At 67.5% G+C, this 174,786-nt stretch carries 149 protein-coding genes and 1 pseudogene (1 of these 150 cut by a window edge); 84 read left to right on the top strand and 66 right to left on the bottom strand.

The genetic code is table 11. The annotated features are described in order from the left end of the window. The first annotated feature begins 285 nt into the window (after window positions 1-285). From rpmH to F0U60_RS54615, 12 genes are all read left to right on the top strand, one after another. Window positions 286-438, top strand: coding sequence for a 50S ribosomal protein L34 (gene rpmH, locus F0U60_RS54670; RefSeq protein ID WP_002621386.1), 153 nt, complete (start codon window positions 286-288; stop codon window positions 436-438). 13 nt (window positions 439-451) lie between these two features. After that, complete coding sequence (rnpA, locus tag F0U60_RS54665) at window positions 452-853, top strand: ribonuclease P protein component (RefSeq protein WP_395812577.1); 402 nt, start codon at window positions 452-454, stop codon at window positions 851-853. After that, window positions 850-1,068 (top strand): membrane protein insertion efficiency factor YidD, encoded by a 219-nt coding sequence (yidD, locus tag F0U60_RS54660; RefSeq protein WP_395812575.1) that lies wholly within the window; start codon window positions 850-852, stop codon window positions 1,066-1,068. The genes rnpA and yidD overlap by 4 nt, the downstream gene beginning before the upstream one ends. 13 nt (window positions 1,069-1,081) lie before the next feature. After that, window positions 1,082-2,950, top strand: a complete 1,869-nt coding sequence (gene yidC / locus F0U60_RS54655) for a membrane protein insertase YidC (RefSeq protein WP_395812573.1) — start codon at window positions 1,082-1,084, stop codon at window positions 2,948-2,950. Beyond that, on the top strand, window positions 2,947-3,765 hold the full coding sequence (locus F0U60_RS54650; protein WP_395812571.1) for a hypothetical protein: 819 nt from the start codon (window positions 2,947-2,949) through the stop codon (window positions 3,763-3,765). Before yidC ends, F0U60_RS54650 begins: the two co-directional genes overlap by 4 nt. A 33-nt stretch (window positions 3,766-3,798) precedes the next feature. Next, window positions 3,799-4,032: a hypothetical protein gene (locus tag F0U60_RS54645; RefSeq protein ID WP_395812569.1), complete on the top strand. Its 234-nt coding sequence runs from the start codon at window positions 3,799-3,801 to the stop codon at window positions 4,030-4,032. A 184-nt stretch (window positions 4,033-4,216) separates the two neighbouring features. After that, complete coding sequence (locus tag F0U60_RS54640; RefSeq protein WP_395812567.1) at window positions 4,217-5,395, top strand: hypothetical protein; 1,179 nt, start codon at window positions 4,217-4,219, stop codon at window positions 5,393-5,395. A 9-nt stretch (window positions 5,396-5,404) separates the two neighbouring features. After that, window positions 5,405-6,745: a tRNA uridine-5-carboxymethylaminomethyl(34) synthesis GTPase MnmE gene (gene mnmE / locus F0U60_RS54635; RefSeq protein WP_395812565.1), complete on the top strand. Its 1,341-nt coding sequence runs from the start codon at window positions 5,405-5,407 to the stop codon at window positions 6,743-6,745. A 94-nt stretch (window positions 6,746-6,839) separates the two neighbouring features. Next, window positions 6,840-7,424 (top strand): Uma2 family endonuclease, encoded by a 585-nt coding sequence (locus tag F0U60_RS54630; RefSeq protein ID WP_395825900.1) that lies wholly within the window; start codon window positions 6,840-6,842, stop codon window positions 7,422-7,424. 116 nt (window positions 7,425-7,540) lie between these two features. After that, window positions 7,541-8,263 (top strand): Coq4 family protein, encoded by a 723-nt coding sequence (locus F0U60_RS54625; RefSeq protein ID WP_395812563.1) that lies wholly within the window; start codon window positions 7,541-7,543, stop codon window positions 8,261-8,263. 19 nt (window positions 8,264-8,282) lie between these two features. Continuing rightward, on the top strand, window positions 8,283-8,957 hold the full coding sequence (locus F0U60_RS54620; RefSeq protein ID WP_395812561.1) for an SDR family oxidoreductase: 675 nt from the start codon (window positions 8,283-8,285) through the stop codon (window positions 8,955-8,957). An 11-nt stretch (window positions 8,958-8,968) separates the two neighbouring features. Then, window positions 8,969-9,724 (top strand): SDR family NAD(P)-dependent oxidoreductase, encoded by a 756-nt coding sequence (locus F0U60_RS54615; protein ID WP_395812559.1) that lies wholly within the window; start codon window positions 8,969-8,971, stop codon window positions 9,722-9,724. A 10-nt stretch (window positions 9,725-9,734) separates the two neighbouring features. Here the strand turns inward: F0U60_RS54615 and F0U60_RS54610 are convergent, their stop codons facing one another. Next, entirely contained in the window at window positions 9,735-10,772 is a 1,038-nt protein-coding gene (locus F0U60_RS54610) for a hypothetical protein (protein ID WP_395812557.1), read from the bottom strand. A gap of 265 nt (window positions 10,773-11,037) precedes the next feature. Here F0U60_RS54610 and F0U60_RS54605 point away from each other — a divergent pair, with 265 nt between their 5' ends. From F0U60_RS54605 to F0U60_RS54590, 4 genes are all read left to right on the top strand, one after another. Further along, entirely contained in the window at window positions 11,038-11,466 is a 429-nt protein-coding gene (locus tag F0U60_RS54605) for a GFA family protein (protein WP_395812555.1), read from the top strand. A gap of 219 nt (window positions 11,467-11,685) precedes the next feature. After that, window positions 11,686-13,554, top strand: a complete 1,869-nt coding sequence (locus F0U60_RS54600) for an erythromycin esterase family protein (RefSeq protein ID WP_395812553.1) — start codon at window positions 11,686-11,688, stop codon at window positions 13,552-13,554. Next, window positions 13,535-14,410, top strand: coding sequence for a DUF3626 domain-containing protein (locus F0U60_RS54595; RefSeq protein WP_395812551.1), 876 nt, complete (start codon window positions 13,535-13,537; stop codon window positions 14,408-14,410). The genes F0U60_RS54600 and F0U60_RS54595 overlap by 20 nt, the downstream gene beginning before the upstream one ends. 153 nt (window positions 14,411-14,563) lie before the next feature. Beyond that, window positions 14,564-15,334 carry a polysaccharide lyase gene (locus F0U60_RS54590; RefSeq protein ID WP_395812549.1) on the top strand — a complete coding sequence of 257 codons (771 nt, stop codon included), beginning with the start codon at window positions 14,564-14,566 and terminating at the stop codon, window positions 15,332-15,334. A gap of 67 nt (window positions 15,335-15,401) precedes the next feature. Here the strand turns inward: F0U60_RS54590 and F0U60_RS54585 are convergent, their stop codons facing one another. Beyond that, on the bottom strand, window positions 15,402-16,184 hold the full coding sequence (locus F0U60_RS54585) for a class I SAM-dependent methyltransferase (RefSeq protein ID WP_395812547.1): 783 nt from the start codon (window positions 16,182-16,184) through the stop codon (window positions 15,402-15,404). Between the two features lie 197 nt (window positions 16,185-16,381). Between F0U60_RS54585 and F0U60_RS54580 the strand changes: the two genes are divergently transcribed. Continuing rightward, a complete protein-coding gene (locus F0U60_RS54580) occupies window positions 16,382-16,708 on the top strand; it encodes a hypothetical protein (protein ID WP_395812545.1) in 327 nt (108 codons plus the stop codon). A 626-nt stretch (window positions 16,709-17,334) separates the two neighbouring features. Further along, window positions 17,335-17,889, top strand: a complete 555-nt coding sequence (locus F0U60_RS54575; protein ID WP_395812543.1) for a hypothetical protein — start codon at window positions 17,335-17,337, stop codon at window positions 17,887-17,889. 296 nt (window positions 17,890-18,185) lie between these two features. Here F0U60_RS54575 and F0U60_RS54570 read toward each other — a convergent pair whose 3' ends face one another. Next, on the bottom strand, window positions 18,186-19,784 hold the full coding sequence (locus F0U60_RS54570; protein ID WP_395812541.1) for a hypothetical protein: 1,599 nt from the start codon (window positions 19,782-19,784) through the stop codon (window positions 18,186-18,188). Window positions 19,785-19,982: 198 nt separating this feature from the next. Between F0U60_RS54570 and F0U60_RS54565 the strand changes: the two genes are divergently transcribed. After that, window positions 19,983-23,096, top strand: a complete 3,114-nt coding sequence (locus F0U60_RS54565) for a tetratricopeptide repeat protein (protein ID WP_395812539.1) — start codon at window positions 19,983-19,985, stop codon at window positions 23,094-23,096. 63 nt (window positions 23,097-23,159) lie between these two features. Then, window positions 23,160-24,065, top strand: coding sequence for a sigma-70 family RNA polymerase sigma factor (locus tag F0U60_RS54560; protein ID WP_395812537.1), 906 nt, complete (start codon window positions 23,160-23,162; stop codon window positions 24,063-24,065). Window positions 24,066-24,522: 457 nt separating this feature from the next. Here F0U60_RS54560 and F0U60_RS54555 read toward each other — a convergent pair whose 3' ends face one another. Together F0U60_RS54555 and F0U60_RS54550 are read right to left on the bottom strand one after the other, a co-directional pair. Then, window positions 24,523-27,465, bottom strand: coding sequence for a tetratricopeptide repeat protein (locus F0U60_RS54555; RefSeq protein WP_395812535.1), 2,943 nt, complete (start codon window positions 27,463-27,465; stop codon window positions 24,523-24,525). Between the two features lie 236 nt (window positions 27,466-27,701). Further along, a complete protein-coding gene (locus F0U60_RS54550; protein ID WP_395812533.1) occupies window positions 27,702-28,622 on the bottom strand; it encodes a LysR substrate-binding domain-containing protein in 921 nt (306 codons plus the stop codon). A gap of 109 nt (window positions 28,623-28,731) precedes the next feature. Here F0U60_RS54550 and F0U60_RS54545 point away from each other — a divergent pair, with 109 nt between their 5' ends. After that, entirely contained in the window at window positions 28,732-29,331 is a 600-nt protein-coding gene (locus tag F0U60_RS54545; RefSeq protein ID WP_395812531.1) for a short chain dehydrogenase, read from the top strand. On the opposite strand, the gene F0U60_RS54540 is transcribed toward F0U60_RS54545, so the two are convergent. From F0U60_RS54540 to F0U60_RS54525, 4 genes are all read right to left on the bottom strand, one after another. After that, entirely contained in the window at window positions 29,316-29,516 is a 201-nt protein-coding gene (locus F0U60_RS54540) for a hypothetical protein (RefSeq protein ID WP_395812529.1), read from the bottom strand. The two genes, F0U60_RS54545 and F0U60_RS54540, sit on opposite strands and share 16 nt — an antisense overlap. An 84-nt stretch (window positions 29,517-29,600) precedes the next feature. Then, the gene (locus tag F0U60_RS54535; RefSeq protein ID WP_395812527.1) at window positions 29,601-31,031 is read right to left on the bottom strand and encodes a multicopper oxidase family protein; all 1,431 of its coding nucleotides are present in this window, start codon (window positions 31,029-31,031) and stop codon (window positions 29,601-29,603) included. A 207-nt stretch (window positions 31,032-31,238) separates the two neighbouring features. Further along, complete coding sequence (locus F0U60_RS54530) at window positions 31,239-31,634, bottom strand: hypothetical protein (RefSeq protein ID WP_395812525.1); 396 nt, start codon at window positions 31,632-31,634, stop codon at window positions 31,239-31,241. 365 nt (window positions 31,635-31,999) lie between these two features. Beyond that, the gene (locus F0U60_RS54525; protein ID WP_395812523.1) at window positions 32,000-37,327 is read right to left on the bottom strand and encodes an AAA family ATPase; all 5,328 of its coding nucleotides are present in this window, start codon (window positions 37,325-37,327) and stop codon (window positions 32,000-32,002) included. A 373-nt stretch (window positions 37,328-37,700) separates the two neighbouring features. On the opposite strand from F0U60_RS54525, the gene F0U60_RS54520 reads away from it, so the two are divergent. Then, window positions 37,701-39,953 carry an ATP-binding protein gene (locus F0U60_RS54520; RefSeq protein WP_395812521.1) on the top strand — a complete coding sequence of 751 codons (2,253 nt, stop codon included), beginning with the start codon at window positions 37,701-37,703 and terminating at the stop codon, window positions 39,951-39,953. Between the two features lie 36 nt (window positions 39,954-39,989). Here the strand turns inward: F0U60_RS54520 and F0U60_RS54515 are convergent, their stop codons facing one another. After that, entirely contained in the window at window positions 39,990-45,293 is a 5,304-nt protein-coding gene (locus F0U60_RS54515; protein WP_395812519.1) for an AAA family ATPase, read from the bottom strand. 343 nt (window positions 45,294-45,636) lie between these two features. Next, window positions 45,637-46,743: a hypothetical protein gene (locus F0U60_RS54510; protein ID WP_395812517.1), complete on the bottom strand. Its 1,107-nt coding sequence runs from the start codon at window positions 46,741-46,743 to the stop codon at window positions 45,637-45,639. A gap of 242 nt (window positions 46,744-46,985) precedes the next feature. Here F0U60_RS54510 and F0U60_RS54505 point away from each other — a divergent pair, with 242 nt between their 5' ends. From F0U60_RS54505 to F0U60_RS54495, 3 genes are all read left to right on the top strand, one after another. Continuing rightward, entirely contained in the window at window positions 46,986-47,723 is a 738-nt protein-coding gene (locus tag F0U60_RS54505; RefSeq protein ID WP_395812515.1) for a hypothetical protein, read from the top strand. After that, window positions 47,713-48,396, top strand: coding sequence for a PH domain-containing protein (locus F0U60_RS54500; protein ID WP_395812513.1), 684 nt, complete (start codon window positions 47,713-47,715; stop codon window positions 48,394-48,396). Before F0U60_RS54505 ends, F0U60_RS54500 begins: the two co-directional genes overlap by 11 nt. A 129-nt stretch (window positions 48,397-48,525) precedes the next feature. After that, window positions 48,526-51,288: a phosphoenolpyruvate carboxylase gene (locus tag F0U60_RS54495; protein WP_395812511.1), complete on the top strand. Its 2,763-nt coding sequence runs from the start codon at window positions 48,526-48,528 to the stop codon at window positions 51,286-51,288. A gap of 117 nt (window positions 51,289-51,405) precedes the next feature. Here F0U60_RS54495 and F0U60_RS54490 read toward each other — a convergent pair whose 3' ends face one another. After that, window positions 51,406-53,358, bottom strand: coding sequence for a D-arabinono-1,4-lactone oxidase (locus F0U60_RS54490; RefSeq protein ID WP_395812509.1), 1,953 nt, complete (start codon window positions 53,356-53,358; stop codon window positions 51,406-51,408). Window positions 53,359-53,719: 361 nt separating this feature from the next. After that, the gene (locus F0U60_RS54485; protein ID WP_395812507.1) at window positions 53,720-54,211 is read right to left on the bottom strand and encodes an SgcJ/EcaC family oxidoreductase; all 492 of its coding nucleotides are present in this window, start codon (window positions 54,209-54,211) and stop codon (window positions 53,720-53,722) included. Between the two features lie 238 nt (window positions 54,212-54,449). Here F0U60_RS54485 and F0U60_RS54480 point away from each other — a divergent pair, with 238 nt between their 5' ends. Then, window positions 54,450-55,697, top strand: coding sequence for a hypothetical protein (locus F0U60_RS54480; RefSeq protein ID WP_395812505.1), 1,248 nt, complete (start codon window positions 54,450-54,452; stop codon window positions 55,695-55,697). A gap of 4 nt (window positions 55,698-55,701) precedes the next feature. On the opposite strand, the gene F0U60_RS54475 is transcribed toward F0U60_RS54480, so the two are convergent. Both F0U60_RS54475 and sppA read right to left on the bottom strand, forming a co-directional pair. Beyond that, on the bottom strand, window positions 55,702-56,034 hold the full coding sequence (locus F0U60_RS54475) for a MazG nucleotide pyrophosphohydrolase domain-containing protein (RefSeq protein WP_395812503.1): 333 nt from the start codon (window positions 56,032-56,034) through the stop codon (window positions 55,702-55,704). 129 nt (window positions 56,035-56,163) lie between these two features. Next, window positions 56,164-57,954, bottom strand: a complete 1,791-nt coding sequence (gene sppA / locus F0U60_RS54470; RefSeq protein WP_395812501.1) for a signal peptide peptidase SppA — start codon at window positions 57,952-57,954, stop codon at window positions 56,164-56,166. 340 nt (window positions 57,955-58,294) lie between these two features. Here sppA and F0U60_RS54465 point away from each other — a divergent pair, with 340 nt between their 5' ends. After that, window positions 58,295-59,260, top strand: coding sequence for an alpha/beta fold hydrolase (locus F0U60_RS54465; RefSeq protein WP_395812499.1), 966 nt, complete (start codon window positions 58,295-58,297; stop codon window positions 59,258-59,260). On the opposite strand, the gene F0U60_RS54460 is transcribed toward F0U60_RS54465, so the two are convergent. From F0U60_RS54460 to F0U60_RS54445, 4 genes are all read right to left on the bottom strand, one after another. After that, window positions 59,220-59,738: a DUF6968 family protein gene (locus tag F0U60_RS54460; RefSeq protein ID WP_395812497.1), complete on the bottom strand. Its 519-nt coding sequence runs from the start codon at window positions 59,736-59,738 to the stop codon at window positions 59,220-59,222. The two genes, F0U60_RS54465 and F0U60_RS54460, sit on opposite strands and share 41 nt — an antisense overlap. Before the next feature lie 13 nt (window positions 59,739-59,751). Then, window positions 59,752-60,036 (bottom strand): hypothetical protein, encoded by a 285-nt coding sequence (locus F0U60_RS54455; protein ID WP_395812495.1) that lies wholly within the window; start codon window positions 60,034-60,036, stop codon window positions 59,752-59,754. A 1,579-nt stretch (window positions 60,037-61,615) separates the two neighbouring features. Then, window positions 61,616-62,179, bottom strand: coding sequence for an imm11 family protein (locus F0U60_RS54450; protein ID WP_395812493.1), 564 nt, complete (start codon window positions 62,177-62,179; stop codon window positions 61,616-61,618). Window positions 62,180-62,201: 22 nt separating this feature from the next. Continuing rightward, complete coding sequence (locus F0U60_RS54445) at window positions 62,202-63,425, bottom strand: AHH domain-containing protein (protein WP_395812491.1); 1,224 nt, start codon at window positions 63,423-63,425, stop codon at window positions 62,202-62,204. A gap of 263 nt (window positions 63,426-63,688) precedes the next feature. Between F0U60_RS54445 and F0U60_RS54440 the strand changes: the two genes are divergently transcribed. The 5 genes from F0U60_RS54440 to F0U60_RS54420 all read left to right on the top strand — a co-directional run bounded on the left by F0U60_RS54440 (window position 63,689) and on the right by F0U60_RS54420 (window position 69,860). After that, window positions 63,689-66,502: a M16 family metallopeptidase gene (locus F0U60_RS54440; RefSeq protein ID WP_395812489.1), complete on the top strand. Its 2,814-nt coding sequence runs from the start codon at window positions 63,689-63,691 to the stop codon at window positions 66,500-66,502. A 224-nt stretch (window positions 66,503-66,726) separates the two neighbouring features. Beyond that, window positions 66,727-67,350, top strand: a complete 624-nt coding sequence (locus F0U60_RS54435; protein WP_395812487.1) for an ankyrin repeat domain-containing protein — start codon at window positions 66,727-66,729, stop codon at window positions 67,348-67,350. Window positions 67,351-67,465: 115 nt separating this feature from the next. Next, window positions 67,466-68,422 carry a DUF2381 family protein gene (locus F0U60_RS54430; protein ID WP_395812485.1) on the top strand — a complete coding sequence of 319 codons (957 nt, stop codon included), beginning with the start codon at window positions 67,466-67,468 and terminating at the stop codon, window positions 68,420-68,422. A gap of 2 nt (window positions 68,423-68,424) precedes the next feature. Then, on the top strand, window positions 68,425-68,913 hold the full coding sequence (locus tag F0U60_RS54425) for a serine/threonine protein kinase (protein WP_395812483.1): 489 nt from the start codon (window positions 68,425-68,427) through the stop codon (window positions 68,911-68,913). Then, complete coding sequence (locus F0U60_RS54420) at window positions 68,910-69,860, top strand: type VI immunity family protein (protein WP_395812481.1); 951 nt, start codon at window positions 68,910-68,912, stop codon at window positions 69,858-69,860. The genes F0U60_RS54425 and F0U60_RS54420 overlap by 4 nt, the downstream gene beginning before the upstream one ends. Window positions 69,861-70,890: 1,030 nt before the next feature. Here the strand turns inward: F0U60_RS54420 and F0U60_RS54415 are convergent. The 4 genes from F0U60_RS54415 to F0U60_RS54400 all read right to left on the bottom strand — a co-directional run bounded on the left by F0U60_RS54415 (window position 70,891) and on the right by F0U60_RS54400 (window position 74,479). Further along, entirely contained in the window at window positions 70,891-71,373 is a 483-nt protein-coding gene (locus F0U60_RS54415; protein ID WP_395812479.1) for an SMI1/KNR4 family protein, read from the bottom strand. Window positions 71,374-71,375: 2 nt separating this feature from the next. Next, window positions 71,376-72,032 (bottom strand): hypothetical protein, encoded by a 657-nt coding sequence (locus F0U60_RS54410; RefSeq protein ID WP_395812477.1) that lies wholly within the window; start codon window positions 72,030-72,032, stop codon window positions 71,376-71,378. A gap of 318 nt (window positions 72,033-72,350) precedes the next feature. Then, on the bottom strand, window positions 72,351-73,091 hold the full coding sequence (locus F0U60_RS54405; RefSeq protein WP_395812475.1) for a hypothetical protein: 741 nt from the start codon (window positions 73,089-73,091) through the stop codon (window positions 72,351-72,353). Continuing rightward, window positions 73,088-74,479 carry an AAA family ATPase gene (locus F0U60_RS54400; protein WP_395812473.1) on the bottom strand — a complete coding sequence of 464 codons (1,392 nt, stop codon included), beginning with the start codon at window positions 74,477-74,479 and terminating at the stop codon, window positions 73,088-73,090. Before F0U60_RS54400 ends, F0U60_RS54405 begins: the two co-directional genes overlap by 4 nt. Before the next feature lie 129 nt (window positions 74,480-74,608). Here F0U60_RS54400 and F0U60_RS54395 point away from each other — a divergent pair, with 129 nt between their 5' ends. Then, entirely contained in the window at window positions 74,609-75,313 is a 705-nt protein-coding gene (locus tag F0U60_RS54395; protein WP_395812471.1) for a hypothetical protein, read from the top strand. 24 nt (window positions 75,314-75,337) lie between these two features. Here F0U60_RS54395 and F0U60_RS54390 read toward each other — a convergent pair whose 3' ends face one another. Further along, the gene (locus F0U60_RS54390; RefSeq protein WP_395825897.1) at window positions 75,338-75,898 is read right to left on the bottom strand and encodes a Uma2 family endonuclease; all 561 of its coding nucleotides are present in this window, start codon (window positions 75,896-75,898) and stop codon (window positions 75,338-75,340) included. Between the two features lie 321 nt (window positions 75,899-76,219). Between F0U60_RS54390 and F0U60_RS54385 the strand changes: the two genes are divergently transcribed. Beyond that, complete coding sequence (locus F0U60_RS54385) at window positions 76,220-76,732, top strand: cupin domain-containing protein (protein WP_395812469.1); 513 nt, start codon at window positions 76,220-76,222, stop codon at window positions 76,730-76,732. Window positions 76,733-76,738: 6 nt separating this feature from the next. Here the strand turns inward: F0U60_RS54385 and F0U60_RS54380 are convergent, their stop codons facing one another. Next, on the bottom strand, window positions 76,739-77,062 hold the full coding sequence (locus F0U60_RS54380) for a hypothetical protein (RefSeq protein WP_395812467.1): 324 nt from the start codon (window positions 77,060-77,062) through the stop codon (window positions 76,739-76,741). Between the two features lie 200 nt (window positions 77,063-77,262). On the opposite strand from F0U60_RS54380, the gene F0U60_RS54375 reads away from it, so the two are divergent. The 4 genes from F0U60_RS54375 to rsmG all read left to right on the top strand — a co-directional run bounded on the left by F0U60_RS54375 (window position 77,263) and on the right by rsmG (window position 83,182). Next, window positions 77,263-78,489, top strand: coding sequence for an ABC transporter substrate-binding protein (locus tag F0U60_RS54375; RefSeq protein ID WP_395812465.1), 1,227 nt, complete (start codon window positions 77,263-77,265; stop codon window positions 78,487-78,489). Further along, entirely contained in the window at window positions 78,449-80,461 is a 2,013-nt protein-coding gene (locus F0U60_RS54370) for an ATP-binding protein (protein WP_395812463.1), read from the top strand. Before F0U60_RS54375 ends, F0U60_RS54370 begins: the two co-directional genes overlap by 41 nt. Window positions 80,462-80,570: 109 nt before the next feature. Further along, on the top strand, window positions 80,571-82,421 hold the full coding sequence (gene mnmG, locus F0U60_RS54365; RefSeq protein ID WP_395812461.1) for a tRNA uridine-5-carboxymethylaminomethyl(34) synthesis enzyme MnmG: 1,851 nt from the start codon (window positions 80,571-80,573) through the stop codon (window positions 82,419-82,421). 98 nt (window positions 82,422-82,519) lie between these two features. Then, complete coding sequence (gene rsmG / locus F0U60_RS54360) at window positions 82,520-83,182, top strand: 16S rRNA (guanine(527)-N(7))-methyltransferase RsmG (protein ID WP_395812459.1); 663 nt, start codon at window positions 82,520-82,522, stop codon at window positions 83,180-83,182. A gap of 99 nt (window positions 83,183-83,281) precedes the next feature. Here rsmG and F0U60_RS54355 read toward each other — a convergent pair whose 3' ends face one another. Then, a complete protein-coding gene (locus tag F0U60_RS54355; protein WP_395812457.1) occupies window positions 83,282-83,452 on the bottom strand; it encodes a hypothetical protein in 171 nt (56 codons plus the stop codon). Window positions 83,453-84,051: 599 nt separating this feature from the next. Between F0U60_RS54355 and F0U60_RS54350 the strand changes: the two genes are divergently transcribed. Further along, window positions 84,052-84,210: a hypothetical protein gene (locus tag F0U60_RS54350; RefSeq protein ID WP_395812455.1), complete on the top strand. Its 159-nt coding sequence runs from the start codon at window positions 84,052-84,054 to the stop codon at window positions 84,208-84,210. Between the two features lie 537 nt (window positions 84,211-84,747). Here F0U60_RS54350 and F0U60_RS54345 read toward each other — a convergent pair. The 4 genes from F0U60_RS54345 to F0U60_RS54330 all read right to left on the bottom strand — a co-directional run bounded on the left by F0U60_RS54345 (window position 84,748) and on the right by F0U60_RS54330 (window position 88,641). Continuing rightward, window positions 84,748-85,362, bottom strand: coding sequence for a hypothetical protein (locus F0U60_RS54345; protein WP_395812453.1), 615 nt, complete (start codon window positions 85,360-85,362; stop codon window positions 84,748-84,750). A gap of 404 nt (window positions 85,363-85,766) precedes the next feature. Further along, the gene (locus F0U60_RS54340) at window positions 85,767-85,946 is read right to left on the bottom strand and encodes a hypothetical protein (RefSeq protein WP_395812451.1); all 180 of its coding nucleotides are present in this window, start codon (window positions 85,944-85,946) and stop codon (window positions 85,767-85,769) included. A 179-nt stretch (window positions 85,947-86,125) separates the two neighbouring features. Further along, complete coding sequence (locus F0U60_RS54335; RefSeq protein ID WP_395812449.1) at window positions 86,126-86,338, bottom strand: hypothetical protein; 213 nt, start codon at window positions 86,336-86,338, stop codon at window positions 86,126-86,128. Between the two features lie 1,931 nt (window positions 86,339-88,269). Then, complete coding sequence (locus F0U60_RS54330) at window positions 88,270-88,641, bottom strand: hypothetical protein (RefSeq protein WP_395812447.1); 372 nt, start codon at window positions 88,639-88,641, stop codon at window positions 88,270-88,272. A 303-nt stretch (window positions 88,642-88,944) separates the two neighbouring features. Between F0U60_RS54330 and F0U60_RS54325 the strand changes: the two genes are divergently transcribed. The 4 genes from F0U60_RS54325 (at window position 88,945) to F0U60_RS54310 (ending at window position 91,829) form a co-directional block, all read left to right on the top strand. Next, window positions 88,945-89,736, top strand: coding sequence for a ParA family protein (locus F0U60_RS54325; RefSeq protein WP_395812445.1), 792 nt, complete (start codon window positions 88,945-88,947; stop codon window positions 89,734-89,736). A 153-nt stretch (window positions 89,737-89,889) separates the two neighbouring features. Then, window positions 89,890-90,810 (top strand): ParB/RepB/Spo0J family partition protein, encoded by a 921-nt coding sequence (locus F0U60_RS54320; RefSeq protein ID WP_395825894.1) that lies wholly within the window; start codon window positions 89,890-89,892, stop codon window positions 90,808-90,810. A 3-nt stretch (window positions 90,811-90,813) separates the two neighbouring features. Continuing rightward, complete coding sequence (gene bacM, locus F0U60_RS54315; RefSeq protein WP_395812443.1) at window positions 90,814-91,269, top strand: bactofilin BacM; 456 nt, start codon at window positions 90,814-90,816, stop codon at window positions 91,267-91,269. 11 nt (window positions 91,270-91,280) lie between these two features. Continuing rightward, window positions 91,281-91,829: a hypothetical protein gene (locus F0U60_RS54310; RefSeq protein ID WP_395812441.1), complete on the top strand. Its 549-nt coding sequence runs from the start codon at window positions 91,281-91,283 to the stop codon at window positions 91,827-91,829. A 530-nt stretch (window positions 91,830-92,359) separates the two neighbouring features. On the opposite strand, the gene egtD is transcribed toward F0U60_RS54310, so the two are convergent. Continuing rightward, complete coding sequence (egtD, locus tag F0U60_RS54305; RefSeq protein ID WP_395825892.1) at window positions 92,360-93,367, bottom strand: L-histidine N(alpha)-methyltransferase; 1,008 nt, start codon at window positions 93,365-93,367, stop codon at window positions 92,360-92,362. 23 nt (window positions 93,368-93,390) lie between these two features. Further along, window positions 93,391-94,725: an ergothioneine biosynthesis protein EgtB gene (gene egtB / locus F0U60_RS54300; protein ID WP_395812439.1), complete on the bottom strand. Its 1,335-nt coding sequence runs from the start codon at window positions 94,723-94,725 to the stop codon at window positions 93,391-93,393. Between egtB and F0U60_RS54295 the strand changes: the two genes are divergently transcribed. The 5 genes from F0U60_RS54295 to F0U60_RS54275 all read left to right on the top strand — a co-directional run bounded on the left by F0U60_RS54295 (window position 94,724) and on the right by F0U60_RS54275 (window position 97,666). After that, entirely contained in the window at window positions 94,724-94,849 is a 126-nt protein-coding gene (locus F0U60_RS54295) for a hypothetical protein (RefSeq protein WP_395812437.1), read from the top strand. The two genes, egtB and F0U60_RS54295, sit on opposite strands and share 2 nt — an antisense overlap. Continuing rightward, the gene (locus tag F0U60_RS54290; protein WP_395812435.1) at window positions 94,846-95,124 is read left to right on the top strand and encodes a hypothetical protein; all 279 of its coding nucleotides are present in this window, start codon (window positions 94,846-94,848) and stop codon (window positions 95,122-95,124) included. The genes F0U60_RS54295 and F0U60_RS54290 overlap by 4 nt, the downstream gene beginning before the upstream one ends. Before the next feature lie 2 nt (window positions 95,125-95,126). Next, entirely contained in the window at window positions 95,127-95,984 is an 858-nt protein-coding gene (locus F0U60_RS54285; RefSeq protein WP_395812433.1) for a hypothetical protein, read from the top strand. 464 nt (window positions 95,985-96,448) lie between these two features. Further along, entirely contained in the window at window positions 96,449-96,811 is a 363-nt protein-coding gene (locus F0U60_RS54280) for a hypothetical protein (protein ID WP_395812431.1), read from the top strand. A 3-nt stretch (window positions 96,812-96,814) separates the two neighbouring features. Continuing rightward, window positions 96,815-97,666 carry a hypothetical protein gene (locus F0U60_RS54275; protein WP_395812429.1) on the top strand — a complete coding sequence of 284 codons (852 nt, stop codon included), beginning with the start codon at window positions 96,815-96,817 and terminating at the stop codon, window positions 97,664-97,666. An 18-nt stretch (window positions 97,667-97,684) separates the two neighbouring features. Here the strand turns inward: F0U60_RS54275 and F0U60_RS54270 are convergent, their stop codons facing one another. After that, a complete protein-coding gene (locus tag F0U60_RS54270; RefSeq protein ID WP_395812427.1) occupies window positions 97,685-97,978 on the bottom strand; it encodes a hypothetical protein in 294 nt (97 codons plus the stop codon). A gap of 206 nt (window positions 97,979-98,184) precedes the next feature. Between F0U60_RS54270 and F0U60_RS54265 the strand changes: the two genes are divergently transcribed. Further along, window positions 98,185-98,733 carry a hypothetical protein gene (locus F0U60_RS54265; RefSeq protein ID WP_395812425.1) on the top strand — a complete coding sequence of 183 codons (549 nt, stop codon included), beginning with the start codon at window positions 98,185-98,187 and terminating at the stop codon, window positions 98,731-98,733. A 15-nt stretch (window positions 98,734-98,748) separates the two neighbouring features. On the opposite strand, the gene F0U60_RS54260 is transcribed toward F0U60_RS54265, so the two are convergent. The 3 genes from F0U60_RS54260 to F0U60_RS54250 all read right to left on the bottom strand — a co-directional run bounded on the left by F0U60_RS54260 (window position 98,749) and on the right by F0U60_RS54250 (window position 101,178). Then, window positions 98,749-99,900, bottom strand: a complete 1,152-nt coding sequence (locus tag F0U60_RS54260; protein WP_395812423.1) for a site-2 protease family protein — start codon at window positions 99,898-99,900, stop codon at window positions 98,749-98,751. A 230-nt stretch (window positions 99,901-100,130) separates the two neighbouring features. After that, on the bottom strand, window positions 100,131-100,565 hold the full coding sequence (locus tag F0U60_RS54255) for a CBS domain-containing protein (RefSeq protein WP_395812421.1): 435 nt from the start codon (window positions 100,563-100,565) through the stop codon (window positions 100,131-100,133). Window positions 100,566-100,767: 202 nt separating this feature from the next. Continuing rightward, window positions 100,768-101,178, bottom strand: coding sequence for a hypothetical protein (locus F0U60_RS54250; RefSeq protein WP_395812419.1), 411 nt, complete (start codon window positions 101,176-101,178; stop codon window positions 100,768-100,770). 90 nt (window positions 101,179-101,268) lie between these two features. Between F0U60_RS54250 and F0U60_RS54245 the strand changes: the two genes are divergently transcribed. The 3 genes from F0U60_RS54245 (at window position 101,269) to F0U60_RS54235 (ending at window position 103,859) form a co-directional block, all read left to right on the top strand. Further along, a complete protein-coding gene (locus F0U60_RS54245) occupies window positions 101,269-102,180 on the top strand; it encodes an MBL fold metallo-hydrolase (RefSeq protein WP_395812417.1) in 912 nt (303 codons plus the stop codon). A 140-nt stretch (window positions 102,181-102,320) separates the two neighbouring features. Continuing rightward, the gene (locus F0U60_RS54240) at window positions 102,321-103,205 is read left to right on the top strand and encodes a GyrI-like domain-containing protein (RefSeq protein WP_395812415.1); all 885 of its coding nucleotides are present in this window, start codon (window positions 102,321-102,323) and stop codon (window positions 103,203-103,205) included. Window positions 103,206-103,298: 93 nt separating this feature from the next. Beyond that, window positions 103,299-103,859: a sugar O-acetyltransferase gene (locus F0U60_RS54235; protein WP_395825889.1), complete on the top strand. Its 561-nt coding sequence runs from the start codon at window positions 103,299-103,301 to the stop codon at window positions 103,857-103,859. A 238-nt stretch (window positions 103,860-104,097) separates the two neighbouring features. Here the strand turns inward: F0U60_RS54235 and F0U60_RS54230 are convergent, their stop codons facing one another. Further along, window positions 104,098-105,075, bottom strand: a complete 978-nt coding sequence (locus tag F0U60_RS54230) for a hypothetical protein (protein WP_395812413.1) — start codon at window positions 105,073-105,075, stop codon at window positions 104,098-104,100. Between the two features lie 63 nt (window positions 105,076-105,138). Between F0U60_RS54230 and F0U60_RS54225 the strand changes: the two genes are divergently transcribed. Next, window positions 105,139-105,756 carry a hypothetical protein gene (locus F0U60_RS54225; RefSeq protein WP_395812411.1) on the top strand — a complete coding sequence of 206 codons (618 nt, stop codon included), beginning with the start codon at window positions 105,139-105,141 and terminating at the stop codon, window positions 105,754-105,756. 6 nt (window positions 105,757-105,762) lie between these two features. On the opposite strand, the gene F0U60_RS54220 is transcribed toward F0U60_RS54225, so the two are convergent. From F0U60_RS54220 to F0U60_RS54210, 3 genes are all read right to left on the bottom strand, one after another. Next, on the bottom strand, window positions 105,763-106,173 hold the full coding sequence (locus tag F0U60_RS54220; protein WP_395812409.1) for a hypothetical protein: 411 nt from the start codon (window positions 106,171-106,173) through the stop codon (window positions 105,763-105,765). 402 nt (window positions 106,174-106,575) lie between these two features. Continuing rightward, window positions 106,576-108,558, bottom strand: coding sequence for a pre-toxin TG domain-containing protein (locus F0U60_RS54215; RefSeq protein WP_395812407.1), 1,983 nt, complete (start codon window positions 108,556-108,558; stop codon window positions 106,576-106,578). Window positions 108,559-108,561: 3 nt separating this feature from the next. Next, window positions 108,562-109,797, bottom strand: coding sequence for a cytochrome P450 (locus F0U60_RS54210; RefSeq protein WP_395812405.1), 1,236 nt, complete (start codon window positions 109,795-109,797; stop codon window positions 108,562-108,564). A 180-nt stretch (window positions 109,798-109,977) separates the two neighbouring features. Here F0U60_RS54210 and F0U60_RS54205 point away from each other — a divergent pair, with 180 nt between their 5' ends. Further along, window positions 109,978-110,907 carry a UbiA family prenyltransferase gene (locus F0U60_RS54205; protein ID WP_395812403.1) on the top strand — a complete coding sequence of 310 codons (930 nt, stop codon included), beginning with the start codon at window positions 109,978-109,980 and terminating at the stop codon, window positions 110,905-110,907. 18 nt (window positions 110,908-110,925) lie between these two features. Here the strand turns inward: F0U60_RS54205 and F0U60_RS54200 are convergent, their stop codons facing one another. Together F0U60_RS54200 and F0U60_RS54195 are read right to left on the bottom strand one after the other, a co-directional pair. Next, a complete protein-coding gene (locus tag F0U60_RS54200; protein WP_395812401.1) occupies window positions 110,926-111,294 on the bottom strand; it encodes a response regulator in 369 nt (122 codons plus the stop codon). Then, complete coding sequence (locus F0U60_RS54195) at window positions 111,291-112,817, bottom strand: ATPase domain-containing protein (protein WP_395812399.1); 1,527 nt, start codon at window positions 112,815-112,817, stop codon at window positions 111,291-111,293. Before F0U60_RS54195 ends, F0U60_RS54200 begins: the two co-directional genes overlap by 4 nt. 322 nt (window positions 112,818-113,139) lie before the next feature. Here F0U60_RS54195 and F0U60_RS54190 point away from each other — a divergent pair, with 322 nt between their 5' ends. Both F0U60_RS54190 and F0U60_RS54185 read left to right on the top strand, forming a co-directional pair. After that, a complete protein-coding gene (locus F0U60_RS54190; protein WP_395812397.1) occupies window positions 113,140-114,294 on the top strand; it encodes an ATP/GTP-binding protein in 1,155 nt (384 codons plus the stop codon). Window positions 114,295-114,296: 2 nt separating this feature from the next. After that, window positions 114,297-115,073 (top strand): DUF3226 domain-containing protein, encoded by a 777-nt coding sequence (locus tag F0U60_RS54185; protein ID WP_395812395.1) that lies wholly within the window; start codon window positions 114,297-114,299, stop codon window positions 115,071-115,073. Window positions 115,074-115,077: 4 nt separating this feature from the next. Here the strand turns inward: F0U60_RS54185 and F0U60_RS54180 are convergent, their stop codons facing one another. Continuing rightward, window positions 115,078-115,626 (bottom strand): hypothetical protein, encoded by a 549-nt coding sequence (locus tag F0U60_RS54180; RefSeq protein WP_395812393.1) that lies wholly within the window; start codon window positions 115,624-115,626, stop codon window positions 115,078-115,080. Window positions 115,627-115,816: 190 nt separating this feature from the next. Between F0U60_RS54180 and F0U60_RS54175 the strand changes: the two genes are divergently transcribed. Beyond that, window positions 115,817-116,215 (top strand): four-helix bundle copper-binding protein, encoded by a 399-nt coding sequence (locus F0U60_RS54175; protein ID WP_395812391.1) that lies wholly within the window; start codon window positions 115,817-115,819, stop codon window positions 116,213-116,215. Between the two features lie 87 nt (window positions 116,216-116,302). Here F0U60_RS54175 and F0U60_RS54170 read toward each other — a convergent pair whose 3' ends face one another. Further along, window positions 116,303-116,812: a DUF421 domain-containing protein gene (locus tag F0U60_RS54170; protein WP_395812389.1), complete on the bottom strand. Its 510-nt coding sequence runs from the start codon at window positions 116,810-116,812 to the stop codon at window positions 116,303-116,305. 139 nt (window positions 116,813-116,951) lie between these two features. Here F0U60_RS54170 and F0U60_RS54165 point away from each other — a divergent pair, with 139 nt between their 5' ends. After that, window positions 116,952-117,332: a phage holin family protein gene (locus tag F0U60_RS54165; protein ID WP_395812387.1), complete on the top strand. Its 381-nt coding sequence runs from the start codon at window positions 116,952-116,954 to the stop codon at window positions 117,330-117,332. A gap of 46 nt (window positions 117,333-117,378) precedes the next feature. On the opposite strand, the gene F0U60_RS54160 is transcribed toward F0U60_RS54165, so the two are convergent. Both F0U60_RS54160 and F0U60_RS54155 read right to left on the bottom strand, forming a co-directional pair. Continuing rightward, complete coding sequence (locus F0U60_RS54160; protein ID WP_395812385.1) at window positions 117,379-118,299, bottom strand: sugar phosphate isomerase/epimerase family protein; 921 nt, start codon at window positions 118,297-118,299, stop codon at window positions 117,379-117,381. Further along, window positions 118,296-119,426: a Gfo/Idh/MocA family protein gene (locus F0U60_RS54155; RefSeq protein WP_395812383.1), complete on the bottom strand. Its 1,131-nt coding sequence runs from the start codon at window positions 119,424-119,426 to the stop codon at window positions 118,296-118,298. The genes F0U60_RS54160 and F0U60_RS54155 overlap by 4 nt, the downstream gene beginning before the upstream one ends. Window positions 119,427-119,651: 225 nt before the next feature. On the opposite strand from F0U60_RS54155, the gene F0U60_RS54150 reads away from it, so the two are divergent. Continuing rightward, a complete protein-coding gene (locus F0U60_RS54150) occupies window positions 119,652-120,779 on the top strand; it encodes an ROK family protein (protein WP_395812381.1) in 1,128 nt (375 codons plus the stop codon). Here the strand turns inward: F0U60_RS54150 and F0U60_RS54145 are convergent. From F0U60_RS54145 to F0U60_RS54135, 3 genes are read right to left on the bottom strand one after another with little or no spacing between them, the layout of a single operon-like run. Beyond that, on the bottom strand, window positions 120,755-121,804 hold the full coding sequence (locus tag F0U60_RS54145; protein ID WP_395812379.1) for an ABC transporter substrate-binding protein: 1,050 nt from the start codon (window positions 121,802-121,804) through the stop codon (window positions 120,755-120,757). The genes F0U60_RS54150 and F0U60_RS54145 overlap by 25 nt on opposite strands. Window positions 121,805-121,832: 28 nt before the next feature. Then, window positions 121,833-122,915, bottom strand: a complete 1,083-nt coding sequence (locus tag F0U60_RS54140) for an ABC transporter permease (protein ID WP_395812377.1) — start codon at window positions 122,913-122,915, stop codon at window positions 121,833-121,835. 46 nt (window positions 122,916-122,961) lie between these two features. Next, entirely contained in the window at window positions 122,962-124,500 is a 1,539-nt protein-coding gene (locus F0U60_RS54135; RefSeq protein ID WP_395812375.1) for a sugar ABC transporter ATP-binding protein, read from the bottom strand. Between the two features lie 163 nt (window positions 124,501-124,663). On the opposite strand from F0U60_RS54135, the gene F0U60_RS54130 reads away from it, so the two are divergent. The 4 genes from F0U60_RS54130 to F0U60_RS54115 all read left to right on the top strand — a co-directional run bounded on the left by F0U60_RS54130 (window position 124,664) and on the right by F0U60_RS54115 (window position 130,626). Next, complete coding sequence (locus tag F0U60_RS54130) at window positions 124,664-125,905, top strand: cytochrome P450 (protein ID WP_395812373.1); 1,242 nt, start codon at window positions 124,664-124,666, stop codon at window positions 125,903-125,905. A gap of 189 nt (window positions 125,906-126,094) precedes the next feature. Next, window positions 126,095-126,976: a PhzF family phenazine biosynthesis protein gene (locus F0U60_RS54125; protein WP_395812371.1), complete on the top strand. Its 882-nt coding sequence runs from the start codon at window positions 126,095-126,097 to the stop codon at window positions 126,974-126,976. Between the two features lie 459 nt (window positions 126,977-127,435). Then, window positions 127,436-129,289 carry a hypothetical protein gene (locus F0U60_RS54120; RefSeq protein WP_395812369.1) on the top strand — a complete coding sequence of 618 codons (1,854 nt, stop codon included), beginning with the start codon at window positions 127,436-127,438 and terminating at the stop codon, window positions 129,287-129,289. Continuing rightward, the gene (locus F0U60_RS54115) at window positions 129,286-130,626 is read left to right on the top strand and encodes a hypothetical protein (RefSeq protein ID WP_395812367.1); all 1,341 of its coding nucleotides are present in this window, start codon (window positions 129,286-129,288) and stop codon (window positions 130,624-130,626) included. Before F0U60_RS54120 ends, F0U60_RS54115 begins: the two co-directional genes overlap by 4 nt. 67 nt (window positions 130,627-130,693) lie before the next feature. Here the strand turns inward: F0U60_RS54115 and F0U60_RS54110 are convergent, their stop codons facing one another. Next, complete coding sequence (locus F0U60_RS54110; protein ID WP_395812365.1) at window positions 130,694-131,254, bottom strand: hypothetical protein; 561 nt, start codon at window positions 131,252-131,254, stop codon at window positions 130,694-130,696. Between F0U60_RS54110 and F0U60_RS54105 the strand changes: the two genes are divergently transcribed. Both F0U60_RS54105 and F0U60_RS54100 read left to right on the top strand, forming a co-directional pair. Next, window positions 131,238-131,426 (top strand): hypothetical protein, encoded by a 189-nt coding sequence (locus F0U60_RS54105; RefSeq protein ID WP_395812363.1) that lies wholly within the window; start codon window positions 131,238-131,240, stop codon window positions 131,424-131,426. The genes F0U60_RS54110 and F0U60_RS54105 overlap by 17 nt on opposite strands. A gap of 12 nt (window positions 131,427-131,438) precedes the next feature. After that, the gene (locus F0U60_RS54100; RefSeq protein ID WP_395812361.1) at window positions 131,439-132,149 is read left to right on the top strand and encodes an Imm52 family immunity protein; all 711 of its coding nucleotides are present in this window, start codon (window positions 131,439-131,441) and stop codon (window positions 132,147-132,149) included. Between the two features lie 63 nt (window positions 132,150-132,212). On the opposite strand, the gene F0U60_RS54095 is transcribed toward F0U60_RS54100, so the two are convergent. After that, a complete protein-coding gene (locus F0U60_RS54095; protein WP_395812360.1) occupies window positions 132,213-133,073 on the bottom strand; it encodes an SDR family NAD(P)-dependent oxidoreductase in 861 nt (286 codons plus the stop codon). 151 nt (window positions 133,074-133,224) lie between these two features. Here F0U60_RS54095 and F0U60_RS54090 point away from each other — a divergent pair, with 151 nt between their 5' ends. Beyond that, window positions 133,225-133,815, top strand: a complete 591-nt coding sequence (locus F0U60_RS54090) for a TetR/AcrR family transcriptional regulator (protein WP_395812359.1) — start codon at window positions 133,225-133,227, stop codon at window positions 133,813-133,815. Between the two features lie 337 nt (window positions 133,816-134,152). Beyond that, entirely contained in the window at window positions 134,153-134,785 is a 633-nt protein-coding gene (locus tag F0U60_RS54085; protein WP_395825886.1) for a pentapeptide repeat-containing protein, read from the top strand. Between the two features lie 92 nt (window positions 134,786-134,877). On the opposite strand, the gene F0U60_RS54080 is transcribed toward F0U60_RS54085, so the two are convergent. The 3 genes from F0U60_RS54080 to F0U60_RS54070 form a co-directional block, all read right to left on the bottom strand. After that, on the bottom strand, window positions 134,878-135,291 hold the full coding sequence (locus tag F0U60_RS54080) for a VOC family protein (protein ID WP_395812358.1): 414 nt from the start codon (window positions 135,289-135,291) through the stop codon (window positions 134,878-134,880). A 71-nt stretch (window positions 135,292-135,362) separates the two neighbouring features. Beyond that, window positions 135,363-135,812, bottom strand: a complete 450-nt coding sequence (locus F0U60_RS54075; protein WP_395812357.1) for a DoxX family protein — start codon at window positions 135,810-135,812, stop codon at window positions 135,363-135,365. 111 nt (window positions 135,813-135,923) lie between these two features. Further along, window positions 135,924-137,192 (bottom strand): aminotransferase class V-fold PLP-dependent enzyme, encoded by a 1,269-nt coding sequence (locus F0U60_RS54070; RefSeq protein WP_395812356.1) that lies wholly within the window; start codon window positions 137,190-137,192, stop codon window positions 135,924-135,926. 220 nt (window positions 137,193-137,412) lie between these two features. Between F0U60_RS54070 and F0U60_RS54065 the strand changes: the two genes are divergently transcribed. Next, complete coding sequence (locus F0U60_RS54065; protein WP_395812355.1) at window positions 137,413-137,988, top strand: methyltransferase family protein; 576 nt, start codon at window positions 137,413-137,415, stop codon at window positions 137,986-137,988. On the opposite strand, the gene F0U60_RS54060 is transcribed toward F0U60_RS54065, so the two are convergent. The 8 genes from F0U60_RS54060 to F0U60_RS54025 form a co-directional block, all read right to left on the bottom strand. Then, the gene (locus tag F0U60_RS54060; RefSeq protein WP_395812354.1) at window positions 137,985-139,394 is read right to left on the bottom strand and encodes an ELWxxDGT repeat protein; all 1,410 of its coding nucleotides are present in this window, start codon (window positions 139,392-139,394) and stop codon (window positions 137,985-137,987) included. The two genes, F0U60_RS54065 and F0U60_RS54060, sit on opposite strands and share 4 nt — an antisense overlap. A 143-nt stretch (window positions 139,395-139,537) precedes the next feature. After that, the gene (locus F0U60_RS54055) at window positions 139,538-140,713 is read right to left on the bottom strand and encodes an RICIN domain-containing protein (protein ID WP_395812353.1); all 1,176 of its coding nucleotides are present in this window, start codon (window positions 140,711-140,713) and stop codon (window positions 139,538-139,540) included. A gap of 209 nt (window positions 140,714-140,922) precedes the next feature. Next, a complete protein-coding gene (locus tag F0U60_RS54050; RefSeq protein WP_395812352.1) occupies window positions 140,923-143,241 on the bottom strand; it encodes an OmpA family protein in 2,319 nt (772 codons plus the stop codon). 152 nt (window positions 143,242-143,393) lie between these two features. Then, entirely contained in the window at window positions 143,394-143,615 is a 222-nt protein-coding gene (locus F0U60_RS54045) for a mersacidin/lichenicidin family type 2 lantibiotic (RefSeq protein ID WP_395812351.1), read from the bottom strand. 105 nt (window positions 143,616-143,720) lie between these two features. Continuing rightward, entirely contained in the window at window positions 143,721-145,601 is a 1,881-nt protein-coding gene (locus F0U60_RS54040; RefSeq protein ID WP_395812350.1) for a CHAT domain-containing protein, read from the bottom strand. A gap of 32 nt (window positions 145,602-145,633) precedes the next feature. Continuing rightward, window positions 145,634-146,737 (bottom strand): ADYC domain-containing protein, encoded by a 1,104-nt coding sequence (locus F0U60_RS54035; RefSeq protein ID WP_395812349.1) that lies wholly within the window; start codon window positions 146,735-146,737, stop codon window positions 145,634-145,636. Between the two features lie 170 nt (window positions 146,738-146,907). Then, entirely contained in the window at window positions 146,908-150,819 is a 3,912-nt protein-coding gene (locus F0U60_RS54030) for a protein kinase (protein WP_395812348.1), read from the bottom strand. Window positions 150,820-150,867: 48 nt separating this feature from the next. After that, a complete protein-coding gene (locus F0U60_RS54025; RefSeq protein ID WP_395812347.1) occupies window positions 150,868-154,743 on the bottom strand; it encodes a protein kinase in 3,876 nt (1,291 codons plus the stop codon). Between the two features lie 259 nt (window positions 154,744-155,002). Between F0U60_RS54025 and F0U60_RS54020 the strand changes: the two genes are divergently transcribed. The 13 genes from F0U60_RS54020 to F0U60_RS53960 all read left to right on the top strand — a co-directional run bounded on the left by F0U60_RS54020 (window position 155,003) and on the right by F0U60_RS53960 (window position 168,773). After that, a complete protein-coding gene (locus F0U60_RS54020) occupies window positions 155,003-155,824 on the top strand; it encodes an alpha/beta fold hydrolase (RefSeq protein ID WP_395812346.1) in 822 nt (273 codons plus the stop codon). A gap of 145 nt (window positions 155,825-155,969) precedes the next feature. Continuing rightward, window positions 155,970-156,617, top strand: coding sequence for a cytochrome c3 family protein (locus F0U60_RS54015; RefSeq protein WP_395812345.1), 648 nt, complete (start codon window positions 155,970-155,972; stop codon window positions 156,615-156,617). Then, on the top strand, window positions 156,605-159,640 hold the full coding sequence (locus F0U60_RS54010) for a TAT-variant-translocated molybdopterin oxidoreductase (protein WP_395812344.1): 3,036 nt from the start codon (window positions 156,605-156,607) through the stop codon (window positions 159,638-159,640). The genes F0U60_RS54015 and F0U60_RS54010 overlap by 13 nt, the downstream gene beginning before the upstream one ends. Further along, window positions 159,633-161,069 (top strand): NrfD/PsrC family molybdoenzyme membrane anchor subunit, encoded by a 1,437-nt coding sequence (gene nrfD, locus F0U60_RS54005; protein ID WP_395812343.1) that lies wholly within the window; start codon window positions 159,633-159,635, stop codon window positions 161,067-161,069. Before F0U60_RS54010 ends, nrfD begins: the two co-directional genes overlap by 8 nt. A 3-nt stretch (window positions 161,070-161,072) precedes the next feature. After that, on the top strand, window positions 161,073-161,606 hold the full coding sequence (locus F0U60_RS54000; RefSeq protein ID WP_395812342.1) for a DUF3341 domain-containing protein: 534 nt from the start codon (window positions 161,073-161,075) through the stop codon (window positions 161,604-161,606). After that, window positions 161,603-162,211 (top strand): c-type cytochrome, encoded by a 609-nt coding sequence (locus F0U60_RS53995; protein ID WP_395812341.1) that lies wholly within the window; start codon window positions 161,603-161,605, stop codon window positions 162,209-162,211. Before F0U60_RS54000 ends, F0U60_RS53995 begins: the two co-directional genes overlap by 4 nt. A gap of 5 nt (window positions 162,212-162,216) precedes the next feature. Continuing rightward, window positions 162,217-163,389 carry a hypothetical protein gene (locus F0U60_RS53990; RefSeq protein WP_395825883.1) on the top strand — a complete coding sequence of 391 codons (1,173 nt, stop codon included), beginning with the start codon at window positions 162,217-162,219 and terminating at the stop codon, window positions 163,387-163,389. Next, complete coding sequence (locus F0U60_RS53985) at window positions 163,386-163,784, top strand: hypothetical protein (RefSeq protein WP_395812340.1); 399 nt, start codon at window positions 163,386-163,388, stop codon at window positions 163,782-163,784. Before F0U60_RS53990 ends, F0U60_RS53985 begins: the two co-directional genes overlap by 4 nt. After that, complete coding sequence (gene coxB / locus F0U60_RS53980) at window positions 163,781-164,905, top strand: cytochrome c oxidase subunit II (RefSeq protein ID WP_395812339.1); 1,125 nt, start codon at window positions 163,781-163,783, stop codon at window positions 164,903-164,905. The genes F0U60_RS53985 and coxB overlap by 4 nt, the downstream gene beginning before the upstream one ends. Then, window positions 164,883-166,505 (top strand): cbb3-type cytochrome c oxidase subunit I, encoded by a 1,623-nt coding sequence (locus F0U60_RS53975; protein ID WP_395812338.1) that lies wholly within the window; start codon window positions 164,883-164,885, stop codon window positions 166,503-166,505. The genes coxB and F0U60_RS53975 overlap by 23 nt, the downstream gene beginning before the upstream one ends. Then, window positions 166,495-167,133, top strand: a complete 639-nt coding sequence (locus tag F0U60_RS53970) for a cytochrome c oxidase subunit 3 (RefSeq protein ID WP_395812337.1) — start codon at window positions 166,495-166,497, stop codon at window positions 167,131-167,133. Before F0U60_RS53975 ends, F0U60_RS53970 begins: the two co-directional genes overlap by 11 nt. 13 nt (window positions 167,134-167,146) lie before the next feature. Further along, window positions 167,147-167,533: a cytochrome C oxidase subunit IV family protein gene (locus tag F0U60_RS53965; RefSeq protein WP_395812336.1), complete on the top strand. Its 387-nt coding sequence runs from the start codon at window positions 167,147-167,149 to the stop codon at window positions 167,531-167,533. Window positions 167,534-167,642: 109 nt separating this feature from the next. Then, window positions 167,643-168,773, top strand: coding sequence for a S1 family peptidase (locus F0U60_RS53960; protein WP_395812335.1), 1,131 nt, complete (start codon window positions 167,643-167,645; stop codon window positions 168,771-168,773). A gap of 100 nt (window positions 168,774-168,873) precedes the next feature. Here F0U60_RS53960 and F0U60_RS53955 read toward each other — a convergent pair whose 3' ends face one another. Then, complete coding sequence (locus F0U60_RS53955; protein ID WP_395812334.1) at window positions 168,874-169,320, bottom strand: SRPBCC family protein; 447 nt, start codon at window positions 169,318-169,320, stop codon at window positions 168,874-168,876. A gap of 228 nt (window positions 169,321-169,548) precedes the next feature. Between F0U60_RS53955 and F0U60_RS53950 the strand changes: the two are divergent. Continuing rightward, window positions 169,549-169,713 (top strand): annotated as a pseudogene (locus F0U60_RS53950) (hypothetical protein); the annotation flags it as partial. On the opposite strand, the gene F0U60_RS53945 reads toward F0U60_RS53950, so the two are convergent. Next, window positions 169,710-170,492 (bottom strand): DUF3396 domain-containing protein, encoded by a 783-nt coding sequence (locus F0U60_RS53945; protein WP_395812333.1) that lies wholly within the window; start codon window positions 170,490-170,492, stop codon window positions 169,710-169,712. The pseudogene F0U60_RS53950 and the gene F0U60_RS53945 sit on opposite strands and share 4 nt — an antisense overlap. A 284-nt stretch (window positions 170,493-170,776) precedes the next feature. Here F0U60_RS53945 and F0U60_RS53940 point away from each other — a divergent pair, with 284 nt between their 5' ends. Together F0U60_RS53940 and F0U60_RS53935 are read left to right on the top strand one after the other, a co-directional pair. After that, window positions 170,777-172,087 (top strand): hypothetical protein, encoded by a 1,311-nt coding sequence (locus tag F0U60_RS53940; protein WP_395812332.1) that lies wholly within the window; start codon window positions 170,777-170,779, stop codon window positions 172,085-172,087. A 117-nt stretch (window positions 172,088-172,204) separates the two neighbouring features. After that, window positions 172,205-173,368, top strand: a complete 1,164-nt coding sequence (locus tag F0U60_RS53935; RefSeq protein ID WP_395812331.1) for a macrolide family glycosyltransferase — start codon at window positions 172,205-172,207, stop codon at window positions 173,366-173,368. A 42-nt stretch (window positions 173,369-173,410) separates the two neighbouring features. On the opposite strand, the gene F0U60_RS53930 is transcribed toward F0U60_RS53935, so the two are convergent. Further along, window positions 173,411-174,340: an NADP-dependent oxidoreductase gene (locus tag F0U60_RS53930; protein ID WP_395812330.1), complete on the bottom strand. Its 930-nt coding sequence runs from the start codon at window positions 174,338-174,340 to the stop codon at window positions 173,411-173,413. Then, on the bottom strand, window positions 174,337-174,786 hold the 3' portion of the coding sequence (locus F0U60_RS53925) for an ester cyclase (protein WP_395812329.1). It continues 30 nt past the right edge of the window; the window shows 450 of its 480 coding nt (coding positions 31-480); its start codon lies off the right edge, out of view; its stop codon occupies window positions 174,337-174,339. The genes F0U60_RS53930 and F0U60_RS53925 overlap by 4 nt, the downstream gene beginning before the upstream one ends.

The following is a 174,786-nucleotide window of genomic DNA, read 5'->3' as shown; positions in this document are numbered from 1 at the left end:
TACCCCAGACATTCCGCACCCCTAGGTGCCCCCTTCTGATCGCAGCGCCCGGCGCGGAATCCCCGGCCCCCCTCCAGGGGTTGTGGCCCCAGCGTTCCTCCTCCCACCCCGCTTCACCCCGGGTGTGGGGTGCAAAAGGGTGGCAGCCATCCCCGATCGGACAGGCGGGAGTGATCCGACGTTGACTTGGGTGGGAGATCGGGTTACGAGCGCCGCCTTCCTTTGTTTTATGGATAAGGGTGCCCGCCCGTGCGGTGTGCGCCCCGTCGTCTCAGGAGTTCAGCCGTGTCCAAGCGCACCTACCAGCCCTCGAAGATCAAGCGCAACCGCACCCACGGGTTCCGCAAGCGCAACTCCACCCGCGCGGGCCAGGACGTCCTCAGCCGCCGCCGCGCCAAGGGCCGCAAGCGCCTGGTGGTCTCCGCTTACAAGAAGTAGTCGGGACGCTCGCGTGAAGGCCGAGGGCCAGGCGCCACCTCGCGACGAGCGCTTTCCCAAGGCCCTGCGCCTGCTTCGGCGGCGCGAGTTCCTGGAGGTCCAGGAGAACGGTCAGAAGATTCCCTCCGACTGTCTCCTGGGGCTCGCCAGGCCCAATGGGCGGCCCTACAGCCGCGTGGGCCTCACCGTCTCCACCAAGGTGGGCAATGCCGTGGTGCGTGCCCGCCTGCGTCGGCTCCTGCGAGAGCTCTTCCGCAAGCGTCGGCAGCAATGGCCTCCCGGTGTGGACGTAGTCCTGGTCGTGCGTCAGTCCGCCAAGGACGCATCCTTCCCGGAAATGTCGCGCGCCTTCGATGGAGTCACCCGCAAGCTGCAGAGGTTGTTTCCGTCAGGCCCCCGGGAGTCCGCCCGATGAGCCCGCTCGCCTACCTGCTCGCGCTCCCCATCCGTTTCTACAAGCGGTGGCTGTCGCCGTTGCTGCCTCCGGCCTGCCGCTTCCACCCCACCTGCTCCGTGTATGCCTTGGAGGCGCTCCAGAAGCATGGTGCCCTCCGTGGTGTGCGCCTCATCGTCTGGCGCCTGCTGCGCTGCCAGCCCTTCCACCCCGGCGGCTTCGACCCCGTTCCCTGACCGCCCCCTTCTTATGAACGATCTGGATCCGCTCTCGCCCAACTCGGCTGACTCCCAACGGCGACTGCTGGTGGCACTCGCGCTCGCGATGGGCCTCACCTTCGCCTACACCTTCTTCCTCTCGAAAAACACGCCGCCGCCCGAGGCCGGGACCGCGGACGCCGGGCAGATGGTGGCCGCCACCGACGCGGGCACGCCCGCTCCCACCGCCGGTGGGGACACGGGGACGGCCGGGACGCCGCCGCCCACCGGGGCGGGCACCGAGGGGGCCGTGGCCGACGCCGCGCCGCCTCCGCCCGTGCGCACCCTGAACTTCGAGCGTCAGTGGACGCACTACACCTTCTCCACCCAGGGCGCTGGCCTCACCTCAGCGGTGCTCCAGGGCGAGAAGATGCGCGAGCAGCAGCAGATCTCCATCGCCGAGGGCTACAAGATGCTCTTCGGCGGCAAGGTGCCGCCGCCGCCGCAGATGAACCTGGCGCAGCCGGTGCCAGGCCAGGCGCTGCCGCTGGCCGTCTCCATCACCGGCCCCCAGTCCCTGCCGGCCGACGCGCGCTACGCGGTGTCCGAGACGGACGCGGGCCAGGGCGCCACCACCTTCACCACGCGCCAGGGGCCGTGGGAGGTGACCAAGAGCATCCAGTGGCCGAAGGAGGGCTTCGAGCTTCTCTACACCCTCCAGGTGAAGAACGTCTCGGGTCAGCAGGCCACCGGTGAGCTGCAGGTGCACTACAACCGCGCCATCGATCCGAACAACGAGCATGCCCCGTCCTTCTTCGGCGGCGTGGGCAACCTCAGCTACGCCTCGTGCCACGTGGGCGAGGAGAAGCACAAGCTGGGGCCGGACCAGAGTCAGCCGGACGCGGAGGAGCTGCGCGGCCCGGTGCACTTCTTCGGCATCGACCAGCAGTACTTCCTCTCCGCGCTCTACCCACTCGAGGGCCCGCAGCAGGGCCGCTGCGAGCTCGTGGCCACCCCCGAGGCGCGCGGCGTCGTCGCCAGCTTCCCGCTCACCGCCGCTGCCGGCCAGACGGTGACGTACCGCTTCGGCGGCTACCTCGGGCCGAAGGATCCGGACCTGCTCGGCGCCGTGCCCGGCCCGGCCGTGCGCGAGGCCGCGGGTCTCCCCGCCACTGCCACTGCGACCGCCACCGCCTACGCCCCGCAGCTCACCGAGACCATCGACTACGGCATGTGGGCGGTCATCGCCAAGCTGCTGGTCTCCATCATGAAGTTCTTCCACGGCCTGGTGGGCAACTGGGGCGTGGCCGTCATCCTGCTCACCGTGCTGGTGAAGACGCTCCTGCTGCCCCTCACCCACCGCTCCATGGTCAGCATGGAGGCCATGAAGAAGCTCCAGCCGCGCGTGGACGAGCTTCGCAAGAAGTACGCGGATGACCGCGAGCGGATGAACCTGGAGATGATGAAGGTCTACCAGGAGAACAAGGTGAGCCCGCTCGGCGGCTGTCTGCCGATGCTCATCCAGATGCCTGTCTGGATTGCCCTCTTCACCGCCCTGCGCAACAGCTACGACATCTACCAGGAGCCCTTCTTCGGTCCGGTGTGGCAGGACCTCACCTACAAGGATCCGACCTACCTGCTGCCGCTCGCGCTGGGCGTCAGTATGATCATCACCCAGAAGCTCCAGCCGCAGATGGGAGACCCGGCCCAGGCGAAGATCATGACCTGGTTCGTCCCCATCCTCTTCACCGCCACGCTGCTCAACTACCCGGCCGGTCTGGCGCTCTACATCTTCACCAACAACATCCTCTCCATCGCGCAGCAGTACGGCCTGAGGAAGTGGCTGGAGAAGCGCGGCGGCGGAAGCGGCGGACTGCCGGCGGGCACGGCTACGGCCACCGCGGGAGGCAAGCGCAAGTGAGCGACGTGCAGGCACCCGAGGCTTCCACCTCTTCGGCCACCGCGGGCGCTGAGCTGCGCGCCCGCGTGGAGCGGCTCCTCACCGACATCTTGGGGATGATGGGCTTTCCCGCCCGGCTCGACTTCAAGGACGCCAGCGATGGCAGCCTCGCGGTCGCCCTGCACTTCCAGGGCGAGCCGCCTCCCGGCGTCGAGTCCGGCAAGCGCAGCCAGGTGGTGGACTCGCTGCAGTTCCTCCTCAACAAGATGCTCCACCGCCCGGGCGCCGAGCGGCGCTTCGTGCTCGTGGGCGCCGGCGTCCACCCGGAGCCCCGGAGCGAGCGGTTGAAGCGGGAGCAGGCCGCGGCTCAGGCCACTCCGGCCGCCGCCGCTCCTCAGGCTGTGGAGGCAGCGTCCCGGCCCGCTCCCGCGCCGCCGCAGCAGCCTCGGAAGCAGGCTCCGGCTCCGCAGCCGCAGGCCAAACCCGCTCGGGGACAGGCCGCGCCGCCGCAGCAGCAGGCGAAGGCCGCTCCGGCCCGTCCCGTCGAGACCGACGAGCGCTCCCTCGAGGTGGCCGAGGACGCCGCCTTGAAAGAGGCCGCTCGCAAGCTCGCCGAGCGGTCGGGCACGTTAGGCCGTTTCTATGCCCTCGTTACAGTGAAGCCAGAAGACCGCGCGCGCGTCCTGAAAGCAGTAGAGGGCGTGCCGGGGGTGAAGGTCTCTTGCGAAGGCGAGGGCCGCAACCGGCGCGTGGTGTTTACCCCGGAGAAGCCCGCCCCGCTCCCCAAGCGGAGCATGCTGCCGGAGGACGATGACGAGGATGACCTCGAGGGCTGAGGCTCTCGGGGCCCACCGACGAAAGGGCATGGAATGGGCAAGGCCAAGTCGCTCAAGGACAAGCTGTACGGAGCGGCCGTGCTGAAGATGAGCTTCCGGTTGCGAGGAGACGAGGAGTCTCCCGCCTTCAAGTTCGTTTACCCCGGTGTGCTGCGTGACCTGGAGCTCGAGGACGCCGCCGTCGAGAGGTACATCGACGAGAACCGCGAGGCAGTCGAGCGCGCCGCTCGGGGCTCCTCTCCCGCGCCGCAGGGCCAGCGGGGCTAGTTCCCCAGTCTGTCACCCTGGAGTCGCGGCTCTCTGTTGGCCGGCGAGCCTCGCCGGTCCCGGGCTGCCGCTGGTGGACGTTCCTACCGTCGCCCAGCAGCGGCGGGCCCTCCTTCGGCTGGACGCGCATGGAAGGCGCACCTAGCTCGTGCGTCGTGCCCCCTGGGCACAGGAGGGCCTTTCCATGCGGCGCCGAGTTGTTGTTTCCCTGGCCATGTTGATGACGTCCCTCTCCGCCTGTTCGAGTGGCAAGGGAGAGCCCGGTCCCCAGGGAGAGCCGGGTCCGGCGGGTGAGAACGTCGTCGGGCCGAAGGGAGACCCTGGACCCAAGGGGGACCCGGGACCCATGGGGCCTCCAGGCAACTTCGCCCGCATCCGGGTCGTGCCGCCAGGCGATACCCCGCTCCTCGGTGGTGAGAACCTGCGCAACGCCGTCCAGTCCATCACCAAGGTCTCTGCCGAGGAGCCGTGGCTCGTCCTCGTCGAGCCCGGGGTGTTTGACCTGGGAGCCCAGGGGCTGGAGTTGCGGCCGTACATCCACGTCCAGGGCTCGGGACAGGCGCTCACCACCGTGCGCTCCGCCGCCCCGGGGCCCACCCTGGTGGCCGTGGATCATACGGAGCTGCGCTCTCTCACCGTGGAGCACGTGGGCGGAGCGGGCGAGGCCGTGGCGCTCTCCACCGCCTCGTCCCTGTTCCGCGCGCGCGACGTGGTGGCCCTCGCTCGAGACGGGCAGCAGCGCACCATTGCCATCCAGTCCTCCGCCGGCCCGGGCCCGGGTGGCTTCGAGCGCGTCCAGGCGCTCGCCTCCTCCTCTCAGGGGGACACCGTGGGCTTCTTGTGCGAGAGGTGCACCGTGAAGCTCACGGGCTCCACGTTCCTCGGGCAGGGCGGCAACCGGGCTCTCGGCGTCTCCGTGCGCCAGGGCTCGCTGGAGCTGTGGGACTCGTTCGCCACGGGGGCGGAGGGCTCGGAGAGCACCGGGGTGGAGGCCGTGGGTGCTTTCTCCGTGGTGCTCGTCCGGGCTGAGCTGCTGGGCTCCAATGGCGGCGCCTCCACCGGGCTGCGCCTGACTTCGTCCCCTGCCTCCGTGCGGGACAGCACCCTCTCGGGCTTCAGCACTTCGGGGCGGCAGGCGCGCGCCCTGGAGGTGACTCGCGCCGACTCCGGCTCCTACTCCGTGGACGTGCAGCGCTCCACCCTCTCCGGCGGCAGCAACTCCGTGCACGGCTCCGAGGGCTACGTCATCCGCATCAGCGGCTCCCAACTTCGTGGTGGGAACGTGGGCGGCAATGGCAATGTGTCCTGCAACGGTTCCTACGACGAGAACTTCAACTCCCCCACCTCGCCTGCGTGCCCGTAGTCGCGCTGCATGATCTCCTCGCCCGCCACCCTCGCCGCGCTCGCCACGGCTCCCGCCGCCGGTGCTGTCGGTATCCTCCGCCTCTCCGGCCCCGCTGCCCTCGAGGCGGGGCGCATGCTCGCCCCCGGCATCCCCGCTTCGCCCACGCCTCGGCACGCGTACCTGGCCTCCTTCGTCGATGCCTCCGGCGCCGTGCTCGACTCGGGGCTGTTCCTCTACTTCCGCGCGCCCCACTCCTTCACCGGCGAGGACGTCGTCGAGCTCCAGGCCCATGGCAGCCCCCGGCTCCTGCGCATGTTGCTCTCCCGCGCCTTGGAGCACCCCGCTGTGCGCCCCGCCGGGCCCGGTGAGTTCACCCGGCGCGCCTTCCTGAATGGGCGCATCGACCTCACCCGCGCCGAGGCTGTTGCCGACCTCGTCGCCGCGGACTCGGAGGCCGCCGTCCGTGCCGCCGCCGCGGGTCTCGCCGGAGCGCTGGCCTCGCGGGTGCGGGGCCTCGAGGAGCCCCTGCGCTCGCTCCACGCGGACCTTGAGGGCGTGCTGAACTTCCCCGAGGAGGCGGAGGGTGCGGATGAGGGCGCGGGCGCTCGTGTCGCCGAGCTGCGCGCCGCCGCGGACGCCCTGCTCGCCGAGGTGGGCCGAGGACGGCTCGTGCGCCGCGGTGCTCGAGTCGCCCTCTATGGGCCCGTGAACGCCGGCAAGTCCACGCTGTTCAACCGGCTCGTGGGTGAGGAGCGCGCCCTCGTCGACGAGGAGCCGGGCACGACGCGCGATGTGCTGGAGGCCCGCGTCGAGTGGGAGGGGCTCGGCGTCACGCTGCTCGATACCGCTGGGCTGCGCGAGGCGCCCGGACGCATCGAGGCGCTCGGAATTGCCCGCACGCGCGAGGTGCTCGCCACCGTGGACCTCGCCGTGCTCGTGCTTCCTCCCGAGACGAGAGAGGCCGAGGCACAGCGATGGCTCGTCGAGGCTGGGACTACCTCCGTGCTCCGTGTGGCGAGCAAGTGTGACGTCCGCGGAGTTGTGGAGAAGTTGGGGACGGATGAGGCCGTGTCCGTCAGCGGGCTCACCGGCGAGGGTGTGGAGCGGCTGCGCACCGAGATGCTCTCGCGCTTGTGGGGAGGTGGGGCGCCTTCTGCCGTTGCCCTCGTGTCCGAGCGTCACGCGGATGCCCTCCGGCGCACCGCGGAGGCCCTGTCCCGCGCCGAGAGCGCCTGCCGCGTCTCCACGCTCGAGGTCGTCTCCGGCGAGGTCGGCCTGGCCCTCGAGTCGCTCGGCGAGGTGTCCGGCACCTGCGCCTCCGAGGCCCTGCTCGACGCCATCTTCCAGCGCTTCTGTATTGGAAAGTAGACACCCGCTCCCCGGCTCGGGGGATGTCAGACCCCTCCTTAGACTGCTTCCCCTGCCCGGCCCACCAGGGCCGTAGGAGGACAGGGTGATTTCGATGTGCAACAGCCAGGCGGCGTACTCGGCTCTCGAGGCGCTGCCTATGGGATGGGTTGGGGAAATTGTCGACGAGGAGCTGGTGGCTTCACCCCGGCCGGCGCCAGTCCAGGCCCGTGCCGCCTTCATGTTGGGAGTAGAGCTCGGTGAACGGTTCGACCCGCGGCGCGGTGGGTCCGGCCGCTGGTGCTTCTTGCGCGCCCCCGAGCTGCGGCTCGGCCACGATGTGCTGGTTCCGGACCTTGCCGGCTGGCGCCGGGACAGGCTCACCGAGGCGCCCACGCCGGAGGAGCCCTTCCTCACGCTCGCGCCGGATTGGATCTGCGAGGTGCTCGCGCCCTCCACCGCCGCGCTGGACCGGACTCGCAAGCTGCCGGCCTATGCCCGCGCTGGCGTGTCCCACGTGTGGCTCGTGGACCCCTCGGCGCGCACGCTCGAGGTGTTTCTGCGCGTCAAGCGCGGCTGGCTGCTCGTCGACACGTTCGAAGGTGACGCCATCGTCCGTGCCGAGCCGTTCGCCTCGCTTCCGCTGGAGCTCTCCTCGCTGTGGATGCCCACCGAGAGCTTCCTGGAGCTCGTGCGCTGAAAGCGTGAGGCCCGAGGTGCCCTGGCTCCACTCCCGCCCGACTGCATGGCATGCCGGGTGACGGGGCGTCCGGGAAGGGTTTGAAGGCCCTCCCCAGGAGGACATACCGTGGGGGGATGAGTCGCTCCCTCAACGAGCTCGCGCGAGACCTAACGCAGCGACGCGCCACCCTGGGTGATGTCATCTCCCCGCTTTCCACTCCCGAGCTCCGGGCTGCCAGCGATGCCGCCCTGCTCGCGGTGCCGGGCTTCCGGCAGCTCCATGCCGAGCGGTGGGATCCCTCGCTTCCGGAGCCTACGACGCTGGCGAAGCTGCCGGAGGGCTCATTCGGGCACTGCTACGCGCGGTACATGGAGCACTACCGGCTGTTCCCCGACTTCTTCCCCATCCAGGCGAAGCTCGGCGCGGACGCGACGCCCACGCAGTACGCCGTCCACCGGCTCAACAAGTGCCACGACTTCCTTCACGTGCTGGGCGCGTACGAGACGTCGGACGCGGACGAGGTCGCCGTCGAGTCATTCATCTTCGGCATGGCGCCTGTTGCGCTCGCCTGTTTCCTGGCGGAGGCGGCGGTGCATCCAGACATTCAGCGGGAGCGGTACAAGCACCTGCGCGACATCTACTCGGGGCACATCCAGGCGGAGGATTTCGAGCGGGGGGTTGCCGCCGCGGCCGTGCTGGGTGAGCGCTTCGAGACGCTGTGGGAGGTGCCCCTGGCGTCCCTGAGGCGGAGGCTCGGCATCTCCGCGCGAGCACCCGCGCACCTGGGCCAGGTGGGGGTGAACTCCTGCAGTGGTCATACCTCGCTCCCGTTCTTCCATCCCGCCCAGGAGGCCTGAGCGCCCTATAGTCCCTCGCATGAGTGCTCAGAATGTGATCGTCGTCGGTGGGACCGGAGAAATAGGCAAGGCAGTCCTTGGCAGACTGAGGGCGGAGGGCCTGCGCGTCGTGTGCGCCTCCAATGACGTGCAGCAGGAGACGTCGGAGGCCCTTCGGGTAGACGTTACGGACGAGGACTCCGTGACCTCGATGTTCGACAGGGCGGAGAAGGTGCTGGGCGGCCCCATCACCGTCCTGGTGAACTGCTCGGGCGTCGGGGTCTTCGCGCCCATTCCGGAGATTTCGGTTCAGGACTGGCGCAAGACGATCGACGTGAACCTGACGGGGGCCTTCATCTGCGCGCGTGAGGCGTTCAAGCGGATGAAGGCAGGGGGCGGCGGGAGGATCATCCACATGGGCTCCGTGAGTGATCACCTCACCCTGGTCGACAACGCCGCGTATGCCGCGTCCAAGCATGGAGTCCGAGGCCTGACGGGCGTCTTGAACGAGGAAGGCAAGCCCTACTCCATTCGAGCCACGCTCATCTCCTTGGGAGCCGTCTACACGTCCTTCTGGCACTCGCGTCCGGAGTTTAGCTCGGCCGACATGCTGTCCATGGACGAAGTGGCCCAGACTATCTGGGAGATTGCTCGGAAGCCGTTGAACGTCCGTGTGGATGAGATTCGACTCCTTCCGCCCAAGGGGGTGCTGTGATGGGAGCGCCCGTGAATGCAAACATTGCGGTCGTCACGGGGGCCAGCCGCGGTATCGGCGCGGCGATCGCGGAAGTGCTCGCGGAGAACGGCTTCCGGGTGGCGCTGGTCGCACGGGACGTGGCGGCCCTGTCCAAGCTTGAGACGAAGCTCGGGGACCGGGCCCGGTCGTTTGTCTGTGATGTCGCGGACGAGGCCGCGGTGAACGCGACGCTCGACCGTATCGAGACGAGCCTGGGCACTCCCGGCGTCATCGTGAACAACGCCGGCGTCGGAGGACCCTTCCACCGCGTGGACGAGGTCGACACGGCAGAGTGGGACGCCCTGTTCGGCGTGAACGTGGATGGCGTGCGCCACTTCTGTCGCTGGGCGCTGCCCCGCATGAAGGCGAGTGGGTACGGGAGGATCGTGAACATCTCCTCCATTCAGGGGCTGTTCGGGGGGGCGCGCTCCTCCACCTATGCGGCGACCAAGCACGCCATCATCGGCTTCTCGAAGACGATCGCCGCCGAGTGGGGCGCCTACGGCATCACCTGCAACGCCGTGTGTCCTGGCTACATCGACACGGAGATGTTGGCGAACGCGGACCCCGAGTCGCGCAAGGAGCTGTTGCGAAGGATTCCCGCCGGGAGGTTCGGAAGCGCTGAGGAGGTGGCCAGGTTGGTGGCCTTCATCGTCGGGCCCTTCGGAGGCTACATCAACGGCAGCTCGCTGGTGATGGATGGTGGCCTGTCGGCGCACCTGGCCAACGACGTGCCTACGTTCTGAGCCGAGCGCCTCAGCCCGCCGCCCGGAGCAGGGGCACTTCTCCCGCCGAGCGCACCAGCCGCTTCACCGCGCGCAGCATCAGGTCCGTGTCCAACGGCGCCGCCAGGAAGCCGCGAGCGCCCAGGGCCTGCGCCCGCCCCACATCCAGCTCCGGCACCTTGCCCGCCACCAGCAGCTGCGCTCGGGGCCGACGCTCGAGTGCCTCCAACGACGGCAGCGGCGAGAGCACCACCGCGCCCTCCCCTGCAGACAGCACCTGCTCCGTGCTCGCCACTCTCGCCTGGTAGCCCGCCTGTCCCAGCACCCGAACCAGCCCCGTCGCTGCTGCCGCGCCCCAACCGTAGAGGAGCACTCCACTCGCCTCGGGCTCCCTCAACTCCTCCTTCAGCTCCAGGAGCTCCTCCAACTCCGCCACATCCAGCGGCTCCAGGAGCGGCAGCTCCAGCGCCTCGCACTCCAGGTTCAGGCTCGGCATCAAGATGGCGCGCCCCTCGAAGCTTGAGCCCTCCATCAGCTCCGCCATGCAGTCCCTGTTGAGCTGCATGTCCGCGTCCGCCTCGGGCAGGGTGATGGCCTCCAGCTCCGGCCGCCTCGGCGCCTGCGTCCCCTCTGTGTAGAGCCGCTCGATGGCCCGGCTAATCGCCGCGTCCGTCGCGAGCCTCGGCACCACCCGCGCCTTGCTCGTCACGCTGCGTACCGCGTCCAACGAGTGCAGGCTCGCCGGGGCGGCGATCGCCACTACCAACACCATGTCCCGAGGGCCCTCCACCCTCAGGGGCACCACCCGGTGCATCTCCGCCAGCCGCCTCGGCACCAGCTTCGCTAGCGAGGGCTCCAGCAGCACCGCGTCCAGATCGACCTCTGGTATGCCCGTCTGGCGAGCCAGCGCCGCCAGCACCTGGCGCGCCGTACAGAAGCGCAGGTCCACCACGACCTGGCCCAGCGGCACCCCCCACTTTCGCTGGTATGCCAATGCCGATTGCAACTGCAGCCCGTCCACCCACCCCAGCTCCAGCAGGATTTCTCCCAGGCGTTTCTTCGTTTGCATTGAGCGCTTCCCCCCCTGTGTGGTTCGCACGCTTCTGTAGAACGTTTGCAACCAGGGTGTCTTCTCTGTTTGCGCCACATGGTTGCAGGTTGACGCCAGTGGTTGTTGACCTTCTGGGTAGTCTGGTTATTCAGGGCGTAGAACAGGCCGTGTGTATGGTTTCTAACGTCCCAGCGGTTTTCTCTCTGGATGAGAAACTCCGGCCGTTCAGGAGCCGCGAGAGACGGTTCATGGAATCATCACTTCCAACTCATGGAGGAGGCCTGTGACAAACCCAGACCGCACGCTCACCGGAAAGTGCCTATGCGGAGCCGTTCAGTACGCGGTGGCGGACGAGTTCGTCTACGCCGCGAACTGCCACTGCTCGAACTGCCGGAGGGCGACGGGTTCGGCATTCAAGCCGTTCGCGGGTATCGAGCGGAACAAGCTGCGCATCACCGAGGGCGAGAACAGCCTCATGCGCTTTGGCGAGGAACACGCTTGCGACATGCGTTGCAAGGTGTGCGGCTCGTTCCTCTATTCTGTCGTCCGCGAGGGCCAGTTCGTTCACGTCGCCATGGGAACCCTTGTCGACGTGCCCAGCATCCGCCCGACCGAGCACATCTTCGTCGGCTCGAAGGCGCCGTGGTTCACGATTACCGATGACCTGCCACAATACGAGGAGCACGTGACAACTGGGTCCGATGGCGCATAGCAACGGAGCCCGCACGTTCGCTCCAGTGCGCCAGCCACGACCTTCTCCGCCGACCTCCGGCGGCACTTTTCGCGAACCTGTCCGACAGTCGGACAAGTTGCTGAAGAATGAGCCCGGAGGGGGTCTTCTGTCGCATGGGATGCCGACCTCCGGCGGCACTTTTCTCCCCCGATTCTCCGCCATGCTCCTCTTCGCCTGTTCGCCGTAAAGGGATACCGGATGCGCACCGTCTCGTGGCTTCTACTGCTCGTGTGGGGACTGGGCTGTACCTCGGCTCGCCTCCCGCCTCGGACCCAGCCCGCCCCAGAGGGCTTCTCACTCACGGGGGTCGTCCTGGGCGCCAATGGTGCTCCGCTGGAAGGCGCGAGGGTCGGTCTGATTCCCTTCGTGCCCGCTTGGAACCTTCGGACGGATGCCCCGGTGGCCCTCGTCCGGTCGGGGCCGCAGGGTGCCTTCTCATTCGGACCCCTCACGCCTGGCGCGTACGGCCTCTCTGCCGTCACCCCAGAGGGGCGCGTCCTGTTCACGGAGCGCATCCATGTAAAGGCGGGCGAACCCGGGGCCCCTCGGGTCCTGCGCGTGCCCGAGGACCGGGTCTCCTGGGACGTCACCGTGGTGGACGAGGCGGGAGCGCCCCTCCCTGGCGTGGAGCTGCGCGTCGTCCGGGTGGGCATGCCCTACGATGACGTCGCCTTCCCTCCAGCCTCGTCCACGGGCCGCTTCCACCTGGAGACCGCGCGCGACGGCACGTACAGCCTCATCGTCTCGGCGCCTGGGTTCACGACGAAGATGCAGCAGGTGGAACGTCTGGGCGAGCCCGTCGTGGTGGGCCTGGAGCGAGTCGCGGATGAGGCGATGCGACAGGCCGCCGTGGACTGGGTGAGGCGGAACGGCCTGAAGCTCCAGTCCGTGGAGGCGGGACATGGCTTCGAGGATCTGGCGCCGCTCGAGCCCGTGCTCCGGGACGTGCGAGTGGTGGCCCTGGGCGAGGCCACGCATGGCACCCGCGAGTTCTTCCAGCTCAAACACCGGCTCTTCGAATTCCTCGTCACGCGCATGGGCTTCACCGTCATGGCGTTCGAGAGCAACTTCGCTGAGATGCTCGCCCTCGATGAGTACGTCCTCACCGGACGCGGTGACCCCGCTCAGCTCTTGAAGGGGGAGACCTGGGACACCCAGGAGGTGTTGGAGCTCGTGCAGTGGATGCGCCGCTACAATGCGGATCCCTCGCACACGAAGAAGCTCCGGCTCCAGGGCGTGGATATGCAGTACTCGCCCGCGGCGGTGGCTCGTGTGGTGGCCTATCTGTCCAAGGTGGACCCCTCCCAGGTCGCTCAAGTCCAGACGTCGCTCGCCCCTCTCACCGAGCGCAACGCGGGCTCCTTCCTCCGGCTCCCCAAGGAACGCCACCAGGAGATACGGCAACGGCTCGACACCCTCTCCGAGCGCTTCGAGCGCGAGCGCGAGCCGTACACCCGCCAGTCGAGCCCCGAGGAGTGGGCCCTGGCGCGACAGAGCCTCCGCGTGCTGCGCCAGTACGTGGGTCACCTCCTGCGCGAGGAGAACGGGATGAGGGATCGGGCCATGGCGGAGAACCTGCTCTGGCTGCTGGAGTGGAATGGACCCGGGACGAAGGCCGTGGTGTGGGCGCACAACGGGCACGTGAAGCGCGGTCCGAGCGAGTGGCTGGACATGCCCATGGGGCGGCACCTCGCGAAGGCGCTCGGCCCGGAGCTGTATGTCTTTGGCTTCGCCTTCCGCCAGGGCTCCTTCCAGGCCTTCAACATGGACCCCCACCCACCTCCGGAGCGCAAGGGCATGGTGGAGTTCTCCGTCCCTCCATCGCCCGAGGGCTCGCTGGATGACACGCTCGCCCGGGCGGGTGCCCCTCTCCTGGCGGTGGAGCTCCGGGCGCTGCCACGTCGTGGAGCCGCGTACGAGTGGTGGCGTCGCACCCAGGCCACGTACGACATTGGCTTCATCTTCTCGGACCAGGGCTACCCGGCGGTGGGCTCGGTCCGGGCCCTGGAGTGCTACGACGGCCTGCTGTTCGTGGAGCGCACCACCCGTGCCCAGCCCAATCCCTGACGCGCGAGCTCCCCTGGAGCGATTTCCCGCCGGTTCTCCCCAGGCTCGGGCGCTGGCCCACGTGTCGGCTCTGGCCGCGGGCGGGGCCCTTGAGCGTTCGCTGCGGATCACCCTGCACTTCCATCCCGACCGATTGTTCCGGGGGCTTCCGCTGCTGGAGGTCCTCGGCGCGGAAGGGGTCTACCGCTCGCAGTTCGAGACCGGCACCAGCAATGGGGGTCTGACCGCCCACCCCGGTGGTGACCGCTGGCACTGGGAGAGCCGCATCTTCGGCGGCGCCTACGATGCCGAACCGGTAGGTGAGCGCCCCAAGTACGGCTCCTTGAACTTCCGTCGGCGGGACACGGGAGGCTCGCCGCGATTCGGATCCGCGTACCTGCGATTGACCGAGGACACGTTGGACCGGGCCACGTTCTGCTACCCCGACAGCGTCTTCCACCCCACCCACTTCGGGGTCGCCGAGCGGATGTCACTGATTCCCCTGGCGGAAGCCGATGACAAGGATTTGCTGGACGATTACATCGAAGCGCACGTCCACGGCCCGCTGTCGCTGGAGCGTGATGTCGAAGCGCTCGTGCTGGACCCCTGTTATCGCGGCACCTCTATCGAAGTCTCCGCGCGCCGGCTGCCCTGTCCCGTCGAGTGGCATTCCGGGTTTCGCCTGTCCGCGGCGTCACTGCGAGCGCACCCCGAGTACCGGGGACAGGTCTATGTCGAGCTGGGCCTGTCTCTGATGCGAAACGGTTATCTCACACCGAACGAACTGGGCGAGGCGGCGCGCTCAGGACAGTACGACGAACAGGCGCTGAAGCGGGTCTGGCATTACCTGGCTCGCTTTGGTGGAAACGCAGGATAGGAAGACTCACTCGAAAGGGGGATGTCGCTGGCGCATCGAGCCGGGTATAAGTCCGCGCGTTAATCATGATTTCCTGGTTAACAGAACGGTCACGGACCCCCTGTGACCGGAACGCGGTTCCGTCTTCGTTCACCCTTGCCCCTCTGAGATTCCATGAAACTGAAAAGCATTGGCGTCGCTGTTGGTGGCTCCCTGCTCACGTTCGGCCTGGTTGCGCACGCCGCTGTCATCTTCCACAACACCGGTACCCTCTCCGGCTGGAATTCCATCAACAGGGAGCACAAGGGCTCCGTCAACGAGGTGACCAACGTCACCTACGAGGGCCCGACCGCGCTCAAGATGACGCAGATCTACGATCCCTCCTACAGGGGCCGCTATCACTCGGAGGTCGTGAAGCACAACGTGTACCGTCGCGGTGACACCGGCTTCTACGGCTTCGCGTTCCGGTTGCAGCAGGATTGGCAGTTCCAGCCGCAGTCGTACAACCTGGCACAGTTCATCGCGGATTTCGGCGATACCGGCTGTGACGACTACATGCCGTCCAGCATGGTCTGGATTTCGGGCAATCAGCTCTTCACGCGCGTGAAACATGGCGAGGTCTGCGGCGGCCAGAAGACCGAAACGTTCGGCAACCTCGCCACGGTCACCGCCGGGGAGTGGCACAAGATTGTCATCCAGGCGAAGTGGGCGAGCGACGGCACCGGCTTCTACAAGCTGTGGTTCGACGGCCAGAAGGTGCTCGAGAAGTACAACCTGAGCACCACCGTCAACGACGACCGGTACTTCCAGTTCCGTGTCGGCCTCTACGCGAATGGCTGGTACGACGACAAGTACATGCAGGGCAGCCAGGGGACGCGCAGCGTCTGGTTCGACGAGATCGGCGCGGGCACGACCTTCGCCGACGCCGATCCCGCTCAGTGGTAGCGCCGCGTCCGGCCCCCGACTCCAACTCCCACAGAGGGCTGGTGCGCGTCAGCTCCACTCGGGGTGCTCAGGCCGCCACCGCGGACACGAGCAGATACTCCGCCTCCAACCGGACCGGCCCACCCTCGGGCGACACCATGCGCTCGAGGGTCGCGAACATCTCCCCGGCCCGCTCTCCCGCCATGTGTCCCAGGGCCACGTGGATGGGCGAGTGCTCCTTGAGGAACGCCGTCATCTGGGCGGGTGAGTCGAAGTGCCAGGGCAACGTGCGCCGCTGGACCTCGATTCGCGTGAAGCCCTCGCTCAGCCAGGAGCGCACCTGGGCTTCCTTGCCCCAGCTGAGCGAGTCCGGCCCTTCCGTGGGCGAGGGCGGAAAGAAGGGGCGTAGGGCGTCGGTCATCCGCGCCATGACCCCATCGTTCGTCCAGGCCGTCAGCGCGAGCACGCCTCCGGGCACGAGCACCCGGCGCAACTGGGCCAGGGCCACTTCCGGCCTCGGCACGAAGATGACGCCGAAGGCGGAGAGGGCCACGTCGAAGCTGCCAGCGGGCAGGGGCAAGTCCTCGGCGTTGGCCTCGAGCCATTCCACGCGCGGCCCCGTCCGCTCCCGTCCGAGCTGCACCATCCGGGGCGACAGGTCGCACGCCGTCACTTTGGCGCCTCGTTCGGCGGCGAGCCAGGCCGCGTTGCCCGTGCCGGCCGCCACGTCGAGCACTCTCCGGCCCGCGACCGGCTCCACCTTTGCGATCAGGGCCTGTGAGGCGGGCATGAGTCGTCCGGCCAGTCCCGTGTAGTCCCCGAGGCCCCACATCTGCCGGGCCCCCTCCGTGCGCGTGTCGGTCGTTCCCATGGGCGTTACTGTATACGCAGTTGCATCTGCCGTGTCATGAAAGGAAGGGTCCTTCTCCGCGGACGGCATTCCCGGGGCCGTTGACCAGGGCTGGAGTGCAGGTCCCCCCTGTGGCTGTTCGGAGTGCGAGGGGACAGGCGCGTCCATGGCCCACCCGTACAGTTCTTGTACGGGGGCGCGGGCCCCACTGTGATGACATGTCTTATGCCATCGAATTGCCTGATGACCTGTTCGCCTTGATGGAGGAGTTGCCTCGGAACACGTGCGTGACCATCCACCTGATGCTCGCGCGGATCGCGGAGCTGGCGGCGCTCTGGCCCCCAGGTGACGAGAGGTGGACACAGTTCGTCTACCAGGACGACCTGGGGCTGCGCTTCTACGTGCAGGGCTGCTGTGTGCGGCTCTACCTGGAGCCTGAAACGAGGCGCGTCGTGGTGTGCGGGATTGGTCGTGTTCTCGTCACCTTGCCCGAGGAGTTCTTCGACTTCGAGACCAGCGCCGAGGGCTCACCTGCACAACAGTAAGCACCTGAGGTGGGCCGCACTGTGCGGAGCATGGTGGCGCAGGCGGGACATGCTGCGCAGACGGCCGGGGGCGCGTTCGTGCTTCACCGTGCCCTGGGTGTGCTCCCGGCGCGATTCAAGCACGCGCGTCAGTCCATCGTGGGGGATGTCCAAGGTTGTAAGGCTTACTGCCCTCGGGGGCAGGGCCGCCCACCGCCGACACGTAAGCCCTTGGAATCACAGACTCTTGGGCGGGACAGGCCCTGGCACGCGGACTGCTATAGCCCTCTGGCACGAAGTCAGTGGGTGGTTCGGGGCAGGACGGGCGGGTCGGGGCAGGACGGGCGGGTCGGGGTCGGTCGGTTTCAGGGGGGATTCAGGGGAGGGACACTTCGGGGGAAGTGGGTCTGGGGAACGAGTCGGGGAGGGGTCGCGGGGGCGCGGCTCCTCCCCGATTTGTTTTGGGGCCCGGTCCACGGGGGCTGCGGCACGAATCCTTTGACATCCTTTCGGGATCGCGGGAAACCAGCTTTTTACAGTCTTCCCGGATCTTCCCGGCCGCCGTCACCTGGCGCAGAATGCCAGGTGAGCCGGCCAGGGGTCCGTGTGACACCCGAGGCGGCCAGACGGCAGCGGAGGCACAACGGATGGAAGTCAAAGGCGTCGCGTTCCTGGCACGGCAGGCCCAGGCGGAGCAGTCCTTCGGGAGGGAGCGGTGGCTCGCCTTCCTCGCGGAGCAGGCGAAGCGGGATCCCATCTTCGCTCAGCCCGTGCTGCCGGTGACGCGCATCCCGGTGGAGGCCTTCCTGCGGCTCAACGACGCCATGACCCAGCACTTCTACGAGGGGGATCCTCATGCCTTCTGGAAGTACGGCATCAAGTCCGCCGAGTACGCACTGGGCCAGGGTCAGCTCAAGGCGCTGTTCAGCAAGGGGGACTACCGGCGCTTCGCGCTGTTCACCCCAGGCATCTGGAAGGGTTACTTCACCCAGGGCGATCTGACGGCGAAGGTTCAAGGCACTGAGGTGGAGCTGCGCATCATCGGTGTGCCCCGGCCCCACATCTACTTCGAGCTCTCGGTGATGGGCTTCGGGTACGGCGGGCTTACCTACCTGAGCGGCAAGGAGATTCCGCACGAGGTGGTCAAGGGCTTCAGCCGGGGTGACCAGGAGGTCCTCTACCGCTTCACCCTGCCCGCCTGAGCGGGAACTCCTGTCCACGGGCCGTAAGGCTTACTGCCCTCCAGGGCAGGGGCTCCCACCGCCACGACGTAACCCCCTGAAATCACACGCCTCAGGCCAGAAGAGACCCTGGCACGCAGCCTGCTATAGCCCTCTGCCGGGAAGTGGGTGGGTTGGGGCAGGACGGGCGGGTCGGGGTAGGACGGGCGGGTTGGGGCAGGACGGGCGGGTCGGGGTAGGGCACTTCTGGGGAAGTGGGTTGGGCAACGCGTCGGGGAGGAGCTGCTGGGGCGGCTCCTCCCCGATGTGTTTGGGGCTTACGGGCGCTCCAGCGCTCCCAGGTCCATCCTCGCGCCCACGGCCACTCGAGCCTTCGGCTTGTAGGCGGCATCCAGCTGGTACTGGACGGGGTGCCCGCTGGCTGCGGCCGGCCCGCTCTGCGCCACGTCCAGCACCGCGCTGCCCGCCAGCGGCACCAGCGTCTTCATGTCGATGGGCGGCGTGGTGCCGGTGATGAGGTTCTCCTCCCCGTTGAGCTCTCCCCCCACCGTGTGCCACGGGCCCGCGTCGCTCCACTTCGCGTCAATCCAGTTGAGCCCCAGGTTCACGATGCCTCCGGACGGAATCCCCTCGGCGTTGTCCTGCTTCTCGCGCATGCGCGGGTATTGGATGGCCGCGTCGAACACGAAGATGTTGTTCCACACCTCGGCCTTCTCCTCCGTGGTGGACAGTTGGAAGAGCACCGCGTAGCCGTCACCCGTGAGGTGCACGGTGTTGTTGAAGAAGTAGAGCGTGCCCTTGCGGTAGATGGCCTCGTTGCCCGCGTGGTCTCCGCCGTAGTGGATGGTGGTGCCCTTGCGCCCGTCCTTCACAATCTGGTTCCCGTACACGAGCGTCGTGCGGTACGCGGGATTCGCCGTGGCCACCGGCGAGTAGTCCTCGGCCTCCACCAGGTCCAAGGCCCGGGCTCCGTCCTCGATGCGGTTGTAGCGAATCACCGGCCCCACCGAGCGGTCCTTCAGGGCATTGCCCAGCGCCCCCTCGCGCAGCGGCCCGTAGTGGTTGAACTCGTACGTCACCCCCACGCTCTGGATATAGGTGTTGTGCACCAGGTAGCTGCCGGCGACCCCGTTGCCGTGCATGTGGTTGCCGGCGATGCGCAGGTTGCGCGTCACCGCGAAGTCACCGTCGTCCGTGGAGCGGCTGAAGATGGCGTGGGTGCAGTCGGTGATTTCGTTGTTCGCAATCACGATGTTGTTGCCGCGCTCGACCCACACGCACGCGCCGAACTCCACGTAGTTCTTCCGCACCCCCTTGGAGTCGGTGAACTGGTACTTCGGATGGGCGCCTTGAATCCGCAGCCCGTCGATCTGGATGTTCTTCGGGAAGGCCGTCCAGTCCTGGGCGTACAGGCGGTTGATGACGATGACCGAGCGGGACTCGTGCAGCTCGTGCCCGTAGTCCAGGCCTCGGCGCGCCACCGCGTCCTGACCGCTGATGACGGGGCGCTCGCCATTCGGCCCCGGCACGCCGCACACTCGCACCGGCGCATCCTCCCGCGCCTGGGCTGCCAGCAGAATCTTGCCGCGGTAAGGCGTGGAGCGGTGGAACACGCGCACCGTGTCGCCCGCGGCCAGGCTCTCCCACGGAACCTCCGCCAGCGAGGCGAGCTGTCCTGCTCCGGGGCCCACCTGGTAGTCCTTTCCCTTCCCGGAGGGCTCGCAGGGCCGCAGCGACAACTGCGCGGGTGAGACCTCGGGCGACGTGGGCGCGGTAGGCGCAGGGGGCGTTACGGGCGTCTGTGTTTCAGGCGCACCGCTTCCCTCGTCGCCGCCTGGTTCATGGATGTCAACAGGGCCTGCTCCTCCACCACACGCGACCAGGATGCCGCAAAATATCGCTGTCTTGACTCGCATGAGGGTCTCCGTTTCCAAGCAAATGGAACGCGTTCCAGAGGGGAGATTTCCGCCTCGTGCTTCATGGACGCTCGGGGTTCGCGGTTCTTGCACGGAAATCTGAAGAATCGGCTGCCCCCGGGTTGGGGAGGGCCGTCGGTGGAGCCTCGGTAAACCTGATAGCCTCGATGTCGTCGAGGAGAGGGCCCTGGGACGGCGATGAGGCACCCTGGAGAGAACACCATCCTTGCCTTCGTCGAAGGGCGGTTGCCGATCGTCGAGGCCAACGCGCTCGACGCCCACATCGACACCTGCGAGTCGTGCCGCTCACTGGTTGTCGCGGCCGCCAGGGCGTCGCTCGCCACGGGAAGCAAGGATCACGAGGTCGTCCAGGAGCCCGCCTCCGGCCTCGCACCGCTCGAGCACGGCGCGCGGTTTGGTCGTTACACGCTCCTCGACGTGCTCGGCAGGGGCGGAATGGGCATCGTGTATGCCGCGCACGACTCCGCGCTCGAGCGCAAGGTGGCGCTCAAGGTCCTGCGAGGTGAGCTGGCCGCGCGCATCGGGGTGGACCTCGCCTCGGCCCGGCTCCTGCGCGAGGCGCGTATCGCCGCGCGGCTCTCGCATCCGAACGTGGTGACGATCTACGACGTCGACAAACACGACGGGCAGATCTTCATCGCCATGGAGTACGTCGACGGCCAGCCGCTCTCCGCCTGGCTCAACGAGGGCCCCCATCCCACCCGTGCCATCCTGGAGCACTTCGTGCAGGCGGGGCGAGGACTCGCGGCGGCCCACGCAGCGGGCCTCGTCCACCGGGACTTCAAGCCCGCCAATGTGCTGGTCGGCAAGGACGGCCGCGTCCGGGTCACGGACTTCGGCCTCGCAGGTGGGTGGACGAGCGAGGAGTCCTCCGGAGCCGGAGCCACCGGCGGCGCGCACGCCTTTGAGGGGACCCGAACAGAGGGGCTGCTCGGGACGCCGTATTACATGGCACCGGAGCAGCACCGCGGCGAGCGGGCCGGTCCGCTCGCGGATCAATTCAGCTTCGGCGTCGCGCTCCATGAGGCGCTCTACCGGCGCAGGCCCTTCGAGGAGAAGACCCTCGAGGAGCTCGCGTTGAGCAAGGAGCGAGGCCCCGTGGAGCCATCCATGAGCGGAGAGGTGCCGGAGCGTGTCCGGCGCGCCGTGCTTCGCGCGCTACGCCCCCGGAAGGAAGAGCGCTTCGCTTCGATGGACGCGTTGCTCGCGGAGCTCGCGCCGAAGGAGTCCGTGCTCTCGCGCAGGGTGGGCCTGGGCATGGGCCTCCTCGCGCTCCTCGGCCTGGGTGCGATCGGGGCCCGTGCGCTTGGGACGCCGAGCCAGGTGTGCTCGGGTGGGGAACAGAAGCTCGTCGGCGTCTGGGACGCCGAGCGCAAGCGCACGATGCTCGAGGCGTTCCGCGCCACCGGTGCTTCCTTCGCGGAGGACGCCGCTCAGCTGAGCGCGGCGATCCTCGACGGGTACACGCGTGAGTGGGTTGAGGCCCGCAGGGACGCGTGCGAGGCGACCCAGGTGCGCAAGGAGCAGCTCGAGGCGCATCAGGCACTCCGGATGATGTGTCTCGACGAGCGGCTCGAGGAGGTGAAGGCGCTCGGGACGTTCTTCACCCGGGCCGACAAGGGCGTCGTGGAGCGCGCGGTGGAGGCGGCGCGTGCCCTGCCGCCCCTCTCCCGCTGCGCCGACCTCCGAGCGCTGAGCGAGAAGGTGCCACCACCGACGGAGCCCGCGATCCGCGCGAAGGTGGAGGCACTCGGCGTGAAGGCGGCCGAGGTCCATACGCTCGTGAACGCGGGAAGGTACAAGGAGGCCCTCGCGCTGTTGCGCGAGCTCCGTGCGCAAGCGAGTGCCACCGGGTACCAGCCCCTGGAGGCGCAGCTCGCCGTGCTCCAGGGCGAAGCCGAGGAGCAACTGGGAGATGGGAAGGCCGCCGAGAAGTCCCTGCGTGAGGCCGTGCTCGCGGCGGAGGCCGGGCGCGATGACGTCACCGTGGCGCGGGCCTGGACGAAGCTCGTCTTTGTCGTGGGCAGCAGGCTGTCGCGTTTCGACGACGCACTCGCGCTCGAGGCGCACGCGCGTGCCGCCATCGTCCGCCTCGGCAACGCCGAGCTGGAGCGAGCCCGGCTGCTCGCGAGCCGCAGCGGCGTGCTGCGGTTCAAGGGGGACTATCAGGCGTCCTTGAAGGACGCGCAGGAGGCGCTCGCGATCCAGCGCCGGCTCCTTCCCGAGGATCATCCCGACCTGGCGCAGACCCTCAACGATGCCGCCAGCACGTGCACGAGTCTCTCCCTCTACGACGAGGCTCGCGAGTACCACGAGCGGGCGCTCGCGATCCGCGAGAAGGCCTTCGGGTCCAGGCACCCGAAGGTCGCCATCTCGTTGTTCAACCTGGGCCTGGTGTTTCAAATCACGGAGAAGTCCGAGGAAGCCGAGGCGCGCTACCGGCGTTCCCTGGAGATCATGGAGCAGGCCTCGCTCGGGGAGCACCCCCTGGTCGCCAGGCTGCTGATGGCGATTGGCAGGCTGGAGATCCGCAGGGGTGAGGAGGAGCGTGCGTTCCAGGTGCACGAGCGCGCACTCGCGCTCGCGGAGAAGCTCCACGGCCCCGAGCACCCGGATGTCGCGATGGCTCTGCTGCCCCTGGGCCCGTTGCTCGCCAACAGGGGTCGGCTCGACGAGGCGCTCGCCGTGCTCCACCGCGCGCGGGCCATCACCGAGAAGGCGCTCGGCCCCGACCACCCTGATTATGGCCAGATCCTCTTGGATCTCGGCTTGCTCCAGGCCCGCGGGATGCAGTACGCCGCCGCGAAGGAGTCCTTGGAGCGGGCCAGGACCATCTACGCCCAGGCGTTCGGCCCCGAGCACTTCTCCGTCGGCTTGTGTCTCGACAACCTCGGCCAGGTCCTCTTCCAGGAAGGCCGCCATGCCGAGGCGCTCGCGACGCACCGCAAGGCGCTCGCACTGTACGAGCCGAGCTTCGAGCCGGACAGCGCCGACAAGGCCGTCATCCTGTTGAACATCGCCGAGGCGCTGATCGCGCTGCGCCGGTACGCCGAGGCGCTCACGACGGCCGAGCGCGCCCTCGCCGCACAGGAAAAGGATTTGGGGCCCGAGAGTCCCATGCTCGCTTCCTCCCTGAGCGCCATGGGGGTGGCGGCATTCCACCTCGGGCAACTCGAGGTGGCCCGCGCTTCGCTGGAGCGCGCCGTGACGCTGCGGGAGAACGGTTACAGCCGCGAGGCGCTCGCCCGGGCCCGGCGCTATCTGGCCCGCGTGCGCGCGAAGTCCCGGTGAGAGAACGCCCTCACTCGTAGAGGGAGCTGGGGTGTTTCATGGCCGTTGCGGATGCCGTGTATCATGGGCCCCGTGCTTCCCCAGGCTCCCCTCTCCCAGGCCTTCCGCGAACGCCTCTCGTCCGCGGCGGCGGCGAAGCTCGGTGACATCGGTGCACTGGAGCACCGATTGCGTTCGCTGCTCGATGAAGCCCGTCGCAGCCTCCCAGCCCTCACAGTGGACGAGGCGGCGTTCGTCGGCCACATGGCGGAGCGGCTCTCCGATGAAGGGGAGCTCGACGAGGCGCTCTCCTGCGTCCAGGTGCGCGATCTCCTGCTCGCCTTCGCCTGCCTCTCGGGCGACGCCCTCGCGCTGAAGGAGTTGAGCCAGCGGCTGGACATCGAGGTGCGCGCCGCGATGCGGGGGTTGGGCGCCGAGCCCGAGCTCGTTGACGAGGTGAGATCCGTGCTCGGCCACAAGCTGCTGGTGAGCGACGGGGAGGCGCCGAAGCTCGCGACGTACACGGGGCTGGGGCCGCTCGCGGCGTGGCTCCGAGTGGCCGCGATGAGGACGGGGATCAGCCTGCGCAGGGGCACCCAGCGTGAGGTGCGGACGGATGAGCAGACGCTGCTGGATGCCATGGATCCCGCGTTGGATCCGGAGGCGCGGCTGATGCGCGAGCGCCACGCGGAGCTGCTCCGGTCGGCCCTGCACGAGGCCATGGCGGCGCTGTCGACGCGCGAACGCAACCTCCTGCGGATGTATTACGCCGAGGGAATCAAGCTCGACAAACTGGGGGCCATGCACCGGGTGAATGCCTCGACGATTTCCCGATGGATTGCGCGAGCGCGTGAGGAGGTGCTCGAGCGCACCCGCGAAGCGCTCGGGGCCCACCTGAAGATGAACACCTCGCAGGTGGAGAGCGTGCTCGGACTGGCCCAGTCGCTCGACATGAGCCTGGAGAGCCTGCTCCGCGGCCCGGCCGACTGAGGCGAGTTGCGGGCTCGGCTCTTCAATGGCCGAGCCCTCCATCTCGTCGGGCTGCTTCCAGGGCTTCGGCACGCCTGAGCAGTTGATGGGCTGTGTCATTCCAATCAGGGCCAACGAATTGCAGATCCGAAGCAGCCCTGCGGAGCAGCGCTGTGTTGTCGGGCTCCTGTAGACAGGCCAGTCTGTACGCCAGATTCCTCATCCAGACTGGGACGAGAAGCAGGTCCCGTCCCAGCGCGCTGTCCAGAAAGCCCAAAATCTCCTGCGCCGAACTGAAGGTCAGTTGCTCGATGAGGCGATACTCGGCCTCACTGCGTTCTGGCCCAGGTTCCGGAGGGAGCGAGTCAAACAGTTCAAGAAGGGATGCCATACGTGGCGGGTCAATTCGTTCAATGCCGAGGATTCTAGCGGTCCATGCGCCTCCAGGAACCCGAAGAGGCTGAGAAGGTGCTGCCCCTCACGGAACCGTGGCCTCCGGTGCATGCTGCTTCAATAGCGCATCCAACTCGGCCAGGGCCTTGGCGTAGAGGATGGGGGCGCGGGAGAAGGTGGCCTGTGCCGAGTGGGCGAGCTTCAGGGAGCGTTCCGGTTGCTGTCCCGCATCCCACAGGGCTCGCGCCATGGCGAACTGCGCGGAGGCCCGGTAGGCCGGACGCACCGGATGGCTTTCGACGACTCGCAGCACGCGCTCGAGGACGGGGATGGCCTCGGTGGCCCGTCCCAGCCGCTGCAACGCCTCGCCCTTGCCCTCCAGGGGCAGCACGCCGATGGGTGAATCCACTCCCATCATCTTCTCGAAGAGCGCCAGCTCCTTCTCGAAGATGGCGAGCGCGCGGGCGGCCTGGCCTTGCGCGAGGTAGCTGCTGCCGATGTTTACGCGGATGAGGGCCGTGTTGATGTGCTCGGGGCCCAGGTTTCGTTCGCGCAGATCCAGCGCCTGCTGGTGCAGCCGGAGCGCCTTCTCGTACTGACCTCGCGCATCGTGCAGATCCGCGAGCCCCACCAGGGCCCTGGTGTACACGTGCTCGTGCTTCTTCGGGTCCTTCTTCGCCAGCTCCACCACCTGCTGGAAGGTCCGTTGCGCCTCGGACAGCTGCTCCAGTGATGTCTGGGCCTCCGCCACGCTCACGAGCGCCTGCATCAGGTACGGGCTCTCCGGGCCCATCAGCTCCCGGAAGCGGCGCACGGCCTCGTTGTAGTGCTTGAGCGCCGCGGCCTCATGACCCTCCGTGGCCTCGAGGTCTCCATAGGAGATGTGGAAGTGGGCCCATTCCTCCGAGTCACTCCTGTACGCCTGCTGGCCGATCTCCCGCACCCGATCCAGCAGGCGGCGCGCCTCGGCGTTGCGCCCCTGGAGGGCATAGATGTTCGCCAGGTTCATCAGGGGCTGGGTGAGGAACGGGTGGCCGGGTCCGAGGTTGTTCTCGCCCAGGCGGACGAGCGTCTCGAGCGCCCGCAGGGACTCGTCGACACGGTCCAGGTTGCCCAGCGCGGCCAGGGAGTTGCTGGCGTAGCGCAGCGTCGTCGCGTGCGCGGGGCCGAGCGTCTGCTGCGCTAGGACGAAGGCCCTGTCGAAGGACTCGTGGGCCTCGGCGAACCTGCCCTGGTGGTAGAAGGCCAAGCCCTGGTTGTTGAAGAAGGTGGCGCGCAACTCTCCGCGCTCTCCCATCCGGTCGAGCAAGGCCTCCGCGAAGTGCTTCCAGCGATCGTTTTCCTCCTGGGGCCCGTGCTTGCTGTAGTAGCCCATCAGCCGCACGGCGGCTGCCGTCCGGATGCTGTCGTGCCGCGAGGCGAGTGCGAGCACGAACGCCTCGGTGAGCATCTGGGGGACGTCCTGGTTCTGGCCGGAGATGATCTGCGTCCAGGCCTGCATGAAGAGGGCCTCGGCTTGGATGGGCTTGTAGTCAAGCCTTGCCGTGCTCGTGGTCACTGCCGTGGCTAGCGTCAGGGCGTCCTCGTACCTGCCAGCCTCGGTGAGCGCCTTGACGCGAGCAAGCTGGGCGCGGGCGGTCGCTACCTCCTGGCGCGTGGTGGCATCCTCGGGCGGCTTCACCTCGGCCATCAAGGCCTCCACGTCCGCGCAACCCTGGAGAGGACGCAGGGCACTGGCGGCGGAGATGGCTTTCTCCACCACGGTGGGGTTGGCGTCGGTGAAGACCTCGGTGAGCGCGGCCAGGTCCTGCCGACGGTTCTCCAGGCAGACCATGCGCAGAGACATCACGTCTTCGGACTGCTCGCCGCGGATGCGTGTGGCCTCACACGTTTCCCGATGCATGCCCGTCCACGCTTCGGAATACGCGTGCAGTGACTTGCGGACATGCTCCCAGGTATCCCGGGCATAGGGGAGGCCCGTAGCGAGGAATGCCTTCTCGATGGCCTGTTGGCGTGAGTTATCCCAGATGCCCGTCAGCTTTTCTGGCGCACTCGTGCACAAGTGGGTGTGCTGCTGGTTCCAGGCGTCGTAGGCCAGCAGACCCGAACAGGTGGCGAGGATGAGCATCGCGGTCGCGGTGAGCCACCACCGGCGCACGTGGGCGGGATCTCTCGCGAGGAGGGCCAACAATGCATCCAGGGAGTGGTAACGAGCCTCCGGCTGAGGGTTGAGCGCGCGCAGCAGGACGTGGTGTACCCAGGAGGGGACCCTGGCATCGGGTGGAGGGGATTTGATACGAGCCGCCAGCACATTCTCCTCACGCACGGCGAAGGTGTCCCCCTCGAAGGGAAACTCACCATAGAGGGCCTCCCAAAGGGCGACAGCGAAGGAGAACTGATCGCTGCGGGCATCCACGGCGGTATCGCGGAACTGCTCGGGTGCCATGTATGCCGGTGTCCCGAGAATGGCACCCTTTCGTGTCAACGGCAGTCCCAATGGATTGGAGGACGCATCGGGCTCATCAACGATTCCAACTTCAGAGGAGGGCGGCTTCAGCGCAGGGTCAGTCGTTGCTTCACTTTGGCGTGCCAGGCCAAAATCGGTCACTCGTACCCGGCCATTGTGATCCACGAGCACGTTGTCTGGTTTGAAGTCGCGATGGACCAACCCGGCCGCGTGTGCCGCCGCCAGACCCTTCCCGGCGGCCAGGTACGCATCCAGAACCGCGCGCCAGGAGGGCGACGTGCTTTCACACCAATGCCGCAACGTCTGCCCCTGCACGTACTCCATGGCGATGAAAAGGGAGCCATCCTCCAGAGGACCTACGTCATAGACGGCGACCACATTGGGATGTGAGAGACGCGCCATGGCCATCGCTTCGCGTACCTGACGGGCCTTCCGGTCACTGTTGCCTCCCACGGAGTCTCGCGTGTAGCGCAGCAATTTGAGCGCCACGCGCCTGTCCAGCCGGGTGTCGTAGGCCGCGAGCACTACGCCCATGCCTCCCTGTCCGAGTTGGTGGAGCACGGTGTAGCGTCCCCCCGGGGTTCTCCCTGGGGCCAGCGCGTGGGAGTCACCCTCCGTGGACATCGCGGAAGGCAAATCGGGAGCTTTCGGCTCCACAGTGCTTGTCTCCCCCATGGCATCGAAGCCCAATCCGGCCCTCCCCCCATGGTCCTGATTGCCCATGTGCAAGCCTCGCTCACGCGAAATACAATGAGAGCTTAGCTGATCAGCACGGAATGCGTCGTGTTGCCGCCTTCTCAGGTGAGCAGCGCGCGGCGCTCGGGTACCTCGAACCAGCGCAGCAGGAAGTCGATGAACACTCGCGTGCGCAGGGGCTGGTGTCGGCGCGCCGGGTAGAGCAGGTACAGCGGCATGGCCACCAGCTCGTACCCGGGGCACAGGCGCACCAGCGCGCCGGACTCGAGATCCTCTCGTACGAGGAAGAGTGGCAGCCGCACCACTCCGGCCCCCGCCAGCGCCACGCGCCGGATGGCACTGTAGAGGCTGATGCGCAGCCGGCCTCCCACCGTGGCCGTCTCCGTGCGGCCCTCGCGCTCGAACAGCCACAGGGCATCATCCCGGAAGTGCGGGTTGTGGATGCACGGGACCCGCTCCAGCGCCGCGGGCGTGTCCAGCGGTCCGTGCGCCGCTACGAACGACGGGCTCGCCACCACCACCTCTCGCACCACCCCCAGCGGGCGGGCCACCAGGTGCTCCTCTAGCGCTCGGGTCGTGCGCAGGGCCACGTCGTACCCCTCCCCCACCAGGTCCCTCCTCACCACGCTCAAATCCAGCTCCACCTCGACGTGGGGGTAGAGGGCTTGGAACTCCAGCACCAGCTCGGGCAGGAAGGTCTCTCCGAGCGTCGTCGGCGCGGTGACCCGGAGTCGTCCCTCCACCTCCGTCGTGGTCGCCGAGACCGCGCGCTCCGCTTCCAGCAGCATCTCGCGCAACTGCCGGCAGTACTCCAGGTAGAGCCGCCCCGCCTCCGTCAGCGCCAGCCGCCGTGTCGTGCGGTGCAGCAACTGCACGCCCAGCGCCTTCTCCAGCTCCGCCACCTGCTCGCTCACGTGCGCCTTCGAGCAGCCGAGCTTCTCCGCCGCTCGCGTGAAGCTGCCCCGCTCCGCCACCGTGACGAAGGCCAGCGACTGATCGAACCGTCCGAACATTGTCTTCATCCGCGAACAGTGTTTCCGCCCGGGACCCGTTTATCCCCAGGCCTCCCCAGGCGCATTCTCCCTGACACCTGAGCATTGGTTCGCATCATCGAACAAAACGGAGGCAGTCATGAAGGTTCTTCTCGTTGGAGCCCACGGAGTCATCGGCAGCGCGGTCGCCCGGGAGCTGGGCGCCCGTCACACCCTCGTCAGCGCTGGCCGCAGCAAGGGGGACGTGAAGGTGGACATCACCGACAGCGCCAGCATCCGCCGCATGTTCGAGCAGGTGGGCCGCGTGGACGCGGTGGTCTCGGCCGCTGGAAACGTGCACTTCGCCCCGCTCGAGGACATGACCGAGCAGCACTTCGACATCGGCTTGCGCGACAAGCTCATGGGCCAGGTGAACCTGGCGATGATCGGCCGCGCCTGGTTGAACGACGGAGGCTCCATCACCTTGACGGGCGGCATCCTCGCCGAGCAGCCCATCCGCAACGGCAGCTCGGCTTCCCTGGTGAACAGCGCACTCGAGGGCTTCGTGCGCGGGGCCGCCATCGAGCTGCCGCGAGGGCTGCGCATCAACCTGGTCAGCCCGAACGTGGTGCAGGAGTCGCTGCCCCAGCTCGCCCCCTTCTTCCGCGGCTTCGAGGCGGTCCCCGCGGCCCGCGTGGCCCTCGGCTACAGCCGCAGCGTGGAGGGCCACCAGACCGGGCAGATCTACCGCGTCTTCTGATTCGCGCTGGCCTCGGGGGCCTCTGGCACCGTCTGCGTCGAAGTCTTCGCCGTCGGCTTGTCTTCCGTCGGCTTCTTCTCCTTGAGCGTGCCCAGGCTCGTGCTCCACCACTCCGGGCACAGCAGCAGGAAGAGGCCACCAAACGCCACGAGGCCCATCAGGGAGACAAGAATCACTTCGTCCATTTGATTCTCCACGCCGTCCTGGCTCGAGGACGGCCCATAGGTCTTCAACAGCGGAAAGGGTTTGAATCCAGACGTCCGAGGTGCTCAGTCCTTCTCGACGTCAATCATTGTCATCATGCCGGCCTCGGCATGCTCGAGGATGTGGCAGTGCATCATCCAGCTGCCAACGTCCGTGGGGACGAGCGCGATGTCCACCTCCTCGCGTCCGTGGACGAGAACGGTGTCGCGGAAGAACGGCTCGTTCACCGGCACGCCATCGCGCGCGAGCAGCCGGAAGAACATCCCATGCAGGTGGATGGGGTGCAGGCGCGCCGACTCGTTCACGTACCGCAGCCGGTAGAACTGGCCCTGCTTCAGCGTCAGGCCCGCCTCGTGGGCGTGCTCGTGTCCCGCGAAGGCCTTGCCGTCGATGGTCCACTCGATGCCGAGCGGGCCTCCTCCGCGCGCGTTCAACCGGAAGGTGTGGTGCTCCGGTACCTGGAGCCCTTCCTTCCACGCGGGCACGTGGGCGCGGGCCGGTGAGGCGAAGGCCGGCGTGTCCACCATGTCGCCCTCGAGCAGGATGCTCGCGAGGAGGTTGGGCTGACGGGCGTAGAACCGGTCCACGACGCGCAGGGGCTCCCCCGAGAGCTGGTTGAAGGTGAGGTCAATGTCCACGCGGTTGCCGGGAGCGAGCTCGAAGCGCGAGGGGTCGATGGGCTCGCGCAGGTACATCCCATCCACCGCGATGACCTTGGCCTGGAGGCCCGAGAAGTCCGGCGCCACCACGCGCCCATTCGAGGCGTTGAGCAGCCGCAAGCGGATGCGCTCGCCCGGGCGTACGCGCAACACCTCATCGGTGCGCCCGTTCACCGTGATGACGTTGCCCCACCGCCCGTCATGCGCGAGGTCATGCCGCGTGTTGAAGCGCGGGAAGATCTGCCGCGTCTCGTCGAGCAGCCAGTCGTCGATGACCCACACCACGTCGCGGCTGTACGGCGGCGGCTCGGCGTCCTCGACGATGAGCACGCCGTAGAGGCCACGCTCCACCTGCTCGCTGCTGCGCACGTGCGGGTGGAACCAGAAGGTGCCGGCGTCCTTCGGGGTGAACTCGTAGACGAACGTCTCTCCCGGTTGCACGGGCTTCTGCGTGGCATGGGGCACGCCGTCCATGGCGTTGGGCAGCCTTACGCCGTGCCAGTGGATGGTGGTCTCCTGCGGCAGCCGGTTGGTGAAGCGAACCCGCAGCGTCTCGCCCAAGCGGATGCGCAACTGTGGCCCCGGCACCTGGCCGTTGTAGGCCCAGACGCGCAGCGCCTGGCCGTCGATGAGAGGCACCTCGGTGGGCTCGGCCACGATGTCGAAGGTTCGCACCGTGCCGAGCGGACGGGCTTCCAGCGGATAGGCGCCCTCGAATTCGCGCAGGGCCCGCTCGGCCTGGGGCGGCTTCTTCTCGCCCGACTGGCAAGCTGAATGAAAGAGGAGGAGGAATGCGGCGGCCACGAGGGCTCGCGCGCACCCGGATGGTGTCAACACGTGAGTCGCGCTCCAAAGCGGAAGGGAATGACTGGCCGGAGCGGAACGGCGCGCCCGGCCCCTCAGGGCTCTCCAGCGGCAGAGGGGCAGCGCGGCGCACATGCGCCAGGCCACGCCTCTCCCGTTCGGCACAGCGCTCGGGGCCTCGAGCCTCCTCTCGCTAGGGCAGAGGAAAGACGAGGCACCCGGGACGTGCGCCGGGAGCGCTCAAATGAGGAGCGAGCGGACGCGGAGGAAGACAGGTGGCCCCTGGGCGTGGGGCGTGTCCCAGAGAGCGAAAGAGCGGCGCTCTCCCCCCTCGGGAGCCGAGAAGGAGAGCCTCAGCGGCGGCGGGGCCGGTGGGACCGCGACGGGGGAGGCGTGGCTGGAGACGTCCACGACGGCAGGGGCGGGGATATCCCGCTCCAACGCGTCGCAGCAGTCCTTCCGCAACGCCGTCTCGTCGTGTGAGACCTTCTCCGCCTTCTTCCCGTCGTGCGGGCAGTCGCAGGCGGTGCGTGTCGCGGCTTTCTTCGGACAGAAGTGCGCGAGCCCCACTCCGCTGGCAGCGGCCTGCCAACCGAGGAGAAGCGCGAGCGTGAAGATGCGAAGAGCCAGCGACACGGTGCCCATCCCTATACGTGGGTCGAGTACCGGCCGCAACCGGACCACCACGCGGTGCTATTCCGCCGAAGCTGGGCGCCTGTCCTCGAATGCACGGTGGGACGACTCAGGCTTGCCTACCTGGACGCCTGGGCGCTCCTCGGCATCCGGCCTCTTCTTCTCCTTGAGCGTGCCCAGGCTCGTGCTCCACCACTCCGGGCACATCAGGATGAAGAGACCGCTAAACACCAGCATGCCGAGTACAGCGACCCACACCACTTCCACGGATTCCCCCAGTCCGTCCTGAGGACGGCTTCAGACGTCCTCTTGAAAACAAGCGCAACGCGCCAAATCACGGCTCCGTGTCCCACCCGTTCCCAGACTGGCTATTGGGACGGAGTAGGCCCGCTGGAGGGCCCTCTGTCCGGCGTGAGGGGAATCTCCAGGGTGGCCGTGGCGCCCTGGCCTGGCCCCGCGCTCTCCAGCGTCAGGCTTCCTCCGAGCATCTGTGCCGCCAGTGCGCTCGAGTGCAGGCCAAAGCCGTGCCCGTCCTTGCGCGTGGTGAAGCCGTGCGAGAAGAGCTTCGCCTGGTTCTCCGGCGCGATGCCGCTGCCATTGTCCACCACCTGGATGCGCGCCTTCCCATTCCCGGCGGTGAGCCGCACCGTCATGTGCCGCTGTCCCTCGGGCACCGTATCCAGGGCGTACTTGGCGTTGCTGACCAGGTTGATGAGGATTTGCAGCACCTTGTGCTTGTCCAGCCGCACCCGGGGGACGCGCAACACCTGGAGGTTCACAGCGATGCCGTGGCGCTGGAGCGCCGCATGTTGGATGCGCAGGGTCTCGTCGACGAGCTGCCCGAGGTCACACTCCTCGAGGAGCAGCGAGGTTTTGGCGTAGGTCTGCTGCACCTGGACGATGGCGCGGATGTGCTCGACGTGCCTGTTCATCGCCTCCAGGCTCTCCTGCAGATGCGTCTGCTCACCCAGCAGCTCTTTCGAGAGCGCGGAGAGATAGTCGATCAGCTGCTCGCCGCGTGGATCGTTCGTGAAGAAGTCTCCCAGTTTCCCACGGTGCTCCTCGAGCAGCGCGGCCACCTGCTTCACTCGGGTGACACGAGAGGCGCCCACCGCCTGGCGTGTCATCTCCAGGTTGACCACGGCGCTGGTGAGGACATTGCCCACGTTGTGCAACACATTGGAGGCAATCTCCGTCATGCCCACCGCACGCGCCGTCTCCACGAGCTGGGCCTGCGTCTGCTTGAGCTCCTGGGTGCGTTCATCCACCCGGCGCTCCAGCTCGTCCTTGGCGTGGCGCAGCGCGGTCTCCGTGCGCTGGACCTCGTCATAGAGCCGCGCGTTCTCGATGGAGATGGCCGCCTGCGAGGCGATGTGTCCGAGCAGTGCAATACGGGCGGGCGTGAAGGCCTCGGCGGCGAGGCGGTTCTCCAGGTACAGCACGCCGGCGAGTCCCTCCTTGCGCAAGAGCGGCAGGCAGAGCACGGACCGGGCCAGGCCGCACTCGAGGTAGGCATCGGAGGAGAAGGGATGGGGCCGCGAGGCATCGCCGATGAGCACGTGCTCGCAGGTGCGCCGGACGTAGGCGAGGAGCGTCCAGGGCAGGCCATCGGAGCTTGCGTCCTCCGGGAACACCTGGAAGCCGCCTTGCGAGTCATGGGAGATGGCGGCGATGCGGAGCGAGTTGCCATGCGGGAGCAGCAGGGCCCCGCGCTGGGCACCAGCGTTTTCGAGGGCCACCTCCATCAACGTGGTCACCAGCCGCTCCAGGACGATTTCCCCAGAGATGGCTTGCTGGGCCTTCACCACGGAGAGCGCGTCGAGCTGTGTCGAGCTCGTGTCGTGGGAGGGAGCAGCCGCGCTCTCCGCCACGGTCGCGAGCGAGGGCCACCACGTGTCCAGGTGCTGAACCTTGCCGTGGGCGCCCCACTTCCGGTACGCGTCGCGGGCCTCGCGGGCATACGGCAGGGCAATGGTGGAGACGCGCCGCTCGCGCCAGAACCGCGCCGCATGCTCGGCGGCGAGGCCGACGTTCTGGAGGAAGCCACTCTCCCGGGCGGCTTGGAGCGCCTCGTCATAGGCATACGTCGCCTCGTCTCGCAGCCCCTTGCAGCGGGCCAGCTCCGCGGAGACCAGCCGTTCGACCGCGCGGAAGTTTTCGGGACAGTGGCTCGCCCACTCCGCGAGTTGCGCCTGGTGCCGCTGCATGGCCTCGAGGTACTCGCGCTGTTTCTCTGGAGGCGCGGCCTCGTAGCAGGCGGCCAGCGTCAGGGCGCTGTAGAGATGGTAGTCATACAGCTGGATATGGCCGGCTGAGGACCAGAGGAGCTTCTCGGCCCGGGCCGACGCCTGGCGCGCCTCCTCGTACGCGCCGCTCATGAAGCGCGCCTGCATCTTGAGAATCCAGTACCAGCACACGGTGGTGATCATGGAAGCCGAGGACAGGTGGGCCTCGAAGGCCTCCTCCTCGAACTCCTCACCGCTCAGCGAGCCGAACACGGGGGCGAGCCCGCGCAGCTGCTGCATGTAGCGCTGGATGTGATGGATGATCTCCTCGATGCCCCGGTAGCCCACCTTGCGCACGAAGTCGATGCGCGCGACCGACTCCTGGTAGACCTCGTCCAGCGAGTGCCCCATGAACAGGGCGTTGGTGACGGTGTGGTTGCAGCTATAGCAGGCCGTCTGGAAGTCACCGGCGGGGACCGCGTGATGGAAGGCTTCCCGGATGAACTCCTGCGAGATGGCCATGGGCAGGACCCAATAGCTGACCATCTCCATGCCGTAGAGCGCCTTGCCCCGAGAGGCGGAGAAGTTGTGGCGCTCGACGAGCTCGCGGGCCAGCAAGCCGAAGGCCTGTCCCTCCCGGTACTTCTTGAAGCAGTGCCCCTGCATCAGCCCGAACCAGGCGTACCCGTTCACGGCGGACTCGGCGTTGCCATGGCGGAGGCAGAGGCTGACCATCCGGCACAGGTGCAGGACGAGCAGGTTGAGGTCGGTGAAGAGCGCCGGTGCGAACAGGGCGGAGAGGATTTGCATCGCCGCCTTCGTGTTCGGATCCGTCATGAGCGGGAGCTCGACGAGGCTCTCGATGGAGCGTCCCCCCATGAGCGCCCAGACCTCCTCGTTGGCCGCGACCACCTCGTCCCAGGAGGGATGGGGCGGCATGGGCATGCCGAGCGCGGCCAGTCCCTCCAGCAGACACTCGGCGGCCACCTGACTCTCATTGCTGGTGAGGTGGATGTCGTTGCGCAGACAGGCGACCGCGGCGATCTCCGCGGGGGTACGCGCCCGCGGATGGAGCATCCCCGCGAGGTGGCGCGCCTCGGCGGGGTTGCCGCTCATGAACTCGCTGATGGCGCGCTGGAGGTGCAGCTCGAAGGTGAAGGTGTGCTTCCGCTCCCAGCCATCCTTCGGAAGCAGCTGGAGGGCCGCCGTGAAGTAGGTGACGGCCGAGCGGTGCGCGGTCGAGGCCTGTGCCTTCTTGCCCGCCTCGGCGTTCAGTCGTGCCAGCTCGTGGCGCTCCTCTGCATTGGAGATCAGCTCCGCGCCAGCGTTGAGCTGGTTCACCACATCGAAGAGCCGCTCCCGCATCTCCTCCGGGGACAGGCTCGCGCGCAGCAGGCGGCCAATGCGCAGGTGGACGGCCCTGCGCTGCTCCTCGGGAATGAGGGCATAGGCGGCCTGCTGGATGCGGTCATGGATGAAGCGGTACTGGTCCAGGCCGCTGCGCATCAACAGGCCATCTTGCAGCGCGGGCTCGAGCCCCTGCTCCACCTCCTCCACGGGCTTGTCGGAGATGATGGACAGGGTCGGGAGCGGGAAGTCATTGCCCACGCACGCCGACAGGCTGAGGAGGTGCTGCGTCAGGGCGGGGAGCTGGCGCAGCCTGCCCGCCATGAAGTCGACGACGTTGTCGGAGTAGCCCTTGGCGCGGACGCCCTCGGCATCCCAGCGCCAGGAGCCCTCGGGTGTGCGGGTGAGGAGCCCATCCTGGTTGAGCGTCCGCATCCACTGGATGAAGAAGAAGGGGTTGCCGCCAGTCTTCTCGTGAACCTGGGCGGAGAGGGGCTCGATGAGCGCTGGGCTCGCGCCTGGGAGCGCGTCGGCAATGAGTCGCTGGAGCTGTTCGAGGCTCAGTGGTTCGAGCCGGATGTCCATCACCCGGGCGCGCTCCTTGAGCATCTCCTGGCGTGCGAGCATCAGCGGGTGGGACGGGGAGACCTCGTTGTCGCGGTAGGCGCCGACGAGCAACAGCGGTGGGGTGTCCGGGTGGGTGATGAGGTGCTGGATGAGGCGGAGGCTGGCCGAGTCGGCCCACTGCAGGTCATCCAGGAAGAGGACGAGGGGGTGCTCGGAGGTGGAGACGGCGCCGAGGAAGCGCTGGAAGACGCGATTGAAACGCGTCTGCGACTCGGAGGGAGGAAGCTCCTGGAGCGGAGGCTGCTTGCCCACGACGAGCTCCAGCTGCGGCACCAGCTCCACGAGGAGCTGTCCGTTCCCCGCCCACGCCTCGTGGAGGCGCTCGCGCCAGGCCTCGAGCTCCGAGTCGGTGCCGGCCAGCAGTTGCTGCACCAGCCCGCGGATGGCCTGGGCCAGGGTGGCGTAGGGGATGTCTCGCTGGAACTGGTCGAACTTGCCTTGGATGAAGATGCCGCGCCGCTGCACAACCGGCCGGTACAGCTCGTGGACCACCGCCGACTTCCCGATGCCCGAGTAGCCGCTCACGAGGACCAGCTCCGGGCTTCCCCCTTGGGAGATTCGCTCGAAGGCGCTCATCAGGGTCGCGACTTGTACGTCTCGCCCATAGAGCCGCTGGGGCATCTGGAAGTGGGGAGGAACGTCGTGCGCGCCGAGCGGAAACTCCTCACTCACGCCCCGGCGCAGGTCGTCCCGGCACCGTGTCAGGTCCGCCTTCAGGCCATCCGCGCTCTGGTAGCGCTCCTCGGCGACCTTGGCCAGGAGCTTCATCACGATGGCGGATAGGACAGGGGGAAGGCCCGGGACGCGCTCGTGAGGAGGCCGAGGGAGCTGGGCCATGTGCGCGTGGAACCACTCGAGCGCGTCACGACCGTGGAAGGGCAGCGTGCCGGTGAGGAGCTCGTAGAAGGTCACGCCCAGCGAGTAGAGGTCGCTGCGGTGGTCCACGGAGCGGTTCATGCGACCGGTCTGCTCCGGGGACATGTAGGCCGGGGTCCCCTCGATGAGGGGGGTGGAGGCGGCGTCCACGTGCTCGACGGTCTGGAGGAGGGCGGTGCCGAAGTCGATGATGCGGGTGTCGCCCGAGGGAAGCAGGACGATGTTGGAAGGTTTGAGGTCCTTGTGGATGACGCCGTGGCGGTGGATGTCGGCCAGGGTGGAGGCCAGGGAGATGGCGAGCTCCAGGAACTGCGCCACGTCCATGGGACGGCCGACGCAATCGGACAGGGCCTTGCCGCTGGCGCCCTCCAGCAGGAGCACGGGGCGACCCTGGCTCTGCTCGCACCCCAGCGTCTTCGCGACGCCGCGCACGTCTCGGAGCCGGTGAAGGATGGCGTGCTCGCGCCGGTAGCGCTCGACCTCACGAGCGCCGGTATGCGGCGTCACCGGCATCTTGACGACGACAGGCAGGCGGTCGTCATCACGGAGCGCGTGGTAGAGGATGCTCGCCCCCGTCGACTTGAGCGTGTCGAGCAGGGTGTAGCCAGGGATGTTTGCCATGCGCACCGTCAGGGGTTGAGGCCAGAATCCCCCCGAGGAGGGTGGCAAGCGACCGCACCTACCCACGGAGGAACTTGGATCGGCCCAAGTGATTACGAGCGCTTGATTCTACCAGAGAAGATCTTGAATTCCCCAAAATCTTCAAACTGATACTCCTCGTCCAAAGAGTTGGCTCATGCGTGCTAGCGATTAAGACATCTTGTCTGGATTCAATCAGGCGTGCTAATCATCGGGGGCGCTTCAGCGGCCCAACGCTCTCCGAGCAGGGAGCCTCGCGTGCTGTTGGCGTCCACCTTTGTCCAAGGAATTTCACGCGGTAAGGACAGAGGAGCGGGAAAAATTCCACGTGCGTGGGGGTTAAGCCGGTCCTCGCATGTCAGCATTGAACTTCCGGCCGCCTGCCTCCCTGGCCCGTACCACGCTCATCCACATGGGCGTGCGCATCGGCGTCATCATTCTTCTGACCACCCTGGTCAGCTACCTGCACATGTTTCACACGCTGCGTCAGGACGCGCTCGAACAGCTGGAGCGGCACGTCGCGGAGCGCAGCCAGCGGGAGCAGACCCTCTTCGTGCTGGCGGAGGACAACCACGCCCTCCTCAAGAAGGCGCTGGAGGAGCGCATTCAGGCTTGGAGCCAGCAGGATCCCAACCCCCGCTTCGAAAGCCTGTTCACCCAGCAGCCTGACGGCTCCGTCCGCTCGCGCGCGGAGGGCTTCGACGCGACGAAGATGGTGGGCGTCTTCATCCCCCCAGGCGTGAAGCTCGATACGGAGCTGCGCCGTCGCATCCTGGCCGCCTACGACGTCCTCGCTCAGTACGGGCCCGCCTTCTCGACACGCTTCAACAGCACCTACATCACCCTGGTGGAGGGGCCGTGCCTCTCCTACTGGCCCTCCATCCCCAACTGGGCCCAGGACATCCCGGCGGATGATCCAACGCTCGAGTACGAGTACTACACCATCAGCACACCGGAGAAGAACCCGAGCCGGGAGACGGTCTGGAGCGGCATCTTCCAGTATCCCGTCACGCAGCACTGGATGGTCACGGTCACGACGCCGCTGGACAGGGAGGGCCGCCATGTCGCGTCCATTGCCCATGACGTCCTGCTGGATGAGCTGATGGGTCGCTCCATTGAGGACCACCTGCCCAACACCTACAACCTGCTGGTGCGCGATGACGGCCAGCTCATCGCCCATCCCGACCTGGACCTGCAGGGAGCCAATGTCGGCTACAACATCCTGGGGACGGCCCTGAAGCCGGGGGAGGTTTCCCCGAAGCTGACGTCCGAGGCGCAGCAGACCCATCTGCGCAGCCTCTTCGAGACGGTGCGCAACCGCACCTCCGACGACAGCCTCCTGCAACTGCCGGAGTATGACGAGTACCTGGCCGTGGACCGGCTGGAAGGGCCGGAGTGGAACTTCGTCACGGTGCTGCCCGGGAGCGTGGTGACCGCGGCGGCCTTGCGGTCGGCGCGCTATGTCCTGCTCTTCGGCCTGGTGTCGCTGCTGCTGGAGCTGATCATCATGTACCAGGTCCTCCAGCGACAGATTGCCCAGCCGCTGCTGAACCTCATTCAGGCAGCCCATCACGTGGCGTCCGGTGACTTCCAGGTGGCGCTGGATTCCTCACGGCGTGATGAGCTGGGGCAACTGGCAGGGGCCTTCCGGACCATGTCCGACCAGGTGCGGCAGCGCGAAGAGCAGCTGCGGCAGGCCAACGACAGTCTGGAGCAACGCGTGGAGGAGCGCACCCGGGAGCTGAAGACAGTCCACGGGCAGCTCGTGCAAACGGCCCGGCAGGCGGGCATGGCGGAGATCGCCACCAACGTGCTGCACAACGTGGGCAATGTGCTCAACAGCGTCTACACCTCCTCGCAGTTGGCGCGGGACAGGGTGCGCGAGCTGCGGCTGGAGCACGTGGGCAAGGTGGCCTCCCTGCTCGAGGAGCACCAGGCGGAGCTCGGCACCTACCTCAGCCAGGATGAGCGCGGACGCAACGTCATGCCCTTCCTGAACAAGCTGGGGAGCAACCTGCTGGATGAGCGCAAGGAGATCCTCTCGCTGCTCGAGGACGTGGGCCGGTACACGGAGCACATCGGCGACATCGTGAAGGTGCAGCAGAACCATGCCCGGACCCCCCGGTTCAGCGAGCCGGTCTCCCTGGCGACGCTGGTGGACGACGCGCTGCGCATCAACTCGGCCGCGCTCACCCGGCACCAGGTGAAGGAGGTGCGTCAGCTGCGCTTCCTGCCTCCGGTGATGATGGACAAGCACAAGGTGTTGATGATCCTGGTCAACCTCATCAGCAACGCCAAGTACGCCATGGATGAGACACCGGCGGAGCAGCGCATCCTGACCGTGACGCTGGACACCCCCGTGGCAGACCGCGTGCGCATCGAGGTTCGCGACAACGGCATGGGCATCCCCCAGGAGCTGCTCACGCGCATCTTCCAGTACGGCTTTACCACCCGTAGGGAGGGGCACGGCTTCGGCCTGCACTCCAGCTCGCTGGCGGCGCAGGAGCTGGGCGGCACCTTGTTGGTCCACAGCGAGGGGCCTGGGCGCGGCGCCACGTTCACCCTGGAGCTGCCCTATCAACCCATCCAGGAGACACCCCATGCTTGAGCTCGGGCCGGGGTAGATGGGTCCATGGACGTTTGGTCAGGCCTTGTCGGGCATGAGGGGAATCTCCAGGGTGGCCGTGGCCCCCTGGCCTGGCCCCGCGCTCTCCAGCGTCAGGCTTCCTCCGAGCATCTGTGCCGCCAGTGCGCTCGAGTGCAGACCGAAGCCGTGCCCGTCCTTGCGCGTGGTGAAGCCGTGCGAGAAGAGCTTCGCCTGGTGCTCCGGCGCGATGCCGCTGCCATTGTCCACCACCTGGATGCGCGCCTTCCCCTTCTCGGCGGTGAGCCGCACCGTCATGTGCCGCTGTCCCTCGGGCACCGTATCCAGGGCGTACTTGGCGTTGCTGACCAGGTTGATGAGGATTTGCAGCACCTTGTGCTTGTCCAGCCGCACCCGGGGGACGCGCGACACCACGAGGTTGACGGTGATGCCATGGCGCTGCAGCGCTGCCTGCTGGATGCGCAGGGTGTCATCGACGAGCTGCCCGAGGTCACACTCCTCGAGGAGCAGCGAGGTTTTGGCGTAGGTCTGCTGCACCTGGACGATGGCGCGGATGTGCTCGACGTGCCTGTTCATCGCCTCCAGGCTCTCCTGCAGATGTGTCTGCTCATCCAGCAGCTCTTTCGAGAGCGCGGAGAGATAGTCGATCAGCTGCTCGCCGCGTGGATCCTTCGCGAAGAAGTCTCCCAGCTTCCCACGATGCTCCTCGAGCAGCGCGGCCACCTGCTTCACTCGGGTGACACGAGAGGCGCCCACCGCCTGGCGTGTTATCTCCAGGTTGACCACGGCGCTGGTGAGGACATTGCCCACGTTGTGCAACACATTGGAGGCAATCTCCGTCATGCCCACCGCACGCGCCGTCTCCACGAGCCGGACCTGGGTCTGCTTGAGCTCCTGGGTACGCTCGTCCACCCGGCGCTCCAGCTCGTCCTTGGCGTGGCGCAGCGCGGTCTCCGTGCGCTGGACCTCGTCATAGAGCCGCGCGTTCTCGATGGAGATGGCCGCCTGCGAGGCGATGTGTCCGAGCAGAGAGAGGCGGGCGGGCGTGAAGGCCTCGGCGGCGAGGCGGTTCTCCAGGTACAGCACGCCGGCGAGTCCCTCCTTGCGAAGCAGCGGGAGGCAGAGCACGGACCGGGCCAGGCCGCACTCGAGGTAGGCATCGGAGGAGAAGGGATGGGGCCGCGAGGCATCGCCGATGAGCACGTGCTCGCAGGTGCGCCGGACGTAGGCGAGGAGCGTCCAGGGCAGGCCGCTGGTGTTCGCGTCCTCCTCCGGGAACACCTGGAAGCCCCCTTGTGAGTCGTTGGAGATGGCGGCGATGCGGAGCGAGTTGCCATGCGGGAGCAGCAGGGCCCCGCGCTGGGCACCAGCGTTCTCGAGGGCCACCTCCATCAACGTGGTCACCAGCCGCTCCAGGACGATTTCTCCGGAGATGGCCTGCTGGGCCTTCACGACGGAGAGCGCGTCGAGCTGCGTCGAGTTCGTATCGTGAGAGGTGGTGTTTGAGTCCTCCACCACCGTTGCGAGCGAGGGCCACCACGTCTCCAGGTGCTGGACCTTGCCGTGGGCGCCCCACTTCCGGTACGCGTCGCGGGCCTCGCGGGCATACGGCAGGGCAATGGTGGAGACGCGCCGCTCGCGCCAGAACCGCGCCGCGAGCTCGGCGGCCAGGCCCGCGTTCTGGAGGAAGCCATTCTCCCGGGCGGCCTGGAGCGCCTCGTCATAGGCATACATCGCCTCGTCTCGCAGCCCCTTGCAGCGGGCCAGCTCCGCGGAGACCAGCCGTTCGGCCGCGCGGAAGTTCTCGGGACAGTGGCTCGCCCACTCGTCGAGCTGCGCCTGGTGCCGCTGCATGGCCTCGAGGTACTCGCGCTGCGTCTCCGGAGGCGCGGCCTCGTAGCAGGCGGCCAGCGTCAGGGCGCTGTAGAGATGGTAGTCGTACAGCTGGATATGGCCTGCTGAGGACCAGAGGAGCTTCTCGGCTCGGGCCGAGGCCTGGCGCGCCTCCTCGTACGCGCCGCTCATGAAGCGCGCCTGCAGCTTGAGAATCAAATACCAGCACATCACGGTGGCCACGGGGGCCGAGGCCATGAGGGCCTCGAAGGCCTCTTCCTCGAACTCCTCACCGCTCAGCGAGCCGAAGGAGGGGGCGAGTCCGCGCAGTTGCTGGACGTAGCGCTGGGTGAAGACGATGGTGTCCTGCGAGGCCTGGAGGCCAGCCTTGCGCACGAAGTCGAGGCGCGCGACGGACTCCTGGTAGACCTCCTCCAGGGAGTGCCCTGTGAACAGGAGGTCGGTGACGGTGTGGTTGCAGCTATAGCAGGCGGTCTGGAAGTCACCGGCCGGGACCGCGTGCAGGAAGGCTTCCCGGATGAGTCCCAGCGAGAGGGACATGGGCCGCGTCCAGTGATTGACCAGCTCCATGCCGTAGAGCGCCTTGCCTCGGGAGACGGAGAAGTCGTGGCGCTCGACGATCGCACAGGCGAGCAACCCGAAGGCATGCCCCTCCCGGTACTTCTTGAAGCAGTGGCCCTGCATCAGCCCGTACCAGGCATACCCGTTCACGGCGGACTGGGTGTTGCCATGGCGCAGGCAGAGCAGGACCATCCGGGTGAGGTGGAGGATGAGCAGGTTGAGGTCGGTGAAGAGCGCCGGCGCGAACAGGGCGGAGAGGATTTGCATCGCCGCCTTGGTGTCCGGATTCGTCATGAGGGGCAGCTCAACGAGGCTCTCGATGGAGCGCTCCCCGATGAGGGCCCACACCTCCTCGTTGGCCGCGACCACCTCGTCCCAGGAGGGATGAGGCGACATGGGCATGCCGAGCGCGGCCAGGCCCTCCAGCAGACACCCGACAGCCGCCGCGCTCTCGTTGGCGGCGACGTGGATGTCGCTGCGTAGACAGGTGACCGCGGCGATCTCCGCGGAAGTGCGAGCCCTGGGGCGAAGTGTCTGTGCGAGGTGGCGCGCCTCGGAGGGGTTGCCGCTCATGAACTCGCTGATGGCGCGCTGGAGGTGCAGCTCGAAGGTGAAGGTGTGCTCCCGCTCCCAGCCATCCTCCGGGAGCAGTTGAAGGGCCGCCGTGAAGTAGGTGACGGCCGAGCGGTGCGCGGTCGAGGCCTGCGCCTTCTTGCCCGCCTCCGCGTTCATGCAGGCCAGGTCATGGCGCTCCTCGGGGGCCTGTATCAGCTCCGCGCCGGCGTTGAGCTGATTCACGACGTCGAAGAGTCGCTCCCGCATCTCCTCCGGAGACAGGCTCGCGCGCAGCAGGCGGCCAATGCGCAGGTGGACGGCCCTGCGCTGCTCCTCGGGGATGAGGGCATGGGCGGCCTGCTGGATGCGGTCATGGATGAAGCGGTACTGGTCCAGGCCGCTGCGCATCAACAGGCCGTCTTGCAGCGCGGGCTCGAGCCCCTGCTCCACGTCCTCCACGGGCTTGTCGGAGATGATGGACAGGGTCGGGAGCGGGAAGTCATTGCCCACGCACGCCGACAGGCTGAGGAGGTGCTGCGTCAGGGCGGGGAGCTGGCGCAGCCTGCCCGCCATGAAGTCGACGACGTTGTCGGAGTAGCCCTTGGCGCGGACGCCCTCGGCATCCCAGCGCCAGGAGCCCTCGGGTGTGCGGGTGAGGAGCCCATCTTGGTTGAGCGTCCGCATCCACTGGATGAAGAAGAAGGGGTTGCCGCCGGTCTTCTCGTGAACCTGGGCGGAGAGGGGCTCGAGAAGCTCGCGGCCCGCGCCTGGAAGCGCATCGGCAATGAGCCGCTGGAGCTGCTCCAGGCTCAGCGGCTCGAGCCGGATGTCCGTCACCCGGGCATGCTCCTTGAGCATCTCCTGGCGTGCGAGCATCAGCGGGTGGGACGGGGAGACCTCGTTGTCGCGGTAGGCGCCGACGAGCAACAGGGGTGGGGTGTCCGGGTGGGTGATGAGGTGCTGGATGAGGCGGAGGCTGGCCGAGTCGGCCCACTGCAGGTCATCCAGGAAGAGGACGAGGGGGTGCTCGGAGGTGGAGACGGCGCCGAGGAAGCGCTGGAAGACGCGGTTGAAGCGCGTTTGCGCTTCGGAGGGAGGAAGCTCCTGGAGCGGAGGCTGCTTGCCCACGACGAGCTCCAGCTGAGGCACCAGCTCCACGAGCAGTTGCCCATGTCCCTCCCAGGCCATCCTCAGACGCTCGCGCCAGGCCTCGAGCTCCGAGTCGGTACCGGCCAGCAGTTGCTGCACCAGCCCGCGGATGGCCTGGGCCAGGGTGGCGTAGGGGATGCCCCGCTGGAACTGGTCGAACTTGCCCTGGAGAAAGATGCCGCGCCGCTGCGCGACCGGCCGGTACAGCTCATGAACGACCGAGGATTTCCCGATGCCGGAGTAGCCGCTGATGAGGACGAGCTCCGGACTTCCTCCCTGCGCGATCCGCTCGAAGGCCCCGACGAGGGTAGCGACTTGTACGTCCCGCCCATAGAGCCGCTGGGGCATCTGGAAGTGGGGGGAGATGTCGTGAGCGCCCAGTGGGAACTCTTCGCACACGCCCCGGCGCAGGTCGTCCCGGCACCGCGTCAGGTCCGCCTTCAGGCCGTCCGCGCTCTGGTAGCGCTCCTCGGCGACCTTGGCCAGGAGCTTCATCACGATGGCGGACAAGACAGGAAGAAGGCCCGGGACGCGCTCGTGAGGAGGCCGAGGAAGCTGGGCCATGTGCGCGTGGAACCACTCGAGCGCATCGCGGCCGTGGAAGGGCAACGTGCCCGTGAGGAGCTCGTAGAAGGTCACGCCCAGCGAGTAGAGGTCGCTGCGGTGGTCCACGGAGCGATTCATGCGACCGGTCTGCTCTGGAGACATGTAGGCCGGAGTCCCCTCGATGAGCGGGGTAGAGGCGGCGTCCACGTGCTCGACGGTCTGGAGGAGGGCGGTGCCGAAGTCGATGATGCGGGTGTCGCCCGAGGGGAGCAGGACGATGTTGGAAGGTTTGAGGTCCTTGTGGATGACGCCGTGGCGGTGGATGTCGGCCAGGGTGGAGGCCAGGGAGATGGCGAGCTCCAGGAACTGCGCCACGTCCATGGGCCGGCCCACACACTCGGACAGGGCCTTGCCGGCGGCGCCCTCCAGGAGGAGCACGGGACGTCCCTGGCTCTGCTCGCAGCCCAGCGTCTTCGCGACGCCGCGCACGTCCCGGAGCCGATTGAGGATGGTGTGCTCTCGCCGGTAGCGTTCGACCTCACGAGCGCCGGTATGCGGCGTCACCGGCATCTTGACGACGACAGGCAGACGATCGTCATCACGGAGCGCGTGGTAGAGGATGCTCGCTCCCGTCGACTTGAGCATGTCGAGCAGGGTGTAGCCAGGGATGTTCGCCATGAAGACCGCCGGGGTTGAGGCCAGAATCCCCCCCCCGAGGATGGCGGCAGGTGACCGCTCCTGCCCACCTGGGGACGTGGAGCGGCCAGGGTGTGCCTGGACTCCTGCGGAATCAGGACGCCAGCGTGTCGAAGCGTGTGTCGTCAGCCTACCAGAGAAGTGTTAAATTCTCAAAAGACTGCAAAGCGACTGTTCCTTGTCGAAGGGGTGATGCGCGTGTGTGCCAGCCATTGAGCTGCCTTGTCTGGCTTTCAATCAGACAAGCTAAACCGAGGCATAATCATGCGTCCTGGAGAGCCTTGGACAAACCCTGAGCTGCGCGCTTCGGACGTGCGGCGGAGCGCTACGTCGCCCTCTTGCGTGAGACCCACCAGAAGCTCACGAGGAGCGAGAGGAGCAGGAACAGGAGGAGGTAGATGATGAAGAGGCCGGGCGGCTCGATGCCCTCGTAGCCCGAGCTGCTCGGGAAGTAGTGCTGGGCCTCGAGGAGCCGCAACGGTCCACCCTCCGCCGGCTCCTCGAAGAGGAAGTGGTAGTACGGAGAGAAGGCGCCGGTGGGCTCGCCCGCCCCGAGTGACAGGAACAGCCGCCGCGCTCCCTCCCTTCCCTCCGCCTCCGCCACGATGCCCCAGAGTCCGTGCTCCACCGCGGAGCGCCCCTCGGGAGTCACCAGGAGGCCCGTGGCCAGGGCTGGCTCCAGCAACGCCTGAAGGCGGCGCTCGTCCGTCACGGGGAGCCCCTCGAGCTTGCCGCGCCTCTCCAGGTCATACAGCACCTTCCCCACGGACCAGCCTCCACCCTCCTTCCAGTAGCTCTGGCGCACCTGCTCGCGCGTCAGGCGGGGGTGGACGGTCAGGGTGCGCGGAGCCTGCCCCGCGGGCTCCGAGAGGACGGGCGTCGCGCTCGTGAAGTGACGGGCCCTGAGGAACCGCTTCTCGGGCGCCGGTGGAAGGAAGTATCCCGATTGGATCTTGGACGTGATGAGCGTGGCGAGGAGCGCCGCGCAGACGGGGATGAGGATCGTCAGGAGGCTCACCTTCGGCCCGACCGAGAGCGCCGCGGCAGGCGCGGGCGTCTCTCCCTCCCGCTTCTTCCGCGCATACCGGCGGTACAAGTGCACGGCCGTCAGCAGGAAGGTGTTCCCCAGCGCGACGTCGAAGCCCAGGAGGCTCACCAGGCCCACGGCTCCGAGCACCACCAGGACGTAACGCGCTCTGCGCGCCCTGTGCTCGCCACCTCCGGGCCGCAGCACGAGCAGGATCCCCACGATGAACGCGGCGATGCCCGCGCTGATGCCGGGGTCCTGCTGGAGCCGCCAGAGGATGGTGCGCTCGATGAGTGGCAATTCGAGCCCCACGGCCTCGGCGCCATGGATGAACGCGATGACCAGCAGCAACAGCCACAGCAGGGCGGTGTCTTCGAGCGCTTGCTTCATGTCCTCGCTGCGCATGTGCCCTCCACCTTACCCGAGTGCCTCATGTGCCTGGTTGTGTATCTTCCTGGGCGCTGCTCGAGCTGTGTTCCGATAAGTCTGCAAATTCTTGCAACTCGGTACTTGTTGTGGGGTGATTTGCTTTTGTGAACGGTTGATTGTGCCCCCCGAACATCACCCGGCGTCTGTCTATGACTGCGACAGGAGCTACCCGATCATCTATATCTGCTCGACCGTGGAGACTTTGTTACGCTGGGACGGTGAGGCTTGAGACACGTGCCGTTCAGGGGGGCTCGCAGCGGGATGCGCTGGAGCGGTTGCAGGAGGACCTGCGGGCTGTTCGTCAGCGGCGCGAGGCCTTGCCTCGCGAGAACGCCGAGCTGGCCGCCGAGGTGGCTCGGTTGGAGCAGGAGATCTGGGGGTTGCGCCAACAGATGGATGCGGTCCACGCCGAAGCCGAGCGCCCCGCCTCCTCCCTGCCCGGGCAGCTCGTGCCACCCTTCTTCGTGTTGCCCTCGCGCCGGACGCTGTACGGGCGGCTGCGCTTCGCGCTCCTGGCGATGCCGAAGCTCCCGCTCTATCTCGGCTATCTCTGCCTCTCTGGCTGGGTCGGGCGCGTGACGGTGCTGGGGGGATTCGTGCTCCTGCACCTGCTCTTGAGCGCCCTGTTCCTGCAGGGGCCCGAGGATGATGATGCGCCCACCTGGAGCTTCGGGGCGGAGGGGTTTTCGTCCATCAACTGCGACGCGCGAACGCCGCGCGTCCGGGTGCGCTACTCGGAGCTCAGGAGGGTGGAGGTGCAGCGGGGCTGGCTCCAGCGGCTCTTTGGTTTTGGCTCCATCCGAGTGACCTGGTCCTCCGAGGAGATGACGTCCTCCGAGGGGATGGCGGCGCCGAGCCAGACGGTCGACATAGACGTGCTCGATGAGCCGGAGCGCCTCGCCGAGTGGCTCCGGGCTCGGGCCCCCACCGGGAAGGGGGTGGACCGTGCCGGCTGAGCGCCAGGTTGAGCCCGCCATCCTCCAGGCCTTGGACGAGGTCCAGGACGCACTGCGCACCGAGCAGCGCGCGCAAGGGCCGCTTTCCGGAGAGAACGCCAGGCTGCGGGCACGACTCGAGCAACTCCAGGCCGAGCGGGTCTGGCTCCGCCTTGTGCTGGAGGAACTGGCGAAAGAGAAGACCTCGAGCGCGCCGCCTCGGCTGGCCGAGACCCTGGAGCCTCCCTTCGAGGTCCAGGGCCAGGCCCTCCTGCGCCGCCGGCTCAGCGGGTTCCTCTCCTCCCCGCTCTTCGCGGCGCTCATCCTCGCCTGGGAGTGGGACCGGGGCCCCCGCTTCCGGATGTTCCTGGGCGGCGTGCTCCTGCTGGTGGTGGCGGTGCAGTGCGTGAGGCTCTTCTGGAACGGAGAGCTCCGGTGGAGCTTCAAGGCCGCCCGATTCGAGGGCGGTGGGTGGTTGGGGAAACGGCTCCACGTGAACTACTCGGACGTGGTGGACGTGCAGGTCCACGTCTCCCCTTCCCAGCAGCGGCGCGGCGTGGGGACCGTGGTCGTGACGTACAGGCCTCGAGAGCAGGACATGCCCAGTGACATGTGCGTGCTTCTGAAGGATGTCCCCGAGCCCGAGCGTCTCGCGGCGTGGCTGCGGGCAGAGGGCTCGGGCCGCAGGGCCTGAGCTGTGTCCACGGCTTGAAGGTAGCAACCCATTTGGCGCTCGCCACCCTGGTCGCCTGGGAGTCCTCCAGTTAGAAAGACGCCGGGCATGCCGTGCGCATGTTCGGGTCTGACAAGGAGAACTCGGCTCGTGAATGCTTCTCCCGCCTCATCGATAGCTCTCCCGCAGAGGGTGGAGCGTGACCTGGACTTCCTGCTCGACTGCTTCCGGGAGGTGCTGGAGGAGCTAGGCGAGCGGGAGGTCGCGCGGCACCTGTCCCGGCCCGGTGGCGGGCAGGCCACGCCGGGGAGCCTGCCCGAGCGCATGGTCCAGGCCTACTCCCTGGCCTTCCACCTCCTCAACATCGCCGAGGAGAACACGGCCGTCCAGCAGCGCCGGGTCAAAGAGGCCGCCGAGGGCGTGGCCTCCGAGCCAGGGCTGTGGGGCCACGTGCTGCATCACCTGAAGGAGCGCGGCCTGGGGGCGCGGCAGATCGCCGAGGTGCTCGCCCAGGTGCGCGTCGAGCCCGTCCTCACCGCTCACCCCACCGAGGTGAAGCGCGCCAGCGTGCTCGTGCACCACCGCGCGCTCTACCTGCTGCTCGTCAAGCGCGAGAACCAGATGTGGACTCCGCTGGAGCAGCAGGCCATCCGCGAGGAGATCAAGCGCGTGCTGGAGCTGGTGTGGCGCACCGGGGAGCTCTTCCTCGAGAAGCCAGACGTGCTCTCCGAGCTGCGCAATGTCATCCACTACCTGCGCAATGTCTTCCCTGAAGCGCTCCCCGTGTTGGATCGACGGCTGCTCCAGGCCTGGGCCGCGGAGGGCTTCGAGCCCGAGCTGCTGCGCGACTCCCAGCGTCTGCCGCTCCTGGTCTTCGGCGACTGGGTGGGCGGAGACCGGGACGGGCACCCGTTCGTCACCGCGGACGTGACTCGCCACACGCTCGGCGAGCTGCGCCTGAATGCGCTCACCCTGCTCCATCAGCGGCTGACGGGGCTGAGCGCCCGGTTGAGCCTCTCCGGCCGGTTGCAGCCCGTGCCCCCGGCGCTGGAGGCCCGTATCTCCGAGCTGGCGGAGCCGCTGGGCGAGCGCGGGCAGCAGGCCGTCCGGCGCAACCCGGACGAGCCCTGGCGGCAGCTCCTCAACCTGATGGTGGCTCGGCTGCCGGTGGACATGAGCCACGCGGAGGCCGTCCGGCTCGAGGATGCGCCGGGCCGCTACCGCGAGGCCTCCGAGCTGGCCTCGGACCTGGACCTGCTGCACACGTCGCTGGTGTCCATCGGCGCGGGCCGGCTGGCCGAGAGCGAGGTGCTCCCCCTTCTGCGCATGGTGCGCTCCTTTGGCTTCCACCTGGCGGCCCTGGACATCCGGCAGAACAGCCGGTTCCACGACCTGGCCGTGGGCGAGCTGCTCGTGGCGGCCGGCCTGGAGGGGAAGGACTTCGCCGAGTGGGACGAGGCTCGGCGTCTGGCCTTCCTCGAGCGCGAGCTGGCCTCGCCCCGCCCGTTCGCGCTGACGGGCGTGCCCATCGGCCCCCAGGCGGATGCGGTGCTCGGGTGCTTCCGCGTGGTGGCGGAGCACCTGCGCGCCCATGGCTCCGCCGGGCTGGGTGCATTGATTGTCAGCATGACGCGCAGCCTGTCGGATCTGCTCGTCGTCTACCTGCTGGCGCGCGAGGCGGGGCTGGCCTCGCAGACCCCCGAGGGGCTGGTGTGTCACCTGCCCGTGGTTCCCCTCTTCGAGACCATCGACGACCTGAAGCACAGCCCGGGCATCCTCTCCGCCTTCCTGGAGCACCCGATGACGAAGCGCAGCCTGGCCTGGCAGCAGAAGGCCTCGGGCGCCGCGCACCCGGTGCAGCAGGTGATGATTGGTTACAGCGACAGCAACAAGGACGGGGGCATCCTGGCCAGCCAGTGGGGGCTGTATCGCGCCCAGGAGGCGCTCGCGGCCGTGGGCCAGCGCAGCGGGGTGCGCATCCGCTTCTTCCATGGTCGCGGCGGCACCATCAGCCGTGGCGCCGGCCCCACCCATCGCTTCCTCAGCGCGCTGCCGCCCTCCTCGTTCCAGGGCGACCTGCGCATGACGGAGCAGGGAGAGACGATCTCCCAGAAGTACGCCAACCTCATCAGCGCCGTGTACAACCTGGAGCTGCTCCTGGCGGGCGCCACCGAGGCCGCGCTCCTGGCCCGGCAGCGCGAGCAGCGTGCCCACCCCCTTGAGCCGCACCTGGATGGCCTGGCGGAGACGAGCCGACGCGCCTACGAGGCGCTGGTGCGGCACCCGGGCTTCATCACCTTCTTCGCCCAGGCGACGCCCATTGATGTGATTGAGTCCAGCAAGATTGGCTCTCGTCCGGCGCGGCGCACCGGCCAGCGCACCCTGGCGGATCTCCGCGCGATTCCGTGGGTCTTTAGCTGGAGCCAGTCGCGCTTCTTCCTCTCCGGCTGGTACGGCGTGGGCAGCGCCCTGGAGGCCTTGCAGCGCGAGCAGCCCGAGGCGTTCGCCCTGCTGAAGTCCCAGGGGCTGGATTGGTACCCGAGCAAGTATGTGCTCACCAATGTCAGTACGACGATCCTCTCGGCGGACGCGGAGGTGATGGAGGCGTACGCGGGCCTGGTCGAGGATGGCGCCATCCGTGAGCAGGTGATGGGGATGATTCGGGACGAGTATGCGCGGACCCGGCGCATGCTGGAGGCCCTCTGGGGCGCGCCCCTGGAGGAGCGCCGGCCTCACATCCACCGGGCATTGAGCCTGCGTCAGCCGTGGCTGCGCGTGCTGCACCGACAGCAGATTGAGCTGCTGCGCACCTGGCGCGCGCAGCGCAAGGCGGATGGTCAGGGCGATCACCTGCTTCCGCGGCTCCTGCTCACGGTCAATGCGATTGCCGGAGGCCTGCGGACCACTGGGTGAGGGGGCGCGGCTTCACGCGTCCCATCCCATCGGTGGATGTCCCCTCTCCCAGAGGGAGAGGGAGCATGCACAACACTCCACTGGCGCTTTCGCTGTGTGTCTTGGCTCGAGCTATCCCTACGTCTTGGGAATGCCGAGGGCGCCGCGCCAGTAGTCGGTGACGAAGAGCTGGTGGGGATCCATTCGTGCGCGCAGCTCCATGAACTGCTTCCACTGGGGGTAGCGCTGCGCCAGGTACTCGGGCCCCATGTCACCGTTCGGCAGGTACTTGGCCCAGTGCGGACGGAAGTCATACTCCTTCAGCAGGTCCCAGTACTGCTGATAGAAGGCCCTGAGCTCCGCCTCGCTCCGGAAGCGGTCGTGGAACCAGAACACGTCCACGCGGACCACGTCCTGCTTGTAGGCGGGGCTCAGCCAGAGGTCATCGGCCTTGGCCGCGTAGATTTCGCAGGAAAAGGAGCCCGTGGCCCCGAGCCCGCCCTTTTCATAGAAGTCACGCAGCTTGTTCATCACCTCTTGCGTCTTCTCGATGGGGATCCACAGCTCGGTGAACTCGGTGGGCATCCAGAAGTCGGAGACGTCGTTGTCCATCGGCAGGCTGCTGTACCAGTAGTCCCAGAACTTCTGCTTCCCCGTGGGCTCCTGGGGCGCTGTCTCATTCACGGCCGGCAGGCCCCGCAGGGCGTCGCTCGGGACGTGGAGGTGGTAGTAGCGAGGCAGCTTCAGGCCATGCTCATTCAGCAGGGACCGCAGTCTGGGCAGGTGGGTGCTCGCGTCCGGCATCCTGGCCAGCACATCCTTCCAGAGATCGATCGGGCGCGACGTGACGCGGGTCGAGTCCAGCGAGTTCGCGGCATCCGGGTGCCGCAGTCGGAGGAGCGGACCTCCGGCCACACGCCGCCCCGCGGAGCCCTGCGTCGCCGCACTCAGCGTGGCCGTGCGCCCCGTGTTCCTCTCGAGCTCGACGACGCGGACCTCCTCCGAGAACATGTCCTGTGGCGCCTCCGGGAGGGAGGTCACAGGGGGCGGCGCGTCCCCCGTGTAGACGGGCGCGAAGAGGTTGATCACAAAGGGCAGGATGCACGGCCCGTAGGTCAGCTCGATGAGCTCCTTGACCAGGAGGCGCAAGCCCTCGGGCTGGATGTATTGGATCAGCGTCGGCCAACCGGCGGACAGCTGGTAGAACAACGACCCGGCAATCTGCGCCGGAATTTGAGACCCGAGGATGACGGGGAACTCCAGGTATTGCTTGGGTTTGAAGTCCTCAGGGCCTCCCGTCAACCCGGTATAATCCTCGTCCTTCATGCGCTGGGCCTTCCAGACGACGATGCGCTCGGCCCCCTTCTGCGGCCACCACAGCAGACGGGTGTACTCCGTCTGCCGCATGAACTGCTCCAGCGAGGGTTTGCCCGGCGCCCCCGGCCCGAAGAAGTCGATGGGACAGTTGACGTCACTCAGGGAGTAGCACGTCTCGTCCCCGATGATGTCGAAGCGCTCGTTGGGTTTGAAGGTGAGGGTGGAGAAGATGCCCAGCAGTCCCATGGAGACGAGCACCGCCTCGAACTCCGGGTCCTTCCCTCGGCTGAACGAACGCACCTGCCCCTGCCCATCCACGAGGGTGAGTCCGACAATGCTCTCGGTATAGGCGTACTGGGTCGAGCCACCTGAACACCCCATGGTGGTGAATCCCCCCACGGCCTGGTGGGTGATTCCTCCCATGTCCGGCACGGCCAGCCCCTTCTGCTCCAGGTGGTAGAAGAGCGTGTCCTCCCAGGGCTTGGGGGCGTGCTGGCCCAGGTAGCACCCGGCCTGGACCGTGACCGTCCCGTCCTTATTGAAGGTGACCTCCCTGTACTCATCCAGCGACATGTTGATGGCCCGCGGCGCCACCGACAGGATGGATTCCTTCACGGAGTGGCCTGCGCCGATCACCCGGACCGCGCAGTTGTTCGCGAGGGCATACTGAACGAGCTGGACGATGTCCGCCTCACTCTTGGGGTGATAGAGCCCCGTCAGCGGATCATGCTGGATGGAGAGGAACTGCGGCGAGAGTTCTCGTGCGACAGTCATTGCTACCTCCTGTTGGGATGGGGCGAACGAGCGAAGTTGACGTGTCAGAGCGCTGAAAGGGACGCGTCACCGCATGCGGATGCTGCGTGGCGGGTGGTGCTCGAACGAGGTTGCTCGTGAACCCTTACGCCGCCGCGGGAGTACCTTCATCTCTCCCTGCCACCGTAGCCTCTCGGCGGTGATGCACCCGATAGAAAGACAGACATAGGTTCCCCCCAAAGCGTCTTGCCGAACTCCACCACATACCCACTGGACCTGGTGCCCCCCATCCAGCTCAGGTGTCGACTGGGGCACAATCGCTCGGCGACTCTCCCCGCGTGAGCTGCTCGAAAAGAGCAGTCAGCGGGGAGGGGGTCCTGGCTCAGCGCGCGGGCTTCACGTCCGTGTTGTGGCCGGCGAGGATCTGCCACTGCCCGTCCGTCTTCTTCATCACGTACTTCATCTGGGTTCGCAGCAGCCCGGGCTCGGTGTTCTGCACTCCCGGGGGCAGCCCGCCGTGCTCCGTCACCTCGTGGACCGTGTCGACCACGGCGATGTTTGGCTCGGGGAACACCAGCTTTCGCACCGTGACCTTGGCCTGACTGCCCTTGAAGATGGTGGCGAAGATCGCCGCGTGACGCTGCTCAATCTGCTCGCGGCCGTCGAAGACGCTCCCCACGATGTTGGTGAAGTCCGCCTCCGGAGTGAAGTCCTTGGACCACGCCGTCGCGTCCCCTCGGTTCCACGCCTCGGTTTGAACCGCCACGAGCTGGCGGATTTCCATTTCGTCCTGCGCATGGTCCATATGCGCGCAGCCCGTGGACAACAGGAACAGGAAGGACAGCAAAGACAGGGTCGGTATGTTACGAGTCATACCCTCCCTTATAGCAATCCTTACACCACGGGAGGATGCACATGCCCCTCCCACGGCCAGCCCGCAAGGACGTGAGGCGCCTGGGGGCGGGTGGCGCGTCAGCGAGCCGAAGACGGCGCGTCAGCGAGCCGGCGCTGACGTGTCAACTCCGGGGCCGTACTCTCCAGGACAGCTTCGCCGCGCGAACCTTCGGAAACAGGCTCCGCATCGACGAGGCTGATACCCTCCCGATTCGCGCATGCGCTCCTCTCCCTCCTCCTCCGCTCTCCACGTGGTCCGAGGGACGCGCGAGCTGCGCCGCTTGCTTCATCAGGCTGTTGAGCTCCGCGCCCTCGACCTGGAGGGCTTCCGCCGCTGGCTCACCCAACAGCTACCCTTCTGGGAGTCGGACCCCGCCTTCGCTCAGCGCGTGCGCATCCGCGACCTGCGGCGCGCCCATCCCGAGCTCCTCGCGCTGGAGCGGGCACTTCGTCGCGCCACCGCCGCCGACGAGGCCTCTCCCCAGGCCCCGCGTCTTCTCCAGGTGGAAGAGGAGCTTTCTCGGGTGGGGAAGGCCATCGCCGGGTTGAGTGAGGCGCTGAGTCGGGCCGAGCCGGAAAGGCAGCCGGGGTTACAGCGGAAGCTCGCCGCCTTTCAGGACAGAGCGCAGGTGCTTCAGCGCGAGCAGGCCCTGCTCATCCAGGCGAGCCCTCCGCGTCAGGAGTTGCTCCGCCTTCGTGCGGAGTGGCAGCGGCTTCGCTCGCTCCTCGGGCTGGAGCGCGCGGAGGCCGAGCTCGCCGAGCTCTTGCTGCACCAGGGGCGTCGTTCCGGGAACGCCAGTGGCTCCTTTGAACAGCAGGCCCTCGCCCTGACCTGGCACTCCATCGTTCCTGACCTGGTGCGGAGCGGGGCCACGGAGCGTCTCCGCGTGCTCACCGGTGTGGGTCTCGGGGCCGCTCGCACCGAGCTCGATCAGTTGCTCATCCGTCAGCCGCTCCGCCCCGGTCAGCCCGTGGAGGTGCTCGCGCTCGTCGAGGTGAAGCGCAACCTCAATGACCTGGCCCACGGCTTCCGTCGTCGTCAGGAGAACCTGTCTTGGTTCAAGGGCGACTCCGGGCACTATGACGCCCAGTTGTACCGGACCCGTTACTTCCGCTCCGGGCACTTCGACCGTGAGGCCGTGCACGAACAGGACGGCGAGCGCTTCGTCTTCACTCGCGACTCCTTCCGGCACTTCCGGCGCGAGCCTGTGGGTGAGTTGTTCCTCCGTCGCTTGTACTTCATCACCCGCTCCAGCACCCTGCTCGGCGTCTCCGCCGCCGCCCTGGCTCGCATCCGCCACCGCGTCTCCACCGATGAGCGGTGGCGGCTCGAGGACGACGTCTTCCTTCTCGAGCTGCTTCGCTGGTGCCAATCCCTGGCAGAGCCCCTGGAGGCCCCGGACGTCCTCCGGCTGTATTGCTCCGTCCCGGGGCGCGCTCGTCAGGTGCTCGTGCTCCAACGGTAGGGACTCAGCTCCACGTGCGCTGCTGGTTGCGCGCGTTCTTGTCCCGGAACGCCTGCTCCAGGTCCACCCCGACTCGATTCGAGATGGCCAACAGGTAGTTGAAGACATCCACCAGCTCCTCCGCCAGGTGCGCTTTCGCCTCCTCCGTCGGCGTGCTCTGGCCCTCGTCAAAGAGCTTGTTGTACCGGCGCACCGCCTTGAACAGCTCTCCCATCTCCTCTCCCATGAGGAAACAGTTGTGCACCAGGTCTACCTTCAGCCATCCGTGCATCGTCTCCAGCTCGTGGATGTAGCGCTGGTAGTCCTTCATCGTCGCGCCTTCGGGGAGTGTGATCATGCTCCCCTTCCTCGCTGACCCGCCTTTCGCGTGTCAACCACGGTGGCGCTCAAGTGACTTCCACCCCGAGGTCCTCGATACCCTCACCCCGACCCTCTCCCGAAGGGAGAGGGAGGGTTGGTGCTTGGGTTACCAGGTGGTGTCCGGGACTGGGGCGGACAACATCTGACGGCGCTCCTCCACCATGCCCAGCTTCACTCCTAGCTGGTACAGCGCTTGCGTCTGCTTCAGCACCGGACTCCACGGCGCGCTCACCTCCGCTCCCGCTTCCTCGTCTTCGCTGTTCTCCCCCTTCTTCTCCCCCAGCAGCTCCGCCAGTACCTCCGCCGTCCCCTTCTTCCTCGGGAACATCTCCACCTTCACCGGGCCCTCCAGCTTCGCCGCCTCCTTCGCCAGCTTCAGCGCCACCCCGAAGCCTCCCAGCTCGTCTACCAGCCCCCGCTCCTTCGCGTCCTCCCCCGTCCACACCCTCCCCTTCGCCACCTCCCGCAGCTTCTCCACCGGCATCTTCCTCCCCGCCGCCGCCTTCGCCGTGAAGTCCTCGTACACCCGGTCCAAGGACGACTCGTGCTTCGCCAGCTGCTCCGGCGTGAAGTCCAGGTCCGAGCTGTACATCGCCGCGTTCTTCCCCACCGCCAGCGTCTCCCAGTTCACCCCCAGCTTCTCCCAGAAGTCCGCCGTCACCAGCTTCCCGCTGTACACCCCAATGCTCCCCGTCAGCGTCCCCGGCTGCGCCACAATCTTGTCCGCGTCCATCGACACGAAGTACCCACCGCTCGCCGCGTACGTCCCCATCGACACGATGACAGGCTTGCCCTTCTCCTTCGCCCGCTGCACCTCGCGGCGCACCGTGTCGCTCGCCACGTAGCTGCCTCCAGGGCTGTCCACCCGGAAGACAATCGCCTTCACCCGCTCGTCATCCGCTGCCTTGCGGATCGCCGCCGCCACCGTCTCGCTCCCCATCGTCACCTCGCCCGACATCGGGTTGGTGTGGCTGCGGCCTCGTGAAATCCCTCCCGCCCCGTAGATGAGCGCCACCACCGGGCCGTGCGTGTTCGGCCTCCCCGCTCGCTCCAGGTACTTCTCCACGTACAGGAGCTGCGCCCCCTTGCCCGCCTCCTCCTTCACCTTCGCGTACACCTCGTCGCGGTAGAGCAGCCCGTCCACCAGCTTCGCCTCCAGCGCCTCCTTCCCCAGCAGCGGCGCCGCGTCGATGGCCGCCTTCACCTGCTCCTCACTCAGCTCGCGGCCCTCCGCCACCCCCTTCACCACCTGCCCGAAGAGGCTCGTCAGAAAGCGCTCCGTCTCCTCCCGGTGCGCCTCCGTGTACGTCTGCTCCGTGTACGAGTTCACCGCCGCCTTGTACTCGTAGCGCTTGCCCATCCTCGGCTTCACCCCGAGCTTGGCCAGCATGTCGCGCCCAAACGGCGTCTCCACCGCCGCCCCCACCACCGACACGTCCCCCGAGGGCTGGATGTAGATTTCGTCGAACGCCGTGGCCAGGTAGTACGCCCCCGTCGCGCCCCCGCCCTCGCCAAAGGTGTCCGCGTACACCACCGCCTTCTTCCCCTTCGCCCGGAAGGCCTTCACCGCGTCGCGCACCTCCTGCACCACCGCCAGGCTCCCCGGCGCCCCGTCCAGCTTCACCACCAGCGCCTTTACCCGCGCGTCCTCCCCCGCCTTCTCCAGCGCGTCCACCACGTCCCGCACCGTCAGCTTCTCGTCTCCGAAGGCCCCCGCCAGCGAGTCCTCCGGCACGTACTCCTCCAAGGGCTCGCTCAGCTCCAACTCCAGCACCACCTCTGCCGGCACCCCGGGCTTGTTCGACGCCCCAAGGATGACCAGCCCCACCACGGCCCCCACGAAGAGGAGGCTCAGCGCGCCCACCAATGCGAGCGAACCGATGAAGAAGCGTTTCATGCGCCAGGCTCCTGACACCTGTGTGTGACACCTGCGTGTATGCGCAGGGCTTACTACTAACCGCCTCCTCATACGACGCTCGCCCTCTTCCCATTCCATGCCCCCCGGTGTGACGAGCGGCCAGACGTCTCCCACCCCACAGCGTTTCGGCCCTCCCCCGGACAGCCGGCGTCCTCTCCTGCTTCGTCCTGGAGTGTCATCCGGCAGACCCTGCAAGCCCAAACAGTCAAGGTTTCCGGAGAAAACGCGAGCCGCGGACTAGAGGGAGGGGTTCCGGGGGTTGCACCGATGCCTATTCCTTCTGGGAAGCCGTGCGCTCCCGAACAGGACAACCCCCGCCATGGACGACACCCTCTCACTTTGCGTGCAGACGCCCTCTCCTCCGGCGCGGGTCCAACCCGCTACGTCCATGAGCCTCCTGGAGGCGAGCCCGGGAATGAGGGACGCCGAGGGTGCTTTCTCCTTCTCCGAGCCCATTCCCGTCCGCGTCCACACGCTCGAGGGCGCGGGCGGGGTGAGCCTGCGCGTGTACGACGCGGGCGACCTCTACGGGCCCCCCATCCTCTTCGTGCACGGCTTCTCCCAGTGCTACCTGTCGTGGCGGCGCCAGCTCCACAGCGCCCTGGGCCTGGGCTTCCGGTTGGTGGCGGTGGACCTGCGAGGGCACGGGCACTCGGGCAAGCCCTACGGCGCCTACGGTGACGGGCGGCTGTGGGCCGATGACCTGCACGCCGTCATCACCGCGCTCGAGCTGGAGCGGCCCCTGCTCGTCGCCTGGTCCTACGGCGGCATGGTCGTCTCCGACTACCTGCGCCACTACGGCCAGGAGCACCTGGCCGGGGTGAACTTCGTGTCCTCCATGGTGAAGTGCGGCTCCGAGGAGGCCTTCAGCCTGCTCTCGTCCGAGCTGCGCTCGCTCATCCCCGGGCTCTTCTCCGAGCAGGACGAGGACGCGAGCCGCGACACCCTGGAGCGCTTCGTCTCGCTCTTGCATCACCGCCCGGTGTCGCCGGAGACCCAGCGCCTGGTGCTGACCTACAACGAGCTGGCGCCGGCCCACGTGCGCGAGGCCCTGTGCGCGCGCATCGCGGACAACGACGACGTGCTGAGCCGGCTGACCCTTCCCGTGCTCGTGTCCCACGGCCTGGAGGACCGCGTGGTGCTGCCCGCCTCGGGCCACCACATCGCCTCCGTGGTGCCTGGCGCGCTGGTGTCCCTGTACCCGAACGCCGGCCACTCGCCCTTCTGGGAGGACGCCCGGCGCTTCAACCGCGAGCTGGCCGCGTTCGCCGCGCGCTGCTGGTAGGCGGGGGCTTCTTCTTTCCCCGGCCTGGTTGTTCGGCACGTCGGCTGGCTTCTTCCAGGGAGCGCGCGAAGCGATCCGTCTCGCGGTCCACCAGTTTTTCGAGACGCTGTATGAAGGCGGGGCCGAAGAGGTCGGGAATCACCTTGGGGAATCCCAGCCAACCGTCCTGTCCGCCCTCCCACCTGAGCCTGTCGGCATGGGGAGCGAGCTCGATGCGGATGGCCTGCAGGGCGTTCTGGAGCGCCTGCATGGAGTCCATCCCCCAGGCTTCGTGGACACGCTGGGGATGGAGTCCCTTGATGGAGAACGGGCAGAAGTAGTCGCCCGTCGCGGAATCCTTCCTGGGCTTCCCAACTCGGACATGGACGAACGAATCATCGTGCCCGGCGACCGTCAGGGTCCGTTCCGCGATGAGCGGGCCGAGCGCATGGGGTCTGGCCAGTTCCTTCCTGGTGGGTTTCTTCGCTCGAGGGGTCATGGGTTCCCGGGCCTCACTTCTTGCCATAGTGCCAGAAGCACCAGCCTCGGCAGGCGGTCTCGCTCACGAACTCCAGACCCCAGCATCCTGCCTTGAGCTTGGGGTCCTTGATCGAGCGGCAGAAGGTTCGCAGGACTTCCCCGCCTGCTGCGCATGCATCGAGGCACCGGCTCAGGTTGGGCGGAGGCGCCGCCTGTTCCTCGGGAGGGGCATCGGGCTCCTGCTGAGGCTCGGGCATCGGGCCGAAGCATTCACCCGGGTGCAGGTCGCAGAAGTCTCGTAGCGGCATGCACGCCATGGGCGTCCTGTCACACTCATTGCTTCGCGGCGAGGCATGAAGGCCCGCTCCTCGCACGTGGATGCCCGGCGCGCATCCAGAAAGAGTCAGTGCCGCTGAGAGCAGGCGACTCCATGCCCTTCCGAACGCCGTGTGCCGTGTACGCCGCATGTGCACCCAGGGGCGTGATGCTGGAGAGGTTGCTGCGACGAACTTCACAATTAACAGGCGATGGCGAGTGCGTGCCGCAGTCAGGGGGCACTCCGTCAGCCACAGGGCAGATGCGAGGATATGCCTTGATTGAACGTGGGGCGCTCGCATTCATGGAAGAAGGGAGTCCTCATGATGCTCAGAGACGTGCGAGCGAAGTACTCCAAGGGTCGAAGTCGGCATCAGCCACCACCTGCGGAGTGGTTGCTCGATTGCTTCGTGGAGCCGGGCAAACCCGGGCGCTTCGACATCGGAACCCTCATCCCCTACGAGGAGTCCGACTTTCGTCTCCGCGGTAATTGTTCGATTGGGGACTTCAACACTCATGGAGTCCGATTGGCGAACTCGGGATTGAAGCTGGTCGAGGAAAGCAACTCGGTGCCGCGGTGCCTTGGATTTCCAGCGGGGATTCTGGTTGGAGACCTTCGAGAGCAATCCGCGGAGAGTGATGCCGTCGAGGTCGTCCGGAAGTGTTTGTTGGGTGCTACGGAGTTCGTAAGGCGATTCACGACCCTCCATGATGCGGGGCTCACCTCGATTGTGCTCGGTGTTGACGGGCGAGGCCGCGGCGCTCTGCACCTCCAAGTCCCCGTTGTCTTGGGTTTTGAAGGTCGAAAGCCTCATTGCCATGCATTGGCCCGGAGAGCCGACTGGGGTGTGGTCCCCCAGAAGTTCCACAACACGCGCTTCCTGCACGGCAATCCCAATATCTACGTCGCATACTGCGGAGAGATTGGTGCTACTCGATCGAAGGGGGTTGTTGAAGGGGTGCCACTCGGCATTGGGAAGGCTCCAGACTATGTCCTCGACCTCTCTCACTACTTTCGTGCCACCTCCATGGGAAGCGGGGCTGCACAATCCAGCATGTCTGGCGTTGGTTATTTCATGAGGAAGAGTTGCGGTAACCGCACAACACGGGAGCATTTTGATGCCCCGGTTGTCGTGTCAACCGTGCTTGTGAACCGCAGGCCGTGTGAGTCGGTTGCGGATGACAGCAGGCCGTCTTTCTGGTTTTCCGTTCAGAGGGAGCGGGACCGGGTCGGGAGTGATTGGGCCTTGCGGCCCGATGCCATCCGTGTCCTGCGCGCCGCGGATTCCCCTGAGCCGCGCCTCACACTCAACCTCTTCGGAGTGCGCCGCGCTCAGCTCGGGGTGTTGGTGTCTGGTGCGTAGCTCCCAGACTTCGTCTTGGCCCTGGCTCTCACGAAGTCAGACATCCCCACCTGTCCCGGTCCTCGCACTCGCGCCGCCTTCGCGCCGCCCCTCCGTGGTGCCCGGCGCGCTGGTGTCCCTGTACTCGAACGCCGGCCACTCGCCCTTCTGGGAGGACGCCCGGCGCTTCAACCGCGAGCTGGCCGCGTTCGCCGCACGCTGCTGGTAGGCGGGGGCGTCAGACCTCGGTGAAGCGCGTGCCGGTGATGTGCTCGCGCTCGAGGGCCTGCTTGAGGTCCTCGGAGATGATGAGCGCGCCTGTCCACCCCCAGGGGCGGAAGATGCGGGCGTCGCCTGGTTTCGTGGGGTCGATGCGCATGCCCGCGACCACCCGGTACTGCCCCACCTTCTCGGGTTGGCCGTCCTCGGGAGTGAAGTACTGCACCTCCTCGCACCGGGCGTCGTCGATGCAGCGGATGATGCGCAAGGGGTTGAGGATGAACCAGGGCCCGGCGTGACCCTCCACTTGGGAGGGGATGAACTGGACTTCCTGGACGCCCAGCCGCTCGAAGAGCCGGACGAAGCGCTCGTGGACCACGAGGATGCTGAAGGCGGCCCAGCAGAAGTCCAGTGGGCGTCCGGGGATGTCGAGCGGAAAGCGTGGCACGCATCCCAGCTCGATCACCCGCCCCTCGTCGAATTGCCAGGGGTCGAGCTCCTTCCCCTGCTCGTCGACTGGAGGTCCCAGATGCCAACGATCGTGGGATCGCCTGTCGTCCATCAGCTTGAAATATTGGGTCATACGCATTGTCCTCGATATGGCTTTACTGCTTCGTCGCCAACCGATGAAGTCGTGACCCGGGAGTGCATACTTCGTCCGCGATTCTCTTGAGCTCTCTCATCAATGCGTCGCGACATTGCTCCTGGGTTCGGCATCGTGCGACAGCCACCCTGAGCCGCTCATGGATTTCCTCATGATACTCCTCTGAATGAGGACCCTTGTGGCCCGCGAGGTAGACGAGATTCTCTTTTGCATCCAGGCTCATCCCTGCCTTCGCGAAGAGAGTCTTGAACAAAGGAGTCCATGGCCCCCCTTGGCTCGTGGAGATTTCGTTCTTGTTCGTGGCGAGGTGATGCCAATGGTGGCCGTCCTTCGGCTGGGCGCCATCGGAGCAGGCGCTGCCGGTGGCCGCGGCGGTGCCCGCCGCTACCCCCGCGACGAGGACGGTGCCATCGGCCACCATCTGGACCGTGGTCGCACCTTCCAGGGTCAAGCCCTCGGGGAGCGAGAACCGGGGCGAGCGCAGCAGCGCGCCGAGTCCTCCCTGTGGCACATGGGGCAAACCCCGGGCCACTCCCATGCTGGCCACCAGCATCAACACCCGGAGCCCCGTGCCACCCATCGCCTTGCCGAAGCGCTCGGCTACGGCCTCCAACTGCTCCACTGTCTTGGCCGCTTCCGCCTCCTGGTAGAGCTGGACGCATGCTCGAGCCACCCGAGAGAGCTCCAGGACGCCCACCGCTAGCGCCAGCCGGAGCGTCAGCGCCGTCACGAAGGCCTTGGTGAAGACGGGTTCGGGTGCCAGCCACGCCGCGAAGTAGACGAACACCGAGAGGGCCACGCTGGAGAGGAAGAGGGACGAGGAGAACAGCTCCCGCGCCGCTTCTCGCACGCCCGCTCCCATGTAGCGGGGGGAGAGCTTCAAGGCCAGGTAGAGGCGGCTCGTCTCCAGTGACTGCGGCAGAGGCAGCAGGGGCGGACCGTATCGGGACAGGAATTCCTCCTGCATTCGCGATTCCCACTGTGAGGACTTGTCGAGCACCTCGTGTGCTTCCCCCAGCCGCAGGGACTCCAGGCGCGGGTCGGATGGTAACGGCTCGAAGGAGAGCCGCAGCTGGCCACCCTGCAGTGCGTCCACTCGTACCGTCTTGGGTCTCGCCCGGGACGGCTCTTCGTGAGGTGCTGCCGCCCGGGACGGAGTGCTCGTGGCGAACACGATGAAGCTCAGTGCCAGCGCCAGGCGCGGCATGGAGAGAACGCTCGTCATACCCTGGTAGCCTGCTCGATACCGGGGCCTCCACGCTCGTGAACCCTGTGAAGAGGGTCTGCGAGCACCGGTGCACCGGGTGAAGACCCTCACCCTGACCCTCTCCCAGAGGGAGAGGGGATTTTGAGCACTCCCCTCCCCCGCTCCGTTCACCCCTGGGCGTTGGTTCTTCCTTCCCTCCTCGGGAACACGGCCCCGGCTTGTCCGGTTGGTAGCCTCCAGACGCACTTCTGGAATTCCCTCGCGAAAGCAGGCCTCCTCGCATGTCCCTCCCCTCGCGCTTCCGCCTCCTCGTCGCGGCCCTCCTTGTCGCCTCCGCTCCCGCGCTCGCCAAGGGGCCTACCCCTGCCTCGGCTCCCGCGAAGGTCGCCTCCCAGCCCCGTGACAGGTCGAAGGCCACCTCGCCCGCTCCCTTCACGAGCGTCGAGGGCATCACCGAGTACCGGCTCGACAATGGGCTGCGCGTCCTCCTCTTCCCCGACCCCACCAAGCCCACCGTCACCGTCAACGTCACCTACTTCGTCGGCTCCCGCCACGAGGGCTATGGCGAGACGGGCATGGCCCACCTCCTCGAGCACCTCCTCTTCAAGGGCACCCCCTCCCACAAGAACATCCCCCAGGAGCTCACGCAGCGCGGTGCTCGCCCCAATGGCACCACCTGGCTCGACCGCACCAACTACTACGAGACGCTCCCCGCCTCCGACGAGAACCTGCGCTGGGCCCTCGCCTTCGAGGCGGACCGCATGGTCAACAGCTTCATCGCCAAGAAGGACCTCGACAGCGAGATGACCGTGGTGCGCAACGAGCTGGAGCGCGGCGAGAACGACCCTTCGCGCATCCTCTTCCAGCGCGTCATGAGCGCCGCCTTCCTCTGGCACAACTACGGCAAGTCCACCATTGGCAGCCGCGCGGACCTCGAGCACGTGCCCATCGAGCGGCTCCAGGCCTTCTACCGCAAGTACTACCGGCCCGATAACGCCATGCTCGTCATCGCCGGCGCCTTCGAGCCCCAGAAGGCGCTCGCCGAGGTGCAGAAGACGTTCGGCCGGCTGCGCAAGCCCGCCGAGCCCCTCCCCGTCACGTACACCGAGGAGCCCACCCAGGATGGCGAGCGCCACGTCACCCTGCGCCGCGTGGGCGACGTGAGCGCGCTCGCCGCCGTCTACCACGTGCCCCAGGGCGCCCACCCCGACTTCGCCGCCATCGACGTGCTCACGCATGCGCTCGGCAACGCCCCCTCCGGCCGTCTCTACAAGGCCCTCGTCGAGCCCAAGAAGGCCGCGAGCGCCAGCGCCTACAACTTCCAGCTCCACGACCCTGGCGTGCTCGCCTTCTCCGCCGAGGTCCGCGAGGGCCAGTCGCTCGACGCCGCTCGCGACACCCTGCTGAAGACAGTCGAGGACGCCGCTCGCACCCCCTTCACCCAGGACGAGGTGGACCGCGCCAAGACGGCCCTGCTCAAGTACATCGAGCTGATGCTCAATGACTCGGAGAACGCCGCCATCCAGCTCTCCGAGTGGGCCGCCATCGGCGACTGGCGTCTGCTCTTCCTCCACCGTGACCGGATCGAGGCCGTCACCCCCGCCGACGTCACCCGCGTGGCCGAGCAGTACCTCAAGTCTTCCAATCGCACGCTCGGCCAGTTCATCCCCACCGCGAAGCCGGACCGCTCGGAGATGCCCGCGAGCGTCGACGTGGCCTCCATGCTCGAGGGCTACAAGGGCCGCGGCGAGGTGGTCCAGGGCGAGGCCTTCGACCCCTCCCCCGCCAACATCGAGAAGCGCGTGCAGCGCTCGCAGACGGGCGGCCTCAAGCTCGCGCTGCTGCCCAAGAAGACGCGCGGCGAGATGGTCAGTGTCACCTTCAACCTGCGCTGGGGCACCGAGAAGGCCGTGTGGAACAGGAGTGACGCGGCCGACTACGCCGGGATGATGCTCATGCGCGGCACGACGAAGCACAGCCGTCAGGAGTTGCGTGATGCCTTTGACAAGCTCAAGGCGCGCGTGGGCGTGGATGGTGGCGCCACGGGGGCCAGTGTCTCGCTCGAGGTGCCGCGCCAGAACCTCGCCGAGGTGATGAAGCTCGTGGCCGAGGTGCTGCGCGAGCCGGCCTTCGACGCCAAGGAGTTCGCGCTCCTGCAGGAGGAGCGGCTGGCCTCGCTCGAGTCCCAGCGCAGTGAGCCCAACACGCAGGGCCGCATCGCCTACTCGCGCGCGCTCTCGCCCTACCCCAAGGGGCACCCGTACTACGCGGACTCGCTGGAGGAGGCGATTCAGGGAGTGAAGGAGACCACCCTGGAGCAGGCTCGGACCTTCTACCGCGAGTTCTACGGGGCCTCGCAGGGCGAGCTCGCCGCGGTGGGCGACTTCGACCCCGAGGTGCTGAAGAAGCAGGTGGCCGAGCTCTTCGGCGACTGGAAGAGCCCCGCGCCGTACGCGCGCATCCCCGCGCAGCCGTACAAGACGGGCACGCAGGCGCTGGTGCTCGAGACGCCGGACAAGGCCAATGCCCTGTTCCTCGCGGGCCAGGGGCTGAGCCTGCGCGATGACAACCCGGACTACCCGGCGCTGGTGCTCGGCAACTTCCTGCTGGGCGGAGGCTTCCTCAACTCGCGCCTGGCCACGCGCGTGCGCCAGCAGGAGGGCCTGTCCTACGGCGTGAGCAGCTCGCTGTCCGCGGGCGCGATGGATGCAGTGGGCTCGTTCTCCACGTACGCCATCTACGCGCCGCAGAACGCGGGCAAGCTGGAGTCGGCGGTACGCGAGGAGTTGGAGAAGGTGCTGCAGAAGGGCTTCAGCGCGGACGAGCTGGAGAAGGCGCGCGCGGGCCTGCTGGAGTACCGGCGGACGAATCGCTCGGATGACGGTGGGCTGGCGCGCACGCTGGCGGCGTACCTGTACTACGGGCGCACACTGGACTTCGACGCGGCCTTCGAGAAGCGCATGAGCGCGCTCAAGCCAGACGATGTACGCACGGCGCTCTCGAAGTACCTGGATTGGAAGAAGGTGACGGTGGTCAAGGCCGGCGACTTCGCGGGAGCGGAGAAGAAGACCCAGACGCCAGTGCCCACGCCGTAGCCACATTCCCTCTCCCCCTGGGAGAGGGACGGGGTGAGGGTCGCGCGGACCACGGGTTCGCGACGGCTCTCACCCTGTGTTGTATATGGCCCACGAGGCATACCTGGCCCGCTGCAGGATGCCCGGAGACGGTCTAGCGTCAGGCCATGGCGATTTCCGACCATCAGGCGGAGCGGGGGGCTGTTGACTGCGCTCCGGGTCATCTCATGGCGGAACTCTGAGTCATGCCGATAGAGCTCTTCGAGGCCATCGAGAAGCACGACCTGGATCGATTGGCCACCCTTCTGGAAGGAGGTGCCGACCCGAATGCCGTCAAAGAGGACTGGCCCAGGTGGATGCCTCTACATGCGGCTGTCGAGGAGCTGGAGTATGGGGGCCCGGTCGAGGCGCTCGTTCTGCTCCTCAGGCACGGTGCGCGTGTCGATGGATTGGTCGCTGACCGGAATGCGACACCGTTGCTCATGGCTGTCTTCCGACGGCAACCCGAGGCGGTGCGAATACTCCTTGCCTCTGGCGCGGAGCCCAACTTCAGAGGCAGCGAGGGGGATTCACCCCTGCGCGCCTGCGCGGAGCAGGGAGAGCACGCGATGGCCTCCCTGCTCTTGCGCTGCGGCGCCACCCGGAGCATCAACGAGGCGGGTGGGTTGCGTTGCATGACGGCCCTTGGGCTCGCGGCGAGTCGGCTCGACGTGCCGATGATCGAGTTCCTGCTTCAGGCCGGAGCGGATCCGGAGGTGCTCGACCTGGACCGGCGGACCGCACGGGAGCACCTGCCGCCGCGAACCTCCGAGAACCAGCGGGCCTGGGATGCGGCGGAGGCCCTGCTCGCGAGTCGTTCGCGCGGGTGAAGCGGGCACTCGGACCGGAATTCTCGGACCACCTCACCCGGGAACCGTGCTCCGGCGGGCCACGGCTCAGGCGTCTGGACGTTCGTTCACATGATCGGATAGGTTGGCTCGCTCCATGCGGAACTTCTTACTTCTCCGGTCTGCCTTGTTGCTCGTCCTCGTGACGTCTGTGGCCCTAGCGAAGGACCGCGAGCCCGTCTCTCGGAACCTCTACCTTTCGGACAGCCCGAGGGACGAAGTTCGCCCGGTGTATGTCGAGGGGGGGAGGGTCACCGTTCTCCGGTTCCAGCAGCCTTGCATTGAGGCAGGAACGAAGATGCTGGGCTGGGAGGGCCGATTCGAGCCTGTGGGGTGTGATGGAAAGAGGGTGCTCATCGAGCCACTCCGAGACCTCGAACCCGAGGATCGCTTCCTCCTGCTGGTGACGCTTGAGGACGGGAAGGAACAGCCCTTCACTGTGACGGCCCGTGAAGGGCGGTTTGATCATCAGGTGGACGTGTTCCTGGACCTCGAGACCCCGGAGGCCACGCGCAGGCGACTGGCAGATGCCTACCTTCGGGAGCGCACGCTCGAAGAGGAGAACGAGCGACTCCGAAAAGAGCAGGCCTCCACCAATCACGCCTACGCCTCACTCTTGGCTGGCGGTGAATCGAAGAACACCCCATTTCGTCGCGAGAGCAAGTGGCGAGTCGAACTTGGGGGTGCTGTCGTCGATATCTACATCTACTCCGCCAGGAAGATGCAGAGAGCGGCTGTCCTGTTTCATGTGACCAATCGCGAACTGGACGTGCCTTGGAAGCTGAAGGAGGTCCAGCTATCAGCCATGCTCAGCAGGCAATCCTACGAGGCTCCAGTACGAACAGGCGAGAGGAAGGCGTTTGCCTTACGTGCGAGTCACGCAGAAATCCGGCGCGGCGAATCAGGTTATGTTGCTGTCGTTGCGGACAAGAGTGCTTTTACTTCAGAGGATGGACCTGTTCATCTCGTTCTCGAGCTGTTCCGGCATGACGGCCTTCAGCAGGCCGTTGTCCTCCTGGATCATCGGATTGTAGAGGAGAAGGGAACGCATTGACCATGTCTGTGAAAAAGCCCCTTGCGCTCCCTGTCGTCATCCTGCTGCCTGTCATCGCGGGCTGCACGTCTGCTGGAGTGGCTCTGCGTCCTGATGGCAGTCCTGGACCGGAGAAATGCTCCGAGAAGGCGTTGGAGGTGATGCGCATTCTGCGGATGCATGTGGGTGATGCCGCTGACGCGCACCTGGACGCGAATCAGATCGATGCAAGTCCCGTCATCGTTTACGACGGCCCGCTCGAAAGCTATTTGACCGAATCGCTGGGGACGCTGGAACCCGGAACGCGACTTTACGGGCAGGTGTGGACCGGAGGGTTTCAGGTCGTCGTCCGGTACTATGAGGCGCACCCGACAGATGGCGACAAGGTGCCCATCTGCGCGGTCGCTCGGCTCGGTCGCGGCCAGATGCGGAAGAAGCCCGAGTCCATGCCGGGGAGTGCCCTCCTCGAACACGGCGCGGTGTCGGTATTCGTGGTCGAGTCGTTCCGGTGAGCGCCACTCGACTCCTTCCCCGAATCCGTCACTCCCAGCGGGACGTGGTCAGGCTCGTGCTGCACCTGCCGTTCGACCACCATGACCTCGCGGACCGGGTGAGCCGCGCGCTTGAGGTGTACCTGCGCGCCGTGGGTACGGGGCAGGAACTCTTCTCCGAGTACTCCTTGGGCTATGAGCCCAACCCGCTGCGCGAAGACAGTTGGGAGCGAATCCGTGCCGCACTCTCCCCTCCTCTCGGGGAACGCTTCCTCGATGACGAGCAGGACGAGGAGTACGTTCACCGACGGGTGAAGGCGCAGTTTCAACGAACCGTCGAGCTGTCGAGTGGCGATATGGGCGTCAGCGGCTACGGTTTCTTCTACTGGGCCGGCTTGCCCTGGCGTACGCCCGTGGAGGATGAGGTCAGCCTGGTGAGCTTCTCCTGGCCCACGGAGTACCTCGAGGCGCACGGCCCCGTGAGGATGCGCGAGCTTGCCTTGGAACTGGCCTCGCTGCTGCCCTTCTCCTCCGGGCACGCCGGTCTCGCTTTCTTCTCTCCCAACCACTCCGGTGCCTCCTTGGAGGGAATTCACACGGAGGCCTTCCGCTACCCGGGGCTGGATGTGACTCATGGATGCAGGTTTCAGGGGCCCCGCGTGGACGGGGTGCACTGGCTCAACTTCCTGGGTTCGCCGGTGCTGGAGGCAGTGGGCGGCGTCGCGGGTCTACGCGCCCGGTTGCATTCTCCCGGAGTCACTGTCCAGGAGATGGAGCGCGAGCGCGCGGTGGTGACGCTGGGTCTGTGGCCAGAGGCCGGAGACCTGGAGCGGGGTGACATCCTCCCCGCGTACCGCGAGCTCGCACGTGTGCTGGGGCCCTGGTTGTACGCGTGTCCCAGTCATTACTCCTTCCACGGCTCCAACCCCGAGGAAACCCGGCGGTGGTGGCGCCGCTTCCTCGACTGACATCACTTGCGGGTCGCGAGAGCCCTTCACCCATCGTGTTTCCGGGGTTCCATGAGCATCTAGTGGAGTGTCCGCGAAGTTTTTGGACATAGTCAGGAGATGTGCCGCTCTACCCACTCGTGCATCTTGAGACGGGTCCAGACCAGTACCGGCGAAGGCCGCCGGAGTGGACGGTGCTGTACGAGGTGGTGAGGAGAGCCTCGCCACGCTGCTGGCGGAGGCAGGCGCGCTGGGGCGCGGACTGGAGTGCGGCGTGCTGTCCAACCCGCGCTGCGCCCGCTGTAACTCCGCATCTGCTCTCGCCAGTCGCGCCGCGAGGGATTCCCGCTCCGTTCGTGTCGTCATTGCGGCGGGTGGTGCAGGTGTCAGGCGACAGGAACTCTGACCCCCACCCCACCTGCGGTGAGGCCCCTGGCCTCACGCAGTCAGCCCACCGCCCCGCGACGAGGACGCTGTCCAGGGGCGCGTAGCGACTCGCGAAAGCGAGCCTGACCTGGACAGCACCGCAGGCTCGGGGCTCGCGAGGTAGGGCGCTGCGCACCGAACCAGGGGGGTCAACGTTGGTGGCGCGAGGGGGTTCGTTTCTGCTGTCGCTCTACACCTCCTATGCGCCGCCGCAGTTTTCGAGGTACGAGACCTCTTCGGACGCGAGGCGGATGAGCTGAGGAGGGCGTCTTCTCATCGGGGCGCACGCGAGTACACCGTGCACTGGGAGTGCCGAGCGTGCGCACCTTTCGTTCGGGGGACCTCGGGTGACTCATGAGCATGGCCACATGGTCTCATTCCCCCAGCCAGTAGAGGCCGCGCCGGGTGCGCAGCACCTGCTCCAGGAACTCCGAGAACGAACTGGCGATCTGCTTGCAGTAGGCCGGCTCCGGCCACGCTTCATGGTCGCCGTCGAAGAGGGGGTAACGACCCCTTTCCTCGCAGCTCGTCGGAACCCACCGACTTCCAGGGCGCCTGTCCGTCGTAGCACTTTGGGTACTCTTGGTTCCCGCCCTCCGGTGTGGCTCTGCGTTAGCAGGGCCACTCATTTTTCGTGCGAGTCCAACCAGAACTGGCGTCCGTTGCTCCGCAGCGCTTTGGCCAGGAACGCGGAGAAGGAGGAGGCGAGCGGCCAAATGTATTCCTTGTTACGCCATGCCTCCTTCCAACCGTCCAGGAGGGGGTAGCGGCTATCAACCTGTCGGCTCACGTCCACCATGACGTAATCGCCATCCTGCACGTCGCAGATCGCGTAGATGGATGCAGGACCCCACTGGTCGTCATCCTCACCGAAGATCGCCGTCCTTCCTCTCTCGATTTCGGACAGGGGGAGGATTCTGAATGGGGAGAAGGGAGGCGGCTCGAACAACCGTGCCCCATTGCAGTGCAGGTAGAAGGCCCGCAGGTCCGGGTCCAGCTTCCAGCCCACCCGTCGCTCGAACTCCTCGATCTCCTCGGGAGTTGCGGGAGGATGCGGGAAGTGGTCGCGGGAGACCTCTTCGAGCAGGCTGCTCATCGGGGTAGTCATCGTCAGTTGTCTGTGTAGGGCAGGTTGGGACCCACCGAATTCCAAGGGGCCTGTCCATCGTAGCACTTCGGATACTCTCGGTTGAATACATCGTGGACTGTTGGCTCCGCCGGGATGATGTTGTTCCCGTCGAGCGGAGCACCCCAGTGCCAGAGGTCTCGGATGTGGTGCCCTGGCCAAGCCTTTCCGCTCTCGACGGGCCACTCTCCGAATTTTTCGGTCCACGCATTTCGAAAGGCTCTCATACCATTGCGCCACTCATTGCGCGCAGCCTCATTCTCCGCCTTCGTCCGCGTGGGGAATTTGCAGCAGCAGTGATAGATGCCGTAGCGGCTCCCGGCTTTGACGGGAGCGGGTAGGACGACGAGGCTTCCCTCCCAATCGAACTTGAAGTCGGCCAGCCACATGCAGCCCATGAGCTTGTAACCCTCACTGGCGCACTCCTGCTGGCACCCGTTCATGAACTCCCGGCGGCACTGCCAGGGGCCGTAGAAGAGGGTCGTCTTCATGCGCCCGCCCGGCACGTTCAGCCAGGGCAGTTCCTTCTTCACGGCGGGCCTGGCCCCCGGTGAGGGCGAAGGGCCAGATCCTCCCGTTCCCTGGGTTGTCTCGCTTCCGGTGAGGACCATCAACAGCACCACCGCTCCGGCCAGCTTCATGGGAATTCCCCGTGGTGAGGGCCACCCCCTGATGGGTTGCCAATTCGAGGGAGTACCCGGTGGGGCTGACAAGCGCCGGAGCGCCATGCGTCAGAGGAAGGTACGAGCAGGGCGAGGAGTACGTTCATCGATGGGTGATGGCGCAGTTCCAGCGGACCGTCGAGCTGTCGAGCGGTGACTCGGGCGTGAGCGGTCATGTCTTCTCTTCCACGGCTCCAACCCCGAGGAAACCCGGCGGTGGTGGCGCCGCGTCCTCGACTGACTTCACGCTGCGGGTTGCGAGGGCCCTCGCCCATCGTGTTTTCGTGGCTGCGGAACTCAGCGCAGGAAAGCGCGGGTCATCGAGGCGTATTCCTCTGAGTCCTGTTGCATGCTCAGGAGTTGGTTCCGGGCCTCCTCTGCCTCTGGGATGCGGAGTTCGATGATCTGCTGGAGTGCTTTCACCAGACGCAGGTGCTTCCTGCGTTGCTCGGCCAACTCCTCTCGCTGTAGCCCCAGGGTGCGAATCGTCGCCTTCCCGCGCGCGTTGCCCTTCACTGCGTAGGGCACCTCTTCCCGGAACGAGATGAATTCCTCGGGGTCATCCACCGCCGGATCGAGCAGCAGCGGGTCCTCCGCCGTCACATCAACCTTGTGGTTTCGAGCCCGGCGCTCCGGCGTGCGTAAAGGAAAGAGGTTCCTCTTGAACTGCTGATTGCAGAGCGTGCAGGACAGAAACAGGTTCGCCCACTCGTAGGCGAGCCAGTAATAGCCGGGCCGGCCGAGTGGCTCTCCTTCCTCCTGCCGCCATCCCGCCTTGGGGCGGAAGTGCTCGACGTCGCCGTAAGAGATGTGGGCGAACTTCGATTCACAGAAGGCGCACTTGCCGTGCTGTGCTTCCCGGAGCGCCCGTTTGACGGTCTCATGGCCGTAGATGTTCGGGTCGAACTCGAAAGAGCGCTTTCCATTCTCGTAGCTCCGGGGCGCGCGCGAGTACGCCGCGCACTGGGACCGTTGAACGCGCGCACCTTTCGTCCGGAGGACCTCGGGCGGCTCGGCGGGTTTGCGGACGCGAATCACTTCCGGCCTCCCCGCAGGCGCTCGGCGGCGCGTTGGATGAGGTCGAGGGCGTCGCGCTCGGTCTTCGTCTCTCCCGTGGGCAGTGGGCCGATGGCGGATTCCAATTCCCGCAGTCTGGCTTCGTCTTTCTTCGTCAGCCGGGACTTTGAGAGGAGTGCGGTCCGCTCCTTGAGGAACTCCTGAATCTGCGGCGGCCGGGCCGTCTCCAGCCCGAACAGATCGCTCGTGAGAATCTGGTCCACGCGCCAGCCCCGGATGGATTCCACGTCGTTGTCGATGACGACATGGTCACCCTCCTGCTTGAGGACCACGATGTTCGCGTCCGTGGCGCTCTGGACCACGAGTGGGCTGTGTGCAGTCACGATGAACTGGGTATTGGGGAAATGTCCGGTCAGGTAGTTGATGAGCTGGCGCTGCCACGTCGGATGCAAGTGGAGGTCGATTTCATCCACGAGCACCACCGCCGGTTCGGCCAGCGGGTTGGGGCTGTCGGGGTAACGCTCGAACAGGCGGCTCGCGAGGTCCACCATCCAAGCGATGAGCGTCCGGTAGCCCAGGCTCAAACTCCGCATTGCGACCCAACCGTAAGGGGTCTGCACCTCCACCCGGGCAGCTGGGTTGCGCATATCGGGAGGCGCAAAGCGCATGTCGCTCACTTCTGGAAGCAGCTCCAGCAAGAGTTGTTTGATGCGATCCCGCTGCTTCGTGGCCTCGCCTGGCGAACCTTGGTTGTGTGACTCCTTGCTGGCTGCGTAATCGGCTTGCAAGAGCCACTCTTCCGCGTTCCTCAGCGGCACATCCTCCAGGAAGAGGCTATCGCTGGGATGGGAGTCCTTGGGAGTGGACAACGAGCCGGTCCCCATCCGGCGGGTCGCACCATAGCCATAACATACGAGGGATTGGATGGTCTCGTAGGTACCAATGGCGCTGAAGGGCCCTTCGTGCGTCAAATCATAATGCATCTTGATGTCACGCCCCCCGGCACTACCCGCGGTCAGCAATCGTCCGAGCGTGAGGCTGGCGGAGAATTGGGCGATATCCCGTTGGTGGCGGAGGGGATACCAAGACAAGCGCCTGCTTTGAATGTGCCCTCTGGGAATGTAGAGGGGGGTCGTGGGCGATAGCGCTGTCCGAACAGGCTCGAAGGAGGTGAGGGCCTGCAACAGGGTCGTCTTGCCCATGCCGTTGTTGCCGAGAATGACCGTCCATCTTGCCGGGCGCCCCTGACCATCAGACAGATTCAAGGTCTGCTCGGGCCCGAAGCAGCGCACGTTCTCGAGGCTCAATGAAAGGAAGTACACGGGCTGCGGCTGCGCGGGCACCGGCTTGCGCGAGCCAGCTCGACTCCGCTTCGCTTGCTGTGCTCTTCCCCGGCTTTTCGTGGCCATGTCGCTCCTCGAAGGGTGCCCACCTCGGCGCCAGACGCGGGCGGTGTATCACGAAGGTTGAACTCGCCCCACCCGGGTTGTGCGCTCGGTGACGGGGTGCAAGCCTCTCGGAACTCAGAGGGGGAACCCATGAACCCAAGCATCGAGCAGGAAGAGGCGGCGCTGTTCTCGGAGTGGAAGCAACACCTCGCGCAGGGCAACCGCCGCTTCTACCCGGACGGGATGGCCCAGGGCTCGTCGTACTGGAACGCCCCTCTTCGGGTGCTCTTCCTCCTCAAGGAGGTCAACGCGGACGAGAACGCGGAGGCCTGGAACCTCTTCGACGTGGTGGGTGATGGCGGCATCGGGCGGACGTGGACCGTCATCTCCTATTGGACGCGTGGCATCCTCGAGGGGGGTCCTCCCTGGGAGGCGGTTCGGGGCGCAACCGTCGAGTCCCGGCGCGAGGCCATCTCGAAGATCGCCGTCGTCAATCTCAACAAATGCGGCGGCAAGGAGACCAGCGTCGACTCGCACCTGTGGGCCGCCGCCTATCGGGACCGGCGATTCCTCATCCGGCAGATCCGCCTCTACGCCCCTCACATCATCATCGCCTGTGGTGTCGGGGACATCGCCAAGTCCATCCTCTTCGACGAGCATTGGAGCACCTGGGAAAAGACCTCAAAGACCTCGACGACTCCGTCCATGTATTGGCTTCGTCCCAAGGTGCTCGACACCCTGCTCGTCTGGACGAGCCACCCGCAGGCCCGACGCCCCCACGAGGAGATGTACAAGGAAGTCATTGAGGGCCTGCGCGAACTCAATGCCCTCCCGGCTGGCCCTTCCTCGCCCTGAGGTGGACTCAAGCGGGCATCCGCGTCAGCGCGCCCAGAGCTCGCCCAGTTCCAGTTGCAGGGATGCGAAGGGCTCGGCGCGCACCCGGCTCTGGCCTGTGTGCGTGCCCATGGGCTCCCATCGCTCGCCTTCACGTCCGTAGACCTCCAGCGTCTGTTTCAACGGGTCCACCATCCACAGGTGGCGCACGCCCTCGCGGGCGTAGACCTTCATCTTCTTCTCCCGGTCCAGTGCCGCCGTGGACGGAGAGAGCACCTCGCACACCCAGTCCGGCGCGAGCGTGAAGCCCACCACCTGCGGCAGCTCCGGCATGCGCTCGCGGCGCCAGCCGGCCAGCTCTGGCACCAGCACGTCCTCTCCCAGGTGCAGCTCGGGCTCGAAAAGGAGCAGCCAGCCTCCCGGTCCTCCCCTCCCCCGGTTGAACGGGCCGTGGAGCTCACCCAGTAGTGCGCTCTGTGCGCGTGCATGGGGCGAAGCCGGCCGGGGACTCGTGTACAGCTCGCCGTCCACCAGCTCTGCCACGAGGTGGGGCGGCACCGCCTCCAGGTCCGCGTAGGTCCTCTTGCGTCTCGGGTCGCCGCCCATGTCTGGAGCATGGGCAGCCGGGCGTGTCTCTTCAAGGGGCGTCCAGGGTGCTTCGCTGGTTTCTGGGTTCATCCCCGAAGGCTACATCCTACCCGTGACATCAAGTATACCTACCTGATATTGAAGGTCACCTCTCCGCCTCGTTGTCGGGGCCCGGGCATGCGCGCGGACGGTTGTCTCCCCAGCGAGCCACGGGTTGAAAGAACGGGCTCGGATACCCTCACCCCAACCCTCTCCCGGAGGGAGAGGGAGCATCCATCCCCTTCGATCTCTTCCCTGAAGGGATTAGAACCCGGGTCCCTCTCCCTCCTGGAGCGATTCATGTCCGAGAAGCTCGAGAAGAGCCCCGCCGCGCCCAAGTCTCCTCTCTCCCGTGCCGCCGATCGCGCCCTCATCCCCACCGAGTCTCAGCAGCACCCGCTCAACCCTCAGTCGGAGATTCACGGCCACTCGCTCAGCGAGCTCGTGGGCCTGCGCCGCCTCGGCGTGCACCTGCTCCGCATCCCTCCCGGCAAGGAGTCCTTCGTCTTCCACTCGCACCAGCTCGAGGAGGAGTGGATGTATGTGCTCTCCGGCCGCGGCATCGCGGAGATTGGCGACGAGCTGCACGAGGTGGGCCCGGGTGACTTCCTCGGCTTCCCCACCCCGTCCGTCGGGCACCACCTGCGCAACACCTTCTCCGAGGACCTCGTCTACCTCTCCGGTGGCGAGCGGCGCGAGATGGAGGTCGCCGACTTCCCCCGCCACAACAAGCGCATGGTCCGCGTCGGGAGCACTGTCTCCCTCTGCCCGCTCGACACGGTAGAGTCCTTCACCCTCCCCGAGGGGAAGTAGGCCGCTCTACTGGCTTCGGGGGATGGAGGGGGACTGGTGCTGCCGCTGCCGCTCCTGCTGTTCCTGCTGCCGGGCCTCCTCCTCGGCGATCATCGCTCCGCCCACCACCGCCGCCGCGCCGTTGCCCGTGTGCGCCTGCGCTTCCTTCGGCTCGCACACGCACCCGGCCGAGCTGCTGATGATGACCACCGCGGCGAGCTTCATGTCCAGGTCGTTGCAGTGGGTCGCGCACTCGCTGGCGCGCTCCTTCGGCACCGCGAACTGCGTGGCCTTCTTGGTGACGCAGCTGGCGGACAGCAAGCACGACAGGAGCAACAAGGTCTTTTTCATAGGAGTCCCCCCAGCAGGGAGGCCCCTGTCTCTCCCGAGGTTCACGCTGCGTCAAGGCAGGGTGCGTCAGGCGTCCGACAACCCGCCGCGGAGCGCTCACGGGTGAGCGTTTCGGGAGGGGGGTCGGTTTCCCGCCGGCTCCCATCCAACGCTACGCTCGTCCCGTGGGGTTCCCGTCCGCGCGCAGAAGGGGGCGCTGTTTGCCCAGGTCCGCTTTCCCATGGCGTCTCGGCGTCATCCTCGCGTCACTCCTGCTCCTCGTGGGGGCCGCGCCGCCCGGGGCTCCAGCGCCCCCACCGTCCACCCCCGCCGCTCCGGCGCCCAGGCGCATGCGCGTGGTGTTCCTCGATGCGCTGCCGGACAGACCCTTCCGGCGCAACGTCGTGGGCGCCATGCGGGCCGCCGCGAATGATCTCGGCATCGACTTCGTCGACTACGTCCTCAGCCACTGGCCGGGGGAAATCCTCGAGCAGACGCGCCGGCTGGTGAGCGGGCCCGAGCGGCCCGACTACCTCATCACCTCCATTCACCGCGGCATCGGCACCCGGATTCTCGAGGTAGCCGAGCAGGCCGGCGTCCCGGTGTTCGTCATCAACTCCGGGCTGAGGCCCGAGGACCGGCAACGCGTTGGAGGGCCGCGCGAGCACTTCCTCCACTGGCTCGGCCAGATGCTGCCGGACGACGCGGGGGCAGGGGAGCGGCTGGCCTTGCTCCTGCTCGAGGCGGCCCGGGCGCACGGGAGCTCCCCGGACACACCGGTCCGGCTCGTCGCGCTCGAGGGGCCTCGGCGCGATACCTCCGCAATCCTGCGCAACGAGGGGCTGCATCATGCCCTGGCCGGGAGGATGGGGGCCGAGCTCCTCCAGAGCGTCTCCGCCTCGTGGTTGGGGGACGAGGCCCGGCGCAAGACGTTCCTCCTGCTGCGCCGCTACCCGGGGGCTCAGGTCGTCTGGGCCGCCAACGATGACATGGCGCTGGGGGCCGTGCGGGGAATGGAGGACGTGGGCCGCCGCCCGGGCGAGGACGTGTGGGTGGGGGGCATCGACTGGACACCCCAGGCGCTCCAGGCCGTGCGCGAGGGCAAGCTGGTGACGAGCCTCGGGGGGCACTTCCTCGAGGGGGCCTGGGCCCTGGTGCTCCTCTACGACCATGCCCAGGGGCGCGACTTCGCCTCGGAGCGGCTCGAGTGGCACACGTCCTTCCTCCCCCTCACGCGCGCCAACGTCGCGGGCTACCAGGACGCGCTCGCTCAGCCGGATTGGGAAGCATTCGACTTCCGGGCCTTCTCGAAAGCAGCCAACCCCCGCCTGACGCACTACGATTTCTCCCTCCAGACCTTGTTCGCACAGCGGGATGGCCGCTTGCCGGGCGGACGCTTGGACTCGAATGCAACCCCCCGCCCTCCACCGCACAAGCCCCGACCCTGAGCCGCACGAGCAGACGCGCGGGCCGGGCTTCCCCTGGGGCTCGCGGTGGCTGCACTCGGGCAATCGGCTCGGCCGACGGCTGCTCCTCTACATCCTGCTCTTCAGCGTGGCCGTCAGCTTGTTGGGGACGCTGGTGCAGCTCGTCACCGACTACCGGCGCGAGGTGCGGGGGCTCGAGGAGCGCGTGGAGCAGATTCGCTCCGGTTACGCCCAGAGCATCGCCGAGAGCCTCTGGTCGCTCGACGAGGCCCTCTTGCAGATGCAGCTCGAGGGCATCACCACGCTGCCGGGCATCGCGCTCGCGGAGGTGGACAGCGCGTTGGGCACCCACTACGTGGCGGGTGACGGCGCGCAACGCGAGCTCACCCGCGACTTCCCGCTGTACCGCGGCTCGCTCTTCCTCGGGACGCTCCGGGTGGGCGCCACCCTGGAGGACATCCACGCCCAGCTCGGCAGCCGGGTGCTCGTGACGCTCGCGACGGAGGCGGGCAAGACGTTCGTCTTCGCCCTCTTCGCCTTCTTCCTCTTCCAGCGCCTGGTGACGCAGCACCTGGCCACCATGGCGGCCTACACGCGAGGCCTGGACACCGAGCACCTGGACGCGCCCCTGGTGCTGCAGCGCGCGGCGACGGGCGGGGTGCGCCAGGACGAGCTGGACGAGGTGAGCGCCGCCATCAACGAGATGCGCGAGTCGCTGCGCAAGGAGCTGGAGGAGCGCCAGCGCTCGGAGATGGCCTCCGCCTTCCTCGCCCAGGCCGGTGGGGTGCTGCTGGAGTCGCTGGATTTGGAGAAGGTGCTCCCGCGCATCGCCTCCGTGTGCGTGGGCACCCTGGCGGACTGGTGCGTCATCGACCTGGTGGAGGAGGGGGAGCTGCGTCGGGTGAGTGGGGCGCACGTGGACGCGGCGAAGATGCCGCTGTTGGAGGAGCTCCAGCGGCGCTACCCGCCCGGCCCGGGCTCGAAGGTGCCGGCGGCGGTGGCCATGCGCACCGGCCGGTGGGTGCTAGAGCCGCACGTCACGCAGGACTCGCTGCGCGCGGTGTGCGTGGACGACGAGCACTTTCGGATTGCGTGGAAGCTGGGCCTGCAGAGCCTGCTGACGGTGCCGCTGGTGGCTCGAGGGCATGCGCTGGGCGCCATCACGTTCGCCGCCGTCGAGCCGGGGCGCTACGGGCCCGCCGAGCTCGCGCTGGCCGAGGAGCTGGCGCGGCGCGCGGCCATTGCCATCGACAACGCGCGGCTCTACCGCCAGGCGGAGCAGGCGCTTCGGCTCCGGGAGACGTTCCTGTCCGTGGCCGGGCACGAGCTGCGCACGCCCTTGTTGCCGCTCCAGCTGCGGTTGCAGAGCCTGCTGCGCCGCGGCCGGAGCGGGGCCCCGTTGGCGCCGGAGATGCTGCTCGCGGAGCTCTCCTCCATTGAGTGGCAGACGCGGCGGCTCGGGCTGCTGGTGGATCAGCTGCTGGACGTGTCGCACCTCCTCGCGGGCCACGCGCTGATGCTGCGGCGCAAGCGGGTGGACCTGCGTGAGGTGGTGGCGGGCGTACTCGAGGGGCTGCAGCGGCAGATTGTGGCCAGCGGCTCCGAGGTGGTGCGCGAGCTGCGGGGCCCGGCGGTCGGCGAGTGGGACCCACGCCGGCTGGAGCTGGTGGTGACGGGCCTGCTGCAGAACGCGGTGAAGTTCGGCGAGGGCAAGCCCATCGACGTGCGCGTGACGCCGCGGGACGGCTGGGTGCGCTTCGTGGTGAAGGACCGGGGCATGGGCATGTCGGAGAGCGAGCAGGAGCACCTCTTCGATCCGTTCAACCGCGGGGTGCCGGAGCAGCACTTCGGAGGGCTGGGGATCGGCCTCTACCTCACGCTCCAGGTGGTGCGGGCCCACGGCGGCTCCATCTCCGTGGAGAGCCGTCCGGGGGAGGGGGCCACGTTCACCGTCGAGCTGCCGGCGGGCGAGGTGTCGAGCGAGGCCGCCTGAGGAGCGCTCCGGCGCACCACGCGGCTTGCCTTCCCGGGTGCTCCGCGTGAGAAGTGAGGCACCACGCGGGGACGCCTGAGTCGCCCGCTCGCTTCCCTTCCTGCCGACAATGAATCTCCGGTACGACGTCATCGTGGTGGGCCTCGGCCACGCAGGCTGCGAGGCCGCCCTGGCCTGCGCGCGCATGGGCCTGTCCACCCTGGGCCTCACCCTCAAGCGCGAGCGCGCCGCCGTCATGAGCTGCAACCCCGCCGTGGGCGGCACCGCCAAGGGCCACCTGGTGCGCGAGCTGGACGCGCTCGGTGGAGAGATGGGCCGCGCGGCGGACCTGGCGGGCACGCACTTCAAGACGCTCAACGCCTCGAAGGGTCCGGCCGTGCAGGCCACCCGCGTGCTGTGCGATCGCGAGGCCTACGCGCGCACCCTGCAGTCGGTGCTGTGGGCGCAGCCGAACCTCACCGTGCACGAGGCCGAGGTGTCCTCCGTGGTGGCCGAGGGCGGACGCGTGGCGGGCGTGGTGCTCGGGGACGGCACACAGGTGGCGGCGCGCGCGGTGCTGCTCACCACGGGCACCTTCCTCCAGGCGCTCATGCACGTGGGCGAGAAGAAGGAGGTGGGCGGACGGCTCGGCGACGAGGCGGCGAAGGGGCTGTCGGACTCGCTGCGCTCGCTCGGCTTCACGCTGGGCCGCTTCAAGACGGGCACGCCCGCGCGCCTCTTGCGCGACAGCATCGACTGGGCCGCGCTCGAGCCCCAGCCGGGTGACTTCCCTCCGCGCCCGCTGTCACTGCGCACGAAGTGGACGCTCGGTGACGCGGCCTTCCCGTGCCAGCCCGCCGTCACCTGCGCGCTCACGTACACCACGGCGGAGACGCATCGGATTCTGCGCGACAACATCCACCGCTCGCCGCTGTTCCAGGGGGAGATTGTGGGCAGGGGCCCGCGCTACTGCCCGTCACTGGAGGACAAGGTGGTGCGCTTCTCCGCGCGCGAGCGGCACCTGGTCTTCCTCGAGCCCGAGGGCCCGGACTCGCCGCTGGTGTACCCGGCGGGCCTGTCCACGAGCATGCCGGCGGAGGTGCAGCTCGAGTTCCTGCGCACGCTGCCGGGGTTGGAGAAGGTGGAGGTGGCGCGCTTTGGCTACGCGGTGGAGTACGACTACGCGCCGCCCACGCAGCTCAAGGAGACGCTGGAGACGAAGGCGATTGAGGGCCTCTACTTCGCCGGACAGCTCAACGGGACGAGCGGCTACGAGGAGGCGGCGTTCCAGGGGCTGTACGCGGGCATCAACGCCGGGCTGAAGGTGAAGGGCGAGCCAGCGCTGCTGCTCGGTCGAGACGAGGCGCACGGAGCGGTGCTGGTGGACGAGCTGGTGACGAAGGGGGTGGACGAGCCCTTCCGCATGTTCACGAGCCGCTCGGAGCACCGGCTGAAGCTGCGCGAGGGGAACGCGGATCTGCGGCTGGCGAAGCACGGGGCGAGGGTGGGGCTGGTGTCGCGCGAGGTGCTGGAGCGAGTGGAGGCGCGGGGGAGGGCGGTGGCGGAGGAGGTGGCGCGGCTCAAGCGCACGGGACTGGCGGCGCGGCTGAAGCGGCCCGAGGTGACGTACGCGGCGCTGGCGGCGGAGAAGCCGGAGGGGTGGCCCGCGCTGGCGCTGGACGTGGTGGAGGAGGTGGAGGTGGAGGTGAAGTACGAGGGCTACATCGTCATGGCGGAGCGGACGGCGGCGAGGGAGGCGGAGGCGTGGGACGGGTGGAGGATTCCGGGGGACTTCTCCTACGGAGGGGTGAGAGGACTGTCGGCGGAGGCGGTGGAGAAGCTGGAGAAGGTGAGGCCGGCGACGGTGGGGCAGGCGAGGCGGATACCGGGGCTGACGCCGGCGGCATTCTCCCTGCTGCTCGTGGCGCTCAAGCGGAGCGGGGTAGGGGGCTCCGGAGGCCCTCGCGCGTGCGGTGTCTGATCGCACAGGGGGGTGTGGACAAGGTGTGGGCAAGTTTGTGGAAGCCCAAGGTGTGAATCATTTCAAGGGGTTGAGACCCCAAGCAGGGAGGGCCGGCTGTGGATAACGCGCGCTTCGCCGATCAGATTCAGCAGGGGTGCCGGGCGTTGGGGGTGACGGTGGGGGAGGACGTGCCGGCGAAGCTGCACCGGCTGATGGGCGAGCTGTTGAAGTGGAACGCGAAGGTGAACCTGACGGCGATTACGGCGGAGGAGGAGGTGCTGGAGAAGCACTTCCTGGACTCGCTGGCGGTGCTGCCGGAGGTGGAGGGGGCGGGGAGCGTGCTGGACGTGGGCGCGGGAGCGGGCTTCCCGGGGCTGCCGCTGAAGATGGCGAGGCCGTCGTTGGCGGTGACGATGGTGGACGCGGTGGGGAAGAAGGTGGGGTACCTGAAGGCGGTGGTGGCGGTGGCGGGGCTGGGGCTGACGGGGACGAAGGCGGTGCACTCGCGCGCGGAGGGCAAGCCGGACGCGGAAGGGCTGCCGAGGGCGGATCGGGTGATCGCCCGCGCCTTCATGGACCTCCCGGACTGGCTGGACCTGGCGCCGGCATACCTGGCGCCGGGAGGGCACGTGGTGGCGATGCTGGGCAAGGCGCTGGGCGAGGACGAGCTGCGAGCGCAGGCGGAGAAGCGGGGCCTCACGGTGGTTTCCGCGAGGGCGTACCGGCTGCCGTTCTCGGGAGCGGAGCGGCAGGTGGCGGCGTTCGCGAAGCGGGAGTGAGCCGGGCCTCCTCCCCGCTCACAGGGAGGGGGAGGAGGGCGGAGGGAGTGCCGGGCTCGGACAGGAGGAGCCCGGTGACTCCCTGCTCGGCGAATCCGCTCACCGCCGCCGACGCAGCTGCGTCGAGCGCTCCATCACGTTCAGGACGCGCCACGTGATGGCGAGCATGAACAGCACGAGCACCACGGAGAGGAAGACGAGCACATCGACGGGCTCGAGCTCGGACGTCGCGAGCTCGGTCGCCACGGTGATGATTGAAGAGGGTTCCATTGCGTAAACGACTCCTGGGTTGAAGGAGCGCACGCGAGGGTTTTCGACGCGTGTCCGCGCAGGCGCTCCTTGGGTTGGCTCCCCTTGGCGGTGGGGAGTTGCCGGAAGGTAGGCATGCGGTCCGAAGCGAAGAACCTGGAGGGGCGGCGCACCCCGGGGAAGCCTCCTGTTCAGTGGTGGCCACGCGCGAGGTGGGCCCTGGTCAGGACGTTCAACCGCCGCGTACTGTTGCGTGGAGCTTGCGTTCGACGGGATGGAGGAGGGGCGCTCAAACGCATGCACCCAATTGACTACAGCGCGCGTGGTGCGCATCCATTCCGTATCGGAATCGGGAATCGGAGCAGACTCCAAGCGAAACAGGAAACAGGAATCGGAGCGGACTCCAGGAGAAACAAGAAACAGGACTCAGAGCGGACTGCCGCGAAGGTGAAGCAGCCTGCTCGTTCTGTGGATGGATGAACTTTCGACGCGTGTCCGCTCAGGCGGTCACGACCCAGAGAGGCGCTCGCTTGGCGGCGGGCGCCTCTCACCTTTTCCGCACCCTCTCGCTTGCGCTGCGGGCGTTACGGTGGCGGCTCCACGGCCACGGACGCGCCTTCATGGAACTGTCGGACCGGCTGGACCTGGCTCCGGAGGGGCGGGTGGTGGTGATGTGGGGGAAGGCTCAGCTGGAGGCGGAGCTGCGGGCGCGGGCGTATCGGCTCCTGTACTTGGGGGCGGAGCGGCAGGTGGCGGTGTTTGCCCGGGCGGAGGAGTAGGGCTGGGAGCGGCGGAGGTGTCTTCCTCGGGCGGGTAGGGGGCCTCCGCCACCACATCACCCTGGGGCGTGACGGCGTATTCGTACCATCCGTCGAGCACTCGCACGGTCGGGCCTCCGCATCGATCGAAGCGTTGGTCCACCAGCACGTAATACAAGCCCGGGGTTGGGCCCGTGTAGACGGCGACGTCCAGCCCCTGCTCAGGGGTGGCGCATCCCCAGAACAGATTTGGAAACGGGTTGGTGCGCACCATTTCGCGGACAGCGGCCGCTGCGGCGATCGCGGCTCTCGCCTCTATGAACGGGACGATGTCCTTGCCTGCGTAATGGTCAGGCCACTCCACCTTTCCCTTCCAGGCCTTGGCGGGCGCGGCACATCCCGGAAGCATCGCCGCCAGCCCTGCGAGCGCATACGCCTTGATCATCCCTGCCTCCAGAATTGCACCCGATACGATGGTCCTAGGCGCGGCGTTTCACCCCACGGGTGCTTGTGAGGGGCTGAGTCTGTTCTCCCGGGTTGTCGCCACATGGTTGGCACCTACTCGCGCAACAATCTGAGAGGTTCATCGCATTGAGGCGCGCGGCTGTCCCTGCGTGGGGTGCAGCGGCCGAGAGTGATCCAGTCCGTCTTCACAGCGCTCCACTGCTGGATTTCGCCCGTGGGAAAATAGCGCAGGTAGATGCGTGTGCCGTCCTGTTGCTCGGCCACCAGCGCCGAGGCCATTTCGATGGCCGTGTTCTTGTGGAGGGCCGGAATCGGGTTGCCCGGAACCAGGCGAACTTCCGCCATGGCCACATAAGGTTTGAACGCGTCCGTGGGCCACGCTCTGAGATCGAGTGAAGAGGGCACCGTGCCGCACGGATGGTTGTGGATATAGCCCACGACCCACACCTGCGAGGCCGGGTAGTCCTCATCCTTCACGACGAAGAACGGGTTGCAGCGGTTGTGGGTTCCCTTGAGGGGCTCGGTGACGCGCCAGGAGAGGGCGTCGGAGGAGCCGGCGACATACACCGTCGAGCAGTACTCGGTGGACAGGCCGGGAATGGGCCGCTTCGACACGGGGTCACACACCTTGGCTCCCGGGCGCCTGAGGATCGCGTTGGCCACGTCCTGGAGCAGGCTGATGGGAATGGAGGTATCTCCCGTCGGCATCTCCACAGCGGGCACCTCTGACCACGGCCCTCGGGCGAGTGTGGCGTCGGAAGCGGAGGGCGAGGGCGACGTGGGAGTGGCGCAACCAACTGAGAGCAGGAGGACCGGAATCACGGACCTCATGAAAGGCTCACGCTCGTGGACGACGTGCTGAAGGACACGGAGAACCCCCTGTCCACCATTGTGCCATGAAGACAGCTGCCCAGCGTCGGTCGGGTGACCGGGTCTGGTGAGCGCGAGCTGGCGCGGTGGGCGAATGGCCCGGGTCCATTACCCGCTGCGGCACCGTGGATGCGAGACGCGGGGGCTCCACCCCTCCACGGTATTCGCGGTGTGCACTTGGGGGAGGGGAGGGCGGCTCCCTCTCCCTCTGGGAGAGGGTGGGGGTGAGGGTCTACGCCCACCTACCGGCGACGACGCCGAGGCCTGGGGGGAGCGCGCCTGCGGCTGAGCAGGAGCCAGACGACGGCCATGAGGAACATGACCAGCGACACGGCGATGAAGTTGACGACCTGAGCGGACTCGGCGGTGCGCGCGATACTCGAGGCCACTTCGGCGAGTCGCAGGATGGCTTCCATCTTCATCCCCCCTCACGAGGTGAAGGAGCACCTGGGCGGACCCTGTAGGTCCGAGAGGGTGCTCGGTGTCGAGCTCCGAGAGACGGGAAGTTAGGCACGAGGCTCGGGGCGAGAACCTGTGGGGGGAATCCCCTCATGGCATGGGGCTTTGCACTGGGGCGCGGACCGTGATGCGGTGGCTGGACTCAGCCGATGCGCACGAAGCCGCCGGCCTCGCGCGCGACGCGGATGGCCGCACGAAGGAAGCCGACTCTTTCGAGCAGGTGCTCATGGAGCGAGAGCGAGCGGGCTTCGCTCGGAGCATTGCTCGAATCCGGTCCCACCTGGGCGAGGGGCGCCCAGGAACGCTCGAGCACCTCCAGCTCGCGCTCCAGCAGGTGCAACGCGTCGCCGGCCACCTCGGAGTCCCTGCTCGTAGAGCTCCGAGACGAGCGGCAGGCCGAGCATGGCTCCTGGTTGGGACCCGTGCTCCGCCACCGCGGACAGCGTGGTGCGGTGGTGGCCAACTCCTGCACGAAACCTCCAGGGCACACGACGCTGTGGCCGGTGACGACCCCGTCGGGGTGCTCGCGGAGACGTACGAGACGCTCGCGAGAAGCGCGAAGAAGAGCGAGCGCCCAGAGGCTTCGCGCGTGCCGATGTTCGCCACTGTCACGGACCCGGTGAGGAGAGAGCCCACGGCAACCGGGGCAGGTGACGCCGTTGCCATCACTCACAGGTCGGCCCAGTCGTGCACCTCACAGACACCGACGACAGGGTCGCCATCCGAGTCCTCCTGAGCAGAGCGGGGCACGAAGCGGCAAGGCTCCTCGTTGGGACGAAGGCACCCATCTCCACGGACAAGGCTGGCCCGCTGCGCTGGGAGGGAGGGGCCCCTCCGAGTCCAGGCGTGTTCCACGTGGAACGGGAGTCCAGGGGGAGGGGATGGGGTCCTCTGCGCAGGTCCGCTTCGCCGAAGCCTGGCACAAGGGGGCTCTGCCGGGGACGCCCGCATTGGACCGGAAACGGAACGCGACCGAGAGCAGCCCCTGCTCCGTGAAAGGGAACGGGGTCCTTCACCCGCCAGCACGTGTTCCACGTGGAACGGTGGGGTCGGCACCCTGCCAGGGGGTGTTCCACGTGGAACTCCGACGCGACCTGTCGCCTGGGTCTTCCGGAGCGCAGCACCCCCCTGCGCCAGGAGGGGCATCACAGCCGAAGCCTGTTCCACGTGGAACGCCGCCTCGAACCCCTCGGGTCTTCCGGGGCGCAGCACCAACCACCCCCAGCGCCAGGAGGGGCACCACAGCCGAAGCCTGTTCCACGTGGAACAAGGCAGAAGGGGAGGGGCTTCGGGCAGGGGCGTGTTCCACGTGGAACGTTGGATGCGAGGCCTCGGATGTCCGAGCCGTCCTCCACGCCCGGGGGCGCGGTAGCTCCAGGCTGGAGGCATGTTCCACGTGGAACGCTCATCCGCAGGAATAGCCTCTCAGGTTCGTTCTCCGGAACTGGGCTCCCGCGCGAGCGCCCGTTTCACGTGGAACAAGGCGGAAGGGGAGGGCACATTCGCGCAGGGGGTGTTCCGCATGGATCGTTGGCAGAACGTACCGACCGGGTCTTCGGGGCGCCGCTGAGGACCCCACTGCGGAAGCGTGTTCCACCTGGGGCAAGGCAGAAGGGGAGGGCGCCTCCGGGCAGAGGCCTGTTCCACGTGGAACGGCAGCCCGAGCGAGCCGTCCAAAGCGTCCGGGGCGTCGCTCTGCCTCCCTGGTTCTGGAAGCCGCTCGCCGCAGCAGCATGTTCCACGTGGAACAAGGCAGAAGGGGAGGGCGCCTCCGGGCAGAGGCCTGTTCCACGTGGAACAAGGTGGAGGGGGCCAGGGAGGGCGTCTTTTGGGTCAGGGCGTGTTCCACGTGGAACGCCGGAAGCGATGCCGCGCATCTGCCAGCGGGTCGTCTACACCCGGGGAGGAAGCCGGGGGGGGGAGCCCACCACTCGGGTCTCGGGTTCTTGGGCTCCCTGCGAACACGTGTTCCACGTGGAACAAGGCAGAAGGGGAGGGGCTTCGGGCAGGGTGTGTTCCACGTGGAACGCCAGAAGCGATGCCGCGCATCTGCCAGCGAGCCGTTCACCTTGGGGCGTGGAGGCGCCTTGAGCCGGAGGCGTTGCTCCACCACTTCGGTTTCGGGCGCTGGGGCTCCCTGCGTCCGCGTTCCACGTGGAACGTCAGTCCGGGTTCACCATCCGAAGTGTTTGGAGCGCCCGCCGCTCCGCATCCCTGGTTCTGGAGGTCCCTCGCCGCGGAAGCGCGTTCCACGTGGAACATCGCCCCAGGGACGCGCGGTGTCTCTCAGTCGAGCCCGAGCGAGGCCGCATCCCGGACCTCCACGCCTGTGAGCGCTTCGAGGGTCTCGCGTTGGGGCGCGGTGAGCGGATTCCAGAAGAGGACCAGGTCGGCCCCGGTCGTTCGGCAGAGCGCCGCGAGCTCCTCCGCCTTCCCCGCGCCGAGCAGCGTCTTCTCCGACAAGGGGTGCTCCAGGTGCTGGGCGCCCCCCGGCCTCCTGGAGCGGGAGACTCCACGCCGTTGGAGGACCTGTCCGACCACGGTGCCCTGTCCGGCGCGAACGCGCCCGGCGAGGTGCTCGAGTTGGGCCGCCGGGTCCGGAGCCTTCGCGGAGAAGAGTCCCGCCACGACCACCTGTCTTCCTGCGAGTCGCTTCATGCGCGGTGCAGGATAGGTGTTCCCCCGGCTCGGGCGCGTTCCACGTGGAACAGGGTCGCTCCAGGGGGTTCAGGTTGGGGTCCTCGATACCCTCACCCCGACCCTCTCCCAGGGGGAGAGGGAGTTTTTCGCGGGGACCTCGAGCTCCCCGGGGCCCCGCGGGGATGTCAGGCAGGCAGGCTAGAAAGCTGATCCGGTCGCGGACTGGATCAGCCGACGATTTGGTGGATCAATGCGGGTCCGGTACATGCCTCCCCCGCAGAGCCCCCGGGTACTTCCCGGGGCGTCGCAAGGATGGGCCACGTGGGTCGAATCATCTGTATCTCCAACCAGAAGGGCGGCGTCGGCAAGACGACCACCGCCATCAACCTCGCCGCGAGCCTCGCCGCCGCCGAGCGCAAGGTGCTCCTCGTCGACATGGACCCTCAGGGCAATGCCGGCAGTGGGCTCGGGCTCAAGCGCGACCAGCTCCAGGGCACCGTTTATGACGCCCTCCTCGGAGGGCGCCCCATGAGCGAGCTGCTCCACCCCACCGAGCTGCGCTTCCTCCAGGTGGTCCCCGCCACCCCGGACCTCACGGGCGCTGAGGTCGAGCTCGTCAACCAGGAGCGGCGCGAGTACCGCCTTCGCGACGCGCTCCGTCCGCTCGCCGAGCAGTACGACTACATCCTCATCGACTGCCCGCCGTCGCTCGGCCTGCTCACGCTCAACTCGCTCATCGCCGCGGACTCCGTCCTCATCCCGCTGCAGTGCGAGTACTACGCGCTCGAGGGTCTCTCGCAGCTCAACCACACCATCGACCTGGTGAAGCAGGCCTTCAATCCCGGCCTGAAGATGGAGGGCATCCTCCTCACCATGTTCGATTCGCGCGCCAACATCGCCAACCAGGTCGTCGCGGACGTGCGCGAGTTCTTCAAGGAGCAGGTCTTCACGTCCGTCGTCCCGCGCAACGTGCGCCTGTCCGAGTGCCCGTCCTTCGGCAAGCCCATCCTGCTCTACGACATCAAGTCCAAGGGTTGTGAGAGCTACCTGGCGCTCGGCCGCGAAATCATGCAGCGCGAGCCCAACCCGCCCCCTGCTCGCAAGGTGGCGTAGCCCTCGGCCCGGCCGCAGCCCGCATCCTTATATAGGCGCGGGCCGGCCGGGCCCGCGGGTTCCCCAGGTCCACCCGCGGTTGTCGTGAAGGACCTGGCCGCTCGGGTGCTCCCCGAGCTGGTGGTGCCGGGCTCGCCCGGCGGAGACGACGCAGTGCTGAACGGTGACAAGCAGAAGCGGGCGTTGGGCCGTGGCCTCTCCGCCCTCATCCCTCAGGCAGCTCCCCCCGCCGCCGCGGCCGCCGCGGCCGTGGTGCTCCCGGCCGAGCCCGCTGCTCCTCCCAAGGGCAGTGTGCTCAAGCTTCCCATCGAGGCCATCAAGCGCGACACGCTCCAGCCGCGCCGCCACTTCGATGAGGAGAAGCTGCGCGAGCTCACCGAGTCCATCAAGGCGCAGGGCGTCCTGCAGCCGGTGCTCGTGCGCAAGGACGCCGAGGGCTACAAGCTCATCGCCGGTGAGCGGCGGTGGCGCGCCTCGCAGCTCGCGGGCCTGCATGAGATTCCCGCCATCGTCCGCGAGGTGACCGAGGTCGAGGCCTTTGAGCTCGCCCTGGTGGAGAACCTCCAGCGCGCGGACCTCAACCCCATGGAAGAGGCCGAGGGCTACCACCGGCTCGTCGAGGAGTTCGGCCTCACGCAGGACCAGGTGGCCCAGCGCGTGGGCAAGGAGCGCTCCACGGTGGCCAACGCCCTGCGGCTGCTCGGCCTGCCGGACGAGGTGAAGCGCATGGTGGCCGAGGGCAACCTCAGCGCGGGCCATGCGCGCGCGCTGCTCGGTGTGCCCCGCATCCCGGAGATGACGGAGCTGGCCGCCCAGGTCGCCGCTCGCAAGCTCAGCGTGCGTGACACCGAGAAGCTCGTTCAGCAGGCCAAGGGCAGCGCCAAGTCGAGCAAGGAGTCCGCCGCCTCGAAGAAGCCGAGCCCCCAGGTGAAGTCCCTGGTGGAGGAGCTTCAGCGGCTACTTGGCACAAAAGTGCGGTTGGTGGAGAAGGGCAGCGGAAAAGGCACCATCGAGGTCGATTACTTCTCGTACGATGACCTTGACCGCATCCTGAAGGTACTCAGGAAGGAGTAGCGCGTGGCGCTCCTCGGCAAAAAAGAAGAGAAAACCAACGTACCGCTTCTAGGTGGCAGACGGGAGGATGAATCCGTGGCAACGCGTCCGGGTGAGGTTCACACGCTGCTCGGTAAGGGCAGTGAGTTCGAGGGGAAGCTCACCTTCGAGGGGCAGGTTCGCATCGACGGCAAGTTCAACGGGCAGATCGTCACCAAGGACGTGCTCGTCATCGGTGATGGCGCTCGCGTCCAGGCGGAGATCAACGCCGGCACCGTCATCATCAACGGCACCGTGGAGGGCAACGTGCGCGCGTCTCAGCTCATCGAGCTGCACGCCCCCGCGCGCGTGAAGGGCAACCTCGAGTCGCCCGCGCTCACCATGGACCGCGGCGTCATCTTCGAGGGCACCAGCAAGATGGAGAACCTCGGCAAGGGTGGCAGCACCCCGCCGCCTCCGGGTGGTGAGGGCAAGAAGTAATGCGCCCCGCCGTGCGCCAGCATGTCCGCGCCGCCCTGGTGGCGCTCGCCGTGCTGGCGACCGGCTGTGGTGGGTGCAAGGAGCCGCAGCAGGAGGCGCCGCCCGTTGAAGCCGAGGCTCCCGAGGCTCGGCCCGCGACGCCTCGCCGCGTGGGGGTGAAGGTCCCCATGCCCACCGGGTGGACCGCCCAGGTGGCGCAGGATGGCAGCTTCCAATTCGGTCCTTCGGGCCACCCCGTGCTGCGAGTGGACGTGCGTACCGGCCAGGGGGAGGCACTGCCCTCTCCCGAGGCGCTCGTCGAGCTGATGGGCAAGTCCTTCCAGGGCTTCGAGCGCGCAGTGGAGCAGCAGGAGGGCGGCTCGGACTTCTCGCTCGTCCGGGTGTCGCTCTCGTCGAAGCTCTCGGACGGGGGCATGGGCACGCAGTACCCGGCGCTCTTCGGTGCTCGGCGCGTGGAAGATGACCTCTTCTTGTGTGCCACCTTCCCCGGCGTCACCGCGGACGAGGTGCAACTGGCCGCCGAGGCCTGCCGCGGCATCGAGTTCCAGCAGCCTCGCTGAGCAGGGCACGTCCCAAAGACATCGGGCGCTGCGACCAAGAGCCCCATGCCCTCCGGTCGCGCGCCCGATGAATCCCCCCTGCACACCAGGGAGTCGGCCCTTCCCCCCGGACGGCCGGCGCTCTGGTGGATATGTGAAAGTCTTTACTGCCCCGCTCCCTCACAGAGGCGTGAACGTCCGGAGCGATGCGCGGGTTTTTCGCGCAGAATCTCTTCGTTCCCTGAGTTGCGCAACGCCAGACGAGCGAGCGTATTTCCGTGCGGAGCGCCGTGACGGGCTCAGGCCCGCGGTGTCACGGCTCTCACCCGGAGAGAAGAGTCGGCGCTGTCTGTCTTCTGGGAGACGGGCCCGAGGCTCCTGGGGATGTGCTCATCGCACGCGCGGAGCAGCGGGGGCAGCTCCCGCCTCAATGCCTCCACGTCCCCGTCGAACAGCCAACCCCGTGTCCGCTCCGACCCGTGATGGACCGCATGGGCGTTGAGCAGGCCTCGAGCTGTCACCGGTGTGCCGGTTCGGGAGTTGTTGGGGCGTCAGCGCTTGCGAGCCAGCGAGAGCGCGAAGTCACCGGCAGCGTCCGTCCAGCGCTCCACCAGGTGCAGCCCCGCCGCCGCCAGCTCCGCCTCCACCTGCTCCACGCGGAACTTGCAGCTCACCTCCGTGCGCAACACCTCGCCCTCCGCGAAGTTCACGTAGCGCTCCAGCGCGCGCAGCAGCACCGTCTGCGGCCTCGTGGAGATGAGCTGCATCTCCACCCACTCGTTCTCCTCGTCGAAGGGCGCCAGGTGCTCGAAAGCCTCAGGGTTGAAGTCCGCACCCAGCTCGCGGTTGAGCACGTTCAGCACGTTGCGGTTGAAGAGCGCCGTCACCCCGGCCCTGTCGTTGTACGCCGCGAAGAGCCGCTTCCGACACTTGAGCAGGTCCGTTCCCAACAGCAGCCCATCGCCCGGGGACAGCCCCGCAGCCAGCTCCGCGTAGAAGCGTGCGCGCTCGGGTGGCTTCAGGTTGCCGATGGTGCCCCCCAGGAAGGCCACCAGCCTTCGGCCTCCCCGGGGCAGCCGCCCCAGGTGCCGCCCGAAGTCCCCAACGACGGCGTGCACGTGCAGCTCCGGGTACTCGCTCGCCACGGCCTCCGCGGACTGGCGCAGGAAGGCCTCGCTCACGTCGAAGGGCACGAAGCGCATGAGCCGCCCCGTTTCCCGGAGCGCGTCCAGCAGCAGCCGCGTCTTCTCGCTGCTCCCACTGCCTAGCTCAATCAGCGTGTCCGCCCCGCTCGCTCGCGCCATGTCTCCTGCGTGCGCCAGCAGAATCTCCCGCTCACAGCGCGTGGGGTAGTACTCCGGCAGCCGCGTGATTTCCTCGAAGAGCTGGCTGCCGCGCTCGTCATACAGCCACCTGGGCGACAGCTCCCGGGGTTTGCGCTCGCCGCACAGTCCGGCCAGCACCTCCGCGCGCAGTGTCCGCTGCGCATCCCCCGGCCGCACGTGCACCTCCATTGTCACCGAGGACCCGTCGCGCCGCCCCAGCCCCACGCTCCCCATCCACCCCGCAGTTCGTCCCATGGTCACCTCGCGTCGCGCGCGCATCTGAAGCCGGCGAAAATGTGCCGGCGGATGGGGTAGTCCCAATTGCGGAAGCTGTTGCGCACTGCCACGGGGGCACTCGCCCAGGCTCCGCCCCTCAGGACGCGGTATTCCGTCCCAAAGAACACCTCCGAATATTCACGGTAGGGGTAGGGTTTGAACCCCGGGTAGCCATTGAAAGTGCTAGAGGTCCATTCCCAGACATCCCCGAGCAGTCCCCAAACACCGTCAGCGCTTTGTCCCGTCGGGTAGCTACCAATGGGCGAGGGGCCCCAGGTGTCACCGCTGAGGTTGGCGTGGCTCGCGGTGGGGGGTGTGTGGCCCCAGGGAAAGGTGCGGGGCCGTATGTCCGAGCCCGCTGCGGCCTTCTCCCACTCGGCCTCCGTGGGTAGGCGCTTGCCGGCCCAGCGCGCATAGGCATCCGCCTCGTACCAGCACACGTGCTGCACGGGCTCGTCGCGGGCGATGGGCTCCCACCACCCGAAGCGCCGCCGCAGCCAGGTGCCATTCTCCTGGGGCTCCCAGAAGAGCGGGTGGCGAATCCCCTGCGACTGAATCCACGCGAAGCCCTGGGGGTCCCACCAGCGCGGATCCTCGTAGCCCCCGGACTCGACGAAGACGACGAAGTCCCCGTTGGTGACGGGGTGCGCGTCGAGGAGGAAGGGCGGCACGTCCACGGTGTGCGCGGGGCGCTCGTTGTCGTAGGCCCAGGCGGCGTCGCTGCCCAGGCGCACGGGGCCACTGGGGATGAAGAGCTCGTGTTGGGCGGTGCGCGCGGGGCGAGGGCGGGGGCTCGCCGCGGGCCGGTACACGTGGCTCGTCATGAGCTGCAGCGTGGCGGCGAGCGTCTCCAGGTGCTGCTGCTCGTGCTGGGCCACCATGCCGAAGACGAAGCCGCCGCGCAGCAGCGGTGCGTCCGAGTCCTCGGGGAGGCGGCTCAACCAGTCGAGCGAGGCCTCACGCACGCGGGCGGCGTAGGCCAGGGCCTGCTCGGGGGAGAGCAGCGGCAGGTGCGAGCGCGTGGCACGCGGGTGGCGGAAGGCGTCGTAGACGGCGTCGAAGGCCGCGTCGGTGAAGGCCGGGGCGCCGAGCGCGCGCAGCAGCCACTGCTCCTCGTAGTTGGCCACGTGGGCCACGTCCCAGACGATGGGGGACATGAGGGGCGAGTGCTGGCGGGTGAGCGCGTCCTCGGGGAGGCCCTCCAGCATCCGCAGCATGCGCGAGCGCGCGGCGGACAGCTCCGTGACGGCGTGAACCTTCCAGGGACGAGTCTCCTGCTGACCCGCGTCCCGGCGGGCCTCGAGGGGGCTGCGCATGGTGCCCACCAAGCTAGGAAGCGGCCAGCGCACGGGGGAGTGCCTCGTCCCGGCGCGCGAGTCGTCCGTGCTCCACCGTACGCCGGCTGGGGTGTTGGACGCGGAGGCGCTGTCGGGCGCGTGACGTCAGGCCGGGTGGTGGTGCGAATCGAGCGGAAGAATGGGCGACTGGCGGGACGGTACGAGGAGCATCACTTCTGGCCTCGGTATCTGGGGGGAGGCGCGGATGGGCCGACGTACAGGCTGCCAGCGCCCTATCATCAGCTCCTCACCAATGCCTTCAGGGCGAGGTGGGCGTACGGTCGGCATACGCCTACTCCCGAGGAGGCAAGGCAGATCATGATGAAGGTCTACGCTGAGCTCCCCATTCCTCAGTTGATAGGCATTCCGGATCCGTAACCATGCGCGAGACTGTCGAATTCAGGATCGAGGAAAAGGACGCCCAGCGGTTCCTGCAGCCCGAGGATGGCAAGGTCATCGGGCAGCTGGGCAGTGTGCGCAAGGTCCTCCTGGAGACCCATGACATTCGAGTGGGGATGATTCGCCAGTTGCATCTCGAGTTTTTGAAGCAAGGTTCGAGCTTCTTCACCTACTGGGATATCCGGCGCACCTATACGAAGAAGGAGTTGGAGGCGGCGGAGCTGTTCCACCTGCGGTTGCGTTCCGCGTTCGAGCCGGAAGGCGAGCAGTGCGGCACGAAATACGATGAATCGGTGGCCTGTCCTCACTGTGGCAGGGGGGCACGTCAGCTCAACGAGCTGCGGCTCGAACCGGGCTCCCTTCCCCGAGGCAAGGACATCACGAGGAGCATCGCGTACAGCGAAATCATCGTCTCGTCCCGGCTCGTCGAGGCCCTGCGTGCGCACGGTATTTCAGGCGCGCGCTTCCTCCCGGTGCTGCGCAAGGACGGGCGGGGAACCATTGATTCCTGGTACCAACTCGAGGTGACGTCCCGCCCCCTGGGGGTGGCTCCGGTGACGCGTTTCGGGGTGAGCCCGTTCGACCCGGACTCGCGAGGCGAATACCGCTGCCCGCTGGGCCACGTGGCGGGCCTCTGCCCGCTCTCGGAGCTCTCCGTGCGGCGAGAGGATTGGGATGGCTCGGACCTGTGCGTGGCGGCGCAGTGGATTGGATACCGCAGCCGCAACGGAGGCGCGTTCCGCCCCTATCCCCTGCTGCTCATCTCCCAGAAGCTGCGCCGGCTGCTCGGCGAATTGAAGAGCAAGGGCTTCGAGCTCGAGGTGGCCCACCTCGTCTGAGCCCCGCTCGTGAGCCGGTGCTCGTTGCTTTCTTGGGCCGTGAGCTCCGGTCTGTGTGGCGGCGTGGCACGCCCACCGAGGGCCGGGCGAGCTGACCGGGCGGTGGAGGTGGTGTTTGGCGCGTGACGTCCAGGCCAGGGGGGCGCGAATCGAGCGGACGAACGGGCGACACTGAGAAGAGCGCCGCGCTGGTGGGGGGCGGCCCGCTTCGGAGGCCCGGCATGAGGCCCTTACGCACGTGGCTGCGCTGTCTGGCCGTCTGGCTCCTGACGCTCTCGTGTGCCGCGCCGGGAGCACTCTCTCCCGAAGGGTCGCTCGGGACGGATGTCTCGTGCGATGGGGCGGACGCTCTGGAGATGAGACCTCCGGGCGCGCCGAGAGGACCCCCTCTGCGAACACCTCCACCGCGTCCGGGGCGAGGAGGGCGTAATCGCAACCGCAACCCGTTCGAACCGCGGGAGCGCGTGTTCAACACGGAGCCAACGCCGGAACAGCGGGAAGCGGCGCGACGGAGGACCGAGAACGCGGCCCTCGAGCAGACGCTGCGGGCGCAATACTGGCGGCTGAAGGCGGAGGCCGAGCGGCTGTACCCGGACAAAGTGGGACGGTACGAGGAGCACCACTTCTGGCCCAGGTATCTGGGGGGACGCAAGAATGGGCCGACGTACAAGCTACCGGCGCCCTACCACCAGCTCATTACCAATGCATTTCGGGAGAAGCACCCCTACGGTCGAGAGTCTCCCAACGAGGCTCGGGTGAAGGAAATCATGATGGAGGTCTATTCCGAGTTCCCGATTCCCCAGTTGATCGGTATCCCGGACCCGTGAGCCATGAGAGAGATCGTCGAATTCAGAATTTCGGAGCAGAAGGCGCGGCGCTTCCTGAAGCCTGAGGACGGGAAGCTGTTGGGGCGTAGCACGCGCAAACTGTTGCTGGGCACGAACGACATCCGCTATGCGCTGATAGGAAGGCTCGAGCATGAGTTCCTGAAACAAGGCTCGTGTTTCTTCACCTACTGGGACATCCGGCGCACCTATACGAAGAAGGAGTTGGAGGCGGCGGAGCTGTTCTACCTGCGGCTGTGTTCCGCGTTCGAGCCGGAAGGCGAGCAGTGCGGCACGAAATACGATGAATCGGTGGCCTGTCCTCACTGTGGCATGGGGGCACGTCAGCTCAATGAGCTGCGGCTCGAACCGGACTCCCTTCCCCGCGGCAAGGACATCACGAGGAGCATCGCGTACAGCGAGCTCATCGTCTCGTCCCGGCTCGTCGAGGCCCTGCGTGCGCACGGTATTTCAGGCGCGCGCTTCCTCCCGGTGCTGCGCAAGGACGGGCGGGGAACTATCGATTCCTGGTACCAACTCGAGGTGACGTCCCGCCCCTTAGGTGTGGCTCCGGTGACGCGTTTCGGGGTGAGCCCGTTCGACCCGGACTCGCGAGGCGAGTACCGCTGCCCGCTGGGCCACGTGGCGGGCCTCCGCCCTCTCTCGGAGCTCTCCGTGCGGCGAGAGGATTGGGATGGCTCGGACCTGTGCGTGGCGGCACAGTGGATTGGATACCGCAGCCGCAACGGAGGCGCGTTCCGCCCCTATCCCCTGCTGCTCATCTCCCAGAAGCTGCGCCGGCTGCTCGGCGAATTGAAGAGCAAGGGCTTCGAGCTCGAGGTGGCCCACCTCGTCTGAGCCCCGCTCGTGAGCCGGTCAGCCCGGTGCGTCGAAGAAGCCCTCGGCCGCGAGCGTCCGGACCGCGGCTTCCATGCGCGACCGTGTCACCTCTTCGAGGATGATGAGCCCCGGCTCCGCGAAGAAGGGCCTCCCCTCCCGGCAATTGTCCGCGAGCTCCTGCGACAGCCGCGTCATGTCGATGCTCATGACACTGCTGTGGGGAGGAGAGACGAGCGGCCGAGCGTCGGATACAGGCGCCGGAGCGGTGGCGCAGCCGGTGCCCAGTCCCAGACACAGCGATGCACTGACGGAGAAGAAGAGCCTTCGCATGGGGGCGAAGGCTAGTGGTGTCTGAGGAGGATGCACACCGCCGCACACGTGCCCCTCCCGAGTGTTGGATTTTGGGCGGGACGCCTGGGGGGGCGGATGCCTCGGAGGGAGGTGGCTTCCTACCATGCAGGGCCATGTAGGCATTGGCGGGAAGGTCGCCGAGAACCGGGGCGCCTGGGGGTAACCCAGACACGCCGGGAGGATGCATGAACCCTTCGCTCTGGACTGTCCGCGACAGACTTCAAGACCTGGCGCCGCTTGTCCTGGACGAGGAGCGCGAGACGTCCCGAGCGGTGGCGCGCGCCTTCTCCCGGTGCGGCTTCTCCGCGGAGGAGTGGCGGACGCTCCACGATGCGCCCCTGCGGGCCTTCCTCTGGGTGGCCACCGCGGATGGCTCGGTGCGCCCGCGTGAGCGCGAGGCTTGCCGGCGGGTGCTCGGGGCAGGGCGCTTCTCCCTCAGCCCGCTGGTGGGCCGCATCTCCAGTGAGGCCCTGCGCCAGCTCGACATGCTCGGGCCCGAGCGTCTGGGCGAGGCGCCGGACTTGGAGCCCCTGCGCCCCCTGTGCCTGCGCGTGGCGGATCGGCTGGGGCTCGGCGAGGCCGCGCGTCTCCAGCACTTCCTCCTGGACGTGGGCTGGCGCGTGGCGCGGGCCTCCAACGGATTGCTCGGCCTCGTGGGGTGCGTGCGCCGGGAGGAGCGCCAGGCACTCCTCTCGCTGGAGGAGGCGCTGGGGCCGCAGGACGGGGGCGGCTGAGGGCGGGCGCCGCGCTCAGGTGGGCGACTCGCGCTCGCGTGGGCCGAGCCCCCACGGGCCGTGGGTGTTGCTGTCCTCCAGCTCGCGCAGCTCCAGGCCCCGCATGACGTCTTCCTGGGTGACGGTGCCCACCAGCACGCCGTCGCGCACCACGGGCAACTGCGGCAGCCGACGCTGGCCCATCTCCTTCAATGCCTCCCAGGCGGTGGCCTCGGGAGTGAGCTCAGGCACGGGCACGGCCAGCTCGCGCACGCGCACCAGGGCGCGCTGCGACGCGGGCACCTGACGCACGTTCGCCAGCATGACCAGCCCCACCACGCGCCCCTCCTCCACCACGGGCAGGGCACGCCGCCGCTCCGCCCGCATGCGCTCGGCCACCTCCTCCAGCGACGCCCCCGCCTCCACCGCCGCCGTGCGCGCCACCATCAGCTCGCGCACGTGTACCCGGTTGAGCAGGGATTGCATGAGCACCTCGCGCGACTCGCCCTCCGCGCCCATGAAGACAAAGAAGGCGATGATGATGAGGATGAAGTTGCCGCCGAGCAGGCCCACCAGGCCGAAGAGCACGGCGAAGCCCTTGCCCACCGCCCCCGCCACGCGCGTGGCGCGCACGCGGCCGAGCCGACCCGTGAGCAGCGCGCGCAGGATGCGGCCTCCGTCCATGGGAAAGGCGGGCAGCAGGTTGAAGACGCCGAGGAAGATGTTGAGGTAGCCCAGGTAGAAGACAGCGAAGCGCAGGTTGAAGGAGCGCGCGCCCTCCAGCAGCACATAGCTGCCCAGGAAGAGGCCCCCCAGCACCAGGCTGGTGACGGGGCCCGCCAGCGCCATGAGGGCCTCGTGCCGCGAGCCCTGGGGCATCCGGGTGATGCGCGACACGCCTCCAATCATCAACAGGGTGATGTCGGAGACCTCGCCGCCCTTGCGCAGGGCATAGAGGGAGTGGGCCAGCTCATGCACGAGCACGGCGAGGAAGAGCGCCACGGCGAGCCCCAGGCCCCAGGCCAGGGGGCTGCCCATGAGCCGCTCGGGAGGCACCTCGGCTGCCTGGGCCGCGCTGCGGAAGGCCTGTCCGAAGAGCCAGGCCAGGAAGGGCAGCACCAGCAGGAAGGAGTAGTGCACCCGGATGGGAATGCCCCGCAGGGTGGCGATTCTGAAGGCTCCGCGCACGTGACACCTCGCTGTGGGAAAGGTGGTGTTCGTGGCGAACAGAACCATCCAGCGGGAGGACGCTGGGAGGGCCCCTGACTGGAGGGCGGGCAGGCGCTGGGAAACGGACGAAGCCCCTCGGCGAGCAGGCACCCAGAGGGCGCTTCCCACCAGAGGGGCAGGGTGCGGTGGCCGGGAGCCCAGGTGCCCCGCGCGAGCACCGGCTCCCCAGGTCACTTCTGTGTGCGCTGTCAGATGACAGGGCCAGAGGGCTCGGAGATGCCCTCGAGGGCCTCGCCCACCTTCTGCTCGCTCACCTCGCCGGACAGGTCTCCCAGCGCGACAATGCCCACCAGCTTCTTGTTGCGGTCCACCACGATGAAGCGGCGGATCTGCTTCTCCTTCATCCGGTTGAGGATGTCGTCGGCGTTATCGTCGTCGAAGCAGTACTCGATGCCGGAGCTCATCACGTCGGACACCTGGGTGCTGTTGGGGTCCTTCCCCAGGGCGATTCCCCGCACGACGATGTCGCGGTCGGTAATCATGCCCAGCACGCGCTGGCCGTCGCAGACGGGGAGAGGACCCACGTTGAGGCTGCGCATCTTCTCGGCTGCGTCGCGGAGGGTGTCGCTGGGGTTGATGACCTCCACGTCGCGCGTCATCACTTCACGAATCATCTTGGCCATGGCCGCTCCTTGGTGGGGGGCCGCGGGGTGCCGGGCTCCCTCTCCGTCAAACCGTGGGGAGCATCCCGGCGGGGGGCAACGCGGGCGGGGGCCGTCCTCCCGGAGAGCATCCGAGCGGCCGGGGGATTCGTCCGGCACCAGGACGGCCAGAGTGAACAGGAGCGCGCTCCGCGCCTGCCCGGAGGCTCGAGCGCTTCAGGGCTCAGGCGGGAGCCATCCACTGCCCCGGCTTGGGTGCGTCGCGCCAGACGTGGCGGCCGGTGTCGGGGTCCTTGTGGAAGCGCATGAAGTCTCCCAGCCCGGTGTCGAGCGCGCGCGCGTCGAGCACCTCGGCCACCTGGCCGATGAGGGCGAGCACTTCCTCTCCCTCACCGTGCACGAAGAGCTTCACCCGGGGCGTTGGCTCCCAGGGGCCGAGCTCGAAGGTGATGGAGAAGCCGTCACCGTGGAAGAACCCCTCGGCGGGTGTTGGGAAGACGATGGTGGGGAGGGCCTCGCGCAGCTTGCGGATGACGACCTCGCGCGGACCGAGCGGCGGAGGAGACCAACCCTCGGGGAAGTCCCTCACCGAGTCAAAACCCGCGGCGCCCATCAAATAGATGATCCAGCTCATGCGACACCTCGTGCTCCAGCAGCTTCTGAAAGACACCCTACGCGGGGTGTCTGACATTGGGGGGCCGAGGACGGAGTACAGTCGAGGTCCATGAGACTCCTGCTCGTGGCGCCGCTTGTTGTGTTGCTCGGCTGTACCCGCCTCCACCAGCCGACGCTGTACTCGAACTCCGCACAGGAGCAGGGAGACGCGCGGGTAGGCCAGTGCATCTCGTCCGACTGGTCGTTCGAGACGTCCTCGTTCTGGCTCGAGGGGCCCGAGGGGCTCATTCTCATCGACACACAATTCCTTCCGTCGGCGTTGAGAAAAGAGGTGGCGTACGCGGAGCGGGTGACGGGCAAGGAGGTCAAGCTGGCCATTGTCCTGCACCCGAATCCCGACCGCTTCAACGGGACGGGCTGGCTCGAGCAGCGAGGGGTGCGAGTGGTCACCTCGGAGCAGGTCCGAGAGCGCATCCCCGATGTTCACTACAAGTGGTCTCCGGTCTTCTTTGACAAGTATTCGAACGGGGGGTACCCGCGGACGCTCGCGTTGCCCGAGAGCTTTGGAAGCAGCACGACGGAGCTGAGCGCGGGGGGCCTGACGGTGAAGGCGCACGTGCTCGGCAGCGGGTGCAGCCCGGCGCATGTGGTCATCGAGTGGGAGGGACACCTGTTCGTGGGAGACCTGGTTGCGAATGGCACACACAGCTGGTTCGAGAATGGCCATGTGGACGAGTGGCTCCACCGGTTGGAGGAGCTGCGCGCGTTGAAGCCGAGGTGGATCCACCCGGGGCGAGGACGCACCGGAGGGCCGGAGTTGTTGGAGGAGCAGACGCAATACCTCCGGACGGTGCGTGAAGCGGTGAAGGCGGAGCGAGACAGTGGGCTGCCGGAGCGAGAGGCGCTCGCGCGGGTGACGGACAAGGTGAGGGGGAGCTACCCGGAGCACCGCTATCCGGTGTTCCTGCCGATGCTGCTGAGCGCGGAGTGGGCGAGGCAGGACTCGGGTTCCACCCCTTAGGTTCCGTGGAAGTCCCCTCTCCCTCTGGGAGAGGGCGAGGGTGAGGGTATTTCCCACCTGGAGTTCAACCCTCGCAAGATCGGTCAGGTCAGCGGTCAGCCGGGCCCGTACCTTGTGAACCGTCCAAGGAGGACACTTCGTTGAGTGCAGCGGACGCGGACGACTACCTCGCCAGGTTCAGAAGGGTGCTCGAGTTCATCGACGCGCACCTGGAAGAGGAGCTGAGCGTGGAGCGACTGAGCCGCGTGGCTGCCTTCTCGAAGTTCCACTTCCACCGGCAGTTCTCCGAGCTCTTTGGGGTGGGCGTATACGAGTACGTCCAACTGCAGCGCCTGAAGAGAGCCTCGTACCAGCTCGCCTTTCGAGAGCAGCACTCCATCATCGAGGTGGCACTGGCGAGCGGGTACGAAGGCCCGGAGGCGTTCGCACGGGCCTTCAAGAGGCGGGTAGGGCAGACGCCTTCGGGGTTCAGGAAGCAGCCGCGGTGGGAGCCTTGGCGCACGACGTACCAACGGTTGAGTGAGCTGAGGAACCACCACATGAAACCCACGCATCAGGCAGAGCAGGTGAAGGTTGTCGTCTTTCCAGACACGAAGGTGGCGGCGCTCGAGCATCGGGGAGATCCCCGGCGCGTGGGCGACTCGGTGCGGACGTTCATTGCCTGGCGCAAGCAGAACGGGCTGGCGCCGAGGCTCAGCGCGACGTTCAACATCCTCCACGACAACCCCGAGGAGGTGGCACCGGAGGACTACCGCTTCGACATCTGCGCGGCCACGGAGCGCGAGGTGAAGGAGAACCCGTTCGGGGTGGTGGGAAAGAGCATTCCCGGAGGACGGTGTGCGGTGCTGAGGCACGTGGGCTCGGACGATACGCTTGGGGCGAGCATCCGGTACCTGTACGCGGAGTGGCTGCCGGCGAGTGGCGAGGAGCTGCGAGACTTTCCGCTGTTCGTTCAGCGCGTCCGCTTCTTCCCGGACGTGCCGGAGCACGAAGCGCTCACGGACGTGTTCCTGCCGCTGAAGTGACGGCGCGACGGGAGCGCGAGACGCTGTTCGCCAGTGGGTACTCGCCCGAAACCGCGGTGGGGCGCGTTGCGGAGCCGTGCCACCTTGCCGGGCATGGCACGGACGGAGAAGGAGAAGATGCTGGCGGGCGAGCTGTACGTCGCGGCGGACCCGGAGCTGGTGGCGGAGCGAGCCCGAGCGCGCAAGCTGCTGCGCGCCTATAACCAGTCGACGGAGGACGAGTTGCAGCAGCGCGAGCGCCTGCTCTCGCAGCTCCTGGGGGAGGTGGGGGCGGGGACGTGGATTGAGCCGCCGTTCTTCTGTGACTACGGCGAGCACATCCGGCTGGGGGCGCGCGTGTACATGAACTTCCAGTGCGTCATCCTCGACTGCAACAAGGTGACGTTGGGAGATGACGTGTTCCTAGGCCCTGGCGTGCACATCTACGCGGCCACGCACCCCCTGGACGCGGACGAGCGAATCAAGGGGCCGGAGCTGGGACGCCCTGTCACCATTGGCTCCAAGGTGTGGATTGGCGGCGGGTCCATCATCTGCCCGGGGGTGACCATCGGAGAGGGCTCCACGATTGGTGCGGGCAGCGTGGTGGTGAAGGACATTCCTCCCTACGTCTTCGCTGCGGGGAACCCCTGCCGCGTCATTCGCTCCCTGCGTTGAGCGCCGCGTATGACTGACCCAAATTCGGATGTTCCTCCGCGTCATCCGAGCGGTGGGTCAGCCGGAGCAGGAGCTATTGCCCACCCTCCACGAGCTGTTGGATGGACTGGACGAGCTACTGATATCCGAGGGGTTACGGCCCCCTCTCCCTCCGGGAGAGGGCGGGGGGTGAGGGTATACCCCTCCGTGTTCCCCACCCCGCGTCACCCCACGTGAACTCTCGAGCAATGTGACGCACTCAGTCTCCGTGGGGCGTGCCGCCGTACCGAGCTTCAAGAGAGCGGATCCGCTCGGGAGAAGTCGCAGGAATAAGACCCCGGGCCTGAAGTGCCTCGAGTGCAGGAGCCGGTCCCGCGGCGGCGACACAGGCCTCTCCATCCGTGTCAAAGAGCACCCAGCGCACGTCACTGCCGCGAGCGCGAGCCAGGGCATTCAGGAAGTCGAGCACGGCCACGGCGTCAATGAAGTCATCCTCGTCGAGGGCGAACTCACCCCGGGAGGAGGCCTCGTAGCGCTTGCCGGCACCGCGGGCGACGAGGCGCTCGGCGGGCGGGTCTTCGCGGAAGTCATCCTCCTCGTCGTCCTCGGCATCGAGGTCCGGAGGAATCAGCTCAAAGACAAGGCCGTCGAGGACGCCGGGAGCGAGCGAGGCGAGCTCCCGAAGCAGCGAGTCGAGGCGAACAGACTCCTCTTCGCGAAGAAGGGAGAAGACGTGCGCGCGGCCGCGGTGGAGGAGCAGCTCCTGGAGGGAGACAGGGCGCTCCTCGGTTTCAGCCAGGTCCAGGGAGAGCTGATCCGTCAAGCCGAGGCTGTCCAGGTATGACTCCAGGGCGCCAGGAGAGGGGAAGGCGAGGAGGGCGGTAACGAGGGGCTGGGCCGCTTCTGGGAGCTCGGTCTGACTCCACTCGCGGGCGATCTCCACGGCGGCGGCTCTGTCGAGGGCGGCGAGGTGTGCGAGGCAGCGTTCGGCCTGGAAGCTGGGGCCCTCCTTGGCGCAGGAGGAGAGGCGTTGAAGACGCTCGGGAAGAGGGGGGTAGCGCACGTCATCGCCGGGGCCGAACTCAACGCCCTCGTCCTCGAGGTGCAGCTCCTGGCGAGGGTCGGGGAGCAGCTCGCGAGGGAGGTAGCGCGTGGGCGGAGCGGGGGAGGGCCCGGAGTCGGAGCGCTCCTCAAGAGGGGCGTAGGTCCAGAGGACCACGGGTTTGGGCGTCGTCATCTCCAGGAGAGTAGGCCCAGAGCGCAGGGGGTTGCGTAGGATTGTTTTAAATCGGGAGTCCGAGTGAGTCCGAACATCCATTACGAGAATCGAGAATTAGAGGGGGAGCGGCTGGAGCTGACGGATAGCACCGCCATCTACTGGCTCGGGCCGAACATCACATTACGACGGTGCACAGTCGTCATCGGTGTTCCGGGACGCTGGCTGAGCCTCGTGTCGGGACGGCTGATCGACTGCTCCATCCATGCGAAGCGTGAGTTCGTTGACGCCCGCTGGACAACGATGGGGTTGAAGGGCTGCCGTTTCAAGGGCCGGTTCAGCGGCAACGAGTTTGGGCACCGTCGTGGGCACATGGACAACTGGCAGCTCGGAGGCGTGGAGGACTGCGACTTCTCCGAGGCCCGGCTGGATCTGTGTCGATTTCACGGCTGCGACATGGGAACGGTTCGCTTGCCGAAGTGGCCGTGCTTCACCATCGTGGACCCGCTCAAGTATGGGCCGGAGCTGCTGAGCGTGCCGTGGCCGGGGGACTTCACCCCGGTCATTCTCGAGGGGCCGCTCAAGGAACTGCCCACGACGGTCGCACTGTCGTTCTACGCGCCGGCGGAGGCGAAGCGCTCGGGGGCGACGCTGGAGGAGTTCAAGGCGGCCGTGGAGCGGTTCGACTTCATCGTGCGCTGAGCCGTTTCAATGGAGGGAATGCCCGAGGGTGTCGAGGAAGGGGCGGCGGGTGGGGAGGGTGTGGAGGGAGTGGTCGTAGAAGCACTCAGGGCCGAGCAAGGAGATGAGCTCGCGTTCGCGGGCGATGCCGGCCTCGGTGCCGGCCTCGGTGGGCAGCGGGTAGGGCTGGACGAGGACGAGGTCCTCGCCGAGTCGTTGAAGACAGTCTGAGGGAAGAGCGTCGAGGCGCTCGCCGAACATGCGGAGGAAGGGAGGCCCGAAGAAGTTGCGCCAGACGAGGCCCGCCAATCCCTCGCTGTAATCGCGCACGGTGATGACGCGCCTCTCTCCGACCTCCGCACGTACCCAACGCCGTGTCTTACGCTCGAGATCTTCCTCCAGTCCGGTTTGCGCCAGGGGCGATTGGACGAGACGCATGAGCTCGGCGAGCTGTTGGGTATGGGCCGTGCGCCAGGAGGATTTCGAGGGGGAACTGGCGGACGTCGCCCATGAGATGGCACCTGCGTAGGGCGAAGAGCCCGGGAGCGTGGGCGAGAACCAGATGAAATCCCGGTCTGTTCTGGCCGCGACGCACAGGCTGCGGTGCTCCTCGAAATAGGCGACCAGTGGATTGAGGTCGAGACGTTCCGGGTCGATCGGTTCGGCTAGAGAGGCAGAGCCATAGCGTCTGGCCTTGAACCACTGATACCTGCGAAGGACGATATCCAGAAATTCCCTCACAAGTTCGCCCGAGAGGTGGCCCGGCGGAAGTCCTATTCGCGTATTGATGTATTTGGCGGGCATACCCATCGTGGATTTAGGAAGTCGAATATTGTTGCATCAAGGATGGTGCTGCAAGCTTGCCCTGCCAAGACCTTCGAGGTCGCTCAATCGGCCCATGAGTGGTCTTGAGAGACGTGTGGGGCCGTCGGGATGACTGGCGGATCGGACCCACAGTTCGATATGCCCGCCGTACTTTTGCACATAATCGAGCATGGCTTCGAGGTTGCCGGTGACGGACAGCTCCTTGCGTGCCTTGGCCTCGACGAAGGCGTAGGGCTGGCCCCATACCAGCTCCGTCGGATTGCCCTTCACCGAGTCGGGGATGAAGCCCCGTTTGTTGTTGCCCGGCGGCGGCATCATCATGGCGCTGTTCCGCTCATACTTGTGTTTCTGAAGGATGGTGTCCTCGAAGGCGTTGCCCGCAGGCCGGTTCTTGAGAATGGTTTCATACATGCGCTCCCAGTCCGCATCCGGCTGGAAGGAGAATCGCGGGTATTTCTCCGGATGGCGGAACTGGTAGTCCACCCAGCGCTGCGCCTTGTGCGCCCGTGTACCGGGCAGCAGCCGGCTGCCATCCGGCAATGTCCGCACGCCCAGCAGCGGCACCGTCTGGCCGGCCCGCAGCGCTCCAGCGGCCTCGCGCAGCGGCGCCTCCAGCCCATGCGCCACCCGGTTGAGGAATTGCAGCTCCTCCTCGGTGAAGCTGTGGCCTCGGGAGGCCGCCATCATCAAGCGCTCAATCTCCTTCGCGTCCCGGGGGGACAGGTGTGAGGCCACGCGCGAGAGCACCTCCACCTCGTTCAATCCCCGGCCCGTGAGCAGCGCCAGCCGCTCGGCGCCCTCCTCTCCACCCTTCATCAGCACGGCACCCGTGACGAAGGGCAGCAGCACGCCCAGCGCGCACACCACGCGCTCGGTGCGCGTGAGCGAATGGCCGGTGACGCTCTGGCCGGTCACCGCGGCCCGCGCGTCCGTCACCTCGCCCACGCCGGGTGTCAGGCCCACCAGCAGCTCCAGCACCAGCTCCTCGGGGGTGTACACCTCCGGGTCCAGGGCTTCGCTGTAGTCCAGGTGCACGGGCGCCAGTCGGCCCAGTTGCACCGCGCTGGCCAGGGCGGAGCGGCTCGCGAGCAGGTAGAGCGCTACCTCCTCGGGCGTGCGCTTCAAGAAGTCTGGATCCTCCGTATGGGCATACGCCCAGGCGAGCGTGGCGTTGCCCAGCGCTCGCAGCGACTGCTCGCGAAGGGGCGACTCCGTGAGCAGGTATCCCGGCGCCACTCGGTGCGGAGGTGCCAGGTGTGTCTCCAGCAACTTGCGGCCCCAGGCCTCGTACTCCGCCAGCTTGCGCTGCACGGCCCGCCAGCGCACCTCGTGCTGCCGCTCCTCCTCCAGCAGCTCCACATACCGCGCCAGGGGTGAGGGAGCCCTCTCCAGCGCCGCTTCCGGTTGCAGCAGCACCCACGCTTCCAGCTTCTTCAGCGCCCACTCCCCCTCCCGGCGCGCCGCCTCGGACACGCCGGGGGTCCGCAGCATCTCCCGCTGGTGGCGCAGGAAGACTTCATAGGGGGCCTGGGGCAACGCGGCCGAGAGCGCTGGACCCGTGGACTCCACCTCCTCGCGCCACATGCCCTCACCGCGCCGCAGTGTCAGCACCACCTCGCCCCGCTGGCCTCTCACGTACCGGTACAGCGCCCACTCCAGCAACTGGCGGAAGTGCTCCGCGCCGACGGCTTCGACCTCTGCGCCCGTCCCCTCATGCTGACGGAGGCCGAGCAGCCGCACCCGTCCGTCCTCCACGCGCAACGCCAGCGCCAGCCACGCGCCCTTGTGCCTCAGCCTGCGCGCCGCCGCCCACGCCTGGGCGAGTACCTCCCGCGTGCCCTCCAGTTCCCCAGGTCGTGCCGAGGGCGGCGAGCCCAGGCCCGCCTCTCGCGGTGACTCCAGCGCGAGCGCCGGTCGCGAGCCGCTGTCCCCGTCGCTCCGGCATCCCGTGACGGCGGCCACCAGCAGCCACACGGAGAGGCCTGCCGGTGTCCTCACCGTCTACGCGTCCCACTCCACCAGGAGATGGCGGGGCACGCGGTGCACGAGGTTGGGCAGGTGGGAGACGGCCTCGCCGGGCGCGAGCCGCATCCCGGGCAGGCGCTCCAGCAGGGCCTCCAGGGTGAGCTGCGCCTCGAGCCTCCCGAGCGACGCGCCCACGCAGTAGTGGATGCCGTGGCCAAAGCCCAGGTGCCGCACGGCGCTGGCGCGGTGGATGTCGAAGCGCTCGCCCTGCTCGAAGACGGACTCGTCCCGGTTGCCCGAGGCGAAGAGCAGAAACAAGCGTGCGCCCTCGGGCAGCGCGGTGCCTCCGAGCTGCACGGGCGCCGTGGTCGTGCGCATCATGCCCACCACGGGCGAGTCGTAGCGCAGCGTCTCCTCGATGGCGTTGCGCACCAGGTACGTGTCCTTGCGCAGCTCGCCCCAGACGCCGGGGTGGCGCAGCAGGTGGTGGAGCGCGGTGGCTATCAGGTTGGTGGACGTCTCGTGGCCGGCGAACACGAGCACGCACGTGAGCGCCACGAGCTCATCCGTGTCCAGCGGTCTGTCTCCCTCGGTGCGTGCCTGGAGCAGGGAGGAGATGAGGTCATCGCGAGGCGACTTGCGGCGATCCTCGACGAGCTCGCGCAGGTAGCGGCGGAAGTCGGCCACGCCGCGGGCGGCGCGCAGGTGCTGCTCCAGGGGAATGGGCACGAAGAAGAGCTTCTCGTCATCGCACCACTGCTTGATGCGCTCGGCGCTCGAGGCGGGCAGGCCGAGCAGCTCCGTCATGACGGACATGGACAGGGGGGAGATCAGCTCGGAGATGAGCTCGGCGCGGGGCTCTCCGCCCAGGAGCGTGTCGAGGTGGTCGCTCACGAGCTGCCGGATGCGCGGCTCGAGGGCATTCACGCGCGCCTGGTTGAAGGCCTTGCCCACCAGGGCCCGCAGGCGCGTATGGGCGGGCGGATCATCTCCGAGCAGGGGGTAGTCGGACGTGTAGCCGGCGGGCTCGAGGAGGGCCATCACCTCGCGAGGCAGCGCCACGGGAGGGCGGAGCGTGTCGCGCGAGCTGAAGGTGCGCGCGTCCTTGAGGACGGTCACCACGTCCGCGTAGCGGCTGACGAGCCACAGGTGGAAGGCGGGGGCGAAGGTGACGGGCGCCTCGCGGCGCAGCCGTGCGTAGAAGGGGAACGGATCCTTCAGGAAGTGGGGCTCGAGCGGGGTGAACTCAAGTCCGAGCTGGGAGGGGGACATGGCGCCATTGTGTCAGTTTCCGGTGAGGCAGGACGCGTTTCGTGGGCTGGCACAAAATGCCTGTAAAGTCTCTGCACGGCTGCATTCCATGAGCGATTCCGAGCAATCGGGAAGTTCCGTTGTCACCGGTTGGCGTTAGGATTTGAGCTTGGCGCGCATGGAGCGGGCCGGGGGGTGGTGATGATGCAGCCCAGAGGGATGATGGGGTCCTCGCTGGAAGGGGCGCACTCCGGAGAGGCAGGGGCCTGGCCACGGCTCGTTCTGCGGGAGCTCAAGCTGAGCTGGAGGTTCACCGGGGGGGATTCCACGTCCGCGGTGGTGCCGGCGATGCTGTTCCTCGGCGCGGCGTGCGCGCATGCGCGGCTGCCGGTGGGCGAGCTGCTCGGCACGTTGGGCCAGGGCGCGCTGTACTTCTGGCTGTTCGCCTATGTGTTCTGTCTGTCTAATCAACTGGTGGGGCTGGAGGAGGACAGGCTGAACAAGCCGCACCGGCCGCTGGTGAGCGGAGAGGCGTCGGTGCGCGGGACGCGCTGGCGGTTGGTGGCGTGCGCGGGGCTTTTCGCGCTGGTGGGGTGGGGGTTCGGCGTGTGGCGGTGGGCGCTCTTGTGGCTGCTCATCACCGTGCTGCACAACGAGGGCGGAGGGGCGCGGCGGTGGTGGGCGAAGAACCTGTCCATCGCGGTGGGGGTGGTGTCGCAGCTCGCGGCGGCGTGGGAGCTGGCGGCGCCGCTGACGCCGGCGGTGTGGCGGTGGATTGGCGTGCTCGCGTGCGTGGTGTTCTGCCTCGTGTCACTCCAAGACTTGCGGGACTTGGAGGGGGACAGGGCAAGCGGGCGCAAGACGTTCCCCCTCGTGTTCGGGGAGCAGCGGACGCGCTACGTGCTGGCGGGGCTCTTCGGGCTGCTGCCGGCGGTCATCCACCAGGTGCTGATGATGCCGCTGGGGCTGACGCCGGCGGTGGTGGCGTTCGACGCGGGCCTGGCGCTGCTGAGCTGGGTCATCGCCGCGCGCGTGGTGGGCTGGCGGACGCCGGCCGCGGACCACCGCACGTACCTGCTGTTCACCTACTGGTACTGCCTGGCGCTGCTGAGCACCTTCATCCTGCTCTGAGGCCCCGGGAGGCGCACCTCAGCGGGTGCGGTCCCGTTCGCGCAGCAGCTTGGAGACGGCCTCGAGCATCTGCTCGATTTCAAAGGGCTTGGGCACGAAGCGGAGGTCCGGCGTGAGGAGGCTCTTGTCGAGGATGCCGGCGCTCATCACCACGATGGGGATGTGCCGGAAGGCCTCGTTGCCACGCACCTCGCGAATGAGCGCGTGCCCGTCCATCCGGGGCATCATCAGGTCGGTGATGAGCAGGTCCGGGAGCTTCTCCGCCATGGCGGCCAGGGCCTGCCGGCCGTCGTGCACGACGCGCACGTCGAAACCCTCGTCGCTGAGGATTTCCGCCAGCACATTCGCGATATCCGGCTCGTCGTCGACGATGAGCACGTGACTCATACGTCTTCTCCGGAGCCTTCCGAGGGAGGTCGCTGGGGCGGGCGTGGCGGGCTGGAGCCGCGCGCGGAGGCTCCCTCCTTCCACTGGGTCATCTGGTCGAGCACTGCCTCGGCGCTCTCGAACGTCCTCGCCACTTCGAGACCCCGTGCGGAGATGTGGAACTCGCGGATGGACGGGTCATAGCCGCTCTCGCGCACCTTGAGGATGGAAATGAGGCGGTGGAACTGCGAGCGGAGCTCCACATAACGGACGAAGAGGATGTTCTCCACGGACGCGGACAGGCTCACGGGGGGAATGCCGCGCTCGAGCCCTCCCATGGACGTCTCCAGGGTGAGGGCGGTGGTCACCCCCAGCGCGCGCAGCTCGTTGCTGAGCGCGGCGAAGAAGGTGGTGAAGCGCTCGGGGTGCGCCACGGCCTGCCGCAGTCCGTTGGCACCGTCGATGAACAGCCGCTGGACCTGCTGGCGACGGATTGCCTCCAGGAGCTGCTCGGCGAGTACGTCGAGGAACTGCTCCGTGGGCTCATGCCACTGCACCTCCAGCCGGCCGGCCTCGACGTGCTGGCGCAGTCGCAGGCCCACGCCCTCGGCCTTGGAGATGAGCCGGTGAGGTGTTTCGTAGAAGCCGAAGTAGAGACAGTTCTGCCCGGCCCTCAGCCCCTCTTCCAGCAGGTGCAGTCCGAGCAGCGTCTTCCCACTGCCGGGCGGTCCCATCAGCGCCGTCACGGTGGCCGGGGGCACACCTCCCTCCAGCATGTCGTCGAGGGCGGGGATGCCGAAGCGACTCTTGTGCAAGGGGACGGGGGGGAGCTGCTCCTTCGTGAGCGGGAGCGACTCGCGGCGCGGGTGGACGGTGAGGCCCGAGGTGGTGATGTCAAAGAGGTGCCGGCCGCTCAGGTGTGCGCTGCCCCGGTACTTGTGGACCACCAGCTCGCGCGCCTGCCGCATGCCCACCGCGCGCTGGTCGAGCTCGAGGATGCCGTCGGCGATGAACTCCTCGAAGCTCCCTATGCCTTGTTGCTTGGAGGAGATGAGCAGCGCCGTGCAGCCCAGGAGGGTGAAGAGGGCGCCGAGCTCCCGCAGGAACTTGCGGTAGGCGAAGGGCGACGGGGCCAGCTCGGAGATGGCCGTCATCGAATCGATGATGAGCAGGGAGGGGCGGTGGGTGCGCACGGCCTGGCTGAGCATGGAGTGGAACCGCTCGAGCCCGCCCTCCTCGAGTGCTGACACCCCGCTCAGCAGGGTGATGCGGCTCTGGATGAGCGAGCGGTCGAAGAAGGAGAAGCCCTCGAGGTTGGACAGCAATCGACCGTGGGATTCGGAGAAGGAGGTAACATAGAGGATGTTCTCGCCCGCGATGGCGCGGTGGAAGGCCAGCTGGGAGCAGAGGACTGTCTTGCCCGTGCCCGGTCCGCCCGTGACGAGGTAGATGGCACCTCGCAACAGCCCGCCGTGGAGCACCGCATCCAGCCCGACCACGCCCGTTGTCAGGCGGACGCCCTTCTCTCCAGTCGTGTTTCCCACCGTGGATGATTCCTCCTGGGAGCCCCCATGTCCGGGAGCTCGCCCATGACCTCCGAGCAATATGGGCGGGGCAGGAGGAACTCAGGACTCTATCCCCTACCGGCCCACCGCTCGGCTGGTCGCCAGGTCCACGGGGGGCCGTGTCACTACCCACTTCCGAGGCGTACATGGGGCGGCTGCCCTCGTTGGGCTGAGGGGCACGCTGTGGTGCTGGTGCCGGACAGGCGCACGGAAGTCGGGGCACCGTCCGATGTAAGCGTGTATATGCTCGGCGGGACGTATGAGCGCCCTCGTGCTGGCGGCGCTTGGATGAGCCTCCCAGATGAGGGAGCTGGAGAGCGCGATGGCCCTGCCGTTCGACACGTTGACGATTCAACGCTTGCGAGGTCTCCAGGATGTGGAACTGGCGGGACTCGGGCGGGTGAATCTGCTCGTGGGCGGCAATGATTCGGGCAAGACGTCGGTGTTGGAGGCCCTGTCGCTCTACTGCAATCCGCTGGATCCAATGCAGTGGGTTCACGTGGCACATGGGCGCGATCCCCTGATGTCCCTCTCGGACCCCTTTTCGGTTTCGGAGGTCACGAGGTGGTTGTTTCCACAACATCCGGCTCCGGGTACCCACAAGCTGGGTGAGAACCCCATAAAGTTGGCGGCAACCGGGAAGATTTCCGTTCGCAGCGTTCAGGCGAGTTATCTCGGATTGACGGGGATTCAGTCCAGACGAGTGGAGTCCCGACGCGTCATGCGGCTGGGGGTTGGCGTGGGAGAGCAGGAGCTGGAGCCGGCCGGGGATCGCCACGGGGCCAGGCTCCAGATTCGCATCGGGACGAGGGATGCGGAGTCCCGCAATTATTCTTTCACCCTCTGGGATGATGGAGAGGTGTCGCCACTGGGCGGCGCGGATGCCGCGTACTGGCGTGTGCCTGTCAGGCTCGTGAGTCCTCCAGACCATTGGCTGGGGTCCTTGTCGGTCAGGAGCTTCTCCGAACTGCGCCTGAGCGGGCTCGAGGAGTCCGTTCGCGTGCTCCTGAAGGCCATCGACCCACGCATCGACGGCCTGGAGGTTCTGGCACCCAGCGGCGAGGCGGTCTTGTATGTGAGGGACACGGCCGCTGGGCTCATCCCCTTGAGCATGTTCGGAGATGGGATTCGCCGCACGCTCCTCCTGGCGCTCGTTCTGCCGCAGGTCAAGGGCGGTGTGCTCTTGATCGACGAGCTGGAGACGGCCATCCACGTCTCGGCGCTCGGCAAGGTGTTCCGTTGGATGCTCGAGGCCTGCAAGCAACATGACGTCCAGCTCTTCGCCACGACCCACAGCCTGGAGGTGGTGGATGCCATCCTCGGCGCTGATGACACCCGGGAAGAGGACATCGTCGGCTTCCGGCTGGAACGTGGAGAGGGTCGTACGTCGGCCCGGCGCTTTGGCGAGGATCTGCTCAAGCGCATGCGTTACGAGCGCGGGCTCGACGTGAGGTGAGCATGCGGTATGCCTATCTCGTGGTCGAGGGCCCTCACGATGTCGAATTCGTCGGGCGCCTGCTGAAGCCTCATCGCTTCAAGCGTGAGAACAACGAGTCACGCTTGGACCCATACTGGAGGCCACTGGTCCCCACGAAATTCCCCTATGGCGGAGACCTGAGCCGGCGTGTCCCGGTGCCGACGTTCTTCGTGTCCGATACAGTCTCGGTCGCGGTGCATGCCTCCGGCGGTGACTCGGAGATTGCGAACCGGGTGGAAGAGACACTTCAAGCCGCCCTCGTCGCTCCTCCAGATGCTGTCGGAGTATTGCTGGATGCCGATCGGGACAAGCCACCGGTGGAGCGTTTCGGCGAGGTCCGCCAGGCATTGCAGGCCAAAGTGAACCTCGTCGTGCCCGAGCAGCCTGGGCAGGTGTCCACCGCCTCTCCCCGGTGTGGAATCTTCGTCCTGCCGGACAACGTGAATCCCGGGACCCTGGAGTCTCTGCTGTTGGAATGCGCGGACATTCCCTATCCGGCCCTCCTCTCGGATGTTCGCGCGTTGGTGTCCAGGGTGCAGACGGGCGCGTATTCGCTGACTCCCGATGACTTGAAGGACTTCAACAAGCCCGCCGGGGCACACAAGGCCATGGTGGCCTGTATGGCGGGCATCTTGAGGCCGGGAAAGGCCATCCAGGTGTCCATCCAGGACAACCGGTGGTTGGAGGGCGCGGCGCTGGAGCTACCACGCATCGCAGCCCTGAGGGAGTTCCTCCGGGTTCTCTTGATGCTTCCTTGAGGGCTCAGCGCAGCTCGAGCGTTCGCACCATCTCGTCGAGGACGGCCTTGTTGGCCTCGTAGTCGAGCCCGCGCACCGCGAGGGTGCTGGCTCGGACGACGGTGTCCCCATCGCCGACGGCGTAGAGGTACTCGCGAGTGCCCGGGGGGAGCAGCGGGGAGTCCGCGGTGGCGCGCAGCTCCAGGCGCACGGCGGGGTGGCCAGCGAGGGTGAGCCGCTCCTGGAGGAGGACCTCGGCGCTGGAGCCGGTGCTTCCCTCGACGAACGTCTCGAGCGGCACGGGCTCGCGCTTCACGGAGACGGCCACGAGGGGCTCCTCGGTGCCGGCCTGCACCTCGAAGGGCGTGGGGTGGAAGAAGCGGCAGGGCTCCACGCCATTGCCGGTGTTCGTCTTCCACGCGGAGGGATGGGCAATCGCGTACTGGCCCGCGGGGTTGGTGCACCGGGTGAGCGAGGACGTCGAGGGACGCGTCGCCTCTACACCCTGGCGCGCGCACCCGCCGGCCGCGAGCACGCAGAGGGCGAGGGGGAAGAGCCGTTTCGAGAGCATCATCCGCCTTGCCATACCTCCAGCCCGAGGGGCCGCCTGGGAGAACGCGCGCGACGTTTCTTGTGGCTGACATATCCGGCCCCCCTTCCTGCTCGTACCAGGGCGGGTGGGGCGAGGGCTCCGTGCGCTCCAACGTCCATGCCTCCAGCGAGATGCCCAGGTTGACCTGGAACCCCTCGAGAGGAGAGCCACCATGGCACAGGTAGAGACGCAGCGAGGCGTGCTCCAGCCCTTTCTTCCCACCGACACGGGCCAGCTCACGGAGGAGATGAAGGGCTGCATCAACAATTGTTTGTCGTGCTCGGCGGTGTGTTTGCAGACGGTGACGTACTGCCTCCAGAAGGGGGGCCGGCACGCGGCGTCCGACCACATCCGCCTGCTCCAGGACTGTGTGCAGATCTGCAAGACGAGCGCGGACTTCATGCTGCGCGGCTCGCCGCTGCACACCCGCACCTGTGGCGTCTGCGCCGAGGTGTGTGACCGGTGCGCGACCGAGTGCGAGAAGATGGGGGATGACGCGGTGATGAAGGCGTGCGCCGAGGCGTGCCGACGCTGCGCGGAGTCCTGCCGGAAGATGAGCGCGATGGCCTGAGTCCTCCGCTGGCCTCCGGACGCACCTGGCGCCGACCTGTCCAACAGTCGGACAAGTCGCGGAACCTTGCGCCCGGAGGGGACGCCTTCAGTGTGACGAGGCGCCCTCGCTCTCGCGGAAGAGGAAGGTGATGCGACCGTTGGGCTCGAGGAAGGCCTTGCGCACGGTGCGCAGGTCATCCCGGCCCTGGCCGCGCAGTTGGCTGAGCAGCTCCTTCTGGGAGATGTGCGTCTTGCGCAGGTTGTCGTGGACCAGCTCGCCCTCGTGAACCAGCTCGAGTGGGCGGCCCTCCAGGAGGCGAGCGGCGTGGCGGTCCCGGAAGGACAACCAGGAGAAGAGCCGGTCCCAGGCGCCCAGCGTGGACAGGGCGATGAAGCCCGTGGTGAGGCTGTCGTCGTCGCCCACGAGCGTCCTGCGCAGACACACGGTGAGGAGGAAGATGAGCGCCAGGTCGAAGGTGGAGTAGCGCCCCAGCTCCTTGCGCCCGAGCAGCCGCAGGACGAGCTGGGAGAAGAGGAACACCAGGGAGACGCGGAGGATGACCTCCAGGGGGTTCATCTCCGGAACCCACATGGCGTGCCAGTCGATGGGTTTCATGGAGGGAAGCTGCCCATGCGAGCGCCCCCTGGCATCCACTCGCCGCCACCTCTGCCGGGCTGCCGGGCGGGCACGGGCGTTCCCCGGGTGGCCAGGAGCGCGCGGGCGTTCCTACGGTGAGGAGCGCACGGAGGCGAGCATGGACGAGCGGAACGAGCGGGGAGCGAGCAGCTCCATCCTGTCGGAGCTGATGGTGCAGGGCCGGCGGGTGGCGCGGGCGGGCCTGACGCGGGCGCGGGGGGAGATGAAGCAGGACGCGCGCGACGTGGGGAAGGGCAGCCTGCTGCTCGGGGCGAGCGCGTGGATGGGGATGACAGGCTTGAGCGCGCTGGTGCTGGCGGCGGCGATGGCGATGCCGAGGAACCCGGTGCGGGGTGTGCTGCTGGCGGGACTGGGGTTGCTCGGAGGCTCGGTGGCGCTGGGGCTGGTGGGGCTGCGGGCGCTGCCGGAGGAGCCGCTGTCCCAGACGAAACAGGCGCTGAAGGAGGGGGCGGCGGTGCTCAAGGAGAACCTGAGCTGAGCCACCCCCTTCCCGATAGCGCTCAGCTAGCGCTCAGCGACAGCGCTCAGCGCACGAGCAGCGGACGGAGGGTGCGATGGGCGATCTCCAGGCCCGTCTTCACCTTGTCCTCGGTGCCACCCCAGACGGGGTCCTCGTGCTCGACGGAGAGGACGCCGTCGAAGCCGCCCTCGTACATGGCGTCGATGAGGCGCACCCAGTCCACCTGCCCGAGCCCGGGGACGCGGTAGCGCCACCAGCCCACGTCCCAGGGGTTGTCGCGCTCGCGCGTCTTGCCGAAGAAGCCGTAGCGGTTGCGGCGCTCGGGGAAGAGCTGCACGTCCTTGGCCTGCGCGTGGGGGATGCGGTGCAGGTACGGCCGCACGGCCTCCACGGGGTCGATGCCAATCCACATCAGGTGGGATGGGTCGAAGTTCAGGTACAGGCCGATGGAGAACATCCACTCCCAGAGCTCGGGGGAGTAGGCCAGGTTCCCCGGGTAGCCATCCGGGTGCCAGCCCTCCATCACGCAGTTCTCGATGATGACCTTGACGCCCTTCTCGCCGGCCCGGTCGACGATGGGCTTGAACACCTCCTCGGCCACCCGGAGGTTCTCCTTCACCGACTTGGTGGGGTCCCTCCCGACGAACGTCCCCACGGTGGGGCAGCCCAGGAGTCCAGCGGCGTCGATGCAGCGCAGCACGTGCTGGTTGATGTCCCGCCGCAGGACCGGGTCCGGGTGGAGGTTGTTGTCGTAGTAGGCGAGCGACGACAGCGTGAGGCCGTGCTGACGGAACAGCGTCTGGACGCGCTCCACGTCACCGGAGCCGAAGGACTCGGCCTTGAGGTGGGTGGCGGTGAAGGGCCGGTTGCCGAGGGCGGGCCAGGCGGCCACTTCCAGCGCCTCGTAGCCCTTGGACTTCGCCCAGGTGACGATGTCCTCGAGGGACCTCTGCGGCAGACACGCGGTCAGGAAACCGAGCTTCATGCGGGCACCTCTACCCAGGACTGGGTGCGAGCGGACGCCAGGACGGCGTCGGTGATGCGGGCGGCCCGGACTCCGTCCTCGAAACGGGGGAGGCCGTCGGGCTCACCGCCCGCGATGGCGGCGTAGGTATCGGCGACGAACAGGTCGAAGCAGTCATGGTAGCCCTGCGGATGGCCGGCGGGCAGTGGCGACAGGCGAGCGGCGGGCGCGGCCAGGTGGCTCGGGTCACGCAGGACGAGCGACGGGCCGGAGCGGCGGCCAACCCACAGCGACTCGGGCTGCTCCTGGTCAAAGGCCAGGGCGGCGTCGGCACCATCCAGCTCGAACCACAGCCGGTTCTTCCGGCCGGGGGACACCTGGCTGATGACGAGCGAGCCCACCGCGCCCAGGTGCGTCTCGAAGTGCACGAGCGCCACGTCCTCGGTGCTGACGGTGACGGGACGCCCGGGGCCCTGGCCGGCGGCGAACGCGTTGATGGCCTGGCGGGCGAGCCGCTGGGCCACCGTCGTGGACAGCCGAGCGGAGACGCGGGTGATGCGATGGCCGGAGACGAACTCGACCAGGTCGCACCAGTGGGAGCCGATGTCGGCGAAGGCGCGCGAGTCGCCGCCGCGCTCGGGGTCCACCCGCCAGTTCCAGTCATCGGGCGAGGCCAGCCAGTCCTGCAAATAGGTTCCGTGCAGGAGGCGGAGGGGCCCGGTGGCGCCGGACTGCACCTGGGTGCGGGCCTCGCGGACGGTCGGGTAGAAGCGGTACACGAAGGGCACGGTGGCCACGCGGCCGTGGGTCCGAGCGGCGTCGAGCAGGCGTTGGGCGCCGGCGAGGCCCATGGCGAGGGGCTTCTCGCACACCACGTGCTTGCCCGCCTTCAAGGCCGTGAGCGCCAACGGCTCGTGGAGCGCATTGGGCGTGCAGATGTGCACGACATCCACGTCCGGCGCGGTGACGAGCGCCTCGGCTGACTCGAAGTGCCGCTCAGCGCCCAGCTCCTGGGCCGCCTTCCGGGCCGACTCTGGGCTTGAGGACGCCACTCCCACGAGGTGGGCTCCGGCCAGCCGGGCCGACCGGGCGTGCACTCGCCCGATGAACCCGGTCCCCGCGATCGCTACCCGTAGCTGCTTGGACATACGCCGGATGGTAGGGGGACTTTGCTCGGCGAACAAGCAGAAGTCCCTATCATCCGGGCGCTCCTGTCCTGCTCAGTGTATGAGAAACCGTGGACTTTCATCGCTTTTCAAATGAAGCCTGGGGTCTCTATTCTGCCGAGGGTGAAGACTTCCACGCGTCATGTCTCATCGCCGAGCCCCGCCACGACGGGGGAGCTGCTCCAGTTGGTGCGCGAAGGCCGGGCGATGTCCCGAGCCGACCTGGCGCGAGCGACGGGGCTGGCGCGCTCGACCATTTCGCAGCGCGTCGAGGCGCTCATTGCCCACAAGTTGCTCACCGAGTCTGGGGAGGGGCCGAGCACGGGCGGGCGTCCGCCGATGCGGCTGGCGTTCAACGCGCGAGGGGGCGTGGTGTTGGCGGCGGACCTGGGGGCCACGCACTGCCGGCTGGCGGTGACGGACCTGGCGGGCGAGGTGTTGGCCGAGCAGGGGGCCGAGCTCGCCATCGCGCGAGGGCCTGACGAGGTGCTCCCGTGGATGCTGGACCGGTTCGACGAGCTGCTCCAGGGCGCGGGCTGCACGAGGGCGGAGGTGCGGGGCGTGGGAATCGGGGTGCCGGGTCCCGTCGAGTTCGACGAAGGGCGAGCCGTGAGTCCGCCCATCATGCCGGGGTGGGACGGCATCCGGATTCCCGAGCGGGTGCACCCGCGGTTCCCGGTGCCGGTGCTGGTGGACAACGACGTGAACCTGATGGCGCTGGGCGAGTACGGGGCGGTGTGGCGCGACCAGGTGGAGGATCTGCTGTTCGTGAAGGTGGGGACGGGGATTGGCTGCGGCATCATCGCGAGCGGGCGGGTCCACCGGGGGGCGCAGGGCACGGCGGGGGACGTGGGCCACATCCAGGTGAGCGATCACTCGGGCGAGGTCTGCCATTGCGGCAACGTGGGCTGCGTGGAGGCGCTGGCGTCGGGCTCGGCGCTGGCGGGGCAGCTGCGGGCGCTCGGCCTGAGCGCGGCTCACAGCCGGGACGTGGTGGAGCTGGCCCGAGCGGGACAGCGCGACGCCGTGCGGTTGATACGGGCCGCGGGGCGCCGGCTGGGTGAGGTGTTGGCGGGGGCGGTCAATCTCTTCAACCCCGCGGTGATAGTGATTGGCGGCGACATGGCGCACGCGCACGAGCACCTCTTCGCGGGGGTGCTCGAGGTGGTGCACCGGCGCTCCACCCCGCTGGCCGCGCGCAACCTGCGACTGGTGGCGAGCAGCCTGGACGACCGAGCGGGCATCATGGGGTGCGCGCTCGGGGTGTTGGACGAGGTGCTCGCGCCGTCGGCCATCGACGCGTCCCTGGCTCAGTACACGGAGTCGGGGAAGTAGAACTCCTTGGCGTTCTCCGGCGTGATGAGGTGCACGTCGAGCTTGAGGAGCCGCTGCGTCTGGCCGGCGGCGCGCTTCTCCTGGAGCTGACTCTTGTCGATGCGCAGGTGGGCGGGAATCTTGTCGGCGATGGCCTTCTCGTTGCCATCGCGCAGGTTGGCCACGGCGAGGTCGATGCTGGCGGCGATCATCGCGGGTGGGTAGGTGATGTCGGCCGGGTAGAGGGGATCCTTGTCCATGACGCGCTTGACGATGTCCTTCATGCCGCCGCCGCCGAAGAGCCACATCTCGTTCTGACGCCCGGCCTCCTTGATGGCCTTCTCCGCGCCCAGGGCCATGTCGTCATCGCTGGCCCAGACGGCGTCAATCTTCGGGAACTGGGAGAGGTAGCTCTGCATGACCTCGAGCGACTTCTGCTGGTTCCACATGCCGGGCTGGGCCGCGAGCACCTGGATGCCAGGGTTCTGCTTGAACACCTCCATGGCGGCCTCATAGCGGTCGGTGTCCACGGTGGAGGGGATGCCGCGGAGGATGACGACGTTGCCCTTGCCGCCGAGCTTCTGGACGATGAACTCGGCGCTCTTGCGGCCGAAGGCCTTGTTGTCGCCCTCGAGGAAGACATCGGCCACGGGCTTGAGGAAGCCGCGGTCCACGTTGACGATGAAGATGCCGCGCGCCTTGGCCTTCTCGGCCACGGGGGTGATGGGCGCGGACTCGGTGGCGAGCACCACCAGCCCATCCACCTGCTGCGCCATCATGTCCTCGATGTCGGACGTCTGCTTGCCGGGCTCGTTGGCGGTGGCGAGCACCCACTCGACGTCCGGGTACTCCGACATCTTCTTCTTGGCCCACCAGCCGACGCCCGCCGCCCAGCCGTGGTCCGCGGCTGGAATGGAGATGCCGATCTTCAGCTTCTTTGCCGCCGCGGGCGCCTGCGCCGTTTCGCTCTTCTCCTCACTCTTCTTACAGCCCGGCAACACCAGGACGAGGGACAGCGCCGCGAGCATCGTGAACAGCCGCTTCATGCGTGGACTCCTCCGTTGAGTTCTTTCGTTACAGCCGCTCGGCGCGCTGGAGCAGGACCGCGCCGATGATGATGACGCCCTTGACCAGACCTTGCAGGTACACGGAGACCTGCAAGAGGTTGAGCATGTTCCCCACCACGCCGAGGATGAGCACGCCAATCACGGTGCCGGCGATGGTCCCAGCGCCGCCGCGCATCCGCGTGCCACCGATGACGACGGCGGCGATGACGTCCAGCTCATAGAGGAGCCCCGTGCCCGAGCTGCTCACCGAGTTCATGCGGGACGACAGCAGGGCGCCGGAGATGCCGACGCACAGTCCCAGCAGCGAGTAGGTGAGCAGCTTGACGCGGTTGACGGGGATGGCGGAGTAGACGGCCGCGCGCTCGTTGCTGCCAATGGCAATCACATACCGGCCGTAGCGGGTGAGGTTGAGCAGCACCCAGGCGGAGGCAGCGAGCAGGAAGAAGATGACGACGGGCCAGGGGAACAGCAGGGGAATGGGCTCGGGGGCGCGGGGGGCGATGTTGGTGCCCGGGATGGCGAGTCCGCCCGTGCCGAGCGCCTTGAACCACTCGGCGCTGGCGGAGCGGAACTCACCGCCATCCGCCAGGGCGAGTGCCAGGGAGCGATAGGCAGCCAGGCCTCCGAGCGTGGCGATGAAGGGCGCCAGCTTGCCGCGGGTGATGAGGGTGCCATTGAGCACACCGGCCACGGCGCCCAGGGAGATCATCACGGCGAAGGCCACGGAGGCAGCGGAGAGCTCACCCCACCCCTGGCCCATCAGGTGGTTCATCAGCAGGATGCCGAGCCCGCCGAGGAACGCCACGAGCGAGCCCACGGACAAGTCGATGCCCCCGAGGATGATGACGAAGGTCATCCCGACGGCGATGATGCCCACGAAGGACCACTGCCGCAGGATGTTGAGCAGGTTCTCGGGGCTGATGAAGGTGCTCGAGCCCTTGGTGGACCACTCGATGAGGATGGTGCCCACGATGAGGACGAGCAGCGCCACCGCCGGCACCCACCACGACGGCAGCGCTCCCATCCACTCCCGAGGCGTGGGCCTCGCCTGTCCCTGAACCAGCGCTCCGGTGTCGTTCGTCTCGCTCATGGTGTTTTGTCTCAGCCTTCTGTTGCGTGCGTGCTGGCTGCTCGACTCAGGCGACGCCGGCGGCGGCATGCATGAGTGCCTCTTCGGTCGCGGTCGCGCCGTCCTGGGTGGCCACCAGCCTCCCCTTGTGGAGCACGGCGATCCGATGACACATCCCCAACAACTCGTTCATCTCGGAGGAGATCATGATGCAGGCCATGCCCTGCGCGGCGAGCGCCTGGAGCAGCCGGTAGATTTCCTCCTTCGCCCCGATGTCCACGCCGCGCGTGGGCTCATCGACGATCAGCACCTTGGGGGCCATCTCGAGCCACTTGGCCAGTGCGACCTTCTGTTGATTGCCACCCGAGAGGGTCTCGACCGCGCGCCGGGAGCTGGCGACCTTGATGCGAAGCTTCTCGATATGTCCGCGCGTCGCCTGGTCTTCCGCCGGGAGATCAATCAACGAGAGCGGCGTGCGGCAGTACTTCCGGAGTGACACCAGGGTGGTGTTCTCGGCGACACCCATGCCCAGGACGAGGCCGGTGCCCTTGCGGTCTTCCGACACGTAGGCGAGCCCCGCGGTGGCGGCCTCCCGGACGTCGCGGATGGACAGGGGGACACCATCGATGAGCAGCTCGCCACGTCTCGGCCGGAGCCCCATGATGGCCTCGGCCAGCTCGGTCCGGCCCGCGCCAATCAAGCCGGCGAAGCCGAGGATTTCACCCTGGCGGACCTCGAAGCTCACGTCGTGCACGAGCCCGGGGACACTCAGGCCGCGCACCGCGAGCCGCACCTGCGAGCCATGGGGCTGACGCGGGGGGAAGTGCTCGCTCATGGGCCGGCCGACCATCATGCTCGCCAGCTCGCGCTCTCCGAGCGTCTTGATGCGCGGCCCGTCCACCGAGGCCACCGCGCGCCCGTCACGCAGGACGGTGATGCGATCGCAGACCTGGAGGACCTCGGGCAGCAGGTGCGAGATGTAGACGATGGCCACGCCCTGCTGCTTGAGCCGCTGGATGAGGGCGAGCAGGGCGCGCGTCTCGCGTTGAGTGAGCACGGCGGTGGGCTCGTCCATGATGAGCACCCGCGCGTCGGTGGACAGCGCCTTGGCGATCTCCACCATCTGCTTCTGGGCGAGCGAGAGGGTGCGCACCTTCCGCTCTGGCTCGAGCGGACAGTCGAGCGCCTTGAGCAACTCGACCGCGCGCGCGTTCGTGGCCTTCCGGTCGATGAGCCCGCGCCGCACGTGCTCGCGGCCGAGGAAGATGTTGTCGGCGACGCTGAGCTCCTCCACGAGGTTGAGCTCCTGGTGGATCATCGCGATGCCGTGGCGCTGGGCCTCGCTCGGGCCGCGGAGGGCCACTTCGCGCCCCTGGATGAGCACCCGTCCCGAGGTGGGCTGGTACACGCCCGAGAGGATCTTCATGAGGGTGCTCTTGCCGGCCCCGTTCTCTCCCACGAGCCCATGAACCTCGCCGGCCATGAGGGACAAGGTGACGCCGCCGAGCGCCTGCACACCGGGGAAGAGCTTGGTCAGCTCCTCGACGCGGACGAGCGGTATGAGCTCTCCCTCCGGCGCGTGCTGTGTCCCGACCAGTTTGTTCATGGTCCGAACAAACCTACCCCGGACCCACGGGACAGTCCCGAGAGTCCCGACATCTCACGTGCATGGAATGTCCGATAAAAGACACTGGAGGGACTGTGGACAGGCGGGCAGGCGGCGGAACTTGTCACTCGCGGTCCGAGGGGTGCCCGTGCATTTTGGGGGGATGCTCCAGAACACACCGACCCGAGAGTTTGGCCCCGAGTTCGTCTTGGACCTGGAGGACCCCGCGTTCGCCCAGAATCCGTATCCCACCTACAAGTGGCTGCGAGAGAAGGCGCCGGCGTACCTGTGGAAGCCGAGGGGAGGGGCGTACGTCTTCAGCCGGCACAAGGACGTGAGGGCGCTGGTGGTGGATCGCCGGTTCAGCAACGACTACCGGCTGTGGGAGTTCGCGCCACGGGAGGAGGAGTGGCCGCCCGAGCATGCGGAGTACAAGAAGATCCAGGACGCGGGGCTCTTCAGCTTGCCGGACGCGGACCACACGCGGGTGAGGCGGCTGGTGAGTGGAGCGTTCTCGCCGAGGGCGGCGGAGCGGATGAAGGGGGAAATCCAGCGAGCGGTGGATGAGATCATCGCGGCGAACGTGAAGGGAGACCGGGTGGATCTCACGACCATCACGGAGCCGCTGCCGATGCGGGTGATCAGCGACATGCTGAAGATTCCGGAGCACCTGCGGGCCGAGTTCCGAGCGTTCGGACTGGCGCTGATCCGCAGCTCCATCCTGTTCAACAAGCAGGAGGAGGTGTTCGCGCTGATCGCTCCGATGCCGAGGTGGCTGAAGATGCTGCGCGAGGTCATCGCGGAGCGCCGGGCGAACCTGCAAGAGGATGACCTGCTGAGCGCGCTGATCACGGCGCAGGAGGGTGGGAGCAAGCTGACCGAGGACGAGATGATCTCCCTGGTGCAGGCGCTGATCACCGCGGGGTCGGACACGACGGTGCACGCGGCGAACTGGGCGCTGTACAGCCTGCTGAGGCACCCGGAGCAGCTCGAGCAGCTGCGAGCGGAGCCGGGGCTGATCCGCAACGCGATCGAGGAGAGCCTGCGCTACGACCTGTTCGGGAAGGGGGGCGTGCCGAAGTTCGCGAAGGAGGAGATGGAGTTCGGGGGAGTGAAGCTGCGCAAGGGGCAGATGGTGATTCCGTTCATCCCGGCGGCGCTGCACGACCCGGAGGTGTTCCCGGAGCCGGAGCGCTTCGACATCAAGAGGGACGTGAGCCAGACGATTGCGTTCAGTGCGGGGCAGCACTTCTGCCTGGGAGCGGCGTTGGCGAGGCAGGAGCTGGACATTGTGGTGGGGACGCTGGTGCAGCGGTTCCCGAAGATGAAGCTGGAGAGGGAGCCGGAGATCAAGGCGCACCCGATCATGAGGGCGATGGCGAGGCTGGACGTAACGCTGAGCTGAAGAAGCCCAAGGACCCGCGGAACTCCCCTCTCCCTCTGGGAGAGGGCGAGGGTGAGGGTATGTCCCTCCCCGGGTTCCACCAGGAGCGAGTCCCGCGGGCCTCAAAGAGCCGGCCGAAGTGAGTTGCCGCGACAGTGACGAGCAAAGCACCGCACTGGAGCAAACGACGCTGCTGCGGGGAGCACCAACATGACCACAGTTGTGCCAGCCGAGGCCCGCTATGCGCGAGCCTTCATTTCCGCGGATACGAGCGGCGGCAACGCCACCTGGGTGTTGCCGGTGGGGACTGCGCCGGGTGCCGCTGAGGCGGCGCTCGACAAGGCCCGGATGCTGGCGCGCGAGAGTGGTGTGGAGGTGACGCTCGAGGAGGCAGGCCGGGACTTCCGGTTCATCGCGCCGGAGGGCGAGCTAAGCCTGTGCCTCCACGGCCTGTTGGGGGGCCTGGCACTCGCTCGACGCGAGGGGCGCATCGCGGGAGAGGATCGGACCGTGGAGGTAACGACCCCCTCCGGAGTGCTCACAGCGCGGGTCAACGCAGTGGACGCCGGCACCTTCGAGGTTTCGGTAGAACTGGGACGCCAACTCCTGGTCCCGGTGGACGCAGGGCAGGAGCTGCGAGCGACACTGGCCGCGGCGCTCGGGCTCACGCAGGAGGATCTGCCCGAGCGACTGTGGAACGCGGGTGGAGCGCGCCTGAAGACGCTGATTCCGCTGGAGACACGTGAGCGATTGGCGGCGATGCACGTTGAGCCCGGGGCTATCGACCGTATCGCCGCCCAACTGGGCTGCACCGGCGTCTACGCCTTCTGCGTCGAACGCGCGGACGCGACCGGTGCGCACCTTGCCGCGCGTCAGTTCCCGGCCGGCATCGGCATCGTCGAGGATCCAGCCACGGGAGGTTCCGCCGCCGCACCGGCCTTGTGGCTCAGGCGGGTCGGGGGACATCCCAGACTCAATCGCCTGACAATCTCTCAAGGCGAAGACATGGGACGGCCGTGCCGCCTGGTGGTGGAACGCTCGGGCGAGGACGACGCGATGGGCTGGTGGGTGGGGGGGCGTGTCGTGCTGTGAGCCCCCGTACTTCCGTGTGATTCCAGGGCTAGGATTTTCAGCCCCGGTGGTTTGCTGGGGAGGTGGGGCATGTCCAGCCGTCTTATTGATTCGCGCTCGAAAGGCGCGTGGCACCGCCTCCGAGTGGGGGCATGGGTTCCTTTGAGGAGAAGGGAAGCGCGGCGGCTGCATGCGGAAGGCGTGATGCGACACGGGACTTCGGCGCTTCGTGGACCAGGGGCGTACCTTGGCCCTGTCCTCCTGGCCCTCGGCGTACTGGTGCTGCTGGGAGGGTGCGCTACGGGCTATCCACGGGGGAATCTGCTGAGCGGCTTTGGCATGCACTCGCGGTCCCCTGCGCTCCGCTCTGGTGCCGGGCTGCAGCCGTCGGCGTCTCCTCTTGCGCGGGTGGATATGGCGGGAAGCGGGGGTGGCTTTCCCGGGCAGGGTGTAGACGCATCACAAGGCAGGTTCCAGGGGGTGCTTGCTCCCTTTCTGGCGTGCGCCTCGCCTGCGGAGTTCATCGAGCTTCAGCGCGGAGTGGACATGGCCCGGCTGGTGGAGGGGCTGGATGACTGGTCCGCTGTGCGGCTCGGAGCGCTGGGTCCTGTGCGTGCGGGTGCCGACGTCCTCAACCGCAAGCGCGCCGCCTTCCTCGTCACTGTCACTCGGGAGTATGGCGCCGCCCGAGCTGAGCTGTTCGCCCTCTTCCTCATCCACTCGGCCTTCGACGACGACCTGCAGCAGGTTCTTTTCCTGTTGGCCCGAGACAAGCAACTCGGAGACACGCTGGGACGCATGGGCGCTGTCCGCGAGGTGCTGCGGCAGCGAGGATTGAGTTTTTCGGACTACAAGGACCGGCCCGAGCGCCTGGGTGACGTCGGCCGCGGACTGGTGAGCGCCGTCGACGAGGCCCTTTCCACCAGCGAGCTGGTTCGGGGGGCCCTGGCCATGAAGTACTCCGCGCAGCGCGGACAACTGCCTCCGCCCTACCAGGAGTTGCTCGACGAGGTGGAGCGGGCGGAGATGGAGGCGGCTTTTTCGCCGGGCAACGTGTTGCTGGGCGGCTTCGACAGGCTGACGTTCGGAGTGCCGGTGGGCTTCTACAACCTGGTGGCAGGCACATGCCATGGGGTGTACTCGCTGTCGGAGGGTCACTACGAGCAGGCCACGCGCGAGCTATCGGCCGCGGTGGTGCTGGTGTCCTTGTACGCAGGAGGCAAGGGCCTGCGTGGCTTCTCCGAGGCGAGGGGCGCCACGGGCACCCGTTGGGTTCGGATAGGGCAACTCCAGGTACCGGAGTTGGGCTTCCAGGGACTGGCGCAGGTGGCGGAGCGTCTGCTGAACCGGTTGGGCGGGGAGGGCATCCGCCAGCTGGCCAGGTACATGCGGGCCAACCGGGAGGCGGCCCTGCTGGTGTACGAGGGGGGAGAGACGGGTGCCTTGGCCCTCTACGAGGCGAGGGGTGATGTAGCGCGGGCCCAGGCCTGGCTGTCAGAAGCGAAGTCCGGGCGCTCGGCCCCCACGTCGACGAGGGCCGCGGCTGGGAGGCGTCTCGGTGGCGCGGCTTCGCTGGTGGATGAGGCGGTGGGCCTCCCCCGGGAGGTGGTGGAAGCCAGGCTCGTGCAGGTGGAGCTCGACTCGGCGGGCCCTCGTCTGCCTGGGAACGTGGCCATGTTGGAGAAGCAGCGTCCCTCTCGCGACACACCGCCGCCAGGAGCCCAGGGACAGCTGCTTTGGAGCGAGTACGTCACCTATTGGGAAAACCGCCTTGCGGAGCTCCATCAACACAAGGCAGCCAAACCCCCCCTCACATGGGCGGGCTACGAGCAGATGCGCGGGCTGTTCGCCCGAGGGCTCGCCTTCGAGCGAGCTATGATAGACCTGCTTCGCGCCGATGCGGACCTTCCACGAGCGCAACGCCGTTTCCTCAAGGAGTTCAACCAGCCCCGCATCGAAACGTACGTGGGGGTTGCGAAGCCAGGCACTCCGGGTGTCCGCTTCGCGGACGTGCTCGTCATGGAGAAGCAGCCGCCTGCCGGTCAGCCGTCCCGCGTGGAGACATTCAGCTTCAAGAGCCGCGAGCTCAATCAGCTCGAGGGCAGGGCGCTGGAGACTCAGATGAGGGGGGATGCGAACGAAGCCTTGCAGTACTACGGCGGGATGTTGGACATCCGCCGGCCTTCCCTGGGTCTTCGCGGTGCGCAGGTGCAGGTCCAAAGGGTCCTTCTCATCTATGAAGGCGGCGTGCTCACCCCGGACCCACGCGTATTGAAGAAGGCCGCGAACGCGGTTGAAGAGAATCTCAAGGGCGTAGAGGTGCTGTTCGAATGAAGGCGCTGAAGTTCCGGGACTTGAACGCGGAGGACCGTCTCAGGCTCTTTTTTGAGGGTGCTCTCGACCGTCAGCCCGCGCTCGAACGCGAACTGGAATCCTTCCTCCAGTCACTGGAGGGGTGCGCGGACCATTGGATGCCGGACATCGTCGAGGGCAAGCGGCGACGCAAGTACTCCCGCGCGGCTGTCTGGAGGGCCCTGGAGGAGGAGCGCGACGCATTCGGTTCAATCATCGAGTTTCGTCGCACCGAATGGCCTGCCCTGTTGCTGACGCTCGCGCTCCGGTCTTCGCGAGAGCCTCCCGCATTGGACATCAGCCTGGACGTGCAACCCCTCTCCTTCTTCGCGGAGACGAAGCGTTGCGGCGGATTCGTGGACATGGTCCGTGCCTGGGCCTCACGTTACCTGGTCACGCATGCCTGGGCCCACAGCATGGCGGATGATCAGTTGTCGGGAGCTCCCAATTTTGGCCGCGACGATGAGACCACGCGGCGGGATGGATTCGACAAGGTCTACGAGGTGTACTGGCTCAATGTCTTCGGCCCGAGGTTGGTGGAGACGGTTGGTCGCGAGCGCATGCTTTCCACCCCGGCCCACCGGGTGGAGGCGCTCCCCAACGGCTCCATTCTCCTGGTGACCTGGCCCACCGCCGCGGACATTGCCTCCGAAGAGGCACGCCAGGCCCAGGCCCGGGCGCTCGTCCATCTCCGTCCGGAGCTGGACTTCGATACCGTCATGCGGACCCTGCGCGAGCGCAGCGCCACGCTCGCCCCCGTGACGCCCCGCTACCACCCGGACGTGGAGCCTCTCCTCACACGCGCGGTGGATGGCTTCGCCATCGGTGAACGCCAGCGCACGATCGCCGAGCTCAACGCCTGGCAGCCGCCCGAGCCGGAGGAGTGGCTCCCTGCCGATGCCGCGCTGCCCTCCGATGTGGAGGAGCCGGACGGCGTCCTCGAGAACTACGGCTACCTCGCTGAACGCCTCGTGGCGCTCCTTCACTCCAGCGTGCCCTCGGTTTTCAAGGTGACCCCCGAGTCGCTCACGGACACCGACGTCTACTTCTGGTCCGAGGACTTTCCGAAGACCCGCCTGCGAGAAGTCATCGACGCGCATGCGGTGCCGGCCGTGGGCGCGTATTTGGGCGAGGTGTTGGTGCGGAACCTGGGAGGGCAGTGGATACCGCGCAAGAAGCGCGAAGAGGCACAGGTCCGCGTGGGCAACCGCGTCTGGTTTCCTTTCGTCCGGGCTCACCGCTACATGCGCTCCCGCCAGTCACTGCTGGACTACTCCCTCACGCAGCTCTACCGCGTGGCCGAGCGCCACCGCTCATGAGGGCTATTCGGTTTTCATGTGCGAAGTGGGTGGCGCGGATGGCGATACGGGGGCTTCTTCCAGGGTGCTACAGCTGCACCGACTGATGCATGGACTTCGTCGAACCCTTGGGCTCTTGAGCCTTGGGCTCTCCTGGTCCCTCGGCTCTCTCTATGTCCTTACTCTTCAGGTACGCGAGTGCGAAATTATCGATGAACTCCTCAATCCGCCCGGTCACTGATCTGGCGAAGACCCCTCGCCCGGCGTAACCCATAGCTCCATCCGAACCTGTCGTTGCCGATGCAACCCTGGCGTGACCTCCCTTGATGAAGGGCGATTCTCGTTCAATCCGGACATGCTGTCGGAGTTCCACCTGCACGGTGTATGCAAAGAGCATCTCGTCTGCGATTCTTATCGTGGTGACCCGAACGTAGAGAAACGGCTGTCCCTCCTGTTCAGCGGATGGTTTCAAGATGGGGATCCCGGCCTTGCGTAAACGCAAAGCAACGACGGTCTCCAGTCGTTCCCGAGTGAGTCCGGCCTGTAATGTGTCCTCATCCAGGTCTTCGACCAACACACTGATTCCTTCAAGGCCGAAGAAATATGAGAAGTGGTGGGACGATGCCCTCAAGGTGAAATGGAAGTACAAGGGTGCACAGAGCCTCATCGACCAGGCGAAGCGGCAGAGCCGGCTGGCGGGAGGGCTCCGGGTGCGATGGTATGTGGCGGAGTCCCGGATGGTGGCCATCCTCAAGAAGCTGTTCAAAGAGAACAACATCAAGGGGATAGAGGTTGTGCACACAGCGCCGCTGCCGCCATGAGGCCAACGAGAAATGACGGAGACCTACTACGCAGGCGTTTACTGGGGTCGCCGACAGGAGTCAGCCGAGGACTGCGCTCGTCGCGCGGAGCTTTTCTTCCGTCTCCTTGCGGAGTGTCATCCGAGCTATGCGCGCTGGTACGAGCAGCAAGACTCGGAGGCGGCGGAGGTCCCGCTCCAGTTGGCTCCTACGCGCGAGTTCTTCGTGCGCCTTTTTGAGAAGGAGGAGTACCGGAGCGACGGTGGTGGCTTCCGTTTCGGCGCCTGGACGGGTCACGAGGCGCAGGACCAGGGCGGCATGGTCCTGATCTTCTGTGGAGCACACGCTGAAGGAGCCTCGAATCACCTTGTTCTCTACTTCCCGGAGGAGTCGCCTGGCAGTGAGCGGATGCTCACGTTGCCAGTGCTCACGGGAGTGATGCGGGCGATGGCGCTGGCATGGGAGCCGGAGTGGGGGGTCATCGTCTCGGGGGACTTTCGGGACAACATTTCCGAAGAGGGGTCCGCCGGTTCCTTCATGGGTTGGGTGACGTACTTCTCGCGCGAGCGTGGCGAACTGCCGGGTCTGCCAGTGCGGGTGGAGCCGGTGGAGGACAAGGGCATGCTTGTTCTTCTGACTCCCGAGCGTCTCAGTGGAGGAAACCCAGAGCACCTCGCACTTGGTCGCCGCGTTCAGGCGCTGCTCGCGGAGCGGGGATTGCTCAGAGAGGTCGGCGAGCGGTGAGATGAGTCATTTACTCCACAGGTGCCAGCACGCACGGTTTCCTCCCTCGCCGGGCCGCGCGCCTCAGGCCGCCTTGGCGCCCGCCACGTACTCCCGCTCGTAGATGGCGCGCACCTTCTCCAGGACCTTCCGGCCCTGCTCCTCGAACCCGAGCTTCTTCGCCACGCCCTTCGTCACGTAGGCACCCGACGCTTCCCCGTGCTCGGCCACGGCCGCGTCGTACAGCCGCGAGGCTCCTTGGCTTGGATGCGCGAAGAACAGCTTCATCAAGGGCGTGATGTAGAAGGGAAGCCCTGAGTCCTTTCCCTTCCTGAGGGTGTTGTTGGGTCCCGGGTCCACGCTCCAGAGCTTGATTCCCTCGGCGGCGACCCCTGGAGCGACCTCCCGGGTCCACAGGGAAAGCGCCAGCTTGGTCGTCGCATACGGGCCGAAGAGCTTCTTGAAAGCCGTTGGCCTCTCGAGCGTGTCGGGATCGAATTGCTTCAGGGACGCGAAGGCGTTGGTGGAGGTGTTGATGACGCGCTTCAGCGTCCCCTTCCGCAGCAGCTCCCGCAGCTCCATGAGGAGGATGTAGGGCGCGACCGTCTGTACCTCGAAATGCAGCTCACGGCCCTGCTTGGAGAAGCGCAGGTCCGGGAAGCTGCCGCCCGCGTTGTTGAACAGCAGGTCAAGCTTCTCTTCCGCGGCTTTGAGCTGCCCCAGGGCGCGCCGCAGGCTGTCGAAATCAGTGAGGTCCGCCTTGTAGATGCGAAGCTGCTTCCTGCTCAGGCTCTCTTGAATCAAGGCATCCCCCTCGGGGAAGCCGGAGCGGATCAGCGCGGCGACCTGCCAGCCCTCGGAGAGCATCCGGCGGGTCAGCTCGAGCCCGATTCCCGAGCTCGCACCCGTGATGAGCGCGGTACGACCTTCTCCTCGTGTTCCCATGGCCATCTCCTCTGCCTCCTCTCCCAGGGGGCGGACTCCGGGCACACCGGTCCGGAAAGCGGATGACCCATCCGCTTGCGAACTGTATATAGACCGGTAAACGGATAAGCAATCCGTTCGGATGGCGCGTCCGAATGGTTAGGATGGATGCATGAAGAAACGAGAGGCGCCGCCGGAGGACGGCCCGCTGCGCGCGGATGCCGCACGCAACCGGGAGCGGGTGTTGGCCGTGGCTCGCGAGCTGCTGGCTCGTGGCGACTCGTCACTGCAGATGAACCAGATTGCTCGCGAGGCGGGCGTGGGCGTGGGGACGGTGTACCGTCACTTCCCCGCCCGGCAGGACTTGCTGGAGGCGCTGGTGAACGAGCACCTCGAGGCCCTGCTCGACAAGGCGCACGCGGCCGAGGCGTCCGAGGAGCCGTGGAGCAGCTTGCGGCGCTTCCTGCGTGCGGCGCTGGACCTGCAGCTGGCCGACATTGGCCTGGCGGAGATCCTCAACGCGCCCCGGGACGCGCACGCCCGGACGTCGCAGCTGAAGGCCGAGCTCTTCGCGACGTCCGGCCGGTTGCTGGCGCGGGCCCAGCGGGCCGGAGTCGTGCGGCCGGAGGTAGGCGCAGAGGACATCCAAAGGCTGATGTGCGGCATCGAGCACGCGGTACGCATCGGGGGGGGCGAGCGGCGGGTCGTCTCCGAGCGCTACCTGACCATCCTGCTGGACGGTTTGCGACCCACGTCGGGGTGACGGGTGGGGGCATGTCCCGCTCGGGGGCGCGTGCTACACCTCGGAGGAGTCCGGGAGATCCCTCATGGCGATGCATGTCCCTCGGGTCTGTGTCGTTCGGCATGCGTCGGACCTGGGGAGCTGGGAGATGGTGAATGGCGACCCGGACCCGCGGCTGGCTCCCTATGTGCGCGAGTATTGCGGCTTCGTGGAGAGCTCCCCGGGGCCCATGCGGCGGCGTGAGTTCCCCTCGGCGCAGGTGGTGCTGATCATCGACTTCGGTGTCGAACCTGGCACGGCACGGCAGGCGTTTGGCGGGCGAGTTCTTCCGGATGCTCACCTTCTGAAAGGGGCGGCCATGGGGTGGCTGGAGAACGTCATCTTCAAGAACCAGGAGCTTTCCAACGAGCGACTGGAACTGACGGACAAAAATTCCCTCTACTTCCTCAGCACGGGCTTGACGCTGCGCAACTGCACCGTCGTCCTGAAGGTTCCCGCCAGTCGTCTGATCATCAAGCAGGCCACGTTCATTGACTGCACCTTCGAGGTGAAGCAGGAGTTGAAGAACCACCAGCAGTGGATAAGTGCCTCCCTCAAGGGATGTCGGTTCAAGGGTCGCTTCTCGGGGTGCGACTTCGGCCACTGGCCCGAGTACGGCAGTGACCCCTGGTTTCAAGTTGGCTCCATTGAGGACTGCGACTTCACTGAGGCCCGGCTGGCAGGGTGTCGGTTTCACGGCTGCGACATCAACACCCTGCGCTTCCCCAAGTGGCCCTGCTTTACCTTCCTGGACCCCATTGGCCGAGCCCCCGAACTACGCCGTGTCAAATGGCCGGGGAGCTTTGGCGATATCGTCGTGGACAACCTGCATACCCACCCGGCGTCCACCAAGGCCTTGACCTATTACGCGCCCTCCGCTGCCGAGCGCTTCGAGACAACCCCCGAGGAGCTCCGGGCCGTCATCGAGAAGTTCGACTGCATCGTCTACTGACGGGGCGGACGGAGGTCGCGCAGCGTCTGGAGCTCGGCACCTACCGGCCCTCTCCGTCCCGGTAGCGCGCCGAAGCTCGGACAGCGCCCTGACTACTGGGCCGCCTTGGGGTCCATCCACATGACTTCCCAGTGGTGGCCGTCGATGTCGTAGAAGCTCCAGGCGTACATGAAGCCATGGTCCTGCGCGTCCATGGCGTGCTTGCCGCCCGCGGCGATGGCCTTCTTCACCAGCTCGTCCACCTCGGCCCGGCTGCTACACGACAGCGCGAACAGACCTTCCGTCTGCCGGCTCGTATCGCACAGCTCGCGCTTGGTGAACGTCTTGAAGAAGGGCTCCATCAGGAGCATCACGAAAGCCTGCTCGCTGATGACCATACAGGCCGCCTTGTCGTCCGTGAACTTGGGGTTGAACTCGAAGCCGAGCTTCGAGAAGAACTCCATCGACTTCTTCAGGTCACGCACGGCCAGGTTGACGAAGAGCATCCGGGACTGAGTGGCTGCCATGTTCTTCTCCTTGAGCGGGTTGCTGCTTCGAAAAGAGGTTCTGCACTATTGACGGCACGAGCGGCCTGAAATCATCGGTGGACCGGAAGGACGGCGCGGAGCCGCTCATCCCGCAACCAGAGCCCCAGCCAGAGCAGCGTCGCGATGTAGACGGGGAAGAGGGTGTGGCTGAAGAGCGGGTTGCCGACCCGGACGTGGGTGGCGACCGCGCCCCCGAGGTAGCCGGTCCACAGGACGGCTCCCAGCACCGAGAGCCGCGGAACGAGGTACACGGCCAGGCACGCCAACTGAACGAGCCCGAGGCCGAAGAGCACGCTCACGGGGTAGCCGAGCTCCGTCGTCCCCTGCTGCGCCTCGGGAATCTGGAGCAACTTTCCAGTGGCATCGAACAGCAGGAAGAGGACGGCGAGGCCGCTGAGGATGCGTCCCGTCCACAGCGCCTTGTTCGAGGGCTGGGCGCCCGTCTGCGTGCGGCTCGCCGGGGCGGAGTGCTGGGGTTCGGTGTGGGTCGTCGCGGTCATGGGTCCTCCGTGGAGTGCTTCGACGGTTGGACCGCCACGACCGACGAAAATCATCGGTTGGTCAAAAAAAAGACCGGCGGGCTCCCCACGCCCGCCTGGCCGCCACCCCGTTCAACCGAACAGGCTTCGCTCGGCATGGATGGCGGTGACGAGCCGGTCCAGCTCCGCGGACGTGTTGAACAAGGCCGGCGTCACGCGCACGACCGGCCCCGAGGCGAGTCCGCGTTTGGCGACGACGAGGATGCGGTGCTTCTGGATGAACTCGCGCTGGACGCGCTGCGCATCCTCCCAGCTCTTCTGGCCCGGCAGGCGGAAGGCGCCGATCGCCGCGTAGCGGCCTGGCTCCTCCGGCTGGACGATCTCCACCCCGCGGATTTCGCGCGCCCCTTCGACCCACCGGTTCCGGTGAGCGAGGAGTCGCTGAAGCTTCCGCTCTGGACCGAGCTCGCGATACTCCGCAATCGCATCGGGGAGGGTGAGGCGCGCGGCGAAATCGACGGTGCCGGTCGGCATGCGTGCCCGGATGTCGGTGTCCGGATGGATGTGATTACCCAGCCAGGGCGCGATGTCCTGCTGCCGGCCCTTGCGGATATAGATGCCGCCGGTGCCGAGCGGGGCCGCCACCCATTTGTGGAGGCTGAACCCCATGAAGTCGACGCCGAGCGCGTCAACATCGACGGGGAGCAGGCCGACTGACTGCGCGCTGTCGAGGATGACGTCGACGCCCCGCGCCTTCGCCATGGCCGCGATCTCCCGCACGGGTAGGACCAGCCCGTTGCGGTTGGAGATGTGCGTCAGCAGCAGGAGGCGCGCGCGCGGCGTGTCGCGCAGCGCCTTTTCATAGGCGGCGAGGATGTTGGCCGTGGTCGATGGCTCGGGAATGACGATGCGGGTAAGCGTCGCGCCCCGGCTGGCCTCCAGATAGGCCATGGCGTGCTGCATCTCGTCATAGTCGATATCGGCCATGATGATCGCATCGCCGGGCTTGAGCGGGCGGTAGTTGACGATCAGCCCGTACAGCGCCTCGGTGCCGCCGCCGCACAGCGCCACCTCGTCCGCATTGGCGCCGATCAGCCCGGCCACGGCCTCGACCGAGCGCTGGAGGCGCTCGTCGCGCGTCGGGCCCGGCAGTGCGCTCCGTAGGAAGAGCGCGTTGTTGCGGTTCACCCACTCGCTCTTCGCGCGATAGGCAGCCGTGGTGCGGCGCGTCATCGCGCCATAATAGGCCGCGTCGAAGTGGGCGATGCTCCGCTCGACATCATAGCGGCAGACGAAGGCGTCGGACCCGTCTACGCCCCGCGCGGCAGCCGCGCCGCCGCCGAAGCTCACGCCCAACGTCATGCCGCCGACCATCTCCAGAAATGTCCTTCGACTGTTCAACGCGCCTCCTCCCAACGTGACCTTGCGCCCACGGCCGTCATCTGTGCCGGAGGTGATACGGAATTGCAACTGCAACAAAGTAGATGAAGAATTGTGAGCGCGAGGCCTGAGCTGGTCCCAGCCGCCCCTCTCGGAGGCGCTCGCTCGCCGTCTCTGGTGGGGGCCACGCCGGACCGGCGGTGAGCGCGTTATCCATTTGGGAGAGATGGAGGTGATGGGGATGTCGAGTCCGCCTGGATACCTGCCCCTCGTGATGGGGGGAGTGCTCTTCCTGGGAGAGGCCCCCACGTGGCCCGGTTATAAGCAGCGGATACAGCCCTCTCAGGAGGACGCCGGGACGCTCCAGGTGAACAACCTACTGGGCTGGAGTGCCCTCGTCGCGGGGGCTGGGGCGGCCCTCCTGGCGCGCGGGCGACCCACCCTCTCCCTGCCGGCCTGGGTGACCTGGGCGGGTGTCCCCGTGACGCTGCTCGGGACAGCCCTCCGGGTGTGGGCCATGAGAACACTGGGGGAGCTCTTCACGCTCACCCTCCAGGTCCGGCCCGAGCAACCCGTCATCCAGCACGGGCCGTATCGCCTCGTGCGCCACCCGAGCTACGCGGGGGGGGAGTTGGCCCTGCTCGGGCTGGGCCTTTCGTGCGGCAACTGGCTCTCGCCCCTCCTCTTCGTCGTGCCCTGGCTCGCGGCCCACCTCCATCGCATGCCCATCGAAGAGGCGGCGCTGGAGAGAGTGCTGGGAGCGCCCTACCGGGAATACAGCTCACACACCTGGCGGCTGCTTCCCTTCCTCTATTAGAGCCCTGGAATTACCCAGAGCTCGTTGCCGTGCGTCCCATCGTTGGCGACGAAGAAAACGGACGAGCCCACCTTCGTGTAGCTGTGCGGGTACGAGGACTCGCCACCCGGTGAGATGTCCTGCAGCCGGCGTGTCCCCGTTGGCGTACCGTCACTGATCCACGGCCCCAGGCCCGCCGAATCCTCCTCGTAGGCGCTGAAGAGGATGCGATGATCCAGGGAGAAGAGCTCCGACTCGAACTCGTCCGAGAGGATCAGCGGCCGCCTCGGGCCGGCGGACCCCCCGTCCATCACCCAGAGCTGCACGTCGCGCGGGGCCGGGCCCGCGGTGCCGATGGCCATGGCGAAGAAGAGCTTGCCACCGGCGACCGTGAAGGTGGTGATGTAGGGCCCCGCGCTCGGGTCGGCGGCGGCTGGGTTGGGCAGGGTGGCGACGAGCTCGGCGGCCCTCGGGCTGGAGACTCGCACGTTCAGCCAGTACAAGCGCAGCAACCGGTCGGAGGAGTCAGCGGTGGTGAGGTACAGGTAGGGGCCCACCGCGGCGAGCAGCCGCAGGCCCTCATGGGACGTCCCGGCCCCGAGCACCTCGACGCGCACCGTGCCCGCGGACGTACCATCCGTCCTCCACACGCCAGGACCGTGCACCGCATCATTGGCCGTGAAGAAGACCCGCCCGGCCACGGCGCGCAGATGGGACGGGAACGAGCCCTCGGGGCCCGGGTGGATGTCCCTCACCAGGAAGGTGCCAGCCTCGGTGCCGTCGCTCCTCCACAGCTCGGCGCCACTGGCCGGGTTGTCCACGACGAACAGGAGCGTGTCGCCCAAGGTGGCCTGCGCCTGGAACGCGGAGCTGCCCGGTCCCAGGTCCCGCACCCTCACCGTGCCCGCCGGGGTGCCATGGCTCTTCCACAGCTCCGTGCGCGCGGGAGCCGTGGCCGTCTCGGGGACGGAGCGGAAGAAGTAGACACCGCGCCGCACCACCGTGAGGCCGGACAGGAACGAGTCCTCGCTTCCAGGGGTGATGTCCTTGAGCAGCGCTGTACCCGCCGTTGTCCCATCGCTCGACCACAGCTCGAAGCCGTGGGCCTCGTCCCGCACGAAGAAGAAGAGCCGGGAGCCCGCCACCGTCAGCTCCCTCAGAGAGGAGAAGAGGGTGAACGTCGGGGAGGCGGGGAACTCCTTCACCGGGACGGTGCCCGCCGCGGTGCCGTCGCTCTTCCACAGCGCCTTGCGCCCATCGTCGAGGTTGACGGCGAAGTAGAGCCGACCGCGAAAAGCCACCAGGCCCTCCGGGCCGGAGGCGAGCCGGGGCGGCATGTCGCTCGGGGGAAAGATGTCCTTCACGAGTCGGGCCTGGCCAGGCTCCATGCGGCGAGCCTTGGCGGACGGCCTGGCTTCCTGTTTCATGGGCTTCTCCAAAAAGGGAGGGTGGAAGTGATTTCGACCCCCCCTGGATGGAGGAGGAAACGCAGCCGTGTGACACCGGCGCCTCCGCCATGAACCCGTGTGTGATTGAGCGGCGGGCCCCCCCGTGCCCGCCAGTCCGCCACTTAATTCGGCGGGCAGAAGACGATGTCGAAGTCCTCGGCGTTGCAGGCCGCCATCACCGAGTCATCGCCGGACCACGAGTAGGACTGGTTGCAGGCCGCGTCGAAGTACCGGGCCACGACGCTGTTGGGGTTGTCGCGGTCGCGGCTCACGCAGGAGATGACCTTGCCGGCGGCGTTGCGGAACTGGCCCTCGGCGGGGCAGCCCGGGAGCAGGTCCATCGGGCAGCTCCGGATTTGTCCCGAGCAGGTCGTCCCCCCACCCAGCTCATAGGGGACAATCTTCAGGGGGAGGTTGTGGGCATCCACGTGGCTGAGGTTGAACCAGTCCCAGCTCGTATAGGAGTAGAACACCTCGTTGAAGCCGAACTCCGCCAGGGAGTGCTTCTCGAAGCCTGGGTCCTCGCCCTTGCGGAAGCCCCAGTAGCGCTTGGTCGGCATGTACGCCGTGACGGAGCCGATGGTGCGGCACGCTTCCTGGCCCGAGCCCAGGGTGCCTCCGGTGATGTTGTTACCGGCGAACTCGACCTCGAAGGAGCACCTGTTGATGAAGCGCAGGGTGGTCTGCCCATCGGCGACGGCGCACCCGCGGCCGCCCGGGTTGTCCGTGCCGCCGCCGCTCACCTTGTCGAGCGTGTAGAGCTGGTTGGTGGTGCCGGTGTACGGGTACTGGACGTACTCCGTGCCGTTGTCCGCCGAGCCCCAGTACAGGTCGATGACCATGTCCGTGTGGCGCGCGTGGATGCTGAACTGGTTGTTGCCCCGGGCCACGAACTTGAACTGCTGGTTGTTCCCGCCCACGTACGACCACTGGTGCACCTTGGCGTTCTGCGCGGTGCTGTTCTCGGAGATATCGAGCGCCTTGTTGCTGTTGACGTTGATGATCTTCCAGTACCCGTCCGACGTTGGGGAGATGTGGAACTTCTGCGCGTTGGTGCCGTTGCAGTCATACTGCTGCACCTTGGCTCCGTCCGCCGTGCTGCCCGAGGCGATGTCGATGCACTTGTTGGTCGCGACGGAGCGGATGACGTAGTCACCCTCCGAGATGCTCGACACGATGGCCTCGCGCTGGAGTTGCCCGCGCTCCTCGGCGCTCTCCAGCTCGATGACACCACATCCAGTCAGTCCACCCAGAACACCCAACAACGACAGACAGCGGTACACACTCCTGTGTGTCATGATGCTCTCCTTGCGATTGGCTGAGAGGTGGTGGGGGCCACCCCTCTCTTCGCCGGAGCGATCGATATGCCAGGCACCGCTTCTTCTGGAATAGCTTGGTTTCAGGAGATGGGCGGTTGGACGGTCTAAATGCTAAGGTGATAACAGTCACTACCCTGTGACAACAGTCATTCCCCTTGAGGCGCGTTCACCCGCTCCGGGCGCGTCGGTCATGGGTTCTGACGGGCCTTGGCGGTCCCAGCGAGCTTCAGGATGTTGAACTCGACGCGGCGGTTGTTCTCCCGGCCCTCGGCCGTCGTGTTGGTGTCCACGGGCCGTGTCTCGCCGTAGCCCACCGACTCCAGCCGCTTCGCGGCGATGCCCTGGTGGATGAGGAAGGCGCGCACGTTGTCCGCCCTGCGCTGCGACAGCGCCATGTTGGTGGCTGCGTCGCCTTGGTCATCCGTGTGGCCCTCCACGCGCAGCAGCTCGATGTCCGGGTGGGCCTTCAGCACCGTCGCCACCTGCTTCAGCGTGTCGAAGGACTCGGGCAGGAGGAAGTCCTTCGCCGTGTCGAAGTAGACCTCGTCCACGAGGATGCTCGTGCCATCCAGGCGCACCTTGCTTCCGGCCTCGTCGCGGGAGTCGTTCTCGACCTTCGCCACGAGGAGGTCCGCGGGCCGCGGGGAGGGAGCGAGGGGCGCCACGGGCGCGGGCGTCACGGCGAGGGGCGCGGGGGGAGGCCGCGGCCGGGACACCGGAGCGCGCTTGCCGGGCCAGGTCCAGTCGAAGCCCGCGAAGAGGCGGAAGCCGGGAGTGCCGTAACCGCGCGTGAGGCCGGGGCCTCCGCCCACGTGTGCCAGCAGTCCGTCACGCACGCGGTACTGCACCGAGGCGAGCACCTCCAGCGGCGCGTCCGCGGAACCGCGCGTCAGCCCGAGCGCGCCGGCGACCTGGGCCTGCACGGCGAGCCGCTCGCCCACGGGCACCCGGGCTCCGATGGACAGGGTCAGCTCGGTGCCGGTGCGCAGGTTGAAGAGCTGTCGCTCGTCGCGCACCTGGGCGCCCAGGTTGGCCACTACGCGCAGGCCGCTCGCGGGGGCCCACTCGCCCATCACCTGGGGACGCACGGCCACGCCCGCGCCGCCACGGAACCCCTGGCCGCCGGCGGTGGGCAGTAGCACGGGGACGGCGAGGCCCAGGTGCAGCGCGCCCCGCGAGTACAGGTGCGCCTTGGGCACCAGCCGCAGGTCCCCCACGCCCGCGCCGCTCACGCCCTCCGCGAAGGCCGGAGTGATGGCGGCACCTCGCTCTGAGGCCTGGTAGGTGACGGGCAGCGCCACGCCCAGCTCGAAGCGGTTCCACAACGACAGCGAGCCCATCAGGTCCACCGTCACCTGGTGGGCCACCACCTGGTAGACGAAGTCATCCTGCTGCACGTCGAGGAAGCCCAGCGGGTTGCTCGCGTAGTCGAGCGAGGCGCCCAGGTGCCAGCCGAGGTGTCCATCCACCCGCGCACCGTGCACGCCAAGGATGTCCGTGGCGCCGGGGCCGGGCTTGTAGCGCTGCACGTCGATGGCCTGCGTCAGCGAGGGCTGGGCCTGGGCCAAGGGAGCGGACAGCACGCCCAGGGCCGCCAGCGCGGAGGAGGACGCTCGGCGGGTGGAGGAGCCCATGCGCCGAGAGCGGAGCAGCGGCACGGTGAGCAACAGCGCCGCCAGCCACATCAGGGGCGCGTCATCCGAGGTGCTGCAGCCGCGGCCAGCGAGGTTGTACTCGGGCTCCCGATGGTCCGAGCCGGCGTCCGGCTCCGAGCCGCCGTCCGGCTCCGAGCCGCCATCCGGCTCCGAGCCGCCGTCCGGCTCCGTGTCGCCGTCCGGCTCCGTGCCGCCATCTGGGTCCGTGCCGCCGTTCGGCCCCGAGCCGCCATCCGGCTCCGTGCCGCCGACGGGCGTCGTGGTGGGGCCAGGGGGCTGTCCGATGGAAGGACGCGAGCGCTCGACCCGCTGATTCGGGTCCAGCTTGCTGCCCGCCCTGACGAAGGCCTGGTTCTCGATGATGCCAGTGGCTCCTTCGACGACGATGGCCTCGAACGTGAAAGTGGCCGACTCACCGATGGCCATTTCCCCGCCCTGGGCCGGCGTGGCGCCCTTCCCCAGGTAGACGGTGAGGGTGCGCGTGTCGTTGTCAAACCAGGCCACGTCATCCCCCTGCCGGTCGGTCACGCTCCGGTCGTTCAACGTCATGGTGCCGGAGACGTACTGGAGCTGGGCGGGCAGCGGGTCCGTGAGCTGCGTGGTCCGGGAGACGTCGCCGCCCTTGTTGGTGGTCGTGAGGGTGTAGCGGAGTCGATCGCCCGGCCACGCCATGCCAGAGGCGCGCGAGAGGTTCTCCACCGACTTGTACGTCTCCTGGAAGTCCGAGCGCTGGGGGACCTGGGCCTGGGCGGAGCCCGTCCTCAACAGCAGGAACAGCGAGAGCAGCAGGGTCATCGCCCAAGACACCAGCGAGAACCACTGCCGCGAGGTGGAGGAGGGATGTGTGCTCATGAGTCGCTCGCGGGAAGGTGGTGAGTCAGGGCTCCGAACTTCCGTCTCCCTGACTTGCACCAAGGTGCCAGCGACGCCTCTTCGGAACTGTGCGCGGACTCACGGCCGGGATGTGAAGGCCATCACGCGCTCGGTCGATTCATGCCGGCGCATCAAAAATCAGGACCGCAGGCCACGGCCGGCAAGGTGCACGGGTGATATGCGGTTTCTACATCCCGCCAGTGCCCACCGAGGGCCTGGCGCAGCCCGTCCTCATCGAGCTCGGCCAGGGCTTCGCCGGAGGGGTTCTCGGGGAGCTCCGCGCGTTCCTCGAGGGTGAGGCTCGCGCGGAACGCTGCATCCTTCCAGGCTCTGATGATCCGTTCCTTCTTCATGACAACCTCCTGGGTGAAGGCCAGCCCCGAAGAAGAGCGCTGGCTCCTGGAGGGAGTCCGTGCGCGTCGGCTGTGACGAAGCGGTATCCGCCGCTGCCTCGTCCATCACGCTCTGGGCGTGAGCGGGCTTTGGGGCAGGCGCAGCGGGGCGTTGCTCCCCAGGGCGATGAAGGGGGCCCAGTGGTGGGGATGAGGATGGGACTGGCGCATGGAGCGCATGGCCTGGCGCAGCGCCATCGCGCGGCCCATGCCGGCCAGCAGGTGGCGGTAGTAGGCCTCCATGAGCAGGTGGGTGGAGTGGTCGTTGACCTTCCACAGGCTCATGACGACGGTCTCCGCGCCGGCGATGACGAGGGCGCGGCGCAGGCCATAGACACCCTGGCCTGGTTTGACGTCGCCGCGGCCCGTCTCACAGGCGGACAGGACGACGAGCTGGGTGCCCCACAGGTCGAGGCCCTCGAGCTCCAGGGCCGTCACCGCGGCGGTGCCGGAGTGGGGCAGGGCGGCATCGGGCGCGCCGGAGGGTGCGCCGGAGAGGACGAGGCCGGAGCGCAGCAGGGGATTCAGTGGAGGCGGCACGTGGCCACTGCCTCCGCTGGTTCCCACGTGGCCGAGGGCACGAGAGCCGGTGGGCGCGGCGGTGTTATCCAGGAAGAAGCCGTGGGTGGCGATGTGGAGAACCGCGGGCGCGCGCAGGCCGAGCAGGCGCTGCTTGGTGGCCTCCGTGCCGAGGAAGAGCCTGGCCTGGGGCAGCAGCCGCTGGATGGCCTGGGCCTCCTGGCGAGTGCCGGGCAGCTGCCGCCAGGCCCGATGGGCTGGGCCCGCCGGGAGGGTGGAGAACAACCGCTCCGGGGAGGAGTCATGTTGGGTGTCCGGCGGCGTGCCGAAGGTGGGATCCGCGAAGACGACGACGGAGCCTGGGGAGGCGGTGTCCCGGGGGCGAGACAACAAGTCCTTGCCAGAGGTGACGAGGGAGAAGTCGAAGACGTCGAGGAGGAAGGAGGTGCCGTCGTGGAGCACGTAGAAGGGAACCAGCGCCAGCTGGCCATCCGGCGCGAGGGTCACGCGGCGGGTGGTGCCCAGGACGGGCCGCAGAGGTTTGAAGGCGAGGGTGTAGAGCGCCTGGGCGGCGGGAAGGTAGGCGGCGTCGCGTTCGGCGAGCGCATCGCGCAGGTCGGAGACGGCGGAGTCGATGGGGGCGGCGGGGCCGAGGTCCAGGACGCGGATGCGTGCATCCGGGAAGAGCACCAGGGCCAGGTAGCGCTGCTGGGAGGGGAGCTGCGCTCTGGGTGTGCCGGGCTCGGAAACGAGAGGCCGGTCCGTGTAGGCGACGAACTCGACGAGCGCGCCGTCCTTGGGGAGCACGGCGGCGACGCGGTCGACGATTTCCGCGGGAGGGGGAAGCGTGGACAGGGCGCGCAGGGGCGCCGAGCGCCTGGCGAGCTCGGCTTCGAGTGCATCGCCCTGCTCCGCGAGCTCCGCGAGACGCTTCTGGTAATCGGCGGGAGCGAGCGAGCCGGGGCCCTGCAAGGAGAGGGCGGTGAGCTCGGTGCGCAGGGCGCGCAGGCGCTCGAAGGTGTCGCGGTCCCGGGGACCGAGGTCGCGCAGGAGGGTGCGCCAGGTGTTGGCGTTCTCCTCGATGGAGCGGCCCTTGCGCAGAAGCACGGAGGAGAGGGCCAGGCGCCGGACCTCGGGGTTGCCCGGGTAGGCGCGCAGCAGGGCATAGAGGTACTCCTCCTCGGCGCGGAGGTGCTGGAGGGTGGCGGCCAGACGCGCCTCGGAGGCATCGAGGACCTCCTGGCGCAGGCTCAGCTCGGAGAGGGAGAAGGCGCGTGTCAGCAGTGACAGCGCGCCGGCGAGGCGGTGTTGGGCGAGACGCTTGCCTACCTCTTGCATCAGCCGTGTGTCCGTGGGCTCCCTGCTGGCATTCTCTCCAGCCGCGCAGCACAGGATGACCAGCGTCATCCACCCAAACACTCGCCACATGGCCTCCCCCTCGAGTTGAGTTGTGATTGAGACTACGGGTCCTCCGCCCTGGGGGCGGCGCTCTTCTGGTGGTCGTACGACTGGTTGCGCAGCAGCGCCTTCCCCTCGCTCATGTCCGCGCGCTGCACGGTGCAGCGGTCCCCCTGTCCCAGCTCCACTGACGCATCAACGCGGAAGCGCCCCGGGCATTCCTCGAGGAGCTTCTCCAGCGCCTGCCCATTCCGCGTGCGCGACAGGCAGGTGGCTCCATCAGGCGCCCAGGCCGCCTCGAAGGAGGCGCGCGCGGGCTCCCAGCCCGGCGAGGCCTCCGTCGTCCGTGAGAGCACGCCCAGCTCGTCGTAGATGTCGATGACGGTGCCCTCGCGGGTGTGGCTCTTGCCATTGCCGCAGTAGTCGGCGCGGGCCATGCGGGTGCAGGCCTGATGCAGCTCCGCCAGGGAGAGCCCGTTCCTGCGAGCCCAGGGCTTGTAACCCCAGCTGATGCACTTGGAGATGACGCCGGTCTCGCACGCCAGGGTGAGTTTGCCCGGCACGTCGTGGTGCGCCCCGCTGGCATCCCAGACGCCGCTCACTGGTAGCGCTCGTGGATCAGACACGGTGGCGCTGGCCGCGCACGGGTTCTCCCACTCCTGGGCCACGGGGTTCCAGGCCTCGATGCGGTACCAGACCATGTCGGGATCCGTGGGGGAGGGCTCGGCTCCGCACAGGGCGACCTCTACGGACTTGCCCTGACTGGAGGTGCCCTGGAGCACGGTGCCCACCAGGCTGGTGGCGGCCTGGGGGAAGGCCACCAGGCGTCCCTTCTCCAATCGCAGACTCCGCACCTGCGCATCATGGGTGCGCAGCGGCGCGTTCAAGTCGACCGAGACGAGCACGCTGCGTCGCTCGTCGCCCTGGTGCTTGGCTCTCCACGCCTGCCGGGTGCCCCACAGGAGCGTGCCCTGAGGCTTCTCGCCGCGGTCAGGCGCGTGGCTCTGGCAGCGGCGCGCGTACCGCTCGGCCTCGGACTCCGGGGCCGTTACGCTCCCCGGCCTCACCGGGCGCTGGGTCCTCGAGGCGTTGGGGCTCGCGGAGAACGCGGGCGCGGTGAACAGCAGACACACCGAGGCAATCAGGGACTTGTTCCAGGTCTTCATGGACACACCTCTCCGTGGGTTGGGTGGGACGACATGCCCGGCGCATCCCTCCTCGGTTCGTTGGACCGTGAATGGCTGCACCGTGGATAAAGAATTACCAACGGGCTTCAGCTGAGGATGTGCGCGCGCTCACACGCTTCGTGTGACAGGGGTCACGCTTGCCGCGGACCCTAGCGGGGGGAGACGGAAGCGCAGACGCGCACGCCAATCACGGGGCTGCGGAGGGTGGGGTCGCCAGCCGAGCGGTTGGCGGCGAGCGCCATGGCGCTGTCGTAGTACCAGCCCCCGCCTCGCAGGGAGATACGCCCGAGGTCCGGTGTCACGGGCCGCGTGAGCTCGTACGCGTTGCCGGCCATGTCGAAGAGCCCGAAGGGGCTCGTCGAAACGGGATGGGAGCCGACCATGTCGGGCCCGAAGGTCGTGGGCTGCCGATTGTAGGTCGGGTTGATGTTGGCCTCATCGGGCAGGAGCTGTTCCCCATGCGGGTACTCGCGGCCGTCGGCGCCCCGGGCGGCGCGCTCCCACTCGAGCTCGCTGCACAGGCGCGCTCCAGGCAGACGCCCCGAGCTGTCCAGCCAGTAGAAATAGCCCGAGAGATCCTCGGCGGAGACGCCGGACAGGGGAAACCGGCGCCAGTCGGCGGTGTCGCGCTGGGTCCGCTCCGGGTAGCGGAAGGTCTCCCCCTCCCGCGCTGTGAGCACGTCTTCATGCGAGCGATGGAAGGAGAAGACCCAGCCAGCGCCGGGCTGATGTCTGAGCGTGACTGCCCCGAAGCCGCTGAAGCGCGGCTGCTCGAGGATGCGTCGGGCCGCCGCGTTCGGGGGGAGGGTGTTGAGGTAGGTTATCCAGTCGCCGAACGTCACCTCTGTCTGGCCGATGAGATAGGCCTCGTTGAGGCACATCCGGTGGAGGGGCGCGCTGTTCATGAATGCCCGGATCTTCTCCGGCTCGGCGGTGCCCTGGAGGAAGCAACCGGGCGGGATGTAGACATAGCCGCGAGGCACGTTGATGGGCAGCTCGAGGTGGAGCCGCTCGAGTTCGCCCCGAGTGAGGAGCAGGGGCAGGTCGAGCGGCGCGCGGTTGGGCGCGGTGATGTGGAGGAGATAGGAGCCGGCGCGCAGCCTCGTGCGGAGGATGGGCGTCGAGACGAGCTCTCTGCCGAGCAGGAGGCGTAGCACACCTCTCTTGTCGGGGACGTAGCGCTTGATCAAGACGTGCGCCCCGGGTGGGTAGGTCACGAGCTCGAGCTCGGCCTGGGCCGAGAGCCGCTGCTGCCACGCGGATTGGTCGTCCGCGTCTTCGAGCAACTGCTCCAGGCGTTGTTTCAGCTCGTCGTGCTTGCGCTGCTGGTGGAAGTGCTCGGCCAGGAGCATACGTTCATGGGTGACCTCGAGGAGGAGCCGCCTCGCCTCCCTGTGGCCGTGCTCACGATCCAGCGCTTTCTCAAGGAACTGGGTTGCGCGGGCGTGGGCCGCATCGCTCTTCTCAATCAGGCCGAGTGCTTCGGCCCAGCGCCATTCGGCGGCAGGCCGGAGGTCATGGTGGCCGAGTGGGATGGCCGGGCTGGAGGCCGGAGGAGCCCGGCCGTCGAACAGCGCGAGCGCCTCCTCGCGCCGGGCCCGAGCTTCCTGTCCCAGGGCGCGGCCCTCGGCGAGCGCTTCCCATGCGGTGCCCACTGCGGCGGTGACGAAGCTTACATCCGCGAGGTGCGCCTGCAGGCGCAGCCCTCCATAGAAGAAGACGGCGGCGAGGGCGAACACAGCGAGGGACCGTCCCCGCCGTCGGAAGCGCAGGGCCCGGTGCGAGGCCTGGAGGAAGGCGTGCTCGCTGGGACCCAGGGTCGAGGGCGCGAGCGGGCGCGTCTCATCGAGCTGACGCTGACCCCACAGGGCCTCCCGGGCGCGGCCCAGGCGCTCCCACTCGGCGCTCGCCACCTCGATGCGCTGGCGCACCGCACGGTGGCCGATGTCGTCATCCAGCCAGTTGCGCAACGTGCCCCAGCTCGTGATGAGCGAGTCATGGGCGATGCTGTAGCGAGCCTTGCCGCCCGTGGTCCTCGCGTGGAGGAGCCGCCCCTCGATGAGCGCTTGGAGGGCGGCGCGGGAGGCCGCATCCGAGGCGGCGACGAGCTCTTCTTCACTGCGCTCACTGCGCGTGCCCTCTGCCGTCACGAGCTGGAGCAGGAGCCGCCGCGCCGCCTGCTGCCCGGCTAGGCTCAGCCTCGCGAGCACCCCGTCGGCGTGTCGTGACAACGCTCCGGCCACGCCGCCCATTTCGTCGAGTGCCGCTCGGGTGATGCGGCCGTGCGCGGGGTTGCGTCGCTCCCACAGCTCGGCGAGCGCGAACTGGAGCAGGGGCAGGCTGCCCACGCCCTGCGCCGTGGACTCCACGAGCGTCCGGATGAGTTCCTTGGACTCGAAGACCACGCCTCGGCTGCGTGCCGGGCCGACGATGGCCTCGCGCACGCCCTCGGGCGACATGGGCCGGAGGATGTAGAGCGCGCGTTCCGCCTCGTCGCCCAGGCCGGGCAGTGCGCACACGCGCATGAGGAAGTCGCCGCGTACCGTCATCAGCACGCGCACGCCCGTCGAGGGCAGGGCGAGCTCTCCGAGCACAGCGGCGAAGCGCAGCGCCTGGACGGGCTCGGAGAGTGTGATGAGCTCCTCGAGTTGATCCACGAAGAGGAGCAGGCCGCGCTTACCCGAGTACGCTTCGCGCAGGGCCTGACCGAGCCAGGCCGGGTTGTTCGTGAACGCGGTGATAACCTCCGACTCCCTCCTGCCGAGCAGGGGCGCGAGTGCGGCGGCGAGCGCCTGGAGCGGCCGGTGACTGGGGTACATCGTCACCGTGTAGACTTCACGGCCTTCGTCCACGGCGTTGGCGGCCACCCGGGGCATCACACCGGCGCGGCACAGCGAGGATTTGCCCACGCCGGAGTCCCCCGCGACGAGGGCCAGGGACTGGTGGCGCAGGCGCTCGAGCACGGCGCGGATGTCGGCGTCGCGTCCGAAGAAGATCGCCCGGTGCTCGGCCTCGAAGGGGGCCAGGCCCCGGTAGGGATTGCCCTCCGCGAGCGGCGTGGAGGCGTGGAGCTGTTCGAGCCGCTCCAGGGCCTCGCGAAGCTGATCGGCCGAGGCGAAGCGCTCGGCGGGGTTGGGCGCGAGGCACTGCAGGATGAGCGCGGCGAAGTCCGGATCGATGTCCCCCTCGAGCCTGCACGAGAGTTCCGTCTCCAGTTCCACGGCGTTGACGGCTTCCCCCTTCGAGGGGGGGCGGGATGGGAGCTTGCCTGTGCACAGCTTGTAGAGGGTGAGGCCGAGCGAATAGATGTCGCTCTGGGGGCTCGCTGGCGCGCCGAGGAGGACCTCGGGCGCCATGTAGCGTGGCGTACCTGCCGGTTCGTGTGTCCCGGAGGGGCGCGAGGACTCACGCGGATTGAACTGCTCGGCCAGTCCGAAGTCGAGCAGCTTCACCTCATCGTCATCGGTGACGAGGGCGTTGGCGGGCTTGATGTCCCGGTGGAGCACGCCCTGCCGGTGGGCCGCGGCGAGCCCCCGAGCGAGCCCCACGCCGAGCGTGAGGGCGCGCCGCCAGGGGATGGGGAGGGAGAGCTCCGAGAGATTTCGGCCGACGACGTACTCAGAGACGATGTACGGGTGCTCTTCGACCGTGCCGACGCGGAACACGGTGACGACGTTGGGGTGTTGCAGGCGGGCGATGGCGCGCGCCTCCGTCTCGAAATACGCGCGCACCCGGGGATTGGATTTACCGGGTGCGATGAACTTCACCGCGACGGGGCGGCCCAGGGAGGTGTCGTGGGCGAGATAGATGACGCCCATGCCGCCGCGGCCGAGCAGGCGCTCCAGACGGAACTCGTTGAACTCGGTGGGAGGAGTCCAGGCGGCACCGGAGCCACCGGGCTTCGGGGGCGCGGCGGGCTCGGGAGATTGAGCGGGAGCGGGTGTGTTCTTCGGAGTAGGCCCGGCGATTGTCTGCGTCCGGTCCTCCGGACGGTCCGGACCGCCGGGCGCACCCGCTCCCTTCTCATTTGCGTCTGGCGGACCCATGGATTCGAGGGTCACAGTCTCTCAGAGGTCACAGCGCCAGGTCGAGCGACCACTCTGGGCACACTACCGGGAGGAGACGGAAGCGCAGACGCGCACGCCAATCACGGGGCTGCGGAGGGTGGGGTCGCCAGCCGAGCGGTTGGCGGCGAGCGCCATGGTGCTGTCGTAGTACCAGCCCCCGCCTCGCAGGGAGATACGCCCGAGGTCCGGTGTCACGGGCCGCGTGAGCTCGTACGCGTTGCCGGCCATGTCGAAGAGCCCGAAGGGGCTTGTCGACACGGGGTGGGAGCCGACCATGTCGGGCCCGAAGGTCGTGGGCTGCCGATTGTAGGTCGCGTCGATGTTGGCCTCATCGGGCAGGAGCCGTTCCCCATGCGGGTACTCGCGGCCGTCGGCGCCCCGGGCGGCGCGCTCCCACTCGAGCTCGCTGCACAGGCGCGCTCCAGGCAGACGCCCCGTGCTGTCCAGCCAGAAGAAATAACCCGCGAGATCCTCGGCGGAGACACCAGACAGAGGAAACCGGCGCCAGTCGGCGATGTCGCGCTGGGTCCGCTCTGGGTAGCGAAACGTCTCTCCCTCCCGCGCCTTGAGTACGTCTTCAGGCGAGCGATGGAAGGAGAAGACCCAGCCAGCGCCGGGCTGATGTCTGAGCGTGACCGCCCCGAAGCTGCCGAAGTGCGGCTGCTCGAGGATGCGTCGGGCCGCCGCGTTCGGGGGGAGGGTGTTGAGGTAGGTCACCCAGTCGCCGAACGTCACCTCTGTCTGGCCGATGAGATAGGGCTCGTTGAGGCAGAGCCGGTGGAGGGGTGCGCTGCCCATGAATGTCCGGATCTTCTCCGGCTCGGCGGTGCCCTGGAGGAAGCAACCGGGCGGGATGTAGACGTAGCCGCGAGGCACGTTGATGGGCAGCTCGAGGTGGATCTTCTCGGTTTCGCCCCGCGTGAGGAGCAGGGGCAGGTCGACAGGCGCGTGGCCGGGCACGGTGATGTGGAGGAGATAGGAGCCGGCGGGCAGCCTCGTGCGGAGGATGGGCGTCTGGCCGAGCTCACGGGCGGGCTGGAGGCGCAGCACACCGCTCTCGTCGCGGAGGTAGCGCTTGAGCCGGACGTGCGCTCCGGGAGGGGAGGTGACGAGTTCGAGCTCGGCCTGTGCCGAGAGCCGCTGCCGCCACTCGGAGGGCTCGTCCGCGTCTTCGAGCAACTGCTCCAGGCGCTGTCTCAGCTCGTCGTGCTTGCGCTGCTGGTGGAAGAGCTCGGCCAGGAGCATGCGCTCATGGGTCACCTCGAGGAGGAGTCGCCGCGCCTCCTCGTGGCCACGCCCACGATCCAGCGCTCTCTCGATGAACAGAGTGGCGCGGAGATGGGCCGCATCGCTCTTCTCGAACAATCCGAGCGCCGTGGCCCAGCGCCGCTCGGCGGCTGGCCGGAGGTCATGGGGGCCGGGTGAGTCGCCCGGCCCGGAGGACGGAGGAGACCGGCCGTCGAACAGCGCGAGCGCCTCCTCGCGCCGGGTCCGGGCTTCCTGTCCCAGGGCGCGGCCCTCGGCGAGTGCTGCCCGCGCGGAGCCCACCGCGGCGGTGATGAAGCGCACATCCTTGAGGTACGCCTGCAGGCGCAGCCCTCCATAGACGGAGGCGAGGGCGAGCACCGCGAGGAGCACGGCCAGGGACCGTCCCCGCCGTCGGAAGCGCAGGGCCCGGTGCGAGGCCTGGAGGAAGGCGTGCTCACGGATCCCCAGGGTCGAGGGATCCAACGGACGCGTCTCATCGAGCTGACGCTGCCCCCACAGGGCCTCCCGGGCGCGGCCCAGGCGCTCCCACTCGGCGCTCGCCACCTCGACGCGCTGGCGCACCGCGCGGTGGCCGATGTCATCATCCAGCCAGTTGCGCAACGTGCCCCAGCTCGTGATGAGCGAGTCATGGGCGATGCTGTACCGGGCCTTGCCGCCCGTGGTTCTCGCGTGGAGGATCCGTCCCTCGATGAGCGCGTGGAGGGCGGCGCGGGAGGCGGCATCCGAGGCGGCGACGAGCTCTTCTTCACTGCGCTCACTGCGCGTGCCCTCGGCCGTCACGAGCTGGAGCAGGAGCCGCCGCGCCGCTTGTTGCTCGGCCGGGCTCAACCTCGCGAGCACCCCATCGGCATGCCGCGACAGCGCTCCGGCCACGCCGCCCATCTCATCGAGCGCCGCCCGGGTGATGCGGCCCTGCGCCGGGTTGCGCCGCTCCCACAGCTCGGCGAGCGCGAACTGGAGCAGGGGCAGGCTGCCCACGCCCTGCGCCGTGGACTCGACGAGCGTCTGGATGAGCTCCTTGGACTCGAAGACCACGCCGCGGCTGCGAGCCGGGCCGACGATGGCCTCGCGCACGCCCTCGGGTGACATGGGCCGGAGGATGTAGAGCGCGCGCTCGGCCTCGTCGCCCAGGCCGGGCAGCGCGCACACGCGCGTGAGGAAGTCGCCGCGTACCGTCAGCAGCACGCGCACCCCTGTCGAGGGCAGGGCGAGCTCTCCGAGCACAGCGGCGAAGCGCAGCGCCTGGACGGGCTCGGAGAGCGTGATGAGCTCCTCGAGCTGATCGACGAAGAGGAGCAGTCCGCGCTTCCCCGAGTACGCCTCACGCAGGGCCTGACCGAGCCAGGCCGGGGTGTCCGTGAACGCGGTGACAACCTCCGACTCCCTCCTGCCGAGCAGGGGCGCGAGCGCGGCGGCGAGCGCCTGGAGCGGCCGGTGACCGGGGTAGAGCGTGACCGTGTAGATTTCACGGCCTTCGTCCACGGCGTGGGCGGCCACGCGGGGAATCACACCGGCGCGGCACAGCGAGGATTTGCCCACACCGGAGTCCCCCGCCACGAGTGCCAGGGATTGGTGGCGCAGGCGCTCGAGCACGGCGCGGATATCGGTGTCACGTCCGAAGAAGAGCGCGCGGTGCTCGGCCTCGAAGGGGGCCAGGCCCCGGTAGGGATTGCCCGCGGCGAGCGGCGTGGAGGCGTGGAGCTGTTCGAGCCGCTCCAGTGCCTCGCGGAGCTGGTCGGCCGAGGCGAAGCGCTCAGCGGGGTCGGGCGCGAGGCACCGCAGGATGAGCGCGGCGAAGTCCGGATCAATGTCCCTATCGAGCCCGAGCAAGAGCTCCCTCTCCAGCTCCGGAGCACTGACGGCCTCCCCCTTCGTGGGCACACGGGACGGGAGCTTGCCCGTGCACAGCTTGTAGAGGGTCAGGCCGAGCGAATAGAGGTCGCTCTGGGGGCTCGCCGGCACGCCGAGGAGGAGCTCGGGGGCCATGTAGTTCGGCGTGCCCGCCGGCTCGTGTGTCCCGGAGGGGCGCGAGGACTCGCGCGGATTGAATTGCTCGGCCAGTCCGAAGTCGAGCAGCTTCACCTCACCGTCATCGGTGACGAGGGCGTTGGCGGGCTTGATGTCCCGGTGGAGCACGCCCTGACGGTGGGCCGCGGCGAGCCCCCGGGCGAGCCCCACGCCGAGCGTGAGGGCGCGCCGCCAGGGGACGGGGAGGGAGAGCTCCGAGAGGTTTCGGCCGACGACGTACTCGGAGACGATGTACGGGTGCTCTTCGACCGTGCCGACGCGGAACACGGTGACGACGTTGGGGTGCTGCAGGCGAGCGATGGCGCGCGCCTCCGTCTCGAAGTAGGCGCGCACCAGGGGATTGGACTTGCCGGGTGCGATGAACTTCACCGCGACGGGGCGGCCCAGGGAGGTGTCGTGGGCGAGATAGATGACGCCCATGCCGCCGCGGCCGAGCAGGCGCTCCAGACGGAACTCGTTGAACTCGGTAGGGGGAGTCCAGGCGGGCTCCGGCTTCGCGTGCGAGGCGGGGGTGGGAGCGGCCTTCGGGGCGGGCCCGGCGATGGTTTGGGTTCGGTCCTCCGGGCGCCCCGGGCCACCGTGCGCACCCGCTCCCTTTTCATTCGCGTCTGGCGGACCCATGGAGTCGGTGGTCTCGGTGACTGGCTCTATCCATGGGCTTGTCTATCACCATCCCGAGCAGGGCGCGAAGGCGGGCCGGCCCAGGCGCTTTCCCTCCCTGAACGTGAGGAGAGACCGTACTCGCTGTGCAGGAGCCGCCGGGAGCGCACCTCCGGCGCATCATCGTTCACTGACGACCGCTGCCGCCACGCGGCCCTTGAAAAAGGAGGTCCACCGGCTCTTCATCCGTGTTCCCCACGTTTGAACAGAGGAGAGGGAAGTGGCCACGCTGAAGACGAAGTCCGGAGTGGAGCTCTATTACAAGGATTGGGGCAAGGGTCAGCCCGTGGTGTTCAGCCATGGCTGGCCGCTGAACTCGGACATGTGGGAATACCAGATGATGTTCCTCGCCGAGCGGGGTTATCGCGTCATCGCCCATGACCGTCGGGGCTTCGGCCGCTCGAGCCAGCCGTGGGAGGGTTATGACTACGACCACTTCGCCGACGACCTGGCGGAGCTGATCAACGCGCTCGACCTGCGCGACATCGTCCTCGTGGGCTTCTCGATGGGCGGCGGTGAGATCGCGCGCTATCTGGCCCGCCACGGCAAGAGCCGCGTCGCCAAGGCGGTGCTGGTCGGCGCCGTGACACCCTACCTGCTGAAGACGGACGCGCATCCCGTCGGCGCGCCGAAGGACCTGTTCGACGGGCTTCGCGCGGGCATCCTCGCCGACCGCCCGCAGTTCTTCACCGACTTCGGCAAGCTCTTCACCGGGGCCAACCGCCCGAACGCGAAGGTCTCGCAGGGGCTCCTCAACTGGACCCTGTCCATGGCGCTGATGGCGTCGTTGAAGGGCACCCATGACTGCGTCGCCGCCTTCAGCGAGACGGACTTCCGCAAGGACCTGGCGGCCTTCACCCTGCCCACGCTCGTCATCCACGGGGATGATGATCAAATCGTCCCGCTCGATTTCAGCGGCAAGCTGGCGGCGGAGATGATTCCGGGTGCGCGCCTCGAGGTCTATCCGGGCGCACCGCACGCGCTGTACTTCACCCACAAGGACCGGATGAACGCGGACCTGCTCTCCTTCATCCGGGGCTGAGCGCGCGATTCCCGACACTTTCCGTGCAGCCTCGGTTCACAACTGGAAGCGCACGGAATGTGGTGATTGTTGCACCTGAAGGCCCTCTCTAGGGTCGAGAGCCCTCGGAGCCGCGCGTGCGCGCGCGAGTCCTCCGAGGCGCTCTATGGCCTGGATCTTCACACGACGCGCGAACACGGCGGCCCGGGTCGCCGCCGCGGGGGTGCTGGGCACTCCGGTGCTCGTTGTGTTCACGCTCTGGGCCTACGCCTGGAGCCCGCTGGCGCAGAACATGCGCCACCCGGTTGCGCAGCCGGTGCAGTTCGACCACCGCCACCACGCGGGGGACGAGGCCATCGACTGCCGCTACTGCCACAACACCGTCGAGGTGTCCTCGAGCGCGGGCTACCCCTCGGTGTCCACCTGCCTCAACTGCCACTCGCAAATCTGGACGCAGAGCCCGCTGCTGGAGCCGGTGCGCCAGTCCTACTTCGCGGACCGGCCGATTCCCTGGAACCGCGTCCACAACCTGCCGGACTTCGTCTACTTCAACCACTCCATCCACGTGAGCAAGGGAGTGGGGTGCGTCACCTGCCACGGGCGAGTGGACCTGATGCCCGAGGTGACGCAGGCGCAGCCGCTGTCCATGGGCTGGTGCCTGGACTGCCACCGCGACCCAGCGCCGAACCTGCGCCCGCTGGAGGCCATTACCTCCATGCGCTGGCAGCCGCGCCCGGGTGACCCGACGCCCGAGGAGCTGGTGCGCCGCTACGACGTCCACCCCCGAACGAACTGCACGACATGCCACCGCTGACCGACCACTATCCGCTGCCCGTCCTGAAGGACTCGCCCGGGGCCGGAGCCTCCGGGGCCGGGGGTGATGACGAACGCCCGCGCGCGTGGCGCAGCCTGGAGGAATGGCACGGCTCGCCCGAGCTGGCCCGAGCCGCCGAGCGCGAATTTCCTCCCGGGGCCGCCGAGCCACCGCGGGGCTTGGATCGGCGTCGCTTCCTCCAGCTCGCGGGCACCACGGCGGCGCTGGCGGGGCTGGCCGCGTGCAAGCAGCCGGCGGAGAAGGTGATGCCGTACACGTACCAGCCGCCGGACGTGACGCCCGGGGTGCCCAACGCCTACGCCACGGCCTGGACGCCCGAGGGGTACGCGATGGGGCTGGTGGTGACGAGCTGGGAGGGCCGGCCCACGAAGGTGGAGGGCAACCCGGACCACCCGGCGAGCCTCGGGGCGACGAACCACCTCGCGCAGGCGCTGGCGGTGGACCTCTACGACACCACGCGGGTGCGAGGGGTGAAGCTGCGCGGCACGCTGCGCGCCTTCAAGACGTACCTGGAGGAGCAGGTAACGCACGCGCGCCGACTGGAGGCGAACGGGGGCGAGGGGCTGTGGTTTCTCCTGGAACCCTCCTCGTCACCCACGAGGCGCGAGCTGCTCGAGCGCATCCGCCAGCGCTTCCCGAGGGCGCGGGTGGAGACATACGCCGCGGTGTCACGGGACAACGTGTACGAGGGCGCGAGGCTCGCGTTCGGCCGGCCGCTGGAGACGCGAGTGCGCTACGACGAGGCGCGGGTGGTGCTCTCGCTGGACGCGGACTTCCTCACCCGGGGCCCGTTCGCCGTGCGCGAGGCACGTGAGTTCATCCGCTCGCGCGTGCCCGAGCGCGAGCGCATGAGCCGGCTGTACGTGGCGGAGAGCCACTTCAGCGTGACGGGGATGAACGCGGACCACCGGCTGAGGATGAGGCCCTCGGAGGTGGAGCGCTTCGCACGGGCGGTGCTGGGCGAGCTGGCGCGCACGCACGGGCTGGCGGGGCTGGAGCGCTACCGGGAGCTGGAGCTCGGCTGGCCGGAGAGGGCGCGAGAGGTGCGCGCGGTGGCGGCGGACCTGGCGAGGAACGGAGCGCGCTCGGTGGTGGTGGCGGGCGAGCGGCAGCCGCCGAGGGTGCACGCGGTGGCGCACGTGCTCAACGCGGCGCTGGGAAGCCAGGGGAAACTCACGACGCACCACGAGCCCGGAGTGGACGGGGTGCGCAGCGGGCCGGAGGTGCTGCGCGAGCTGGCTGAGGCAGCGAGCGCGGGCCGGGTGGACACGCTGGTGGTGACGGCGTTCGACCCCCTCTCCACGGCGCCGGTGGGAGTGACGCTGGAGGCTGCGCTGAGCAAGGTACCGAACTCGGTGTACCTGGCGTTCCGCGAGGACGGCACGGCGAAGAAGAGCGCGTGGGTGCTGCCGGCGGCGCACGTGCTGGAGACGTGGGGCGACGCACGAGCACTGGACGGGACGGTGAGCATCCTCCAGCCGCTCATCCAACCGCTCTTCCAGGGGCTGACGGAGCTGGACGTGCTGTCCCCGTTCGCGGGCGTGGCGGACCAGACCCCCTATCAACTTGTGAAGAACTTCTGGGCGAGGCAGCGGGGCGGAGCGGGCCTGGCGTTCGAGGACACGTGGGAGCAGTGGCTGGCGGTGGGAACGCTTCCAGGCTCGGAGACACCGCCCTTCGCGGCCACGGTGGACATGGGAGCCGTGGAGGCGAGCATCCGCGGCTTCACGCACAAACCCTCGCAGGGGCTCGAGCTCAACCTGGTGCCTGGCTACAAGGTCCACGACGGGAGGTACTTCCACAACGCGTGGCTGCAGGAGCTGCCGGACCCGCTGACGATGCTCGCGTGGGGGAACGCGGCGCTGATGAGCCCGCGGACGGCCGAGCGCCTGAAGCTAGAGGCTCGGGACAAGGTGAAGCTGACGCTCCGGGGGAGGTGGGTGGAGGCCCCGGTGTACGTGCTGCCCGGGCACGCGGACGACACGGTGACGCTGGAGCTCGGGTGGGGACGCGAGTGGCTCGACGACGGAGACGAGCCCGTCACGCTGGGCGTCAACGCCTACCTGCTGCGGCACGTGGATGCGCCGTGGTTCGCGGAGGGGCTCCAGGTGGAGAAGGCGGAGGGCCGCGGACGCTACGCGACGTCACAGGACCACTGGTCGATGCACGGGCGAGAGATCGCCATCCAGGACGGACTGGAGACCTTCGAGAAGAAGAAGTCTGACTACCTGAAACACCTCAAGGGCCCGGTGGAGAAGCTGTACGAGCCGTTCAAGTACGGCGAGCCGTACCAGTGGGCGATGGCGGTGGACCTGAACCGTTGCATCGGGTGTGGGGCGTGCACGGTGGCGTGCCAGGCGGAGAACAACATCCCGGTGGTGGGGCGCGAGCAGGTGGAGCGCGGGAGGGAGATGCACTGGCTGCGGGTGGACCGGTACTTCGAGGGCTCGCCGGACGAGCCGCACGCGATTCCACAGCCGATGATGTGCCAGCACTGCGAGGCGGCGCCGTGCGAGTACGTGTGCCCGGTGAACGCCACCGTCCACTCGGACGAGGGCCTCAACGAGATGGTCTACAACCGCTGCATCGGCACGCGGTATTGCAGCAACAACTGCCCGTACAAGGTCCGGCGGTTCAACTACCTGGACTACCGCCCGAAGGTAAGCGAGCTGGAGAAGCTGCGGGCGAACCCGGACGTCACGGTGCGCTCGCGCGGGGTGATGGAGAAGTGCACATACTGCGTGCAACGGATTGAGCGAGCCCGCATCGAGGCGCGCAGGGAGCGCAAGCCCATCGACACGGAGGCGCTCCAGTCAGCGTGCGCGCAGGTGTGCCCCACGGAGGCGATTGTCTTCGGTTCGCTGCACGCGCAGGAGTCGGAGGTAGCGAGGCGCCACCGGGACGCGCGGCACTACGCGGTGCTGCACGAATTGGGGACGCGCCCGCGCACGGCCTACCTGGCGCGCATCAAGAACCCGAACCCGGAGCTCGAGCATGGCTGAGGGGCAGGCGTCGGAGACGCCCACGAGAGACGTGCTCCAGCCGCTGCCGCTCATCGAGGGGGCGCAGAGCGCGGAGAGCCTGACGGGCTCGCTGCTGAGTCCCATTGAGCGCAGGCCGGGCCGGGTGTGGTGGGCGCTGTTCCTCCTGACGCTGGGAGGGACGGGGCTCTTCGCCTTGTCCGTCACGGTGACGCTGGTGCAAGGCATTGGGGCGTGGGGCAACAACATCCCGGTGGCGTGGGCGTTCGGCATCATCGACTTCGTGTGGTGGATTGGGTTTGGCCACGCGGGGACACTCATCTCGGCCATCCTGGTGCTCTTCCAGCAGAAGTGGCGCGCGTCGGTGAACCGCTTCGCGGAGGCGATGACGCTCTTCGCGGTGATGCAGGCGGCGCTCTTCCCGATGCTGCACCTGGGGAGGCCGTGGGTCTTCTACTGGCTGGTGCCCTACCCGAACACGATGAAGATATGGCCCCAGTTCAAGAGCGCACTGCCGTGGGACATGGTGGCCATCACCACCTACTTCCTGGTGTCGCTGATGTTCTGGTACCTGGGCCTGCTGCCGGACCTGGCGGCGGCGAGGGACAGGGCCACCACGCCGCGGAGGCAGTTCTGGTACGGGCTGTTCTCTCTGGGGTGGACGGGCTCGGCGAGACACTGGCACCACTGGCGTACGGGCTACCTGCTGCTGGCGGGGCTGGCCACGCCGCTGGTGCTCAGCGTGCACACCATCGTGAGCTTCGACTTCGCCATCTCGCAGGTGCCGGGGTGGCACTCGACCATCTTCCCGCCGTACTTCGTGGCGGGAGCCATCTTCTCGGGCATCGCGCTGGTGCTGACGCTGCTCTTGCCGGTGCGCAAGCCCTTGGGCCTGCACCACGTGATTACAGACAAGCACGTGGACATCCTGACGAAGCTGCTCTTGGCCACGGGGATGATGGTCTCCTACGGCTACCTGCAGGAGCACTTCTTCGCCTGGTACAGCGGGGACGAGTACGAGATGGCCGCGTACGCCTTCAAGCGCACGGGGACATGGGGTTGGCTCTTCTGGCTGCAGATGACGACCAACGTGCTGGTGCCGCAGCTCTTCTGGTTCGCGAAGCTGCGCACCAACCTGGTGGTGGTGTGGTTCGCCGCGCTGGCGGTGGACGTGGGCATGTGGCTGGAGCGCTTCACCATCATCGTCCCGTCGCTGGCGCATGACTACCTGCCGAGGAGCTGGGAGCACTACTCGCCCACGTGGGTGGACTTCGGGCTGCTGTTCGGTTCGATGGGGTTCTTCGGCTTCCTGTTCCTGCTCTTCCTGAAGTTCATCCCGCCGGTGCCCATCAGCGAGGTGAAGGAGCTGCACCACGAGCTGAAGGAGGAGCTGGAGGAGAAGGAGCGGCGCGAGCGCACGGAGAGTCCCCTCCGGGAGAAGGAGGCCTGAGCCATGCGCTACTGGGTGGTGGGAGAGTTCGGCTCGGGGGACGAGGCGAAGAAGGCGCTGAGGCGGCTGCGCGAGCTGGGCTACGCGAAGGACACGCTGGATGCCTTCTCGCCGTACCCGGTAGAGGGAATCGAGGAGGTGCTGGAGCTGAAGCCCTCGCCGCTGCGTGGCTTCGCCTTGTTGGCGGGGCTGGGCGGGGCGGCGGGCGCGTACCTGTTGCAGTGGTGGACCAACGCGGTCGACTACCCACTCAACGTGGGCAACCGTCCACCGCACGCGGGGCCGGCCTTCGTGCCCATCACCTTCGAGACGATGGTGCTGTTCGCCGCGCTGACCATCTTCTTCGGGCTGATGTGGCTCTTTCGCTTCCCGAGACCACACCACCCGCTCTTCGAGCTCGAGTCCTTTCGCACGGCCTCCACGGGAGGCTTCTGGGTGAGCGTCACCACGGAGCGGCGAGAGGAGACGGAGCCAGTGCTGCGCCACCTGCGCGAGCTGGCGGCGAAGACGACGTCAGTGGTGGAGGAGGAGTCATGAGGCGCCTGCTCCTCTGTGTGCCTCTGGTGGCGGTGCTGACGGGCTGTCCGGTGGACTTCCAGGGCTGGGCGGGGATGAAGCAGCAGCCCAAGGCGCTGCCCTATCGGGAGAGCGGGTTCTTCGAGGACGAGCGGGCGATGCGCCAGCCGCCGCCGGGAACGGTGCCGAGGAGCCGCAGGGGTCAGAGCCGGCTCTTCCTCACGGGCCGGGAGGGACCGGATGCCGGCTCTCCGGATGCGGGCTACCTGGACGAAATCCCTCTCACGCTCACGCGGGAAACCGTGGAGAGGGGAGGGAAGTCCTATGAAATCTACTGCGCCACCTGCCACGGAATCCTCGGGGATGGGGCGAGCCAGGTCGCGCGGAACATGGGGCTGCGGGAGCCGCCGTCGCTGCTGGACCTGCCGCCGTACCCGGATGGCTACTACTTCGCGGTGATCAGCGAGGGCTACGGGCTGATGCCAGCGTACTCGGAGAAGCTCTCACCCGAGCAGCGCTGGGCGGTGGTGGCCTACGTGCGAGCGCTGCAGGCGAGCCAGCGAGTGAGGCTGGAGGACGTCCCGCCCGAGGCTCGGCCGTTGCTGTTGAAGGGAGGCACTCCGTGAAGGTGATGGAGCGCTTCACGGGAGGGCGCCTGCCCCTGCTGGCCTCCGCGGCGGTGGGAGCGGTGGGGCTCGGGGTGACGGGGCTCGGCTTCGCGCTGGACACGAGGCGCGCGCTCTTCTCGTACCTGTTCGCCTTCGCGTACTGGGCGGGACTCGCGGTGGCATCGCTGGTGCTGCTGGGAGCGTGGCACGCGTCGAAGGCGCGCTGGCCGGTGGTGCTGCGCCGCATGCTGGAGACAATGGCGGCCACGCTGCCACTCTTTGCCGTCCTCTTCATTCCCATCCTCGCGGGGGCGAGTCACCTGTACCTGTGGATGGATCCACATCCGTCGCTGGCGGAGAAGGACCTGAAGAAGCTCGACCACAAGCGGCCCTTCCTCAACCTGCCCTTCTGGGTGGTGCGCTCAGCCGTCTACTTCGCGGTGTGGAGCGTGGTGGGCGAGCTGTTGCTGCGCTGGTCGCGCCGGCAGGACGAGACGGGCGAGCTGAAGCTCACGAAGTGGCAGTGGGCGCTAGGAGCGGGCGCACTGCCGGCGGTAGCGCTGGCCATGTCCTTCGCGTCACTGGACTGGCTGATGTCGCTGGAGCCGCTCTTCGTGTCCACGGTGTACGGGTTGTATTGGTTCTCGGGGGCGTTCGTGGGGGCGCTGGCGATGCTGACGCTTTCGACGACGCTGGCGCGAGGACCGAACCTGTTTGGCGAGTTCGTCAATGACTCGCACCGAGCGAGCCTGGGCAAGTTCCTGTTCGCCTTCAGCATCTTCTGGGCCTACATGGCCTACAGCCAGTTCTTCCTCATCTGGATCGCGGACCTGCCGCACGAGGTGCCTTGGTACATCCTGCGAGCGAAGGGCGCGTGGGAGCCGGTGGCGCTGTTCATCGTGGGGGCACGCTTCCTGTTCCCGTTCCTGGTGCTGTTGTCGAGGCCCTTCAAACAACACCGCCGGACGCTGGCGGGGATGGCGGTGTGGCTGTTGGCGGCGCACACGGTGGACACGTGGTGGCTGGTGGTGCCGGTGGTGAGCCCGGACGCGGTGAGGGTGCACTGGGCGGACGTGTCGGCGTTCCTGGGAGTGGGAGGAGCGGCGGTGGCCTTCACGTTGTGGAGGCTGAGGGGCCACGCGACCCTGCCGGTGCGAGACCCGTACCTGCACGAGTCCCTGGGGTACGACAAATGAGCGGCGACGAGTCCAAGGTGGAGTGGAGGACGCCCGAGCGGGAAAAGCGGCCGGTGAACGGCTGGTTCGTCAGCGCGGTCATCGCGGGAGCGCTCATCGTCTTCACCTTCTTCGTGGTGGGCACGTGGGCGCAGCTCCAGCAGCGCCTGAGGAACCTCAACCCCGCGGGCCCGTTCGAACCACCGGAGCTGGAGAAGGCGGAGATCAACATCGTCAACACGGGGCTCATGCAGCTCGACACCCGGGCGTACGACGAGAAGAACGAGCAGCTCGAGCGACTGCACGGCTACGGCTGGGTGGACCGGGACGCGGGCGTGGTGCACGTGCCCATCGAGCAGGGCATCGACCGGGTAGTGCGCGAGCAGCAGCAGAGGCGAGGGGGAGGCGGACGATGAACGAGCTCTTCCGCAAGCTTCTCTTCCTGCCGGAGCAAGCGTCCACGATCGCGAAGGACGTGGACCACCTGCACTACATCATCATCACGACGACGATGGTGGCGGCCACCCTCATCTTCGGGACGGCGGCGTACTTCATCATCCGCTTCAGAAGACGCTCGGAGACAGAGATCACTCCGAAGGTGACGGGGACGTTCGGGTGGGAGGCGCTGTTCGTGGGGCTGCCGCTCACGACGTTCCTGGTGTGGTTCTTCATGGGCTACCACGACTTCGTGCGCATGCAGACACCGCCGCCGGAGGCAATGGACGTCTACGTGGTGGGCAAGCAGTGGATGTGGAAGTTCACCTATCCCGAGGGCCCCAGCTCCATCGGAGTCCTCCGAGTGCCGGTGGGCAAGCCGGTGCGGCTGCTGCTGACGAGCCGAGACGTCATCCACTCGTTCTACGTGCCGGCGTTCCGCATCAAGCAGGACGCGGTTCCGGGCGCGTATACGCAGACATGGTTCGAGGTGACGAAGCCAGGCAACTACCGGGTGATGTGCGCGGAGTACTGCGGGCTGAAGCACTCGGAGATGTGGGCCGAGGTCGTGGCGCTCTCGGAGCAGGACTACGAGTCCTGGATGAGGCAGCAGCGCGAGGGGGACCTGGTGACGAGGAGGGACGCGACGCCGAGCGGGCCCGAGAGGGAGAGGTCTCTGCTGCCAGCGAGACAGGCGGCGCTCTACGACCCACAGGAGGCGCACGGAGAGGTCATGTACGCGGAGCGGGGCTCACTGGCGGAGCGGGGCGAGCGAGTAGCCGCGGAGAAGGGGTGCCTGAAGTGCCACACGGTGGATGGGACGGAGCACATCGGGCCCACGTGGGTGGACCTGTACATGCGGCGCGAGCGGCTGACGACAGGCGAGACGGTGGTCGCGGACGAGGCGTACCTGACCGAGTCGATGATGAAGCCGCTGGTGAAGCTGGTAGCGGGGTACGAGCCGGTGATGCCGTCGTTCCAGGGACAGTTGGAAGCGGCGGAGGTGGCGGCGCTGCTCGAGTACATCAAGACGCTGCGCAGTGCGCGGCTGAACGACGTCGAGTCGAAGGGGCCCGTGTATGAACCCATCGGCGGAAAGTAGTCAGCCGGGCATCACCTATCTGAACCACGAGACGACGGTGCTGTCGTGGCTGCTGACGCGCGACCACAAGCGAATCGGGGTGATGTTCCTGGTGGGGGTGATTCTATCACTGCTGCTGGGCGGCATCTTCGCGATGGTGATTCGAATCGAGCTGCTGACGCCGGGGCCGACGGTGATCAGCCCGATGACGTACAACCGCATGTTCACCCTGCACGGGGTGGTCATGGTGTGGCTGTTCATGATTCCGGCGATTCCGTCGGCGTTCGGGAACTTCGTGCTGCCGATCATGCTGGGGGCGAAGGACGTGGCGTTCCCGCGGCTGAACCTGGCCTCGTTCTACATCTACCTGGCGGGAGCGCTGCTGACGGTGTTCGGGATGCTGTGGAGCGGGGCGGACACGGGGTGGACGTTCTACACGCCGTACAGCACGACGTCGCCCACGGCGCTGACACCGATTCTGCTGGGCGTCTTCATCATCGGCTTCTCGACCATCATCACGGGGCTGAACTTCATCACGACGGTGCACACGCTGAGGGCACCGGGGATGCACTGGACGCGGATTCCGCTCTTCGTGTGGACGATCTACGGCACGTCGGTCATCCAGGTGGTGGCGACGCCGGTGCTGGGCATGGTGCTGCTGCTGGTGTTCATCGAGCGGGTGTTGGGCTCGGGCATCTTCGACCCATCGCGAGGAGGAGACCCGGTGCTCTTCCAGCACATGTTCTGGTTCTACTCACACCCGGCGGTCTACATCATGGTGCTGCCGGCGATGGGGGTGATCAGCGAGGTGGTGTGTGCCTTCAGCCGGAAGAACATCTTCGGCTACAAGATGATCGCCGCATCCACGTTTGGAATTTCCTTCGTGGGGTTCTTCTCGTGGGGGCACCACATGTTCGTCTCGGGCCAATCGACGTTTGGCTCGGGGGTTTTCGGGGTGTTGAGCATGCTGGTGGCCATCTTCACGGCCATCAAGATCTTCAACTGGGTGGCGACGATGTACGGGGGCAGCATCGACCTGAGGGTGCCGCTGCTGTACGTGCTGGGGTTCATCTTCCTGCTGATGTTTGGAGGAATGACGGGGGTAGCGGTGGCGACGACGTCGCTGGACGTGCACTGGCACGACACGTACTTCATCGTGGCGCACTTCCACTACATCATGGTGGGGGCGGTGCTGATGGCGTTCCTGGCGGCGTTGCACTACTGGTGGCCGAAGATGTTCGGGCGGACGTACCCGGAGCGGTGGTCCTTCCTGGCGGCGATCACCATCATCTTCGGGTTCATCGTGACATTCCTGCCGCAGTTCCTGTTGGGGAACATGGGGATGCCGCGGCGCTACTACGAGTACCCGCGGGAGATGCAGTGGCTGCACGTGTTGAGCACAGCGGGGGCGTCGCTGCTGGCGTTCGGCTTCACGCTGATCGCGGTGTACCTGCTGTGGTCACTGAGATACGGCCCGGTGAGCACGCCGAACCCATGGGGCTCGAGAGGGTACGAGTGGTTCAGCGGCTCGCCGCCGGCGCCGCACAACTTCACCCGAGCACCGAGCTTCGAGCGCGAGGTGCACGACTACACCGTTCCCGAGGCGCCCCGTGTCTACTGAAACATCGCCGTGGGAGGAGCACTTCGGAAGCCGGGAGAACCAGAGCAAGGCCGCGCAGCTGGGAATGTGGATCTTCCTGGGGTCGGAGGTGCTGCTCTTCACGAACCTGTTCGTGGGGTACGGGGTGTACCGGTACTACTACCCGGAGGTATTCGCGGAGGCGAGCAAGCACCTGAAGGCGGACTGGGCGATGGTGCAGACGCTGCTGCTGGTGACGAGCAGCCTGATGGTGGTGCTGGCGGTGCACTACATCCGGCAGGGACGGCAGTTCCTGACAGCGCTGGTGCTGCTGCTAGCAATCGTTATGGGAGTGGGCTTCCTAGGCATCAAGGGCTGGGAGTACTGGGAGCACTGGAAGGAGGGAGCGCTGCCAGGGGAGTACTACCACTTCGAGGAAATCCCGGAGCCGGGAGGGGCGCTCTTCTACACGCTGTATTTCCTGCTCACGGGATTGCACGCCATCCACATGCTGGTGGCATTGGGGCTGCTGGGGTGGCTGACGTTCGGGGCGGTGGCAGGAAAATACACAGCCGAGTACCACATCCCGGTGGAGGTAGGAGGGCTGTACTGGCACCTCGTGGACATCTTCTGGCTGTTCATCTTCCCACTGCTGTACCTGGTGGAGTGAAGGGGGGAGCACCATGGCGGAGGAGAAGAAGAAGTCCGCATGGGGGTACGTAGCAGTGTGGGCGGTGCTGTCGGTGCTGACGGTGGCGACGTGGGTACTGGGGACGAAACTGAAACTAGGACCGTTGGGCCTGCCGGTGGCGATGATAATCGCGGTGGCGAAGACGGTGCTGGTGGCGATGTTCTTCATGCACCTGGTGGAGCAACGAGGGGCGAGACGAGTGGTGCTGCCGGTCTCAGCGGTATTCCTGTGCTTGCTATTGGGAGTGACGCTGCTGGAGGCGATGACGCGGGTGCGGATGGCGAGACCGAACGGAATCAAGGACGAGCTAGAACCCAAGAGACCGGCTTCGACACGCACGGAGCCACCGGGCTCACCGAACCGTTGGATGGGCAATTGAAGACCCACCCCTCTCCCTCTGGGAGAGGGACGGGGTGAGGGTATAGAGAGGAAGCGGGTTCGCCTCTCATGCTTTACTCGGCGCCCCCTCTCAAGGAAGGACGCCATCCATGCCTCGAAAGCTTCACACGCTCTCCACCGTGACTGCAGTGCTTGCCGGACTGGCTGTGACCCAAGGATGGGCGGCGCCCAAGGCGGCTTCCGCCTCGCCGGAGCTCATGTCACAGATGCAGCACGACTTCGGCCTCACGGAAGCGCAGGTCCAGCGCCGGCTGACCTTCGAAGCGGCGGCCCCACACATCGAGAGCACGCTGAAGGCCGAGCTGGGCAACCGCTTTGGCGGCGCCTGGCTGAACAAGGACGGCACCCAGCTCATCGTCGGCGTCACCCATGAAGCCGACGCCGACCTCGTGCGCAGCGCCGGGGCCGAACCCCAGCGGGTCTCCCGGAGCCTGGAACAGCTGGAGCAGGTGAAGGCGGCGCTGGACCGCAATGCGCAGAGTGCCAGCAAGTCCATCCATGCCTGGTATATCGACGTCACCACCAACAGCATCGTGGTGCTTGCCGAGAAATCTGGCACGGCGAAACAGCAGGTAGACTTTTTCGTCGCTCTGGCCGAGGACAAGGACAGCGCGATCCAGGTCGTGCCTTCAGAGGACGCACCTCGCCCCTTCTACGACGTGCGGGGGGCGGATCCCTTCTATACACAGACGGGCGGACGCTGCTTGATTGGCTTCTCCGTCGTCGGAGGATTCATCACGGCGGGCCACTGCGGCACCGTTGGCACCACCACCAAGGGGTACAACATGGTCGACCAGGGCGTCTTCCAGGGCTCGTCCTTCCCAGGCAATGACTATGCCTGGGTCAAGGTCAACTCCAACTGGACTCCCCGAGGGGTGATCAACAACTCCAGTGGCGGCACCATCGCGGTCACCGGCTCCACGGTTGCTCCGGTCGGCGCCTCGGTCTGCCGACCCAGCCCCTCGACGGGCTGGAGGTGTGGAACCATTCAGAGCCGGAACGCCACCATCAACTACGCTGAGGGAGTCATCACCGGTCTCACCCGGACCAATGTCTGCGCGGGGATTGGCGACTCGGGCGGCCCGTGGCTTTCCGGCACCCAGGCGCAAGGGGTGACATCCGGCGGCTCGGGCAACTGCACCTCGGGCGGCACCACCTACTTCCAGCCGGTCAATGAGATCCTGAACGCCTACGGCCTCACCCTTGTCGTCGGGGGATAGCCAACCCCGGTTCCATCGGGCGCCAGGCGATTCCCAGGCTCGCCTGCTCGCCTCGAACTGGCGAAAGTCGGGTTGAGCCCTGTCGGGGCGGTGACCGGCTTCAGACTTCGCCCGCAGCGACCGCGGCCTTCACATTTTGGAAGAAGAGCTCGAAGTTCTTCTCCGAGATCTTCTTCGCGTCCGCCTCGGGCATGTCCACGGGGATGAAGGTCGAACGCAGCATCAGGATGCAGGCCTCGGGTCCGGCACGAATCACCTTCGCGAAACCACGATAATCGGCGAAGGGCACGAGGCCGCCCGTGTCGATGATCCGATACATGATTTCCATGTTCGCGTCGTCGTAGTGGTCGCAGCGCTCCTTCACAAAGGCCACGCCCAGATGGCCTTCCGTGCGCATGGTGCGCACCATGCCGAGCCCTTGACCTTCGAATTCCATCGACGAGACGTAGCCCCTACCGGCGATGCGCTGCCCATCGTGGGTCGAAAAAAGCGTCCAAATCCGCTCGGCCGAAGCGGCAATCTTGGTGGCCTGTTCGTTCACGACCATGGACTTCCTCCCATGCCGCAGTTTGGGCCGCGCGGCTTCCGGCGAGCCAGAGGGTCATCGAGGGGGAGCGGCACGGCGGCTCGGCGCCAGCAGGGGCCCCATCAGCGATTGCAGCACGTCACCGAGAAGCACGACTCCCCATCCATGACCGTTCATCTCCCCACTTACCCATACCACTCTCCTGGGTGAAGCGGATGCTGGGGTCGCCGGCGAAGGGAGGCCACCCGGCGATACCGTCCCGAGGAACTCGCGGGCTCCACCCTGTACGCCAGCACCGTGCCGTGCGCCATGTGCACGGGCGCCATCTTCTGGGGCGGCGTGCGGAGGGTTGCCTTCGCGCTCTTCTCCGGCTTGGGAGTTCCCAGGGGAGCAGAGACTCGTGGGGCCTGCTAATCGAGGAAGCGTCGCTCCCAGCGACGCATGGCTTCGGGAGGGAAGTCGAGTCCGGAGTTGCTCTCCTCATGGTAGAGCCAGGGCTCCAGGACGCGCGCCAGCTCCCGGTAGGCGGGAAGCGTATGGCCCTGTTCGGTGTCTCCCGCTTCTGGGCAAGGGGCGAGAGTGACGACGACGCGCTCCCCTTCCATCTGCTGGACGGTGGTGCCAGGTGAGGACAGGCGCGAGCGCAGGCCGGCCGTGCCGCCCAATTCGCCGAGCAGGGGCTGGCCCAAGAAGGTGAGCCAGGAGGGTCCGCGCACCCGCGTGCCAAGATGCCACGACAGCCAGCTCGGATGGGGGATGTCCAGGCCCGGGTAGCGGAAGCAGCGCTCTCGGATTTCCCGCAGGACGCCGATCACGTCCGTCTCACCGTTGAAGGAGAGACCCGCCTGTCCGAAGTAGAAGGGCAGGGGGGCGGCCAACTCCAGTGCCAGCTCATGCACCCGGTCCGGGCCGTGCTCCTCCAGGTACTCGGCGGGAAGCCAGAAGCTTACCGCGCATGAAGCGTCCGGCTCGTCCTCCAGGGATGGGTCGCCCAACGGTTTGCCGGAGTAGTCGAAGCAGTACCGCTGCTCACCGGGGGCTGCATCGAGCAGCCGGATGAGGGGCCATTGCTCCTCGAGCAGTTCACGCTGGATGCGCTTCCACCCGGTGTCATCGAGCTCTTGTGCACTCCCCTCCTCATCCACGTACCAGCCGAGTGCCCCCGGGCCTATCGCGTGCACGTAGGCATCCAAGGAGTGGAGGACCCCTCGTGCTATCTCCTGATGGGGGCGGCGGATGTAGAAACAGAGGTTCAGGCCCTCACGAAGCAAGACGTGTCCGTTCGGTGCGGAGATACGATTTTGCCAGCGGCTCGCATGAGGCCCTTGGGTATATCGACACACCCGCGCGTCCGAACTGCCCCTTATCGCGAAGCAATGGACACAACCCCATCGAAAGGGACGGCACGCAGTGCCCTGAAGACACCGTTGTTGGAGTATGGCGCGAACGGAGGTCCTGGCTGATGACAAGAACGGTGATGAAGCGAACCCTCGTGCTGTGCGCGTTGGAAGCAATCGCGTTGTCCGGCTGTAGCCGCCAGGGTGGAGAGGTCTTGCAACTCCTCCCATCGCCGAATGGGGCCTACCGGGCCGTCGCGCTGGTGTGCCCCAAGGGCGCGAACGAGCGATCCACCGTGCTCAAGGTGGTCCGCGCAGGTGAACCGACGACCTGCGAGGCCCCGTCCCTACAGGAAGAGACGCTGACCTCCAGCGACCCACCGCGCATGGCCTGGATGTCGAACTCCCTGCTGGTCATCGATTCGCGGGGAGCGCCTACGGACAGGATCCTGCTGGGCGAAGTGTCGTTCGCGTTCGCACCATGGCAGGTCTCGGCCCCGTCGCTCGATTTGTCGAACATCGCGGGAGACCCCTCGGCCCGCCCCACCGCCGACGCGGGAGAGCAACCCTCCAAAGTTCCTCCCGTCGAGTCGGTCTGCCGCTTCCCGGGCCTGACCTTGCCCTCCGACTTCTCCGTACTGGCCGGCGGCGCCTACGCAGGCAAGGAGAGCTCGGTGCATATCGACCAGAGTGGGAACACCGCCACGACCATGACGGTGCTCGTCGACAACCCCCAGAAGCCCGTGGTGCTGATGCTCGGTGCCTACGAGCCCACCATCTGGACGATCAAACGCGCAGCGGGCACGACGCTCCTCGCCGTGCTGGCCAGCGGTTACCATCGGCAGGTCGTCACGGGACTGGATGCCACCACGCCGGTCGCAATCCATACGTACGACAACAAGAGCCCGTGCGGTTTCTTCTACGTGGACAAGCGCAACCTCGAGAAGCTCAACCCCATGGCCCAGCGGTTCTTCGGGCGCGATGTCGACAAGGTCTACCCGGCATACAACGGTGTGCTCACCCTGAGCGAATCTCCAGCTCCGCTCTCCCCGTGGGTGGGCCGGGGAAACGCACCGGTGGAGTCGTACATCGAAAAGACGGTGCCGCCCTCACCCGAGGAAGAGCTCGACGAGGCCCTGCGTAAGGGCCAGCTCCGGCGCGCGACCCTCGGTGACAAGAAGCAGTGGGAAGCGGAAATGGCGCGCGTGGCGCCCAGCCGCGGGTTGTCACCCACCGAGGTCCAGATGCGGTCCCTCCGCGCGAATTCGTCGGGCACCTTGGACAGGGCCTACGTCGTGCTGAAACCCATGACGTTCCCGTCACGACTCTACGGCTCGCGTTCGGTGGTGTTCTTCATTCCGAAAGGCGTGGAACGTCCGCGTGGCAATCCCGGCCATTCCTCCGTCTATGATTTCAACGACATGACTTGCACCGGCGTGGGGTGCATGTAGCCGTTGCGCCATAGCGGATTTTCCATGCAGGCGCCACGAGGAAGGCGTCTCCCTCTCTTTGTTGGGCGAGCGGCTACCGGACCTGTTACTGCTCTGGGCCAGACACGGAGAGCAGACATGGCTAGAGGCGCCTTCTTCAATGTTCCACTCCACGGGCACGTCAATGCCACGCTGCCCGTGGTGCGGGAGCTCGTCGACCGAGGGGAAGACATCACGTACTACCTCACCGACGCGTTCCGGCCCCAGGTCGAGCGGGCAGGTGCGCGGTTCCATCGCTACGAGAGCACGTTGGAGAGGGAGATAGGTTTTCTCCCAGCCCGGATGCCTGGGGAGAGCCGCCATGTGCTCTCCCAGCTGTTGGAGGCCGTGCGCGCGGAGCGCCCCGACTACCTGGTCTATGATCCCATGTGCCTGTGGGCGCGGATGATCGGGCAACTCCTGCGAATCCCCGCCATCACGTTTCGGCCCACCATGGCCATCAATCCCCAGGCAGGCCCGTTCGCGGCGTTCCTCAAGAGCAGGGTGTCCGCGTTTCCAGGAGTGTTCGAGCAGGCGGCCAAGGAGTTGGGGGAGCTGACTCGGGAATACGGCCTGCCTCCGACCGACCTCATGGGCATGCTCGGTCAGGTGGAGCCGCTGAACCTGGTCTGCGTGCCGCGCTCGTTCCAGCCGGGAGGCGACACGTTCGATGAGAGCTTCGTCTTCGTGGGCCCCTCCATCCGGCCGCGCGGGGACGCCGGTGACTTCCCCTTCGCGCATCTCGCGGAAGGCCCGACGCTCTACATCTCGCTGGGGACGATCTTCAACAACTGGCCGGAGTTCTACCGGATGTGCTTCACGGCCTTCGGTGGGACGCGTTGGCGCGTGGTGCTCGCCACGGGGCACGCGGTGAACCCGGCGGAGCTGGGGCCCATCCCCGACAACTTCCTGGTACGCCCCTCCGTGCCACAGTTGGAGGTCCTGGAGCGCACGGACGTCTTCCTCACCCACGGTGGTGCGAACAGCCTGATGGAGGCGCTCTCCTACGGCGTGCCGGTGGTCGTGATTCCGCAGATGGCGGAGCAACCCCTGAACGCGCATCGGGTCGTCGAGCTGGGGCTGGGGCTCGCGCTGGACAAGGACACCGTGACCGTGGAGCAACTCCAGCAGGCGGTGGCCCGGGTCTCGAGCGAGCCGGAGTTCCGGACGAAGGTGCGGGCCATGCAGCAGGATGTTCGCGGCTCGGGGGGCTACCACCGTGCCGCCGAGGCCATCCTCGAGTTCCGAGCCCGCCAGGGTTGAACTCCGGGCGGGGGCGCAACGGGGGCGTTGCGCTCCGTGCCCTCAGTCTGGCTTCAGGATGATCTTTCCGTGCGCTCGGCCCGAGGCCTGATGGCGAAGCGCGAGCTCCAGCTCCGCGAGCGAGTGTTTCCGGTCCACGAGGACCTGGAGCGAGCCAGCGTCGCAGAGTCCGGAGATCAGGCCGAGGCGCGTGGCATCGGTCTTGTGGCTCATGCGGGAGGCCGACACCGCGTGCGCCTTCGCCAGAGCCTCATCCGGCGGTGAGGTGATGCTGACGAGAACGCCGCCCGCGCGGAGGACCGGGAAGGAGCGCTGCTGCGTCTCCCCGCCGACCGTGTCGAGCACGACGTCGATGCCGGACAGCTTCGTGGAGAAGTCCTCCGTCCGGTAGTCGAGCACCTCGTCCGCGCCGAGCCGCCGCACGAGCTCCACATTTGAGCCCGAGGCCGTGGCGATAGTCCGGGCGCCCGCGAGCCTCGCGAGCTGCACCGCGAAGCTGCCAACGCCGCCCGCGCCCGCGTGGATCAGCACGGTCTGACCGCGTGTCAGGTGGGCTGTCTCGAACAGGGCCTGCCAGGCGGTACCGGCCGCGGTGGGCAGCCCGGCCGCTTCATCCAACGACAGGTGGGCCGGAGCGGCGGCCACATGCGTCGCGGGAACGACGGCGTATCGGGCGAAGGCGCCCCCGCGCATGGGATCCGGACGCGCGATGACCCGGTCTCCCTTGCGCCAGCGCGCCGCGAGCGGGCCAGCGCCCTCGACGGTACCGGCCAGATCGATGCCGAGCGTGTAGGGGAAGGACAGCGGAAAGACCTCGCGCCGCTTGCCCCCCAGGAGCAGGAGATCGAGCGGGTTGAGGCTGGCCGCCTCGACGCGGATCAGCACCTCGTCGGGTCCGGGCTGCGGCGTGGGGATGTCCTCGATGACCACGTTCCCGAGGTCGCCATAGCCCTGAATACGAGCGGCCTTCATGACACGGCCTCCGAGGGGATGGTGGAGTGGGCGGGCCAGGCTCCGACCTGGTGGAGCATCCCGAACCAGTCCTCGAGGTGCCAGGTGTGGGTGATCCGGCCGTTCTCGAGGTGGTGGAACTCGTGGATGGGGACGTGGATGGCCTTCCCGGTGGGAGCGATGCCGAACCATTCCCCCTGGTGCGTGCCGGTGATGAGGGCGCGCACGCCGGCCCGGCCGGGCGCTCCAATGATTTCCTGGATGGAGATCCGGACGTCGGGAAACGCCGCGATGAAGCCCTTGATGACGGGTTTGAGCCCCTCGGGCCCCGGGCCCTGAGCGGGTGCCAGCGGAATGTCCTTCCAATCCGTGGACAGCGCTTCATCGAGAAGATTGGGATTCTGCTCGTTGAACGCGCGGTAGAATGTCTCGATGGAGCGCTGCTCGGTGGCTGTCAGCCCTGTCAC

Origin of the sequence: Archangium minus (assembly GCF_044360475.1) — a bacterium.
Lineage (GTDB): Bacteria > Myxococcota > Myxococcia > Myxococcales > Myxococcaceae > Archangium > Archangium minus.
Note: the sequence above shows the minus strand (reverse complement) of the source record. Positions and strands in the feature narration are given on the sequence as shown.

Bases quoted from the DNA above. Each gene is read 5' to 3' on its own strand.
- F0U60_RS54100 (WP_395812361.1), top strand. From the start codon at position 131,439: ATGACGGAGACCTACTACGCAGGCGTTTACTGGGGTCGCCGACAGGAG.
- F0U60_RS54295 (WP_395812437.1), top strand. From the start codon at position 94,724: ATGGTGCCCACCAAGCTAGGAAGCGGCCAGCGCACGGGGGAGTGCCTC.
- F0U60_RS54080 (WP_395812358.1), bottom strand. From the start codon at position 135,291: ATGGCAGCCACTCAGTCCCGGATGCTCTTCGTCAACCTGGCCGTGCGT.
- F0U60_RS54015 (WP_395812345.1), top strand. From the start codon at position 155,970: ATGGCCTGGATCTTCACACGACGCGCGAACACGGCGGCCCGGGTCGCC.
- F0U60_RS54150 (WP_395812381.1), top strand. From the start codon at position 119,652: ATGTCCCGAGCCGACCTGGCGCGAGCGACGGGGCTGGCGCGCTCGACC.
- F0U60_RS54630 (WP_395825900.1), top strand. From the start codon at position 6,840: ATGTGCAACAGCCAGGCGGCGTACTCGGCTCTCGAGGCGCTGCCTATG.
- F0U60_RS54580 (WP_395812545.1), top strand. From the start codon at position 16,382: ATGTCTTATGCCATCGAATTGCCTGATGACCTGTTCGCCTTGATGGAG.
- F0U60_RS54600 (WP_395812553.1), top strand. From the start codon at position 11,686: ATGCGCACCGTCTCGTGGCTTCTACTGCTCGTGTGGGGACTGGGCTGT.
- F0U60_RS53955 (WP_395812334.1), bottom strand. From the start codon at position 169,320: ATGGTCGTGAACGAACAGGCCACCAAGATTGCCGCTTCGGCCGAGCGG.
- F0U60_RS53940 (WP_395812332.1), top strand. From the start codon at position 170,777: ATGAAGCGAACCCTCGTGCTGTGCGCGTTGGAAGCAATCGCGTTGTCC.
- F0U60_RS54430 (WP_395812485.1), top strand. From the start codon at position 67,466: ATGCGGAACTTCTTACTTCTCCGGTCTGCCTTGTTGCTCGTCCTCGTG.
- F0U60_RS54445 (WP_395812491.1), bottom strand. From the start codon at position 63,425: ATGACGAGCGTTCTCTCCATGCCGCGCCTGGCGCTGGCACTGAGCTTC.
- F0U60_RS54415 (WP_395812479.1), bottom strand. From the start codon at position 71,373: ATGACTACCCCGATGAGCAGCCTGCTCGAAGAGGTCTCCCGCGACCAC.
- F0U60_RS54545 (WP_395812531.1), top strand. From the start codon at position 28,732: ATGAAGGTTCTTCTCGTTGGAGCCCACGGAGTCATCGGCAGCGCGGTC.
- F0U60_RS54560 (WP_395812537.1), top strand. From the start codon at position 23,160: ATGGGCCCCGTGCTTCCCCAGGCTCCCCTCTCCCAGGCCTTCCGCGAA.
- F0U60_RS54025 (WP_395812347.1), bottom strand. From the start codon at position 154,743: ATGGGTCCGCCAGACGCGAATGAAAAGGGAGCGGGTGCGCACGGTGGC.
- sppA (WP_395812501.1), bottom strand. From the start codon at position 57,954: ATGAAACGCTTCTTCATCGGTTCGCTCGCATTGGTGGGCGCGCTGAGC.
- F0U60_RS54645 (WP_395812569.1), top strand. From the start codon at position 3,799: ATGGGCAAGGCCAAGTCGCTCAAGGACAAGCTGTACGGAGCGGCCGTG.
- F0U60_RS54250 (WP_395812419.1), bottom strand. From the start codon at position 101,178: ATGAGCTGGATCATCTATTTGATGGGCGCCGCGGGTTTTGACTCGGTG.
- mnmE (WP_395812565.1), top strand. From the start codon at position 5,405: ATGATCTCCTCGCCCGCCACCCTCGCCGCGCTCGCCACGGCTCCCGCC.
- F0U60_RS54190 (WP_395812397.1), top strand. From the start codon at position 113,140: ATGAGGGAGCTGGAGAGCGCGATGGCCCTGCCGTTCGACACGTTGACG.
- F0U60_RS54345 (WP_395812453.1), bottom strand. From the start codon at position 85,362: ATGCCGACGGGAGATACCTCCATTCCCATCAGCCTGCTCCAGGACGTG.
- nrfD (WP_395812343.1), top strand. From the start codon at position 159,633: ATGGCTGAGGGGCAGGCGTCGGAGACGCCCACGAGAGACGTGCTCCAG.
- F0U60_RS54125 (WP_395812371.1), top strand. From the start codon at position 126,095: ATGACCACAGTTGTGCCAGCCGAGGCCCGCTATGCGCGAGCCTTCATT.
- F0U60_RS54395 (WP_395812471.1), top strand. From the start codon at position 74,609: ATGAACCCAAGCATCGAGCAGGAAGAGGCGGCGCTGTTCTCGGAGTGG.
- F0U60_RS54460 (WP_395812497.1), bottom strand. From the start codon at position 59,738: ATGACCCCTCGAGCGAAGAAACCCACCAGGAAGGAACTGGCCAGACCC.
- F0U60_RS54410 (WP_395812477.1), bottom strand. From the start codon at position 72,032: ATGAAGCTGGCCGGAGCGGTGGTGCTGTTGATGGTCCTCACCGGAAGC.
- F0U60_RS54155 (WP_395812383.1), bottom strand. From the start codon at position 119,426: ATGTCCAAGCAGCTACGGGTAGCGATCGCGGGGACCGGGTTCATCGGG.
- F0U60_RS54210 (WP_395812405.1), bottom strand. From the start codon at position 109,797: ATGTCCCCCTCCCAGCTCGGACTTGAGTTCACCCCGCTCGAGCCCCAC.
- F0U60_RS54060 (WP_395812354.1), bottom strand. From the start codon at position 139,394: ATGAAACAGGAAGCCAGGCCGTCCGCCAAGGCTCGCCGCATGGAGCCT.
- F0U60_RS54515 (WP_395812519.1), bottom strand. From the start codon at position 45,293: ATGGCGAACATCCCTGGCTACACCCTGCTCGACATGCTCAAGTCGACG.
- F0U60_RS53990 (WP_395825883.1), top strand. From the start codon at position 162,217: ATGGAGCGCTTCACGGGAGGGCGCCTGCCCCTGCTGGCCTCCGCGGCG.
- F0U60_RS54550 (WP_395812533.1), bottom strand. From the start codon at position 28,622: ATGAAGACAATGTTCGGACGGTTCGATCAGTCGCTGGCCTTCGTCACG.
- F0U60_RS54455 (WP_395812495.1), bottom strand. From the start codon at position 60,036: ATGGCGTGCATGCCGCTACGAGACTTCTGCGACCTGCACCCGGGTGAA.
- F0U60_RS54065 (WP_395812355.1), top strand. From the start codon at position 137,413: ATGTCGAGTCCGCCTGGATACCTGCCCCTCGTGATGGGGGGAGTGCTC.
- F0U60_RS54390 (WP_395825897.1), bottom strand. From the start codon at position 75,898: ATGGGCGGCGACCCGAGACGCAAGAGGACCTACGCGGACCTGGAGGCG.
- F0U60_RS54450 (WP_395812493.1), bottom strand. From the start codon at position 62,179: ATGACCCAATATTTCAAGCTGATGGACGACAGGCGATCCCACGATCGT.
- F0U60_RS53995 (WP_395812341.1), top strand. From the start codon at position 161,603: ATGAGGCGCCTGCTCCTCTGTGTGCCTCTGGTGGCGGTGCTGACGGGC.
- F0U60_RS53960 (WP_395812335.1), top strand. From the start codon at position 167,643: ATGCCTCGAAAGCTTCACACGCTCTCCACCGTGACTGCAGTGCTTGCC.
- yidD (WP_395812575.1), top strand. From the start codon at position 850: ATGAGCCCGCTCGCCTACCTGCTCGCGCTCCCCATCCGTTTCTACAAG.
- yidC (WP_395812573.1), top strand. From the start codon at position 1,082: ATGAACGATCTGGATCCGCTCTCGCCCAACTCGGCTGACTCCCAACGG.
- egtB (WP_395812439.1), bottom strand. From the start codon at position 94,725: ATGCGCAGCCCCCTCGAGGCCCGCCGGGACGCGGGTCAGCAGGAGACT.
- coxB (WP_395812339.1), top strand. From the start codon at position 163,781: ATGAACGAGCTCTTCCGCAAGCTTCTCTTCCTGCCGGAGCAAGCGTCC.
- F0U60_RS54055 (WP_395812353.1), bottom strand. From the start codon at position 140,713: ATGACACACAGGAGTGTGTACCGCTGTCTGTCGTTGTTGGGTGTTCTG.
- F0U60_RS54435 (WP_395812487.1), top strand. From the start codon at position 66,727: ATGCCGATAGAGCTCTTCGAGGCCATCGAGAAGCACGACCTGGATCGA.
- F0U60_RS54355 (WP_395812457.1), bottom strand. From the start codon at position 83,452: ATGGAACCCTCTTCAATCATCACCGTGGCGACCGAGCTCGCGACGTCC.
- egtD (WP_395825892.1), bottom strand. From the start codon at position 93,367: ATGGGGAGCGTGGGGCTGGGGCGGCGCGACGGGTCCTCGGTGACAATG.
- F0U60_RS54040 (WP_395812350.1), bottom strand. From the start codon at position 145,601: ATGTGGCGAGTGTTTGGGTGGATGACGCTGGTCATCCTGTGCTGCGCG.
- F0U60_RS54480 (WP_395812505.1), top strand. From the start codon at position 54,450: ATGCGCTCCTCTCCCTCCTCCTCCGCTCTCCACGTGGTCCGAGGGACG.
- F0U60_RS54565 (WP_395812539.1), top strand. From the start codon at position 19,983: ATGAGGCACCCTGGAGAGAACACCATCCTTGCCTTCGTCGAAGGGCGG.
- F0U60_RS54165 (WP_395812387.1), top strand. From the start codon at position 116,952: ATGGACGAGCGGAACGAGCGGGGAGCGAGCAGCTCCATCCTGTCGGAG.
- F0U60_RS54525 (WP_395812523.1), bottom strand. From the start codon at position 37,327: ATGGCAAACATCCCTGGCTACACCCTGCTCGACACGCTCAAGTCGACG.
- F0U60_RS54340 (WP_395812451.1), bottom strand. From the start codon at position 85,946: ATGAAGATGGAAGCCATCCTGCGACTCGCCGAAGTGGCCTCGAGTATC.
- F0U60_RS54130 (WP_395812373.1), top strand. From the start codon at position 124,664: ATGCTCCAGAACACACCGACCCGAGAGTTTGGCCCCGAGTTCGTCTTG.
- F0U60_RS54180 (WP_395812393.1), bottom strand. From the start codon at position 115,626: ATGATGCTCTCGAAACGGCTCTTCCCCCTCGCCCTCTGCGTGCTCGCG.
- F0U60_RS54625 (WP_395812563.1), top strand. From the start codon at position 7,541: ATGAGTCGCTCCCTCAACGAGCTCGCGCGAGACCTAACGCAGCGACGC.
- F0U60_RS54640 (WP_395812567.1), top strand. From the start codon at position 4,217: ATGCGGCGCCGAGTTGTTGTTTCCCTGGCCATGTTGATGACGTCCCTC.
- F0U60_RS54045 (WP_395812351.1), bottom strand. From the start codon at position 143,615: ATGAAGAAGGAACGGATCATCAGAGCCTGGAAGGATGCAGCGTTCCGC.
- F0U60_RS54170 (WP_395812389.1), bottom strand. From the start codon at position 116,812: ATGAAACCCATCGACTGGCACGCCATGTGGGTTCCGGAGATGAACCCC.
- F0U60_RS54115 (WP_395812367.1), top strand. From the start codon at position 129,286: ATGAAGGCGCTGAAGTTCCGGGACTTGAACGCGGAGGACCGTCTCAGG.
- F0U60_RS54095 (WP_395812360.1), bottom strand. From the start codon at position 133,073: ATGGGAACACGAGGAGAAGGTCGTACCGCGCTCATCACGGGTGCGAGC.
- F0U60_RS53965 (WP_395812336.1), top strand. From the start codon at position 167,147: ATGGCGGAGGAGAAGAAGAAGTCCGCATGGGGGTACGTAGCAGTGTGG.
- F0U60_RS54275 (WP_395812429.1), top strand. From the start codon at position 96,815: ATGAGAGAGATCGTCGAATTCAGAATTTCGGAGCAGAAGGCGCGGCGC.
- F0U60_RS54075 (WP_395812357.1), bottom strand. From the start codon at position 135,812: ATGACCGCGACGACCCACACCGAACCCCAGCACTCCGCCCCGGCGAGC.
- F0U60_RS54265 (WP_395812425.1), top strand. From the start codon at position 98,185: ATGAACCCTTCGCTCTGGACTGTCCGCGACAGACTTCAAGACCTGGCG.
- F0U60_RS54585 (WP_395812547.1), bottom strand. From the start codon at position 16,184: ATGGGAACGACCGACACGCGCACGGAGGGGGCCCGGCAGATGTGGGGC.
- F0U60_RS54400 (WP_395812473.1), bottom strand. From the start codon at position 74,479: ATGGCCACGAAAAGCCGGGGAAGAGCACAGCAAGCGAAGCGGAGTCGA.
- F0U60_RS54010 (WP_395812344.1), top strand. From the start codon at position 156,605: ATGCCACCGCTGACCGACCACTATCCGCTGCCCGTCCTGAAGGACTCG.
- F0U60_RS54465 (WP_395812499.1), top strand. From the start codon at position 58,295: ATGGACGACACCCTCTCACTTTGCGTGCAGACGCCCTCTCCTCCGGCG.
- F0U60_RS54575 (WP_395812543.1), top strand. From the start codon at position 17,335: ATGGAAGTCAAAGGCGTCGCGTTCCTGGCACGGCAGGCCCAGGCGGAG.
- F0U60_RS54475 (WP_395812503.1), bottom strand. From the start codon at position 56,034: ATGATCACACTCCCCGAAGGCGCGACGATGAAGGACTACCAGCGCTAC.
- F0U60_RS54385 (WP_395812469.1), top strand. From the start codon at position 76,220: ATGTCCGAGAAGCTCGAGAAGAGCCCCGCCGCGCCCAAGTCTCCTCTC.
- F0U60_RS54000 (WP_395812342.1), top strand. From the start codon at position 161,073: ATGCGCTACTGGGTGGTGGGAGAGTTCGGCTCGGGGGACGAGGCGAAG.
- F0U60_RS54440 (WP_395812489.1), top strand. From the start codon at position 63,689: ATGTCCCTCCCCTCGCGCTTCCGCCTCCTCGTCGCGGCCCTCCTTGTC.
- F0U60_RS54485 (WP_395812507.1), bottom strand. From the start codon at position 54,211: ATGACTCGTAACATACCGACCCTGTCTTTGCTGTCCTTCCTGTTCCTG.
- F0U60_RS53985 (WP_395812340.1), top strand. From the start codon at position 163,386: ATGAGCGGCGACGAGTCCAAGGTGGAGTGGAGGACGCCCGAGCGGGAA.
- F0U60_RS54510 (WP_395812517.1), bottom strand. From the start codon at position 46,743: ATGCGCAGCGAGGACATGAAGCAAGCGCTCGAAGACACCGCCCTGCTG.
- F0U60_RS54050 (WP_395812352.1), bottom strand. From the start codon at position 143,241: ATGAGCACACATCCCTCCTCCACCTCGCGGCAGTGGTTCTCGCTGGTG.
- F0U60_RS53935 (WP_395812331.1), top strand. From the start codon at position 172,205: ATGGCTAGAGGCGCCTTCTTCAATGTTCCACTCCACGGGCACGTCAAT.
- F0U60_RS54380 (WP_395812467.1), bottom strand. From the start codon at position 77,062: ATGAAAAAGACCTTGTTGCTCCTGTCGTGCTTGCTGTCCGCCAGCTGC.
- F0U60_RS54090 (WP_395812359.1), top strand. From the start codon at position 133,225: ATGAAGAAACGAGAGGCGCCGCCGGAGGACGGCCCGCTGCGCGCGGAT.
- F0U60_RS54520 (WP_395812521.1), top strand. From the start codon at position 37,701: ATGTCAGCATTGAACTTCCGGCCGCCTGCCTCCCTGGCCCGTACCACG.
- F0U60_RS54235 (WP_395825889.1), top strand. From the start codon at position 103,299: ATGGCACGGACGGAGAAGGAGAAGATGCTGGCGGGCGAGCTGTACGTC.
- F0U60_RS54245 (WP_395812417.1), top strand. From the start codon at position 101,269: ATGAGACTCCTGCTCGTGGCGCCGCTTGTTGTGTTGCTCGGCTGTACC.
- mnmG (WP_395812461.1), top strand. From the start codon at position 80,571: ATGAATCTCCGGTACGACGTCATCGTGGTGGGCCTCGGCCACGCAGGC.
- F0U60_RS54620 (WP_395812561.1), top strand. From the start codon at position 8,283: ATGAGTGCTCAGAATGTGATCGTCGTCGGTGGGACCGGAGAAATAGGC.
- F0U60_RS53930 (WP_395812330.1), bottom strand. From the start codon at position 174,340: ATGAAGGCCGCTCGTATTCAGGGCTATGGCGACCTCGGGAACGTGGTC.
- F0U60_RS54610 (WP_395812557.1), bottom strand. From the start codon at position 10,772: ATGCAAACGAAGAAACGCCTGGGAGAAATCCTGCTGGAGCTGGGGTGG.
- F0U60_RS54255 (WP_395812421.1), bottom strand. From the start codon at position 100,565: ATGGCCAAGATGATTCGTGAAGTGATGACGCGCGACGTGGAGGTCATC.
- F0U60_RS54035 (WP_395812349.1), bottom strand. From the start codon at position 146,737: ATGAAGACCTGGAACAAGTCCCTGATTGCCTCGGTGTGTCTGCTGTTC.
- F0U60_RS54220 (WP_395812409.1), bottom strand. From the start codon at position 106,173: ATGCGTCTCGTCCAATCGCCCCTGGCGCAAACCGGACTGGAGGAAGAT.
- F0U60_RS54590 (WP_395812549.1), top strand. From the start codon at position 14,564: ATGAAACTGAAAAGCATTGGCGTCGCTGTTGGTGGCTCCCTGCTCACG.
- F0U60_RS54350 (WP_395812455.1), top strand. From the start codon at position 84,052: ATGGAACTGTCGGACCGGCTGGACCTGGCTCCGGAGGGGCGGGTGGTG.
- F0U60_RS54205 (WP_395812403.1), top strand. From the start codon at position 109,978: ATGATGCAGCCCAGAGGGATGATGGGGTCCTCGCTGGAAGGGGCGCAC.
- F0U60_RS54085 (WP_395825886.1), top strand. From the start codon at position 134,153: ATGGGGTGGCTGGAGAACGTCATCTTCAAGAACCAGGAGCTTTCCAAC.
- F0U60_RS54285 (WP_395812433.1), top strand. From the start codon at position 95,127: ATGCGCGAGACTGTCGAATTCAGGATCGAGGAAAAGGACGCCCAGCGG.
- F0U60_RS54145 (WP_395812379.1), bottom strand. From the start codon at position 121,804: ATGAAGCGGCTGTTCACGATGCTCGCGGCGCTGTCCCTCGTCCTGGTG.
- F0U60_RS54160 (WP_395812385.1), bottom strand. From the start codon at position 118,299: ATGAAGCTCGGTTTCCTGACCGCGTGTCTGCCGCAGAGGTCCCTCGAG.
- F0U60_RS53975 (WP_395812338.1), top strand. From the start codon at position 164,883: ATGAACCCATCGGCGGAAAGTAGTCAGCCGGGCATCACCTATCTGAAC.
- F0U60_RS54490 (WP_395812509.1), bottom strand. From the start codon at position 53,358: ATGACTGTCGCACGAGAACTCTCGCCGCAGTTCCTCTCCATCCAGCAT.
- F0U60_RS54425 (WP_395812483.1), top strand. From the start codon at position 68,425: ATGTCTGTGAAAAAGCCCCTTGCGCTCCCTGTCGTCATCCTGCTGCCT.
- F0U60_RS54370 (WP_395812463.1), top strand. From the start codon at position 78,449: ATGCAACCCCCCGCCCTCCACCGCACAAGCCCCGACCCTGAGCCGCAC.
- F0U60_RS54540 (WP_395812529.1), bottom strand. From the start codon at position 29,516: ATGGACGAAGTGATTCTTGTCTCCCTGATGGGCCTCGTGGCGTTTGGT.
- F0U60_RS54140 (WP_395812377.1), bottom strand. From the start codon at position 122,915: ATGAGCGAGACGAACGACACCGGAGCGCTGGTTCAGGGACAGGCGAGG.
- F0U60_RS54330 (WP_395812447.1), bottom strand. From the start codon at position 88,641: ATGAAGCGACTCGCAGGAAGACAGGTGGTCGTGGCGGGACTCTTCTCC.
- F0U60_RS54270 (WP_395812427.1), bottom strand. From the start codon at position 97,978: ATGCGAAGGCTCTTCTTCTCCGTCAGTGCATCGCTGTGTCTGGGACTG.
- F0U60_RS54185 (WP_395812395.1), top strand. From the start codon at position 114,297: ATGCGGTATGCCTATCTCGTGGTCGAGGGCCCTCACGATGTCGAATTC.
- F0U60_RS54570 (WP_395812541.1), bottom strand. From the start codon at position 19,784: ATGCGAGTCAAGACAGCGATATTTTGCGGCATCCTGGTCGCGTGTGGT.
- F0U60_RS54135 (WP_395812375.1), bottom strand. From the start codon at position 124,500: ATGAACAAACTGGTCGGGACACAGCACGCGCCGGAGGGAGAGCTCATA.
- F0U60_RS54230 (WP_395812413.1), bottom strand. From the start codon at position 105,075: ATGACGACGCCCAAACCCGTGGTCCTCTGGACCTACGCCCCTCTTGAG.
- F0U60_RS54175 (WP_395812391.1), top strand. From the start codon at position 115,817: ATGGCACAGGTAGAGACGCAGCGAGGCGTGCTCCAGCCCTTTCTTCCC.
- F0U60_RS54200 (WP_395812401.1), bottom strand. From the start codon at position 111,294: ATGAGTCACGTGCTCATCGTCGACGACGAGCCGGATATCGCGAATGTG.